At 72.2% G+C, this 196616-nt stretch carries 166 protein-coding genes, 3 pseudogenes and 2 riboswitches (1 of these 171 cut by a window edge); of the genes and pseudogenes, 81 read left to right on the top strand and 88 right to left on the bottom strand.

What is annotated here, in order from left to right; translation table 11 throughout:
* Nucleotides 1–327, bottom strand: the beginning of a protein-coding gene (locus ASE27_RS16715; protein WP_056652980.1) for a hypothetical protein. 597 nt of this gene lie to the left of the window's left edge; 327 of the gene's 924 nt are visible here — the first part of the coding sequence; it begins with the start codon at nucleotides 325–327; its stop codon lies off the left edge, out of view.
* A gap of 191 nt (nucleotides 328–518) precedes the next feature.
* On the opposite strand from ASE27_RS16715, the gene ASE27_RS16720 reads away from it, so the two are divergent.
* The 4 genes from ASE27_RS16720 (at nucleotide 519) to ASE27_RS16735 (ending at nucleotide 5648) form a co-directional block, all read left to right on the top strand.
* The gene (locus tag ASE27_RS16720; RefSeq protein WP_056652983.1) at nucleotides 519–1505 is read left to right on the top strand and encodes a hypothetical protein; all 987 of its coding nucleotides are present in this window, start codon (nucleotides 519–521) and stop codon (nucleotides 1503–1505) included.
* 81 nt (nucleotides 1506–1586) lie between these two features.
* Nucleotides 1587–2726 carry a Fic family protein gene (locus ASE27_RS16725; RefSeq protein WP_056652986.1) on the top strand — a complete coding sequence of 380 codons (1140 nt, stop codon included), beginning with the start codon at nucleotides 1587–1589 and terminating at the stop codon, nucleotides 2724–2726.
* A gap of 198 nt (nucleotides 2727–2924) precedes the next feature.
* Complete coding sequence (locus tag ASE27_RS16730; RefSeq protein ID WP_056652989.1) at nucleotides 2925–4733, top strand: amidase family protein; 1809 nt, start codon at nucleotides 2925–2927, stop codon at nucleotides 4731–4733.
* Nucleotides 4734–4781: 48 nt separating this feature from the next.
* Nucleotides 4782–5648 (top strand): cohesin domain-containing protein, encoded by an 867-nt coding sequence (locus ASE27_RS16735; protein ID WP_056652992.1) that lies wholly within the window; start codon nucleotides 4782–4784, stop codon nucleotides 5646–5648.
* Between the two features lie 128 nt (nucleotides 5649–5776).
* On the opposite strand, the gene ASE27_RS16740 is transcribed toward ASE27_RS16735, so the two are convergent.
* Entirely contained in the window at nucleotides 5777–6067 is a 291-nt protein-coding gene (locus tag ASE27_RS16740; protein WP_056652996.1) for a hypothetical protein, read from the bottom strand.
* Between the two features lie 136 nt (nucleotides 6068–6203).
* Here ASE27_RS16740 and ASE27_RS16745 point away from each other — a divergent pair, with 136 nt between their 5' ends.
* Complete coding sequence (locus ASE27_RS16745; RefSeq protein WP_056653000.1) at nucleotides 6204–7553, top strand: exonuclease domain-containing protein; 1350 nt, start codon at nucleotides 6204–6206, stop codon at nucleotides 7551–7553.
* Here ASE27_RS16745 and ASE27_RS16750 read toward each other — a convergent pair.
* From ASE27_RS16750 to ASE27_RS16780, 7 genes are all read right to left on the bottom strand, one after another.
* Nucleotides 7537–8208 carry a hypothetical protein gene (locus ASE27_RS16750; protein ID WP_056653003.1) on the bottom strand — a complete coding sequence of 224 codons (672 nt, stop codon included), beginning with the start codon at nucleotides 8206–8208 and terminating at the stop codon, nucleotides 7537–7539. The two genes, ASE27_RS16745 and ASE27_RS16750, sit on opposite strands and share 17 nt — an antisense overlap.
* A gap of 116 nt (nucleotides 8209–8324) precedes the next feature.
* Entirely contained in the window at nucleotides 8325–8741 is a 417-nt protein-coding gene (locus tag ASE27_RS16755) for a type II toxin-antitoxin system VapC family toxin (protein ID WP_056653006.1), read from the bottom strand.
* Nucleotides 8738–8968 carry a hypothetical protein gene (locus tag ASE27_RS16760; RefSeq protein ID WP_056653009.1) on the bottom strand — a complete coding sequence of 77 codons (231 nt, stop codon included), beginning with the start codon at nucleotides 8966–8968 and terminating at the stop codon, nucleotides 8738–8740. Before ASE27_RS16760 ends, ASE27_RS16755 begins: the two co-directional genes overlap by 4 nt.
* Before the next feature lie 80 nt (nucleotides 8969–9048).
* Complete coding sequence (locus ASE27_RS21130) at nucleotides 9049–10368, bottom strand: carbohydrate-binding protein (RefSeq protein WP_082609053.1); 1320 nt, start codon at nucleotides 10366–10368, stop codon at nucleotides 9049–9051.
* A gap of 122 nt (nucleotides 10369–10490) precedes the next feature.
* Nucleotides 10491–12371, bottom strand: coding sequence for a DUF2075 domain-containing protein (locus tag ASE27_RS16770; RefSeq protein ID WP_056653012.1), 1881 nt, complete (start codon nucleotides 12369–12371; stop codon nucleotides 10491–10493).
* Nucleotides 12372–12804: 433 nt separating this feature from the next.
* Nucleotides 12805–15792, bottom strand: a complete 2988-nt coding sequence (locus tag ASE27_RS16775; RefSeq protein ID WP_056653015.1) for a DUF3427 domain-containing protein — start codon at nucleotides 15790–15792, stop codon at nucleotides 12805–12807.
* The gene (locus tag ASE27_RS16780) at nucleotides 15789–16193 is read right to left on the bottom strand and encodes a (deoxy)nucleoside triphosphate pyrophosphohydrolase (RefSeq protein WP_056653020.1); all 405 of its coding nucleotides are present in this window, start codon (nucleotides 16191–16193) and stop codon (nucleotides 15789–15791) included. Before ASE27_RS16780 ends, ASE27_RS16775 begins: the two co-directional genes overlap by 4 nt.
* A 229-nt stretch (nucleotides 16194–16422) precedes the next feature.
* On the opposite strand from ASE27_RS16780, the gene ASE27_RS19960 reads away from it, so the two are divergent.
* Nucleotides 16423–16890: a helix-turn-helix domain-containing protein gene (locus ASE27_RS19960; protein WP_082609054.1), complete on the top strand. Its 468-nt coding sequence runs from the start codon at nucleotides 16423–16425 to the stop codon at nucleotides 16888–16890.
* On the opposite strand, the gene ASE27_RS16790 is transcribed toward ASE27_RS19960, so the two are convergent.
* The 3 genes from ASE27_RS16790 to ASE27_RS16800 all read right to left on the bottom strand — a co-directional run bounded on the left by ASE27_RS16790 (nucleotide 16853) and on the right by ASE27_RS16800 (nucleotide 19154).
* Complete coding sequence (locus ASE27_RS16790) at nucleotides 16853–17692, bottom strand: VOC family protein (protein WP_056653026.1); 840 nt, start codon at nucleotides 17690–17692, stop codon at nucleotides 16853–16855. The genes ASE27_RS19960 and ASE27_RS16790 overlap by 38 nt on opposite strands.
* Before the next feature lie 91 nt (nucleotides 17693–17783).
* Nucleotides 17784–18056, bottom strand: coding sequence for a hypothetical protein (locus ASE27_RS16795; protein WP_157257679.1), 273 nt, complete (start codon nucleotides 18054–18056; stop codon nucleotides 17784–17786).
* 9 nt (nucleotides 18057–18065) lie between these two features.
* Nucleotides 18066–19154, bottom strand: coding sequence for a C2 family cysteine protease (locus ASE27_RS16800; RefSeq protein ID WP_056653032.1), 1089 nt, complete (start codon nucleotides 19152–19154; stop codon nucleotides 18066–18068).
* Nucleotides 19155–19340: 186 nt separating this feature from the next.
* Between ASE27_RS16800 and ASE27_RS16805 the strand changes: the two genes are divergently transcribed.
* A complete protein-coding gene (locus ASE27_RS16805) occupies nucleotides 19341–19883 on the top strand; it encodes a hypothetical protein (RefSeq protein ID WP_157257680.1) in 543 nt (180 codons plus the stop codon).
* Nucleotides 19884–20070: 187 nt separating this feature from the next.
* On the opposite strand, the gene ASE27_RS16810 is transcribed toward ASE27_RS16805, so the two are convergent.
* Entirely contained in the window at nucleotides 20071–20415 is a 345-nt protein-coding gene (locus tag ASE27_RS16810) for a DUF86 domain-containing protein (protein ID WP_082609055.1), read from the bottom strand.
* Nucleotides 20412–20954, bottom strand: coding sequence for a nucleotidyltransferase family protein (locus ASE27_RS16815; protein ID WP_235535472.1), 543 nt, complete (start codon nucleotides 20952–20954; stop codon nucleotides 20412–20414). Before ASE27_RS16815 ends, ASE27_RS16810 begins: the two co-directional genes overlap by 4 nt.
* Nucleotides 20955–21121: 167 nt before the next feature.
* Here ASE27_RS16815 and ASE27_RS16820 point away from each other — a divergent pair, with 167 nt between their 5' ends.
* Nucleotides 21122–22096, top strand: coding sequence for a glycoside hydrolase family 19 protein (locus ASE27_RS16820; RefSeq protein ID WP_056653040.1), 975 nt, complete (start codon nucleotides 21122–21124; stop codon nucleotides 22094–22096).
* An 85-nt stretch (nucleotides 22097–22181) separates the two neighbouring features.
* Here the strand turns inward: ASE27_RS16820 and ASE27_RS16825 are convergent, their stop codons facing one another.
* The 12 genes from ASE27_RS16825 to ASE27_RS16880 all read right to left on the bottom strand — a co-directional run bounded on the left by ASE27_RS16825 (nucleotide 22182) and on the right by ASE27_RS16880 (nucleotide 37692).
* Nucleotides 22182–24707 carry an alpha/beta hydrolase-fold protein gene (locus tag ASE27_RS16825; RefSeq protein WP_056653043.1) on the bottom strand — a complete coding sequence of 842 codons (2526 nt, stop codon included), beginning with the start codon at nucleotides 24705–24707 and terminating at the stop codon, nucleotides 22182–22184.
* Nucleotides 24708–24800: 93 nt separating this feature from the next.
* Nucleotides 24801–25637, bottom strand: a complete 837-nt coding sequence (locus tag ASE27_RS16830; protein WP_056653046.1) for a CoA ester lyase — start codon at nucleotides 25635–25637, stop codon at nucleotides 24801–24803.
* On the bottom strand, nucleotides 25634–26842 hold the full coding sequence (locus tag ASE27_RS16835; protein ID WP_056653048.1) for a CaiB/BaiF CoA-transferase family protein: 1209 nt from the start codon (nucleotides 26840–26842) through the stop codon (nucleotides 25634–25636). The genes ASE27_RS16830 and ASE27_RS16835 overlap by 4 nt, the downstream gene beginning before the upstream one ends.
* Nucleotides 26839–29064: an SUMF1/EgtB/PvdO family nonheme iron enzyme gene (locus ASE27_RS21000; protein WP_056653051.1), complete on the bottom strand. Its 2226-nt coding sequence runs from the start codon at nucleotides 29062–29064 to the stop codon at nucleotides 26839–26841. The genes ASE27_RS16835 and ASE27_RS21000 overlap by 4 nt, the downstream gene beginning before the upstream one ends.
* The gene (locus ASE27_RS16845; protein WP_056653054.1) at nucleotides 29061–30065 is read right to left on the bottom strand and encodes a ribokinase; all 1005 of its coding nucleotides are present in this window, start codon (nucleotides 30063–30065) and stop codon (nucleotides 29061–29063) included. The genes ASE27_RS21000 and ASE27_RS16845 overlap by 4 nt, the downstream gene beginning before the upstream one ends.
* The gene (locus ASE27_RS16850) at nucleotides 30062–31447 is read right to left on the bottom strand and encodes an ADP-ribosylglycohydrolase family protein (protein WP_056653057.1); all 1386 of its coding nucleotides are present in this window, start codon (nucleotides 31445–31447) and stop codon (nucleotides 30062–30064) included. The genes ASE27_RS16845 and ASE27_RS16850 overlap by 4 nt, the downstream gene beginning before the upstream one ends.
* Nucleotides 31444–32622: an ADP-ribosylglycohydrolase family protein gene (locus ASE27_RS16855; protein ID WP_056653595.1), complete on the bottom strand. Its 1179-nt coding sequence runs from the start codon at nucleotides 32620–32622 to the stop codon at nucleotides 31444–31446. The genes ASE27_RS16850 and ASE27_RS16855 overlap by 4 nt, the downstream gene beginning before the upstream one ends.
* Nucleotides 32623–32728: 106 nt before the next feature.
* Nucleotides 32729–34015 carry an ABC transporter substrate-binding protein gene (locus ASE27_RS16860; RefSeq protein WP_056653060.1) on the bottom strand — a complete coding sequence of 429 codons (1287 nt, stop codon included), beginning with the start codon at nucleotides 34013–34015 and terminating at the stop codon, nucleotides 32729–32731.
* A gap of 89 nt (nucleotides 34016–34104) precedes the next feature.
* Nucleotides 34105–34932: a carbohydrate ABC transporter permease gene (locus ASE27_RS16865; protein WP_056653063.1), complete on the bottom strand. Its 828-nt coding sequence runs from the start codon at nucleotides 34930–34932 to the stop codon at nucleotides 34105–34107.
* Between the two features lie 4 nt (nucleotides 34933–34936).
* A complete protein-coding gene (locus tag ASE27_RS16870) occupies nucleotides 34937–35824 on the bottom strand; it encodes a carbohydrate ABC transporter permease (RefSeq protein WP_231907857.1) in 888 nt (295 codons plus the stop codon).
* A 77-nt stretch (nucleotides 35825–35901) separates the two neighbouring features.
* Nucleotides 35902–36942 (bottom strand): LacI family DNA-binding transcriptional regulator, encoded by a 1041-nt coding sequence (locus ASE27_RS16875; RefSeq protein WP_056653069.1) that lies wholly within the window; start codon nucleotides 36940–36942, stop codon nucleotides 35902–35904.
* A 288-nt stretch (nucleotides 36943–37230) separates the two neighbouring features.
* On the bottom strand, nucleotides 37231–37692 hold the full coding sequence (locus tag ASE27_RS16880) for a hypothetical protein (RefSeq protein ID WP_157257681.1): 462 nt from the start codon (nucleotides 37690–37692) through the stop codon (nucleotides 37231–37233).
* Nucleotides 37693–37833: 141 nt separating this feature from the next.
* Between ASE27_RS16880 and ASE27_RS16885 the strand changes: the two genes are divergently transcribed.
* Together ASE27_RS16885 and ASE27_RS16890 are read left to right on the top strand one after the other, a co-directional pair.
* Nucleotides 37834–38949, top strand: coding sequence for a hypothetical protein (locus ASE27_RS16885; RefSeq protein ID WP_157257682.1), 1116 nt, complete (start codon nucleotides 37834–37836; stop codon nucleotides 38947–38949).
* Between the two features lie 90 nt (nucleotides 38950–39039).
* The gene (locus ASE27_RS16890) at nucleotides 39040–39693 is read left to right on the top strand and encodes a chitinase (RefSeq protein ID WP_056653080.1); all 654 of its coding nucleotides are present in this window, start codon (nucleotides 39040–39042) and stop codon (nucleotides 39691–39693) included.
* 180 nt (nucleotides 39694–39873) lie between these two features.
* On the opposite strand, the gene ASE27_RS16895 is transcribed toward ASE27_RS16890, so the two are convergent.
* The 5 genes from ASE27_RS16895 to ASE27_RS16915 all read right to left on the bottom strand — a co-directional run bounded on the left by ASE27_RS16895 (nucleotide 39874) and on the right by ASE27_RS16915 (nucleotide 45656).
* A complete protein-coding gene (locus tag ASE27_RS16895; protein ID WP_056653083.1) occupies nucleotides 39874–40521 on the bottom strand; it encodes a nucleotidyltransferase domain-containing protein in 648 nt (215 codons plus the stop codon).
* 336 nt (nucleotides 40522–40857) lie between these two features.
* Nucleotides 40858–40977: riboswitch (SAM riboswitch) on the bottom strand.
* A gap of 128 nt (nucleotides 40978–41105) precedes the next feature.
* A complete protein-coding gene (locus tag ASE27_RS16900) occupies nucleotides 41106–42140 on the bottom strand; it encodes a LacI family DNA-binding transcriptional regulator (protein WP_056653599.1) in 1035 nt (344 codons plus the stop codon).
* 134 nt (nucleotides 42141–42274) lie between these two features.
* Nucleotides 42275–43216, bottom strand: coding sequence for a carbohydrate ABC transporter permease (locus tag ASE27_RS16905; protein ID WP_082609057.1), 942 nt, complete (start codon nucleotides 43214–43216; stop codon nucleotides 42275–42277).
* 2 nt (nucleotides 43217–43218) lie between these two features.
* Nucleotides 43219–44181: a carbohydrate ABC transporter permease gene (locus tag ASE27_RS16910; RefSeq protein WP_082609058.1), complete on the bottom strand. Its 963-nt coding sequence runs from the start codon at nucleotides 44179–44181 to the stop codon at nucleotides 43219–43221.
* 161 nt (nucleotides 44182–44342) lie between these two features.
* Nucleotides 44343–45656, bottom strand: coding sequence for an ABC transporter substrate-binding protein (locus ASE27_RS16915; RefSeq protein WP_056653086.1), 1314 nt, complete (start codon nucleotides 45654–45656; stop codon nucleotides 44343–44345).
* A 201-nt stretch (nucleotides 45657–45857) separates the two neighbouring features.
* Here ASE27_RS16915 and ASE27_RS16920 point away from each other — a divergent pair, with 201 nt between their 5' ends.
* A complete protein-coding gene (locus ASE27_RS16920; protein ID WP_056653093.1) occupies nucleotides 45858–47927 on the top strand; it encodes a beta-galactosidase in 2070 nt (689 codons plus the stop codon).
* Nucleotides 47928–48035: 108 nt separating this feature from the next.
* Entirely contained in the window at nucleotides 48036–49931 is a 1896-nt protein-coding gene (locus tag ASE27_RS16925; RefSeq protein WP_082609059.1) for a glycosyl hydrolase 53 family protein, read from the top strand.
* A 116-nt stretch (nucleotides 49932–50047) separates the two neighbouring features.
* On the opposite strand, the gene ASE27_RS16930 is transcribed toward ASE27_RS16925, so the two are convergent.
* From ASE27_RS16930 to ASE27_RS16970, 10 genes and pseudogenes are all read right to left on the bottom strand, one after another.
* Nucleotides 50048–51412 (bottom strand): cellulase family glycosylhydrolase, encoded by a 1365-nt coding sequence (locus ASE27_RS16930; RefSeq protein WP_056653094.1) that lies wholly within the window; start codon nucleotides 51410–51412, stop codon nucleotides 50048–50050.
* A 399-nt stretch (nucleotides 51413–51811) separates the two neighbouring features.
* Complete coding sequence (locus tag ASE27_RS21205; protein ID WP_082609060.1) at nucleotides 51812–53713, bottom strand: PfkB family carbohydrate kinase; 1902 nt, start codon at nucleotides 53711–53713, stop codon at nucleotides 51812–51814.
* Nucleotides 53710–54942, bottom strand: a complete 1233-nt coding sequence (locus ASE27_RS16940) for an AGE family epimerase/isomerase (RefSeq protein WP_056653097.1) — start codon at nucleotides 54940–54942, stop codon at nucleotides 53710–53712. Before ASE27_RS16940 ends, ASE27_RS21205 begins: the two co-directional genes overlap by 4 nt.
* A pseudogene (locus tag ASE27_RS21005) lies at nucleotides 54939–56294 on the bottom strand (glycoside hydrolase family 2 protein); the annotation flags it as partial. The gene ASE27_RS16940 and the pseudogene ASE27_RS21005, both read right to left, overlap by 4 nt.
* A gap of 1 nt (nucleotide 56295) precedes the next feature.
* Nucleotides 56296–57201: pseudogene (locus ASE27_RS21210) on the bottom strand (glycoside hydrolase family 2 protein); the annotation flags it as partial.
* Between the two features lie 377 nt (nucleotides 57202–57578).
* On the bottom strand, nucleotides 57579–58511 hold the full coding sequence (locus tag ASE27_RS16950; RefSeq protein ID WP_082609061.1) for a carbohydrate ABC transporter permease: 933 nt from the start codon (nucleotides 58509–58511) through the stop codon (nucleotides 57579–57581).
* The gene (locus ASE27_RS16955; RefSeq protein ID WP_056653611.1) at nucleotides 58508–59437 is read right to left on the bottom strand and encodes a carbohydrate ABC transporter permease; all 930 of its coding nucleotides are present in this window, start codon (nucleotides 59435–59437) and stop codon (nucleotides 58508–58510) included. Before ASE27_RS16955 ends, ASE27_RS16950 begins: the two co-directional genes overlap by 4 nt.
* Nucleotides 59438–59532: 95 nt before the next feature.
* The gene (locus tag ASE27_RS16960) at nucleotides 59533–60798 is read right to left on the bottom strand and encodes an extracellular solute-binding protein (RefSeq protein ID WP_235535473.1); all 1266 of its coding nucleotides are present in this window, start codon (nucleotides 60796–60798) and stop codon (nucleotides 59533–59535) included.
* A gap of 208 nt (nucleotides 60799–61006) precedes the next feature.
* Nucleotides 61007–62029, bottom strand: coding sequence for a LacI family DNA-binding transcriptional regulator (locus ASE27_RS16965; RefSeq protein ID WP_157257683.1), 1023 nt, complete (start codon nucleotides 62027–62029; stop codon nucleotides 61007–61009).
* A gap of 160 nt (nucleotides 62030–62189) precedes the next feature.
* Nucleotides 62190–62960, bottom strand: coding sequence for an SDR family oxidoreductase (locus ASE27_RS16970; protein WP_056653109.1), 771 nt, complete (start codon nucleotides 62958–62960; stop codon nucleotides 62190–62192).
* A gap of 181 nt (nucleotides 62961–63141) precedes the next feature.
* On the opposite strand from ASE27_RS16970, the gene ASE27_RS16975 reads away from it, so the two are divergent.
* On the top strand, nucleotides 63142–63771 hold the full coding sequence (locus tag ASE27_RS16975) for a hypothetical protein (RefSeq protein ID WP_056653112.1): 630 nt from the start codon (nucleotides 63142–63144) through the stop codon (nucleotides 63769–63771).
* An 84-nt stretch (nucleotides 63772–63855) separates the two neighbouring features.
* Here the strand turns inward: ASE27_RS16975 and ASE27_RS16980 are convergent, their stop codons facing one another.
* Both ASE27_RS16980 and ASE27_RS16985 read right to left on the bottom strand, forming a co-directional pair.
* The gene (locus tag ASE27_RS16980) at nucleotides 63856–64398 is read right to left on the bottom strand and encodes a MarR family winged helix-turn-helix transcriptional regulator (RefSeq protein ID WP_082609062.1); all 543 of its coding nucleotides are present in this window, start codon (nucleotides 64396–64398) and stop codon (nucleotides 63856–63858) included.
* Nucleotides 64395–65141: an SDR family NAD(P)-dependent oxidoreductase gene (locus tag ASE27_RS16985; protein ID WP_056653118.1), complete on the bottom strand. Its 747-nt coding sequence runs from the start codon at nucleotides 65139–65141 to the stop codon at nucleotides 64395–64397. Before ASE27_RS16985 ends, ASE27_RS16980 begins: the two co-directional genes overlap by 4 nt.
* A gap of 179 nt (nucleotides 65142–65320) precedes the next feature.
* Here ASE27_RS16985 and ASE27_RS16990 point away from each other — a divergent pair, with 179 nt between their 5' ends.
* The gene (locus ASE27_RS16990; protein WP_082609063.1) at nucleotides 65321–66910 is read left to right on the top strand and encodes an asparaginase; all 1590 of its coding nucleotides are present in this window, start codon (nucleotides 65321–65323) and stop codon (nucleotides 66908–66910) included.
* An 85-nt stretch (nucleotides 66911–66995) separates the two neighbouring features.
* Here ASE27_RS16990 and ASE27_RS16995 read toward each other — a convergent pair whose 3' ends face one another.
* A complete protein-coding gene (locus ASE27_RS16995) occupies nucleotides 66996–67460 on the bottom strand; it encodes a VanZ family protein (RefSeq protein ID WP_056653120.1) in 465 nt (154 codons plus the stop codon).
* A gap of 28 nt (nucleotides 67461–67488) precedes the next feature.
* Between ASE27_RS16995 and ASE27_RS17000 the strand changes: the two genes are divergently transcribed.
* Genes ASE27_RS17000 through ASE27_RS17010 form a run of 3 tightly spaced genes read left to right on the top strand, consistent with a single transcriptional unit; the run spans nucleotide 67489 to nucleotide 69768 of the window.
* The gene (locus tag ASE27_RS17000; protein WP_235535474.1) at nucleotides 67489–67935 is read left to right on the top strand and encodes a YchJ family protein; all 447 of its coding nucleotides are present in this window, start codon (nucleotides 67489–67491) and stop codon (nucleotides 67933–67935) included.
* Nucleotides 67936–67991: 56 nt separating this feature from the next.
* Nucleotides 67992–68627, top strand: a complete 636-nt coding sequence (locus ASE27_RS20360; RefSeq protein ID WP_056653123.1) for a hypothetical protein — start codon at nucleotides 67992–67994, stop codon at nucleotides 68625–68627.
* 19 nt (nucleotides 68628–68646) lie between these two features.
* Nucleotides 68647–69768, top strand: a complete 1122-nt coding sequence (locus ASE27_RS17010) for a low specificity L-threonine aldolase (protein WP_056653126.1) — start codon at nucleotides 68647–68649, stop codon at nucleotides 69766–69768.
* Between the two features lie 54 nt (nucleotides 69769–69822).
* On the opposite strand, the gene ASE27_RS17015 is transcribed toward ASE27_RS17010, so the two are convergent.
* Nucleotides 69823–73950: a DUF5979 domain-containing protein gene (locus ASE27_RS17015; RefSeq protein ID WP_056653138.1), complete on the bottom strand. Its 4128-nt coding sequence runs from the start codon at nucleotides 73948–73950 to the stop codon at nucleotides 69823–69825.
* A gap of 590 nt (nucleotides 73951–74540) precedes the next feature.
* On the opposite strand from ASE27_RS17015, the gene ASE27_RS17020 reads away from it, so the two are divergent.
* Entirely contained in the window at nucleotides 74541–78662 is a 4122-nt protein-coding gene (locus ASE27_RS17020; RefSeq protein ID WP_157257684.1) for an NACHT domain-containing NTPase, read from the top strand.
* A 126-nt stretch (nucleotides 78663–78788) separates the two neighbouring features.
* On the opposite strand, the gene ASE27_RS17025 is transcribed toward ASE27_RS17020, so the two are convergent.
* Both ASE27_RS17025 and ASE27_RS17030 read right to left on the bottom strand, forming a co-directional pair.
* Nucleotides 78789–79070 carry a hypothetical protein gene (locus ASE27_RS17025; RefSeq protein ID WP_056653144.1) on the bottom strand — a complete coding sequence of 94 codons (282 nt, stop codon included), beginning with the start codon at nucleotides 79068–79070 and terminating at the stop codon, nucleotides 78789–78791.
* Nucleotides 79067–80317 (bottom strand): inorganic phosphate transporter, encoded by a 1251-nt coding sequence (locus ASE27_RS17030; RefSeq protein ID WP_082609064.1) that lies wholly within the window; start codon nucleotides 80315–80317, stop codon nucleotides 79067–79069. The genes ASE27_RS17025 and ASE27_RS17030 overlap by 4 nt, the downstream gene beginning before the upstream one ends.
* A 336-nt stretch (nucleotides 80318–80653) precedes the next feature.
* On the opposite strand from ASE27_RS17030, the gene ASE27_RS17035 reads away from it, so the two are divergent.
* Together ASE27_RS17035 and ASE27_RS17040 are read left to right on the top strand one after the other, a co-directional pair.
* Nucleotides 80654–81691: a type IV toxin-antitoxin system AbiEi family antitoxin gene (locus tag ASE27_RS17035; RefSeq protein ID WP_082609065.1), complete on the top strand. Its 1038-nt coding sequence runs from the start codon at nucleotides 80654–80656 to the stop codon at nucleotides 81689–81691.
* Nucleotides 81660–82481 carry a hypothetical protein gene (locus tag ASE27_RS17040; protein ID WP_056653150.1) on the top strand — a complete coding sequence of 274 codons (822 nt, stop codon included), beginning with the start codon at nucleotides 81660–81662 and terminating at the stop codon, nucleotides 82479–82481. The genes ASE27_RS17035 and ASE27_RS17040 overlap by 32 nt, the downstream gene beginning before the upstream one ends.
* Nucleotides 82482–82505: 24 nt before the next feature.
* Here ASE27_RS17040 and ASE27_RS17045 read toward each other — a convergent pair whose 3' ends face one another.
* The gene (locus ASE27_RS17045; protein ID WP_056653153.1) at nucleotides 82506–82982 is read right to left on the bottom strand and encodes a VOC family protein; all 477 of its coding nucleotides are present in this window, start codon (nucleotides 82980–82982) and stop codon (nucleotides 82506–82508) included.
* 108 nt (nucleotides 82983–83090) lie between these two features.
* On the opposite strand from ASE27_RS17045, the gene ASE27_RS17050 reads away from it, so the two are divergent.
* Nucleotides 83091–84080, top strand: coding sequence for a YafY family protein (locus ASE27_RS17050; protein ID WP_056653156.1), 990 nt, complete (start codon nucleotides 83091–83093; stop codon nucleotides 84078–84080).
* 4 nt (nucleotides 84081–84084) lie between these two features.
* On the opposite strand, the gene ASE27_RS17055 is transcribed toward ASE27_RS17050, so the two are convergent.
* Complete coding sequence (locus tag ASE27_RS17055; RefSeq protein ID WP_056653158.1) at nucleotides 84085–84879, bottom strand: NUDIX domain-containing protein; 795 nt, start codon at nucleotides 84877–84879, stop codon at nucleotides 84085–84087.
* 97 nt (nucleotides 84880–84976) lie between these two features.
* On the opposite strand from ASE27_RS17055, the gene ASE27_RS17060 reads away from it, so the two are divergent.
* From ASE27_RS17060 to ASE27_RS17090, 8 genes are all read left to right on the top strand, one after another.
* Nucleotides 84977–86029, top strand: coding sequence for an SPFH domain-containing protein (locus ASE27_RS17060; protein ID WP_056653160.1), 1053 nt, complete (start codon nucleotides 84977–84979; stop codon nucleotides 86027–86029).
* A gap of 1 nt (nucleotide 86030) precedes the next feature.
* Nucleotides 86031–87062, top strand: coding sequence for a hypothetical protein (locus ASE27_RS17065; RefSeq protein ID WP_056653163.1), 1032 nt, complete (start codon nucleotides 86031–86033; stop codon nucleotides 87060–87062).
* A gap of 48 nt (nucleotides 87063–87110) precedes the next feature.
* Nucleotides 87111–87863, top strand: a complete 753-nt coding sequence (locus ASE27_RS17070) for a DinB family protein (RefSeq protein WP_056653166.1) — start codon at nucleotides 87111–87113, stop codon at nucleotides 87861–87863.
* A 132-nt stretch (nucleotides 87864–87995) separates the two neighbouring features.
* Nucleotides 87996–88832: an MBL fold metallo-hydrolase gene (locus tag ASE27_RS17075; protein WP_056653169.1), complete on the top strand. Its 837-nt coding sequence runs from the start codon at nucleotides 87996–87998 to the stop codon at nucleotides 88830–88832.
* Between the two features lie 104 nt (nucleotides 88833–88936).
* Entirely contained in the window at nucleotides 88937–89701 is a 765-nt protein-coding gene (locus ASE27_RS17080; protein WP_056653173.1) for a cyclopropane-fatty-acyl-phospholipid synthase family protein, read from the top strand.
* A 397-nt stretch (nucleotides 89702–90098) separates the two neighbouring features.
* Complete coding sequence (locus tag ASE27_RS20365; protein WP_157257685.1) at nucleotides 90099–90254, top strand: hypothetical protein; 156 nt, start codon at nucleotides 90099–90101, stop codon at nucleotides 90252–90254.
* A 43-nt stretch (nucleotides 90255–90297) separates the two neighbouring features.
* The gene (locus ASE27_RS17085) at nucleotides 90298–91293 is read left to right on the top strand and encodes an NADP-dependent oxidoreductase (RefSeq protein ID WP_056653175.1); all 996 of its coding nucleotides are present in this window, start codon (nucleotides 90298–90300) and stop codon (nucleotides 91291–91293) included.
* Nucleotides 91294–91340: 47 nt separating this feature from the next.
* Nucleotides 91341–92198: an alpha/beta fold hydrolase gene (locus tag ASE27_RS17090; protein WP_056653177.1), complete on the top strand. Its 858-nt coding sequence runs from the start codon at nucleotides 91341–91343 to the stop codon at nucleotides 92196–92198.
* 405 nt (nucleotides 92199–92603) lie between these two features.
* On the opposite strand, the gene merB is transcribed toward ASE27_RS17090, so the two are convergent.
* From merB to ASE27_RS17105, 3 genes are all read right to left on the bottom strand, one after another.
* Nucleotides 92604–93302, bottom strand: coding sequence for an organomercurial lyase (merB, locus tag ASE27_RS17095; protein WP_056653180.1), 699 nt, complete (start codon nucleotides 93300–93302; stop codon nucleotides 92604–92606).
* Nucleotides 93303–93397: 95 nt separating this feature from the next.
* Entirely contained in the window at nucleotides 93398–94111 is a 714-nt protein-coding gene (locus ASE27_RS17100) for an SDR family oxidoreductase (RefSeq protein ID WP_056653183.1), read from the bottom strand.
* 96 nt (nucleotides 94112–94207) lie between these two features.
* Nucleotides 94208–95284: an alkene reductase gene (locus ASE27_RS17105; protein WP_056653186.1), complete on the bottom strand. Its 1077-nt coding sequence runs from the start codon at nucleotides 95282–95284 to the stop codon at nucleotides 94208–94210.
* A 185-nt stretch (nucleotides 95285–95469) separates the two neighbouring features.
* Here ASE27_RS17105 and ASE27_RS17110 point away from each other — a divergent pair, with 185 nt between their 5' ends.
* From ASE27_RS17110 to ASE27_RS17125, 4 genes are all read left to right on the top strand, one after another.
* Nucleotides 95470–96072 carry a TetR/AcrR family transcriptional regulator gene (locus ASE27_RS17110; RefSeq protein WP_056653189.1) on the top strand — a complete coding sequence of 201 codons (603 nt, stop codon included), beginning with the start codon at nucleotides 95470–95472 and terminating at the stop codon, nucleotides 96070–96072.
* A gap of 187 nt (nucleotides 96073–96259) precedes the next feature.
* Nucleotides 96260–96997: a HEAT repeat domain-containing protein gene (locus ASE27_RS17115; protein WP_056653619.1), complete on the top strand. Its 738-nt coding sequence runs from the start codon at nucleotides 96260–96262 to the stop codon at nucleotides 96995–96997.
* Nucleotides 96998–97160: 163 nt separating this feature from the next.
* Complete coding sequence (locus ASE27_RS17120; RefSeq protein WP_056653192.1) at nucleotides 97161–97742, top strand: VanZ family protein; 582 nt, start codon at nucleotides 97161–97163, stop codon at nucleotides 97740–97742.
* 81 nt (nucleotides 97743–97823) lie between these two features.
* Complete coding sequence (locus tag ASE27_RS17125; RefSeq protein WP_056653195.1) at nucleotides 97824–98180, top strand: iron chaperone; 357 nt, start codon at nucleotides 97824–97826, stop codon at nucleotides 98178–98180.
* 75 nt (nucleotides 98181–98255) lie between these two features.
* Here ASE27_RS17125 and ASE27_RS17130 read toward each other — a convergent pair whose 3' ends face one another.
* Genes ASE27_RS17130 through ASE27_RS17150 form a run of 5 tightly spaced genes read right to left on the bottom strand, consistent with a single transcriptional unit; the run spans nucleotide 98256 to nucleotide 105820 of the window.
* Nucleotides 98256–100040, bottom strand: a complete 1785-nt coding sequence (locus ASE27_RS17130) for a glycoside hydrolase family 43 protein (protein ID WP_056653197.1) — start codon at nucleotides 100038–100040, stop codon at nucleotides 98256–98258.
* A gap of 49 nt (nucleotides 100041–100089) precedes the next feature.
* Nucleotides 100090–102600: a beta-glucosidase gene (locus ASE27_RS17135; protein ID WP_056653622.1), complete on the bottom strand. Its 2511-nt coding sequence runs from the start codon at nucleotides 102598–102600 to the stop codon at nucleotides 100090–100092.
* Nucleotides 102601–102607: 7 nt separating this feature from the next.
* Nucleotides 102608–103570, bottom strand: a complete 963-nt coding sequence (locus ASE27_RS21010) for a carbohydrate ABC transporter permease (RefSeq protein WP_082609097.1) — start codon at nucleotides 103568–103570, stop codon at nucleotides 102608–102610.
* On the bottom strand, nucleotides 103570–104490 hold the full coding sequence (locus ASE27_RS17145) for a carbohydrate ABC transporter permease (RefSeq protein WP_056653200.1): 921 nt from the start codon (nucleotides 104488–104490) through the stop codon (nucleotides 103570–103572). The genes ASE27_RS21010 and ASE27_RS17145 overlap by 1 nt, the downstream gene beginning before the upstream one ends.
* A gap of 22 nt (nucleotides 104491–104512) precedes the next feature.
* The gene (locus tag ASE27_RS17150) at nucleotides 104513–105820 is read right to left on the bottom strand and encodes an ABC transporter substrate-binding protein (RefSeq protein ID WP_056653631.1); all 1308 of its coding nucleotides are present in this window, start codon (nucleotides 105818–105820) and stop codon (nucleotides 104513–104515) included.
* Between the two features lie 190 nt (nucleotides 105821–106010).
* Between ASE27_RS17150 and ASE27_RS17155 the strand changes: the two genes are divergently transcribed.
* The 8 genes from ASE27_RS17155 to ASE27_RS17190 all read left to right on the top strand — a co-directional run bounded on the left by ASE27_RS17155 (nucleotide 106011) and on the right by ASE27_RS17190 (nucleotide 114930).
* On the top strand, nucleotides 106011–107030 hold the full coding sequence (locus ASE27_RS17155; RefSeq protein ID WP_056653203.1) for a LacI family DNA-binding transcriptional regulator: 1020 nt from the start codon (nucleotides 106011–106013) through the stop codon (nucleotides 107028–107030).
* Between the two features lie 165 nt (nucleotides 107031–107195).
* Nucleotides 107196–107402: a hypothetical protein gene (locus ASE27_RS17160; RefSeq protein WP_056653206.1), complete on the top strand. Its 207-nt coding sequence runs from the start codon at nucleotides 107196–107198 to the stop codon at nucleotides 107400–107402.
* Nucleotides 107403–107476: 74 nt separating this feature from the next.
* The gene (locus ASE27_RS17165) at nucleotides 107477–107707 is read left to right on the top strand and encodes a FeoA family protein (RefSeq protein WP_056653215.1); all 231 of its coding nucleotides are present in this window, start codon (nucleotides 107477–107479) and stop codon (nucleotides 107705–107707) included.
* Entirely contained in the window at nucleotides 107704–109728 is a 2025-nt protein-coding gene (locus ASE27_RS17170; RefSeq protein ID WP_082609066.1) for a ferrous iron transporter B, read from the top strand. Before ASE27_RS17165 ends, ASE27_RS17170 begins: the two co-directional genes overlap by 4 nt.
* Nucleotides 109725–110084 carry a hypothetical protein gene (locus ASE27_RS17175; RefSeq protein WP_056653217.1) on the top strand — a complete coding sequence of 120 codons (360 nt, stop codon included), beginning with the start codon at nucleotides 109725–109727 and terminating at the stop codon, nucleotides 110082–110084. Before ASE27_RS17170 ends, ASE27_RS17175 begins: the two co-directional genes overlap by 4 nt.
* Nucleotides 110085–110392: 308 nt before the next feature.
* A complete protein-coding gene (locus ASE27_RS17180) occupies nucleotides 110393–112282 on the top strand; it encodes a heavy metal translocating P-type ATPase (protein ID WP_056653220.1) in 1890 nt (629 codons plus the stop codon).
* Nucleotides 112283–112410: 128 nt separating this feature from the next.
* Nucleotides 112411–113928 carry a glycosyltransferase 87 family protein gene (locus ASE27_RS17185; RefSeq protein ID WP_056653223.1) on the top strand — a complete coding sequence of 506 codons (1518 nt, stop codon included), beginning with the start codon at nucleotides 112411–112413 and terminating at the stop codon, nucleotides 113926–113928.
* A 99-nt stretch (nucleotides 113929–114027) separates the two neighbouring features.
* Entirely contained in the window at nucleotides 114028–114930 is a 903-nt protein-coding gene (locus ASE27_RS17190) for an AraC family transcriptional regulator (protein ID WP_056653225.1), read from the top strand.
* 85 nt (nucleotides 114931–115015) lie between these two features.
* On the opposite strand, the gene ASE27_RS17195 is transcribed toward ASE27_RS17190, so the two are convergent.
* The gene (locus tag ASE27_RS17195) at nucleotides 115016–115357 is read right to left on the bottom strand and encodes a hypothetical protein (RefSeq protein WP_056653227.1); all 342 of its coding nucleotides are present in this window, start codon (nucleotides 115355–115357) and stop codon (nucleotides 115016–115018) included.
* Between the two features lie 404 nt (nucleotides 115358–115761).
* On the opposite strand from ASE27_RS17195, the gene ASE27_RS17200 reads away from it, so the two are divergent.
* The 4 genes from ASE27_RS17200 (at nucleotide 115762) to ASE27_RS17215 (ending at nucleotide 121316) form a co-directional block, all read left to right on the top strand.
* A complete protein-coding gene (locus ASE27_RS17200; RefSeq protein WP_200955969.1) occupies nucleotides 115762–116799 on the top strand; it encodes an ABC transporter substrate-binding protein in 1038 nt (345 codons plus the stop codon).
* Between the two features lie 66 nt (nucleotides 116800–116865).
* Nucleotides 116866–118995 (top strand): toxin glutamine deamidase domain-containing protein, encoded by a 2130-nt coding sequence (locus ASE27_RS17205; protein WP_056653230.1) that lies wholly within the window; start codon nucleotides 116866–116868, stop codon nucleotides 118993–118995.
* Between the two features lie 231 nt (nucleotides 118996–119226).
* A complete protein-coding gene (locus ASE27_RS17210) occupies nucleotides 119227–119844 on the top strand; it encodes a carboxymuconolactone decarboxylase family protein (RefSeq protein ID WP_056653233.1) in 618 nt (205 codons plus the stop codon).
* Nucleotides 119845–120098: 254 nt separating this feature from the next.
* A complete protein-coding gene (locus ASE27_RS17215) occupies nucleotides 120099–121316 on the top strand; it encodes a glycoside hydrolase family 3 N-terminal domain-containing protein (RefSeq protein ID WP_056653236.1) in 1218 nt (405 codons plus the stop codon).
* Between the two features lie 252 nt (nucleotides 121317–121568).
* On the opposite strand, the gene ASE27_RS17220 is transcribed toward ASE27_RS17215, so the two are convergent.
* The 6 genes from ASE27_RS17220 to ASE27_RS17245 all read right to left on the bottom strand — a co-directional run bounded on the left by ASE27_RS17220 (nucleotide 121569) and on the right by ASE27_RS17245 (nucleotide 128385).
* Entirely contained in the window at nucleotides 121569–122288 is a 720-nt protein-coding gene (locus ASE27_RS17220; RefSeq protein WP_056653240.1) for an ABC transporter ATP-binding protein, read from the bottom strand.
* Nucleotides 122275–123297: an ABC transporter ATP-binding protein gene (locus tag ASE27_RS17225; protein WP_225220318.1), complete on the bottom strand. Its 1023-nt coding sequence runs from the start codon at nucleotides 123295–123297 to the stop codon at nucleotides 122275–122277. Before ASE27_RS17225 ends, ASE27_RS17220 begins: the two co-directional genes overlap by 14 nt.
* Nucleotides 123294–124769: a branched-chain amino acid ABC transporter permease gene (locus ASE27_RS17230; RefSeq protein WP_082609068.1), complete on the bottom strand. Its 1476-nt coding sequence runs from the start codon at nucleotides 124767–124769 to the stop codon at nucleotides 123294–123296. The genes ASE27_RS17225 and ASE27_RS17230 overlap by 4 nt, the downstream gene beginning before the upstream one ends.
* Nucleotides 124766–125800: a branched-chain amino acid ABC transporter permease gene (locus tag ASE27_RS17235; protein WP_139107950.1), complete on the bottom strand. Its 1035-nt coding sequence runs from the start codon at nucleotides 125798–125800 to the stop codon at nucleotides 124766–124768. Before ASE27_RS17235 ends, ASE27_RS17230 begins: the two co-directional genes overlap by 4 nt.
* Nucleotides 125801–125972: 172 nt before the next feature.
* Entirely contained in the window at nucleotides 125973–127064 is a 1092-nt protein-coding gene (locus tag ASE27_RS17240) for a branched-chain amino acid ABC transporter substrate-binding protein (RefSeq protein WP_235534474.1), read from the bottom strand.
* A gap of 469 nt (nucleotides 127065–127533) precedes the next feature.
* Complete coding sequence (locus ASE27_RS17245) at nucleotides 127534–128385, bottom strand: aldo/keto reductase (protein ID WP_056653246.1); 852 nt, start codon at nucleotides 128383–128385, stop codon at nucleotides 127534–127536.
* Between the two features lie 233 nt (nucleotides 128386–128618).
* On the opposite strand from ASE27_RS17245, the gene ASE27_RS17250 reads away from it, so the two are divergent.
* The 4 genes from ASE27_RS17250 (at nucleotide 128619) to ASE27_RS17265 (ending at nucleotide 132147) form a co-directional block, all read left to right on the top strand.
* Nucleotides 128619–130154 carry a polysaccharide deacetylase family protein gene (locus tag ASE27_RS17250; RefSeq protein WP_157257686.1) on the top strand — a complete coding sequence of 512 codons (1536 nt, stop codon included), beginning with the start codon at nucleotides 128619–128621 and terminating at the stop codon, nucleotides 130152–130154.
* 182 nt (nucleotides 130155–130336) lie between these two features.
* Nucleotides 130337–130540 carry a cold-shock protein gene (locus ASE27_RS17255; RefSeq protein ID WP_030152390.1) on the top strand — a complete coding sequence of 68 codons (204 nt, stop codon included), beginning with the start codon at nucleotides 130337–130339 and terminating at the stop codon, nucleotides 130538–130540.
* 131 nt (nucleotides 130541–130671) lie between these two features.
* A riboswitch (SAM riboswitch) is annotated at nucleotides 130672–130783 on the top strand.
* Between the two features lie 107 nt (nucleotides 130784–130890).
* Nucleotides 130891–131259 carry a hypothetical protein gene (locus tag ASE27_RS17260; RefSeq protein WP_056653251.1) on the top strand — a complete coding sequence of 123 codons (369 nt, stop codon included), beginning with the start codon at nucleotides 130891–130893 and terminating at the stop codon, nucleotides 131257–131259.
* 186 nt (nucleotides 131260–131445) lie between these two features.
* Nucleotides 131446–132147 (top strand): hypothetical protein, encoded by a 702-nt coding sequence (locus ASE27_RS17265; protein ID WP_056653253.1) that lies wholly within the window; start codon nucleotides 131446–131448, stop codon nucleotides 132145–132147.
* Between the two features lie 87 nt (nucleotides 132148–132234).
* Here the strand turns inward: ASE27_RS17265 and ASE27_RS17270 are convergent, their stop codons facing one another.
* Nucleotides 132235–136296 carry a bifunctional RecB family nuclease/DEAD/DEAH box helicase gene (locus tag ASE27_RS17270; RefSeq protein ID WP_235535482.1) on the bottom strand — a complete coding sequence of 1354 codons (4062 nt, stop codon included), beginning with the start codon at nucleotides 136294–136296 and terminating at the stop codon, nucleotides 132235–132237.
* A gap of 193 nt (nucleotides 136297–136489) precedes the next feature.
* On the opposite strand from ASE27_RS17270, the gene ASE27_RS17275 reads away from it, so the two are divergent.
* On the top strand, nucleotides 136490–137572 hold the full coding sequence (locus tag ASE27_RS17275; protein WP_157257687.1) for an excalibur calcium-binding domain-containing protein: 1083 nt from the start codon (nucleotides 136490–136492) through the stop codon (nucleotides 137570–137572).
* Between the two features lie 108 nt (nucleotides 137573–137680).
* On the opposite strand, the gene ASE27_RS17280 is transcribed toward ASE27_RS17275, so the two are convergent.
* From ASE27_RS17280 to ASE27_RS17315, 8 genes are all read right to left on the bottom strand, one after another.
* Nucleotides 137681–138445: an amino acid ABC transporter ATP-binding protein gene (locus ASE27_RS17280; protein WP_056653646.1), complete on the bottom strand. Its 765-nt coding sequence runs from the start codon at nucleotides 138443–138445 to the stop codon at nucleotides 137681–137683.
* 98 nt (nucleotides 138446–138543) lie between these two features.
* Complete coding sequence (locus ASE27_RS17285) at nucleotides 138544–139587, bottom strand: amino acid ABC transporter permease (RefSeq protein WP_082609069.1); 1044 nt, start codon at nucleotides 139585–139587, stop codon at nucleotides 138544–138546.
* Between the two features lie 29 nt (nucleotides 139588–139616).
* A complete protein-coding gene (locus ASE27_RS17290; protein ID WP_082609070.1) occupies nucleotides 139617–140540 on the bottom strand; it encodes an ABC transporter substrate-binding protein in 924 nt (307 codons plus the stop codon).
* 314 nt (nucleotides 140541–140854) lie between these two features.
* Complete coding sequence (locus tag ASE27_RS17295) at nucleotides 140855–141784, bottom strand: ABC transporter substrate-binding protein (protein WP_056653264.1); 930 nt, start codon at nucleotides 141782–141784, stop codon at nucleotides 140855–140857.
* A 169-nt stretch (nucleotides 141785–141953) separates the two neighbouring features.
* Complete coding sequence (locus ASE27_RS17300; protein ID WP_056653269.1) at nucleotides 141954–143003, bottom strand: aldo/keto reductase; 1050 nt, start codon at nucleotides 143001–143003, stop codon at nucleotides 141954–141956.
* A gap of 51 nt (nucleotides 143004–143054) precedes the next feature.
* Nucleotides 143055–143444: a MerR family transcriptional regulator gene (locus ASE27_RS20370; RefSeq protein ID WP_056653272.1), complete on the bottom strand. Its 390-nt coding sequence runs from the start codon at nucleotides 143442–143444 to the stop codon at nucleotides 143055–143057.
* A 71-nt stretch (nucleotides 143445–143515) separates the two neighbouring features.
* Nucleotides 143516–144691, bottom strand: coding sequence for a winged helix DNA-binding domain-containing protein (locus ASE27_RS17310; protein WP_056653274.1), 1176 nt, complete (start codon nucleotides 144689–144691; stop codon nucleotides 143516–143518).
* Between the two features lie 10 nt (nucleotides 144692–144701).
* On the bottom strand, nucleotides 144702–145388 hold the full coding sequence (locus ASE27_RS17315; protein ID WP_162259144.1) for a DUF2993 domain-containing protein: 687 nt from the start codon (nucleotides 145386–145388) through the stop codon (nucleotides 144702–144704).
* 207 nt (nucleotides 145389–145595) lie between these two features.
* On the opposite strand from ASE27_RS17315, the gene ASE27_RS17320 reads away from it, so the two are divergent.
* From ASE27_RS17320 to ASE27_RS17335, 4 genes are all read left to right on the top strand, one after another.
* Nucleotides 145596–146378: an LLM class F420-dependent oxidoreductase gene (locus tag ASE27_RS17320; protein WP_056653280.1), complete on the top strand. Its 783-nt coding sequence runs from the start codon at nucleotides 145596–145598 to the stop codon at nucleotides 146376–146378.
* A gap of 225 nt (nucleotides 146379–146603) precedes the next feature.
* Nucleotides 146604–147896, top strand: coding sequence for a multidrug effflux MFS transporter (locus ASE27_RS17325; protein WP_235535477.1), 1293 nt, complete (start codon nucleotides 146604–146606; stop codon nucleotides 147894–147896).
* A gap of 184 nt (nucleotides 147897–148080) precedes the next feature.
* Nucleotides 148081–148455 carry a VOC family protein gene (locus tag ASE27_RS17330; protein WP_056653287.1) on the top strand — a complete coding sequence of 125 codons (375 nt, stop codon included), beginning with the start codon at nucleotides 148081–148083 and terminating at the stop codon, nucleotides 148453–148455.
* 19 nt (nucleotides 148456–148474) lie between these two features.
* Nucleotides 148475–149251, top strand: coding sequence for a uracil-DNA glycosylase (locus ASE27_RS17335; protein WP_056653290.1), 777 nt, complete (start codon nucleotides 148475–148477; stop codon nucleotides 149249–149251).
* A 6-nt stretch (nucleotides 149252–149257) separates the two neighbouring features.
* On the opposite strand, the gene ASE27_RS17340 is transcribed toward ASE27_RS17335, so the two are convergent.
* Both ASE27_RS17340 and ASE27_RS17345 read right to left on the bottom strand, forming a co-directional pair.
* The gene (locus ASE27_RS17340; protein ID WP_056653294.1) at nucleotides 149258–152473 is read right to left on the bottom strand and encodes an AAA family ATPase; all 3216 of its coding nucleotides are present in this window, start codon (nucleotides 152471–152473) and stop codon (nucleotides 149258–149260) included.
* A complete protein-coding gene (locus ASE27_RS17345) occupies nucleotides 152473–153795 on the bottom strand; it encodes an exonuclease SbcCD subunit D (RefSeq protein WP_056653298.1) in 1323 nt (440 codons plus the stop codon). Before ASE27_RS17345 ends, ASE27_RS17340 begins: the two co-directional genes overlap by 1 nt.
* 120 nt (nucleotides 153796–153915) lie before the next feature.
* Here ASE27_RS17345 and ASE27_RS17350 point away from each other — a divergent pair, with 120 nt between their 5' ends.
* Nucleotides 153916–154209: a hypothetical protein gene (locus ASE27_RS17350; RefSeq protein WP_056653301.1), complete on the top strand. Its 294-nt coding sequence runs from the start codon at nucleotides 153916–153918 to the stop codon at nucleotides 154207–154209.
* On the opposite strand, the gene ASE27_RS17355 is transcribed toward ASE27_RS17350, so the two are convergent.
* Both ASE27_RS17355 and ASE27_RS17360 read right to left on the bottom strand, forming a co-directional pair.
* Nucleotides 154206–154550, bottom strand: a complete 345-nt coding sequence (locus ASE27_RS17355; protein ID WP_056653305.1) for an STAS domain-containing protein — start codon at nucleotides 154548–154550, stop codon at nucleotides 154206–154208. The genes ASE27_RS17350 and ASE27_RS17355 overlap by 4 nt on opposite strands.
* A 119-nt stretch (nucleotides 154551–154669) precedes the next feature.
* On the bottom strand, nucleotides 154670–155206 hold the full coding sequence (locus ASE27_RS17360) for an aminoacyl-tRNA deacylase (protein WP_056653308.1): 537 nt from the start codon (nucleotides 155204–155206) through the stop codon (nucleotides 154670–154672).
* A 167-nt stretch (nucleotides 155207–155373) separates the two neighbouring features.
* On the opposite strand from ASE27_RS17360, the gene ASE27_RS20375 reads away from it, so the two are divergent.
* A complete protein-coding gene (locus ASE27_RS20375) occupies nucleotides 155374–156000 on the top strand; it encodes a hypothetical protein (protein ID WP_056764294.1) in 627 nt (208 codons plus the stop codon).
* The gene (locus ASE27_RS17370) at nucleotides 155997–157169 is read left to right on the top strand and encodes a PrsW family intramembrane metalloprotease (protein WP_056653315.1); all 1173 of its coding nucleotides are present in this window, start codon (nucleotides 155997–155999) and stop codon (nucleotides 157167–157169) included. The genes ASE27_RS20375 and ASE27_RS17370 overlap by 4 nt, the downstream gene beginning before the upstream one ends.
* A gap of 72 nt (nucleotides 157170–157241) precedes the next feature.
* On the opposite strand, the gene ASE27_RS17375 is transcribed toward ASE27_RS17370, so the two are convergent.
* Complete coding sequence (locus tag ASE27_RS17375) at nucleotides 157242–159038, bottom strand: ABC-F family ATP-binding cassette domain-containing protein (protein WP_056653318.1); 1797 nt, start codon at nucleotides 159036–159038, stop codon at nucleotides 157242–157244.
* A gap of 331 nt (nucleotides 159039–159369) precedes the next feature.
* Nucleotides 159370–161337, bottom strand: coding sequence for a D-alanyl-D-alanine carboxypeptidase family protein (locus tag ASE27_RS17380; protein ID WP_056653320.1), 1968 nt, complete (start codon nucleotides 161335–161337; stop codon nucleotides 159370–159372).
* Nucleotides 161338–161544: 207 nt separating this feature from the next.
* Between ASE27_RS17380 and ASE27_RS17385 the strand changes: the two genes are divergently transcribed.
* From ASE27_RS17385 to ASE27_RS17400, 4 genes are all read left to right on the top strand, one after another.
* On the top strand, nucleotides 161545–162084 hold the full coding sequence (locus ASE27_RS17385) for a hypothetical protein (RefSeq protein ID WP_056653324.1): 540 nt from the start codon (nucleotides 161545–161547) through the stop codon (nucleotides 162082–162084).
* Nucleotides 162085–162134: 50 nt separating this feature from the next.
* Nucleotides 162135–163340, top strand: coding sequence for a hypothetical protein (locus ASE27_RS17390; RefSeq protein WP_056653326.1), 1206 nt, complete (start codon nucleotides 162135–162137; stop codon nucleotides 163338–163340).
* Between the two features lie 153 nt (nucleotides 163341–163493).
* On the top strand, nucleotides 163494–164090 hold the full coding sequence (locus tag ASE27_RS17395; RefSeq protein WP_082609073.1) for a hypothetical protein: 597 nt from the start codon (nucleotides 163494–163496) through the stop codon (nucleotides 164088–164090).
* A 316-nt stretch (nucleotides 164091–164406) separates the two neighbouring features.
* Nucleotides 164407–165597: a GAF domain-containing sensor histidine kinase gene (locus ASE27_RS17400; RefSeq protein WP_056653329.1), complete on the top strand. Its 1191-nt coding sequence runs from the start codon at nucleotides 164407–164409 to the stop codon at nucleotides 165595–165597.
* 96 nt (nucleotides 165598–165693) lie between these two features.
* Here ASE27_RS17400 and ASE27_RS17405 read toward each other — a convergent pair whose 3' ends face one another.
* A complete protein-coding gene (locus ASE27_RS17405; protein ID WP_056653332.1) occupies nucleotides 165694–166362 on the bottom strand; it encodes a response regulator transcription factor in 669 nt (222 codons plus the stop codon).
* A 141-nt stretch (nucleotides 166363–166503) separates the two neighbouring features.
* On the opposite strand from ASE27_RS17405, the gene ASE27_RS17410 reads away from it, so the two are divergent.
* Nucleotides 166504–168177, top strand: coding sequence for a bifunctional phosphatase PAP2/diacylglycerol kinase family protein (locus tag ASE27_RS17410; protein ID WP_056653335.1), 1674 nt, complete (start codon nucleotides 166504–166506; stop codon nucleotides 168175–168177).
* 131 nt (nucleotides 168178–168308) lie between these two features.
* Here the strand turns inward: ASE27_RS17410 and ASE27_RS17415 are convergent, their stop codons facing one another.
* Complete coding sequence (locus ASE27_RS17415; protein WP_056653338.1) at nucleotides 168309–168923, bottom strand: 1-acyl-sn-glycerol-3-phosphate acyltransferase; 615 nt, start codon at nucleotides 168921–168923, stop codon at nucleotides 168309–168311.
* Between the two features lie 179 nt (nucleotides 168924–169102).
* Between ASE27_RS17415 and ASE27_RS17420 the strand changes: the two genes are divergently transcribed.
* From ASE27_RS17420 to ASE27_RS17430, 3 genes are all read left to right on the top strand, one after another.
* A complete protein-coding gene (locus ASE27_RS17420; RefSeq protein ID WP_056653341.1) occupies nucleotides 169103–169579 on the top strand; it encodes a hypothetical protein in 477 nt (158 codons plus the stop codon).
* Nucleotides 169580–169796: 217 nt separating this feature from the next.
* Nucleotides 169797–170111, top strand: a complete 315-nt coding sequence (locus tag ASE27_RS17425; RefSeq protein ID WP_197487085.1) for a DUF4190 domain-containing protein — start codon at nucleotides 169797–169799, stop codon at nucleotides 170109–170111.
* 94 nt (nucleotides 170112–170205) lie between these two features.
* On the top strand, nucleotides 170206–171210 hold the full coding sequence (locus ASE27_RS17430; protein WP_056653344.1) for a cyclase family protein: 1005 nt from the start codon (nucleotides 170206–170208) through the stop codon (nucleotides 171208–171210).
* Here the strand turns inward: ASE27_RS17430 and ASE27_RS17435 are convergent.
* The 4 genes from ASE27_RS17435 to ASE27_RS17450 are packed head-to-tail and all read right to left on the bottom strand — an operon-like array spanning nucleotide 171207 to nucleotide 174550.
* On the bottom strand, nucleotides 171207–171878 hold the full coding sequence (locus ASE27_RS17435) for a response regulator transcription factor (RefSeq protein ID WP_235534473.1): 672 nt from the start codon (nucleotides 171876–171878) through the stop codon (nucleotides 171207–171209). The two genes, ASE27_RS17430 and ASE27_RS17435, sit on opposite strands and share 4 nt — an antisense overlap.
* Nucleotides 171869–172906 carry a sensor histidine kinase gene (locus tag ASE27_RS17440; protein WP_056653346.1) on the bottom strand — a complete coding sequence of 346 codons (1038 nt, stop codon included), beginning with the start codon at nucleotides 172904–172906 and terminating at the stop codon, nucleotides 171869–171871. The genes ASE27_RS17435 and ASE27_RS17440 overlap by 10 nt, the downstream gene beginning before the upstream one ends.
* Before the next feature lie 13 nt (nucleotides 172907–172919).
* On the bottom strand, nucleotides 172920–173639 hold the full coding sequence (locus ASE27_RS20500; RefSeq protein WP_162259240.1) for a hypothetical protein: 720 nt from the start codon (nucleotides 173637–173639) through the stop codon (nucleotides 172920–172922).
* Nucleotides 173636–174550, bottom strand: coding sequence for an ATP-binding cassette domain-containing protein (locus ASE27_RS17450; RefSeq protein WP_056653353.1), 915 nt, complete (start codon nucleotides 174548–174550; stop codon nucleotides 173636–173638). Before ASE27_RS17450 ends, ASE27_RS20500 begins: the two co-directional genes overlap by 4 nt.
* Before the next feature lie 119 nt (nucleotides 174551–174669).
* Between ASE27_RS17450 and ASE27_RS17455 the strand changes: the two genes are divergently transcribed.
* A complete protein-coding gene (locus tag ASE27_RS17455) occupies nucleotides 174670–175545 on the top strand; it encodes a hypothetical protein (RefSeq protein ID WP_056653356.1) in 876 nt (291 codons plus the stop codon).
* 170 nt (nucleotides 175546–175715) lie between these two features.
* Here ASE27_RS17455 and ASE27_RS17460 read toward each other — a convergent pair whose 3' ends face one another.
* On the bottom strand, nucleotides 175716–176561 hold the full coding sequence (locus ASE27_RS17460; RefSeq protein WP_056653359.1) for a DUF427 domain-containing protein: 846 nt from the start codon (nucleotides 176559–176561) through the stop codon (nucleotides 175716–175718).
* 122 nt (nucleotides 176562–176683) lie between these two features.
* On the bottom strand, nucleotides 176684–177346 hold the full coding sequence (locus tag ASE27_RS17465) for a GAP family protein (RefSeq protein WP_056653361.1): 663 nt from the start codon (nucleotides 177344–177346) through the stop codon (nucleotides 176684–176686).
* 132 nt (nucleotides 177347–177478) lie between these two features.
* Here ASE27_RS17465 and ASE27_RS17470 point away from each other — a divergent pair, with 132 nt between their 5' ends.
* The 15 genes from ASE27_RS17470 (at nucleotide 177479) to ASE27_RS17540 (ending at nucleotide 196209) form a co-directional block, all read left to right on the top strand.
* The gene (locus ASE27_RS17470) at nucleotides 177479–182365 is read left to right on the top strand and encodes a DUF3418 domain-containing protein (RefSeq protein ID WP_056653364.1); all 4887 of its coding nucleotides are present in this window, start codon (nucleotides 177479–177481) and stop codon (nucleotides 182363–182365) included.
* 140 nt (nucleotides 182366–182505) lie between these two features.
* On the top strand, nucleotides 182506–183279 hold the full coding sequence (locus ASE27_RS17475) for an SDR family oxidoreductase (protein ID WP_056653367.1): 774 nt from the start codon (nucleotides 182506–182508) through the stop codon (nucleotides 183277–183279).
* A 118-nt stretch (nucleotides 183280–183397) separates the two neighbouring features.
* The gene (locus tag ASE27_RS17480; RefSeq protein ID WP_056653660.1) at nucleotides 183398–183925 is read left to right on the top strand and encodes an O-acetyl-ADP-ribose deacetylase; all 528 of its coding nucleotides are present in this window, start codon (nucleotides 183398–183400) and stop codon (nucleotides 183923–183925) included.
* 166 nt (nucleotides 183926–184091) lie between these two features.
* The gene (locus ASE27_RS21015) at nucleotides 184092–186125 is read left to right on the top strand and encodes a hypothetical protein (RefSeq protein WP_056653369.1); all 2034 of its coding nucleotides are present in this window, start codon (nucleotides 184092–184094) and stop codon (nucleotides 186123–186125) included.
* A gap of 169 nt (nucleotides 186126–186294) precedes the next feature.
* Entirely contained in the window at nucleotides 186295–186612 is a 318-nt protein-coding gene (locus tag ASE27_RS21215; RefSeq protein ID WP_369819024.1) for a hypothetical protein, read from the top strand.
* A gap of 202 nt (nucleotides 186613–186814) precedes the next feature.
* Nucleotides 186815–187267 carry a hypothetical protein gene (locus ASE27_RS17495; RefSeq protein ID WP_157257689.1) on the top strand — a complete coding sequence of 151 codons (453 nt, stop codon included), beginning with the start codon at nucleotides 186815–186817 and terminating at the stop codon, nucleotides 187265–187267.
* Nucleotides 187264–187587, top strand: a complete 324-nt coding sequence (locus ASE27_RS17500; RefSeq protein WP_056653380.1) for a transcriptional regulator — start codon at nucleotides 187264–187266, stop codon at nucleotides 187585–187587. Before ASE27_RS17495 ends, ASE27_RS17500 begins: the two co-directional genes overlap by 4 nt.
* 111 nt (nucleotides 187588–187698) lie before the next feature.
* The gene (locus tag ASE27_RS17505) at nucleotides 187699–188391 is read left to right on the top strand and encodes a DNA-3-methyladenine glycosylase I (RefSeq protein ID WP_056653383.1); all 693 of its coding nucleotides are present in this window, start codon (nucleotides 187699–187701) and stop codon (nucleotides 188389–188391) included.
* Nucleotides 188392–188435: 44 nt separating this feature from the next.
* Nucleotides 188436–189893 carry an L-serine ammonia-lyase gene (locus ASE27_RS17510; RefSeq protein ID WP_056653390.1) on the top strand — a complete coding sequence of 486 codons (1458 nt, stop codon included), beginning with the start codon at nucleotides 188436–188438 and terminating at the stop codon, nucleotides 189891–189893.
* 109 nt (nucleotides 189894–190002) lie between these two features.
* Complete coding sequence (locus tag ASE27_RS17515; RefSeq protein WP_056653392.1) at nucleotides 190003–191292, top strand: sensor histidine kinase; 1290 nt, start codon at nucleotides 190003–190005, stop codon at nucleotides 191290–191292.
* Nucleotides 191293–191336: 44 nt separating this feature from the next.
* On the top strand, nucleotides 191337–191999 hold the full coding sequence (locus ASE27_RS17520) for a response regulator transcription factor (protein ID WP_056653664.1): 663 nt from the start codon (nucleotides 191337–191339) through the stop codon (nucleotides 191997–191999).
* Between the two features lie 94 nt (nucleotides 192000–192093).
* Complete coding sequence (locus ASE27_RS17525) at nucleotides 192094–192435, top strand: YciI family protein (protein WP_056653395.1); 342 nt, start codon at nucleotides 192094–192096, stop codon at nucleotides 192433–192435.
* A gap of 159 nt (nucleotides 192436–192594) precedes the next feature.
* Nucleotides 192595–193842 (top strand): hypothetical protein, encoded by a 1248-nt coding sequence (locus tag ASE27_RS17530; RefSeq protein WP_056653398.1) that lies wholly within the window; start codon nucleotides 192595–192597, stop codon nucleotides 193840–193842.
* Between the two features lie 54 nt (nucleotides 193843–193896).
* Nucleotides 193897–195012: an App1 family protein gene (locus ASE27_RS17535; protein ID WP_056653402.1), complete on the top strand. Its 1116-nt coding sequence runs from the start codon at nucleotides 193897–193899 to the stop codon at nucleotides 195010–195012.
* Nucleotides 195013–195156: 144 nt separating this feature from the next.
* Entirely contained in the window at nucleotides 195157–196209 is a 1053-nt protein-coding gene (locus ASE27_RS17540; protein ID WP_056653406.1) for a hypothetical protein, read from the top strand.
* A gap of 175 nt (nucleotides 196210–196384) precedes the next feature.
* Here ASE27_RS17540 and ASE27_RS17545 read toward each other — a convergent pair.
* Nucleotides 196385–196616, bottom strand: a pseudogene (locus tag ASE27_RS17545) (ferredoxin family protein); the annotation flags it as partial.

The raw sequence follows: 196616 nt of genomic DNA on the forward strand, positions 1-196616 counted from the left end.
CCGGTCGAGCAGCTCGAGGGGCTTGGTCGCGAAGCGCGGAACGTACGGGACCTGGCGCACGAGGCCCGCTGCCGAGGCGTCCCAGTGCGCGGTGAGCGGCAGGCCCGGGCGCGGATAGACGTCCAGGGCCCGGCCCACCCAGCCCGCGACCAGGTCGTCGAGCCCGGGCTTCGCGGGGGTGTCCTCGATGCCCGACGGCGGAGCACCGGTCGGGTCGTCGGGTGCGGCGTCGGCGGGGGTCGGGTCCAGCACCGGGTCGGCGCCGGCCCGGTCCGCTTCGCCGTCGGCGGAGGTCGCGGTCGAGCCGAGCAGCTGGTCCTTGTCCACGGGCTCCCCTGGGTCGGCGGTGACGCGCAGTCCCGGGCCGTGTGCCCGGTGCGCTCGACTCCGGAGACTATCGGAGGTGCCGAGCATGCGGTTGTCGTTCCACGAGCATGCGGTTGTCGTCCGATCCGGCCCGATCCTGGACGACAACCGCATGCTCGGCACGGCCAGAGGAACGGTGCGACGCTGGACCGATGAGCGAGGACCCCGCGGCGAGCGGCGAGCAGGCGGTCGATCACCTGTTCGCGCTGCCTCTCGACGAGTTCGTCGCGGCCCGCAACGTCGCTGCCAAGCAGGCCACCGCAGCGGGCGATGCCGTGGGCGCGACCCGGCTGCGCGGGCTGGCCAAGCCGACCGTCGCGGCGTGGGTCGTCAACCAGGTCGCCCGCGCGCACGGGCAGGCGATCGACGACCTCGTGGCGCTCGGCGACGAGCTGCGCGCCGCGACCGAGGACCGTGACCGCGCGCGACTCACCGAACTCGACCGCGAGCGCCGACGCCAGGTCGACGCCCTGGTCGCCGAGGTGTCGTCGGCGGGCGTGGGCAGCCGGCCGGTGTCGGGCGAGGCGGCGCGCCGGCTCGGCGAGACCCTCACCGCGGCGGTCATGGACCGCGACGCCGGTGCGCTCGTCCGGGCCGGGCGACTCACGCAGGCGCTCCAGTACGTCGGGTTCGGGATCGTCGACGAGAGCGGCGAGACGGCCGACGTCGTGTCCTTGAGCGCCGAGCGCGAGGCCCGGAGGGGTTCCGGTGCGCGGCGTCCTGCGGCTGCGGAGCCGCCGGGACGCGCCGGGGAGCCTCACGTCGAGGCGCCCGCCGACGGACCGTCCGACGGCGAGCACCCGGGATCGGACACCGCCCTCGAGTCAGCCGAGCGCGAGGTCGCCGAGGCGGCCGCGGACATCGACCGGCTCGAAGGTCGCCGCGACCAGGCCGCCGACGCCGTGCGGGAGGCGAGCGACGCCGTCGGGCCCCTGGATGCGCGCCTGGCCGCGCTGGACGAGCAGATCGCCCGGCTGACCGCCGAGCGCGACGACGAGCACCGCGTGCTCGACGAGGCGCGCGCGGCGCTCGCCGCGGCCGAGGAAGAGCTGGCCGGCGTGGACGCCGACCTCGAGGCCGCGGAGGGTCGCGCCGAGGAGGCGAGGCGACGCCGTCGGGCGCTGCGCGCACAAGCGTGAACAGGATGTCTCGATGTCTCAATTCTTGCGACACGGCGTGTTGCGTGAGACCGTGTGTCTCTAGATTAAGGACATTGGGTCATGCTCTACCCCCTCCCCGTACTGACTGCCGACGACGAACGCGTCCTCGGCGAGCTCTCGACGATGCGCAGTGCGCTCGCCGATCAGATCCGCACGCCCCGGCGGTGGGTAGGGAGGCTTCGTAGGACGGCCGTCGCACGGGCGATCCAAGGGTCGAACAGCATCGAGGGGTACAACGTCGCTCTCGACGACGCCGACGCCGCGATCGAGGGCGACGAACCGATCAGCGCTGACGTCCAGACGTTCCGCGAGATCGCGGGCTATCGCCAGGCGCTCGGGTTCATCCTGGCGACCGCCGGCGACGAGAACTTCACGCTCGACGCATCGGTCCTCCGTTCCATGCACTACATGCTCTTGTCCCACGCTCTCGACAAGAGCCCCGGTCAGTACCGCCGCGGGGAGATCTTTGTCTCGGACGAGGCGACCGGCCGTCACCTCTACGCCGGGCCTGACGCCGACCTCGTTGCAGAACTCGTCGACGAGCTCATGAGATGGACCGCCGACCATCCGGACCTCGATCCGTTCGTCAGCGGTGCGATGGCGCATCTCAACCTGGTCATGATCCATCCCTTCCGCGACGGCAACGGCCGCATGGCTCGCGCTCTGCAGACGCTGGTACTGACCCGAGCAGGCCTGAGTGCTCCCGAGCTGTCGAGCATCGAGGAATGGCTCGGGGCGAACACCGAGGACTACTACCGTGTCCTGGCGCGATCCAGTGACGGCACCTGGAGCCCGGGCCACGATGCCTCCACCTGGGTGACGTTCTCGCTGCGCGCGCACCATCTCCAGGCACAGGCCGTCCTCGACCGCGTATCGCGCGCCTCGAGGGTCTGGAGCATGCTCGACGATCTCGGGGCGAGCCAGCGGCTCCCCGATCGATCGCTCGACGTCCTCTACTCGGCCGCACTCGGCATGCGGGTCCGGAGAGGGCCGTACGTGCGTGAAGCCCAGATCGACGAGCGCACGGCGAGCCGCGACCTCAAGCTGCTGACCGACGTCGCACTGCTGCGCGCCGTCGGTAGCACCAAGGGGCGGCACTACGTCGCCGGGCCGGCACTCGACGCCGTAGTCGCCGTCCGCAGGTCCGCTGCCGAGACCGTGGATCCCTACCCCGGATTCCGCGCGAGCCTCTACTCGTAGGACGCCGTCCACAGTCGAGCAGCAGACGAGACACGGTTCTGAGTGACCGCGCAGCGGTCGAAACTGCCGCGACACCGCGGCGAAACACGCGGGTGGCAGCCTCGCTGTGGGCGCACGGGGGTGCGCGCCCTCCCCAGATCAACCGCCGCCGTCGGCGTGCTTCGCCCTGCCCTCGGCGCACTCGGAAGGGACAACTCCGTGAACACGCACGCACGACGACGGCGCCTCCTCGCCGCCGCTCCCGTCGCCCTGGTCGCGCTCGTCGCACCGATCACCGTGGGACTGACCGCGACCACCGCCGTCGGCGCTCCCTCTGACCCGACCTCACCGGGGCTCGCGTTCGGCGCGCCCTTCTACACCGAGGCCGACCTGACGGGCGACGGCGCGGTCGACACCGACGACCTGTCGCTGCTCGTCGCTGCGGTCGGGACCACGAGCACCGACGCCGGCTGGTCCGACGTCGCGGCCGCCGACCTCGACGGCAGCGGCACGATCGACGTGACCGACGTCGCGGCCCTGTCCCAGCGCATGCTCTACGACGACGGCGCCTTCACGCTGCTCGAGGCGAGCACGGTGGACATCCAGAAGGCCATGGCCTCGGGCGAGCTGACCGCGGTCGAGCTCACGCAGATGTACCTCGACCGGATCGAGGCGTACGACGACCAGATCAACTCGATCATCACGGTCAACCCGCACGCGCTCGAGATCGCGGCCGAGCTCGACAAGGAACGCGCCGCGGGCGGCCCGCGCAGCATGCTGCACGGCATCCCCGTGATCGCGAAGGACAACTACAACACCGTCGACATGCCGACCACGGCCGGGTGCACGTGCCTCCAGGCCAACCAGACGTCGTCGGACGCCCAGATGATCGAGAACCTGCGGGCCGACGGTGCCGTGATCCTCGCCAAGGCCAACCTCTACGAGTTCGCGGTCAGCACCACGACCGACAGCTCGCTGGGCGGCACCACGACCAACCCGTACGCGCCCGGCAAGACCTCGGGCGGGTCGAGCGGAGGGTCCGGGGCGTCGATCGCCGCCAACTTCGCGGTGATCGGGCTCGGCACCGACACGGGCGGCTCGATCCGCATCCCGTCGTCGTGGAACGCGCTCGTGGGCGTGCGCTCGACCGTGGGGCTCACGAGCCGCGACGGGATCGTCCCGCTCGCGCTGTCCCAGGACACGGGCGGCCCCATGACCCGCACCGTGACCGACGCGGCCATCGCGCTCGACGCCGTCGCGGGCTCCGACCCCGAGGACGCCGCGACCGCGCTGACCGACTCCCGGCGGCCCGCCTCCTACACCTCGTACCTCGACGCCGACAGCCTCGACGGAGCCCGGATCGGCTACGACCCGACGACGATCGGCACCAACGCGACCGCCCAGCGCCTGTTCGCCGACGCCGTCGCCGACCTCGAGGCCCGCGGGGCCGAGGTCGTGCCGCTGGCCATCACGGACATGGCGACGATCCAGACGTGGTCCTCGGGCAGCACCAACGAGTTCGGCCACGACCTCAACGAGTACCTGACGAAGTTCGCCGCCCCGGCCGTGCCGTACCGGTCCCTCCAGGACATCGTGGCGTCGGGCGGCGACTATCTCCCCGCGCTGGCGGGCACCCTGCGCACCCGCTCGCTCGTGACCCAGGAGACGTACGACGCCTGGAGGACCCAGCACGACGGCGAGATCGCGTTCGGCCGCCGGGCCATCGAGGGAACCATGGACGCGCACGACGTCGACGCGATCATCTACCCGTCGACCTCGGGGCCGACCGGCTACTCGAGCGGCTCCAACAACCGCCTCAGCCCCTTCTCGGCCCTGCCCGCCGTGACCGTGCCCATGGGCTTCGCGTCGGCCGCTCTCGACGGCTCGACGAGCGACGGCGCACCGATCGGCCTCGAGTTCATCGGCCGTGCTTACGACGAGGGGACGCTGCTCGGCCTGGCCTACGGGTACGAGCAGGGCTCGCTCAACCGCCACGCACCCGCGCTGTTCCCCGAGCTGGAGGGCTGAGCCGTGCGGATCACGACACCTGCTTCACTGTTCGAGAGGACGACCACCATGGACCGAGCCGTTGGAACACGGGCACCGCAGCGGGGTGCTGCAGGACGGCTCGCCGCGCGGCGGGTCGTCGCCCGGCGGGTCGTCGCCCGGCGGGTCGTCGCCGGTGCGGCGACGCTGACGCTCACGGGGGCGACGCTCCTCGGCGGCGCCGGAGCGGCGAGCGCCGCGACGACCGTCGGCTCGTACACGGTCACGGCCTCGGCCCCTGCGGTCGAGGTCGGCGACACCGTCTCGGTGACCGTGGCCGCCACCGGGGTCAGCGACCTGTTCGCGTACGAGCTCACCGTCGGGTTCGACCCCGAGGTGCTCGAGTACGTCGACGGCAGCGGGACGACCGACATCCCGGGGTTCCACGAGGCGACGCTCGGTCCCGACGGGTCCTCGGTCGTGCTCACGCAGACCAGGCTCGGCACCTCGCCGGCCGCCGAGGGAGACCTGACGCTCGCGACCCTCGACTTCGTGGCCGTGGGCGCCGGGGACGGTGGCGTGACCGCCGAGCGCGCCACGCTCGTCGACGCCGCGACCCAGGCGACCGAGGTCACGGGCCTCGGGACGGCGCCGATCACCGTGACGGCCGTGGCCGTCGAGCCGACCGACCCTCCCACGGACGACCCGGGGACGGGCGGCCCGGGAACCGACGAGCCGGGCACCGGTGAGCCCACCGACGACGCGACGCTCGTCGACTCGGACGGCGGGTCGGACCCCTGGTCGACGGGAGGCACGGGCTCGGGCTCGCTCGCCTCGACCGGTGCGACCGTCGGGCTCGCCGCCGGCGCGGCGTTCCTCGCGCTGCTGGTCGGCGTCGGGCTCGTCCTCGCGGCGCGCCGCCACCGCGCTCGCCAGTCGGAGGGCGACGCCGCATAGCGCTGCTCCCACCCCCGGCACAGGGGCAGGAGCGCGGAGCGCGCCCGTGGGGGGCGTGCTCGACGGAGCGACGGGCCGGGCCTCGGAGACGAGGTCCGGCCCGTCGTGCGTCGTGCCGCTCCGGGGCCTCAGTCGCTCGACGGCGGGGCCGTGCGCTCCGGGATGTACACCTCGATCGAGACGTCACCGGGGTCCGGAGACTCGGACGGGGCCGTCGTGGCCGTGTCGGTCGGTTCGGGCGACGGCCCGTCGGTCGGGTCGACCGGCGGCGGGCTCGTGGGCTCGGTGGACGGGTCGGTCGGCGACGGGTCGGTCGCGGTCGGCGAGGGTGACGCGGGACCCGAGCCCGTGCCTCCCTTGCACCCCGCGAGCAGTCCGACGGACACCAGGACGCTGGCCGTGATGGCAGCAGTACGCACAGCAGATCTCCCCTGAGTTGGTATGCCTGTCCAGGTTAGAAACGATTCGACGGACTCGCGCGTCGAACGCCCTCCGCACCCACGAACCCTGTGGACGACTTCGTCGTCTCGCGCCCCACCTGGCACCCTGGTCCCCGTGCCCGGATTCGCCGTGATCGACCTCGAGACCACTGGGTTCTCGCCCCGCCAGCACGACCGCATCGCCGAGGTCGCCATCGTCCTGACGGACACCGCCGGCCGCGTCCAGGACGAGTGGTGCACGCTCGTCAACCCCGAGCGCGACCTGGGCCCGCAGCACGTGCACGGCATCAGCGCGGCCGACGTGAGCCTCGCGCCCACGTTCGCGGTCGTCGCGCCGCACCTCGCGCGGCTCCTCGAGGGGCGCGTGATCGTCGCCCACAACGCGAGCTTCGACACGCGCTTCCTGCGCGCCGAGTTCGGGCGCGTGGGCCTGCCCGTGGGGATCGACCCGCTCGCGTGCCTGTGCACCATGCGCCTGGCCGGGACCTTCCTGCCGTCCGCGCCGCGCGGTCTCGCGATCTGCTGCGAGCTCGCGGGCGTGGTGCACGACGGCGCCCACTCGGCTCTCGGCGACGCCCGCGCCACCGCGGGTCTCCTCGAGCACTACCTGGGGCTCGACGACGCCGACCCGCTCTGGGCCCAGGCCCACGACGCGTCGGCCACGCACTCGTGGCCCGGCCTCGCGGTCCCCGACGGCTTCTCCCCCGTGCTGCGCGGCGCGAGCCGCCCCACGGGCCACTGGCTCTCGGGCCTGTCCGACCGCCTCGACCGCGTGCCCTTCCCCGTCGAGGCCGACGACTACCTCGCGCTCCTCGACCTGGCCCTGCTCGACCGGTACGTGTCCTTCACCGAGCGCGGCGCGCTCCTCGCCGCCGCCGAGGAGGCCGGGCTCGGCCGTGCGCAGGTCGAGTCGCTGCACCGCGGGTACCTCGACGCGCTCGCGCGGGTCGCGCTCGAGGACGGCATGCTCTCGGACGCCGAGGTCGCAGACCTCCACGAGGTCGCCGGCCAGCTCGGCATGGACGCCGACGACGTCGCGGCAGCGGTCGAGCGGGCAGCGTCCGGTCCGGTGCTCGCCACCCTGCCCGACGGCGGAGCGCACCTGCGCGCGGAGGCGAGCGGCGCCGTCGGGCCGGGTGGGGATGACGGGGCTGACCGGGGCGCCGCGCTGGGTGGGGGCGTCGCGACCGTGGCCGCGCGGCCGCGGTTCGCGCTGGCTCGGGGCGACGAGATCGTGCTGACCGGGGCCATGGCGCGGCCCCGCGAGGAGTGGGAGCGCGAGGCGCGCACGGCCGGGCTGGCACCCTGGCCGAACGTCACCAAGCGCACGCGCGTCGTGATCGCGGCCGACCCGGACTCGCTGTCAGGGAAGGCCCGGACCGCGCGGCGGTACGGGATCCCCGTGGTGAGCGAGAGCGTGCTCGAGGAGCTGCTGGGGCGGGTCGAGGTCACGGGGGTGCGGTGATGTCGTGCGTCGTCGGGCGGATCCGGACGCGTGGCGCGCCGAACCCCCGGACGATCGCGGCGGTGTGATCCAGGACGGCGAGCGAGCCGTCGACCACGCACACGTCACGCCGGCTGTAGTGCCCCCACAGAGGCGTCTGCTCCCGCTCACCGGTCCGGACGTCGACGAGGCGGACCGCGCTGCACTGCCCGTGGCGGACGGACTCGACGACCTCGACGACCCGACCGCCCTGGACCGTCGCGGCCAGCGCGACCATGCGTGCCCACCGGCGGCGGCACCGTGCCACGAACCACACCGGCCCGGCGATCGTGGCGGCGACCATGGTGCCGAACGCGACCGTCCGCAGGTGCTCCGTGATCCCGGGCGTCTCCATCGTGAACAACAACAGGAGCACGAGGAGGTAGGGAGCGAGCAGCACACCGACGAACGGCAGCAGCAGTCCGGTGAGGGTCGGTCGCACCCAGTAGTGCGTGAAGAACCACGGCAGGTAGACCGCGAGCGCCATCGAGTTGACTGCCCCGTGATAAACGAGGTCCTCGTCACCGCGCCCCACACCCACGATCCACGACACCAGGACCGTGCAGGCACCTGCGACGACGAGGGCCACCAGGACCGCCCCCGCGACGCCCCACACCCATGTGACGCCCTTGCCCATGCTGGCTCCCCCTGCTCGGCCGCATCGTGCCTGGCTGCGCGCTGCGGCGACCCGGGACCATCGTGGCGGCGTCGAAGGGCGGAGCCAGGGTTGTCCACAGGGGCCGATGGCCCGTCCTACGCGACGAGCTCGACCGTGCAGCGGGGGCCGGGCGCGCGCACGAGCCGCGCATCCGCCGTGACGAGGGTGGCGTCGAGATGTTCCGCGAGCGCGACGAAGGCGGCGTCGTACGTGCTCAGGTCGGGGCCGAGCTCCCAGGCTCGGGCGGCCAGCACCTCGAAGGGCCAGAGCTCGACGGGCAGGCGGCGCAGAGCGTCGAAGGCGATGCGCGCCTCGCCGGCCGACAGCAGTCCTGCTGCGCGGCGACGGCGCAGCACGTTCGCAACCTCGTACGGAAGGAGCGACGGAGCGAACAACGTGGCGCCACGGAGCAGCTGGGCTACCGTATCGCCCCGCGTCGACGGGTCGATGAGCAGCACGACGACCGCCGACGCATCCGGGACGACGAGGCCGCCCCGACGGTGGTGCCTCACCGGCGGTCGGCGGCGAGGTCCGCGGTCAACGAGTCCATCTCGAGCGCCGGGAAGCCCCGGGCGTTGCGACGGATGTCGACGAGGACGCCCTCGAGCGACGGCTTGGCTGCCAGGTCGTCGAGGGCCTGGGCGAGGTACTCCTGCAGCGATCGCCCTGAGGCGGCCGCACGCGAGGCGAGCTCGTCGCGCACCTCCTGCGGGACGTCGCGGATCGTGATCGAGACCATGCCTGCACTCTACTGCTGATGCTGCTGATCTAGCAGCACGTGGGACGACGGGGTGAGACACACCGGATGCTGGAAGCCGATCAGCAGGTCCCGACCACGGCCCACGCCCCCCACTGCGACGTCCCGGGCGTCTCGCCCTGGGTCCACCACCTGGCCGTGTAGGTGCTGCCGGCGTGCGAGACCGTGGCTCCGCCCGTGTAGACGGCGCCCGCGCTCCAGGCCGGAGCGGTGCATGCGGGCGTGGTGGGGCTCGGCGACGGTGAGGGCGTCGGGCTCGGGGTGGGCTCCGGCGTCGGGCTCGGTTCCGGCCCCGGGCCGCCGCCCACCGGCGAGACGGGGATGCCCGGGTTGACCAGGCCGTCTCCCCCGACGACCGTGTTGTCGCTCGTCACCGTCACCGGACAGGTCGCCGCGTCGTACACGGTCACCTCGATCGCGTACCGCCCGGGCCCGACGGCGCCGCTCAGGTCCGAGGAGTTGTTCCGGAACGTCGTGCCGCAGCCCCAGCCGGGCGACTGCTGGTGCGTCTGGAAGCCGGACTTGGTGGTCCCGACGCCGACGTTGTCCTCGACGACGTAGTCGTTGCCCTTGATGTCGACCCACGAGTCGTCGTAGTTGGCGCCCGTCAGACCGTCGCCGTAGAACGTGTTGCCCGCGATGCGACCGCCGCGCGTGCCCTCCTTGATGTCGACGTTCTCGCCGCGCACCAGCGGGCCGATGACGTTGTCGAGGATCTGGACATGGTCGGACGTGTCGCTGTAGGTGTTGGCCGACCCGACGTAGACGCCCTCGCCCATGCCGCGCCCGTCCTGCCCGGTGTCGAAGATGCGCGAGCTCTGCAGGATGCCGTAGCTGCTCGACGTGCGGAAATGCACACCCTCCATGGTGAGGTCGTGGACCGTGACGCCGTCGATCGTGACGTGGTCGGACGAGTCGATCATGATGCCCTTCTGGGCGTTCTGGACCGTGATGCCGCGGACCGTCCAGTGGTCGGCGTCAGTGAGCTGGAGGACGTTGCCGCCGCCGCTCGAGGTGCGCAGGACGGCGTTCGGGGAGCCTTCGAGGGTGATCGGGGCCGATGCCGTGGCCGGGCGCCCCGTGACCTTGAAGTTGCCCGTGTAGACGCCGTCGGCGAGGTGGATGGTCTGGCCCGGGGCGGCTGCCGCGAGGGCGGACTTGAGCTGGGCCGCGGTCGAGACGGAGACGGTCTCGGCGGCGGCTGCCTGCTGGGGCGTGGCGGTGAGGGCCGCGAGGAGGGCGAGAGCGGCTGCGGTGACGGCTGCGGCGAGGGGGCGTCTGCGGTGGGCGGCCGCGTTGGTGGTGATGGTGGGCGTGGTGAGTGGAGCGCGGCGGGTCGCGAGCGGAGCGCGGCGTCGTTGCCACGCGGTCGGTGTGGTCATGCGTGGAGAATGCTCGCGCCGTTGGCGGGTGGTCAACGGGTTGCCCGGAAGAGTGTGGGAACTACGTAGTGCGCCGGTGCCGTGACGGGATGGACCGCTTGGTCCATCCCGTCTGGGCCGGCTCAGCGATGCACGAGCTCCGCGAGCTTCTGCCGGGTCTCCGGATCGACCGAGTAGATCAGTGTCCCGACCATGCCTCGGGTCAGGAGCACCTTGTAGACGTTGCGGACGAGCCGGTCGAAGTCCCCATCGCTCACGTTCTTGCGGGACTTGAAGTCCGGGTCCTTGTTGCTGTCACGACGACTCTCCCAGCGATCGGTTCGCCAGACGAGGTCCGGCCCGAGAATCACCCCGTTCCAGTCGTACTCGAATCCCTGGGCCGTGTAGACACAACCCACCTGGTCGAAGCCGTGAGGGTCCGAGGCCCACAGGGGTGCAGGCGGTGCCTCACCGACCCGGCGATCCCCCTTGACGTTCCAGGGGCGCGACCACTCTCCGATCTTCACGTCGCTCACGAGTGCGCCATCGACTGGATCACTCCACCGCCAGCAGTATCCGGCAGTCATCCTCGCGCCGTAGCCGTTCAGGCGGTGTGCAGCGAGCCGGCTCTCGAGCTCCTCCGGGGAATCGACCACATCGACCCCGAAATGCTCGTCCCCCGCCCACGGGATGGGGCCGCCGGGCTTCAGGTCGAGAAGCCGCAGGACCCACTCGATGTAGGCATCGCTACCACCTGCCCGGAACTGGGCGTTGAGGTCGATCTGCTCGACCTCCATCCCCAGCTCCGTGGCGCGGGTACGGATGCTCTCGATCGTCCCGTTCTCGCCGCTGCGGACGACCTGGTGCTCGTCCAGGAGGAAGACAGGGACGCGGGCCGCCGCGAGGAGCTCGTCAATCTGGGGACGAGCCCTGTCCCGGATCTCCTTCTTGGTGTAGCGGTTGACCGACTTCTCGCGGATGCGGTGCGCCTCGTCGAGGATCAACACATCGAGGCCGTTGGTCTCTGCATCGATGAAACTGTTGAAGTACTTGAACAGAGACTGCGTCCGGGTCGATCCTCTGCCTGCCACCTTGCGCATGGTCTGCGTGAAGCTCTGCGAGCCGGTCGCGTGCAGCACTTCTCGTCCCTCGCGCGCGAGCTGCCCCAGGAGAGACAGGGCGATGACGCTCTTGCCCGATCCCGGGCCGCCGGTGATGACCACCGCCGTCTTGGTGTTGCTGCGCTGGGCGCGCTTGACGGCACGGAGGACGATGTCGTGCGCAACCCGCTGTTCGTCGAGGAGCTTGAACTGCTCGCGGTCACGGATCTCTGCCGCTGCGACGGTCAGCAGCTGCTTCGACGGCCCGACGGCGGACCCCAGCAGCAGGTCAGCCGCTGCCTTGCCGTCGCTCGGGGCAAGGCGTGATCGCAGATGAGCGTGGAGCGCTCCCCGCTGGTTCGACGTGAAGAGCGGCGCACGATCGACGGCAGCGGCAACCGTAAGATCCTCGATCCCGCCGTCGGCCGCGTTGTGCAGGTACGCCAGGCCGGTGATCCGGTCCGTGTCCGACTCCAGAGACTTGGTGAAGTCGAGCATGTAGTCGACGTAGTCGGCGACCTGAATGCTCGGGTGGATCCCCTGCTGGTACCGCGCACCGTCGATCTCGACGAGGGTGTCCGAATCTGCTGACATGCGAGCGCGGGACCACTGCTTCAGCTCGACGACCACGTAGGACGGGTCGCCACTCGTAGGATGCACGCCGGCGAGGACGACGTCGGCACGCTTCGACGAGAGCGGGAGTCGATACTCGAGCAGGACCTCGACGTCGCCCAGACCCGCATCATGCAGATCTCGCGCAAGAACCGGCAGCGAGTTGCGCCAGGACCGGCGCTCCGGCAATGCCGGTGCCCCGAGCCCCTGAGCCACGAAGTGCCGCTCCAGCTCCTGCTCGACGATGGAGAACTCACCGGAGGCGAGCTCCGCGAGCGCAGCGGCAGAGTAACGAACAGTCCCGGACAACATGACCCCTTGGGCAGCACGAATGATCGTGCGGAGGGGGACATGTGCGAGGAGGCAAGGCCTCCGAGCAAGTCCGTCGGTACCGCTGGCTGGAGGATAGCGCGACTGGGGTCAGGTCAGAGACGGTCGATCCAGGTGTCGTCGTCGCGCTGGTCCCATGCGGGCCGGCTGGCTGTGCCGTGACGAGCCGTAGCCCGGGCGGACAGCCTCTCGAGGATGAACCGCGCAACTGTCGCGCGGAGCTCGCGCAACGATGCAGCAGGGCGCTCGACGCAGCTCTCCTTTAGGTCACGCCGTTCGACTGGGTCAGTGATACCGGCTGCCCCGAGTTTGGCGAAGCCCCGACGGGGGTGAGTTCGTCGTCAGCCGGACGGCGCAGTTCGTCGAACTGGTCAATGAGAGGTCGAAGGTTGCACCGAGCACCTCGCCCAGTCGATCAATTGAGCACCGTCGGGTGGAAGTAGTCGTAGAGCGCGGTCTCGATCGGCCTTGTGAATTGCAGCAGCATGCGAACGACGGGCAGACTCACACCCGTTGAGCTAAGCATTGTCGTCTCCTCGGCAGAGTGAGAGGTTGCCTCGCCGAGGAAGTAGAAGTCAGTGCCCTCGGCGTCGTCCTTCTTGACGAAGACGTAGATGCTCGCCTCATTGTTGACGATCGGCCGGACCTCGCCGCTCGAGAGAGTTCGGCGGCTCCGTGTGTACCAGAGCATCGACGACGGGTCGAGCAGCGAGTCCTCGTACGCCGTGCTCGCTGAGATCTCGCTGGACTTGTGCAGCGTGACGAAGATCGGGCACGCAGGGGTCGGGCCGGTCGAGTGGTCGCTCTTGTAGCCGTAGACGGTTGAGGCCCACTTGCGGGGCCAGCAGAGAAGGCGCAGGGCTTCCTTGCGGGAGTACTGCCGTCCGGGCGTGAAGGGGGTCAATGGGCTGTAGTTGGCTGTCACGAGCGCAAGACCTGTTTCGACGAGGTCGTCGACAGCTGCCGAAAACACCGGGTTCGACCGGTAGGCCGCCGCGACCTCGGGCTTGAGTGAAATGGCGAGCTCGCCGTCACGCTCGACGATCCCGCCGCCGTAGCGCTTGACGTCTGCCTCGGCGAAGCCGTCGAGCGTCAGCGTGTCGATCGCACTCTGAAGGTGAGATCTGGTCGACGGTAGACCATGGTCATGAAATAAAGACTCCACCCGCGACAGCGGCACGCGCACGTCATCGAGCAGCGCTCTCAGCACAACGAGTTCGTGCGCGCGCTTGGCGGGCAGAACTTCGTGGGACAAGAGCTGGAGAGCGCGGCTCGCACTCTCGGGCAGCCCGACCTCCTCCTTGAACGCGGTCCCGACGAGCGCCGGGTAATGCTCCTTCTTCGTAGCGAGCAGCACGGGGTCTACCGATTCGAAGCGGTAGAAGTCCCACAGCCGGGGCGCGCCGCCGACTCGGTTGCGCATAGTGACGAGGGCGGCCTTGAGACGCGACATGTCATCGAGCTTTGTGTCGCGGATTGAGGCGAGCACTCGCTCCTGAGCGATCTTGTCGAACTGGACGCTCGACAAGCCTGGCAGCGCACCGGCCTCCTCCGCAGCTATAAGGTTCTGCCGCAAAGACTCCTTGTTGAGCGAGTCGTCGCCGAACAATGCTATGGGAATCAGGAAGTTGTTCGCGTAGTTCGCAATAAAGTCGATGACGACGAGGTACTCCTTCTCGTCGTGCTTTCGTAGGCCCCGGCCGAGCTGCTGGACAAACACGATGGCAGACTGAGTCTGGCGCAGCATGATCACCTGGTTGATCGAGGGGATGTCCACGCCCTCGTTGAAGACGTCAACGGTCAGGATGTAGTCGAGCTCGCCGCGCTCGAGCCTTTCTACGGTCGACTCACGGTGCGCGATCGAGTCCTCGCCGGTGAGCGCCTCGGTGCGAAGCATCCGACCGCGGACGCTGGAGTCGTTGAGTGCGTCAGATAGTTGTCGAGCCTCGTCCTTGCGGCTGCAGAAGATCAGCCCTCGTGTGTCAACCCCGGCGTGGCCGTATGTCTCGATCGCCCAGATCAGATGCGAGATCCGGTCAGGGGATACGAGCAGGTTGAGGTCGCTCAGCGCGTCAACTGTGGTGTCATCATCGAACGTTACGTCCGTGATCCCGTAGTAGTGGAACGGGGCGAGCATGTCCTCTTCGAGCGCATGGTCAAGCCGGATTTCGTACGGGACATTGTAGTCGAAGAGCTCGTAAACGTTGAACCCATCGGTGCGTTCAGGGGTCGCCGTCATACCGAGCAGAAAGACCGGGTCAAAGTGCGCAATGACCCGCTGGTGGGTCACTGACCCGGCCCGGTGGGCCTCGTCGATGATGACGTAGTCGAAGACATCGGCCGCGAACTGCGCGAGCACGTCCGGTTGGGCGAGGGTCTGGACCGTCGCGAAAAGGTATCGTGCGCCGAAGTCCTTCGACGACCCGGTCAGCTTCCCGTAGTCGCACCGTTCTCCGCCGAGCACCTTGCGATACTCCTGGATCGTTCGATCGAGGATCTGCTCTCGGTGCACGACGAAGAGCAGGCGCCTTGGGGAGATGGCTCGGACATCGAGTGCAGACAAAATGGTCTTGCCCGTGCCAGTCGCGGAGATGACGATTGCGCGCTTTTCGCCGCTCTCCCGCACGAGCGCAAGCGCGTCCAGGGCAGCTTGCTGCATCTTGTTCGGATGGACTCTGGGTTCATCTGCTGGGACGGTAGGGTCGAGAGCTGGAGCCGAGGGGAATAGCAGCGGCCGGACGGGATCAGGAGTTGCCGTCGGCAACAGCGTCGCGATGTCTCGCGGAGTCCGTGGTTGGCGCCCGCTCGGCCGCACGTAGGTCAGGGCATACTGCTCGATCCACTCGGCCGTAATTGGTACAGAGTCAGCGATCTGGCGCCCGGTGAGGTCCCTCAGCTGAGCGGCAAGATCGCTGTCCGGCGCGGCTGAGACCTTGAGATTCCATTCATGGTTCTTGAGCAGAGCGCTCGGAGTGAGGTTCGAGCTCCCCACCATCGCCGTCACGGCGTTGTCGTGCTCGAAGATGTACCCCTTCGGGTGGAATCCCTCGGCGTTGTGCAGCCGGACGTCGATACCGAGCCTCTGCAGGTTGCTCAGCTCGGCAAAGGCCTCGGGAGAGTTGAAGCCGAGGTAGTCGGAAGTGACGATGCGACCCACGCCTTCGAACTCAACGAGGTCTTGCTTGAGCAGCGCGATCGCGCCCGGCGACACGAATGCCACAGAGAAAATGAAGGATCTGCACCTGCGCACCTCGGCGCGGATCGCGCGCAGTACCGTGCTGCCATCGTCATTCAGCACGATGCGCGGATTGTGACTACGTGGTGCTCCGTGGGTGTCGGTGCTGAGGAACCCATAGTCGACATCGAGCTTGAACCGCTCGCTCCAGACGAGGTCTGTAGTCAAGACGCCGAGTCTCCTTGGATCTTCGCGACAGCCGGTACGTCCGCCGGCGCCCACTCCAGCTCGCCGAGCTCCGCCGGTGGAAGCCAGCGGACCGCCGCGTGCTCAGAGAGAGTCGGCGTACCGGAGACTAGCTCGCAGTAGAACGTCGTGAGCGTCACGATCCCGAAGTCGTACTCGTGGCTCGTGGTCTCAACGCGCTCACCGACGCGAACAACGCAACCGAGCTCCTCATCGATCTCGCGCCGGAGTGCCTCCTTCGGTGACTCACCCGGCTCGATCTTTCCGCCAGGAAACTCCCACATCCCAGCGAGGCTCCCATGCTGTCCACGCTGCGCGCACAGGATCAGTCCCTGATCGATGACGACTGCGCCGACGACGTCGATGCGCTTCTTTGAATCCACACGCGGAGCATTCCACGGACGGGCGACTCCGACCAACAGACTTGCCGATGAGCCCGACGAGAGCCAACAAAAGGGGCACGCGTCGGACTCAGGTCTCCAGGAGGAGTTCGGTAGGGGGCATCGCGAGACGTATGGACCCGTTCCGTGGGCACCCTCTTCATGCAGCGCGCGGAAGTGCTGGGGCGGCCCAGATCTGGAGAGACGGGAGCTAACGGCCGATCTCTTGGCCATGAACTCCGGAATTTCTGGAGAAGTTGAACGTTGTGAGTTCCCCTGCACGGACCCGCCCGCCGCAGCACGCATCGGCGAACACCTGACGACATGGCGCAAGCTCCAGGGCCTCACTGCCGAGCAGGTGGCCGAGCGGGCGGGAGTCTCGCGCGGAACGCTGCGAACCCTCGAGTCCGGCGAGGGGGCCGTCCGGCTCGAGACGTTCCTCAACGTCGCATGCAAGCTCGGCGTGCTCGATCGCGTCGTCGAAGCCCTCGACTCGTACGAGACCGATCTCGGCCGGGCCCGCGCGAATCAGGCACGACCCAGCGGGTGTGCAGGTGAGCATGAAATGGATCGAGGTCTGCATCCAACTCGACACCGCAACGCGCCATCCGCCGAGCGCTGCGCTGACATCTATCCAGACCTGACCGAACCCGCGGTCCGTCCTACCCCCACTCCTGCGGCGCGAACTGCGACAGCGTGAGCTGCGCTCCCTGCGGGTCGCGCACCACGGCCTCGCGCGTCCACTCGTTCTCGCTCGTCGACAGCACGACCCCACCGGCCCGCTCTGCCGCTGCCGCGCTCTCGTCGCGGTCCGCGACGGAGAACGCGACGTCCCACCGAGCCGGCCCCTCGACGCGCGCGAGCCCGGCAGCGACGTCGGCGAACCCTGGCGGCGCGAACTCCTGCCGCTCGAAGATCCCGGGGTCGATCGTGTGCGCGAGGTGGTCGCCGTACCCCGGGACGCGGAACATCCCGGCGCCGAGCGCGGGGTCGAGCTCCCAGCCGAGCAGCGGTCCGTAGAAGTCGAGGGCCCGGTCCGGGTCCGGCGTGAGGAGGTTGCTGAAGTTCCAGGTGCCCGGCTCGTTGACGCGCTGCGCCCCGAGGCGCGTGCCCGCCTGCCACAGCCGGAACCGCGCACCCTGCGGGTCCTGGACCGAGGCCATACGCCCGGGCGGGCCGACCGTCTCAGGCCCGGAGAGCAGCACGCCACCGTCGGCAGCGACCGCCCCGGCGGTGGCGCCGACGTCGTCGACCGCGACGTAGGTGATCCACTCGGGTGTCCCGTCACTGCCGTCGGGCGGGGAGGCGATCGCCGCGACGTCCTGCCCGTCGAGTGAGGCGACGACGTAGCGCCCGGGCGCGTCGGGCGGCATCTTGTCGGTGAACTTCCACCCGAACAGGGCGCCGTAGAACGCGGTGGCGGCGTCGACGTCGGGCTGCTCGGTGTCCACCCAGCACGGCACCCCGTGCGGGTACGTGCGCGGCTGCGTCGGTGAGCTCATCTCTGCCTTCCCGGCCTCGTCCGGTGCGAGGCCTCCCGCGTTCCACCTTCCCAGCCGCCGCCGACACCGGCCTCCGGGGACGGCCGCCCGGTCAGTCGGCGTCGTCGATCTCCTCGAACCGCAGCGTGACCTCCCCGCGGACCGTTCCTTCGCTCGCCCGGATCTCGTCGAGGTGCAGCGTCCCGACGCCGTCGAGCTCGAACGCGTCTCCCTCGTCGAGCACGACGACGGCCTCGTCCGAGGGGGTGCGCAGCGCGAGCTGCGCGAGGGGCGTGCCGTCGACGAGGCCGACGCGCATGATCCCGACCCGCAGCACCCCGAAGGTGGGTTGCGAGCCCTGCCGTGCATTCCTGACCGTTGTCACAGGTGGGTCCTATCGGGTGGAGGGGACGGCGTAGACGGTGTCGAAGTTCTCCTTGTACTGCTTCTCCGTGAGCCACATGTCGCCGACCTTGTCGGACCCGTCATTCTGGAGGTGGGCGCCGGGTCCCCACGGGTTGATGACGTGGACCTTGAGCTCGCCGTCCCGCTCCTCGACCTTGTCCACGATGTACGCGTGGTTGGGCACGACCCGGGAGTCGTCGACCTCGTCGCCGAACGGCCACCACGACGGCTCGTCCTCGGTCCCGAGCGCGACCGGGCCGTCGGCGAGACGGTCCTTGAGGTCGGAGAGGTTCCCCTCACCGGTCTTGGAGGGCGTCGCACCGGTGATCGCCGCGAACGCGTCGCTCGAGTAGCCGCCGTCGATGTCCTCGTAGCTGCCGCCCCAGTACTCGGCGGCCGCCTTCTCGTAGATCGACGCCCAGCTCGGGTTCCCGCTCGGGTCCATGACGCCGTCCTGCGCGACCTCGGGCTCGACCGTGATCTCGACGGGGTCGCCGTCCTTGTACATCGTCACGGTCCAGGTCCCGTCGGCGTTGAGCTTCATGTGGTCGCGGATGAACTGGGGGTCGTCGCGGGCGACCGCGCCCAGGCCCGCGAGGAGCCAGCAGTCGCCGAGGCCCTGCTGGTTGATCATGTTCGGGTCGAGCGCCGCGTCGTCGAGCGGGATCGTGGGCGGGACGTCGACCCACGGTCCGTGGCCCGAGAGGTCAGGGTTGCCCGGCCGGTCCTTCCCACCGTCGCCGGAGCGTTCGCCGCCACCCCCGGCCCCCGGTGCACCGCCCCGGTCGAGGCTGGGTCCCGCTCCACCGTCGGCCGCGCTGGTGCGGGCCTGGTCCTCGGCGTTCCGCCGGAGCACCTCGGCGTTGTCGCGGAGCGCACCGAGGCAGGAGGCGAGCGCTGGGGCCAGCCGCCGGGACCAGTCCTGCCGGAAGTCCTCGGCGTCGGGCCCCACCCAGCCCGCGGTGGCGACGATCCCGTCGACCTGCCGCCGGGCCGTCTCGAGCGTCTCGGCGCTCTCCACGAAGCTGCTGCCGAGCCCTGCGAGCGCCTCGACGTCGGCGCCGAACATGGTGCGCATGTCCCCCCTCGTGGCTGCGGGACCGCCTTGGTCCCGGTGCGTCGCCGACCCACGCTATCGACCACGCGGCGGGCAGGCCATGGGCAGCGGTCCCCATGCGACGTCACCCGGCGGGCGCCTCGTCGCTGCTAGGTTCGACGACGCCGCGCACCCTGCGCGTCGACCGACCCAGCGAGGGGGCACCGCGTGAGAGACGCCGGATCGTCGAGGAAGCGGCTGCGCACCGCGGGGGTGCTGCTGGTGGTGGTCGTCGTCGGGCAGCTCGCGGCAGGGTGCGGTACCTCTCCCGCCGCAGCTCCGACCGCGAGCACCCCGGGTGCCGGCCCCGCCGATGCGCTCGACACGTACACCGTGGTGCGCGACGACGTCCTCGCGGCACTGTCGTCGCTCGACCCGGCGACGCCGTGGGAGTCGAGCGGGACGGCCGGCCTCTCCGCGGAGGGCTCGACGTGCACCCTGGTCATGCCGGCCGCCGGCTCGTCGCAGTACCTCTACGTCGAGGGCGACGACTTCGCGGCGGTCCGCGCAGCCCTGGACCCCGTCCTCGCGCAGCACGGGTTCGCCGCCCTGGGGCAGACCGTGTTCGCGGACGGTGGCGCGGTCGAGGTGTCGTCGACCGACGACGCCGGGGCCGAGCTCGTCGTCTCGTCCGAGCAGACGTCCGTCGTCCGCCTGAACGCGCCGGTGCTGTCGGAGACGTGCGACGACGCGGAGCTCGGGCGGTCCTAGGGTGGGGCGGTATGGCTCAGGCGGCGCGACGCTTGAGCCCTTCGCACCGCGGCCCGGGCCCATGTCGCCCCACCCGCAGGGCGCGACTTCCCAGGGAGGTGGTTCTGTGCAGCCACCACAATTGTGGTGGCTACACAAAAAACGCTGCCTCACCCAGACACCGAGCGTGTCCCGTCCACGCCACGCTCTACGACATCCCTGACGGACGGAGCTTCTGCTCGATCGACCGCAGGGCCGACTCGAAACCCTCGAGGTCGTGCTTGACCGTAGCCGCGATGATCGCAGGATCGACGACCGTGTAGGCATGCACGATCCGGTTCCTCGTCGCCCAGATCACTTGCCAGCGACGACCGAACGCCTGCTCCCGGACCGGGACACTCAGCCCAGCCACGGCATCGATGGCCGCCGCCAGGCGCAGGCACACCGCGTCGACGACCGGCTGGTCCTCGAGCGACCGACCGACGACATGCCGCCGCAGCACACCGAGATGATGCAGTGCGTCGAGGACCAGCTCTCGATCTCCGCGCTTCACAGCGCGATCGAGTCGACGGTCGCCGCGACCTCAGGTCGGAGCGACCGTGCCGGCACGACGTCGACCGTGCGCCCGAGCATCTCCCCGAGCTCGGCTTCCAACGCCGCCAGGGTGAACAGCCCGACCTGAGGGTCGAGGTCGACCAGGAGGTCGACATCCGAATCGACGCTGTCCTCGCCTCGCGCCACCGACCCGAAGAGTCTGACGTTCGCCACCCCGTACCGCGCCGCGACGCGAACCACCGCGGCCCGCTCTTCCATCACACGATCAAGGAGCGTGACCTCGTGGCCCCCCGGAGTGCCGCCGGACGAGTCGTCCGCCTGCTCGATCGCGATCCGTTGCAAGCGATGAACCTCTGGCTGACTCCGCCCGATCGCCATTCCGATCCTGCGTTGGCTCCACCCGAGGGAGGTGGCCTGCTCGACAGCACGCACGAGCGCTCGACGCGCCTCGTCGCGCGCCGCATCCGCGCGCCCCGCCACTCGCCCGAGGTGGGCGGCGAAGGCTCGCTCGACCTGCGACTCGGACACCTCGGCCATGGAACCACCTCCTGATAGGAGAACCTATCAGGCAGACCGAAGCACAAGAAGCACCGTCGGCCACCGACCTCCCCTCACCTACGTAGTACCCCCTACGTGCATTGACCATCGGACAAATCCCCCGTCAGGCTCGCAGTCGTCCCCTGTCATCGACGAGAGGTACGAACATGCGCACCGCGCACACGATCCGACGGCCAGCGACGACGCTGGCCCTGCTCGCTCTGCTCCTCACGACCGCCCTCGCGGCGCTGTCGGTCACCGCCACGGTCCTCGCCCCCCGCGCCTCGGCCGCCGAGCCCTGCGCCGCACCGTGGAGCGCGTCCGCGGTCTACACGGGCGGCGCGGTCGTCTCGACCGCGGGCCACAACTGGAAGGCCGGCTGGTGGACGCAGGGCGAGACGCCCGGTACCACGGGCCAGTGGGGCGTGTGGCGCGACCAGGGCACGTGCGGCGGCTCGACCGGCGGCACCACGGGCGAGACCGGCGGCACCACGGGTGGTGACAACGGGGGCGGCAACCAGACCGGCTTCGTCGTGACCGAGGCCCAGTTCAACCAGATGTTCCCCAACCGGAACCCGTTCTACACGTACCAGGGCCTGGTCAACGCCCTGAGCGCGTACCCGCAGTTCGCCACGTCGGGCGGCTCCGAGGTCGCTAAGCGCGAGGCCGCCGCCTTCCTCGCCAACGTGAACCACGAGACGGGCGCGCTGGTCTACGTCAAGGAGAGCAACACCGCGAACTACTCGCACTACTGCGACCCGAGCCAGTCCTACGGCTGCCCCGCGGGCCAGTCCGCGTACTACGGCAAGGGCCCCATCCAGCTCTCGTGGAACTACAACTACAGGGCTGCCGGTGACGCCCTGGGCATCGACCTGCTGAACAACCCGTACCTCGTCGAGACCGACCCGGCCGTGGCCTGGAAGACGGGCCTCTGGTACTGGAACACGCAGTCGGGCCCCGGCACCATGTCGGGCCACCAGGCCATCGTCAACGGCGCAGGCTTCGGCGAGACGATCCGCTCGATCAACGGCACGCTCGAGTGCAACGGCGGCAACCCCGCGCAGGTGCAGAGCCGCATCGCGGCGTTCCAGCGCTTCGCGCAGATCCTCGGCACGACCACGGGGTCCAACCTCACCTGCTGAGCCCCCGCCCTGCTGCCCGACGACGGAGCCCACCTTCCGCAGGGAAGGTGGGCTCCGCCGTCGGGCGGGCAGTGGGCGCGACCCGTCAGGCCGCGCAGTCCGTCGCCGCGTACCGCGCGACGACCTCGACCGGCCCCGCCGGTTCCTGCACCGTGACCGTGACCTCGCCGGCCTCGATCGCGGCCACCCGCGTCGCGAACGTCTGCTGCGCGCTCTTGCCGGCGGCCACCCCCGCGAACGACTTGGTCCCGAACGGCGTCGACACCTCGAGGCTCACCGCCTGGTCACCACCGTTGAGCGCCCGCACCGAGACCTGCGCCCGGCCCGCGACGCAGCGCGCCGTGGCCTCGACGCCCACCGCGGTCGTGGGCACGCCCGGCCCCGTGGCGAAGTCGACCCGGGTCACGAACACGTCCCCGGCCCCGGCGTTCACCGCGCCGAACGGCGCCCCGAACGTCAGACCGCTCAACCACGCGCCGTCCGTCCCCGGGACCGCCGCGGCGAACAGGTTCGCGTCGTCCCACTCGTCGGCCCCGTCCCGCTCGCGCGTCCCGAGCTGGTTCACTGCCCCGGGCGTGCCGTCGGCCGCGAGCGCGAGCGTGAACACGTCCACGCCGCCGACCGGCGTGCCGAGCGCCCCGTACGTCGTGCCCACGACGAGCACCGTGCCGTCGGCACCCGCGACACCCGTCACGCCGCGGTCGTCGGTCGCCGTGCCGGTCTGCGTCGTCCACAGGACCTCGCCGCGGGCGTCGAACGCCCGCGCGAACACGTCGTTGTCGCCCGCGGACGCCCCGCCGAGCGCCCCGCGCGTGTGCCCCACGGCGACGACCGACCCGTCGGCCCGCGCCACGAGCCCGCTCACCTGGTCGTTGGCCGACGTCGCGACACCGCGCAGCCACACGAGCTCTCCCGCGCCGTCGTACCGCGCGACCCACCCGTCGTTGGCCCCGGCCGCCTGCGCGCCCGGCATGCCCTGCCCCGCGACCCCGCCCACGTACACGGACCCGTCGGGCCCGGGAGCGACCGCGAGCGCCTTGTCCTCGCCCGGCCCGCCGACCTGGCGGAGCCACAGGAGCTCGCCGGTCGCCGACACGCGCCCGACGATCGCGTCCTTGTCGCCCGCGCTCGTCCCGCCAGGGATGGTCCCGCTCGTGTACCCGGCGACGTACGCGCCGCCGGCCCCGTCGGACGAGAGGGCGTAGAAGCGGTCAGCCGCGGCGGGGTCGCCCGTCTGGAGCGTCCAGGCGCGCTCTCCCGCGGCGGTCACGGCCGCCACGAACCCGTCGTCGCGCGTCGAGCCCGCGTGCTTCCCGTCGAGGTCTCCCTTGGTGTACCCGGCGACGAGGGTCGTCCCGGTCCGTCCGGCGGCCACGCCGTACGCGCGCTCGTCGGCGGGCGTCGCGATCGGGTGCTGCCACAGCGTGGCTCCGTCCGCGTCGCGGCGTGCCAGCACGACGTCGAGTCCGCCCGCGGGCTGCGACCCGGCCCAGGACCCGGCGAGGTTGAGGGCGACGGTCGTGCCGCCGTCGGGCGTGGCGAGGATGCCGCCCGCGCGGTCGTCGCCCGCGGAGCCGAGCAGCTCGGCGTCCCACGGCACCGTGGGCTCGGTGCGCAGGCGCGAGGACACGTCGACGATCGCCTCGCGGAACGCGGGCTGCCAGACGTCCCAGTCGTGGCCCCCGTTCATGACCCGCAGCTCGGCCGTGACTCCCGGCACGCGGCGCGCGGTGTTGTAGAGCCGGGCCGACTCGAAGTCGATGTCGTGACTCGCCTCGGCGGGGTCGGGGTTGGCCCACTCGTCGTCGCCGACCGCGACGAACAGGTGCACGGGCAGGGCAGGATCGAGCGCGGCGAGCGCCGCCGGGTAGGAGAGCTCGGTGTACCGCTCGGGCGAGAACAGCTCGTGCCCGACGCCGTAGCCCCCGTGGTCACGGACGGACGAGTCCGCGGGGGGCTGGGGGACGTACACCGCGGGGCTCAGCACGATCCCGGCCGAGAACTCGTCCTGGTGCGCGAGCGTCAGGCGCAGCGCGCCCGCCCCGCCCATCGAGTAGCCGCCCACGGCGCGCGCCTCGCGGTCGGCCACGGTCCGGTAGGTCGCGTCGACGTGCCCGACCAGGTCGCGCGTGAGCGCGGTCTCGACCTGGAAGCCTGCGCCGGTGCCGGAGTCCGCGGAACCCTCGTAGGCCGAGTCGGTGTACCAGCTCCCCCGGTCGTTCCAGGGCGCGTCGGGCATGACGACGACCAGGGGCTGGATCGCCTCGGTCCCGATCAGCTCGTCGAGGTCGGTCGCGACGCGCTGCCACGCGGCCTGCGTGTCGCCCCGCCCGTGCAGCAGGTAGACGGTCGGGTAGCGCTGCTCGGCGTCCTCGTCGTAGCCCGGCGGGAGGTACACCGTGTAGTCGACGGCCCCGCCCGCGCCGAGCGCCTCGGAGGGCGCGCTGCCGGGCACGAGCGTGCCCTGCTCGGCGGCCGCGACAGGCCCGGCCACGACGAGCGGGAGCCCGACGACGGCGCCGCCCGCTCCCACCACCCCGGCCAGGAGGGCGGCGATCCGCCGCCGCGAACGAGGGACGCGTGGGGGCGTCGCCGGGAGGGCTGAGGTCATGGTTCTCTCCTTTGAGAAGCAGTTGTTTCACTGAGCCGCTGAGTGCGGAGCTCTTGTGCGACACGCCGGGCGTGTCGCACAAGAGCTCCGCACTCAACGATGGGGCTGGGGGTCCCCCGCGACCGCGAGGACCGAGCGCGCACGCTCGACCATCGCGACGTCGAGGAACGTGCCGTCGGCGAGCGCGATCGCCCCGACCCCGCGCGCGGCCGCGGCGCCGACGCGGTCGAGCACCTCGCGCGCACGGTCGACCTCGTCGGCGCTCGGGAGGAACGCCTCGCGGATGGGGTTGAGCTGGACGGGGTGGATCGCGGTGCGTCCCAGGAAGCCGAGCGCGCGGCCCGCGCGGCACGAGGCCACGAGCCCGTCGACGTCCTTGACGTGCGTGTACGCCGACATGGACGGCGACGGCAGGCCCGCGGCCCGCGCCGCGACCACGAGGCGGCTGCGCACCCAGGCCAGCGCGCCGTCGTCGTCCACGCGCAGGTCCGAACGCAGGTCGGCCTCGCCGAGGCCGACCGACGCGACCTGGGGCGACGCCGACGCGATCTCGAACGCGCGCTCGACCCCGAGCGCCGACTCGATCAGCAGGTGCACGTCGCGCCCGGGCAGCGCGGCCGCGAGCCCGCGGACCTCGTCGGCCGACTCGACCTTGGGCACGCGCGCCCCCACGGCGAGAGGCAGCCTCGCGACCGCCGCGACGTCGTCGGCGTGCCAGGGCGTGCCGCGCTGGTTGACGCGGACCTGGACCCGGCGCGAGGTCGCCGCGAGCAGGGCGACGGCCTCGCGGCGCGCGGCCTCCTTGCCCGCGGGGGCGACCGCGTCCTCGAGGTCGACGATCACGACGTCGGCGGACGTCGCGAGCGCCTTGGCGACCCGGTCGGGGCGGTCGGCCGGGGCGTAGAGCAGCGTGAGCGGCGGGGTGCTCATACGGCCCCCGCCTCCCGCAGCGCGGCGACCCGGGCCGCGTCGAAGCCCAGCTCGCCCAGCACCTCGTCGGTGTCCGCCCCGTGGTGGCGGCCCGTGAACCCGATCACGCCGTCGTGGTCCGAGAGCCGGAACAGCGGGCCCTGCATGAGCATCGGGCCGAGCTCGGGGTCCTCGATCTCGTGGAGCGTGCCGAGCGCCTGGAACTGCGGGTCGCCCACGATGTCCTGCGCGTCGTAGATGGGCGCGACCGCGGCCTGGGCCTCCTCGAACGCGGCCACGACCTCGTCGCGCGTGCGCTCGGCGATCCACCCGCCCACGGCCGCGTCGAGCTCGTCGGCGTGCTGGGCGCGCTCGGCCCCCACCGCGAACCACGGCTCGTCGATGACCTCGGGGTGCCCGACGAGCCGCATGACGCGCTCCGCGATCGACTGCGCCGACGTCGAGACCGCGACCCACTGGCCGTCACGCGTCCGGTAGGTGTTGCGCGGCGCGTTGTTGGCCGAGCGGTTTCCCGTGCGCGGCTGCACGGTCCGCAGCTGGTCCCACCGCGTGATCTGCGGGCCGAGCATCGCGAGGATGGGCTCGATGATCGCGGTGTCGACGACCTGGCCGCGGCCCGAGCGCTCGCGGCTCTGGAGCGCGACCATGACCGCGAACGCGGTCGCGAGCGACGCGACGCCGTCGGCGAGGCCGAACGGCGGCAGGGTCGGCGGGCCGTCGGGCTCGCCCGTCATGGCCGCGAAGCCGCTCATGGCCTCGGCGAGCGTACCGAACCCGGGCCGCGAGCGGTACGGCCCCACCTGCCCGAACCCGCTGATGCGCGCGAGCACGAGGCGCGGGTTGCGGGCCGAGAGCTCGTCGTAGCCCAGGCCCCAGCGCTCGAGGGTCCCGGGGCGGAAGTTCTCGATCACGACGTCGGCCTCGGCCGCGAGCGCCAGGAAGACCTCGCGCCCGCCGTCGCTCGACAGGTTCACGGTCACGGCGCGCTTGTTGCGCCCGAGCGTCTTCCACCAGAGGTTGACGCCGTCCTTGGAGGCGCCGTGCCCGCGCGAGGGGTCGGGCTTGGTGGGGTGCTCGACCTTGATCACGTCGGCCCCCATGTCGCCCAGGTGCATGGCCGCCATGGGCCCCGCGAAGAGCGTCGAGGCGTCGACGACCTTGAGCCCCGCGAGCGCTCCGTCCTGCGGGTTGCGCGAGACGGTCATGCCGTCACCTCGTCCGTGGTCCACGCGCAGCGGAAGCCGATGCTCGAGCTGCGCGCGAGGCCCAGGCCCGGCAGGAGCAGCTTGGCGCTGAACTCGGGTCGCTGGACGCCGCCGTCGAAGTACCACTCGGAACCGGTCGACTCGTGGTCGGAGCCGCCCTTGAGCATCGCGTAGCGCGTGCGGCCGTCGCTGTGCTCGCTCTCGGTCCAGTTCCACACGACGGGCGCGCCGCGCAGCAGGCCGCCCGTCTCCCCCGCGAGCTGCCACTCGTCCTCGCTCGGGAGGCGGCCTCCGCGCCACGCGCTGTAGGCGCGCGCGTCGTCGAGGTCGACGAACGTCACCGGCTCGTCCTCGCGCCCCGCGGGCGGTCGGCCGTCCACCCAGTGCGCGAGGAACCGGTGCGAGGTCGCGGGCTGGTAGCCCGTGGCGTCGACGAACGCCGCGAACTGGTCGTTCGTGACCTCCGAGGCCGCGACCGCGACGGGCGCGGCGAGCTCGCCGTCGCGCTGGAGCGTGCGCGGGTCGTGCAGGCGCGGCGAGAGCGGCTTCCACTCCTCGACGTAGGGCGCGCCCTGGTACATCCCGGTCTCCCGGGCGCGGTAGCGCACGGTCAGGACGTAGGGCCCCGCAGGCACGACGACGACGCCCGCGTCGGGTGCGCGTGTCGCGCCCGCCTCGGGCTCGGCCGCGGGAGCGACGGCGCCGTCGGGCCCGGTGGCAGCGGCGTCGGGTGCGCCGTCAGGCCGGGGCGAGGCGTCGGGCCGGGGCGAGGCCTCGGGCCGGAAGGCCGGGGCTGTCGGCACGACGCGGCGCGCGAGCCGGTGCGGGAACCGGGCGTCCCGGCTCGCCGCGTGCTCGCGCATGTCCTCGACCAGGCCGGGGAGCCACTCGGGCTCGACGGCGCCGGGGGCGACGTGCAGGAGCGCGGCGATGCCGCGCCCCGGGACCGTGACCACGGGAGAGGTGGTGGCGCCGTCGACGTTGACGAGGCCACCAGTCGGGGCGACCGGCGCACCGGTCGGGTCGGTGGCCGTCGCGAGGCCCGTCAGGTCGACCAGGCGGCCGGCGGGCGCGGCGGTGAGGACCGGGCCCGTCCAGTCCTGCTCGCCGCGGTTGACGAGCGTCCACAGCGAGACGCCGTCGTGCGAGAAGAGCGACGCGTGCACGCCGGCCTCGCGCGCCTCGGGGGCGAGGTCGGCGAGCGGGGTCCACTCGCCGTCGAGCAGCAGGTCCTTCGCGGCGCGCTGGACCGTGACCATGCGGCGCAGGGTCGCGGCGTCGCGCTCGCTCCACCCGACCCACACCCCGAACACGACCTCCCAGACCATGACGCCCACGCCGTTGACCCAGGCGGACTGCAGCTCGTCGGTGTGGTCCCGGTTCCAGCGGCGCACGTGGTGCTGCATGTGTCGACGCTCGTACCAGTGCGCGCGCAGCACGCCCGGCACGGACGAGTCGGCGAAGAACTGCGCCCACGACGACGAGTGGTCCTCGATGCGCTCGACCGCGAGCTTGGACTCGCCCTCCAGGACGATGCCGGGGCGGGCGGCCTCGAGCCGCTCGACGAGCTCGGGCTCGGCCTTCTTCAGGGTGTCGAGGAAGACGCCGTCGGCGGGAAGGTCCGCCACGACCGCGGCGAGCTCGGTCAGGTCGTCCTCGCCCCGGCGCGTGCCCGTGTCCCAGGGGTTGTAGTCGACGAACACGTGCAGGCCCGCGGCGTGCAGGGTCGCGACCAGGCCGTCGGGGCCCGTGAGGCCCGGGACGTCGCGGTAGAAGTCCCACTGGTTGCGGTCGTCGATCCCGATCACCGGGTACGCGTGCCACAGCACCACGGCGTCGAGGCCCGCGAAACGCTCGCGGGCGTCGGCGAGGAAGCGCTCGGGCGTGAAGCGGTTCTCCTCGAACGAGTAGAGCAGCTCGTCCCACAGCCAGACCTGCGCGATCGTGAAGCAGCTCGCGGCCCAGGCGGCCCGCGGCCGCTCGTAGACCGCGCCCGTGAAGCCGTGGCGCTCGCGCGCGTCCGTGCGCCACGCCTCGAGGCGCTCGCGCCAGGCGGCCCACTCGGCGGGGTCGTCGGGGGCCGCGAAGATCTTCGCCTCGTCGAGCGCGGCAAGACCGTGCGGGGAGCCGGGCACGGCACCGGCACCGGTGGCGCCGTCGAGCGGGACGACCGTCGGCAGGTCGATGGGGCGGGGGACGAGCGGGTCGAACGTGTAGCTCATGGCAGCTGCTCCGGGTGCGCGAAGGTGGTGACCTCGTCGGCCGTGGGGACGGCGTCCTGGGCGCCCGGCCGGGTCACGGCCAGGGCACCTGCGAACGAGGCCGTCCGGGCGGCGTCCACGAGGGTGGACCCGCCCGCGAGGGCGGCGGCGAGCACGCCGCAGAAGGTGTCGCCCGCGCCCGTCGTGTCGACCGCGTCGACCCGCGGGGCCGGGACCCGGACGGGGTCCGCGCCGCGTTGCGCGACCAGGCAGCCCGCGCCGCCGAGGGTCACGACGACCGCAGGGACGCGTTCGAGGAGGACCGCGGCGAGGCGCTCGACGGGGTCGGGGCTCGCGGTCCCGGCCGGGTCGGCCGCGGAGGCCGCGGCGGCCGGTGACGCCGAACCGCCCGAGCCGGCCGGGCCGCCCGCCAGGTCGAGGGCCTCGTGCTCGTTGACGACCAGCAGGTCGAGCACGGCCCACATCTCGTCGGGCAGGTCGCGCGACGGCGCCGCGTTGAGCGCGAGGACAGCGCCGGGGCGGCGGGCCGCGGCGGCCGCGAGCACCACGTCGAGAGGGATCTCGAGCTGGGCGAGCACCACGTCGGCCGCCGCGAGGCGGTCGGCCTGCGCGGCCCCGATGCGCACGTGCGAGTTGGCACCCGGCGCGACCACGATCGCGTTCTCGCCGTCGGGCGAGACCGTGATGAGCGCGGTCCCCGTGGGGGCCTCGACGCGCTCGACGAGGTCGGTGCGCACGCCCGCCCGGTCGAGCGAGGCGAGCAGCAGCTCGCCCGGCTCGTCCCGGCCGAGCGCCCCGACGAACGACGTGTCGGCGCCTCCCGCACGGGCCGCGGCGACGGCCTGGTTCGCGCCCTTGCCGCCGGGGCTGCGGCGCAGGTCGCCGCCGAGGATCGTCTCGCCGCCACCGGGGTGGCGCGGGACGTCGACGACGAGGTCGACGTTGGCCGAGCCGACGACGACGACGCGTCCACGGCGGACCGCCTGCGAGGAACCGGTCATGCGTCGGCCCTCGCGAAGGACTCAACGACCGCCGGTGCCGTGAGGCGCAGGGCGAGCGTGCGGGCGACGAGGTCGTCGATGCGCTGCTCCCCGCCGGGGAGCGAGGTCGCGATGCGACCGTCGACCGGCCCGGTCCAGGCCTGGCCGATCCCGTCGTTCCCGCGCAGCGCGCCGACGACCCCGCCCACGGTCGCGGCGGCCGAGTCGGTGTCCCAGCCCGCGGTCACCGCGATCGAGACGCTCGCACCGAAGTCCCCCGCGCCCTTCGCCAGCGCGTAGGCGATCACGGCCACGTTGTTGAGCACGTGGACCCAGTGCAGGTCGCCGTACGCGGCGTGGATCCGGTCGAGGCCGGCGCTCACGTCGCCGTCCTGGGCTGCCGCCTCGCGGCCGAGCCGCACCGCGTGGGCGATCCGGCTGTCCGGGGGCAGCACGGTCTGGGCGGCGTCGAGCACCTCGTCGACCGTCGCGCAGACCATCGACGCGGAGGCGAGCGCCGCGGCCCACATGGCGCCGTAGACGCCGTTGCGCGTGTGGCTCAGGCGCGCGTCGGTCCAGGCGAGGCGGGCTGCGGTCCGCACGTCGCCGGGGGCCACCCAGCCCAGGACGTCGGTGCGGATGAGCGCGCCGATCCACTCCCGGAACGGGTTCTGGTGGGTCGCGGTCTCGGGCACCGGACGTGCGTCGAGGATGTTGCGGTACGCCGCGCGCTCCGCGGTGAAGACGCGCCCCGCGGGCAGGTTGTCGAGCCAGAGCTGGGCGACGTCGTCGGTCGTGAACCCCGGACCGTGCTTCTCGAGCAGCGCGAGGGCGAGGATCGGGTAGTTGAGGTCGTCGTCCTCGGGCATCCCGTCGATGTTCTCCTCGAGCGACGTGGGCGCGCTGCGCCGGTTCCACGGCCACCGCACCGCGACGTCCTCGGGCAGCCCGACGGCCGTGAACCAGGTCGTGAGCGGCCAGCGGCCCGTGGCCCGCAGGATCTCCTCGATGCCCGCGCGCGGGATCTTCTCGACCGGCTTGCCGAGCAGGCATCCCGCGGCGCGCCCCGACCAGGCGCCGTGCACACGGCGGGCGAGCTCGTCGTCGGGCACCGTGGCGAGGACCGGGGGCGCCGGGAGGAGCGCGACGATCTGCTCCCACCCGTCCGGCTCGTGCGGGGCCGGGGCCGCGGGCAGGGCGTCGAGCTCGTCGAGCAGCTCGCGCGCCAGGGCGCGCAGCGCCGGCGGCGCGGGCACGGGGCCCGCTCCGCTCACCGCCGGGGCGACCTCGCCGCCCGCGGCGGTCCACCGCTCGACGACGCCCGCGACGTCCTTGCCCTCGGTCGTCGACTGGACGAGCTCGTGCGCGAGCAGGTCCTCGGGCTGGGCCCAGGTGAGTCTCACGCCGACGCTCCCACCGTCGCGGCCTCGATCTCGTCGAGGGCACGGAGCCTGGCCTGCGCCGTCTCGCGGTCCGCACGCAGGATGTCGGACGCGACCTCGCCCATGAGGCGCCCGGTCGCGCGGACGTCGGTCCGGCTCGCGCGCTCGATCTCGTCGAGCCACTCGGTCGGCACGACCTCGGTGCCGCCGAGCCCGGCCGCGATCGCCCCGGCCATGACCGCGATCGAGTCCGCGTCGCGCCCGTAGTTGACCGCGCCGAGCACGGCACCGCGGAAGTCCCCGCGATGCCCCAGGACGAACCCGAGGGCTGCGGGCAGCTCCTCGATCGCCTTGGTGCGCGAGGGGCGGCGGGCGTCCATCGACATCTGCCGGTACTCGGGGCCCACCGAGTCGAAGGGTGCGACGACCGCACGGATCCTGCGCGCCAGGGCACGCTCCTCCTCGTCGGTCGTCGGGACCGTGGTCCAGCCGTCGAACGCGTCGACGACCGCGCGCAGCGCGGCGAGCGTCCCGTCGTGCGCGACGTCGAGCGCCGCCGCGACGACGTCGTCGAGCGTCGCGCCGGGAGCGACCGCTGCCGCGACCATCGCGGCGAACACGCCCGCGGCCTCGCGACCGTAGCTCGCCTGGTGCGCGCCCGTCAGGTCGATCGCCTCGGCGTAGGCGCCGCGCGGGTCGCCCGCGTTGGCCAGCCCGACGGGGGCCACGTACATGGCCGCGCCGCAGTTGATGATGTTCCCGACGCCAGCCTCACGGGGGTCGACGTGCCCGTAGTGCAGGCGCGCGACGATCCACTTCTCGGCGAGGAACACGCGCTGGAGGAGCAGGACCGTCGACTCGAGCTCGGGGACCCAGCGCGGCTCGCCGATCATGAGCGGGACCAGGTCCTCGGCCATCGCGTACGCGTCGAGGTGCGCGCGGCGCTTGGCGTAGACCTCGACGAGCGCCTGCGTCATGAGGGTGTCGTCCGTGATGTGCCCGTCGCCCTTGTGGTACGGCGCGATGGGGCGGGCGTCCTGCCAGTTGGGGTAGTACGGCCCGACGATGCCCGTGACCCGCCCGCCGTGCCGCTCCTCGATCTGCTCCGGCGTCCAACCTTCCGTCGCCCCGCCCAGCGCGTCGCCGACGGCTGCGCCGGTGATCACCGCCACTGCCTTCTCGTCCAGCCAGCTCACCAGGTCACTCCCTGTTCGTCGTTCGTTGATCGGGGTGACGCGGGGCCACCCGTGGTCGTCGTCCGTGCGGACGGGCGGGCTCCCGCCCGTCCGCACGGGTCGTGCACTACTTCGTGATCTCTTCCCAGCCGGTCGTCAGCTCGGTGGCCACGCCGTCGGCGTCGATCTCCTGCGCCAGGAAGCGCTGGTAGGCCGGCGTCGCGACGGTGTCCTTCCACTGCGCGTACGCGTCGACGAAGAGGTACGGCGCGGAGACGAGGTGCTGCCCCGAGGAGAGGATCACGTCCCAGCCGTTCTCGGTGCCGAGCTTGGCCGCGAGGGCCTCCTGCGCGGAGGTCGTCGCGGGGATGAGCGCGTCGGCCTCGTTGAGGGCGGCCAGGTTCTCGGTCTGCGTGAAGAACTCGATGAACTCCGCGGACTCCTCGACGTGCTCGGAGTCGATGTTCACGGACAGGGTCTGCGGGTTGGCGGCCTGCTCGGCGCCCTCCGAGCCCTCGAGCGGCGGCAGCACGATCCAGTCGAAGCCCTCGGGCGCGTCGGTCGCGATGTTCGCGGCCTGGAACGAGCCCTGGATCGTCATCGCGACCTGACCGGCGTAGAAGGTCGCGAGCGTCTCGGACCCCGTCTGGCTCAGCGTCACGGGCAGGATCGACTTGTCCTGGTACGCCATGGCGTCCACGAGCTCGGGGACCGCCATCTCGCCCTCGCCGACCGTGAGCGTCGCGTCGGCCCCGCTACCCTCGAAGAAGGTGCCGCCGAAGCCCGGCGCGAGCGCCATGTAGGCCGCGGTGGGGCTCTTGAGCCCCCAGCCCAGGCCGTACGTGCCGTCCTTGGTCGTGGCCTGCGCGATGGCGCGCATCTCGTCCCACGTCATGGTCTCGCCCGTGGGGATCGTGACGCCCGCGGCGTCGAGCAGCGTCTTGTTCGCGAACACCATGTAGGACTGGAGCTCGGTCGGGTACGCGATGATCTTGCCGTCGACCGTGACCGCGTCGAGGATCCCCTCGGGGACGTCCGAGCGGAACTCGTCGGACATGTGCTCGGTGAGGTCAGCGAGGTAGCCGTCCGCCGCGAAGGGCACGATGCTCGCGGCCTCGTAGTGGATGATGTCCGGCGCGGCACCACCGTTGAACTGCGTGATGAGCTTGTCGTAGATACCGTCCCAGCCCGCAGGGACGATCTCGACCTGGACGTCCGGGTTGGCCTCGTTCCAGTCCGAGACGATGCTCTCGGTCGCGGCGATGGCCGCGGGCTGGTCGGACAGCGACTGGAACTTCAGCGTGACCGGACCGGAGTCTCCACCGGCGTCGCTGTCCCCGCCGCTTCCGCAAGCGGTGAGGAACAGGGTGCCGATCGTGAGGCATGCGGCGATGGACGCACCACGAGTCTTCATGTGTCTGCCTTTCTGAGGCGTGGGGGTCGTGCGGGTGAGGTGGGTACTGCGGGTGAGGTGGGTACTGCGAGGGGCTGCGCGCACTGCGCTCACCCCTTGACGGCACCGGACAGGAGTCCGCCGGTGAGCCTTTTCTGCATGATGGAGAAGAAGACGATGCTGGGGATCGCCGCGAGCACGGCGCCTGCCGCGAGCGGGCCCAGCGCGACCTTGCCCTCCCCGCCGATGAACATCTTGAGCGTGATCGGCAGGGTGTAGTTCTCGGGCGACTGGAGCAGCACGAGCGCGAAGAAGAACTCGTTCCACGAGGAGACGAAGCTGAACATCGCGGTCGCGACGACGCCCGGCATGAGGAGCGGGAAGACGATCGTGCGCAGGACCGTGAGCCGGCTGGCCCCGTCCATCGAGCCGGCTTCCTCGAGCTCGATCGGGATCGAGCTCACGTAGCCCTGGAGCATCCACAGCGCGAAGGGCAGCGTGTAGGTCGTGTGGACCAGAGTCAGGCCGACCAGGCTGTCGGTCAGGCCGATGGTCCGCAGGATGAGGAACAGCGGCAGGATGATGAGGATGACGGGGAACACCTGGCTGACCAGGATCCACCCGACCCCCATGCCGCGGACCAGGCCCTTGAGCCGGGCCAGGACGTACGCGCCGGGCAGCGCGATGAGGAGCACGAGCGCGGTCGAGACGAGCGCCACGACCGTGGAGTTCCACGCCGAGCGCACGAGCCCCTGACGCTCGAGCGCGGCCGAGTAGTTGCCCCACTCGATGTCCTGCGGGACGAGGCTCACGCTGAGCGAGTTGAGCTCTCCCGACGACTTGAGCGACGCCGAGATGAGCCACAGCAGCGGGAAGCCGAGGAAGACGATGTAGAAGCACAGCGCCACGTACTGGGCGGGCCGGACGAGATGACGCATCAGATCACTTCCCCGTGCTGTCGCGGTCTTGGCGGAACTGGGACCACAGGTAGATCGCGAGCAGGAGGACGACGACGACCACGAGCACCACGCCCATGGCGGCCGCGTAGCCGATGTTCCTGTTCTTGAACGCCTCGAGGTACGTGTAGAGCATCGGCAGCATGGTGCGGCCGCCCGGTCCGCCCTCGGTCAGCACGTAGACCAGCGAGAAGGAGTTGAAGTTCCAGATGAAGTTGAGCGAGGTGATCGACGTGATGATCGGGCGCAGGCTGGGCAGCGTGACCGCGGTGAAGCGGCGCCAGGCGTTCGCGCCGTCGATCGACGCGGCCTCGTGGAGCTCGTCGGGGATCTGCTGGAGGCCCGCGAGCAGCGTCACGGTCGTCTGCGGCATGCCGACCCAGATGCCCACGACGATCACGGCGGGCAGCGCGGTCGAGAAGTCCGCGAGCCAGTTGATGTCGTCCGGCAGCCCGATGCTCCCCAGGAACGCGTTGAGCGGCCCGGCGTTGGGCGAGTAGATCATCCGCCACATGATCGCGACGACCACGGGCGGCATGGCCCACGGGATGAGCGCGAGGACGCGGGTCAGGCCCTGGAGCTTGAGGTCGGAGTTGAGCAGGAGCGCGAGCCCCATGGCCGCGACGAGCTGGAGCACCGTCACGGAGACGGCCCAGATCATGCCGATCCGGAACGAGTCCCAGAAGAACGAGTTGTCGGCCAGACGGACGAAGTTGTCCATCCCGACGAACGTGTACTCGGGGTTGCGGACCAGGCGGGCGTCGGTGAACGCGAGCCCCACGCCGACCAGGAGGGGCGCGACGCTCAGGACGAGGATCGGGAGCAGCGACGGGATGACGAGGGCGATGGCCTCGCGCCGCTTCGCGCGTGCCATCCCTCCGGTCCTGCCCGGGCTGCGCCGCGGGGGTGTCGGGGTGGACGGCCGGGGGCCGGCCTCCACGGTGGTCGCTGTCATGACTTCTCTCCGTCGAGTGCGTCGGTCGGGCGGGTGGACTCGCGGACGAGGAGCGTCGGCCCCACGTCCACGTGCCGGGTCTCCTGGGCGGTGCCCTCGACCAGGCCGAGCATGATCTGCGCGGCGCGCCGACCACGTTCGGCCGAGCCCAGGGAGACGCTCGTGAGGCTCGGGTAGAACACGCGGCCGATCTCGGTGTCGTCCATGCCGGTCACGGCGAGGTCGGTCGGGACGTCGAGGCCGCTCTGCCGGGCTGCGTGCATGGCGCCGATCGCGAGCAGGTCGTTGGCAGCGACGATCGCGTCGAGGCCGCCTCCGCCCGCGCCGCGCTCGATGAGCCTGGTCGCCGCCGCGAGGCCGGCCGCGACCGTGAAGTCCTCCGCGATCTCGACGTCGACGCGCTCCGCCGAGAAGCCCGGGGCGGCGACCGCGGCGTCGAAGCCTCGCTGGCGGGCCTCACCGGGGGTCGTGTCGAGGGGGCCGTTGAGGAAGGCGATCCGGCGCCGGCCGATGTCGAGCAGGTGGGTCACGGCCTGGCCGATCCCGCCGGCCGAGTCGGTCGAGACCGAGTCGATGCCGCGGGCACCGAGAGAGCGTCCGATGACCACGACGGGCACCGCCGACTGCCGGATCTCCTCGACCAGCTCCTCGCTCATGCGCAGGGGGCTGAGGATGATCCCGTCGACCATGCCGCTCGCGAGGCTGCGCACGAGGTCCGTGGTCGAGTGCGCGGTGTCGCCGGTCGTCGTGACGACGACGCGGTAGCCGTAGGGCGCGACGACCGCGTGGATCGCCGACATCATCTCGACGTAGACCTGGTTGCCGATGTCGGCGACCGCGAAGGCGATCTGGAACGTGCGCCGCATGCGCAGCGAGCGCCCGACGGCGTCGGGGCTGTACCCGAGCTCGTCGGCGGCTGCGCGCACCCGCTCGACCATGGCCTTGCTGGCTCCGGACCCGTGCAGCGCTCGGGAGGTCGAGGCGAGCGACACCCCGGCGCGCTCGGCGACCTCGTTCAACGTTGCACGTGACGCCATCGGTTTCTTCCCTCTCCGTCGAAGGTGGTGCTGGGTTCTCGTTCTGGAAACGTTTCCAAGTTCACGGTGCGAAACATGCTGGAAACGTTTCCGGATGGGAGGCACTCTTGCACGCGGCTTCCGGAGGTGTCAACCGGCTCGGTGCGCTCTCACCCGCGACGCGTCAGCGCCGGGCGACCGCCGACCCGACGGCGGAACTCACCTTCCGCGGAGCCGTGCCTGACGGCGGAACTCACCTTCCGCGCGGAAGGTGCGCTCCGGCGTCGGGCGAGCAGGGGGTCGAACGGCTCAGCGCCGGACCGCGAACGCCGCGAGCGAGAGCGCGACGGCGTCCTCCGTGACGGCGGCGGGCCAGTCCGGGCCCTTCCCGACCCACGCGGCCCGCCACGCCGCCCCGCCCCAGGTCGCGGCCGCGCCACCCGCCGCGCCGAGCAGCACGGGCAGGAGCACGCCGACCTCGGCCCGGCGGGCGAGCACGAGGGCCCCGATCGCGCCGGACGCCATGCGGGTCGCGGGGCCGGGCGGTTCGAGGCGCGACCCCGCTCCCGGCAGCTTGTCGCCCAGGAGCTCACCGACGATCCCGAGCCCCGCGACCACCTTGGCCACGGTGGCCCCCCGGCCCGTGGCCGACGAGGTGAGCAGGGGCGGCGCAACTCCCAGCGAGGCACGGCTCCCCGCAGCGGTGCCGATCGCCAGGGACCGCACGAGGACGTCGACGGGGAAGCGGGAGGTGCCGCGCTCAGGATGCATGCCTCCCACGATCCGGGCGGGCGGCCCGACCGGCAACCGCACGAGCAGCCGCGCACCCGGCCGCGCGCGCCCGCGCACGGGCCTCCGCACCGTTCCCGGAGTCCGGGCGGGCGCCTCATCTGCGTCCGCTACCCTCGCGGGATGCCGATGACGTCTCGCCGAGAACCTGCCGTCCTCGTCGCCGGGCTCCTCACGTCGGTCCTGTGGGTCGGGAGCGCGGTGCTGAGCGACCGGGTGGACGTGACCGTCACGGGGCAGACGATCCTCGCGGCCCTGCTCGCGGGGGCGGTGGTCGTCGCGCTGACCTATCTCGCGACGCGACGCCTCCCCCCTCGCACGGGAACACCGGCGGTGTTCCTCGGTTCCTGGTTCGCGGTCGTCGTGGGCGGTGCCGCGGGCGCGGTCGCCGACGTCGTCGCCGACGTCACGTTCCCCTCCCCCGAGAACCCGGCGTTCCTCCTGCTCACGGCGTCGTTCGACGGCGGCTCGTGGGGGCTGGCCGCCGGGTGGCTCGTCGGGCTCGTCGCGGTCGGCACCCTGGGCCTCACGAGCCGCCGCGACCCGGCCTCGCTCCCGGCCACGCGTCGCGCGCGCAAGCCGTTGCGGGCCCGCGCCTACCCGACGGTGCTCGTCGCGGGCGGCGTGGGGGCGCTCGTCTGGGCGAGCGTCGGCGCCGCAGGGTCGTGGCTCGTGTGGCACCGCAGCGCGCGCGGCCCGGTCGACCTGCTGGCTGAGGTGACCTCGGGGGCGATGGCCTGGCGTTTCACGGCCGGCCGGACCGTGGTCGAGCCGCTCGAGGTCGGTCTGGCGGTGCTCGTGGGGCTCGTCGTCGCGGGGGGCACGTGGCTCGCGACCCGGCGGCTGCCGCCGCGCGCGAGCCGCTGGAGCCTGGTGCTCGCGGTCTGGTTCGTCACGATCTCGGCGTCGTCGGTGGCTGCGGCGTCGCGTTCGGTCACGGCCTTCGCGGTGGGCGAGCTGCGTTCGACGACGCTCAACCTGGCGTTGTCCTCGGTCCAGGCGAGCATCTTCTGGCCCCTCGTCCTCGGCTGGTCGGCAGGGCTCGTCGCGGCCCTCGTCTACCGCGCGACGGGTGGCGAGCCGGGCGGGGTGCCGGCTGCCGATCCGGCCGGGAGCACCTCGGTCGAGGGGCGCGTGGAGCCGGTGGCCACAGCCGGCACGATCGGCGCGACGCCCGGTGATGACCTCCCCCGGAGCACCCTGCACACCGATGCCGAGGAGCCCGCACCCGTCCCCTAGGGTGACCGCGGAGACGCCGTCCGGCCGTCGCGGCTCGTCGTCGAGCCGCGACCCCGCGGCTGGCCGGGATCAGTGACGAGAGGGTGGCTCATGGCTGAGACAGGTTCGACGAGCGGCATCACGACGTGCTTCGTGGTGACGGAGGCGCAGTTCGAGGAGATGTTCCCGGACCGCAACCCGTTCTACACGTACGAGGGCCTGGTCGCGGCGACCGCGGCGTACCCGGAGTTCGCGACGTCGGGCGGGCCGGTGGTCGCGGCCCGCGAGGCTGCGGCGTTCCTCGCGAACGTGAGCCACGAGAGCACGGGGCTGCTGCACGTGAGCGAGCTCAACACGGCCGTGTACTCGCACTACTGCGACCCGTCGCAGCCGTACGGGTGCCCCGCGGGCCAGGACGCGTACTACGGCAAGGGGCCCATCCAGCTCTCGTGGAACTTCAACTACAAGGCCGCGGGTGACGCCCTGGGCATCGACCTGCTGAACGACCCGTACCTGGTCGAGACCGACGCGACCGTCGCCTGGAAGACCGCGCTCTGGTACTGGAACACGCAGCCGGGCGAGGGCACCATGACGTGCCACGAGGCGATCGTCGGGGACCACGGCTTCCGCGAGACGATCCGCGCGATCAACGGCCCGCTCGAGTGCGAGGGCGGCAACCCGCGCCAGGTCGCGAACCGGGTCGCGCTGTTCCGCCGCTACGCCGAGCTCCTGGGCACCACGACGGGCGAGAACCTGACCTGCTGAGGTCCGTTGCCCGACGGCGGAGCGCGACGCCCGCCGTCGGGCGCGGCTCTGCGCGGCACGGGCGGGTGCAGTGCGGCTCGGCGGGTGCAGTGCGGCTCGGCGGGTGCGGAGCGGGCCTGGGCGGGTGCACGGCGGGCCTGGGCGCGGGGACGCGGTTCGGCTCCGCCTGCCCGCCAGCAGTCAGTCGGGGAGGACGACGAGGGGCAGGTGCTCGTGCACGGGTGGCCCGAGCACCTGGTCGGCGTCGTGCGCCCACCGCTCGAGGGCCCCGGGGCGGTCGCGCTCGGCGTCGAGCCACGCGATCGTGCGGAGGTGGACGTCCACGTCGTTGCCGGTCCAGGATCCTGCGTCGCGGCGCAGCTGGTCGGTGAGCTCGTCGGCGATCCACGTCGGAAGGTCGTCGGGGACCACGACGAGGAGGTCCAGGTCGTCGGCCGCGGTGCCGTCGCCGCGAGCGGCCGAGCCGACGACAGCGACGCCGATCGACCGTCGACGGCCGTCGTCCCGCACGACCTGATGAAGCAGCTCGTCGATGCGTCGGCGCAGCTCGCACCAGGGGTGCAGCGCGTCGAAGAGCGCCTCGATCGCGGGCCAGCACAGGTGGTCGCGGTTGACCTGGAAGTAGTTCGTCGACCCGATGGTCCGCCGCTGGACGATCCCTTGCCGTTCAAGCCGCGCGAGGGCGCGACGAACCCCTTCCGACGATCCGGAGTGCGCGACGCGATGCACCTGCCCACCCGTGAGCTCGCCCTGACGGTTCCAGAGCGCACGCAGGACGGGCCCCTCGAGCCCGGGCACGACCGCCGAGACCGGGCTGCTCCAGTCCATCTGCTCCCCCTGAGTCCTGATCTCCTCCACGAGGCAGAGCGGCCGCAGCGTGGCGTCGCCGCTCACCACGAGGCCCCGGGGGGAGGGTGCGGTTTCTCTGTAGCCACCACAATTGTTGTGGCTACAGAGAAAACACACCCTCCCCTCCCCCGGTTCAACGTCGTCGCCCGACCGTCCGAACGCCTCACGGACAGGATGGCTGCTCCGGACGGCACGCGGAGCGAAGGCCAGGGATCTGTGGACAACACGCCCACCGCAGGCAGTCGGCGACCTGAGCCGACCGGGCGCAGCGGCGGCCTCAGGGCAAGGGTCGAGGCCACGATGAACGCGACCTCGACCTCGCACTTCCCGAAGGCCCGGATGCCGGGTCGGGCGGGTCTTCCTCAGAGGCACCGTGCGCGGGAACGCGGTTGCCGGACCGGCACGCGGAGGGCGTATCGCCGGTCACTCGTGACCGATGCCCACCCTGCCAGACGGGACACACAAGGACAAATCACCCCGGCGCGCCACGGCGCACCCCTGTGCCCGAGCGCCTCGGTGCCCGTCGCGCACGACCGCGACTGGCCGGGCGAGGCCGAACCTCCCTAGGCCGAGTCCCGCACCACGAGCGACGTCGGCAGCGTGATGGCCGCAGGCTCCTGGCCCTCCACGACCTCGAGCAGCAGCCGCACCATCTCGGCGCTGATGCGCTCGAAAGGCTGCCGCATGGTCGTCAGCGCCGGGTGGAGCGACGCCGCGACCCCCGAGTCGTCGAACCCGCCCACGGCCACGTCCCCGGGCACGCTCCGCCCCGTGGCCTGGAGCGCGACGAGCGCCCCCGCCGCCATGAGGTCCGACGCCACGAACACGGCGTCGAGGTCAGGGCGCCGCTCGAGCAGCTCGGCCATCGCGAGCCGGCCCCGCTCGCGCGAGTAGTCGCCGTGCGCGACGAGCGACTCGTCGAACCGGTCGCCCAGCGCGTCGCGGTACCCGTCGAGGCGCAGCGTCCCGCCCGGGGTGTCGAGCGGACCTGTGATCGTCGCGATGCGCGTGCGCCCCGAGTCGAGCAGGTGCTGCGTCATGGTGCGCGCCCCGGCCCGGTCGTCGGCCGCGACGTACCCGACGCGCCCCTCGTACCCGAGCGGGACACCGCAGGCGACCGTCGGGACCTTCTGCTTGAGCAGCTCGGCCAGCATCGGGTTGCCCTGGTGCGAGCTGATGAGCAGGACGCCGTCGACGTGCCCCGCCGCGACGTACCCACCGATGCGGCGACGCTCCTCGGGGGTCCCCGCGACCATGAGCAGCAGCGGCATCTCGCGCTTCGCGAGCTCCTCGGCCGCGCCCCGCAGCAGGATCGAGAAGTTGGGGTCCTCGAACAGCAGGTGCTGCGGCTCGGTCAGCAGGAACGCGATCGAGTTCGACCGCCCCGTCACGAGGCTGCGCGCGTGCTGGTTCGCGGCGTACCCCGTGGTCCGAATCGCCTCGTTGACCGCCGCGAGGGCATCGGGAGAGACCCAGTGGCCACCGTTGATCACGCGGGACACGGTCCCGCGCGAGACGCCCGCGACGTCCGCGACGTCGCGGATCGTGGGGCGACGCTTCGCCCCGTTGCCCGACGCCGCCGCCCGCCTCTCGCGCACGAGTCCGGCGCCCGCCCCCGCACCCGGGGAGGTGCCGCGCGCGGCTTCGCGACCGTCCTCGCGCACGGCGTCGACGGGCTGGGGTACGACGTCGTTCCCGGACTGCTCCACGACACGTGAGTCTAGGGACATCCTCAGGCCTTGACCGCGCCGGCGGCGAGGTCGACCTGCCAGTAGCGCTGCAGCAGGAGGAACAGGGCCACGAGCGGGACGATCGACAGCAGCGCGCCCGTGATCACGAGCGTGTACAGCGCGGGCTGCGACGCCCCCTGGTTCAGCAGACCCGACAGCCCGACCGTGAGCGGGAAGAGCTTGTCGTCGCCGAGCATGATGTACGGCAGCATGAAGTTGTTCCAGATCGCGACGAACTGGAAGAGGAACACCGTGACCAGGCCGGGCGCCATCATGGGCATCGCGACCTGCGCGAACGTCCGGAGCTCACCGGCGCCGTCGGTCCGGGCGGCCTCGACGATCTCGTCGGGGATCGACGCCCCCGCGTAGATACGGGCGAGGTAGATCCCGTACGGGCTGATGATGCTCGGCAGGAGCACGGCCCAGTAGGTGTTGGTCAGACCGGCCTGGGCCAGGAGCAGGTACTGCGGGATCGCGAGCACCACACCGGGCACGAGCACGCCGGCGAGCAGCATGTTGAAGACCGCCGTCTTCCCGCGGAAGCGGTACTTCGCGAGCGCGTAGCCCGCCATCGCGGAGACGACGACCGACAGCAGCCCGCCGATGCCCGCGTAGAGGGCCGTGTTCGCCATCCACCGCCAGAACAGACCGCCGCGGTAGGCGTTGAGGTCGGACACGTTGTCCAGGAAGTGCGAGGACGGCGCGAACGTGAAGGTCGAGAACAGCTCGCTCCCCGACTTGGTCGAGGCCACGACGACCCACAGCACGGGCAGCAGGCAGTACAGGGCGCCCACGAGCAGGATCGCGGTCGCGGTCCCGCTCGGGCGCTCGCCCGCGGACCGGTGGCCCGTCCGCGGAGCCTTGCGGGACTTCTTGACGACCGCCCCGGGGCGCGCGTCGAAGGTCTCGGCGACGAGGGCGGTCTCAGCAGCGTCGGTAGTCATGGTCACTTCTCCTGACCGAAGGCACGGCTCTGCACGAGGCGCAGGAACCCGAACGAGAGGACGAACGTCGCGACGGCGATGATGACCGAGGTCGCGGCCGCCGAGTACAGGTCACCGCGGATGAACGCGTCGCGGTACACCTTCATGAGCGGGGTCCACGTGCTGGAGATCGTGTTGCTGAGCGGCTTGAGGGTCGTGGGCTCGGCGAACACCTGCAGGGTCGCGATCATCGAGAAGACGAACGTCATGATGATCGACGGGACGACGATGGGGATCTTGATCCGCCACGCCATGCCGATCTGGTTGCAGCCGTCGAGCTCGGCGGCCTCGTACAGCTCGGACGGGATCGCGCGCAACGACGTGTAGATCACGACCATGTTGAACCCGACGCCACCCCACACCGCGATGTTCGCGACCGCGAAGATCACCAGGTCCGACGAGAACAGGGACGGGACGTCCCAGCCGAGCCGGTCGAACACGTAGTAGAAGGGGCTCACGCCCGGCAGGTAGAGGAAGCCCCAGAGGAGCGACGAGATCACGGCGGGCACCGCGTAGGGCAGGAAGATCGAGATCCGCGAGAACTTGGTGGCCCGCGACCGGCGCGAGTCGAGCAGCAGCGCGAAGAGCAGCGCGAGGCCCAGCATGGTCGGCACGACGATCACGCCGTAGAGCGCGACGCGCCCCACGGACGCGAGGAACTCCGGGTCGGCAAGCGACGCCGCGTAGTTCGCGAACCCGTTCCACACCTCGGTCCGAGCCCCCGACCCCAGGCCCAGCCCGCTGACCTTCTCGGTCCGGAAGCTCAGGTAGACCGCGTACGCGATGGGCAGCGCGAGGAAGAGGACGAACAGCACGATCGCCGGGGCGAGGAAGCCCCAGGGGGCTGCCTGGCGCCGGGACGCACCCGGTCGGCGGCGTCGCGCCGCGGGGGGCGCGCTGGGCCGCACTGGCGTGGTCGTGGTCACGATCTCTCCTCGGAAGGTCTCCGCCGGACGGGGGCAGGCGGCTGCTGAAGCACGGAGCGGAAGGGGTGGTGCGGGCGCCCGTCGGGGCTCCCGGTGCCGCCGCTCGGGGCGAGCGACGGGCGAGGCGGCCGCCCGGACGAACCGGGCGACCGCCGTCGGGCCTATTCCTTGACGTTGAAGCCGGAGCTCTTCAGGTCCTCGAGCGTGACCTTCTGCATGGCCTCGACCGCAGCGGTGAACGCGGCCTGCGACTTCGCCTCGGTGGCCTTGCCGAACTCGTCGTTGTACGCCGAGTAGGTGACGTTGACGTTGGGGCCGTACGTGAAGCTGCCCGCGGTCTTGGCCGTCTGGGCCGCGATCTCGTAGAAGTCGGGCTGGTTCGCGAAGAACGTCGGGGGCTCGGAGAGCGCCTCGGCCGACGCGGGGATGTTCGCCGGGTAGATCCCGGTCTGGTCGACGAGGAGGTCGACGCCCTCCTGCGACGAGTTGAGCCACGTGATGAACTGCGCGGCCTCCGCGGGGTGCTTCGACTGGCTCGTCACGGCCGTGGCGGAACCGCCCCAGTTGCCCGTGGCCGGCTTCGCGGCGTCCCACTGCGGCATGGGGGCCATCTTCCACAGACCCGCGGTGTCGGGGGCGTTGCCCTCGAGGACGCCCGGCGCCCAGATGGCCGAGAGCCAGCCGATCTGCGTGCCGTTGTTGAGCGCGGCGTTCCACTCGGGGGTGTACATGGGCTTGTTGTCGATCACGCCGGACTCGACGAGACCGCCCCAGTAGTCAGCGACCTTGAGCGTCGCCTCGTCGTCGACCGCGACGGTCCACGCGTCCCCGTCGATGCCCCACCAGGAGGCGCCGGCCTGCTGCGAGAGGCCCGTGAACCAGCCCGCGTCGGTCGCCGAGAACGTGCCGAGGTACTTGGTCGGGTCGGCGGCCTGCAGGGCGGCGGCCGTCGCGGCGTACTCGTCCCACGTCGTGGGGACGGTCAGGCCGAGCTGCTCGAAGATGTCGGCGCGGTAGTAGAACTGCATGGGGCCCGAGTCCTGCGGCACGGCGTAGACCGCGTCGGAGCCGAGGGTCACGTCGTTCCAGACGCCCTCGGGGAACTGGTCCGCCAGGTCCGCGACCTCTCCCGAGATGTCGGCGAGCGCGTCGGCCGAGACCAGCGTGGGGATCTTCTGGTACTCGGTCTGCATGATGTCGGGCGCACCGCTGCCCGCCTTGACCGCGGTCAGCAGCTTGGTGATGGCGGGGTCACCGCCGTCCTGCTTGTTGACCGTGACCTGGATGTCGGGGTTCGCCGCGTTCCAGGTCTCGACGACCTTGTCCACGTTCGGCGCCCAGGTCCAGAAGGTCAGCTCGACCGGTCCGTCGGCCGCCGGGGCGTCGGAACCGCCGCTGCCCGAGCTGCAAGCGGTCATCAGTAGTGCGGCGGAGGCGATGATCGCCGCTGCCTTCGTGCCTGTGGACAGGCGCATGAGGTCCTCCTCGTCAAGGAACCATCGCGCTTCTCGCCAGGGCTTGGGCCAGGGCGACTCACGACAGTGTGGGGCTGTGCACGGTCACAGTACTCACGCCCAGCATGGTCTTGTCAACATCATGTTTCATGCTGTTACCTAGGTGTTGCACGGTCGATCACACCTGTGATCGTGCACAGCGACGTGTTTCGAGGAGAGCGCATGACTTCCGCCAAGCCCCGCCCGGTCGGCCCCGTCTACGACGGCTGGCTGCCTGGCGTCGACGCGATCTGCTACGGCGGTGACTACAACCCCGAGCAGTGGCCGGAAGAGGTCTGGGAGCAGGACGTCGCGCTGATGCGCGAGGCCGGGGTGAACCTCGTGAGCATCGGGATGTTCAGCTGGGCGCTCATGGAGCCCCGTGAGGGAGAGCTCGACCTCGCGTGGCTCGACCGCCTGTTCGACCTGCTCCACGCGCACGGCATCCGCGTCGACCTCGGCACCCCCACGGCGTCGCCGCCGGCCTGGTTCTTCCACGCCTACCCCGAGTCGCGCGTCGTGACCCGCGACGGGACGGTCCTGGGGTTCGGCTCGCGCGGCATGGTCTCGCCCAGCTCGCCCGACTACCGCCGCGCGTGCGTCCGCATCACGACCGCGCTCGCCGAGCGCTACGGATCGCACCCCGCGCTCGCCCTGTGGCACGTGCACAACGAGTACGGCGCGCCCGTCTCGGACGACTACTCGCCCGCGAGCGCCACCGCCTTCCGCGAATGGCTGCGCGAGCGCTACGGCGACCTCGAGGGTCTGAACGCCGCATGGGGCACCCGGTTCTGGGGCCAGGTCTACGGCGAGTGGGAGCACGTGGGCGTGCCGGCCGTCGCAGCCTCGGTCGTCAACCCCGCGCAGCGCCTGGACTTCGCCCGCTTCACCAACGACGCGCTGCTGGCGTGCTTCGTCGCCGAGCGCGACGCGATCCGCGCCCGTTCGTCGGTGCCGGTCACGACCAACTTCATGGCGGGCGAGTGCCCGTCGACCGACCTGTGGGCCTGGGCCCGCGAGGTCGACATCGTCTCGAACGACCACTACCTGCGGGCAGCGGACCCGCGCAACGAGGTGGGGCTCGCGCTGGCTGCGGACCTGACGCGCTCGGTCGCGGGCGGCAAGCCGTGGATGCTGCTCGAGCACTCGACGTCCGGCGTGAACTGGCAGCCGCGCAACGTCGCCAAGCGTCCGGGCGAGATGGCGCGCAACGCGTTCTCGCACCTGGGCCGCGGGGCCGACGCGATCATGTTCTTCCAGTGGCGGGCCTCGCGCTCGGGGGCCGAGAAGTTCCACTCGGCGATGCTCCCGCACGCGGGGACGGGCAGCCGCGTGTGGCGCGAGGTCGTGGCGCTGGGCGCCGAGCTCGGCGCGATCGGCGAGCTCCGCGGGTCGCGCGTGCACGCCGACGTCGCGATCCTGTGGGACCCCGAGTCGTTCTGGGCGCAGGACCTCGAGTGGCGCCCGAGCGTGGACGCGCAGCACCGCGAGCGCGTCGACGCGTTCTACGACCGGTTCTGGCGCGACGGCGTCCAGGTGGACTTCGCGCACCCTGGGCAGGACCTGTCGGGCTACCGCCTGGTCGTCGCGCCCGCGTCGTACCTGCTGACCGAGGAGTCGGCCGAGAACCTCACGCGCTACGTCGAGGGCGGCGGCACGCTCCTGGTCTCGTACTTCTCGGCCGCGGTCGACGAGCACGACGCGGTGCACCCGGGCGGCTTCGTGGCCCCGCTGCGCCGCGCGCTCGGGCTCACGGTCGAGGAGTTCCTGCCCCTGCGGGAGGGCGAGTCGCTGAGCGTCGCGCTCGACGGCGGAGAGGTCGCGCCGGCACTGACCGGCGCCCTCCCCGGGGACGTGTGGGCCGACGACATCACGCTCGAGGGCGCGCAGGTCGTGGGCTCGTACGTCGACGGCCCGGCCCCGGGCGCCCCCGCGATCACGCGGCACACGCTCGGCGAGGGCACGGGCTGGTACGTCTCGACGCGCCTCGACGTCGCCGCGCTGAGCACGCTCCTGGGCGCCGTCTACGCGGACGCGGGACTGGCGCCGTCGGGCCTGCCGGAGGGCTTCGAGGTGGTGCGCCGCCGCGGCGAGGACGCCGAGTACGTCGTCGCGATCAACCACACCACGCACGAGGTCCAGCTCCCCTCGCTCCCCGACGGGACCACCGACCTCGTGACGGGCGAGGCCGCGCCGGGCGCCGCGACCGTGGCCCCGGGGGCCGTGCGCGTGCTGCGTTCGCCGCTCGCCTGAGGATCGCCCCTGCTCTCCCGCGGGCGGTCGGGCCGACCACGCCCCTGGTCGGCCCGACCGTCCGCGGGCCTTGCTCCACCCATCAACGCACCACGTCAAGGAGGACGGATGAGATCGACGAGGAAGAGCACCCTGGGGGTCCTGGTGACCGCGCTCGCGCTCGCAGGCGCCACGCCCGCGAGCGCCGCACCCGCAGCGCCCGGCACCCTGGTGAACCCCGGCTTCGAGGCCGGGCTCACGGGCTGGACCGTCACGAGCGCCTCGGGGCACGACGGCGGGGCGAAGGTCGAGGACGCCGGGCACGGCGCGTCGTCGGGCCGGCTGACGCACTGGGCGGGTGACGCCTACGACGTCACGACGGCCCAGACCGTCGAGGGCCTGGCCACGGGCTGGTGGACCGCGAGCGCCTGGGTGAAGTCGGGCCGCGCGCTCGACGCGACGCGGCTCGAGCTCACGGGCTGCGGGGTCGACGACGCGACCACGACCCCGGTCACCGAGCAGGACGACCAGTGGGTCCGCCTGTCCGTCTCGGCCTACGTGACGGGCGGCGACTGCACGGTCGCGGTCGTGACCGACGGCCCGGGAGGCGCGTGGGCGTCGGTCGACGACGTGACGCTCGAGCGCGGGCGCGTGACGCGCGACGTGCGCGGCGGCGACCTGTCGGGCGTCGCGAAGAACGAGGCCTTCGGCGCGACCTACGCGAGCACCGACGGCACGCCGGGCGACCCGGTCGAGATCCTCGCGGACGCGGGCATGAACCTGGGCCGCCTCAAGGTGTGGGTCGACCCGGCCGACGGGTACAACGAGATCACGCACGTCGTCGAGAGCGCCCGGCGCATCGAGGCCGCGGGCATGGACGTCATGATCGACTTCCACTACTCCGACCGCTGGACCGACCCGGGCGCGCAGGGCACCCCGGCCGCGTGGGTCGGCGGGACGACCGACGAGCTGGCGCAGGACGTCTACGACCACACGCACGACGTCCTGGTCGCGCTGCGGGACGCGGGCGTGACCACGGACTACGTGCAGGTCGGCAACGAGATCAACCCCGGCATGATGTGGCCCTCCGGGCAGACGTGGGACGTGGTCCCGGGCGACGGGTACGACACCGCGCAGTGGGACTCGCTCGCGGCCTTCCTGAGCGCGGGCTCCCGGGCGGTGCGCGACGTGACCCCCGAGGCGCAGGTGATCCTGCACCTGACGAACATCAACGACGGGATCGGCGGCCTCACCTGGTGGTTCGACGAGGTCACCTCGCGCGGGGTCGACTTCGACGTGATCGGTCTGAGCTACTACGGCTACTGGCACGGCAGCCTGGGCGACCTGCAGAACGCGGTCGGGACGCTGTCCGACCGCTACGACCGTGACGTCATGGTCGTCGAGACGGCCTACCCGTTCACGCTCGAGGACGGATCGCCCGCGTGGGAGAACGTCATCGCGACCGAGGACGACCTGGTCCCCAGCTACCCCGCGACCCCGGCGGGACAGGCCTCGGCGCTGCGCGCCGTCCAGGACGTCGTCGCCTCGGCCCCGGGCGGGCGCGGCCTGGGCGTCGTGTACTGGGAGCCGGCATGGACGTCGGTCGAGGGCAACGGCTGGGACCCGGCCGACGCGTCGTCGGGCAACGCGTGGGAGAACCAGGCGATGTTCGACCTCGACGGCCGCCTCCTGGCTCCCGTCGCGGCCGAGCTCGCGCCGGACGCGGCCACGTCGGCATGGACCGCGTCGGCTGTCTACACGTCGGGTGACGTCGTCCTGCACGACGGCGCCGCGTACGTCGCGTCGTGGTGGACCTCGGGTCAGGAGCCGGGCACCTCGGCGTACGGGCCGTGGCAGGAGGCGGCCGCGGCGGACGAGGCGGGCACGAGCCCGTGGGCCGCGACGCGCGTCTACGTCGCGGGCGAGCGCGCGACGTTCGAGGGCGCGACCTACGAGGCGCGCTGGTGGACCAGGAACCAGCAGCCCGACGGCTCCGCGTGGGGCCCGTGGGAGCGCATCGGCTGACGTTCCCCGCCTGACCGCACGCCCGACGGCGCCGCTCACCTCGGAGATGAGCGGCGCCGTCGGGCAGGTGGCCGGGCAGGCCACGGCGATGCGCCCCCTGACGCACCGCCCGAGTGTCAGCTCGCCGAACAGGTCACGGCGGGCGCCGCCGTCGGAGCCGCGCCCGACCCCGTGAAGCCGAACGTCACCGTGCCGCCCGCGGCCACGCTGCCGTTCCACGACTCGTTGGTCACGGTCGCGGTCGAGCCCGACGTCGAGACGATGCCGTGCCACGCCTGGCTGACGCCAGCCCCGGCCGGCAGGGCCCAGGAGGCCTGCCACGACGTGACCGCCTCGTCACCCACGCGGACCGTGACCTGACCCTGGTAGCCGCTGGTCCACGCCTGCTCGACCACGAGGGTCGCCGTGCAGGACCCGTCCGTCGGATCGGTCGGGTCCGTCGGATCGGTCGGGTCCGTCCCGTCGCCGAAGACGCTCGCCTCCTGAGACGTCTGGCGGATGCCATCCTGGCCGTCGATCAAGCGCTGGCCCCACGCCGTGGGCCGCGAGGCGTCGAAGTCGTGCACGATGTCGAGGTACTCGACGCCCTCGCCGTTGCCGCTCCAGGACCAGCCGAGGTAGCCCAGCCCGAGGCGGCGGGTCTCGGACAGGATGGCCGCCTCGGCGACGTCACCGTCCGAGTGGGTGTCCCCGAACTCCCCCACGACGATCGGCAGACCCGCCGCCACGAAGTGCTCGAGATAGCTCGTGACGGTCGACGCCTGGCCGTAGACGCCGTACATGTGGACGGAGAACACGGTGTTGCGGTCGGGGTCTGCGGCGAAGACCGTCCCTGCCTGGTCGCGCATGATGTGCTGCCAGTCCTGGCCCCAGTTGGGAGCATCGACGACGATCGTGTTCTCGTAGCCGATCTGGCGCAGCCGCTGGATCGCGGCCGAGGTGTCGGATGCCCAGCGGGCGTTGGTCGCCGCGTCGTTGCCGAACGGCTCGTTGCCGATGTTGACCAGGACGCGGTCCTCGGATCCCGCGAGCGTCGGGTACAGCGTCTCCCAGTAGTCGACCGCACGGTCGAGGGTGATCGAGCCCGGCGCGTACTGGGGCTCGCCGTAGCCGGTGGTGTCGTGGACCTCGAGCATGCACACGAGCCGGTTCGTGGTGCAGCTGTCGACGATCGAGCCGACCTCGGACGGCGACGTCCGCGTCCATCGGTCTCCGCTCGACAGGACGACACGGGCCGAGTTGGCTCCGGTCGCCTTGATGCCGGCCAGGGCCTGGGTCTGCTGCGGGTACCAGGTGTGCGCATGGTTGATGCCGCGCAGCACCAGGTCGCTCCCGTCGCCCTCGACGAGCCGGCCGTCGACGACGTGGATACCGTCCTCCGCCGTGGCCGCGACCGCGACCGGGACCGTGCTGACGGCCGTCACCAGGACTGTCGCTGCTGCGGCCGCAGCGGCCACGAACCTCCTGCGAAGCGCTCTCATGAACTTCCTCGTTCTCTCGGGGCTGCCGCGTCTTCGCGACGCGTCGACCTTACGGACAACCTGTCCAGGTGCGCAACCTTAAGCGCTTCATTTTCTCGAAACCGAGCATTGAATTCTTCACAGCCGGCACAACCCCTTCCCGTCTCGCAGGCATTTCGCCGGGAGAGACAGGCGCCCGGAGATCTTGGCGATCATCACTCAGGGGGGCGCCTCGGGAAGATCTTCGGGTCACGCGATACAAACGATTACCAAAGCGCTTCACCTATGTACGAAATGAACGCACCTCTACCGAATCCCTCGCCTCGATCGTCGGCACCTCGACCATGCCCGCCCGGCACGCCGATGACCTCCAGGACGAAATCACCCTGGAGGTCTTCGGACGACCGTGACGCCGTGCTCTCAGACCTGCCGCATCCGCTGGTAGGCGACGGTCACGACCTTCGCACCGGGCTTGCCGTGCATGCAGTAGTCGTCGTCCAGCGCTGCCCCCTCCGCTGGGTAGAGCTCGGCCGGCCAGTCCCAGAGGAAGAACCCCGAGACCCACGGGCGCCGTGAGCAGGCCTCGAACATCTCCTCGAGGTAGGCGGCCTGCTCGTCGCCCGAGGGCGCCCCTGCGAGCGTCCAGTCGTTGGGGCGGGCAGCCGATCCCTCACGGCTCGGGCAGCCGGCCTCGAGGAACACGAACGGCTTGTCCTCCCGGGCGACCACGCGCTCGATGCGGTCGAGGTGCCGCTCCCACGTACCTGTCGGGTAGTAGCCCGACGAGCTGATGACGTCGACCGCGTCCCACCAGGTCAGGCGGTCCTCCTGGTACTTGTCACAGTTGTACGTCACCAGGCCGGGGTACACCTCACGCACCTGTCGCACGAGCTCGCGCCACTGCTCCTCGCGAGCGTCCGCGCGGACCATCTCGCAGCCCACGCAGAACATCTCGGCCTCCACCTCGGCCGCGATCCGCGCGTGGTGCACGACGAAGGCCGTGTAGGACGTGAACCACTCGTCCCACGTCGGTTCGCCCGGCACGTCCTGGTCGAAGAACCCGATGTGGCCGCGCCAGGTCCCGTCGGCACTGTTGACCACGGGCTTGAGGCAGACCTTCCAGCCGCGCCGCTGCGCCTCACGCACGGCATGGCGGACCTCGTCGTCGGTGACCGTGGGCTCCTCGCCGAACGGGATGTCCGTCGACTGTGCGGTCGCCTGCTCGGCCGCGTAGGTGACGGCGACCCAGGTCACGGCGTCGAGCGCCTCGAGCTCGTCCATGGACCGCTGAGCCTCGGGGCCGTCCCACGTCCCCCGGACACCGGTCCAGCCCCAGGTCATGCCTGCGACCGGTGCGCCGTCGAACGAGGCCGGGAGGACCGGGCCCATGACCTCGGCGAGCTCGGCGCGCGTGGGCGGGTTCGCCCCCGGCCTCGAGACCGTGACCGAGGCCGCCACCGCCGCGCGCCGGGCGGCCCAGCGCAGCGCGGCGTCGGACAGGCCACGCAGCCTGTTCCGGCCCTCGGCCCCGTGGACCCCCATGTCTGCGAGAGCGTCGAGCAACGCGCCCGTGAAGGTGTCGCCCGCACCGACCGTGTCGACCACGGTCACCGACCTGCCCGGAACGTCCTGTCGACGACCGTCGGGCCGGACGAGCGTGCAGCCGTCCCCGCCGCGGGTCACGACCACGAGCCCGGGACCCCAGGTCGCCCAGCGCGCGGCAACGTCTGCCGGGTCCTCGTCGGGGAAGAACCAGCGCAGGTCCTCGTCGCTCGCCTTGACGACGTCGCTCAGCGCGACGAGCTCCTCGACCCTGTCGCGCGCGGCCGGCATGTCCGCGACGAGCGCGGGGCGCGCGTTCGGGTCGAGCGAGACGACGGCGTGACCACGCGCCCGGCGTACGGCGTCACGCACGACATCGGCACCAGGAGGCAGGACGGTCGCGACCGACCCCACGTGCACCACGTCGGCTCCGGCGACGTCGACCTCCTGCAGGTCCCACGCGAGGTCGAACGCGTACGACGGGACCCCGTCGGGGTCCAGCGTGACCCGCGCCGTCGAGGTGCGGCCCGAGGCGGGAGTCTCCGCCCGCACGACCACGTCGCTGTCCGCGAGCCAGCGACTCACCGTGACGCCTCGCGTGTCCTGGGCGAGCGTCGTCGCGAGCGTGACGGCGCGACCGAGACGCCCGAGCGTGATCGCGACGTTCGCCGGGCTCCCCCCGGGGAGATCGCGAGGCCGTCCCGCGGCGTCGGGCACGACGTCGACGAGCGCCTCGCCGACGATCAGCACCTGGGGTGCGGTGCGCGTCGTCGGGGTCATGCGACGACCAGCCCGTCCCGCGCGGCACGGGCCAGGCTCGGCCCCAGCGGTACGCGCGGGAGCAGCGTCGCCTGGACCGCGTGGTAGAGGTCGGGCTTGCCCGGCCACACACCGTCGGCCGGTGAGTTGAACTCGTCGAGCTGGTGCCGCCACGAGCCACGGTCGACGTCCATGAGGTACGTCGCGACGTAGTCCCACCACGCGGCGTACAGGTCGGCGAAGCGGGCCTCGCCCGTGCGCCGGTGGAGCGCGTCGGCCGCGCCGATCGCCTCGGCGGCGACCCAGTGCATGCGGTCACGGACCACGGGACTGCCGTCCCAATCGGTCGTGTAGACGAACCCGGGAGCGCCGTCCCTGGCCCAGCCGTCCTCGACCGCACGGTCGAACAGCAGCGAGGCCGTGGGCGCCAGGCTCGACGACGCCCGCTCGCCCAGCGACGCCTCGGTCTGCAGCAGGAGGCGGGCCCACTCGAGCCCGTGCCCGATCGTCGCTCCGTACGGCTTGAACGGGTCGTCCGGGCGGTCGCGGTTCAGCTCGGGCTGCGGAGTCCAGTCGGCGTCGAAGTGCTCGGGCAGGCGTCCGTCGTTCTCCTCGGCCAGGGCGACCACGAGCTCGCAGATCCGTGCCGCGCGATCCCGCCAGGCGTCGTCGCCGAGGCAGTCGGCGACCGCGAGCATCGCCTCGACCGCGTGCATGTTCGCGTTGAGGCCTCGGTACGGGTCCACGACGGACCACGACGTGTCCCACTCGTCGACGCAGCGGCCGGCCTTGTCGTCCCAGAAACGCTCGAGGAAGACGCCGGTCGCCTCGCCGAGCAGGTCGCGCGCTCCCGGGATCCCCGCGAGGGTCGCGCTCGAGGACGCGAGCAGGACGAACGCGTGGTCGTAGCAGCTCTTGCCTGCCCCGACGTCCGGAGCACCCTGCTCCGTGAGCGCGTGGTGCCAGCCGCCCGACTCCGCGTCGCGCAGCACGCCCGTCAGCCCCGCGAGGGCACCTGCAGCGATCTCGGTCGAGCCCGGTACGCCCAGGAGGGCACCCAGGCTGTAGACGTGGACGGTCCGGGCCGTGATCCAGGTCTGGACGCCTCGCGAGAGGTCGGGGATCCCGTCGTCGTCCAGGTAGGCGGCGCCACCGTCGGCGAGCGCCGCATGACGCCCGAACCCGAGGAGCCTGCGGCACTCGTCGTCGAGCCAGGACCGGTGCGTGGGGAGCGTCTGCCAAGGCCTCATCGGGCCACCTCCGTGACGAGCTGGTTGGTGTGCCGCAGGACGCGCGGGTCGGCGAACGCGGCGGGGTCGAGCACTTCGGGGCACGTGACCTCGAAGGTCACGGACTCCCCGGGGAGCAGGGTGACGAGCATGTCGTCGACGACGGCGTCCGGGTGGACCTTGTCGACGAGGAGCGCGAGGTCCTGGACGAGCACGTCGGTCGTGACGCGCACGCGGGCCCCGGTCGGGGTGAGGATCGGCTCGACGGCCAGCGTGGGAGCCTCGAGCGCGCTGTCGCGAGGCTCGGCGAAGAACCACGTCGCACGCTCGGCGCCGAGCGTCGCCACGAGGACCTCGTCCCCGGGCCGTGCGGGGGCGGCGACGTCGGACGGCACCGGCACGGTCGTGGTGGACCGTGCCCCGAGCCCGACGGGGACCTTGACGCCCTGGAGCTCGACGCCGTCGAACCGGAGCCGGCGGATCACCAGGTCCCCCGACCACGCCTCGCCCGAGTCGTTGACGACGGCGACGACGAGCGGCGTCCCGGGTTCGCCGTTGCGCGGCTGGATCGTCACGAGCCGGTCGGCGTACGCGTGCTTGAGCGCGTACAGCAACGGCTTGGCGTGCCCGTCGCCGTCGACCGCAGCCCATGACGTGACCGGCCAGCAGTCGTTGAGCTGCCAGACGACAGAGCCCATGCAGACCGGGCTCCACGAGCGCAGGTGCTCGATCGCGACGCGCACCGCGGTCGCCTGGTTGAGGGACATGGCCCAGTGCCAGTCCTCCATGTCGTCGGGCAGCGGCAGGTGCGCGACGAGCCCGTCGATGAGCTTGTCGTTACCCTCGATCGCCTTCTGGTGCACGAGCATCCCGGGCGACTCGGGCGTCAAGGGGTCGTCGCTGATCGAGCGGGTGAGCGTCGACCAGGTGGGCGGGCCCTGCCAGCCGAACTCGGCGAGGAAACGCGGCACGACGTCGCGGTAGTGCGGGTAGTCCTCCCGGTTCCAGAGCTCCCACGAGTGCATCGATCCGTGCGCGGGGTCGTTCGGGTACACGTCGAGCGTCCCCGACCAGGGGCTCGACGGCGTGTAGTCGCGCGTCGGGTCGAGCTCGGCCACGATTCGCGGCAGCAGCTCGGTGTAGTACCCGAGGCCCCAGGTGCGCCCGTCGAGGCGCTTCTCCCAGTTCCAGTCCTGATAGCCCCAGATGTTCTCGTTGCTGCCGTTCCACAGCACGAGCGAGGCATGGTGGGAGAGCCGCACCACGTTGTCGCGGACCTCGGCCTCGACCTCGCTGCGCAGCGGCTCCTCCTCGGCGTAGGCCGCGCACGCGAACAGGAAGTCCTGCCACGTGAGGATGCCGCGCTCGTCGCANACGGACCTCGGCCTCGACCTCGCTGCGCAGCGGCTCCTCCTCGGCGTAGGCCGCGCACGCGAACAGGAAGTCCTGCCACGTGAGGATGCCGCGCTCGTCGCACAGGTCGTAGAAGTCGTCGGCCTCGTAGATCCCGCCGCCCCAGACCCGCAACAGGTTGATGTTCGCCCGCTCGGCCTGCGCGATCCGCGCGGCGTACCGCTCGCGCGTCACGCGGTGCGGGAACGCGTCGTCGGGGATCCAGTTGGCGCCCCGCACGAACACGGGCTGGTCGTTGACGACGAACCGGAAGGACGTGCCGTGCTCGTCGGGCTCCATCTCGAGGCGAACCGCGCGGAAGCCGACCCGGCGGCTCGCCGAGCCGAGCAGGTCGAGGCCGCTCGACAGGACCACGTCGACGTCGTGGAGCGGCTGGTCGCCGTAGCCCCGAGGCCACCACAGGTCCACGGAGGGAACCACCACGTCGACGATCGCCGAGCTCGCGCCCGACGCGACCTCGACCACCCGCTCGACTCCTGCGACGTTCACTGCGACGCGGACGGCTGCCGACTCCGCGGAGTTCCGCTCGATCTCGACCTGGACGCGGACACGACCGGGGGCGCCGTCGACTGCTCCGTCGGCGACCGATGCCTCGACACGGACCGAGGACAGACGCGCAGCCGTCCAGGACTCGAGCCGCACGGGACGCCAGATGCCCGACGTCGTGGTGTCGAGCCCCCAGTCCCACCCGAAGCTGCACGCCATCTTCCGGATCGCGTTGAACGGGTGCTTGTTGACCTGCGGCCGGTAGCCGAGCGCGAGGCTCTGGCGGTCGGCGTAGCGCACGGGCGACGCGAAGCGGACCACGAGGTCGTTGCCACCCACCTGCAGCGCGCTCGAGACGTCGAACCGGTACGTCCGGTGCATGTTCACGGTCGAACCGAGGACCCGACCGTTGAGCCGCACCTCGGCCACGGTGTCCAACCCGTCGAAGACCAGGTCGTGGCGCTCGTGCGCGGCAGCCTCCTCGACGGTCCAGGTGAGCGTCGTGCGGTACTCCCAGTCGCTCCGCCCGACCCACCCGAGCAGCGCCTCGTTGTCGTCGAGGTACGGGTCGGGGATGAGACCTGCCGCGAGGAGGTCCGTGTGGACGCTGCCGGGCACGGTCGCCGGGACGCCGACGAGAGCGGCGGCCGACGGAGCCGTGACGCCGGCGCCCTGCGGGGCTGAGCCACCCGCGATCGAGAGGGTCCACCCCTCGTGCACCTCCCGGGCGACGAGAGTCCGGTGGGCCTGGTGGTCTGTCACTTGGTAGCTCCTGAGGTGAGTCCGTTGTAGATGTGCCGCTGGAGCAGGAGGAACGCGACGAGCGTCGGCACGATCACGAGGATCGTGCCGGCCGCGATGACTTCCCACTGCGAGCCGTAGGGGCCCTTGAAACGGAACAGGGAGGTCGAGATGACGCCGAGGTCCCGCGAGGGCATGTAGAGGAAGGGGATGTAGAACTCGTTGTAGATCGCGAGGCCCTTGATGATGACGACCGTGGCGATCGCGGGGCGCAGCAGCGGGAAGATGATGCGCGAGTAGATCGTCATGCGGTTGGCACCGTCGAGCATCGCCGCCTCGTCGAGCGAGCGCGGGATCGACCGCATGAACTGCAGGAAGATGTAGATCGCGATGATGTCGGTGCCCATGAAGAGGGCGATCGCCGCGCCGCGCGTGTTGAACAGCCCCAGGCCGTTGATGATCTGGAAGGTCGCGACCTGCGTCGTGACAGAGGGGACGAGCGTCGCGAGCAGGAACATTCCCATGACGAGACGGCGTCCGCGGAAGTCGAACCGGTCCACGGCGTAGGCGGTCATGGTGCCGATGAGAATCGTCCCGGCGAGCGAGACCACGAGGATGATCGTCGTGTTGACGAACCCCTCGAGCATCTTGCCGTTGACGAACGCCGTGGCGAAGTTCTCGACGTTGAACCAGTTCGACGGCGGGTCGAGCGGTCCGGTGTTCGCGTACTCCTCGCTCGACTTGAACGCCGCCATGAAGATCGTGACCAGCGGGATGATCGCCGCGGCGCACGCGATCACGAGCGAGACGTACTTGAGCGTGGTGCCCAGGGGGCCGAGGATCGCGCTGAACGACCTGGTCTGCTGTGCGAAACCCTGACGCATCCGCTCGGTCACGCTGGGCTGGTTGGTCCGGGTAGGACGGTCGGTGGTGACGTGCTGCTGGCTCATGCCAGGTCTCCCTTCTCCTCCGGGAAGAACCGGCGCTGGACCCAGCTCACGAGGAGCACGAGGAGCAGCAGGACGACGGCCATTGCCGACGCGAGGCCTACCTTGGAGAACTTGAACGCGGTGTTGATCGTCTGGATGACGAAGGTCTCGGAGCCGTTCGCGCCGCCGGTCATGATGAACGGGATCTCGAAGACCGAGAGCGCCCCCGAGACCGCAAGGATGAGCGAGAGCCCGACGATCTGGCTGATGCTCGGGAGGATGATGAAGCGAAACTTCTGCCACGACGTCGCGCCGTCGAGCTCCGCGGCCTCGTACTGCTCGTTCGGGATCGACTGGATCGCTCCGAGGAAGAGCACGAAGTTGAGGCCCATGTACCGCCACACGGACGTCGCGGCGAGCGACACGTTGACGAGCGACGGGTCGCCCAGCCACAGAGGTGCCTCCTGGACACCGACGAGCCCCAGGAGCGCGTCGAGTGTCCCGCCCGGCCGGAAGAAGAAGAGGAAGACGAGGCCGATCGCGACGCCGTTGAGCAGGTAGGGGAAGAAGATGATCCCCTTGAACCAGTTCCGGAACCGGGTGCTGAAGCTGAGCACCGTGGCGAAGTACATCGCCAGCACGAGCTGCAGGAACGCACCGACCAGGTAGTAGAGGCTCACCAGGAAGACCCGGAAGATCTCGGGCCGGGTGAAGATCTCGACGTAGTTCTTGAAGCCGACGGGCTCCTTGACGGCGTCGAAACCGTCCCACGACGTGAAGCTGTACCAGACCATGTTCGCCACGGGGACGTAGGTGAACAGGATCAGCAGGCCCAGGGGGACGGCCAGGAAGAGCCAGGGCGTGACCTTCCAGCCTCTGCGGGTCGGTCGCGGACTGCCCGGGCTGCGGGAGTCCGCAGCGCGAGCGGGCGCGGTGGTTCCACTCATGACGGCCATGAAGTGCTCATTTCTCAGAGGAGCGGCGAGGGCGGGGCCCGCGACAGGGGTCGCGGGCCCCGCGCTGCTGTGCGGAGCGGCTGCGATCAGCCGTTGTTGGCGACTCGTGCAGCGTTCCAGCGCGAGTTGAGGTCCTCGAAGAACGAGAGACGGTCACCTGAGGCAGCGCCGCGCGCGACGTCGATCAGGTTGCGTCGGTACTGGTCACCGAAGAGGTCGATCTCGGCCTCGTTGTAGATGTCGGAGTCGAGCGACTCCTCGCCGGCCGGGGCCGGAGCGAGCTCGACCTGCTCGACGCCGAAGGCCTCGAAGTCCTTGAGCGTGTCGGGGGACTCGGCACCGACGACGGGCGAGATCCCACCCTGGTCGACGGCGAAGGTCGAGTCGGTCACGAACCAGTCGAGCCACGCCCGCGCCGCGTCCTTGTTCTCGGAGTGCTTGGAGATCCCGAGCTTGTAGTCACCGCCCACCCGCGAGTGGAACGTGCCGTCGGTCTGCCACGGCATGGGCCAGATCGAGATGTCCTCGGGGGCGCCGCCCACGGTCTCGGTGGCGCCCTGGATCTGCGGGACGGCCCACGATCCGAGCACCATGGCGGAGACCTTGCCCGAGGCGAGGAGGTTCTTGGACTCCTCCCAGTTGGTCGTCGTCGGGTCCTTCTCGGACAGCCCGCCGGCCACGACGTCGAACAGCAGCCCGTCGATCGCGTACTGCTCGTTGCCGTCGGACCACGGGGCGGCCTGGGCATCCCGGCTCTGAACCGCTTCAGGGCCCGCGAAGCTGCCCTGGTTGTTCTGCCACTGCGAGAGCGGCCAGCCGTCGGCGTAGTTCGTGTAGTACGGGACGGCCTCCGTCTGGTCCCCCACGGCCTGGAGCGCGTCGAGGAACTCCTGCTGGGTCTTCGGCGGCTCCGTGATCCCGGCCTCGGCCCAGACCTTCTTGTTGAGCACGTAGCCGTTGGCCGTGCCGAACGTCGCGATGCCGTAGGCCTGGCCCTCGAAGGCCTGCTCGTCGATGAACCGGTACTTCGAGGACAGGGCCTCGACCGTGTCGAGCGGCTCGAAGAACTGGGGCAGCTGGTCCTTGGTGACCGAGTTGGGGATCAGCAGGACGTCGCCGTAGTCCTGGGAGTTGAGGCGGATCGAGACGTCTCCCTCGTAGTCCGTGATGGCCTCGAACTCGACGTTGACGTCGGGGTAGACCTTCTGGAACTCGGCGACGTAGTCCTGGAGCTCGGTGTCGACGATGTCGGTGCGGTTCGTGAGGACCGTGATGTCCCCGGAGACGCCCCCCTCGCTCGAGCTGCCACTGTCCTCACCGGTTGAGCAAGCGGTCAATGTCAGCGCTGTCATCACTGCCAGAGCAGCCGCTGCGTGCTTCCTTGCCATGGTGTTCTTCCCATCTCGCTGTCGTCATTGACGCGCGCCGGTCAGCAACGCTGCAGACCCTCGTCCGACGAGGTGCTCCGCGGCCTTCTCTGGCGCAACAGGATCTAGTGAAGCGCTTAAGTTCTGTTAAGTCAAAGACCTCAGGTCACGATCGGGCAACGGAGGAGAAGCGTCAGGCGAGGTGCGCGCGGGCGGTGGTGCCCCGAGGGCGAAGCGCGGGCGTCGAGTCGAGGAAGGAGGCCGGCTCCGCGCCGTCCATGCGGTCGAACAGCCGGCGTGCCACGTGCGCGCCATAGCGCGTCACGTCGTGGCTGAGCGCGGAGAGCCGGGGATACGTGGCTTCGCACAACGGCGAGTCGTCCCACGCGATGATCGAGAGGTCGCCCGGGACGGCCGCACCCATCTCGGTCGCGACGCCGAGCCCCGACAGCGCCATGACGTCGTTGTCGTAGATGATCGCCGAGGGCGGTTCCTCGGAGGTCAGGAGAGCGCGCGTCCCTGCCGCTCCCTCGACGGCCGTGTAGTCGGTCCGCACGACGACGCCCTCGACGCCCAGGCGCGCGGTCTCGAGCGCGAACGCGTCGTCACGGATGTGGGTGTGCCCGAAGCTCTCGACGCCCGCGACCCGGGCGATCCTGCGGTGTCCCATCATGTGCAGGTACCGCACGCTCTCGCGCATCGCGGCCGCGTCGTCGGTCCAGACGTTGGTCAGCCCTCCGGCCAGGGACGAGTCACCGACCACGACCGCAGGCAGGGCGTCGGGGGCCCGTAGCAGCTCGATCCGCGGGTCCTCGACCCGCGGGTCGACCATGATGACCCCGTCGACGCGGCGCGCGGCGCGCCACTGACGATAGGTCCGCACCTCGCTCTCGAGGTCCGGGACGACCTGGAGAAGAAGCGCATAGCCGCGCTTGGACAGCTCCGACTCGATCCCGGCGAGGAACTGCATGTAGAACGACTCGACGCCGAGCATGCTCGGGTCGCGCGCGAGCACCAGACCGATCGTCTCGGTCTTCGCGCCGGACAGCGACCTCGCCGCGGAACTGGGCGCCCAGCCCATGTCCGTCGCGACCTTGAGGATGCGGGCACGTGTGTCCTCGGAGACGCCGGGCCGGTTGTTGAGCGCGTAGGACACCGCGCCGGTCGAGACCCCGGCCTTCTGCGCGATGTCGGCGATCGTGATACGAGCCACCATCCTCCTCCTTGCCTGGGACAGCGGCCGAGACCGCCCTCGTTGCCGTCGCTGGCGAGCGCGTGCCACGTCGTCGGTCCCCCGTGCGTCGTCGACGCGTCGCGCCGGGGACGGGTGGGTCAAGTCTGCCACTGCTGCACCGGTCCCCTCCCCAGGCCGCGGCTCACCGCCCCCGGCCGTACCTCTCCAGCAGGTACTGCCCGTACGTGCCGGTCCCGTAGGGCTCGCCGGGCACCATGTGGTGCCCGGCCGCGAAGGCCGCGAAGGTCTTCCCCGGCACCCGCACCCGCGCGACCGGTCGGCGGCTCCCGGTCGCCCGCGCCCAGGCGCGCGCGGCCTCCCGGCCCGTGATGCGCTCGGGTCCGCCGATGTCGCCGACCCGGCCCGCGGGCCCGGCGGCGACGATCTCCGCGAGGCGCGCGGCGACGTCGGGCACGGCGATCGGCTGGACCTCGAGCGCGGGCGTGAGGAGGACGGGCGAGAAGCGCTGCGCCGTGAACATCCCGACGACGAGCTGCGGGAACTGCGTGGCCCGCAGGATCGTGTGCGGCAGCCCGGACGCGGTGAGGATCGACTCGACCTCGACCTTGGCCTGGTAGTAGCCGAGCGGGATGCGGTCGACGCCGACGATCGACTGGAACACGACGTGCCCCACGCGCGCGTCGCGGGCCGCGGTCACGAGCCTGCGGCCCATCTCGACGTCGGCGCGGGGCCCGCGGGTCGCGAGGTGCAGGACGACCTCGACGCCGTCGAACGCCTCGCCCAGCCCCTCACCTGTCGTGAGGTCGCCCGTCACGACGCCGGGCGTCGTGCCGGCCGAGCGGCTGAGGACGCGGACGTCGTGCCCGGCCTCGCGCAGCAGGTTCACGGTGGGGGTGCCGAGAGTGCCGGTGCCGCCCGTCACGAGAACTGTGGTCGCACGCGCTGTGGTCATGGGAGTTCCCTTCCGACCGCGCGTCGTGCGCGGGAGTGCCGCTGGGGGGCGTTCGCCTCGCCCGTCCTTCTGTTCATTCTGCGGGGTCGGAGGTCATCCACAAGCCCCACGTCGCGAGTCGTGTCCACAGATGACCCCGGGCCCGCCGCGCGCGAGGACGCGGCTGCGCCACGCTGCCCGCATGACCCACAGCACCCGGTCCTCGCACCCCCGACGCCGCACCACGCCTCGGCACCCCGTCTCGCCGCGGGGCCTGCGCACCCTGCGCGCCACCTGGGAACGGCAGGCTGCCGAGGCCGGCGGCCCAGGCGGCTTCCACCACCTCCACGGACCGCACACGCACGGCTGGCTGCTCGCCGACGCGGTGCCCGAGCTCCTGGAACCGATCGTGCACGCCGACGACGACCCGCTCGAACCGACCTTCTTCGCACACCTCGACGCCCCGGTCGCCGAGGCGCTGCTGGCCCGGTTCGCGCCCGCGCACCTCGTCCACCGGTCGAACGGCTCGCCCACGCTCGGGAACCAGCTGCGCGCGACCGTCGCCCACCCCGGCGAGATCACGCTCCACGGGTTCGTGCTCGGCCCCGGGCGCTGCGACGAGCGGCTCGTGTCCGAGGGCGCGCTCGTGCGCTTCGAGGCCGACCTGCTCGTGACCGAGCACCACGCCCCCGGCTGCGAGTGCGAGCTCCTGTGGGCCTACGCGGTCGACGAGCTGGGGCTCGACGACGCCGAGCACGCACCGCACCGGATCCACCGCATCCACCGCGCGGAGGCACCGGACGAGACGTGGTGGCGGCTGCTGTGGGCGTGAGCGGCGCGCCGGATACGGGCCGGGACGCACGGCGCCGGGACAGGCGCCGGCTCACGGCGCCGGGCTCACACCGACCCAGGGCACTCACGTCCGCTCGAGGAACCCCTCGCTCGCGCGCTCGAACCGGCGCATGAGTCCCGCGAACGCCTGCCGGTCCTCCGGGGCCCATCCGTCGAGCAGCTCGTCCACCAGCCGGTCGCCGGCGGCGACGAACGTCCTCGCGACCTGTGCCCCCGCCTCGGTGAGGTGGACGCGTGCCGCGCGCGCGTCGTCGGGGTCCTCGCGGCGCTCGGTGAGGCCTGCCGCGTCGAGGCGGCGCAGGATCTTGCTCACGTTCGACGGCCCGGTGGACAGGTGCTCCGCGATCGCCGAGGGGCGCCGCGGCCCCTGCCGCCACACGACGGTGAGGACCACGACGGCGGGCGAGTCCAGGTCGATCCCCTCGCGCGCCGCGACCGCGGCGAGGAAGTCGCCGCTCGTCCACAGGCCCATGACACGGACCAGGGAGTCGAGCAGGTCGGACCGGTACCCGGGGACGCGCGGGTCGCCCAGCACACCCCCCGGGGTCCCTGGAGCGGAGGCAGGGCCGGAGCCCTGCCCCGCCCCGGGGTGCGGTGCGTCGGTCATGCGACCTGGGTGCCGCCGTCGACGGGCAGCACCACGCCCGTGATGAAGCTCGCCTGGTCGGACAGCAGGAACGCGACCGCGTCGGCGATCTCGGACGGCCGGCCCAGGCGCTGCATGGGGACGTCGGCCGCATACCCGGCACGGGCCTCCTCGGGCAGCGACGCGAGCGCTGCCGTCTCGATCGCGCCCGGCGCGACGGCGTTGATGCGGATGCCGTCGGTCACGTACTCGATCGCGGTGCCACGCGTGAGCGAGACGACGCCGGCCTTGGCGGCCGAGTACGGCGAGAGGCCGGGCGACGCCTTGAGGCCGGCGATCGAGGCGATGTTGACGATGCTGCCGCCGCCGTGGGCGAGCATGTGGGCGATCTCGGCCTTCATCGACAGGAAGGTCCCGCGCAGGGTGATGTCGAGCGTGCGGTCCCAGCCGTCCTGCGGCATCTGGTCGAGGCGGAACGGGCGCGTGCCGACCCCCGCGTTGTTGACCGCGAGGTGCAGCCCCCCGAACGTCTCGACCGCGAACCCGACGAGGGCGGAGACGTCTGCCGGGTCGGCGACGTCCGCCCGACGGTACGCGGCCCGGCCGCCCGCGGCCTCGATCTCGGCGACCACGCGCGCGCCGGCCTCGTCGTTGACGTCGGAGACGACGACGGCCGCTCCCTGAGCGGCGAGCCGCTTCGCGACGGCCTCGCCGATACCTGCGCCGGAGGCCGTGACGAGCGCGACCTTGTTGCTGAACTGCATGAGTGCTCCTCCAGATTTTACTGTCTTCACGACAGCATATGCCCGTGAACGCGCCGCCCGCACCCACCCGACAACCCTCGCGATCCGGCACAACCGTGCTTCTTACACCCAGGCAATGCCCAGGAAACAGGCCGCGCATAGCGTCCGAGCCCTGACGTCCCCCTGACCGAAAGGCTCTCGTGAGATCCCTGACACTGACCCTGTCCGGCCGCGCCCTCGCGGCCGGCGTCGCACTCCTCCTCGCCCTGGTCTCGCTCGTCTCCGTCGTCGCCTACTCGATCGCCGAGTCCCGCACCACGGCCGCTGCGCAGGGGCAGCAGCCGATGGTCCTCGCCTCGGGCACGACCCCGCTGGGCATCACGTCCAGCAGCTACCAGGCCGTGACCGCGGCCGCCACGACGTCCAAGCCCAAGGTCGTGGTCGTCGCGACCGGCGGCACCATGGCCGGCAAGGCCAGCACGCGCGACGGCTTCACGAGCTACCGCGCAGGCACCTACCTCATGTCCGACATGCTCGACACGCTCCGCCCCGAGATCGACCAGATCGCTGACGTCACCGCGGTCCAGTTCGGCAACGCCGGATCGTCGGGCTACACCATGGAGCAGTTCCACGCCCTCACGCTCGAGGTCGAGAAGCAGCTCGAGACCGCGGACGCCGTGGTCGTCACGACCGGCACCGACACCCAGGAGGAGTTCGCCTACTGGCTCGACCTCACGGTCCAGTCCCGCAAGCCCGTCATCACCTCGGGCTCGATGCGTCCCTGGGGCGCGGGCGACACCCCGGCCGACAAGGCCGTCTTCGGGTCCGACGCACCGGCCAACCTCTACAACGCCGTGCGCCTCGCGGCGAGCCAGCAGACGTACTGCTTCGGGACCGTCCTCATGCTCAACGACGAGATCCAGGCGGCACGCGAGGTCACCAAGACCAACGCCTACCGCACCGACACGTTCCAGACGCGCGAGTACGGGGTCCTGGGCTGGATCGACGGCGCGAACATCACCCTGGGCCGGGCACCGGCCCGCGTCATGAGCTGCGACCAGGAGTCGTGGTTCACGCCGTTCGACGTCTCGAAGGTCGACCCCAAGACGCTGCCGCGCGTCGAGATCGTCATGTCCTACCAGCAGGCCGGGGGCGAGGCCGTCAAGGCGTTCGCGGACGCCGGGGTCAAGGGCATGATCACCGCGGGCACGGGCGCCGGCGGCATCTCGGGCGCCATGAGCTCGGAGCGCAGCAAGGCCGTGGCCAAGGGGGTCTGGTTCGTCAGCACGACGCGGACCGGGTCCGGGTCGAGCTACGGGGGCAGCAACGGGGTGCTCGCGGGTGAGGACCTGACGGCGGTCAAGGCCCGCCTGCTCCTGGTCCTGTCGCGGGCCTTCACCGAGGACTTCAACCAGGCCAAGGACTGGTTCGCGACGTTCGGCACGCCGACCTTCGAGCAGTCGGGCGCCGCGTCGACCATCCCGGCCGGCCCGGGCGGCACCTCGGTCCTGCTCACGTCGACCGCGACGGCCGCGTGCAACGGGCGGACGGCGAGCATCCGGGTCGCGGTCACCAACACGGACAGCGTGCCGATCGACGTCCGGGTCACCTCGGCCGCGGGCGAGCACAAGTTCAGCAAGATCCCCGTGGGCAGCACGGTCGAGCACACCCTGACCCGGGGCGCGTCGCTCGACGCCGGGGAGGCCAAGCTCGTGGCCTACAAGAACGTGGACGGCGCGGGCGTGCAGAGCACCAGCACTGCAGCGCACGCGGCGGTCACCTGCCGGTAGCACCACCGGCCCGACGGCGGCGCTCACCCTCCGGGGTGGGCGCCGCTCTGGCGCGGGTCGCCCGCAGCGCCGCGGTGCAGGTCGCCTACGGCGTCGAGGGGGCCGGCCGTGCGCGCCGCAGCGCGAGGAGCCCGGCCGCCGCAGCCGCACCCAGCGCGGCCCCCGTCGTGTTGAGCACGACGTCCTGCACGGTCGAGTACCTGCCGGGGATCAGGAGCTGGGTCAGCTCGATCGCGAGCGACAACGCGAAGCCCGCGAGCACCACGAGCCCGGCGCGCCGCCAGAGCCCACGCGCGGGATCGGCCGCGAGGTCGCCCCGGGCGTCGGGCCCGGTCAGCAGGAGGAGCCCCAGGACGCCGAACGGCAGGAACATGACCACGTTCGACGCCGCCTCGAGGAACACGACGGTCATGGGCAGCCCCACCGCGCGGAACGCGTCGACGACCGCGAGCGCCCAGCCAGGGGCTGCCGTGGACTCGGGCGACGGCCAGCACGTCACGACCAGGACGGCGGCGAGGTAGACCGCGAAGGTCCAGCGGAGGGTGCGCACGGCTCACACCCTACGGAAGGATGGGCGGGTGACCGCGACCTCGCCCCTGCCCGACGACGCCCGCTGCCCGTGCCTGTCCGGCGAGACGTACGGGGCGTGCTGCGGACGCTTCCACGCCGGCCTCGCCGCGGGTCCGGGTGCGGCCGGTCCCGACGTCGTGACGGCTCCGACCGCCGAGGCCCTGATGCGTTCACGCTACGCGGCGTTCGCGGTCGGCGACGCGGACTACCTGCTCGCGACCTGGCACCCCTCGACGCGCCCCGCGGACCTGGACCTCGACGACGACGTGGCGTGGCGCCGTCTGGACGTCGTGGCGACGAGCGCGGGCGGCCCGCTCGACCGGACGGGCGTCGTCGAGTTCGTGGCCCACTTCCGCTCCGCGGAGACCCGCGAGCGCGGGACGCTGCACGAGGTCAGCTCGTTCGTGCGCGAGGACGGGCGCTGGTTCTACGTGGACGGGGAGCACAGGGGCTGAATGGTTCGACCCGGCGTGCGGTTCCGCCCCGCGAACGCTTCTGGTTGACTGCGGTCGTGAGCACCACGACCGTGCCGGACACGACGACGCCCTCTGCGCGGAGCTCCCGCTGGGCGTGGCGCGTCTGGCTGGGGACTCCCGCCGTGGTCGCGGTGATCGCCGCGGTGGGGATCTTCCTCCTCGCCCCGTATGTCGACTCGGGACGACTGCTGCTCGTCCGAGGCCACGAAGCGGCGACGGTGACCGCCTGGCTCTGGTTGGCGATCTGCGGATGCGCGGGCGTCGTCTGCATGGTGCTGGCTGTCCGGGTGTCGATGAACCACCCCTTCCGGATCGGCGTCCTGGCGTGGCTCGCCACGGGAGTCGTCCTGCTCGTCCTCCTGTGCGTGGTGTTCTACGCATGGCTGATGTCGGTCGGCTCCTCGATGAGCTCCTACGTCCCGCTGGACCAGTTGGCCCGGCCGCCCGGCGAGCAGCTCCTGGTCGAGGAGCGCCGTTCGCTCCACGGTCACATGACGTACGGGGTCTGGCGCGGCGGCCCGGACGTCTACTACCGAGCGGACGTCCCCGGACTCCTCGACGTGAGGACCCGTCACGAACGCCCCATGGCCGAGGGCGACTTCCGGGTCGAGACGACCGACGACGGGTCGGCTGTCCTCGTCCTGCTCGATCACCGGATCGCCCTGCCCTGACCGGGCTTACCCTGGCCGGGTGTCATCGACCCCGCGCTCGTTCGCGTCCGACAACTACGCCCCTGCCCACCCGGCGGTCCTCGCGGCCTTGACCGCGGCGAACGTGGGCCACGCCGGCTCGTACGGCACGGACCCGTGGACCGAGCGTCTCCAGGAGGCCGTCCGGCACCACTTCGGCGAGGCGGCCACGGCCTACCCGGTCTTCAACGGGACGGGCGCGAACGTCGTCGCGCTCACGTCGATGCTGCCGCGCTGGGGCGCGGTCGTGACGTCGGAGCACGCGCACGTCCACCAGGACGAGAACGGCGCCCCCGAGCGCGTCGGCGGGATCAAGCTCCTCACGGTCCCCGCCCCGGACGGCAGGCTGACGCCGGGCGCGATCGACCGGTTCGTGGGCGACCTGGGCGACCAGCACCGGGCGCAGCCGCTCGTCGTCTCGATCACGCAGGCCACAGAGCTGGGCACGGTCTACTCGCCCGACGAGATCCGCGCGATCAGCGACCACGCGCACGCCGCCGGGCTGCGCGTCCACCTCGACGGCGCGCGGCTCGCGAACGCGGCGGCCGCGCTCGGGGTGTCGTTGCGGGAGACCACGACCGACGTGGGCGTCGACGTCGTGTCCTTCGGCGGCACCAAGAACGGCCTGCTGTTCGGCGAGGCCGTCGTGGTCCTCGACCCCGACGCGGCTCAGGGCGTGGACTTCGTCCGCAAGATGACCATGCAGCTCGCGTCGAAGATGCGCTTCGTCTCGGCGCAGCTCACGGCGCTGCTCGAGGACGACCTGTGGCGCACCAGCGCGGCGCACGCCAACGCGATGGCCGCGCGCCTGCGCGCGGCGCTCTCGCCCGCGACGACCACGGGAGAGGTGCCCGACGGCGGGACGCCCGCGGCGCCGTCGGGCCTCACGTTCTCCCAGCCCACCCAGGCGAACGCGGTGTTCGCGGTGCTCCCGCGCGCCGTGGCCGAGGCTCTGCGCGCGGACTTCGCGTTCTACGACTGGGCGGCCGCCTCCCCCGACCCCGTCACGGGCGACGAGCGCGTCGAGGTCCGCTGGATGTGCTCGTGGGACACGACCCCCGAGGACGTCGACGTGTTCGCGGCCGCAGTCCGCACAGCCCTGGGAACGCCCGAGCGGGCGTGACCCGGAGGTCACGCCCGCTCGGACGGTCGGTCAGGCGCGAGGCCCGTCAGGCGCTCAGGCCCGACGGCGGCGCGCACCCACCAGGAGCACGGCACCTCCCCCGAGGAGCAGCAGGGCCGCCGCGGCGATCTCCAGTGCCCCCGTACCGGTGACGGCCAGCCCGCTGCCCGCGGTGTTGGTGAGCGTCACCTCGACGACCTGTCCAGCACCGATCGTGATCGACGAGACCTTCTCACCGTCGACCGTGAAGGCCGGGGTCCCCCAGCTCACGCCGTCGATCTTCGGCAGGCTCGTCTCCTCGAGCTCGACGACCGTCCCGGCCGGGAGGTTCGCCGGACCATCGACGACCGTGCCGTCGGCGCGGACCGTCAGCGTGCCCTCCTGGTGCTCGCCGTTCACGGTCCCGGCGAAGGTCACCGTGAACTCGGTGTCCGTGGGGACCTTGGCGGCGTTCGGGCCTTCGATCTTCTTGAGGATCGAGAAGCTGCCGACCTGGGCCGCCACGACGTCGGCCGTGTTGGTCACCGTGACCACGGCGGACGTGCCGTCCGCGACCGTGACCGTGGCCGGGCTGAAGGCCGGGGCGCCCCACACCACGCCCGAGAGCTCGGGCAGGTCGATCTCCTCGAACGTCACGACGGTCCCGACCGGCAGGTTCTGCGGGCCGTTCACGACCGTGCCGTCCGCGAGGACGGTCAACGTGCTCGACGTCGGCACGCCACCCAGCTCGTAGGAGTACGACACCGTGAACTCGGTGCCGCCCGGCACCAGGCCGGAGGCCTCACCCGTGACGGCCTTCTGGAGCGAGAACCCACCGGCCGGGGCGTCGGTCGCGGTGTTGGTCAGCGTGACCGTCGGGTTGCTGCCGTCGCCGATCGCGAGCGTCTCGGGGCTGAACACCGGGGCGCCCCACACGACGCCGTCGATCGACGGCAGGTCGAGCTCGTCGAACGTGACGACCGTCCCGAAGGGCAGGTTCTGCGGGCCGTTCACGACCGTGCCGTCCGCGAGGACGCTCAGCGTGCCCGACGTCGGCACCCCGTCCAGCTCGTACCCGTACGTGACCGTGAACTCGGTGCCCGCGGGCACGAGGTCAGCGGCCTCGCCCGTGACGACCTTCTGGAGCGAGAAGCCACCCACGGTCAGGTCGGCACGGTTCGTCAGGGTGACCTCGGGGCTGGTGCTGTCCCCGATCGTGACGGACTCCGGGCTGAAGATCGCGGTCCCCCAGCTCACGCCGGGGATCTCCGGCCGCGCGACCTCCGCGAACGTCACGACGGTGCCGGCCACCAGGTTCTGCGGACCGTTCACGACCGTGCCGTCCGCGAGGACCGTCAGCCGGCCACCCGTGGTGGCCCCGTCGATCTCGTAGGAGTACTCGACCGTGAACTCGGTGCCCGCCGGGACCAGGCCGGACGCAGCGCCCTCGACGACCTTCCGGAGCGAGAACCCGCCCACGGGGACGACGACCGCATCGGCCGTGTTGGTGACGGTCACCTGGGCATCGACGTCGTCCGCGATGGTCACGGTCGCCGGGCTGAACGCCGGAGCACCCCAGACCACACCGTCGATGGTCGGCAGGTTGATCTCACCGAACGTGACCTCGGTCCCCACCGGCAGGTTCTGCGGGCCGTTCACGACCGTGCCGTCCGCGAGGACGGTCGCCGTGCCCGAGGTGGGCACGCCGTCCAGCTGGTAGGAGTAGGTGACCGTGAACTCGGTACCTGCGGGGACCAGTCCCGACGCCGTACCGGTGACGGTCTTGCGCAGCGAGAAGCCACCCGCCGGGACGTCGGTCGCGGTGTTCGTCACCGTGACCTCGGCGTTGACGTCGTCGACGATCGTCACGGTCGCGGGGCTGAACGTCGGCGCACCCCACACCACGCCGTCGATGGCCGGGAGCGAGACCTCAGCGAACGTCACGACGGTCCCGACCGGCAGGTTCTGCGGGCCGTCGACGACCGTGCCGTCGGCGAGGACGCTCAGCGTGCCCGACGTCGGCACCCCGTCCAGCGCGTAGGAGTACGACACCGTGAACTCGGTGCCGCCCGGCACCAGGCCGGACGCCTCACCGGTCACGACCTTCTGTACCGAGAACCCACCCGCGGGCGCATCGGTCGCGGTGTTGGTCAGGACGATCGTGGGGTTCTCGTCCGCCGCGACGGTCAGGGTGTCCGGGCTGAACACCGGAGCGCCCCACACCACACCGTCGATGTCGGGAAGCGAGACCTCGTCGAACGAGACCACGGTCCCCGCGGGCAGGTTCTGCGGGCCGTTCACGACCGTACCGTCGGCCGTCACGACGAGCGTGCCCGTCACGGGGGCGCCCGCGAGCTCGTACGAGTACGCGACCGTGAACTCGGTGCCGCCCGGCACCAGGTCGGCGGCCTCACCCGTGACGGCCTTCTGGAGCGAGAACCCGCCCACGCGGACGACCACGGGGGCCGCGGTGTTGGTCACCGTGACCTGGGCGTCGACACCGTCGCTGATCGTGACGGACTCCGGGCTGAACGTCGGCGCGCCCCACACCACGCCGGCCACGTCGGGCAGGTCGATCTCGGTGAAGGTCACGACCGTCCCGACGGGAAGGTTCTGCGGGCCGTCGACGAACGTCCCGTCAGCGAGCACCGTCAGGGTGCCACGCTGGGTCTGGCCGTCGAGCTCGTAGGCGTAGGCGACCGTGAACTCGGTGCCCTCGGGCACCTGTCCGGCCGCGGAACCGAGCAGCTCCTTGGCGACGGAGAACCCGCCGGCCGGGGCGTCGACCAGGTTCGCGGTGTTCGTGAGGCGGACCGCGACGGTACCGCCCGCGCCCAGCGTGACCGGGCTGCTCGGCTCGAACGTGGGCGTTCCCCACTCGACACCGGGGACCGTAGGCAGTCGAGGCTCGGACAGCGTGACGACCGTGCCTTCGGGCAGGCCCTGCGGACCCGTGACCGCGGTGCCGTCCGCGAGGACGTCGAGGGTGCCCGTGATGGTCGTGCCGTCCAGGACGTAGGAGTAGTCGACCTCGAACGTGGTCCCGGCCGGCACGGCGTCTGCGCCGCTGCCGGTCACGCTCTTCGCGACGGAGAACGTCGCCCCGGAGGCGTCTCGGCACGCGAAGGGGCCGGGGCCGATCCACGGGTAGTTGTGCTGCTCGATCCCGCCACCGGTCCCGAGGACCGCCAGGTCTCCTCCGACGTAGACGCGTCCGTTGGTGCTGGTCTTGAGGGTCGTGTCCGCGAGCGGCGCCAGGATCGACCCCATGAACTGGTCGTTCTCGCCGAGCTCGAGCGACGTCGCGTCGACGAAGTTCCAGAGGATGCGGGACGCGGCGTTGCCGAACTCCGCCGAGGAGAGCGCGTTGACCTGCGTGCCGTTCAGGAAGACGGACTGGGTGTCGAAGTCGACGACGGGCCCCGTCACGTTGATCACGATCGGGGCGGTGCCGCCGACGCCGTCGAGGTACACCGAGAACTTCCGGTCGAGAGAGCTCAGCTGCGTGCCGTCGAGCGTGAAGGTGTGCAAGGTGCTCGCCGGGTCGCCCGTGAAGCGCACCTCGCCCCACGACTCGATCGCTCCGGGGGTACCGGCAGGTGCCGCGAGGATCTGGGACTGCTCGGTGATGACGTCCTGGAAGTCCGTGTAGGGCGCGACGGCCGCCGCGCCCATGCCCGCCGTCGCCGTGCCACCGTTGAGGGCGATCGGGATCGTGTTGGTGATGGTCCCGCCGACGTCGACGTTCCCGCCGCCGGCCACCTGGGCGCCGACGTCCATGTTCGTGACGGGACCGACGACGAGGTTCCCGCCCACGGCGAGCATGGTCGTCCCACCGGGGGGCGTGATCTGCGACCCGACCCCCGCGGAGCCGACGTTGTATGTCCCGCCGCCTGCCTTGTCGAACAGGGCGTCTCCCATGACGACCAGGAGGCCCTCGGACTCGGCCGCGGTGCCGGTCGCCGAGTAGTTGCCTCCGGCGTAGACCGCGATGTTCGAGTCGGTGAACTCGGGAGTGTTCCCGATGCCGGGCATCTCGCCGGGTGCTGGGCACATCGGGAGCTGCGCGGCGGCGGGCGCGGCCAACGGCCCGGCCCCGAGGGCGACGGCCCCCGTCAGGGCGAGGAGCGCGGACGTCGCCGCGGCGACGGTTCGCTGGAGCGGGGAGGCCGCTCGGCTGCGAACCCTGAAGGGGGTACTCATGACACTCTCCTGGTGTTTCGTGGACGGTCGTCCAACTTCCTACCGAGGAGACCTCGCAGATGGTCGGTCATGACGCGAGATCGATGTGCCCTCTGTCACAGAACCGCGCATTATCCCGCCGTAGAGGGCGATATGACGGACATTGCAGGACGAACGTGGTATATCCCGGACGCATCGCGGTCCTTCTCCTCGGCACGGCCTGAAGCAAGACAGGCGGCAGACTTGCGACTGTGAGCCGTCTTCGGTCTTGATCGACGATCAGCGGGAGTGGATCGATCCGTTGCTGTCATCGAACACGGGCAAGGTGGGGCGCCCGTCCGAGGCTGAACCTTCCAAGAGCAGTTCGGGCCGCGACCGACGGTGTGGAAGAGGCAAAGAACTTAACTGACGACGGCACATGGGACCGGGTTCTGCCTCAACTCACGGTGGAGGCCGACGCCTTGGGCGAGATCGACTGGGACGCGTCCGCGGACTCGACGACCACTCAGGCCCCGCCGACGTGTCGTGCTCCCGGGCGCTGCTAGCCTCCGTCGTAACCTGACTGGGCTCGGGAGTTTGGCGAGGTTGATTATGTTTCCTCAAGGAGATCCGTGTCGGCTGTGAGCGTGGAGCGGTTCTGGTGCACTCGCGGGGGCGATTACGCGCTTGACGAGGACGGCTTGCTGCGTGATCGCGATTCGAACTGGTTCGGTGTTCGGTCTGCCAACCCCGATGTCGTACGCACCGATGAGCTTGGCGAGCACCGCTGCTTGGCGTTGCTAGGTGAGCCTGGGGCGGGGAAGTCGACGGTGATCACTGGGGCGACTCAATTGGCCCCCAGTGGGGTGGCGGTGCTGTCGTTCGATCTCGCGTCGTATGGCTCTGAGGATCGGCTGGTGCGTGAGGTGTTCAATGGCCCGGCTGTCGTCGCTTGGGCTGGTGGGGCGGATCGTCTGTGTCTGGTTCTTGATTCGCTCGATGAGGTTCGGGCGCGTGTCCCGAACGTGGGAGCAGTCATCGCTGACAGTCTTCGTCGGCTGCCGCATGACCGGCTGTTTTTGCGCATCACCTGCCGAACGGCGGACTGGCCGGCAGGGCTTGAGCGCTCGCTTGAGGACCTCTACGGGGGGATTACCGTTGCCGAGATCCTGCCTCTGCGTCAGGTAGATGTGTCGGCGATCGCGGCAACGTGGTGCGATCCAGCCCGGTTCCTCGATGAGATTGCACTAGCTGGCGCGGGGCCGCTGGCTGCACGCCCGTTGACTTTGCGGTTCCTGGCTCGCAGCTTCGGCCAGTCGGGCGAGTTGCCCGAGCGGGGTGCCGGCCTGTTTGCCGCTGGGGTCCGCCATCTGTGCGAAGAGCAGAACCCCGTCCGGCGCGACGCGGGTCTCGATGGTGCACTTCAGGCTAATGAGCGTGTGGCGATCGCCCGTCGAGTTGCTGCGGTGACCGCGTTCGGAGGCGTTCCCGCAATCTGGACGGGCCCGGAGGTTGATGCCGATGCTGAGGACGTGACCGTTGCGCAGCTCGCGGGGGGTGTCGAGCCGACGGCCTCAGGTCCGGTCAAGGTCACAGTTCCTGCGTTGCTCGAGGTTGTGCGTTCGGGACTGTTCTCGAGCCGTGGTGGGCAACGTCTTGGTTGGACACACGCGACATTCGCGGATTATCTGGCCGCTGATTGGGTGGTTGCGAACGATCTCTCCGAATCGCAGGCGCGGTCGCTGTTTCTTGGGCCAGATGGTCGGTGCTGGCCGCAGACTCGCTTGGCTGCTGCCTGGACAGTTGCGATCGCCCCGGATCGCTTTGAGTTCCTTGCTCTTGCGGACCCGGCTGCGTTTCAGGGTGAAGTTGAGCTCCCGGGTGACGGGCTGCGGGCAGCGGTGATCGATGGGCTCTTCGCGAGCGCAAGCACGCTCACCGTTGGGCGGTGGGACAGGTCGTACGAGGTGCTCCGGCACCGCGATGTCGCGGAGCAGATTCGTCGCCATCTGCGTGACGTGGACCCAGATCGTCGCCGGTTGGCGCTTGAGTTGGCCGAGGAATGTGCCGCGATCGAATTGCGTGACGACCTTGTGGCGATTGCTACCGATGTCGCTGCCAAGGCTGAAGACCGGGTTGCGGCTGGCTGGGTACTGACGCGACTCCCGGTGCCGGAGCGCACGGCGGCGCTACGCCCGCTCGCAACAGGCGCCGCAGCGTCGGGCGAGGACCCGGCCGATGATCTCAAGGGCGTTGCCCTGCTTGCTTCTTGGCCGCAGGCCATGTCCAGTGCGGAGGTCTTCTCGGTGCTGACGCCCCGGCGTCGGCGCAGCTATCACGGCTCCTACGCGAACTTCCTTGACCGCTTCCGCGAAGGCGTCGACACGGCCGACATCGACGCTGGCCTCCTGTGGCTTCTCGGCGACCTGAACACTCCGGCCGACGACCACGTCCTGGGCGCCCTCGCGAACCGCGTTCTGATGCTCGCGGCGACAAGACCAACTGACCGCGTTGTCGTTGACGCGTTCGCTCAGATCGTTGCTGCCCGGGCCGAGCACTACGACGGACTGCGATTTGAGGACCATCGCGGCGATGAGCGCGAGGATCCGTTGGCCGACCCGCTACTACGCCGGGCAGTCGTTGTCGCCGTGCTCGCAGCAGCACCGCCGGACTCGAGGACGCGTCGAGCCTGGGACCTGTACTCTCTTGCGGTCGTTCGTGCGGAGGATCTCGCGTGGCTCGCGGAGCTGTACACCCAAGTTGAGGGTGGGACGCGGGAAGCGGTGCGTTCACTGTTTCAGGGGACGTACGACATTGATATGGCCGAACACCGCGACCTGGTGCTCTCGATGTCGCGTGAACACCCTCTGCATGCTGACCTCATCCACGCATGGGTAGACCCGATTGCACTCGACTCGCCTGAGGCCGAGACCTTGCGTCAGGAGCGGCAGGCCGCCCTCCGTCGCCGCCGCGCGCGCGCCGAGACGAAGGACGACCTCAACGAGAAGATCGAGGAGCGCCTAGCGCAGTTCGACGAGGGTGACGGGGCAGGCTTCTGGTTCAGCATGCGACTGTTGACGGTCGCGCCGGGGTCGAAGCACTCTGGGGCCGAGTTCGATCCGGACGTGGTCGGCATGAAGCGGTGGCCGACGTTGAGCGAGGGACTGCAGGAGCGCTTGGTCGATTCCGCGGATCACTACCTGCGCTCGTACCCTTGCCGACCACAGGAGTGGCTTGAGGAGCCCGGGATTCGCTACTACCCAGCGGATGCTGGGTATCGGGCGATGGTGTTGTTGCTCAGAGTCGCGCCCGATCGCCTCCACCAGCTTCCCGCATCCGTGTGGATCGAGTGGGCTCCAGTTCTGGCAAGTTGGACGACCGCGTTGGTGAATGGTGCGACCTGGGATGACAAGGTCATTTTGCTAGACCTCGCTGGCAGCGAGGGGCGTGACCACGCACGGGCCGCGTTGGTGGCGCGCGTGGAGTCCACCATCGTGCACGGGGAGCGGCCGTTGGCCTCGAACGAGGCAAACTACTTGTGGGATGACACCGTCGCAGCCACGTATCTGTCGCTGGCACGGTCCGCGGGGGCTGAGCCACGAGAAGAGCTCGTTGCATCTCTCGCGAAGAACGACTTTGAAGGGCTGCGAGAGCTGCTGCTGGAGTGGCTGGACGATGAGTCTGACGATGCCCGCCGTCATATGGCGGCACGAACTCTGATCGATTGCGACCTGGAGCGGAGTTGGCCCGCGGTGAAGGCCGCGTTGGACAGCGACCTGGAGTCCGCAGAGCAGGTGCTCGGGCGAGCGATTGTCGTTCGCGGCCACGAGCAGTTCGATCACGTGCCGCCGGCCGTGCTTGCCGACGTGTACCTGTGGCTGTGTATGAGGTTCCCATCGGAGGCCGACCCACAGTTCGACGAGGCTCATGCTGTCGGGCCGCGCGAGCAGATCGGACGGTGGCGTGACGGGCTACTCCGCGCGTTGCGGGATGCGGGGTCGCCGGAATCCGTCGAGGCGATCCGCGTGATCGTGTCGGCGACGCCTGGCGAGCGATGGCTGTTGCGGGTTCTGGCGATCGCCGAAGCGGGATTGCGCCGCAACCAATGGGTGCCGACTCCAATGCCGCAGCTGGTTCGGTTGGCGAGGGATCGCAGCACGCTGGTGGTGAACAACGGACCTGCGCTCGATGTGGCCGTGGGATTGGCGTTGGCGGATGTCCAGGCGCGGCTGACTGGCGCAACACCTGAGTCGCACTACCTGTGGGACACCCATGCGGGTCGGCCCAAGTCTGAGGATGAGGTGTCGGACTACCTGGCTAACGAACTTGCTCGCGTGGTGCCCGGCGCGGTCGTCAATCGAGAGGTGCAGGTTCGGCGCAACCGGCCTAGCGGGATTGGTGAGCGCACAGACCTTCTCGTCGAAGCCGTTCCTCCGAGTGGGCCGAACGCGGGCCGCCTTTGCTTGCCCATCGAGGTCAAGGGCGCCTGGAATGCGGACCTTTGCACGGCGATGCGCGATCAGCTCGTCGAGCGGTACATGCGTGATACCTCCGCCAGCCATGGGACGTACTTGGTGCTCTGGCCCGATCTGGCCAGCTGGGCCGACGACACCGACAAGCGTCGGCGGGTGCTCGCGTCGCTCGATCGTCAAGCGGTAGAAGCCGAGCTCGCCGCGCAGGCGGCGGCCCTGGCAGTCGAAGGTTCCCGGGTTCGCGTGGTACATCTCAGGATCGACTACCTCCGCCCAAGTTGAGGGCGCTCCAGGGCAGAATTTCGCGCAGTCTAGAGCCGCGGCTTTCCCTATCGATGCCGTAGAGGGGCTCCCTCGTCAGGCGCCCACGGGCCGATCCTCTCAGGCCGCCAGGTTGGGAGGCACGTCCTAGTGCCCGCCGGAGGCCAGGAACCAGATGCCCACCGCGCACGCGGCCAGCACGGTCCCGAAGCACAGCACGGCTGCGGCGAGACGGACGCCCGAGGGGCGTGCCGTCGTCGGGCCGGCGGCGTCCGTGCCCGACGACGCACCCTCCACCGCGAGCGCGGCGCCCCCCGCGGGGGCGAGCAGGCGGACGCCCAGCGCGAACAGCGCGGGCAGCCCCGCACCGACGATCGCACCGGCGACGACGACCTGGAGCAGCGCGTCGACCTGGATGAACTCGCTCATGCGGGGACTCCCTCGCGACGGGTGGCGGTCGGGGCTGCGGCGACCGTGGCCTCGGCCTCGGCCGTCGCCTCGGCGGCGACGACGGTGAAGGTCTCGGCGGCGTCGACCACGGAGGCCGGCGTCTCGTCGCCGTCCCACTCGTCGTTGACGTTGTCCGCGGAGATCGGCTTGCGGCGCGAGGCGATCCAGATCGCGGCGGAGACGCCGATGAGGAGCGTGAAGACCGCGACGGTCCCACCGACGCCGCCGATGACGTCCTGGAGCCAGAAGCAGAACGCTCCGACCAGGCCCGCGGCGGGGAGGGTCAGGCCCCAGGCGGCGAGCATCTTGCCCGCGACGCCCCAGCGGACCTTCGCGCCCGGCATGCCGACGCCGGACCCGAGGATCGAGCCCGTCGCGACGTGGGTCGTCGAGAGCGAGAAGCCGAAGTGGCTCGAGAGGAGGATGACCGCGGCCGAGGACGTCTCGGCGGCCATGCCCTGGCGCGAGTCGATCTCGACGAGGCCCTTGCCGAGCGTGCGGATGACGCGCCAGCCGCCCAGGTAGGTGCCCAGGGCCATGAAGGTCGCGCAGGCGAGGACCACCCAGAACGGGACGCCCGAGTCGGCCGGGACCGCGCCGCCCGCGATGAGCGCGAGCAGGATGATGCCCATCGACTTCTGTGCGTCGTTGGTGCCGTGCGCGAGCGAGACCAGCGATGCGGACCCGATCTGGCCCCAGCGGAAGCCGCGGCTCGTCGTGTCCTGCGGCAGGTCCTTGGTGATGCGCGCGACCAGGAAGGTGCCGAGCGCGGCCACCCCGATCGCGATCACGGGCGCGAGCAGCGCCGGGATCATCACCTTGGACAGGACGCCGGTCCACAGGACCCCGCTCGTCCCGACCGCAGCCAGGACCGAGCCCACGACGCCGCCGATGAGGGCGTGCGAGGAGCTCGACGGGATACCTAGCAACCAGGTCAGCAGGTTCCAGGTGATACCACCCACCAGACCGGCGAGCACCACCTCGAGGGTGATGATGTTCGCGTCCACGATCCCCTTGGCGATGGTCGCCGCCACGGCCAGGGACAGGAACGCCCCGACGAGGTTGAGGACTGCAGACAGCGCGACGGCGGTCTTGGGCTTGAGGGCACGTGTAGCGATGGACGTGGCCATCGCGTTGCCGGTGTCGTGGAAGCCGTTCGTGAAGTCGAAGGCCAGGGCCGTCACTACCACGAGCGCGAGCAGGATCGTCTCGGTCACGTACTCCATGGTGAATGGTGCTCGACGGGGGAATGAACCAAGTCGGCGAGTCTTCGACGACTGTTCACCTGGTGTTCATCTGGCGTTCGAAGGCCCTTCGAAAAGGGTCTGTGGGGGCTGCGCGGAGCGGGCCGGATGGGCGGTTCCGGCTCGGCATCCGGACGAGTCAGGGTGCTCTGACCACTCTCCAGGAACGTGCACCGGCACGCTCCGGCAGGAACGCCTCACGACTCACTGATCAACACCCAGGATGGTCCCCTCGGCACCATGGCACCAGCGTCGACGACACGGCCGGGGAACAGGCTGGGTACTTGACAGAGCAGCACCGGTGTTCATTATTGACCTATGTTCACTAGCGCTGAACGTGATGATGAAATGAACGCGCAGATCGTCGATCGAGTGACGGGGACTCTCCGTCGCGCCGGCGTCGACCTCCGCGTCCTGGAGTCATACCCTCGGACGGCCGAGGTCCGCGTCCGGGGAGTCCAGCGGCGCTACCAGTTGCTGATCCGACCCGACCTGACGAGTCGGAGCGCCGCGAGCCTGCCGATCCACTCCGACCTTCCCCCCCTCATCCTGACTCGGCATCTCTCGATGAACGTCGCCGACACCCTCCGCTCGCTGGCTGTCGACTCTGCGGACGAGGCGGGGAACATGCGGCTCGACCTCGGCGAGGTGCTCATCGACATCCAAGGCCGACGCCGCATCCCGGAGCCGAGCACCACTCGTGCGGGTCTTTCGGCCGCGTTTCGTCCCGCAGGTCTCCGGGTGGTCTTCGCACTGCTCACTTGGGAGGATCTCGCCGATGCTCCGTACCGCACCATCAGCGCCCGAGCCGGGACCTCGCTCGGCTCGACGACCTATGTGATGGACGACCTTGAACGCTCGGGCTTCCTCCATGTCGCCAGGAACCGCCGACGCCTGCTCCGGACGGGTGCGCTGCTCGACCGTTGGGTCGAGCTTTTCAACCTCTCGACCGCACCGACCCTCGATCTGGGACGATTCACGTCGCGCGCCCCGGGGTGGTGGCGGGACGACCTGGACGGGATCCGCTCTTCGGACGTCCTGATCGGAGGCGAGACCGCCGCCGACCTGCTGGGCACGCAGCTCTCCACCAGGAATACGGTGCTCTATGCGCAGCATCTGCCCGCCGCACTCGCGGCGCGTCATCACTGGCGGAAGGCTGACGGGCCGACGGCGGTCGCTGACGTCGAGGTTCGTCGGCGCTTCTGGACGCCTCCGCCAGAGCGCGGAGACGACCTCGTCGCTCCAAGCACCCTCGTCTATGCCGATCTCCTCGGTTCGGGCGACCCTCGCCAGAGACAGGCCGCCAACGAGCTGAGGACGACCGATGATCTCCTTGTCCGACTCGACCGATCCTGACGTCGTCCTTGCCGCACACGTGATGAGGGTGGTGCAGCCCCTCGCCGTCGCGCTCGACACCCCTGTGCTGCTCGTCGGCGCGACCGCCCGCACAGTCTTCTCGATCGGAGTGCTGGAAGCAGTCCCGTCCCGCCAGACGAAGGACGTGGACATCGCCATCGCCGTCGATTCTTGGGCGGCGTTCGCTCGGTTGACCGCCCCGCTGAGGCGCCAGGGGCCACAAGCGCACCGCTTCGTGATCGATGGCATCCCTGTGGACATCGTGCCCTTCGGCCCGCTCGAGACGGCCCGTCGGACGATCACCTGGCCGGACGAGATCGAGATGAGTGTCATCGGATTTCACGAAGCGGCGACGGATGCGCTGCACGTGGCACTGCCCGACGGAATCATCGCGAAGATTCCGTCCCCCGCGGCGCAGTGCCTCCTGAAGCTCGTCGCCTGGAACGACCGGCGAGACCGGGACACCAAGGATGCGGTTGACCTGAGGACGATGCTCTCGTGGTTCAGCTCGGGTCCGCTTCTCCAGTTCTTGTACAGCGAGCACTTCCCGCTCGTCGAGGCTCACGACTTTGATCCTGTGCTCGCCGGGGCCGAGCACGCCGGCCGGATGGTCCGGTCATTGCTGAACCCAGAGACGGCACCGATCGTCTCGTCCATCCTCGCTGACTCGTCTGCCCGCCGACTCCTCGCTCAGGACATGGGGAGATCGCTCTTCGATACCGGTCGGCACGACCATCATGTCGCGCTCATCGACGCCTTTCACCAGGGAATGTCCGTCGAGTCCACCTAGTCCGTCGACCGAGGCGAGATGTCCTCACCCCTCACGCCCCTCCAGGACCGCGAGGTAGTGCGGGTTCTCCATGACGCCGAGCACGTTGCCGAACGGGTCCACGACGGCCGCGGTCACGAACCCGCCGTCGCCCTGCGGGGTCACGGGCTGGTACTCGGTCCCGCCCAGCGCGAGCAGTCGCTCGTAGGTCGCCGCGACGTCGTCGACGTGCCAGTAGACGACCGCCCCGCCGGGCTGCGTCGCGGCGCCCGCGGGCGCGTACGAACGGTCGATGATGCCGAGCTCGTGCTGGTAGTCGCCCACCCGGAACTCGACGTACGCGGCCGGGGCCGGCGCGGGCGGCATGACGTAGTACGGGTCGACGCCGAACACCTCGGTGTACCAGGCGACCGCGGCCGGGACGTCGTCGGACCAGAAGCTCACGGTCGTCAGGCCGCGCGGGGTCGTGGCAGCGGTGCGTGCGGTGGTCGCGCTCGGGGTCGTGCGGGTCGTGTCGCTCATCGTCGGGCTCCTCGTCCGGGGCGGTCCAGCAACGGTTCGTGCTGATGTCTCCCACGCTAGAGACCCTTGTGGAACGTGCGGTTCCTCAATCGCTGCGAGACTCGAGGAATGCTGGATACCTCGGTACGGCTCCTGCGGCTGCTGTCGCTGCTCCAGGTGCGGCGAGAGTGGTCGGGCGCGGACCTCGCGGCGCGCCTCGACGTCACGACGCGCACGGTGCGCAACGACGTCGAACGCCTGCGCCTGCTGGGCTACGAGGTGCGTTCGCGTACCGGGACCGCGGGCGGCTACCGCCTCGCGGCGGGCTCCGAGCTGCCCCCGCTCCTGCTCGACGACGACGAGGCCGTCGCGGTCGCCGTGGGCCTCCAGGCCGCGGCCGCCGGTTCGGTCACGGGCATCGAGGAGACGTCGGTGCGGGCGCTGGCCAAGCTCGAGCGGTCGCTCCCGTCGCGGTTGCGCCACCGCGTCGACGCGCTGCGCCGCGCGACCGTGTCGGCAGCGGCGGGCGGCCCGACGGTCGACGCCGAGGTCCTCACCGCGGTCTCGACCGCGATCAGCCGCAGCGAGCGCGTGCGCTTCGACTACGTCGGGCGCGACGGCCTGGCAACCCTGCGCGACGTCGAGCCGCACCGGCTCGTCTACACGGGCCGCCGCTGGTACCTGCTCGCGTGGGACACCACGCGCGAGGACTGGCGGACGTTCCGCGCCGACCGCATGAGCCCGCGCACCCCGGGCGGGCCGCGGTTCACGCCGCGCGAGCCGCCCGAGCCCGACGTGGCCCAGCACGTCGTGCGGGGCGTCGGGTCGACCGCCTGGCGTCATCGGCCGCGCATCCGCTTCCTCGCGCCCGCCACGGAGATCGCCGCGCGCGTCACCGCGACCGCAGGCATCCTCACGGGGTCCGACGACGGCACGTGCGTCCTGGAGACCGGCTCGGACTCGCTGATCGACGTCGCGGGCTTCCTCGCGACGATCGACACCCCGTTCGAGGTGCTCGACCCGCCCGAGCTGCGCGACCTGCTGCGCCGCCTCGCCGACCTCTACTCCGCGGGGTCGCGGGAGCCGGCGGAGGGCCCCGGGGAGGCGGGCGCGCGGTAGCCGGTCACCCGGCCGGCCGCATGAGGGGCGGGTTGAGCACGGCGGGCACCGACGCAGGGGCCTCGTCCTTCCCGACGACGTCACGCGCCCCGGCGGCCCGCTCCGCCTCGGGCGCGAGCCGGTAGAGCGCGGCGGGCCGGCCCGTCCCGCCCGAGGTCGACTCCCCCGTCTCGACGAGGAACCCCGGGGTCCCGACGGCCTTGCGATGGAAGTTGCGGGGGTCGAGGCGCGTGCCCCACACGGCCTCGTAGACCGCACGGAGCTGGGCGATCGTGAACTCGGGGCCGCAGAAGGCCGTCGCGAGCGTCGAGTACTCGAGCTTGGCGCGGGCGCGCTCGACACCGTCGCGCAGGATCCGGTGGTGGTCGAACGCGAGGCCGGCGCCGTCCGCGAGCGCCTCGTCCACGGGGTACCAGCCGACCTGCGCGGCGTCGCTGCCCGCGGCCGGCAGGCCGTAGGTGGGCGCGAGCAGCAGGTGCGCGACCGAGAGCACGGGGCCGCGCGGGTCCCGGTCGAGCGGCCCGTAGGTGCGCAGCTGCTCGAGGTGCCCGGGAACCGCGACGCCCGTCTCCTCGGCGAGCTCGCGAGCTGCGGCCTGCGGCAGGGTCTCGCCCGCGAGGACGAACCCGCCGGGCAGGGCGAGGCGGTCGCGGTACGGGTCGAGCAGGCGCGTCACGAGGAGCACCTGGAGCGTGCCGTCGCGGACGGTGAGCGCGACGACGTCGACCGTGACGGGGATCCGGGCGGCCGAAGGCGGCGTGGCTGCCGCGGGTGACGCGGGCGTCTCGCGAGGGCTCATGCTCCCCACCCTACCTGCTTATCGTCAGGTTGACGCTAAAGACGGTCGAGGCTTATCGTCAATGTGACACAAACAACGACGACGGACGGAGCCTCCCATGGCCACCATCAAGCGCTACCCCTGGCTGCGCCACTTCCTCGGCAGCCCCACGGGCGCCGTGATCCACCTCAAGGCGGGGCGGGTCGCGCACCACGGGATCGGCCAGGCGTTCTGGTTCCGGCCAGGCACGTCGGTGCTCAGCGAGGTGCCGGTCGACGACCAGGAGCTGCCCGTCCTCTTCCACGCCACGACGCGCGACCACCAGGACGTCACGGTCCAGGTCAACGTGACCTACCGCTTCGCCGACCCGGCGGTCGTCTCGCAGCGCCTCGACTTCGGGATCGACCCCGACTCGGGCGCCGCCACGACGACGGGCCGCGACCAGGTCGCGACGATCATCGGCCAGCTCGCGCAGAGCCACGCGATCGACCACCTCGCAGCCGTGCTGCTCACGACCGCGCTCGAGCAGGGCGTGAGCCAGGTCCGGGCCCAGCTCGTCGAGGCGCTGGGGTCCGACGCCCGGCTGGCCTCGACGGGCATCGAGGTCCTGGGGGTCCACGTGCTCGCAGTCCGTCCCGACGGCGACGTCGAGCGCGCCCTGCAGACCCCGCTGCGCGAGCACGTCCAGGCCGAGGCCGACCGGTCGACGTACGAGCGGCGGGCGCTCGCGGTCGAGCGCGAGCGCACCATCTCGGAGAACGAGCTCGCGAGCCGGATCGAGCTCGCGACGCGGCGCGAGCAGCTCGTCGCGCAGGAGGGGGCCAACGCGCGGCGCGAGGCCGAGGAGGCTGCGGCGGCCGCCCTCGTCGAGGCCCGGGCCGCGGCCGAGCGGCGCGACCTGACCTCGCTCGCGCAGGCCGAGGAGATCCGCCGGATCGGCGAGGCGAACAACGCGAAGTTCCGGACCGTCATGGACGTCTACGAGGGAATGGACCAGTCGACCATCCTGGCCGTGGCGATGCGCGACCTCGCCGGGGCCCTGCCCAAGATCGGCAGCCTGACCATCACGCCCGACCTCCTCAGCGGGGCGCTCGCCGCGCTCACGGGAGGGGGTTCGGCCGCCGGCGCGGGCGCGGGCGGCCCCGTGGCCCCCGCCCACCGGGGAGCCTGACGTGCCCCTCCAGCGGCGGGCCGTCGTCGTGCACCGACGCACCGAGCTCGACGAGCTCCTCGACCGGCACGCGACCCGTGGGCAGGCCGAGTTCTTCCTCCGCTCGCGCGGCCGCACCCTTGCCGCGGTCCAGGAGCGGCACGACACCGTGACCGCGGCGCGAGCCCGGGTCGCCGCCGCGATCCCCGAGGAGTGGCGTCGTGCCGACGTCGAGCGGGCCGACCTCGGCCGGTTCCTCGTGGCCCCCGAGGACGTCGTGGTCGTGGTCGGCCAGGACGGCCTGGTCGCGAACGTCGCCAAGTACCTCACGGACCAGCCCGTGCTGGGCGTCGACCCCGAGCCGGGGACCAACGCGGGCGCGCTCGTCCGGCTCGACGTCCCGACGGCCGTCGGGCTCCTGCAGCGCGCGGGCCGCGCGACGCGAGCAGCGATGGCAGTTCACGAGACGGGCGGGCGCGGGACGGGCGGGCGCGCGCCCAGCGGGCCCGACGACGGCGCCACGAGCCACGTGCTCGGGCTGCGGACCGAGGACCTCACCACGGTCCGGGCGTCGCTCGACGACGGTCAGGTCCTCACCGCGCTCAACGAGGTCTTCGTCGGTCACCCGTCGCACCAGTCGGCGCGCTACCGGATCGCGGCGGACGGTCCGGGCGACGCGTCCGGCGGTCGAGGCGTGACCCGCGGATCCGTCAGGAACGAGCGCCAGTCCTCGTCAGGGGTCATCGTCGCGACGGGGGCCGGGGCCACGGGGTGGTGCGCGTCGATCGCTCGCGAGCGCGGCGGACGCCGGCTCCCCGGCCCCACCGACCCGGCACTCGCATGGTTCGTGCGCGAGGCGTGGCCGTCACCCGCGACGGGAGCAGACCTGACCGAGGGGCTCCTCGACGCGGGCGGCGAGCTCCGGCTCACGGTCGAGTCGGACCAGCTCGTGGTGTTCGGCGACGGCGTCGAGTCGGACCGGCTCGTCGCGTCGTGGGGCCAGGAGGTCACGGTGCGGGTCGGGGAGAACCGGTTGCGGCTGGTCGTGGGGTGACCTGATCGTCGCCGGGCAGGACCGCCCGAGGTCGGTCATGGTGGAGGGATGACGACCTATTCCGGGACGAAGGAGTTCGAGGGCGCGACCTTCGTCAGGGCCAGCTTCAAGGGCGCCACCCTGCGGTTCTCCGACGTCAGCGGCGTGAGGATGCGCGGCGTCGACCTGGACGGGCTCGACGTCGACAGCCATGACCTGTTCTTCGGCAGCCTGATCGTCAACGGGGTCGACGTGGTGCCGTACGTGGACGCCGAGCTCAACCGGCAGTTCCCGGGCCGCGAGCTGCAGAAGTCGCAGACGGTCGAGGGGCTGCGCGAGGGGTGGGTCGCCGTGCAGTCCGCGTGGCAGGAGACGGTGGAGGGCACACCTCCGGACCTGGTGGACGCCCACGTGGAAGACGAGTGGTCGCTGGCCCAGACCCTGCGTCACCTCGTCCTGGCGACGGACGCCTGGCTCCGCGGTGGGATCCTGCGGATCGAGCAACCGTTCCACGAGATCGGGCAGATCTTCACCGGCGCCGGCGAGATGGGCTTCGACCTGTCGATCTTCCGCACGGACACACCGACGTACGAGGAGATCCTCGCGGTGCGGGCCGAGCGGCAGGGGCAGGTGACGGCGTTCCTGGCCACGGCCACCCCGGAGCTGCTCGCAGAGGAACGCGACGACCCGTGGGGCGGCGGAGACTGGCACCCCAGCGTCGGGGACTGCGTGCGCGTGATCCTGGAAGAGGAGTGGGCGCACCTGCGCTACGTCCGGCGGGATCTCGCTCTGCTCCGGGAGGCCCCGCTCGCGTCGCCGTGAGGCCCGGGCCGGGTGTGCCCGAGGGGACACTCCTGTCGTCGTGAGCTTGTCGCCTACGAACACTGCGCCGCCCGGCGATGAGTTCCGCCTCGCACCACGGTCAGACCTGGGAGCGAGCGAGAGGAAGCACCCATGCTGGAGCAGGTTGCGCAGGGCGTGATGGTCCATCGGAGCGAGCTGCTCCAGAACAACACCGTCGTCGTACAAGGCCAGACCGGCGTCCTGGTCGTCGACCCGGGACTGACGCGCACCGAGATGGCCTGCCTGGCCGACGACCTGCGCGACCTGGGCCTGCCGGTCGTGGCCGGCTTCTCGACACATCCCGACTGGGATCACGTGCTCTGGCACCCTGGGCTCGGCGACGCCCCCCGCTACGGGACGGCTCGCTGCGCGGCCGTCATGCGCGACGTGCGGTCGCAGCCGGACTGGAGGGACCGCGCCGCCGAGGGCCTGCCACCAGAGATCGCCGAAGAGACACCGCTGGACGGGTACGGCCTCATCACCGGGCTGCCCGCCGGAACCGCGCGGATCCCGTGGGACGGCCCGGAGGCACGCATCGTCGAGCATCCGGCGCACGCTCCCGGTCATGCCGCCCTGCTGATCGAAGCGCGCGGCGTCCTCGTCGCCGGCGACATGCTCTCCGACCTCTTCGTCCCCATGCTCGACGATTTCGGAGAGACCAACGATCCGATCGAGGAGTACCTCGTGGGGCTCCGGGTGCTCGAAGACGCGGCGGACGACGTCGCCGTCCTCGTTCCTGGCCATGGGTCCGTCTGCGGAGCCGATCAGGTACGTGCACGGATCGACCTGGACCGGGCGTACCTGCACGCCTTACGAGACGGAACCGCTACCGATGACCCGCGGATCGGCCCATCGGCCAAGCCCGGCTGGGAATGGGTGAACGACATCCACGAGGGACAGGCCCAGGGCGTCGCACGACGAAGAGAGCGCGACGAGCCGCCCGGCTAGAGGCTCCGACTCACGAGCCGCTGACGCACCGCAGAAGGATCGCGCCTACGGAGTGCCGATCCGCACCGGCAGAGCGACCGTCGCTCCTCGCATAGGGTCCGGGGATGGAACGATCCACCCTCTTTCGCCTGGCACACTCCGAGCACCCGATCGCGTCGCCGCTGAGCGATGCCCGCGTCGAAGGCCTCCTCGACCGGACGACGGGCGGCCGACGGAGCGTCCTCGACCTCGGGTGCGGTGACGGCACGTGGCTGCTGCGGGCGCTTGTCCGGGAACCCGGCCTCACCGCGGTGGGGGTGGACATGTCCGACGTCGGGTTCGAGGAGACGCTGGCCAAGGCTGCTGCCGCGGGCGTGGCAGACCGGCTGACGCTGGTTCAGGGCGACGTCCGGGAGTACGTGAGCGAGGTGCCGTTCGACGCGGTGCTCAGCGTGGGCGCGGCGTACGCGTTCGGGGGCCTCGGCCCCACGCTCGAGGCCGCGCGCGGCCACCTCGCCGCCGACGGTCTGCTCCTGCTCGGCGACTGCTTCTGGCCTGCGCCTCCGACAGCGGCCGTCCTCGACGGCCTCGGCGGCCTCTCGGCGGACGAGTACCTCGACCTGCCCGGCACCGTCGACCTCGTGACGCGGCACGGGTGGGCGACGGTGCACGGGCACGTCAGCACGCTCGAGGAGTGGGACGACTACGAGTGGGCGTGGACCGGGGCTCCGGCACGCTGGGCGGTCGAGAACCCGGACCACCCTGACGCGGGTGAGGTGCTCTCCGAGGTCGAGAAGCACCGCAACGGCTGGCTCCAGGGGTACCGAGGCGGTCTGGGGTTCGTCACGCTGGTCCTGCACCCGGGCCGGGCGACCGTCACGAGTCCCTGAAGATCCGTCTCCCGGTAGCGTCGAGATACAGGTCTGACGCACCCAGACTGCCCCTGCCGCGCCACGCCTGGGTACAGACTCCCGCCCGGCTCGTCGCCAGGGAGGACATCGCTCTCTCGCCGCAGCGGAGCCCTGCGCGATGCCGCCAATGAAATGCTCGGTGGCGCGGATCTGAGATCGGTGAGCTGCCGATGTGGCGGGCGTCTCGGCGATCTCGGGCGACGGTGGTCATCGCGCCAAGACGCCAGCTGGAGTCCGCTTCGCGCATCGCAGTCTTCCCACCCTGCAGCAAGACTGCGTCAGCTTGCCTCGGCGCGGTCGGCGATGCTCTTGACAGGAATTCTGACTACGCTCAGACTTGAGTGTAGTCGGGATAGTCGTCAGGGAGGGAGCTCGCGTGTCGGAGCAGCGGGGCCGTCCGGCCAACGCCGCCGCCCTGGCAGGCCTCCTGCCTGCCGCCTCGGTCACGATGTACCTGGACGCAGGGCACGGCGCGGTCTTTCAGCATCACAGCGCGTTCGTCGCCGCCGCGCGCGACTTCCTGCGTCGCTGACCACCATCACCCCACCGACAGATCCGTAGGAGACAGAGAGATCATGCGAGCGTTCGTGTTCGACAAGTACAAGGGCCCCCTGCAGGAGACAGACGTCTCTGAACCGGCCGTCGGCGAGCACGACGTGCTCGTACGGGTGCAGGCCGCCGGGCTGAACCAGCTCGACGAGAAGATCCGTACCGGCGAGTTCAAGCAGATCCTGCCGTACAAGCTCCCGTTGATCCTCGGCCACGACCTCGCCGGGACCGTGGTCCGCGTCGGTGCGAAGGTGCAGGGGTTCGAGCCGGGTGACGAGGTCTACGCTCGCCCGCGCGACGGCCGGATCGGCACCTTCGCCGAACGCATCGCCGTCGACGAAGCCGACCTGGCACTCAAGCCCGCATCGATCAGCCTGGAGCAGGCCGGATCCCTGCCGCTGGTGGCCCTGACCACGTGGCAGGCACTGGTCGAGCGCGGGAAGGTGCAACCGGGCCAGAAGGTCCTCATCCACGCTGGCGCCGGCGGCGTCGGCACGATCGCGATCCAGCTCGCCAAGCACCTGGGTGCGCACGTCGCCACGACCGCCAGCGCGGCCAACGCTGACTTCGTCCGTGAGCTCGGCGCGGACACCGTCATCGACTACCGCAGCCAGGACTTCGAGGAGCTCCTCGATGGATACGACCTGGTCCTGGACAGCCTGGGCGGGCAGAACCTCGAGAAGTCCTTGCGCGTGCTCCGGCCCGGCGGGAAGGCAATCGGGATCTCGGGCCCCCCGGACCCGGCCTTTGCCCGCGAGGCAGGCCTGAACCCGGTCTTGCGCCTCGCGATCACCGCACTGAGCGCCACGATCCGTCGCCAGGCCAAGAAGCTCGGCGTGACCTACGAGTTCCTGCTCATGCGCGCCAGCGGCGACCAGCTGCGCCAGATCACCGCCCTCGTCGAGAAGGGGACGCTGCGCCCCGTCGTCGGGAAGACGTTCTCCTTCGACCAGACAGCTCAGGCCCTCGACGCCCTTGCCCACGGCAAGGTTCGCGGCAAGGCCGTCATCACCAACCCCTGACCCGTCTCCGACGAGTCCTGATCACGACCAACCTCGAGGGAGACATCATGACCTCCAGCCAAGAGCCCGTCATCACGTCCTACGCGAAGGCCCCGGCAAAGAGCATCACCGCGGGAGGAGTCACGTTCGCCTACCGTGAGCTCGGACCGAAGGGCGGTATCCCGGTCGTGTTCTTCGTCCACCTGGCCGCGACCCTGGACAACTGGGACTCACGCATCGTGGACGCCATCGCAAAGACCCGTCACGTCATCACGTTCGACCAGCGAGGCGTCGGCGCCTCCTCCGGCACCGTCCCCCACACCCTCGAGGCGGCAGCTGACGACGCCTACACGTTCATCACGGCGCTCGGTCTCGACAAGATCGACATCTTCTCCTTCTCCATGGGCGGCATGATCGCCCAGGACCTGGTCGTCCAGCACCCTGACCTGGTCCGCAAGCTCGTCCTGACCGGCACCGGCCCCCGCGGCGGGAGGAACATCGACAAGGTCGTGGGAGTCACGTACTGGGACATCTTCCGGTCGGTCATCACCCGGTCGGACCCGAAGGAGTTCCTCTTCTTCAACCGGGACAAGGTCGGCAAGAAGGCCGGGAAGGAGTTCGTGGAACGCCTCAAGGAGCGCACCGTCGACCGTGACGCGCCGATCAGCAACAAGGCGTTCGGTACGCAGCTGAAAGCGATCCAGCGGTACGGCCGCTCGGCCCCGTCGGACCTCTCGGTGATCACCCAGCCGACGCTGATCGCCAACGGCGACAACGACCGCATGGTGCCCTCCATCCTCTCCGCAGACCTGCACCAGCGCATCAAGGACTCGGAGCTGATCATCTACCCCAACTCCGGCCACGGCGGCATCTTCCAGTACTGGGAGAAGTTCGCCCCTGTCGCCGCGAAATTCCTCACCGACTAGCGCCCGACGGCACACGAAGTGAACGGACGGCATGAAGATGAGCGGCAACGTCACGACGACACCGGAGGTGTCGAAGCACTTCACCTCGTCCATCCTGTTGTGGATGCGCACCGACCAGCCCGGCTGCATGCCGGCCCTCCCGGATCCTCCCGCTGGTACGACGTCGCCCCAGGCGAGAAGCCACCTACGTGAAGAACGGCAAGATCCTGCCCCACCACGAGGAGTAGCCAGCCGGGAGAAGAAGCTCGGCGCACCAGTGCTCAGCGCCCGCCGTTGCGCTGTTCGTCGTGACGGGTCGACCGGTAGGCCGGCCGTAGCCCGGGAACGAGCGCGTCCTCGCCAGTGTTCTCACCGACAGCGCTGCGAGAGGGCTTTGCGAGCCACCGGTCCGCGGGCCCTGCAGCATCATGCTTGGGTCGGTTGCCCGTCGAGATCCGAGAGGCCCCAGAAGGATCCGTGCAGGCCGACGCTGCGGAAGTACTCGGCGGCTGCGGTGAGCTCACGCCGGGTGTAGCGGGCATCTAGACGGCCGTCGTACCAGTGGGCCGCCAGTCGCCACAAGGTGCTCAGGTCCATGACGTACCCGCGGGTGTTGCCGGTGCGTGTCAGCCAGTCGTCCACGCACTCCTCGGAGCAGAAGATGAGCTGGTTCTCGCAGGCGTGCGCCGCGTCGGGCCAGATCTGGTCGGCGGGGGTGAGGAAGTGGGCGACGTGGTCCCCAGCAGGTGGCTCCTGGTTCGTGACCGTCCAGGCGTGCGGGGTCGTGCAGGCGGGGCAGGTGGTGGCGACCAAGACCTCCGGGGCGTCGGGCACGAGGTGGGGGATCGCGAACGAGTCCCAGGCGCAACCGCCCCACCACAGCGCGTGCGGGCCCATCACCGAGAACCCGAAGGAACGGGTCGCGAAAGGATGGGCCATCTCGACCTCACCGTCCCTGAGGACAAGGTGGCGGGTCTGGGCAAGCTCTTCGAGTGCGTGGGCGTAGGCCATGGTCGTCGTGCCGAGCTGCCAGGCGAGCGCCTCTCGCGAAGGCAGACTCCCCTCCTTGGCAAGGTGGGTGTAGATCGCCAGGCGGGCGCGCTCCGCGAGGTCGGTCAGAGCCATCTCGTCATCCTCTCCGCATCCCGCACGCTGATGCAGCCTCTCTGGTGCGGGCTGCACCGCGGTCACCGGCACCGCGGTGCAGCCCACCCGCAGGATCAAGCGTTCGCGTTCACCAGCTGGGGATAGACCAGCTCGAGGGGGGCGCTGAGCCCGGCCTTGGCCTGCACGGACGTCTGATCGGCCAGGACCTCGAGCTCGCCTGCTTCGACGGCGTCGAACACGATGCGCACGAGGTCGGCCGGGTCGGTCTTGGGGTCGGTGGCGTGCGCGGCCATCGCGGTGTCGACATAGCCGACGTGCACTCCCACGACCTGGACCCCGGCAGGGGCGAGCTCGAGTCGCAGGGAGTTGGTGGCCGACCACAGGGCGGCCTTGGTCGCACTGTAGATGCCGGCGACCGCGTACCAGCTCAGCGCGGAGTGGATGTCGACGATCACCGACGCGCTCTTGGCCGTGAGGATCGGGGCGAAGGCCCGGGTGAGGAAGAGCGGGCCGAGGAAGTTCGTCTCGACGTTGGCGCGGATCTCGTCGTCGGTGTGGGTGAGGATGCCGGCGCTGGACACCGATGCGCCTGCGTTGTTGATCAGCACCGTCACGTCTGGGGCAGCCTGGACCGCGGTTGCGATGGACACGGGGTCGGTGACGTCGAGGGCAAGCGGGACGATGCGCTCGTCGCCCCAGGCGCGGGGGGTGCGCGCGCTGGCGTAGACCTTGCTCGCTCCTCGGGCCAGTGCTTGGTGGACGAAGTGGGTCCCGATCCCGCCGTTGGCTCCGGTGACCAGGACGACGGCGCCGTTCAGTGATGACATGTTCTGCTTCTTTCTTCGTGTGTGGACGCGATGTGCGGAGGCGTGAGCCGCCCACCCTCCGGGGCGGAGCAGGGCGGGCGGCTCACGGGCACGCGCTCAGGCGCGTGTCAGGACCGGGTAGTCCGTGTACCCGGCCTCGCCGCCGCCGTACAAGGTGGTGGGGTCCACCTCGTTCAGCGGAGCGTCGGTGCGCAGGCGCTCGACGATGTCGGGGTTGGCCAGCGCGAACCGCCCCAATGGCGCGACATCTGCCAGACCCGCGTCGATGTCGTCGGAGATCTGCTCGCGTGAACGCCCGTACCGCACCACGAGCACCGCGGTCGGCCAGGTGTCGCGGAACGAACGCAGCAGCTCGTCGTCGCCGACGTGGTGCAGGTGAAGGTAGGCCAGATTCAGTCCCGCGAGCTCGCCGACCAGGTGCCGGTACTGGGCGCGCACCTGCTCGGTGTCACCCTCGTCGATCCCGCCCAGGGGCATCGACGGCGACAGACGGATGCCCACGCGGTCGGCTCCGATCTCCTCGGCCACCGCACGGGCCACCTCGATCACGAACCGGGACCGGTTCTCCACCGATCCGCCGTAGGAGTCCGTGCGGTGGTTCGCGTTCGGGGACAGGAACTGGTGCAGCAGGTACCCGTTCGCGCCGTGGATCTCCACGCCGTCCGCGCCGGCGGCGATCGCAGAGGCTGCCGCGTGACGGAAGTCCACGATCGTGGTCTGGATGTCGTCGATGCTCAGCTCCCGGGGCACCGGAGTCTTCTGCGGGCCCGTGGCGGTGAACATGTCCTGCTCGGCGGAGATCGCCGACGGCGCGACCGGCTGACGGTGATGCGGGGTGTTGTCGGGGTGTGAGACGCGCCCGACGTGCATCAGCTGGATGTAGAGCGCGCCCCCGCTCGCGTGCACCTCGTCGGCGACTTCGCGCCAGCCCGCGACGTGTTCCGGGGTGTAGATGCCCGGGGTGTTCAGGTACCCCTGCCCATCTGCCGAGGGCTGGACCCCTTCGGTGATGACGAGCCCGAGCGAGGCGCGCTGCCCGTAGTAGCGGGCTGTCAGCGGCCCAGGGGTGCCGTCAGGGTTGGCCCGGCTGCGGGTCATGGGAGCCAGTGCGAGCCGGTGGGCGAGCTCCACGCGGCCGAGCGTGAACGGCTGCCAGAGGGAAGACGTGGTCATGAGGCTGTTCGTCCTTCACATCGAGGGGTCGCGAACGCCACCGCCGCCCAGCACCCACCAGCCGGTGGACACCAAGGTGTCCCCCGAGAATGGGAGAATGAGGCCCGATACTTCCGAGCCCACACAGTAGTGACTATGCTCGGAACTGAGCGCAGTCAGGTTCTATTCCCGAAGGACGTCGTCCCATGTCAGTCGCCCCCCAGCCCGTCGGTCGACGCGAACGGAACAAGCAGGACAAGCTCGACCGCATCACCGCCGCCGCCCGAGAGCTCTTCTCCGAGCACGGCGTCGACGACGTCACCACCCAGCAGATCGCCGACAAGGCCGACATCGGCACCGGCACCCTGTTCCTGTACGCCAAGACCAAGGGCGAGCTCCTCCTGCTCGTCCAGAACTCCTCCTACACCGACGCCCTCGCCCGCGGCAGGGCAGCCGCCGATCACGCCGAAGACCCTCTCGAAGCCGTGATGGCGATCGTCCGCCCCGTCGTGGAGTGCAACCGCGCCCAGATCTCCAACGGCCGCACCTACCTGCGCGAGATCGTCTTCGGCGACCCGGACGAGCCTCACCACCGCAAGGCCCTCGAGCTGACCGTTCAGACCGAGGAAGCCATCGCAGCCGTGCTGCAACGCGACCAACGCATCAACCCCGCCAAGGCCGCGACCCTCGCTCACATCGTCTCGGCGATCATGCTGCTCAGCATGGCCGCGACGGCCAACGCCGCACGCCCCGTCGAGGCAATCGTGCAGGAGATCGCACACCAGGTGGACGCGCTCCTACCAGACTGACCCACGACACCCGACCGACGGGTTCGCGGGGTGGCGTCGACGAGCGCGACGTCGTCGTGGAGTAGGAATCGGGCGCCCGTGAGTCCGCCTGCACGCCGGACCCAGGGCCGAGACAGGCCCTTCGGCAGCTGAGCCTCAGCCGAACGGCCCTACCCCGGGCGGGGGTGGAAGCCCTAGCGTGCTGGTCATGAGCGTGCGTGACGAGCATCGGGCCGCCTTGCGCGCGCTCGACGGCGATCCCGCCGCCGTGCGCGCGTTCCTCTCCGCCCGCTCCGGGCTGCCCGGGCCCCGGGCGAACCTCGAGCTGATCGGCGCGTTCGCCGACGTCGCGACGGAAGGCCTCGTGCTCGCCCTGGCCGACAGCCCCGACGAGTACCTCCGCTGCTGCGGGACGGTCGGCCTCGGCCGGCTCGTCGTCGACGTCCCCGCCGGTGCGCGCACTGAACTGGTGGCCCTGCTGCGTGACCGCGCCGCCGAGGGGTCGTGGCGCGTCCGCGAGGCTGTCGCGATGGCGCTGCAGCGCATCGGCGATGCCGAGCCCGCGATCCTCGGCGCGCTCGTGGCGTCCTGGGTCGACGACCGAGACCCCCTGGTTCGCCGAGCCGCGGTCGCTGGGATCTGCGAGCCGCGCCTCCTGCGAACCCCCGCCACCGCGACCACCGCCCTGGACGTCTGCGCGGCCGCCACCGCCTCGATCGGCGCGCTCCCGTCCGGCGCCCGCCGCGACACCGGCGTCCGGGCGCTGCGCCAGGCCCTCGGGTACTGCTGGAGCGTCGCCGTCGCGGGCGACCCGGCTGCCGGCCTGCCGCGTCTCGCCGCGCTGCGCAGCTCCGACGACCCGGACGTGGCGTGGATCGTGCGCGAGAACGAGAAGAAGACCCGCCTTCGCCGCCTGCTCGACCCGCCCGACGTGCGGCCCGGCTGATCGAGCGCCGCGCGCACACGCTCCGCCCAGGGGACGACGGTCGCACTCACCGTCCCCAGGGATCCGACCACAGACGGATGCCGAGCTCGTCGGACAGCGGGCACCGTTGCGTGGAGCCGCGGCACCAGCCGCGTTCGTGTCTCGGAGAAGGTGCAGGTCATCCGTGTTCCAGCAGGTCCCGGTCCTCCCGGTCGTCATCCCTCTGGCCGCCGCGGTGCTCGCGGGGTCGATGTGGTCCCTGATCCGCAGCGGACGGTTCTCCGTGCCGCGGGCCGCGGTCGCCCTCGCGCTCGGCGTCTACGTCGCCGGGATCGTCGCGAACACCGTCTTCCCCGTCTTCCTGGACAAGCCCGTCAGCAGCGCCCCCTGGGGCAGCCATCTCGCCGTCGTGCCGTTCGCGGACTACGAGATCGCTGACGCGGTCATGAACGTCCTGGTCTTCGTCCCGGTCGGCGTCCTCGTGCCGCTGCTCGTGCCCCGGGCCTCGTGGAGGAAGGTCGTGGTGGCGGCAGCGGTCCTCTCCCTGACGATCGAGGTCACCCAGCTCGTGACGGCGCACCTGGTGGGTGGCGGTCACATCGCGGACGTGAACGATCTGCTCTTCAACGTCACCGGTGGGGCGGTCGGCTTCGCGGTGTTCTCGGCGCTCGTGAAGGTCCCGTCCTTCAGCGCCTTCGTCGACCGGTTCCGCTGGCACGCGATCGAGGTCCGCGGAGCCGAGGTCGGCTCAGCACAGCGCGGGTGACACCGGAGCGGGCCCGCGGGAGGCTTGCCCCACGGCCCGACGACCGAGCCTCCACAGCACCAGCCGAGAGCGAGACAGCCCATGACGACGTCAGCCGACCACGACTCCTACATCGCCGCAGCGCCCGAGGTCTTCCAGCCGTCGCTGAGACGGTTGCGCGCGCTGCTGTCCCGCACTCTGCCGGAAGCGGAGGAGATCGTGGCCTATGACATGCCGGGGTTCGCCGTCGACGGCTCGGTCGTCGCGAGCTACGCGGCGTTCAGCAAGCAGTGCGGGCTCTACGTCCTCCCGGGCGCCATCACCGCACATGCCGACGAGATCGCAGCCGCCGGTCTCCAGGCGACCAAGACCGGCATCACCTTCTCGCCGCGCAGACCCGTCCCGGACGACCTCGTCGAACGCCTGGCGACGGCGTCACGCCACGCGGCCGGGGCCTGACGCCTCAGCCTGGGAGCGGCGCCCCTGCGGACAGCGTCGGCCTCCGACCTGGGCCGCCGAGGCCTTGGTCGCGCTCTAGCGACCCCGGTACTCCACGCTCTCGACGTCCGCGACGGTCTCCGTCGCCGTCCCGCGGGCCGTCGCGTACGGCCCGAGCCACACGCCCAGGAACCCACCCGCCTCGGGAGAGCTGAGCCGCCCGCCGTGCACGGTCGCGACCGGGACGAACCCGCCCGGCATCACGACGCCGAACGCGTACTCCTGCCCTGCAGCGTGCAGCGCCACGTCCACGGGCCCCTCGGCCAGACCGAGCGACCCGAGCGCCGCGCGGCCCACGACGACCTCCTCGCCACCGAAGCGCTCGACGACGAGCACCTCGCGCCCACCGGGCGCACCGGCCGGACCGGGCGCCGCCCGCGTCACGACTGCCGCGATCCACGCCTCCTCGGACTGGCGCACCGCGAGCCCGGCCCACTCGTCGGGCCCGGCCGGGTCGACGTCGACGCGCACCGTGAGGTCCACGTCCCTGTGCTCCTGCCGGCGCCCCAGGAACGCGGGGGTCGCGACGTCGGACAGCGTCGCGGGCAGCAGCGCGAGCCGCAGGTGCCCGGGCCGCTCGGTCAGGGACCAGAACCGGTCCCCGGTCCGCACCTGGTTCCACGCGAGGCCCAGCGCGTCGTCCAACGAGCCGTCGAACGTCTCCCGCACGACGACGGCGCTCGCCTCCACGGACGTGTCACCAGGCGTCTCACCCGACGCATCGCCCGGGATCCCGCCGGCCCGCTGCGCAGAAGCTCCTCCCCGCGATGCCGCACCCGCCCCCGGAAGCCGCGCTCCGACGTCGGGCAGGGGGAAGCTCCCCGCGACGTGGCCCACGCCCGGGGCGACCACGGGCCACCCGTCCTCCCAGACCACGGGCGCAAGGAACGTCTCGCGCCCCAGGTTGGGGAAGTAGCCGCCGTAGGGGCGGCTGCCGAGCAGGACCATCCACCACTCGCCGGCCGCGGTCTCCACGAGGTCCCCGTGCCCGACCCCGACCACGGGGAAGTCCCGGCCCAGGTGGCGGTGCGTGAGGACCGGGTTCGCGGGGTTCCCCGTGTACGGGCCCGTCACGGCGTCGGCTCGCGCGACCGAGACCGCGTGCTGGTGCTCGGTGCCGCCCTCGGAGGCCAGCAGGTAGTAGTGGTCGCCCACCCGGTACAGGTGCGGGCCCTCGGCCCAGACCGCGCCGTGCAGCGCGCCGCGCCACAGGACGTGCTCAGGGCCGACGAGGGCCCCGGCTGCGAGGTCGAGCTCGCGCAGCCACACCTCGGTCTGCCCCTCCCACTCCCCCGGGTCGGCGAGGCGCGTCGCAGTGAGCCACACGCGAGCGCCGTCGTCGGGACCCGCGCCGTCGTCGGGACCCGCGGTGTCGAAGTAGAGCGACGGGTCGATCCCGTCACCCTCGAGCCACACCGGGTCGGACCACGGCCCGGCGGGGTCGGTCGCGGTCACGAGGAGGTGCCCACCCTGGCCCTGCGTGTGGACGAGGGTCGTCACGACGTAGAAGGTCCCGGCGTGGTGGCGGATGGTCGCGGCGTAGAGCCCGCCCGACGACGGCACGCTCGACAGGTCCACCTGGTCGGTCCGGTGGATCGCGTGGCCCACCGGCGTCCAGGTCACGAGGTCGCGGCTGTGGAAGACCGGCAGGCCCGGGAAGTACTCGAACGTCGAGGTGACGAGGTAGTAGTCGTCGGGCGCGAGGGTCCCGTCCGCCCGGGTGGCCCCCGGGACCCGGCAGATGCTCGGGTCGGGGTGCGTGCCGGGCAGGACGGGGTTCGCGAAGGTCCGGGCTGCCGGACCCGAGGGCGGCCGGACCACGGGAATCGGCTGCGCGGCCGATCGCCTGACCGACCTCGGGTCCGTCACCTCAGGCCTCGCCCACCACGAGGGGCGCGTGCAGCTCGCGCGTGTGGTCGACCACGCGCACGTCGCCCACGAGCGACACGGGAGCCACGAGCCGCACGTCGGCGCTCGACGCCCCGAACCGCAGCTCGATCGCGCCCGGCTCGACGATCCGACGCCCGTCGCGCCCCGTGAAGGACAGGACGTCGGCGGGCACGGTCGCGCTCACGCGCGCCGAGGTGCCCGCGGCGAGCGGCACGCGCACGTACCCGACGAGCCGCTGCACGGGCCGCACGACCGAGGCCACCGGGTCGTGCGCGTAGAGCTGCACGACCTCGACGCCGTCGCGCCCGCCCGTGTTCCGCACGACGAACGACGCCTCGAAGGCCCCGTCGGTCGCGGCCTCGGCCGCGCTCACCACGAGGTCCGACCAGTCGAAGCTCGTGTACGTGAGCCCGTGGCCGAACGCGAAGGCCGCGGTCGGGTCGATGTTCGACACGTCGGTCGCCTGCGCGAGCGTCGCGGCCAGGTAGGAGGTCGGCTGGGCGCCCTCGGTCCCGGGCACGCTCACGGGCAGCCGGCCCGACGGCGCCACGCGCCCCGACAGGACGCCCGCGACCGCGGGGGTCCCCTCCTCGCCCGCGAAGAACGCCTGGACGATCGCCGCGGCGCCAGGCTCCCCCGGCGCGGGGGTCGCGGCCGCGCCGAGCGCGTAGGGACGACCCGAGAGGATCGTCGCGACCACGGGGCGGCCCGTCGCGAGCAGCGCGTCGAGCAGGTCCTGCTGGGCACCGGGCAGGCGCAGCGACTCGGCGTCGCAGCCCTCGCCGCTCGTGCCGCGACCGAACAGGCCGGCCCGGTCGCCCAGGGCGACCACGACGACGTCGGCCTCGCGGGCGAGCTCGACCGCTGCCGCGATGCCCGCGGCGTCGGCGGCCGCGACCTCGGCCGTGCTCACGGCCCCGGTCGAGGACGGGTCGCTCGTGCCGTCGAGCGTGATCGCGGGCAGCACGTCGAGCGTGACGCCCGGCAGCTCGGCGCGCAGCGACGCGGCGAGCGTGGGCAGGGAGATCCCGAGCGGGATCTCGGGGTGGGCCAGGCCCACGTGCGCGGGGAACGAGTAGCAGCCGAGCACGGCCATGGGATCCTCGGCCGTGGGACCCACGAGCGCGATCCGGCGCACGTCCGGACCGAGCGGGAGCACACCGTCGTTCGCGAGCAGGACCACGGCCTGCTCGGCGACCTCGCGGGCCAGTGCGCGGTTGGCGGGGCCGTCGAGGTCGACGGTCCCGCGCAGCGCGGCCAGATCGATGTCCTGCGCGTCGGCCCCCGCCCCGGCGACGGCTGCCAGAACGCCCGCGGGCACGTCGCGCAGCACCTCGGGGACGGGGTCCCAGCCGGCGTCGAGCAGACCGAGCTCGACCTTCTGGCGCAGCACGCGCTCCAGGGCCCGGTCGACGAGCGCGACGTCGACGTCCCCGGCCTCGAGGGCCGCGACGAGCGGCTCGCCGAACGTCTTGACGGTCGGCAGCTCGACGTCGACCCCCGCCGCGAGCGCCGCCGCGGCGGCCTCTGCCCAGTCGCCCGCCACGCCGTGCATGATCTTGAGGAACGCGATCCCGAAGTAGTCGGCGACCACGGTCCCGTCGAAGCCCCACGTGTCGCGCAGCAGTCCCGTGAGGAGCTCGCGGTCGGCGGCCGACGGGATGCCGTCGGTGTCGGTGTAGGCGTGCATGACCGAGCGCACGCCGCCCTCACGGACGGCCATCTCGAACGGCGGCAGGATCACGTCGGCGCGCTCGCGCGTGCCCATCGAGACGGGCGCGTGGTTGCGTCCGCCGCGCGATGCCGAGTACCCCGCGAAGTGCTTGAGCGTCGCGACGATGCCCTCGGACTCCAGGCCCTGCACGTACGCCGTGGCGACGGTGCCCACGAGGTACGGGTCCTCGCCGATCGTCTCCTCGACGCGACCCCAGCGGGCGTCGCGCACGACGTCGAGCACGGGGGCCAGGCCCTGGTGCACGCCGACCGAGCGCATGTCCCGACCGATCGCGGCGGCCATGCGGCGCACGAGCGCGGGGTCGAACGACGCGCCCCACGACAGCGGCACGGGGTAGGCCGTCGCGCCCCAGGCCGAGAAGCCCGCGAGGCACTCCTCGTGTGCCACGGCGGGGATGCCGAACCGGTTCGCCGACCGCACGCGCTCCTGCGTGCGCAGCAGCGACAGCGCACCCAGGGCCGGGTCGACGGGGTTGGTCCCGAACGGACGGGTCAGCTGCCCCAGCCCGTCGGGCAGGAGCGCGTCGAGGTCGACGCCGTCCTCCATGTCGTGCTGGTGCGGGGCGACCTCGCCGCCCTCGGCCGACGCGCCGACCCACACCCCGAAGAGCTGGGCGACCTTCTCGCGGAGGGTCATCTCCGCCATGAGCGCCTTGACGCGGGTCGCGGTGTCGACCGACGGGTCGGACCACACGGGGAGGGTCTCCCCACCGGGGCCGGGCACGGCAGAGGACGGCAGGTTCGTCTGAAGAGTCATCATGGAGCTACTTTCCGCCGACGCCCATGAGGCCCTGGACCAGGGCACGCCGGGCGAACAGGTACACGAGCAGGATCGGGATCATCGACATGACGACCGCCGCGAGGAGGCCGGGGATGTTGACGCCGTACTGCGTCTGGAAGTTGAAGAGGCCGAGCGTGATGACCTTGGTCGACTCGGACTGCGTGAGGATCAGCGGGAACAGGAACCCGTTCCACGCCTGCAGGGCCGAGTACACGACGATCGTCGCGACGCCGCCCTTGGACAGCGGCAGCACGAGCTGCAGGAACACGCGCTTGGGCGACGCCCCGTCGAGGGCCATGGCCTCGTAGAGCTCGTTGGTGATGTCACGCATCGAGCCGCTGAGGATGATCGTGCAGATCGGCAGGCAGAACGCCGCGGTCGGCAGGATCACGCCGATCAGGTTGTCGTACAGGCCCACGACCGAGATCACGTAGAAGATCGGGACGATCACGGCGCTCGCGGGGACCGCGAGGCCCAGGAGGAACATCCGGAAGATGCCCGTGGTGGCCCGCGAGCGGTTGCGCACGATCGCGTACGACAGCGGCGGCACGAGCAGCACCACGATCCCGACCACCGCGACCGTCACGACGAGCGTGTTGAGGAAGTAGCGGCCGAAGCCCTGGTCGAACGCGTTGGTGAAGTTGTCGAGCGTGAACGTGGTCGGCAGGGACAGCGGGCCGCCCTCGGCGTACCCGGCCTGTGTCTGGAACGACGCGGTGACCAGCACGTAGAGGGGGATCGCGACGATCAGGAGCCAGATCGTGACCGCGATGCCCGCGCCCCAGTTGGGCCGGTTGCGGCTGCCCTTTCCAGCCCGGCCGCCTGCCCGACGCCGCCGCGCGCCGCCGTCCTGCGTCGCGCCCGGGCGGGGCGCACCACCCGAGGTGGGTGACGTCGTCGGGCCGGAGACCTGCTCCGCGGGGGTGACGCTCAGGTCGTTGCTCATCACACGCCCTCCAGCTCGCTGCGCATCTTGTCGTACCCGGACAGGCGGACCATGACCAGCGAGATCGCGGTCGCCGCGACGACCAGGACCACGGCGATCGCCGAGGCCAGACCGAAGTCGAAGCCGCGGAACGCCTTCTGGTACATGTAGAAGGCCGTGATGGTCGTGTCCGTGCCGGGCCCGCCGTTGGTCAGGATGAGGACCGTGTCGAACGTCGTCAGGCCGCCGACGACCATGAGGATCACCGACGTGATCATGGTGTTCCGCAGCTGCGGGAGCGTGATCGCGAAGAACGAGCGCACGCGTCCCGCGCCGTCGATCTCGGCCGCCTCGTAGAGCATGGGCGGCACGGCCTTCGCGGCGCCCTGGTAGATCAGGGCGTGCAGCGGCGTGAACTGCCACAGGCTCACGAACACCAGGACCGCGATCGCGGTCGACTGGTTGCCGAACAGGTTGCCGTCGCCGAACAGCCACTCCATCTGGGCCGGGACGCCGAAGTTCGGGTCGAGCACCGCGCGCCACAGGACCGAGACCGCAGCCGCGGACAGCAGCAGCGGCACGAAGAAGATCGCCGAGAGCACCGCGCGGTTCCACTGGTGCCCTGCGGCCCACACGCCCAGCAGCATCGCGACCGGAGTCTGGGTCACGACGCCGAGCGCCGTCAGCACGAGCGAGAGCCCGATGCTCTTGAGCATCACGGGGTCGTCGAGGAGGCGGGACCAGTTCTCGGTCCCGACGAACTCGGGGCTGCCCAGGCCGCTCCACTGCGTGAACGACAGCACGAGCACGAGGACCATGGGCAGGAGGGCGAAGAGCCCGAAGAACAGGGCGGCGGGCAGGGCCCAGACCACGCCCGGGCGGCCGACCTGGAGGTCGGCGGTGCCCGGGCGCGTGCGCCCCTGGGGTGCGCGGGTGGTCATGACGATCTCCGTCCGGGACCGGTCAGCGCGAGGCCGGCAGGGACTTCATCGCAGCGATGAAGCCGTCGGCGTCGATCTGGCCGCTGAAGAACTGCTGGACCGCGATCTTGAGCGGGGTGCCGGCAGCCGGGGGGTACGCCTGGTCCCAGGACATCTGGAAGTGCGGCGCGTTCTTCACGAGGTCGAACTGGAAGGCGGCGTACTCGGGGCTCGCGGCCTGGTCCAGGAACTGCTCGGTGTTGGTCGTGGTCGGCAGGTTCCCGATCGCGAGCTGCGCCTCGACGAACTCGTCCGAGTACATGAGCTTGAGGAAGTCACGCACGGCGTCCGGGTAGCGGGTCTTGGCGAGCACCGAGTAGAAGTTGTTGGTGTTGCCCGTGATGTTGGCCGCGTCGCCCTTGCCGCCGTCGATCGCGGGGAAGGCCGTGTAACCGAGGTTGGCGTCGGTCCACCCGGGGTCCACGTCGTAGTGGGTCGAGTAGTTCCACGAGCCCATGAGCTCGAACGCCGCCTTGCCCGTGCGCAGGAGCGCGGGCGAGCCGCCGTCCGTGAACTTGACCGAGTCGAAGTTGGTGCCGAACGCGCCGGCGTCGATGAGCTCGGACAGCTTGTCGAGCGCCTCGTGGCTCTCGGCCGAGTCCCACACGTCGGTGTCGCCCGCGAGCGCCTTCTCGAACAGCTCGGGGCCCGCGACGCGGTCGAACGCGTACTGGTACCACATGAGGGTCGGCCACTGGTCGGCGCCGCCGAGCGCGATCGGGGTCACGCCCTGCGCCTTGAGGGTCTCCACCGCGGCGAGGAGCTCGTCCCACGTCTGGGGGGCCTCGATGCCCGCGTCCGCGAGGACCTGCTTGTTGTGGAACAGCATGACGGGCTGCGTGCCGCGCATGGGGATGCCGTAGGACTTCCCGTCGATCACGGCCGAGTTGAACACCGCGGGCAGGAACGCGTCCTTGAGCTGGGGGTCCTCGGCGATGAAGTCGTCGAGGGGGAGCAGCAGGTCGGCGTCGACGAAGGGTTCGATCGAGCCGCCGCCCCAGTTGAAGAAGACGTCCGGCGCCGCGTTGGTGTCGATGATCGTCTGGAGCTTCTGCTGGTAGTCGGCGCCCGGGATGGTGTCGAGGACGACCTTGACGTCCGAGGTCTTGTTGAACGTGTCGACCATCTGCTGCTCGACCTTGTTGGTCGCGTCCCCGTAGACCATCACGTGGATCTCGTTCTCGGGACGGCTGGAGCCGCCGGAGTCGCCGCTCGCGCACGCTGCGAGCGGGAGGACCAGCGCCGACGCCACGGCCGCGGCCGTGAGCGACTTCCGCGTTCTTGTGTTCATCATCGAACCCTTTCGAAAGTTTCGGCGCCTGCGCCGAAAGTACTCGGTTGCCCTGGACTCTAAGACGCGAATCCGCCGGGGTCAACAACGAGTCCCAACCGTTATCCACTGGGAGAAGACTGGGACCTCCGCACCGAGACACGGCGGCCCACCCTTCGAAACTTTCCCCCGAGGCGCTACGCTGACCGGCATGACCGACGAAGTTCTTCCGGGGCGGGTCACGCTCGCCGCCGTGGCCGCCGAGGCCCAGGTGTCCCTCTCGACCGTGTCCAAGGTGCTCAACGGGCGGACCGACGTCGCGGCCGGGACGCGCGACCGGGTCGAGGCCCTCCTGGTCCAGCACGGCTACCGGCGCCGCAAGAGCCCCACCGCCTCGGCCCCCCTCATCGAGATCGTGTTCCACGAGCTCGAGAGCATCTGGGCCATGGAGCTCATCCGCGGCGTCGAGGACGTCGCGCGGGAGAACGGCGCGAGCGTCGTGCTGACCGAGTCCGGCACCCGGCACGCTCCGGGGCCCGAGTGGATCGAGGGCGTGCTCGCGCGCCGCCCGCTCGGCGTCGTGCTCGTCTTCTCGACCCTCCCGGCCGCGGTCAAGGAGCAGCTCCGGTCCCGCGCCATCCCGTTCGCGGTCATCGACCCCGCGGGCGACCCCGAGCCCGACGTCCCCTCGGTCGGCTCGGCGAACTGGCAGGGCGGCCTCATGGCGACCCGGCACCTGATCGAGCTCGGCCACCGCCGCATCGGCGTCATCACGGGGCCCGAGGACATGATGTGCTCGCTCGCCCGCCTCGACGGCTACCGCTCGGCCCTCGGCACGGCCGGGATCACTGCGGACCCGGACCTGGTCCGGTTCGGCGACTTCCACCCCCAGGGCGGCACCGACCGCGCCGACGAGCTCCTCAGCCTGCCCGAGCCGCCCACCGCGATCTTCGCGGGCTCGGACCTCCAGGCTCTCGGCGTGCTCGAGGCCGCCCGACGCCACGGCCTGCGCGTGCCCGAGGACCTCTCGATCGTGGGCTACGACGACGTCCCCGTGGCCCGCTGGTCGAGCCCCGCGCTCACCACGGTCCACCAGCCGCTCCAGGAGATGGGCCAGGAAGCGGCCCGGCTCGTCCTCAAGGCGCGCGAGGGCGCCGTGACCAACACGCGCATGGACCTCGCGACGAGCCTCGTGGTGCGCGGGAGCACGGCGGCGCCCGCGGGCGCCTAGGCCGGGCAGGCTCGCCCTGCCGCACGGCGGGCCGTCGCCTCCTACGCCGGAGCCGGTCGCTCCGCCACCGGGGGCCGCGTGACTCTCCTCACCACGACTTCCGCGTCATGCCGACCGCAGGACGGCGTCTCTCCTCCCAGAAGCAGATCTCCAGGAGGTAGAACCATGAGCACGCAGCACGTCACCGAGCCCGCCCCCGTGACCGCGGGACTCTCGCGCCGCGAGATCCACCATGCCGCGACCGCTCCTGCGACCCCGAGCCTGTGGCAGCGCCTGCACGGCACGCCCGCGCACCCCGTGGCCATCGCCGCGGTGACGATCGTGGTCGGCACGCTCGCCGGGATCGGGACGGGCGCGCTCCTGAGCCTCTGACGGGACCTACGGCCCGCAGCGCCAGGACCTCCGGCATCTGAGGCAAGCCTCACCTCATCACTAGCGTCGGCAGCATGAACCTTGCCGAGGTCCCCCCGGGCACCCACGTCGTCCTGACCTCGGCGCGCGCGGGCGCGCGGCTCACCCCGACGTCCGACGTGCGGCTGCGCGAGCTGGGCCTGCGCCCCGGCGCGGGCGTGACCGTCGCGCTCCGGACCCCGTTCGGCGGGCGCGTCGTGCTCGTCGGGCGCCGGCGCATCGCGCTCGACGCCGCGACGGTCCGCCGGTTCGAGACCGCCCCGTGAGCTGTCCGCGCTGCGAGGGCGGCGCACCGCGCACGCACGAGGGGCCCGACGGCGCCGCTCACCCCCGCGGTCGCCGCGCCCCGGGCGGTGGCGCGACCACGGCTCCCGCTCCCGTCCTGCGGGTGCTGCTCGTGGGCACGCCCAACGCCGGGAAGTCGACGCTCTTCAACCACCTCACGGGCGCGCGGCAGACCACCCGGAACGTGCCCGGGACCACGGTCGACCTGGCCCGGGGGACCTGGCGGCCCCGCACCGGTGCCGGTACGACGACCGCGACCCCGCTCGCGCTCGTCGACCTCCCCGGCACCTACTCGCTCACCCCGGTCTCGCCCGACGAGGCCGTGACGGTCGCCGAGATCGACCGGGCAGGGGCCGAGCCGGGCACCGTGACGCTCCTCGTCGCCAACGCGGCCGAGCTGCACAGCGCCCTGTTCCTGCTCGGTCAGGTCGGGGCGCGGACCGAGCGCGTCGTCGTGGCCCTCACGATGACCGACGTCGCCACGGCCGACGGGGTGACGGTCGGCCCCGGGCGGCTCGCCGCCCGTCTGGGCGTGCCCGTGGTCGAGGTCGATCCTCGGACGGGGCGCGGGACCGACGGGCTGGTCGCGGCGGTCCGCGCGGTGTCCGAGCACCCTCGGCCCGTCCCGGGCCTGCCTGTCTGCACCGCGGCACCGCACACCGCATCCGACGACGAGCTCGACCGCATCGACGCGCTGCTCGGGTGGGCGGACGACGTCGTCGGGTCGGTCGGCGCGCACGGCTCCGCGACGCGCAGCCGTGCGGACCGGATCGACGCGCTCCTGCTCGACCCCTGGGTGGGCCTGCCGGTCTTCGTCGTGACGCTCTGGGCGCTGTTCCAGCTCGCGACCTGGGTCGCGGCACCGATCATGGGCGCGACCGAGGCCCTGGTCACGGGCCCCGTCGCGGGCCTCGTGACCTGGGCGCTCGACGGCGTGGGCCTGAGCGGCGGGTGGCTCGAGGGACTCCTGGTCGACGGCCTGGTCGCGGGCGTCGGCGTCGTCGTCGCGTTCGCGCCGCTCATGGCCCTGATGTTCCTGGCGATCGGGCTGCTCGAGGACTCGGGCTACGTCGCGCGGGTCGCGGTCCTGGCCGACCGCCTCATGCGGTCGGTCGGACTCGACGGGCGGGTCATCATGCCCCTGATCGTGGGCTTCGGGTGCAACCTCCCGGCGCTCGCCGCGACGCGCACGCTCCCGAACGCGCGGCAGCGGCTGCTCACGGGCCTCCTGATCCCGTACGCCTCGTGCCCCGCCCGCTTGACGGTGTACGTCCTGCTCGCAGGCACGTTCTTCCCGCGGCACACCGGGCTCGTGGTGCTCGCGATGTACGTGCTGAGCGTCGCACTCGTGCTCGTCGGGGCGCTCGTGCTGCGAGGCACGTTGTTCCGCGACCTGACCCACGAGCCCCTCGCGCTCGTCCTCCCCGCCTACCACGTGCCGCGCCCGGTCCCGCTGCTCGTGACGACGGGCCGTCGTGTGCTCGCGTTCCTGCGCGGGGCGGGCACGATCATCGTGGGCGTCCTCGTCGTCGTCTGGCTCCTGCTCTCGGTCCCCGTGACGCCCGGCCACACGTTCGGCGAGGTGCCCGTGCACGACTCTGCCTACGGGCGCCTGACCGACCAGGTCGCCCCCGTCTTCTCCCCCGCCGGCTACGGCGACTGGCGCACCACGAGCGCGCTCGTCACGGGCTTCGTGGCCAAGGAGGTCGCGGTGGGCGCGCTCGCGCAGGCGTACGCGGTCGACGAGCCCGTGGGTTCGTCGCCGGGCGAGCTCGGCGAGCAGCTCCGGGCCACGCTCGACGAGACGTCGGGCGGTCACGCCCCTGCGGCGGCACTGGCCTTCATGGTCTTCGTGCTCGCCTACACGCCGTGCCTCGCGACGGTCGCCGAGCAGCAGCGGATGTTCGGGTGGCGCTGGACCCTGGGGGCCGTCGCGGTCCAGCTGAGCGTCGCGTGGGTCCTGTCGGTCGCGACCTTCCAGCTCCTGCGGCTCGTCTGGTGAGCGCCCCGACGGCGCCGAGCGAGGAGCTCGGTCTCCGTGACGGCGCAGCACCCCGCGAGCTCCTACGCCCAGTGCTGGCGCGGCTCCGCGCCGGGGTCGCGGTCGGCGCCCTGGCCGGCGACCTGGGCCTCGAACCGCGGCTCGTCGACGCGGCGGTCGCTCAGCTCGTCCGCCTGGGGCTCGCGCAGGTCGCGGGACCCCGCCCGACGCGGCCGGGCACGGCACCCGCCCTCGGCTGCGCGACGGGTGCCGGAGGCCCGGGCTGCACGCCCCCGCCCGCGGCGGGCACGCGGCGCCGGATCCCCCTGGCGTGCGCGGGGTGCCCGCTCGCGTCCGCGTCGCCCCGGCGCGGCTGACGCCCACCCACAGGCGGCACCCCGCACCAACACATTCTTCGCGCACCGGCGGGACATTCCTGCGCCACGCGCCGCCACGATCGCCACATTCGCCGAAAAGGTCCGCGTTGTCGCTGACCCACCCCTGGCGCAAGCACCGAAGATCGGCGGCATCTCGCGGCTCCTGGCACTCATGTCGCGACACCGGGGCCGCCCGAGAAGCCCCGAAGAAATGTGGAGACCCAGCGAAGGAATGCCTTTCCTCACACAGTCCCAGGCGAGCCTTTCCTTGCTGGAAAGAATGTGCACGAAATGCTAGACAACGTGGTATGACCACAGTGAAGAACCTCGGGCGGTATCCGCTGGTGATGGCGACGGTCCTGGTCGCGGCCGTCGCCGGGGTCCTCTCGCTCACCCCCTGGTCCCCGGCCGTCCCGTGGCTCGTGTCCGCCTACGCGCTGGCCGTCGCAGGATGGACGGGCGTGGGTATGCTCCGTGACCTGCTCCGCGGGCACGCCGGGATCGACATCCTCGCCGTGACGGCCGTGACGGCCGCGGTGGTCGTCGGCGAGCACTGGGCGGCCCTCGTCGTGGTGCTCATGCTGACGGGAGGCGAGGCGCTCGAGGACTACGCAGCGAACCGGGCCCGCCGCGACCTCTCGGCGCTCATGTCCCGCGCCCCCGCGACCGCGCACGTGCTCGACGGCGGCTCGCTGCGCGACGTCCGCGTCGACGACGTGCGCCCCGGCGACCTGGTCGTGGTCCGTCCGGCCGAGGTGGTCCCGGTCGACGGCGAGCTCGTGAGCGACCGAGCCGACCTCGACGAGTCGTCGCTCACGGGCGAGCCCCTGCCGGTCGAGCGGCAGCGCGGGGACGAGGTCCCCTCAGGTGGCATCAACGGGCAGCAGGCCGTCACGCTGCGCGCGACCAGGTCGGCCCGCGACAGCCAGTACCAGCAGATCGTCGCGCTGGTCGAGCAGGCGACCACGAGCCGGTCACGGACCGTCCGGCTGGCCGACCGCTTCGCGGTCCCCTTCACCCTCGTCGCGCTCGCGATCGCCGGGCTCGCCTGGTGGGTCAGCGGGGACGGCACCCGGTTCGCGGAAGTTCTCGTCGTCGCGACACCGTGCCCGTTGCTCATCGCGGCGCCGGTCGCCTTCATGGGCGGGATGAGCCGCGCCGCGCGCGAGGGCGTGATCGTCAAGTCGAGCGAGACCCTGGAGAGGCTCGACCGCGCCCGCACCGTGGCCTTCGACAAGACCGGGACCCTCACCCACGGTCGTCCCGCGCTCGCGCGCGTCGAGACCACCGGGAGCCTGGGGGCCGACGAGGTGCTGCGGCTGGCAGCGTCGGCCGAGCAGTACTCGAGCCACGTCCTCGCCGACGCCGTCGTGGAGGGCGCTCGGCAGCGCCGGCTCCAGCCGGCCGAGGGCACCGAGGCCCACGAGGTCCCGGCGCACGGTGTCCGGGCTCTCGTCGCGGGCCGGGAGGTCGTGGTGGGGAAACGGTCCTACGTCGCCGCCGAGACCCGCACCGCCGTCGAGCCCGCCGTGCTCCAGCCCGGCGAGCTCGCGGTCCACGTCGCGGTCGACGGGGTCCCCGTCGGGGCGCTGGTCCTGCGCGACGAGGTGCGGGCCGAGGCCGCGACCACGGTGAGCACGCTCCGGTCCCTGGGCGTCGATCACGTCATGATGCTCACGGGCGACCAGCGGACGACGGCCGAGCACGTCGCGGCCGCCCTGGGCATCGACGACGTGCGCGCAGAGTGCCTGCCGCTCGACAAGGTCGAGGCGGTCCGGGACGCCCCCGCGCGCCCCGTGGTCATGGTGGGCGACGGTGTGAACGACGCGCCGGTCCTGGCCTCGGCCGACGTCGGGATCGCCATGGGAGCGCGCGGCGCCACGGCCGCGAGCGACTCGGCCGACGCGGTCGTCCTGCGCGACGACGTCTCGGCCGTCGCAGCAGCCGTGCGGGTCAGCAAGGACACGCTCCGGGTCGCGCTGCAGAGCATCTGGGTCGGCATCGGGCTCAGCGTCGCGCTCATGCTGGTCGCGGCACTCGGATACCTCCCCGCGCTCGCGGGCGCCTGGATGCAGGAGGGCGTCGACCTCGTCGCGATCCTCTGGGCGCTGCGAGCGAGCCGCGGCGCGCGCCTCTCCGGTCCTCCGCAGACTGCCTACGCCCCCTCGCCGGCCGAGCCCGCGGTCGCCGCGCGCTGAGCCCGGCCGGCTCCCCGGCCGGACCCGAGCCCCCGAGGCGAGCGCCGCCGTCGGGCACGCAGGTCGGTCCCGGGCGCGGCCCACGTCCCCCCGGGCGCCCCGCGCCGAAGCCGGGCAGACTCGAACGAGTGAGCCCGGCGCCCCGCACCCACCGCACCGCCCGACGCCCCACCCGCGCGACGGGCTGGATCGTCGCCGCCGGGGTCGCCGTCCTCGCCTTCACGGTGCGCTGGAGCCTCGCGGGCGGGACGGTCGGCGTCCGCGACTACACGGGGTACGACGACGGCGTGTACTTCTCCTCGGCCGTCGCCCTGGTGCACGGGCTCGTGCCCTACCGCGACTTCACGCTCCTGCACCCACCCGGCTCGATGCTCGCCCTGGCCCCGTTCGCGGCCCTGACCGCGTGGACGAGCGACAGCGACGCCCTGGTCGCCGCGCGCGTGGGCGTCATGCTCGTCGGGGCGGCGAACGCCGTCCTGGTGACGCGCGTCGCGGGCCGCTGGGGGACCACCGCAGCGGTCGTGGGCGGGGTCCTGTACGCGGTCTCGTTCGCCGCGGCGTGGGCCGAGCGCATCACGCTGCTCGAGCCGCTCGGCTCGCTGTGCCTGCTCGGCGGGGTGGTCCTGCTGCTGCGCGGGCTGCCGGACATGGGGGCGGGGGCGCGCACGGGGTGGCTCTGGGCGGGGGGCGCGGTCCTGGGCCTCGGTGCCACGGTCAAGATCTGGGGCGTCGTTCCCGTCCTCGTCGTGATCGGCTGGCTGCTCGTGACGGCCGGGTGGCGGGCGGCTCTGCGCGCGAGCGCCGGGGCGCTGGGGGCGGTCGTCGTCGTGCTGGCGCCGTTCGCGCTCGCGGCGGGCTCGGACATGTTCCGCATGGTGTTCCTGGACCAGCTGGGACGGCCGCGCGAGACCGACACGGGCGTCGAGCAGCGGCTCACGTGGATCGCCGGGACGGGCAGCACCGCGTGGGCCACGACCCCGACGGCGCAGCTCGCCCTGGTCTGGGCCGTCCTGGCCGCGGTGCTCGTCGCGGCGGTCGTCGCCTGGGCCGGGCGCCGTGGTCGGCTGTGGGTCGCTCTGCTCGTCGTCCAGACCGTGGTGCTGCTGGCCTCGCCGTCGGCCTACCAGCAGTACGCGGCGTTCGTGACGCCGGCCCTGGTGCTCGTGGTCGCCGCTGCGGTCTCGCTCGTCCCGGCCGGGGGCCGGGGGCTCGTGGCGGCGGGGACGTGCCTGGGGCTGGGGCTCGCGACGGCCGCCCCTGCCCTGCCTCGCCCCACGCCCTTCCCGGCGGCCGAGCTGCGCGCCGCCCTCCCGGAGGAGGGCTGTGTCCGGGCGGACTCGCCCGCCCTGCTGGCCCTGACGGACGTGCTGAGCCGCGACCTTCGCCGCGGGTGCGAGCTGCCGGTGGACCTGTCGGGGTACGCGTACGACGTCGGGGCGCGCGACGCCGCGGGTCAGGCCGTCCCGCGCGACCGGAACGCCGCGTGGCAGCGCGAGGCGCTGCGCTACCTGACGTCGGGGTCCGCGACGCTCATGGTGCGGACGGTCGGGAACGGGTTCGACGAGACGACCGAGCGGACGCTCGACGACACGACCGCCACGGTCCTGGAACGGCGCGGTGTGCGGGTCCTGGTGCCCGGGGACTGAACCCGGGCACGGGGGCGTGCGGCACGCGGCTCCGGCGGGACACGACCACCTCCTCGTCGGCGGCCCTCCCAGCGACGTCGGCTCCGTAGGGTTGTCCCTGTGCCCCCGGACCGCGATCCCGTCGAGAACTGGCTCCCGTGGGGCAGCCCCTCGCAGGACGCGCTCGTCGTGCAGCCCGAGGACGCCTCGGGCGACGTGGACTTCGTCCTGGCGGGAGGCCCGTCGCGGACGCACCAGCCGGTGGTGTGGCTCGAGCACTCGCACCGGACGCACGAGGTGCTGGTCGCCCTCTCGGGACTGCTGACGGTCCGGGCGGGCGACGACGTCTGGGCACTGCCGCCGCGGAACGGTCTGTGGATCCCTGCCGGACTCCCCCACGCCGTGCGCGCCGGGACGGACAGCCGGTTTCTCACGGTCTACCTCGACCCCAGCCGCTCGCGCGACCTGGGCCCCGAACCCGTCACGGTCGCCCCGAGCGCGCTGTTCTCCGAGCTCGTGCTGCACCTCACGTCACAGGACATGCCCGACGAGGCGCGCCACCATGCCGAGCAGGTCGCGATCCACCTGCTGGAGCCCGTGACGGCATCGACCCGGATCACGGTCCCGACCGTCGAGCCGGTCGCCCGGATCGTGCACGAGCTGCTCGACGACCCGGGGGACGACCGGACGCTCGCGCAGTGGGCGCGGCACGTCGGGCTGAGCACCAGCACGCTGGGCCGGGTGTTCCGCCGCGCGTCGGGCCAGCCGTTCGGTCGCTGGCGCCTGCACCTGCGCATGAACGTCGCGATGGCCCGGCTGTCGGAGGGAGCCCGCGTGAGCGACGTGGCCGACGCCGTCGGGTACACCTCGACGAGCGCGTTCGTCGCGGTCTTCCGCCGCGAGACGGGCCTGACCCCCGGGTCCTTCCGGGACGCTGCGCGGTCGCCGGACGACGCCTCGCGAGAGAGCGGCGAGGGGCGTCCGCAGAGTGCGCGACTTCTGACGGGGCGCCCTTCCGCCTGACGCCAAGCTCTCCGGTCCCCCGGGCCCGCACGCACGCACGCACGCACGCACGCACGCACGCACGCCGAGCATGAGCTCCCCCCGCTCAGCCGGCAGCTCTCACCTCGTCCTCCAGCCAGCGGGCCAGGCGCGGCTCGGGCCGGTCGTCCGTCGCCTCGCCGACAGCAGCCCAGCGTCGAAGCTGGGCGATGGCAACCGTCCAGTCGTCGCGGGAGAGCTCGACCTCGAGCACGTCGTCGGCCGGGGGCCAGCCGACGGAGCCGCCCCCACGGTGGGGATGCACCGCGCAGGCCTCCCACCCGGCCTGACGGATGCGCAGCCCGACCGCGCACAGCTCGGCATCGCCGTCTTCCGAAGCGATATCGACGGTGTTGTCCAGCGTGCCGTCGATGACCTGCCAGTCCTCCACACGCGTGCTGACCTTCATGTCACCCTGCCCCCTCCGCCTGATCTGTCCGCGCCGCCCTACAGCGTGCGCTGGCCGTCAACCTAGGCGCCCGGAGCGGTTCGGGCCAGAGGACACGACGGCGGCCCGGAGCCGCGAGCGCAGTCCTCCCGGTCCGCCAACCAGCGCTCCTCAGGACGCGCACCTCGCAGATGACGCGACGGCCCCCAGACCGACGCTGCGAGCTCCTGACCTGGGGTTTGACCGGATCACGATATCCGGCGACCAGATCGCGTGATTGTGCGCCTCGATCACGGTCTCTAGAGTGGCGGCACAAAGGTAAGCCTTACCAAACTTCCTCGCACGGGGCGTCCCGTCCCCGAGGAGTCCCCGTCCCGTGGGTCGCCCCGTGCCGACCCCGCGCGCTCCCCCGAAAGCGAAGACCCGTGACCGTCACAGCTCCCCCGCCCTCCTCCCCGCGCTCCGCTCTGCGGCGTCGTCGCACGACCGCCACCTGGGCCACCACCGTCGGCACGGCGCTGCTCCTGGCCGCGTGCTCGTCGGGGACCGACGCGGGCAGCAGCGCCCCTGCCGGCGGCACCCCGGCCGACGCCGCAGCCTGGTCCTACACCGACGCGCGCGGCACGACCGTGAGCCTCGACGAGGTCCCCGACCGCATCATCGCCACGGCCGACACCGCCCCCGTGCTCCTCGAGTACGGGATCCGCCCGGTCGGGATCATCGGCTTCTCCCGCCTGTCCCAGGAGGACCTCGCGGCGTTCGACCTCGAGGGGATCGAGCCCATCTCCGAGACGGACACCGACATCAGCCTCGAGAAGGTCCTCGCCGCCGACGCCGACCTGGTCCTCGACATCTGGAGCTCGTACAACGGCGGGAACTTCGGCAGCGTCTGGGGTGACGACATCGAGCGTGTCGAGAGCGTCGTGCCGATGGTGGGCATCAACATCACCGATGGCGCGGCCCGGACCCTGGCCGACTTCCAGGAGGTCGCCCTCAGCCTCGGTGGCTCCGAGACCGCGGCCGTCTACGCCCAGGAGAGTGCCGAGCTCGCCGAGCTGAGCGAGAAGGTCCAGGCCGTCGCCGCCACCAAGACCGACGTCGCGGTCGCCTACGCGATCCCGCTCGAGACGAGCGTCGACTACGCGGTCCCGACGTGGACGCCGCTCGGCAGCACGCTCGTCGACCTGGGCGTGACGTTCGCCGAGCTCGACAGCGAGGACGGCTTCTGGGCCTCCGCGAGCTGGGAGGAGCCCGGCGCCTACCCGGCCGACCTGATCCTCGTGCCCTCGACGTGGGCCGACGCCCCCCAGCTCGCGACCCCGACCTTCACCGCGCTGCCCGCGGTCGCCTCGGGCCAGCTGGCGCAGGTCGAGCTGCGCACGGGCTATTCCCTGACGGGGATCACGTCGCAGCTCGAGGCCTTCCTCGCGGCCTACGAGCCCGCGGCGCACGTCACGGGGTGACCGGTCCCCGCCGCCCGCAGGGCGGGGCGTCTCTCACCCCGCGGGCGGCACCCCTAGGATCTGCCCGTGAACGATTCCACGGGCCAGGCCGATCAGCACTGGACGCAGACGCTCCCGGAGGTCGCCGAGCGAGCCGCTCGGCTCCTCGGTATCGACGTCGCCACGGTCGCGACCTCGCAGCACGTCGTCCCGGGAGGGTTCCACGTCTGGGTCCCGGGACGAGGAGGAGCCCAGGCGATCATCGGGTTCGACGGCGCCGCCTACGTCCGGGAGTCGAGCTTCAGCGCACGAGAGCTCGTCGCCGCCTACCAGGCCGGCGCGCGCAACGACACGACGCTCGCGGCCACGCCGGTCAACCATGCGGCCTCCGCGGTCGCGGCCATGGTCGGCGTGCTCCGCGGAGAGCCCGCCCGCCAGGCCGGCCCCGTGGGCCCGACCGAGGACGAGCTCGCCCAGCTCGTCGGTGCACCGTTCCGGCAGACGACTCCCGACGAGCTCGCCGAACGGCTGCGGGGCCGCGGGCCGGGGGCGTACTCGATCCTCGGGATCGACCGCGCGCACGGCCCGGGGCACTGGTACGTCGCGCACTTCGACGGGAACGCCGTGACCCTGCTCGACCCGATCGCGAACCGGACCGCCGACTGGCCCCCCACCGAGGACGTCGTCCGGTGGTGGGCCGACGGCGAGCCGACCAGGCCCCCCGCGACGGTCGTGCTCGACGCACGGTCGCGCCACGGCCGTCGCGTCTGGCTGCGGACCACGCCCCGGCTCGCCCCGCAGGCGCGCGGCCTCGTCGACTGGTACGCGGCGCAACCTCCCGAGCGCGTCTGGAAGGGCCTCGGGGTGTGGCACGGGTTCTGGTGGTCGGCGCTCTCCGCGGAAGGTGACGACCTGCGGGTGGCCGCGACGGACCTCACGAAGCCAGGGGTCGAGACCATGACCTGGGACGTCGACCCGATGCTCGAGGCGCTCCGCTCGCAGGTCGAGATGGCCGCGTTCTGCAAGGTGCCGCGCGAGTCGATCCGGTTCACGCACGGCGTCCGGGTCTACGACGGCGTGTTCGAGGCCCCCGAGATCCACGTGAAGCGGTACGCCGCGACCGACGACGCCACGGGGTGGGTCATCACGCCCTTCCCCCAGCAGCCGCGCGGGGGCACCCGACTGGTGCCCGCGCACGAGGTCTGGCGCAAGGCGCCTCACCTCGTGCGCTACCTCGCCCTCCCCACGGGCTTCCACGCCGAGTGGGCCGCAGGACGCACCAGCCGGATCTGGAACCCGGCCGGCGACCTCGTCTGGGACGCCGCCGCTCGCGACGCCGCAGCCGAGCCGCCTGCCACCCCGACGCCGGCCGCCCCGACGCCGGCCGCGCCCTCGCCGTCCGACCGACGTCCGCGAGGCTCGGTCGCCTACGAGGACGCCCGCGCGGCCCTCGACGACGCGCACGCGAGCCCCGAGAGGCTGCTCGCCCTGGGCCACGGCGTGCGCGACGCGTTCGTGCGCAACGAGCACCTCGTCGGTCTTCTCCCGATCGACGCCGAGCAGGTCATGATCGCCGTCTACCGCCGGGCCGACGCCGCGGGGTCGCGCGAGGCCGCGCTCACGTGGGTGCGCGAGGCCTACTTCCGGGGTCTCGAACCTGCGGTCGATGCCGCCGCGCGCGTCGATGCGCTGGCCGCCGACGACCCGGACGGCTCCGCACACGTGCTGCGGGGCTGGATGCGCTTCAACGGCTACGGGTTCGCCCAGGACGCGTCAGCCGCCGCGGCCGACCACGAGGCCGCTGCGAGGATCGGCAACCCCGACGCCCTCTTCGAGCTCTCGGTGCTGTCCGCGACGGGTCAGGGCGTGCCGGTCGACGAGGCGCGGTCACGGCTCCTCCTCGAGAGCGCTGCCGAGGCCGGGCATCCGCGCGCCCTCTACAACGTGGCGGCCGAGCACGCGACCGGTCGGGGACGCCCGCACGACCCGCAGCGAGCGCTCGCCCTGTACGTCGCGGCGGCCGACCAGGGGCACGGGCGAGCCGCGTTCACGGCCGGAGTCATGACGCTCACCGGGGACGGCACCGCACCCGACGCGGCGCGGGCGGCTGCCCTGCTGCACCAGGCACAGGACCTCGGGTTCGACGTCGAGGGGACCGCCGAACAGCTTCCTGCTGCTCTGCGCGACCAGGTCGTGGCGCTCGTCGCCACGACCTGAGGCACGACGGCACGATCGCTCGGCCGTCGAGAAGTGAGCTGTTGACCCTCGATCCGGTGTTTCCGGGGCAACGACTCACTTCTCGACGGTGACGGCTCAGCTCGTGGGTCCTCTTCCCCTCGGACCGCGCGCCCCCTCTTCCTGCTCCGACCGCGCCGTGGGAGCCTGGAGAGGCACCCCGGGACCGTGCTCCGACCGTGGGCACGCGGCCGCCCGGGAGGGAGGTCCGCCATGAGCTGGATCCGAGAGGCCACCGAGGACGAGCCCGGCGGGGCCGTCGCGACGGCGTTCGAGCAGGATCGTGCGACACGCGGCTACGTCGCCAACCTCACGCGCCTGCTGGCCAACCGGCCCGCGGTCCTCGACGCGTGGATCGGGCTCAACGGCGCGATCAAGGCGTCCATGTCCCCCCGGCGCTACGAGCTCGCGACGCTCGCCGCGGCCCTGCGGCTCCGGTCGACGTACTGCGCGCTCGCCCACGGGGCGATCCTCGCCGAGCACCACGTCGGCGCCGAGGCGGTCCGCGAGGCCGCCGAGGGGCACGACACCGTCCAGCTCTCCCCCATCGACCGCGCGGTCATGGACCTCGCGGACAAGGTCGCGGCCGGCGCCGCCGACATGACCGAGTCCGACCTCACCGAGCTGCGGGACCTGGGCCTCGACGACGGGGAGATCCTCGACGTGATCCTGGCCGCGTCGGGGCGCTGCTTCTTCAGCTCGGTGCTCGACGGGACGGGGACGCAGGCCGACGCCGTGTTCCAGGACCTCGACCCGTCACTGCGCGACGCCCTGACCGTGGGCCGGCCGATCGCCGCCCCGGACCCCGTGGGCCGGCACCTCGCGACCTGACGGGGTGCCGCACCTCCCCCTGCCAACGTCTCGGTGCCGAGCATGCGGTTGTCGTCGTGATTCCGGGAGAACCGGACGACAACCGCATGCTCGACCGACGACAACCGCATGCTCGACCGACGACAACCGCATGCTCGGCGCCCCGGCCGCGCCGCCCCAGCACGGCACGGCCCCCGCACGACGTGACGCGAAGAACACCTCCGAGCGGCCCCGGTCGCCGGGGGGCATCCCGGGAACCGGCCTAGGGTCGAAGCATGAGGTCGTCCCGTCGAGGCGCCACGGGCGCCGCCCTGCTCGTCACCACCCTCCTGCTCGCCGCGTGCTCTCCGGGCGGCGCGACGAACGACCCGACGAACGCTCCGCCGTCGGGCAGCGACACCCCTCCCTCGCCGACGGCGAGCGCGACACCCACCCCCACCGAAGCCCCCGACCCGTCCGCCGACCCGTTGGCCGGGTGGAGCCTCGAGCAGAAGGTCGGCCAGCTCCTGATGGTCGGGGTCAACGTCGGGAAGGTCGACCAGGCGAGCTACGACGCGATCAGCTCCCACCACGTGGGCAACCTGTTCCTCGCGGGCCGCACCCAGGCCGGGACCGGGCCGGTCAAGAACCTCGTCGACTCGTTCACGGCCCTCGTCTCGGACGAGACCACGCACGGGACGCCGCTGTTCGTGTCGACCGACCAGGAGGGCGGCAAGGTCCAGGTCCTGCGCGGCCCGGGCTTCTCCGGCATCCCGAGCGCGATGGACCAGTCCGCGCTCGCGCCCGCAGAGCTGCAGGCGCAGGCCACGACCTGGGGCGCGGAGCTCGCCGCCGTGGGGGTCGACCTCAACCTCGCGCCCGTCATGGACGTCGTCACGAGCCCCGAGACCGCGCGGACCAACGCCCCGATCGGGTACTTCGGGAGGAACTACGGGTTCGGGGTCGACACCGTGACCTCGCACGCGAACGCGTTCAGCGCGGGCATGGAGGCCAGCGGCGTCGACGTCGCGATCAAGCACTTCCCCGGTCTGGGGCGGGTGGCCGGCAACACCGACGACGACGCGGGCGTGACCGACACGGTGACCACGCGCGACGCCCCGTCGGTCGAGGCGTTCCGGTCGGGGATCGACGCCGGGGCCGCGTTCGTCATGATGTCGACCGCGATCTACGACCAGATCGACCCCGGTGCGCCTGCCGCCTTCTCGCCCGTGGTCGTCGACGGGCTGCTGCGGGGAGACCTGGGCTTCCAGGGCGTCGTCATCACCGACGACGTGTCGAAGGCCGAGCAGGTCCAGGCCTGGTCGCCGGGCGACCGGGCCGTCCTGACGATCGCCGCGGGCGGCGACATGGTGCTCGCGTCGGCCGACCCTGGCGTGATCCCCGAGATGGCATCCGCCCTCGTCGAGCGCGCGCAGAGCGACCCGGGCTTCGCAGCCCAGGTCGACGCGGCGGTGCTGCGGGTCCTCGCGGCCAAGGAGAGGCTCGGCGCGTAGGTGCCGGGTGCGCCCGCGCCGGGCTGCCCCGGCAGGGCTCGGCAGGGTGCGCCAGCCCAGCCAGGCGGGCCCGCCGAACGCGTCAGGAACCCGTCCTCGGACGGCAGCGGGCGGCCGGGGCTCACCGCACCCGACCGCCCGCTGCCCGTCGTCCACACGCTGTCCACAGCGTGTTCCACACGTTGTCCCCACTGCTGTCCACAAAGTTATCCACAGACCTGGGGACAGTGTGCACAGGCCGTGACCCGGTGCTCACGCGACGCCGAGGTACGCCTCCTTGATGCTCGGGTCCGCGAGCAGCTCCCGGCCGCCCCCGGACCGCACGACCTCGCCCGTCTCCAGCACGTACGCCCGGTGCGAGCGCGAGAGCGCCTGCCGGGCGTTCTGCTCGACCAGCAGCACCGTGGTGCCCTGCGCGTTGATCTCCGAGACGATCCGGAAGATCTGCTGGATGACCATGGGTGCGAGGCCCATCGACGGCTCGTCGAGCAGCATGAGCCGCGGCCGGGCCATGAGCGCGCGCCCGATCGCGAGCATCTGCTGCTCGCCCCCGGACATGGTCCCGCCCACCTGCGACGTGCGGTCCTCGAGGCGCGGGAAGAGCTCGAAGACCCGCGCCAGCGTCTCGTCGTGCACGGCCTTGTTCTCGAACGTGCGCCCGTAGGCCCCCATCTCGAGGTTCTCCAGGACCGTCATGCCGGGGAAGATCCCCCGGCCCTCGGGGGCCTGCACGATCCCCTCGAGCACCCGCAGGTGCGGCTTCATCCGGGTGATGTCCTTGCCGTCGAACACGATCTTCCCGCGCGACAACGGCCGGATGCCCGAGACCGCGCGCATGGTCGTGGTCTTCCCGGCGCCGTTGGCCCCGATGAGGGTCACGAGCTCGCCCTCCTCGACCGTGATCGACACGCCGCGCACGGCCTCGATCCGGCCGTACGCGACCGTCATGTCGGTGATCTCAAGCAGGGGCATCTGCGTCTCCCTCAGCCAGCTCCTCGTCAGGCACGCCCAGGTAGGCGGCGATGACCTTGGGGTCGGACGTGACGTCCTCGGGGGATCCGTCGGCGATGACCTTCCCGAACTCGAGCACCACGATCCGGTCCGTCACGCCCCGCACGAGACGCATGTCGTGCTCGATGAGCAGGACCGTGTACCCGTCGTCGCGGATGTGGCGGATGAGGTCCATGAGGGCCTCCTTCTCCGCCGGGTTGAAGCCCGCCGCGGGCTCGTCGAGGCACAGCAGCTTGGGCTCGGTCGCGAGCGCACGGGCGATCTCGAGGCGCCGCTGCTCGCCGTAGGACAGGTTGCGCGCCTTCTCCGTGGCGCGCGCCCCGACCCCGACGAACTCGAGGATCGCCATGGACCGGTCGATCGCGTCGCGCTCCTCCTGCCTGTGCCGACGCGTGCGCAGCAGCGCCCCCGGCACCGAGGTCCGGTGCCGCGCGTCCGTCCCCACGACCACGTTCTCGAGGGCCGTCATCTCGTTGAAGAGCCGGATGTTCTGGAAGGTCCGGGCGATGCCCAGTCGCGTGATCTGGTTGCGCTTGGCCTTGCCCAGGACCTGCCCGTCGAACCGGACCTGGCCCCTGGTGGGCCGGTAGACGCCGGTCATGGCGTTGAACGCCGTGGTCTTCCCGGCGCCGTTGGGCCCGATCAGCCCCAGGATCTCCCCGCGCCGGATGTCGAACGTGACGCTGTCCAGGGCCGTGAGGCCACCGAACACGACCGACACGTCCTCCATCTTGAGCAGCGGCTCGCCGACCTCGGCCAGGACCTCGCGGTCGGCCGCGACGATCTCGTCGACCAGCGCGGCGTCGGCGAGCTCGGGACGCACCTCGGTCACGTCGACCAGCACGGGCTCGTCGAGCCCCGCGCCGGGCAGGTACTTCTCGGCCATGGGCTCGCCCGCGTCGGCGGACAGCGACAGGTGCGCGTCGCCGACGTCGCCGCCGGCCCCCATGCCTCCGGGTTCGTTGCTCATCGGTTCCCCCCGTCGGTCGTTCCGTCGTTCCCGGTGGGATCGCTGTCGGTCGGCCCGTCGGGCCCGCGTCCCGTGGGTGCGTTCCCGCCCGTGCTGCCGCCAGGCGCACCCGACGCACCCGACGTACCTGATGTGCCCGACGACGGAGCGGACGTCGCGTACGCGGCCTGCGGGCCGCCGTCGGGCATCTTGGCGAGCGTGCGGCGCGCCGCGACGTACAGCTCGCGCCCGTACGTGAGCAGCTTCTGCCGGACGGGTATGAGCCCCTGCGGCCTGAAGATCATGAGCACCATGAGCGCGACCCCGAAGAACAGGTACTTGTAGTTCGCGATCGCGTTGCCGTCGATCGGGATGCCGAACAGCGACGTGCGCCCCAGGAAGAAGTTCGGCAGGTAAACGATGATGAACGCCCCGAGGATCACGCCCAGCTTGTTGCCCTGGCCGCCGAGCACGACCGCGCACAGGAACAGCACCGAGTTGATGATGTTGAAGTTCGTCGGGATGACGAACTGGACCTGGCCCGCGTAGATCGCCCCCGAGACGCCACCGATCGACGCCCCGATCACGAACGCCCACAGCTTGAACTTGAACGTGGGGACGCCCATGATCTCGGCTGCGTCCTCGTCCTCGCGGATCGCGACCCACGCGCGGCCCACGCGCGAGCGCTCGAGGTTCCCCACGAGCAGCAGCGAGATGATGATGAAGACGAGCGACAGCCAGAACCACCACACGCCCGAGTTGAGCGTGCTCCCCACGTTGCCCGCCGAGAACACGCCGTTGGGCAGCTCCTCGGTCACGCCGAGCCGCGGGTAGGCGACCGACTTGAGGCCCTGACCACCGCCCGTGATCTCGTCGAGGTTGTCCGCGAGCAGACGCACGATCTCACCGAAGCCGAGCGTCACGATCGCGAGGTAGTCGCCGCGCAGTCGCAGCGTGGGCGACCCCAGGACCAGGCCCGACATGGCCGTGATCGCGACCGCGACCGGCAGGATCGCGAGCCACGCCCAGTCGTCGGACAGCCAGCCCTCGGGCTGGGTCACGTTCCACGGGCTGTCGGGGCTCGTGAGGATCGCGAGCGTGTACGCGCCGATCGCGTAGAAGCCCACGTAGCCGAGGTCGAGCAGGCCCGCCTGCCCGACCACGACGTTGAGCCCGATCGCGATGAGCGCGTACATCCCGAACTGGGCCATGACGGCGCCGAAGTTGGTGCCGACCGTGGTCAGGACCGGGATGTTGAGGATCGGCAGGAGCGCGATGAACAGGACGAACGGCGCCCCGAACGCCCACTGGGCCGGGCGCGCGAGCGCGTCCCACCACAGGCGCAGCCGGTCCCCCGCGCCCCCGTGGGGGCGCTGGGCGACGGGCGTCTGGCCCGCGGGCGGGAGCTCGGGGCGGGGGCGAGCCGGTGATGCCGGTGCCGCCTGCCCCGATCCTGTCGTGCCGGCGTTCTCTGCAGGAGTGCTGGTGCTCATGCTCGCGCCCTCCCCAAGGACTCGCCGAGGATGCCGGTCGGTCGGAACATCAGGACCACGATCAGCAGGACGAACGCGACGACGTCGCGCCACTCGGTGCCGAACACGACCTGGCCGTAGTTCTCCATGACGCCCAGCAGCAGACCACCGAGCAGCGCCCCGCGCAGGTTGCCGATCCCGCCGAGGACCGCCGCGGAGAACGCCTTGATGCCGAGGATGAAGCCGCCCGAGTAGATGATCCCGTTGGGCACGCGCAGCGTGTAGAGCAGGGCCGCGGCCCCGGCCAGGACGCCGCCGATGAGGAACGTCAGCATGATGATGCGCTCGCGCGAGACGCCCATGAGCGTCGCGGTCACGGGGTCCTGCGCGACCGCGCGGATGCCGCGGCCGAACTTGGTCCGGTTGATGAACATGTCGGTCGCGAGGGCCAGGATCAGGGCCGAGAAGATGATGATGAGCGTGACGTTGGTGACGTTGGCGCCGAAGATCTGGAACTGGACCTCGGGCTCGACCAGCCGGATGGGCTGCTCGGCGTTCACGCCGCCCAGCTCGCCGCCCGTCAGGGCCGGGAGCACGAAGTGCACGAACTCCTGGATGACGAACGAGGCGCCGATCGCGGTGATGAGGAAGACGAGCGACGGGGCCCCGCGTTTGCGCAGCGGTCTGTAGGCCACGCGTTCGAGCCCGACGGCGGCCCCTCCCGCGACCACCATGCCGCCGATCATCGCGATCCCCAGGTAGAGGACGGTCAGCAGGACGCCCTTGTCGAACGCGTCGCCGCTCGGGTAGAACCCGAGCGCGAGGAGCGTGGCGTACTGCCCGAACATGCCGAGCATGAAGATCTCGGAGTGGGCGAAGTTGATGAGGCGCAGCACCCCGTAGACGAGCGTGTAGCCCACGGCGACGAGCGCGTAGACCGCGCCGTAGGTCAGGCCGTCGACGGTGAGGGCCCAGAAGTTGCGGCCCAGGGCCGCGAGGTCGAATCCGATGAGTGGGTCTGCGGCGAGGACGTCGTGGACGAGCATCGACATGCTGCTCCTTCGAGCCGGTGGGAGGGCGGTCGGCCGACCGCGGTGCGCCCGCCCCGCGAGGAGGCGGGCGCACCGCGGCCCGCTCGGCGGCTGCCGTCAGGGCACACCGCCCCCGGCCCGGTCGTGCTCGACCAGGTGGGGGCGGCGCTCCGGACCGGCAGGCGCCGACCGGCTACTTGACCTCGTAGATCCAGATCAGGGCCGACGAGAGCTCGCCCGTGTCGTCCCACTTGTAGGTGCGGGCCAGGCCCTCACCGTCGTAGTTCGTCACGAAGTCGAGCATCCCGGCACGGTCCGTCACACCCGACGCGATCGCGGTGAGCATGATCGTGGCCAGGTCGTAGCCCTCGACCGAGTACACGCCGGGAGCCTGACCGTTGAGCGCCTCGTAGGCCGAGGCGAACTCGTCAGGAGCCGGGCCGCACGGGCACGACAGGATCGCGCCCTTGGACGCCGCGCCCGCCTGGGTCACGAACTGCGGGTCGTTGGTGCCGTCCGCGGACACGAACGGGATGTCGACGCCCGCGTCACGCAGCTGCTGCGCGAACGGCGCGGCCTCGGCGTAGTAGCCGGCGTAGAAGACCGCGTCGGCGTCCGAGCTCGAGATGATCTGGGTCGCCGCCGCGAAGTCCTTGTCACCGACCTTGACCTCGGCCGAGCACGAGTCGTCCGCCGCTTCACCGAGGCCCGCGGTGATCTCCTTGGCGAGGCCCACGCCGTAGTCCGAGTTGTCCTGGACGACGCAGACCTTGTCGTAGCCGAGCGTGTCCACCATGTACTTGGCGACCGCGGGGCCCTGGACCGCGTCGTTGGCAAGACCGCGGAAGAACGTCTTCCAGCCGTTCTTGGTGATGTCGGGGTTGGTCGCCGACGCCGACAGCGACGGCAGGCCCGCCTGGCTGAAGACGTCGCCCGTCGCGGAGGTCTCACCCGAGAACGCCGGGCCGAGGAGAGCGATGACGCTCGCGTCGCCGACGATCTGCGGAGCGACCTGGGTGGCCTTCTGCGGGTCGCCCTCGGTGTCGAACTCCTTGATGGTGACCTGGCAGCCCGCGTTCGCGGCGTTGAACGCGTCCACCGCGACCTTGGCGCCGTAGAGGATGTTCTGCCCGAGCGCGGCGTTGGGGCCGGTCAGTGCGCCCGCCATCGCGATCGAGGTCCCCTCGGCGCACTCGGCCGTGCCGTCACCGGCCGGGTCGACGGGGTCGCCCGACGTCGAGACCGGGACCTCCTGGCCGTCGATGTCGATCTGGACGGAAGGCACGATCGCGAGGTCGGCCGTGCCGGTCTCGCTCGACGACTCTGTCGATCCTGTGTTGTCCCCCTGAGACTGAGTACCGCATGCGGTGATGGCGAGGGTGGCAGCCAGCGCGAGTGCCAGCCCACCCGTCGTTCGACGTGCTGTGCGTTGCATTCCGAACCTCCGTGCGCCAGATCGCACCCGGGTGCTCAGATTCCTCGCACCCGCGGTGGATCACCTGAATATTCAGCACTGAATATCGTGCTGACGATGGCACAGGTCGGACGCGCGCGAAACCCCAGATGCACAATTGCAACCAGAGAGTCACACACGGCGAACCGGACAACGTGCCCGACGTTCCGGGCTCGGGTCCTGACGACCTGAGTGCCTGGAACGTATGCGGACACCGTTACGCGAGACTCCGTCCCGCGTTACGGGGCCGTCACGGGGACGTCTCGATTCGGCGGAGGCGCAGGTGAGGGACGGCCCGAGGTCAGGACGGGTACTGCGAGAACGCGGCTGTCGCGGGGTCGGAACCCAGGCGGGCGTCCGAGTCGAGCCCGTCGATCGCGGCGACCTCGTCGGACGAGAGCTCGAACCCGAACACGTCGATGTTCGCGGCGAGACGCTCGAGGTTCACCGACTTGGGGATGACGACCCGTCCCCCCTGGACGTGCCAGCGCAGGATCGCCTGGGCGGGGGTGACGCCGTGCGCGGCGGCGACCTTCGCCACGACGGGGTGGTCGAGGTCGGCACCCCGACCGAGCGGCGAGTACGCCTCGACCGCGATGCCCGCGGCGAGCGTCGCGGCCTGCGTGGCGCGCTGCTGGTACGTCGGGTGGACCTCGATCTGGTTGACGGCGGGCACCACGTCGGTCTCGGCGAGGAGCCGCCCGAGGTGGTCGGGCAGGAAGTTCGACACACCGATCGCGCGCGCCGCGCCGTCGGCGTAGAGCTTCTCGAACGCCCGCCAGGTCTCGACGTAGAGGTCCTTGCTGGGGACCGGCCAGTGGATCAGGTACAGGTCGACGACCTCGAGGTCGAGGGCCTCGCGCGAGTCCTCGAAGGCCTGGAGGGCGGACTCGAACCCCTGGTCGCCGTTGCGCAGCTTGGTCGTCACGAAGACCTCGTCACGGTGCAGCCCGCTCGCTCGCAGCGCCGCGCCGACCCCGGCCTCGTTGTAGTAGCCGGCCGCGGTGTCGATGTGCCGGTAGCCCGCCTCGAGCGCCTCCTCGACGTTCTGCTGGGTCGCGTCGTCGGGCACCTTGAAGACGCCGAGGCCGACCTGCGGGACGGTGACGCCGTTGTTCAGCACGACGCCGGGGACCTGGGAGGGAGAGACCATCACTCAGTTCTACCCCGCGTGCGGCCGTGGGCACCACCCGCCACGTGGCGGGTGGTGCCGCCTCGCACGCCTCGAGGGGCGACTGCGGCCGGGTACGCGACGCGTGCGCGGCGCGTGAAGGTCGTGGAGCACCTGGGGCGGCCGTGCGAGGGGTCGAGGCGGACGCTGTGGCGCTCGCCTCATCGGCCCGTCCGGACGCGACGCGCACCGTCCCTGCGTGGCACGGTGGCCTGATGTCCCCGCACGCCTCCCCGTCCCGCGGTCTGCCGCCGGGCGGTTCCTCCCCTGCGCGCCCGCAGAACCGGGCTGTCCGGGTCGTCGCCGCCCTCGTCGCCCTGCTGGTCGTCGCCGCGGGCGTCACGTTCTTCCTGACGCGCGCGTCCGCACAGCCGTCGGCTCAGCCCTCGCCCGCCCCGTCGCCGACCGCGACCAAGGTCCCCGCGGAGCGGGTCGACCCGCCTGCGGTGCTCGACCCGACGTCCGTCGAGAACCTCGAGATCCACCAGGAGTCGACCGCGGACACGGGCGACGCCCGCTCGATCTCGACCGTCGCGATCCCCGGCGAGCACTCGCTGGGACGGGCGTTCGGTCGCTTCGTCGACGCGACGACGCAGGCCTACGAGGCTGCGGTCGACCCCACCGCGACGGGCAACGAGCTCAACGTCGGCTGGGACCTGGTGCTCGCGCAGGGCGACGTGCTGGGCGTGCACGCCTCGACCTACGCCTTCACGGGCGGGGCGAACGGTGAGCTCGGCAGCCAGACCTTCTACACCGACCTCCCGCGCGCGACCACGACGTGGTCGGCCGACCTGCTCACCGCGGACGGCCGCAAGCAGGCCGCGGAGTGGGCGGGAGCGGCGCTCGCGGCAGCGGGGCTGGGGTTCGGCGAGCCTGTGCCGTCGTCGGAGGACACGTTCCGGGACGTCCGTCTCGGGCCCGACGGCGCCGCGACCCTGGTCTTCTCGCCCGGTCTGGTCTCGGCACGGGCCGACGGGGAGCTCGCCGTGCGGCTCGAGCCGGACGCGACCCGGTCCGTCCTGTCGGCCGTCGGCAAGCAGCTCGCCGAGGTCGCGGCGAGCGGTGCACCCTTCATGGGGATCGCCCCGCCCCCTGTCGAGGAGCCGCCCGTGGCCGCACCGCCCCCCGCCTCGCCCGACGCGCCGGACTGCTCGGTGCTCAAGTGCATCGCCCTGACCTTCGACGACGGCCCCGGCAAGTACACGTCCCAGCTCCTCGACACCCTCGCCGAGAAGCAGGCCAGGGCCACGTTCTTCCTCGTCGGGCGGTCCGTCCAGGCGAACCCCGACCTGGTGCGTCGCGAGGTCGCGGAGGGGCACGCCGTCGGGAACCACACGTGGTCCCACCCCGACCTGTCGAAGCTCGGCACCGACCAGATCTCGCAGGAGCTGCAGTCGACCGCGGACGCGGTCGAGGCCGCGTCGGGCGTCCGACCGACGCTCGTACGGCCTCCGTACGGCGCGACGAGCGATACTGTGACGAGTGTCCTCTCCCAGCGCAACGAGCCGGCGATCCTGTGGAACGTCGACACCGAGGACTGGAAGAACAAGGACTCGGCCATGACCTCGGAGCGGGCCCTCGCAGGTGCCCGACCTGGGGCGATCCTGCTGATGCACGACATCCACGCCTCGACCGTGTCGGCCGTGCCCGGCATCGTGGACAGCCTGCGGGCTGCTGGTTACACGCTCGTGACCGTGCCCGATTTGCTCGGTCATGACCTGGTTGGGGGACACAAGTACTTCAATCGTTAGCAACAGGGGTAGCACAGTCGGAGTAACCCCTGTACCGTTACCGGTGAGATTGCAGTGCCTCGCTTGTCCTTGCGCAACGGCCCCATGCCACCGCGAACCTTGTTACCCAAGAGTTGACGACGAACACCGTGATGTTCGGCTCCAGATCATGGAGCTGTTTGAAACTCTAGAAGGAGATCCCCATGGCATTGGGAACCGTGAAGTGGTTCAACGGCGAGAAGGGCTACGGCTTCATCGCACCTGAGGACGGCAGCGCCGACGTGTTCGCGCACTACTCCGCCATCCAGACGCAGGGCTTCCGCTCGCTCGAGGAGAACCAGCGCGTCGAGTTCGACGTGACGCAGGGCCCCAAGGGCCCGCAGGCGGAGAACATCCGCCCGCTCTGATCTCACTCGCCTCCGGGCGTAGCTGATCATTGAACGAGTGCCCCCGACCGGTTCGCCGGTCGGGGGCACTCGTGCGTCCAGGACCAGGTACCCCTGTGCCTGGTCCTGGACGCCGTGGTAGAACTGAGAACGGTCCAGAGGACCAGCGAACCGCCCTCCGGCGTGCTGGTCCGGCAACCGCGCGACGCGCACGGTGCTCCCGGAGGAAGACCCGCCCCCACACCCGTGGGGGAAGAGCGAGCAGCCCCACGCCGCAGCGCTCGTCCTCGTGCCCCTCGCCCTGGGCCTCGCTCGGGTGGGTGCCCGCACGCGGGTGAGCTCCGCCGTCGGGCACGGAGAGAAGGAGCACCATGGCCCAGCACGTCATGGAACGCCGGGCGAGCACCGCCCCCTGTCCCGTACCGACCGTGTGCGACCGGTACGACACCGGGCACCTCCTGCACCCCGTCCACGCACGCATGCTGGGCAACCGGCCCTGGGGCTGGCGCGACGGCACGGTCCGCGCGGTGCGACCGGTCGACGGAGGCGTCGAGGTCGTCGTCGAGTACACGACGGGTGAGGGAGCGTGCCGCGTGTGGCACCACACGGGGCTCGACCTGCCCGGCGGGCTGACCGTGCGCGTGCACGAGCAGTACCACGCGCTCGAGCTCGCGGGACAGCCGCTCAACGTCCGGCTCCTGGGTGGGGTGGGCTGCGTGCCGGAGCCCGCTCCCCGCTGAGTGCATGGTTCGGCAGGGGGGGTGGGCTGCGTACCGGAGCCCGCTCCCCGCTGAGTGCATGGTTCGGCAGGGACTCGCCGGGCGTGTCGCTGCCGAACCACGCACTCGACGGAACGGAGGGGCGGCGAACCGCGTTGAACCGGTGAGGGCACCCGCCCTCGACGGTTCGACCAGAAGGACACGCTCATGGGATTCCTCGACCGCCTCCTCAGCCGCACCCCGCAGGACGAGGGGATGCCGCGCCGCCACGCGACCTACGACGGCCACGAGTCCCCCGTGTACGGCACCCCGCCCCCCGCTCCGACGGGTCCGGGGCGCAGCGAGGACGACGTCGCGATCGACCGCTACCGTTACCTGCTGCGCACGGCTCCCCCTGAGGCCGTCGAGCAGGCGCACACCGAGGCGTTCGAGCGGCTCACGCCCGAGCAGCGGCGCCGTGTGCTCACCGACCTCGGCGAGAACCTGCCGCCCGCCGAGCGCGCGACCTCCGACGACCCGCAGTCGCTCGCCCGCATGGCGACCCGCGCCGAGATGCGCAACCCCGGCACGCTCGAGCGGTCGTTCGGCGGCCGGCAAGGGGTCGGCGGCCCGGGCGGGCCCGGCATGGGCTCGATGATCGGCTCGAGCATGCTCGGCACCATCGCGGGCGTCGTGATCGGCTCCGCGGTCGCCAACATGATGTTCGGCCCGATGTTCGGCGACCCGACCGCGAACCTCGCGGGCGACGGCGGGACGGGAGGCGAGGGGGATCCCGGGACGACCGAGGCCGACCCTGGAGCGGGCGACACGGGCGGTGAGGTCACCGAGGCCGGAGGGGACCTCGGCGGTGACTTCGGTGGGTTCGGCGACTTCGGTGGTGGGGACTTCGGAGGGTTCGGGGACTTCTGAGCCCTGACCCGCCGCTGAGTGCGTGGTTCGGCAGCGACTCGACCGGCGTGTCGCTGCCGCATCATGCACTCAGCGGAAGCTCGGCCGCTACCGAGAAGCCCCCGACTGGCACAGCCCGATGAACGCGCCCAGCTCGGCGAGCTCCTCGGGGTGCTGCGGCAGGTAGTCGGTGAGCCGGCGCGACCGGACCACGACGGCGCACCACTGGCCCCGCGAGACCGCGACGTTCACGCGGTTGCGCGACAGCAGGAACTCCATGCCGCGCGGCACGTCCTCACGTGCCGAGGCCGTCATCGAGACGATCGCGACGGGCGCCTCCTTGCCCTGGAACTTGTCGACCGTTCCCACGCGCACGTCCCCCAGCCCCGCGGCCTGGAGCGCGTGCCGCACGGTCCAGACCTGCGCGTTGTAGGGGGCCACGACCACGAAGTCGTGCTGGTCGAGCGGGCGCGAGCCGGCGGCGGCGGCCCCACCGTGGGAGCCTGCGGCGACCCCGGCGGAGGCGTCGACACCGACGCCGGCGGCACCCCCGACAGGCGCGCCCCCGCCCCGCCCGCCCGGGTACCAGGTGGTCCCGAGCAGCGCCTGGACCTGACGCACGATCTCCTGGGCCTCCTCGACCGAGGACACCGCGTTCCCTGCGTGCTCGACCTCGACCACGTGCACGCCGGGCTCGACCCCCACGAGCAAGCGTTCGCCCGCGGCCGCCTCGGCGTGCAGCAGGCCCTCGTACGCGAGCTCGGACACCGCGTCGCACAGCGCCGGGTGCATGCGCCACGACCGCGCGAGGAAGTAGCCGTACTCCGGTGGCAGCACGTCGTGCCCGCCGCCGGCGCGGGTCAGCCAGCCGAGGGCCGACTGGTCGACCGGCTCGGGGTGCTGCCCCTGCGAGACCTGCGGGAGCTGCTGCGGGTCGCCCAGGAGCAGGAGCCGCTGCGCGGCCCGCGAGACCGCGACGGTGTTCGCGAGCGAGAACTGCCCGGCCTCGTCGATCACGAGCAGGTCCAGCTCGCCGTCGCCGAACCGCTCGACGTGCGCGAAGTCCCAGGCCGTCCCGCCGATCACACCGGGACCTTCCGCGACGAAGGCCGAGGTCTGCGCGGAGTCCACGAGCCGCCAGGGGACGAGCCGCGAGCCCTCGGGCAGGTCCGCCGCGGCGACGTCGTCGGCCAGGCCGGAGCCCACCTCGCGCCCGACCCTCGACACGTCACGCCCCTTGGGGCCCGAGGCCTTCTTGCCCACGCGGTCCGCTGGCACCCCGCCCTTGCTGATGACTCCCGCGAGGACGTTCTCGACGACGTCGTGCGACTGCGCCACCACGCCCACGCGCCAGCCCTCGGCGACGAGGCGCCCGATCACCTTCGAGGCGAGGTGGGTCTTCCCGGTGCCGGGAGGGCCCTGGACGCCGAGGTACGACCCGTCGAGATCGCGGACGGCGTCCGTGACCGCGTCGATGTACCGCTCGGGGCCGTCACCCAGCGTGGGCAGCGGGCCGGCGGACACCGTCCGCGGCGGGCGCCTGCGCAGCAGGTCGAGCGCAGGGTGGTCGGGAAGCACCAGCGGGGCCTCGACCCCAGCGGGGTTCTGGCCCTGCACGAGCGTCGCGAGCGCCCGGATCGAGGCCTCCTGCTGCGGCGTGGGCAGCACCTGGCCCACCGTCAGCGCCATGGGCAGCACGTCGTGCGTCGCCGCCCCCTTGGGGACGGGCATCCGCACGTCGAGGACGTCGACCTCCCGGCCGCTCGCGAGCCGCCCGCGCTCGACGCCGTGCACGCGCACGCTCCCCGTCGACCAGCGCACCGCGCCGTGCGCGGGCTCGATCCCGTCGGGAGCAGGCCCCTCGAAGAGCGCGGTCGCGCCCTCGTAGCCCGCCTTGAGCTCGGTGCCGTCGGGCAGCTCGCCGTAGAGCCGCAGACGACGCGACGGGTTGCTGCGCGGCGTCGCCCGGGCCCAGTCCTCGATCACCTCGGCCCGCTCCACGACGAAGTACGACCGGGGCGTCTGCCACTCGTCCACGGGGTCCTTCAGCCGGGAGAAGTACTCCTGCCAGAACGGCTTGGCCTCGCGCCAGTAGTACCCGACCCCTGCGCCGAGGAGCGCGACGGCCTCCTCGTCGTCGGTCCGCCCGGCCCCCGAGCGGCCGTCCACGCCGCCCGCGAGCCCCCGCACGTCGAGCTCGACCTGCTCAGCCTCGGCGCGCTTGGCCCGGCGCGCCACCTCGGCGTCGCTGAGCTCGAGGGCGGGCGGCAGGTCGTCCTCCCACCCGTTGCCCACCGGGGGCGTCGTCCGTACGTCGCTCGTCGCGGGGGCCGTGCGTCCGGCGAGGCCCAGCAGGAACTCGTGCAGCCGCAGGGTCGAGAGGCAGTCGTACTCGTTGTAGTCGGCGATGCCGCGCAGCAGCCTGGCCGCCTCCTCGTCGTCGCCCGCGTCGCGCGCGGCGCACCAGGTCGCGTAGGCCACGACCGACGCGGCGGCGTCGGTCACGTCGCCGCCGCGGAGCTGGTCGCCCATGTACAGCGGTTCGAGCTTCTTGATCGAGTACGACGGCGCCGAGACCTTGAGCGAGTGGCGCACGGTCGCGTAGAGGTCGACGAGCACGCCCTGGCGCAGGAGGTCGTCGACCTCCTGCTCGTAGACCCCGTGGCGGGCCGCGATCGACAGCAGGTGGGTCTTCTCGTAGGACGCGTAGTGGTAGACGTGCAGCCCGGGGTACTGGGCGCGTCGCTTGGCCAGGTAGTCGACGAAGTCGACGAGCGCCTGCTTCTCCTGCTCCAGGTCGTGCGCCCAGAACGCGTGGAAGGGCGGTACCTCCCCCGAGGTGCCGGGTCGCTCGACCAGCCCGAACAGGTAGTCGATGTTCCACGTGATGTCGCCGGTCGCCGGGTCCGTGACCGACCACAGCGGGTCGCCCTCGAAGTCGAAGAACACGTCGCCCGGATCCGGCGGGGGCAGGGCGCGCAGCGGCGCGGGGTCGACGACCACGTAGGACAGCGTGTGCTGCTCGGTCCCGGTGCCGCCGGGGGCGTCCTCGGCGCCATGAGCGACCGCCCCCTCCCCGGCAGTGCTGCCGGGGCTGCTCGCGTCGACATCCCCCACCCCGGTGGCCGCCCGCGTGCTCCACGTGACCGACCCGCTGGGGCCGGGGCCCAGGCCCGGCACCTCGCCCCCGTCCGCCGGCACGTCGACCAGCCCGGCCTGGAGCCGGGCCTGGACCCTCAGCGTCTCGAACGTGCGCGCCGCGAGCCCGCGCGGCGGGGTCGTGGCCGACGCGAGCTGGGTCATGGTGGTGATGCCACCCGCGCGGAGCCTCACGCGCTGGGTGCTGCGCAGGCCCGCGACGCGGAGCAGGTCGTCGTGCTCCTCGACCTGCTGGGCGCAGTACCCGCACGTCCCGCACTGCCGCAGCCCGGGCGCGTCCCAGCGGACCGGCTCACCGGCCGCGCGGTGCGCGTCCAGCAGGTGCAGCAGCTCGGCGCGCCGCTCGCGGAACACGGGCAGGACGTCCGCGAGCCGGTGGTCGGTCACGGCCCGCGTGCCGAGGATCAGGTGCAGCACGGGCGACGTCTCGACGCCGGCTGCCAGGAGCTGGTCGGCGTAGGCGGCGAGCTGGAGCAGCGCGGGGACCTTGGCGCGCCGCGCGAGCTTGGCGTCGTACACCGCGTACTCGGGGCCGCCCGCACCCGGCGCGCCGGCCCCTCCCAGGGTGCCCGACGTCGTCGGGCCGGCGGGGAGCAGGGGGACGTGGGCCGCCCGGCTGTCCGTGCGGATCAGGAAGTCCGCGCGGCCGTGGAAGCGGCCGTCGAAGAACGATCCCTGGTAGACGACCTCCACCCCGTCCCGCAGGGCCGCGAGCGTCGCGGCGTGCGCGGCCACGAGGTCCTCGCGGCGCATGGTGCGCGGCACGGGGATCTCCCGGACGGCGTCAGCACCCACGAGGTCCACGAGCCCGGCGAGGACGTGCTGCTCGTGCACGTCGCCCAGGGTCGCGGTGCGTTCGAGCATGTCGTCGACCTCGACCGCACCGCGGGCAGCGCGCCCCGTCTTCTCGTCGAGCGTGCGCAGCAGGCGGTACTCGCACTCGCTCGCCGCGACGAGATCGCTCGCGGAGAACACGAGCAGCTCCTCCGCGGACGGGTCCTGCTGGTCCATCAGGAACACGACGACTCCTCGGGATCGCTCACGCGCGCTGCCGATCGCCCGTGGAGGCTGCCGACCGGGGGCCGCCGCACGCGTCTCGGCCCGGTTCCTTTGTACCCGGCGCCGCTGACAGGGTACGGAATTGGCGTCAACGGGCCGATCTGCAGCATAGTGAGCGCGCTGGAACTGTCGAAGGAGCTCTCCCATGGCCGTACATTTCAACCCGCCGCCCGGCTGGTTGGTACCTCCCGGTTTCGCCCCTTCGTCCGACTGGCATCCCGACCCGGCCTGGCCGGCCGCGCCCCAGGGCTGGGTCTTCTGGGTGGAAGCCGCTCCTGCCGTCCCCGCGCCGCCGGCGCCACCCGCCCCGCCCGCCTCGGGGGCGGAAGCCTGGTCCCGCGAGACGCCGGGCGGCGGGATCCCGGTGCTCTTCCAGACTGCGGTCGCGCGCGGAGCCTCGGTAGCGCCCTCGCCCGCTGACTCCACGCACGTCATGGCCCCCGTCACGTCTCCCGGGGACGGGACGCCCGCCGTCGGGCCGACGAGGCGGTCCCGCCGCGACGTGAGCGCTCCCGCACCCGCGGAGGCGCCCTCCTCGACCATGATCCTGCCGGTCGTCGGTGCTGCTGCAGCCCCGCCCGTCGCGGCCACGAGCGCCGCCCAGGTCGACGGGCCCGCCGTCGCCGTCGGGACTGCTGCCTCGCCCGCCGGGCCCACTCCTGCCGCCGACCGGGGGCCGCTCGCGATCTTCTCGAGCGACGACGAGGAGCGCGAGGAGCGGACGTACATGCGCTGGCTCCTGCCCCTCGGGATCGGCGTGGGCTGCCTCGCCGTGGGGCTGCTCATCGGCCTCGGCGTGACGCTCAAGGCCCAGTCGGAGGCCGGGGACGCCACCGCGGCGGCCGCCCTCACGACCGAGCAGATGGCCGCCGAGCGCGAGAAGCTCGACGCCGAGCGCGCCGACCTCGAGACGCAGCTCGCCGGGATCGCCGCCTCGACCGAGGCCGTCACGGCCCGTGAGACCGCCGCGACCACCAAGGAGGCCGAGCTCGACGCGCGCGACGTCGCGCTCGACGACCGCGAGGTGGCGATCGCGGAGCGCGAGGCCGCGGCGCAGGACAACGGCGACGACGGGAACGACGGCGGCTGGGACTCGGGCAAGGTCAACGGCGTCTACCTGACGTGCGAGGCCGCGAAACGTGACGGGAAGACGCCGCTCAAGAAGGACGACGCGGGCTTCAACCCGGCGCTCGACTGGGACGGCAACGGGGTGGCCTGCGAGCGCTGACCGGCTCTCGCCGGTGGGCGCCGCGGCCCCTCTCGTGGTGCTCGACGGACGTGGCCCCTGGATCGAGCGATCCAGGGGCCACAGCTCACTCTCGACAGGCGCGGACGGCTACAGCACGTGCGCCAGGAACTCCCGGGTCCGCTCCTCGCGCGGGTTCGTCAGCACCTCGCGAGGGTCGCCCTGCTCGACGATCACGCCGTCGTCCATGAAGACCACGTGGTCGCCGACCTCGCGCGCGAAGCCGATCTCGTGGGTCACGACGATCATCGTCATGCCGCTCTCCGCGAGGTCGCGCATGACCGCGAGGACCTCGCCCACGAGCTCGGGGTCGAGCGCCGACGTCGGCTCGTCGAACAGCATGAGCTCGGGGTCCATCGCGAGCGCCCGCGCGATCGCGACCCGCTGCTGCTGACCACCGGAGAGCTGCGAGGGGTAGTGGTCGACGCGGTCGGACAGGCCGACCCGGGCGAGCAGCTCCTCGGCCCGCGCCCTGGCCTGCGCCCGCGACAGCCCACGCACCTGCACGGGGGCCTCCATGACGTTCTGGAGAGCCGTCATGTGCGGGAACAGGTTGAAGCGCTGGAACACCATGCCGATGCGCGAGCGCTGGGTCGCGATGACCTTGGGGTGCAGCCGGTGCAGGCGCTTCTTGCCGTTCTTCTCGACCTCGCGGTACCCGATCAGGTCGCCGTCGACGTAGATGCGCCCCGCCGTGAGGTCCTCGAGCTCGTTGATGCAGCGCAGCAGCGTCGACTTGCCCGAGCCCGAGGGGCCGAGCACCACGCACACCGAGCCTCGCGGCACCTCGAGGTCCACGCCCTTGAGGACGTGCACGTCACCGAACATCTTGTGCACCCCGGCGATCTCCACCATGGGGGCGGCGGACGCGTCGGCGTGTGCCGCCGTCGGGCCTGACGCGGGGGCGGAGGACGGGGTCGAAGCCCCCGACGGGCGGTCGAGAGCGTCCGCGGTCACGGGGTCACCTCCAGGAAGGGGTCGGCGTTCGCGGTCGTGCCCGACGCCGCAATCGCCTCCTGCTTGCTCGGCTTCTTGGGGCCCTTGCCCGGCTTGCGACGGCGGCTCGTGCCCGTCGACGAGCCGAACCCGCGCCCGTAGTACTGCTCGATGTAGTGCTGGCCGACCATGAGGATGCTCGTGATCAGCAGGTACCAGATCGCCGCGACCATGAGGAGCGGGATCGGGAGGAAGATGCGGTTCGCGATCGCGTTCGACGCGAACGTCAGGTCCAGGCTGAACGGCACCGCGAGGACCAGCGACGTGGTCTTGAGCATCGAGATGGTCTCGTTGCCCGTCGGCGGCACGATCACGCGCATGGCCTGCGGCAGGATGATGCGCCGCAGGATCTTGCCGTCCTTCATGCCCAGGGCCTTCGCGGCCTCGGCCTGGCCCGGGTCCACCGATCCCAGGCCCGCGCGGACGATCTCCGCGAGGTACGCGGCCTCGTTGAGCGCGAGCCCCAGGATCGCCGCGCGTGCCGCGGTGATGAGGTCGGCCGTGTCGAACACGAACCACTCGGGACCGAACGGGACGCCCAGGCTGAGCTTGGGGTACAGCACCGAGATGAGACCCCAGAACACGAGCTGGGTGTAGATCGGGGTGCCGCGGAAGAACCAGATGTAGAACCAGCTCGTCGCCCGCATGACCGGGTTGTCCGAGCGCCGCATGACCGCGAGGATCACCGCGAGCACGACGGCGATGGCCATCGAGGAGAACGTCAGGATGAGGGTCCAGCCCACGCCGCGCATGATCTGCACGTCCCGCAGGTAGAGCCAGACGACGTCCCACCGGAACTTCTCGTTCGTGACCAGGCCGTGGACGGCCATGGCCGCCAGGACGAGGAGGACCACGGCCGCCGCCCAGCGTCCTGGCCGGGGCACCGGGACCGCGTGGATGCGCTCCGGGATCCGGTCGGCAGGCGCGGACGCCGTGCCGAGGCTCGACGAGCCCCCGCCCGGCGATCCGTCGGGCGATGGGGTGCTGGGCGGCTGGGCCATGGCTACCTCTGTTCTGTCAGGGGATCAGCTCAGGAGACCACGGGGTTGAGCTCGGCCGTGGTCACCGCACCGGAGGCGTTGCCCCAGGTGTCGAGGATCGTCGTGTAGTCGCTGTCGTCGATGAGCTTCTGGACCGCGGCCTGGACGGCCTGCGCGAGCGCGGTGTCGTCCTTGGCGATCGCGATGCCGTGCAGCGAGTCGGCGAAGATGTCGCCGAGCTGCTCGATCTGGCCGCCCGTCTGGGTCACGGCGTAGGCCACGACCTGCGAGTCCGCGTACATGACGTCGGCCTTGCCGCCCACCAGGTTGGTCGTCACGTCGGCCTGGCTCGCGTAGCGCAGCGGCGTGATGTCGGGCTTGCCCGCGGCCTCGCAGTCCGCCATGAGGCCGTCGAGGGCCTCGTCCTCGACCGTGCCGGTCTGGACGGCGATGCTCAGTCCGCACACGTCGGTGGGGTCGACGTCCTTGGGGTTGCCCTGCGCCACCGCGAACGCCTCGCCCGCGCGGAAGTAGCTGACCATGTTGACCTCGGCCAGGCGCTCGGGCGTGATCGTGAAGCCCGAGACCCCGATGTCGTACTTGCTGCCGATCGCCGGGATGATCGACGCGAAGTCGGCGTTGGTGACCTCGACGTCGAGGCCCAGGACGGCGCCGACGGCCTTGGCCAGGTCGACGTCGTAGCCGACGATCGTCTTGCCGTCGTCACCGATGAACTCGGCGGGGGCGTAGGTGGCGTTGGTGCCGACGGTCAGGAGGCCGGCCTCGACGACGTCGGCCGGGAGCATCGCGGCGATCGTCTCGTCCTTGGCGATGGTCGACGGGTCGAACGTCGCGGTCGACGAGCCGCCGGCGGTGGGGCTCGCGCCCGAGTCCGTCGAGGCGTCGGTGCACGCCGTGAGAGCGAAGGTCGCGACGAGGGCGGTCAGGGCGGTGAGGGCAGGCAGCCTGCGCATGGGGGTCTCCCGTTTCATGGTGATGAGCTCCGGCGCCGACCTCAGGGGGGTGGGTCGTGACACCGTGCAACGCGGGCAGCACGGAGCGGCGCCGCACCGTTGCCCTCCCAGTTTCCCGCGCGGGCGCCCCGACTGGCAAAACGACGCCGTTCCGGCCTGGGCTCCGGGAGCCGGGTGCGCCCCGGGCACCGGCCCGGATGCCGGCCCGGATGCCGGACCCGACGGCGGCCGGGCAGCTCCGTGGAGCTGCTCGACCGCCGTCGGGCCTGGCACCTCTCGACCGGTAGGTACCTCGGCCGGCTACCTCGCTCGGCTCAGGAGACCGGCGGGTTGACGACCGACTCGTCGAGGGCCCCCGCGTCGTTGCCCCACGAGGCCAGGATGTCGGTGAACGTGCCGTCCTCCATGAGGACCGTGAGCGCGGCCTGGATCGCGGCCGCGAGCTCGGTGTCCGCCTTCGCGGTCACGATCCCCTGGGGCGCGGAGTCGAACACGTCGCCGATCTGCTCGATCTCACCGTTCGTCTGCTCGATCGCGTAGGACACGATGGGCGAGTCGGCGTACATGATGTCGGCCTTGCCGCCCACGAGGTTGGTGGTCGCGTCGGCCTGGTTGTCGTAGCGCAGGACCTCGAGCGGCTGCTCGCCGTCCTCGACGCACGTCGAGCTGATCTGGTCGGCGCCCTCGTCCTCGACCGTGCCGGTCTGCACCGCGACGGTCAGGCCGCAGATGTTCGCCGGGTCGACGTTCTTGGGGTTGCCCTTCTGGACCGAGAACGCCTCGCCCGCGTTGAAGTAGCTGACCATGTTCGCCTCGGCCATGCGCTCGGTCGTGATGGTGAACGAGGAGATGCCGACGTCGTACTTGCTGCCCAGCGCCGGGATGATCGCCGGGAAGTCGGCCGACTCGATCACGACCTCGAGCCCCAGGACCGCGCCCACGGCCGTGATGATGTCGATGTCGTAGCCGACCGGTGTCCGGCCGTCCGCGTCGATGAACTCGGCAGGTGCGTACTCCGTGTTGGACGCGACGACGAGCTTGCCCGCGCTCGCGATGCCGGCCGGCAGCAGGGCCGCGGCCGCGTCGTCCTTCTGGACCGACGTGAGGTCGAAGGGAGCTTCCGTGGAGGTCTCGCCCGCGGAACCGGTCGACGGGGAGTCGGTGGGCTGCGAGGCGTCGGTGCAGGCCGTGAGGGCCAGGGTCGCCGCGGCCGTGAGGGCGACGAGGAGAGGCATCTTGCGCATGAGAGCTCCGATCGGGTGGGTACGTCGTGGCGCGCCACTCTAGGGGCGATACGTCTCGCTCGCGTCACGTAAGGGTTTCGGTTCGGCACCTAGCCCTGACCCGCCCGACCGCGTCGCGCCCCCGGGTGGGCCCGACGCCTCGGTCGGCAAGCACCCGATCAGCCCTCCGTCAGCCGTTGAGCGGCGACATGTCCAGGTACCGGTCACCCGCCGCGGCCCCGGCCGGGAGCACCGCGTCGAGCGCCGCGAGGTCCTCGGGAGCGAGCTCGACGGCCGCCGCGGCGACGTTCTCCTCGAGGTACCGAACCCGCTTGGTGCCGGGGATCGGGACGACGTCGTGCCCCTGCGCCAGGACCCAGGCCAGGGCGAGCTGCCCGGCCGTGATGCCTCGCACCGCCGCGAGCGCACGGACCTGGGCCACGAGCGCGAGGTTGGCGTCGAGCGCGTCGCCCACGAAGCGCGGGTTGGTCCTGCGGTAGTCGTCCTCGGTGAGCCCGTCGACCGACGAGATGGTCCCCGTGAGGAAGCCGCGCCCGAGGGGCGAGTACGGGACGAGCCCGATGCCCAGCTCGCGCAGCGTCGGCAGGATCTGCGCCTCGACGTCGCGCGACCACAGCGAGTACTCGGTCTGGAGAGCGGTGATGGGGTGCACGGCGTGCGCGCGCCGGATGGTCTCGGGCGCGGCCTCGGACAGGCCGAGGTGGCGGACCTTGCCCGCCTGGACGAGCTCGGCCATGGCGCCCACGGTGTCCTCGATGGGCACGTCGGGGTCGACGCGGTGCTGGTAGTAGAGGTCGATGTGGTCGAGGCCCAGCCGCTGCAGGCTGCCGTCGACGGCCTGGCGCACGTACTCGGGTCGTCCGTCGATGGTCCGGTCGCCCGCGCTCGCCCCGGCTCGGGAGATCCCGAACTTGGTCGCGACCACGACGTCGTCGCGGGCCACGCCCGAGCTGCGCAGCGCGCGGCCCACGAGGCGTTCGTTGGTGTGCGGGCCGTACATGTCGGCCGTGTCGAGGAGGGTCACGCCCAGGTCGAGCGCGCGGTGGATCGTGGCGATCGAGGTCTCGTCGGTGGTCGAGCCCTCGCCGCTCGTCGCGCCGTAGAAGGCCGACATGCCCATGCAGCCGAGGCCCACGGCCCCGACCTCGAGCAGTGTCCCGTTCTCGGTGCTGCCGAGCGTGTGGGTGGGGAGGTGCCGAGCTGCGGTGGTGTCCGTCATGACTCCAGCGTGCGACTTCGAGTGCGCTCGAGGTCAAGAGGACGGCCGTCGTCAGCGGTCCCCGGTCCGCCCCTCGTAGACGTCGATCTTGCGCTCGATCGCCGCGAGGTGCTCCTGCACGGACGCGAGCTCGGCGCGCACGCGCTCGCGGTGCGTTTGGAGCAGACGCAGCCGCTCGGCCTCGTTGCCCTGGCCCGCGCGGACCAGGTCCGCGTACGCGCGCACCTCACGGATCGGCATGCCCGTCCCGCGCAGCCGCGTGAGAAGCACGAGCCAGTCGAGGTCACGACGCGTGTAACGCCGGTGCCCCGACGGGGCACGCTCGACCGCGTCGAGCATGAGCCCGTCGCGCTCGTAGTAGCGCAGGGTGTGGACGGTGAGGCCCGACGACGCGGCCGCTTCAGCGATGGTCAGCGCCGTTCCCGGGGCGAGAGCGGTCATGGGTCCAGCGTGCCACGGCGGCGCCGTGCGGGTGCCGGGTGCAGGGGTGCTGATGTCGGACCGGGCACCGGTCAGGACGGCACGTGCTCGACGCCCCAGTGCGCCGCGAGGCGTTCCGCCTGGGCCTCGAACCCGCGCTGCTCGGCCCGGACGAGCGGCCGGAAGAGCTGGGTGTCGAGCCGCAGGGTGCGCGCCGTGAGCACGTGCCGCCACCGCCCCACGACCCGGCCCCCCACGGCGATCACGTGCAGGAACGGCGACTCCTCCGTGCCGGGGAGCCGGAGCGGCAGGACCGCGGGTGCCTCCGCCGAGAGCGGGTCGCGGGCCAGGTCCCGGCTGTCCTTGTACGACACGAAGTACTCGTCGTACCCCTGGAGCAGGTCGACGTGTCCGTCCCCCGCGGCTGCGGTCAGGGGCGGGCCGTCGACCAGCCGCCACATGACCAGCCCCGTCGCCTCGTCCCCGGCGCCCACGACCTGCTCGACCTCGCCGCCCAGCGCTGCGAGCCCCTCCCGCGTACGGGTCATCGTGAGGCCCGACCAGCCCGCGAAGTCCTTGACCGTGGCGAGCCCCCGGCTGCGCAGGTAGCGCCGCAGGAGCTCGGTCAGCGCCTCGTCCTCGTCGAACGTCGCCCCGAGGGGCCCGTAGCCGACGGGCACACGCTCGTCGAACGCCGCGTACGTCTGCTGCCTGCCGCGCAGCGCGCCGCTGATCACGACCCGGTCGAGCTCGGCCCGCATCAGGATGTACGTGAACGGGATGCCGGTCGACGGCAGCCCGTGCGACGCGAGCAGCTCCGCGAGCTCGACCCGGGTCCGGTGCCGGCCGCCCGCGACGGACTCGGCGAGCAGGTCGGTCGCGGCCGCGTCCTGCGCGGGCCCGCCCAGGTCCGGGTAGTACGGACGGTTGAGGCGGTGCACCCGGGGCGCGGTGAGCTGCAGGAGCCAGCGGACGTCGTCGGGCAGGACGGTGTGCCACGTGGGGCGCAGGACGTGCGTGCGCAGCAGGTCCCCCGCGGAGAACGCCTCGCGCGCGGACGCCGCGGACGGCGTCCCCGCCGCGCGCTGTGCGATCCCCCACAGGGACGGGTGGAACTCCTGCGACTGGACGGCGCCCAGGTGCCCGACGACGTCGCGCAGGCTCGGGAGGCCGGCTCCCCGGAGGCCGTGCGCACCCAGACGGGTCGCGACGACCGTGGGCGCGTCAGCCGGCGTCGCCCCTGCCTCCTCGCCGACCACGCCGCTCACCGCCCCGGGATCACGACGCCGCGAGGTCCGCGAGCGCGACGTCCGTCCCGCTCAGCTCGACGCGGATCGCGCCGTCGGTGACCCCGACCGAGGTCAGCGTGACGCCCGTCGGGAGGTCGAGCGGGACCTGGAGGTTGGTCAGGAGGTTCGCGATCGGGCGAGGGAGGTCGGAGATCGTGATCGTCGCGGGCCCCAGGGTCAGGGCCGCGACGTCGACCGCGATGGTGTTGCCGTCGACGCGCGGCGTCAGCCGGGCCGAGAGGTCGACGCCCAGGACCGACATGCTCGCGACGAGCAGGTTCCCGTCGGTGCTGAACGTGACCGGGGACCCCGCTGCCTCGCTCGCGACCGCGTCGAGCGAGGACGGTGCGAGCAGCCCCGTCGCGGTGCCCGACTGCAGGACGTACGGGTCGCGCGTCGAGACGCCGCGGGCGTCGATGTGCAGGTCGGTCACGGTGTAGCCGCCGAACGTCGCCGTCGCGGCCGTCCCGGTGACGTGCTCGAGCTCGCCGCCGACCACCTGCGTCAGGAACGGGAAGCCCTGGATGTCGAGGTTCGCGTCCGTGAGCTCGACGTCCCCCTGCTCCATGGACCGGACCGCAGCCCCCTCGGTCACGCGCACCGCGACGCGGTCGACCACGACGAGCACGAGCACCAGGACGACGAGCCCGCCGATCAACCACCACCATCGCTTCATCCGCCCACAGTAGGTGGCGAGGCGGCGCGTTGCCTCGGAGGATGCGGATCCGTGACCTGCGGTGTCGCTCACGCTGGGCGGCTGCGTGGTGGTGTCGTCGCCCAGTCGTGCGCGTCCACCGCGGACGCCGGGCGCCGCTGCCCGGGTCCTCCTGGTTCGCTGCCTTCGCAGCGGCACGCCCCAGGTCGCGCCGATTAGGCTGAATGGATGACTCGTCCCGTGCGCATCGGTGTCCAGCTCCAGCCCCAGCATGCCGACTATCCCCAGATCCGTGACGCGGTGGCCCGCGCCGAGGACGCCGGGGTCGACGTGATCTTCAACTGGGACCACTTCTTCCCGCTCAGCGGCGACCCCGACGGCAAGCACTTCGAGTGCTGGACCATGCTCGGCGCGTGGGCCGAGCAGACGAGCCGGGTCGAGATCGGCGCGCTCGTCACGTGCAACAGCTACCGGAACCCCGAGCTCCTCGCGGACATGGCCCGCACCGTCGACCACATCTCGGGCGGCCGCCTGATCCTCGGGATCGGCGCCGGCTGGTTCGAGAAGGACTACGACCGGTTCGGCTACGAGTTCGGCACGGCGGGCTCGCGCATCGCGGACCTCGCCGACGCGCTCCCCCGCATCAAGGCCCGCTGGGCCGCGTCCAACCCGGCGCCCACGCGCGAGATCCCGATCCTCGTCGGGGGCGGGGGCGAGCGCAAGACCCTGCGCATCGTCGCCGAGCACGCGACCGCGTGGCACTCGTTCGGCGACGCCGAGACGCTCGCCCGCAAGAGCGCGATCCTCGACGAGCACGGCGCCGCCGTCGGGCGCGACACGGCCTCGCTCGTCGAGCGGTCCGTCGCGGTGAACCGTCCGCCCGCCGAGGTGGGCGACGAGCTCGTGGGTCTCGGCGCGACGCTCCTGACGGTCGGGGTCAGCGGCCCCGACTACGACCTCTCGCTCGTCGAGCAGTGGGTCGCCTGGCGCGACGCGCGCGCCGAGGGCTGACCTCCGGCAGGACGGGGCGCGCCGCGCACGCCGCGGCTGCGCCCCGTCTCAGCCACCGGACGCCGTACGCCGTCCGGGAACAACGGCCCGGCGGCGAGGGTTGCCGCAGTCATGGCCACCCCACCACCAGCGTCGTCCACCTCCGACGCGGTCTCCCATCTGTCAGCACCGTCGGCGCCGTCGGCTTCCGTACCCACCCGCGGCACGCGCATCACCGTCGGCTTCGTGCTGCTCCTGTCGGCGCTCACTGCTATCGGCCCGCTCACGATCGACCTGTACCTCTCGGCCTTCCCGCAGATCGTGCGGGAGCTCGGCACGACCGAGTCCCGCATCCAGCTCACCCTGACCGCGACGCTCGCGGGCCTCGCGCTCGGTCAGCTCCTCATCGGGTCGCTCTCCGACGCGATCGGGCGCCGCCTCCCGCTGCTGTCCGCCCTCTCGCTCTACGTCCTGGCCTCGGTCGGGATCGTGTTCGTCCAGTCGGTCGAGATGCTCACCACGCTCCGGTTCGTCCAGGGCCTCACGGCCGCGGCCGGCATGGTCCTGTCGATGGCGATCGTGCGCGACAACTTCGAGGGCTTCCAGGTCGGCAAGGTCATCGCGCGACTCATGCTGGTCGTGGGCGTCGCCCCGATCCTGGCTCCGACGATCGGTGCCCAGTTCCTGCGCATGGGCTCATGGCGTCTGATGTTCGTCGCCCTCGCGGTGTTCGGCGTGCTGCTGCTGGTTCTCGCAGCCCTGCGGCTCAAGGAGTCGCTGCCCCCCGAGATGCGGCGGACGGGCGGCACGTCGGCGGCCCTGCGCTCGTACGGCTCGCTCGTGCGCGACTGGTCGTTCTTCGGCCTCGCGCTGCTCGGCGGGTTCTACATGGCCGCGATGTTCACGTACATCTCCGCGTCGACGTTCGTGTTCCAGGAGCAGTTCGGCCTGAGCGCCCAGCAGTACGCGATCATCTTCGGCGCGGGCGCGGTGTCCGTCACGATCGGCAGCCAGGTCAACGGCGCGCTCGTCGGGCGCGTGACGCCCGAGCAGATCCTGCGCGTCATCGTGCCCGTCGGCATGGTCCTCTCCGCAGGGCTGCTCGCCGCGACCCTGAGCGGCGCGGGGCTCCCGGTCCTGGTGGCCCTCATCGTCCTGACCCTGGGCACGGCCGGGTTCGTCATGCCCTCGGTCCCGGCGGTCGCGCTCGAGCGCAACGCGCACCGGGCCGGCAGCGCGGCAGCCCTGCTGGGGGCCATGCAGTTCGGCGTCGGCGCGGGCATCGCGCCGCTGACCGGGCTGATCGGCGGCGACGTCACGATCACCATGGCCGCGGTCATGTTCGGCGTCATCTCGGTCGCGGGCCTGCTCCTGCTGAGCCTGACGCGCTCGCTGCGGGCCGCGCCGGCAGGCGACGCGCCGATCGTGGTCTCGGACGCCTCCGAGCTCGGGGTCGTCGCGGCGGCCGAGGCCGTGGTCGAGGCCGCCGAGGCGGCTCCTGCCCTCCCGGCGCCGGCCTCCGTCGGCGAGCCCCGCTGAGTTGTCAGAAGTGGGCCGGGGTGTCCCCCGGCCCACTTCTGACGACTAGGTGCTCCTGACACTGGTGCTCGTCCCGACAGGAGCTCAGGTCCCGGCCAGCGGGTGACCGCTTCTCTTCGTACGGTGAAGAGGTGCCCGTCATCCCGCGGGCCGCGACCACCAGCAGACCCCAGGAGCGACGACCATGGACTGGAAGCTCGAGCTCGTCCCCGTGCCCGTGTCGGACATCGACCGGGCCAAGGCCTTCTACGTCGACCAGGTCGGCTTCAACGCCGACCACGACATCCCCGTGAACGACGACCTGCGGTTCGTCCAGCTCACCCCGCCGGGGTCGGCGTGCTCGATCGTGCTCGACGTCAACATGACCGACATGCCCTCGGGCGGGCAGCGCGGTCTGCAGATCGTGGTGCCCGACGCCGACGAGGCCCGTCAGCACCTGCTCGACCACGGCATCGACGCCCCGCCGGTCGAGGACCTGCCCTGGGGCCGGTTCACGTACTTCTCGGACCCGGACGGCAACACCTGGGCGCTGCAGCAGCTCGTCACGCCGCAGGCATGACACCGGCCCGGTCCGGCCGGTGAGCCCTCCGCGAGGCGCCGCGCCCCGTGAGGCGGGCGGCGCCGTCGGGCCCGACGACGTCACGTACCCTCTCCGGGCCCGTCCGGCCGGGAGCGTCGCGGCACTCGACGAGGTGCTCGTGGCGTGCCGAGCCTGCCCCCGCCTGGTCGCGTGGCGCGAGCAGGTCGCGACCGTGAAGCGGGCCTCGTTCCGGGACGAGGCCTACTGGGCCCGGCCCGTGCCCGGGTTCGGTGACGAACGAGCGACGGTCCTCGTGGTCGGTCTCGCGCCTGCCGCGCACGGCGCGAACCGCACGGGGCGCATGTTCACGGGCGACCGCTCGGGCGACTTCCTGTTCGCGGCGATGCACCGCACGGGGTTCGCGAACCAGCCGACGTCGGTGCGTGCCGACGACGGGCTGGTCCTCACGGGCATCCGTGTCACCTCGCCCGTGCACTGCGCGCCGCCGGCCAACAAGCCGACGCCGCTCGAACGTCACACGTGCGCGCCGTACCTGGGGCGCGAGCTCGAGCTCGTCGGGCCGCGCGTCGCGGTGGTGCTCGGCGCGTTCGGGTGGCAGGCGCTGCTCGCGACGCTCGACGACCAGGGGTGGGTGGTGCCCCGTCCGCGGCCGCGGTTCGGGCACGGGGCCGAGGTGCGGATCACGCACCCCGACGGGCGCGGCCTGACGCTGCTGGGGTGCTTCCACGTGAGCCAGCAGAACACCTTCACGGGGCGCCTGACGCCCGAGATGCTCGACGCGGTGCTGCTGCGCGCGCGCGAGCTGGGCGGCTGACCGGCGCTACGCACGCACCGCGAGCGTGCTGGCCCCGCTCGGCAACCGTCTGACCTCGATGCGCTCGGCGATGGACTGCTTGAGCGCGTCGACGTGCGACACCACGCCGACGACGCGGCCACCCGCGCGGAGCTTGCCCAGCTCGCCGAGCACCGCCTCGAGGGTCTCGGGGTCGAGGGTCCCGAACCCCTCGTCGACGAACAGGGTGCCCAGGTCCACGCCGCCGGCCTCGGCGGTCACGACGTCGGCCATCCCGAGCGCGAGGCACAGCGACACGTAGAAGGTCTCGCCGCCCGAGAGCGTGCGTGGGTCGCGTGCGGCTTCGGTGCGGTGGTCGAGGACCTTCATCGCGAGCCCGGTCCGGCGCGTGCGGACGTCCTCCTTCTCGTCGGAGCGCTCGAGCTCGTAGCGCCCGTCGGACATCTCGCGGAGCCGCTCGTTGGCGGCCGCGACGACGTCCTCGAACCGCCTGACCAGCACGTACGTCGCGAGCGAGAGGGCCTTGGCGTTGTCCGAGCCCGACCCGGCCGCGAGGCTCGCCATGCGGGCGACGGGGGCTGCGGCCTCGCGCTCCCGAGCCCACCCCTCCACGGCCGAGGAGATCTCGCTCGCCGCGCGTGCGGCGAGCCGGGCGCGCTGAGCAGCACCGTTGGCCTGGAGGGCGGCTCGCCGTTCGGCGGTCTCCGCCTGCCCGACGACGTCACGTGCCGCGTCGAGGTCGACCTCCACGTCCGCGGGCAGGGTCGCGATCGACTCCTCGGCGAGCCCCTGGCGGACGCGCTCCACGTCGGCGTCCACGGTACGGAGCCGCCGTTCGAGGGCTTCCCGCTCGGCGGGCGGACGGGCCGCGTCGAGCGCGTGCTGCTCGTCGTCGAACCCGGACTCGGTCACGACCGTCGCGACCTCGGCTGCCCGGGCGGCCACGGCGTCGGCTGCGTGGGCCACGGCGGACTCGGCGTCGAGGAGCGCCGTGACCGCAATCCCACGGTCACGGAGGGCGGCCTCGATGACCGCGACGGGGTTGGCGGGAGAGCCTTCGTCGGCCAGCGCGTCCGGCAGGGCGGCGTCCGCGAGGAGCGGACCGGTCGCGTCGAGCTCGGCAGCGATCTCCTGGCGGTCACGCTCGATCCCCGTCGCGAGGGCGTCGAGGCGGGCGGTCTCGCCCGCGATCCGCTCGGCGAGGCTCGCGGCGAGGCCGGTCAGGGCTGCGGTCGCGGTGTCGAAGTCCGTGAGCGCAGTCGCGGCCTCGGCACGCTCGGCGACCGCGGCGGCGGACTCCGCGACCAGCTCCTTGGCCGCGTCGACCGAGCTCTGCGCGTCGTCGGTCGTCACGCCGCCCGCGGTGCGCCGGAGCCCGTCGAGCCGCTCGGCGAGCGTGGCCGCCTCGGCCGAGGCCTCGGCCACGGACTGCTCCGCGGCGCGACGAGCGGCCTCAGCCGCCTCCACCACGTCCCGCCCGACGTGCTCGGTTCCCGTGCGGGCCGGAGCAGGGTGCTCCTCGGCGCCGCAGACCGGGCAGGGGCAGCCGGGCTGCAGCTCTGCGGCGAGGTCTCCGGCGATCCCCCCGAGCCAGGCGGTCCGCAGGGAGTGCTCGGCGTCCGAGGCGGCGCGCGCGGCGGCGACCGCCGAGTCCTGACGCCCGCGCGCGACCTCGAGGTCGGCGCCGGTCGCGACGGCCTGACGGGCGGCACGCAGCACCGACTCGGCCCCGAGCACCCGCTCCTGACGCTCGCCGAGACGACCGGCGGCGTCGGCGAGGGTGTCGCGGCGCGCCTCGAGCAGGGCCCGAGCAGCGGGGCGGGCCTCGAGGTCGGCGAGGGTCCGGCTGCGTTCCTCGCGGTCGCGGTCGGTTTCCTTGCGCCCGTCGACCACCTCCCGCTCACGGAGCGGGAGCGACTCGCCCAGCGGCAACAGCCGCACCAGTCGTGCCTCGGCTGCGGACAGGCTCGACCGCAGCACCTCGAGAGCGGACACGTCGGACACCGCCAACGACGCGGGCACGCCGGTCCGCGCGAGGAGCAGGCGCTCCTGGGCGGCCGTCGACTCCTGCGCTGCCCGACGCGCACCGGCGAGCACAGGTTCCACCACGGCGGCACGACGCGCGGCCGCGAGGACCTCCCGATCGAGCGCCACCTGGTCGGCCGCGGCGTCGAGGGCGGCCTGCTCGGCCAGCAGTGCGTCGCGGCGCGTCACTGCTGCGCTCACCGCCCGGGCGGCCTCGAAGGCCTCCCGGGCTGCGACGAGCACGGTATTCGCCGTGATCTCCTGCGCGCCGAGCTCTTCTGCGACCCGCTCGAGCGCGGCGACGTGGCGGCGGACGAGCGTACGGACCGAGGCCCCGGGCTCGACGGGCGAGAGCGTCGGGGTCTCGTCTGCTGCGAGACCCGCGATCGCGAACAGGTCGTCGTCCGGGACCGGGGTCTCGTCGACGGGCCCTGCGAGTCGTGCGTCGTCCCGCGCGGCCTCTCTCAACGCTGCAGCGTCCTCGCTCGTGAGCCCTGCCGCGCCGACGAAGTTCTCGACGGACCCCGTGGCGACCGACCTGGCCGCGGCGACCGCGCTCTGCGCCTCGCGGTTCAGGGCCGCGAGCTCGCTCTGCACCCTGTCGTAGATCTCGGTGCCGAAGACCTTCTGCAGCAGGTCGCGGCGGTGCTCGGGGTCGGCACGGAGGAAGTTCGCGAACTCTCCCTGCGGGAGCACGATGGTCTGGACGAACTGGCGGCGGTCGAGCCCGATCGCCCGGTGGATCTCGAGGCCGGCCTCGTCGAGCCTCGTCGAGAGGAGCTCGCCCGGGACGTCGTCCGCGTCGGCGCGCTCCCCCGGCGCCCCGTCCGCCGCGAGGACGGCCTGGTCCGCCCCCGCGAGCCGCCAGAGCCTGACGCCCGCCTGCTGGGTCGTGGTCCCGGTGCCGCGCTTCTTGGGGCGCTGGAACTCGGGGCTGCGCCGCACGCGGTACACGCCCGATCCGGTCTCGAACACGAGGTCGACGAAGGACTCGACCTCGGGCGGAGCGTAGGCCGACCGCAACCGGTCCTCGCTCGCGGCCTCGGAGGCGACCTTGCCGTAGAGCGCGAAGACCACGGCGTCGATGATGGTCGACTTTCCCGCACCCGTAGGACCCTCGAGGAGGAAGATCCCCGAGGTCGCGAGCTGGGCGAAGTCGATGCGGTGGGTCCCCGCGAAGGGGCCGATGGCCTGGAGGGTCAGGGAGTGCAGGTGCATCAGGCGCTCCGCTCGCTCGCGAGGGCCCGCTCGAGCGCCGTGCGCAGCGCTGCGGCCTCGGTGGGACCCGGCCCCGATCCGGTGACGTGCTGGACGAACTCGTGGGTCACCTCGAGCGGGTCACGCCCCGAGCCGACGACGGAGACCACCTCGCGCTCGGCCGTGCGCGGCGGGCGGTGCTGGACCTGGAGCGCGTGCGGGAAGCGACCACGCACGCGGGCGTACATCTCGGCGGGCCGGGACTCGTCCGTCACGAACACCCGCAGCCAGTCATCGGTGTACGCGTCTCCGGGCGCACCGAGCAGCTCGTCGAGCGTGCCGCTGACCTCGCTGAGCCGTCGCGGCACGGGGGCGGGGACGAGCTCCGTCCGGGCCTCGCCGGTCGCGTCGAGGTCCAGCAGGACCGTCGACTTGTTCTGGTGCATCTCCGAGAACGAGTACGCGAGCGGCGACCCCGAGTACCGGGCCATGGTCGCGCCTGCACCGCCCTGGCCTGTGGTTTCACGTGAAACATCGCTCGGCACGCTGACCTTCTGGGGGCCGTGCAGGTGGCCCAGGGCCACGTAGTCGACCCCGACGCCGCCGAACACCCCCGCGGGCACCGAGTCCACACCGCCGACCCGGATGTCTCGCTCGGACTCCGAGGCCTGCCCGCCGACCACGAACGCGTGCGCCATCACGACGTTCCGCACGCGTTCGCCCTGCCCAGCCGCCCGACGAGCCGCCACGTCGGCTGCGATCCGCCGCATGGCCGCGGCCGTCACGGCCTCGTGCGAGCGGGGCAGGGGTCGCCTCTCAGCGGCGGGTGCGGTCGGTGCGGTCGGTGCGGTCGGTGCAGGCGCGTCGTGCGCCTCGGGTGCGCCCGGCTCCCCACAGCCACAGCCGTCCGCGAGCTCCCACCGGACGCCGTCCGGGTCGAGGTAGGGCACGGCATAGACCGCGACCTGCCCACCCGAACCACCGCGCGAGGCGGGGTCCAGGAGCACCGGTGCGCCGACGTCGGGCACACGGGTCCGGAAGTGGACCCCCGGACGCATGAGCGACGCCCCGAACCCCAACCGGATCGCCGAGTCGTGGTTCCCCGGCGTCAGCACGACGTCCGCGTGCTCCGCGAGCCGCGCGACCGTGTCCGACAGGAGGTTCACGGCGTCGACCGGCGGGATCGCCCGGTCGTACACGTCCCCCGCGACGAGGACCGCTCCCACGCCCTCCGAACGCACCACCTCGACCAGGTGGTCCAGGTACGCCGCCTGGTGGCCCAGCAGGTCGACGCCGTGCAGCGTCCGGCCGAGGTGCCAGTCCGAGGTGTGCAGGATGCGCATGGTCCGAACCGTAGCCCGAGCCACCCACAGCACGGCGGGTGCCGAGGCGTGACACGCGCTCGGGCCGCACCCGCCCGCGCGCTACGCTCCTCGTTCACACCGATCAGCACCGGAGGCCCCGTGGACCGCAGGACCCTGGACGTCGCCGTCCCCGTCACGTTCGGCCTGCTCGTGGCCTCCTCGGCGATGTGGTTCAGCGCCGCACAGCTCCCGATCATGATGGTCGGGGGCGTGCTCGTGGGCCTGTACTTCTCGGCGTTCCGGCAGAAGCTGCCGCACGAGCTCCCCGCCCCGGACGAGACGCAGCGGATCGAGCCGCCCGTCCGTGACCGGATCGAGCCCGCACGGCCCGCCGACGCGGGCGCCCCGTGGGGCACCCCGCCCGCGGTCGAGGACCGCCGCGACGACGCCTAGGACCCCGCGGAAGCCGTCCGCACGACGGGGATGGTGCCGCCCATGCCGATCATCTCCAGCAGGTCCTCGAGCGTGCTCGTCGGATCCTGCAGGACCACGGGGCGTCCGTCCTCGGAGCCCAGCATGTAGACCTGCAGGATGAAGGCGATGCCCGAGGAGTCGATGAAGGTCACCCGACCGACGTCGATCGTCACGGGACCTGGGTGCGTGATGACCTGCGCCATCGCGTCGCTCGCGCGGTCCCGCAAGGCTGCGTCGATCTCTCCCCACAGCGTGATGAGAGACCCCTCCGGGGTCGCCTCGTAGGTGATGCCTGCGTCCAAGGTGCTGGGGATGGTCATGCTTTCTCGTGCTCCGTCAGTCGGTGAGGCTGGTCCTCGCGGACCGTCCTCCTGGTCAACGATCGGGCAATGAACGGTGTTCCCGAGGGCGGGACCCGTGATGGTCAAACCCTGTGAGGCTAGACCGGGTCGGTCACGTCCGCGACCTGCGCGCCCAGGACGGCGGCAAGTCGCGCTCCGTCGACGGTCGCCGCGACGCCGAACGCGCCCCCGCCGATCGAGACGAGCGGCGAGGCGCCGTCGGGCTCACCGAGAAGGTCCGCCCCTCCCTCGTCCTGCCCGACGACGTCCCCCACCTCGCGGAAGACGACGCGCGAGTCCGCGACGACCGGCCACGCGGTCGTGGAGCCGAACGGCGTGATGGTGCCGCGCTCGTACCCGGTGACCTCGCGGGCGACGTCCTTGTCCGGCATGGACAGCCGCGAGACCCCCAGGAGAGACCTGAGCTTGGGCCACGAGATGGTCCGGTCGCCGGGCACCAGGACGAACAGGTAGTCGTCGTCACCACGGCGGACCACGAGCGTCTTGACGATGTTCGCCGGGTCGATCCCGCGCGCTTCCGCGGCCTCCTCGAGGGAGCCCACCGGGCCGTGCCGGGTGATCGTGAAGTCGATCCCGGACGCCTCGAGTGCGGCGCGTGCTCGCTCTTCGCTCATTCCTCAGACCCTAGGCCCCGCCGCCGACACCCACCGCCCGAGAGAACGGCCCGCACAGTTCGTCCACGTCTCCTCCCCCCGTCGTCCCCGCCGGCCAGCGGTCGCGGTCCGCCGCGCCCGGTGCTTGCATCGGAGGGACGTCCCGCCGCCCCGACCCGAGGAGCACGATGCAACCGGAACCTCCCCCGCTCCTGCGGCCCGAGCGTCGCGGACGCTTCGGGATGGATCGCGTCGGGTCGGTCGCGACGACCCTCGTGCTGCTGGCCATGGTCGCCCTGTGGCTCGTCCCGACCGCCGTCGACGAGGGCACCCCGCCCACCGAGACCGAGATCCCCGCCGGGAGGATCGTGACGGTGTCCGACGGCGCCTCGACCGCGACGATCCGGTTCCCCGAGGGATGGTCCACGACGGCCGACATCAGCCCGTCGGGCGACGCGAGCGAGTCGACGTTCGAGGGCGCGAGCCTCACCGTGGACCGCGCAGGCGTCAGCGTCCAGATCGAGGTCGCGTCGGGGGTCGAGAACGCGAACGTCTTCTTCGCACGGCGGGCCCGGCTCGCCGAGCTCTCGACCGGCACGAGCCTGTACGACGCCCGGATCGTCTCCGAGGGCGACCCGGCCGAGGTCTCGGGCGTCTTCCGGTCGGACGGCCCCGCCGCGGCAGCGCTCACGGTCAAGGTCACCCGGCAGTACGCCCAGGGAGGCGTCTCGATCCTCGCGTACGGGACGTCGTCGGACCTGCAGGCCCAGGCCGAGGCCGTGGCCACCCTCGTGAAGGCGGTGACGATCTCATGACCGACCAGCTCCGCAACGTCCCCGTGGTCCTGCCCACGGGCGCTCCCGCGAGACGGCGGCGTGGCCTGTTCCCCCACTACCAGTGGGCGACCTGGCTCTACTGGGTCTGCCTGGTCGTGACCGGGTTCTCGATGCTCCTGACGGCCCGCCAGGACGCGCTGCTCACCCCGGAGGGCCTCGGGATCGGGGTCCTGCTCGCCGCGCTCGTCACGCTGCTGCTCACGGCGATCATCCGCCGTCTCGACCTGTTCGAGGACGAGCCGGGCCCCCTGCTGCTCGCGGCCTACGCGTGGGGCTTCGTGGCCGCACCGACCATCGTCGTGGTCGCGAACGACCACCTGATCTCCGCGCTCGAGCGCGTCGGCCTGGCCTCCTGGTCGGCCGCCCTCGCGGGGCCGACCGACGAGGAGCTCATCAAGGTCCTCGGTGTGGTCCTGGTCCTCTACGCGGGGCGCGCGCACGTGACCCGGCCGCTCAACGGGCTGGTCTACGGAGCCATGGTGGGCCTGGGGTTCGAGGTCAGCGAGAACATCAGCTACATCGTGCAGGGCGCGATCATGGACCCGAACTCGGACGCCGTGGGCGCGCTCCAGGTCGGGCTGAGCAGGGTCCTGGTCGGGTTCGGCGCGCACGTGATGTTCAGCGCGATCGCCGGGTTCGGCGTGGCCTACGCGCTCACCGCGTTCCGCATCTCCGTGGCCCGGCGCATCGGCGTGGCCCTCGGGGCGTACCTGCTCGCCTGGGCCCTGCACTTCGCGTGGAACGCCCCCGAGATCTTCCTCTCGTCGTCCGAGGCCGGCGTCTTCGCGTCGGTCTTCCTCAAGTACGTGGTCCTGATCCTCGCGTTCGTCCTGGTCTTCCGCTACGCCCGGAGCATCGACCACCACTGGTTCGAGACGGTCCTCGCCGACCAGCCCGCGGACGTCGTGACGCCGGGCGAGATGGAGGCGCTGCGGTCCGTCCACGCGCGGCGGGCGGTGCGCAAGGCGGCCCGACGCGCGGGCGGTGCGGCCGAGAGCCGCCGGCTCGCCGACCTGCAGGAGGCCCAGCTCCGGCTCGCGACCCTGCTGGGCATCTACCCTGACGGGTCGCCGCCGGTCGAGGTCCAGAAGCAGGTCGTCCACGAGATCCGCTCGCGGCTGACCGTGCCCGTCGAGGTGCAGGCCTAGCCACCGCGCGGCTCGGGCGCTCGACCGAGCCGGGGAGCCGCCGGGTCTCCCCGAGCTCCCTGCACGCAGCCGTCAGCCGAGGTGCACCACGTCGCCCTTCCAGGTCCGCCGCAGCCACCGGTCGTGCGAGGCGACCACCACGGCCCCCGGCCACGTCTCGACCGCGGCCATGAGCTCCTCGGCGAGCGCGAGCGAGATGTGGTTGGTCGGCTCGTCGAGGAGCAGCACGTCGGGGGCCTGCGTCACGAGCATCGCGAGGACCACGCGTCGCCGCTGGCCCACGCTCAGCATCCCGAGCGGTCGGTCCAGGTCGCGTGGTGCGACGAGGCCGTGCGCGTTCACGAGCGGGCGGTCGGCGGGGTCCTGACCCGTGATGAGGGCGAGCAGGTCGCGCGGGGTGCGTTCGTCGTCGTGCAGGCGGACGTCCTGCTCCAGCAGGGCGACCTCGACGCCTCGCGCACGCCCCACGCTGCCCGACGTCGGCACGAGGTCCCCCGCCAGCACGTGGAGCAGCGTCGACTTGCCCGAGCCGTTGGCCCCGGTCACGAGGAGCTTGGCGCCCGGCGCGAGGTCGATCGACGGCACCCCCGCGGCCCGCAGGTCGAGGCGGGGACGGCCAGGCGTCGCGGGGTCGGGCTCGGTCGCCCCTCCCTGCACGACGACGTCACGCGCCCAGAGCGCCAGGCCGTCGGTGCCGTTCGACGCCCCCTGGGAGCCGCGCCGACCGCCCGACCGCCCGGGCGACGAGCTCGTCGCCCGCTCGCGCACGAGGTGCGGCGGCGCGAACCGCAGCGGCTCCGGGGGCTTGCGCACCTGCTCGGCCTCGAGCGTGTCGAGGCGCTGCTGGGCGTTGCGCACGCGCCGGGAGACCTGCGACTGCACGCGCTCGCCCTTGGCGTCGTAGAGCAGCTTGGACTGGTTGCCGCGCTCACGGTTGTGCGAGACGTTGCGGGCCGTGGTCGCGACCGACCGCCGCAGCGCCTTGAGCTCGTCCTGCTCGGCCGCGAACTGCTGCTCCCAGCGGGCACGCTCGACGCGCTTGGCCCGCAGGTAGTCGCGGTAGGTCCCCGCGTACAGCGTGCCGCCCGTGCGACCCGCGGAGCTGGCCTCCTGCGAGGGGTCGAGGTCGAGGATCTCGGTGCAGACCTCGTCGAGGAACACCCGGTCGTGGCTCGCGAGGAGCACGGCCCCGGGCAGCGCGCGCAGCGCGGTCGCGAGGAACTCGGCGGCCTCGTCGTCCAGGTGGTTGGTCGGCTCGTCGAGCAGGAGCGCGCCGGGCTGGCGGATGAGGAGCGCCGCGAGGCCGAGGCGCGTGCGCTGACCGCCCGAGAGCCGCGCGACCAGGCGGCCGCGGTGGATCACGTCGAGGCCCAGGCCCGCCAGCGCGCGGGAGGCACGGGCGTCGGCCCCCCACACGTCCGACTGCTCGGCGCGCGCCAGGGCCAGGTCGTAGGCCGCGGTGAGGGCATCGACGGCGGCGGACCCGTCGTCAGAGCTGGGCCGGGCTGCACCCCGGCCAGGTTCTGACAACGAAGCGAGGGCCGCAGCGGCCGCCTCGAGCTCACGCTCGATCTCCCGGACCCCCGCGAGGGCGTCCTCGACGACCTCGCCGACGGTCGTCGTCGGACCGTAGGGGAACTCCTGGTGCAGGTAGCCGAGGTCGGCCGGGCGGGTGACGACCCCGGAGTCGGGGTCCTCGACCCCCGCGAGAAGCCGCAGCAGCGTCGACTTGCCGACGCCGTTCTCACCGACCAGACCGGTCCGGTGGCCGGGGTCGACGGCGAGGCTCACCCCCGCCAGGACCGTGCGGTCGCCGTAGGACTTGGTGAGGTCCGTGGCAGTGAGGAGGGACGGAGAGGCATGGGGCATGGGGTCACCTGACTGGAAGGGCGCCACGGCGGCACAGGAGGCTGCCTACCGACGTCGAGCGCTGCCGGGACGCGACGAGGTCGTCACGTCGCGGGGCGACGTCGGGGCGCGAGAGGAAGGGGGTCTCGCGAGCAGGCTCAGATCCACATGGGCTCCACCCTACGCGGTCGCCTCCGCGCCTTGCGACCGCATTCCCGGGATTCCCGGGCTGGTCCCGCCCGCCTGCCGCCACCCCCGCCTCTCGACCCGACGCCGCCGGAGAGCACAGGTAGGTGAGACGCGAGCGGCGCGCGCCCCCTCGCGGGGACGCGCGCCGCTCGTCGTGCGGTCGTCACGGGGTCGCCGTGGGCTCCTCGGTCGCGAAGGCCGTGGACGTCGGGTCCGAGGTCGGTGTCGCAGTGGGGGTCGGGTCCGGCGTCGAGGTCGGCGGAGCCGTCGGCGTCTCGGTCGGCGGGGTGGTCGTGGGCGGGTCCGTCGGGTCCGGCGTCTCGGTCGGCGGCGTCGTCGTGGGCGGGTCCGTCGGGTCCGGCGTCTCGGTCGGCGGCGTCGTGGTCGGCGGCGTCGTCGTCGGCGGGTCCGTCGGGGTCGGCGGGTCCGTCGGCGCGGGCGTCGTGGGCGTCGGGTTCGGCGTGGGGGCCGGGCTCGGCGGAGTCGTGGGAGGTGTGGTGGGCGGGGTCGTCGGCTTCACGGGAGGGGCCGACGGCGTCGCGGGGGCTCCCCCGGTGTAGCGGTCCGGCATGGCGCCCGCCGCGTAGAACTCGAAGTGCCAGGGCTCGGGCTTGCGGCCGTCGAGCCGCGCCCACGACGGGTTGTCCCACCCGTAGTCCGGTGCGTGCAGCCGCATCCACAGGTACTCGGCGCTGCGGCCCGTGGAGACGGGCTGCCCGACGTCGATCGCCAGACCCCAGCCGTGCTGCGAGGTGCCCGGCACGGCGGCGAGGTACGGCTTGGCGGCCTTGACCGCGACCTGCGCGTCGTAGCTGCGGTACGAGTCGGTGATGCGGAGCGGCTTGCCGAACTCCTTCTGGTACTCGGCCGCGAGCGCGTTGAGCTGCTCCGCGGCGTCGCAGCGCAGGCTGTGCCCGGAGGCGAAGTCGAGACCGCAGAGCACCGAGTCCGGCAGGAGTCCGTTGCCGTACTGCGCGGTGCTGTCGGCGTACTTGGCGACCACGGCCGCGAGCTGGTCGGCGAGCGTGCCGCCGGCTGGAGCCGTGATGCCTGCGGCCGGCAGGACGTCGCCGGGCGCCAGCGCGTAGGACGGGCCCATGAGCTCTGCGAGCCGCGTCGCGGCGACGACGACGTCGTCGAGCGTCACCAGGTCGTCGTGGTCGGGGGCGTCCTCGTCGGTCGGGTCGCCGGTCAGGCCGCCGGGGAGCGGTACCCCGTCACCGTCCTCGACCGTCCCGTCGGGAAGGACCGTGCCCTCGGGAAGGACGGTGCCGTCGGGAGCCACCGCACCGTCCGGACCCGTGCCCGACGGTGTGTCCCCGCCCTCCGCGTCCGGAGCCACCGGCGCCGTGGGCTCGGGCGAGACCGGAGCGAGGTCGGTCGCCAGGGCGTCCGCGGCGCCTGCCGGCACGTACCCCGCGGGCAGGCCGGACGACACGGTGCTCGACGCCGCGGCGGCGTCCGCGACGTCCGCGGGTGCTGCCGTGGGCCCCGGCCCCTCGACCACGCCGGACGACCCGGGGGCCTCGGGCGTGACGGGGGCGACCGGTGCCAGCGGAGACAACGGTGCAGGGGCGGGCGGGGTGGCCAGGCCGTCCAGGAAGAAGCTCCCTGCCCCGCTCGTGCCGGTCCCGCCGCTCGTTCCTGGAGCGCTCCCACCGGCAGCAGCCTGCTGCGCCTGGTAGGTGGCCAGCAGCATGCCGAGCTCCGAGCGGGCCTGGAGGACACCGTCCGGGACCTGCGCCTCGGTCGCGATGTACTCGTCGCTGCGGTCGACCGCAGCGACGACCCGTTCGAGCTGGACGTCCTCGTGCGGCGGTTCGTAGGCGGCGGGGAGCACGCCGAACGCGGCACCCGGGGTCGGGGTCTCCGGCGCGGCGTACTCGACCGACCAGGACTCACGGTGCGTGATCGACGACCCCACGAACCCGACGGTCATGACCGACCCGAGCACGAGCGTGGTCGAGAGGATCCACGGGACCGCGCGGGACGTGTGGCGCGGGCGAGCGCTCGCCGCGAGGCACGGAGGCGTCGTGGAAGAAGGAGGAGGAGCTGGAGCGTCGGTCGCCGCCTCAGGGGCGACGGGGAGGGACGAGCCGGCGACCGAGCCTGCCTCGTCGTGCGGGCTCACTGCTGCTCCCGCAGGGCGGCGTGAACGCACACGGTGCGTCGGCAAGGTCACCACGAGACTCCAATTGTCCGGTCTTGCGTCTTTCGACGTAGCGAGGCTATCGCGAGAAAGGCCAAACTCAAGCCTGGACGACGAACGGCGTGTACGCCACCCCTCCTGGATGAACACTGAGGGTGACTTCTCAGGTTGCGCGAGCACAATGGGCACATGGACACCTCGACCTCGTTCCAGGCGCCCCCCGCGCAGCGCACCCGACGCCCCCGCCGGAGTGCCGCCGTCGGGCTCGCGCTCGTCCTGTCCACGTCCCTGCTCGGCGCCTGCGGCGACGACGGGAGCATCACCCTCCCCGAGTTCACCATCACGAGCGACCAGCTCGACCAGCTCCTGAACGACGCCAAGGCCCAGGCCGAGACCATCGGTGCCGACGTGCAGTCGCTCGTCGACGGGCTCGGCTCCCTGCCCGAGGACAAGCGCGCCCAGGTCGAGGAGGCCGTGACCTCGGCACGGACCGCGTCGCAGGATCTCCAGGCCGCGATCGACGAGGCCGCGACCGCGAGCGAGGACACCAAGGCGGAGGCGGAGCAGCGCGTCGCCGAGGCACGCACCCGGCTCGACGAGGCCTCGGCACGGCTCCAGTCCGCGTCCGACGCGGTCGAGTCGGCCGACCAGGCGGTGAGCTCGAAGCTCGACGAGCTCCGCACGGAGGTCGACAAGCTGTCGGCCGACGTCGAGGACGCCACGTCCTGACGGCCGTGTCGCACCCGGCCGGGCGAGGAGCCCACGGGGCAGACTGAGGCATGCCGTCCGCCGCTCCCCCGCCCGAGCCAGCGCTCTCCCGCACGCCCGTGCCCGACCTCGACGAGACCCTCGCGCTCGCAGGCGCCGCGCTGGGGGCCGCGCTCACCGAGCCCGAGGCCCTCGGCGGGTCGACGAGATCCCTCGTCGTCCGTGCCCGCGTCGTCGCGGGGCTCACGACCGACCGCCTCGACACGACCCGCGCCGCCGCGCACGCCCCGGGCAGCACGGTCGTCGTCAAGCGGTTTCTCGACGGCCCTGGCGTGCACGGGTTCCCGTTCGAGCACGAGGTCGCGGGGCTCCTGGCGCTCGACCGCACGCCCGTGCTCCTGGGGGTGGACGAGGCGCACAGCCTGGTCGTCATGAGCGACGTCGGCGACGGGCCCACGCTCGCCGACCTGCTGCTCGGCACCGACCGCGACGCCGCCTGGCACGGAGCCCTCTCGTGGGCGACCGCGCTCGGCGAGCTCGCGGGCGCCTCGGGGCCGCACGTCGAGCGGTTCTCGGCCGAGCTCGCGGCCCGCGGCGTCGTGCGCGGGTGGGACCTCGACGCGGACGCCCGCGCCGGGGTGCACCGGCTCGTCGCGGCCCTGCCGACGCCCACGGACCTCGCGCGCGACCCGCTCGACGCGACCCTCGCGTTCCTGCACGACGACCTCGAGGCCCTCGCGAGCCTGCGTGCGCCGGGGAGCGCCGTCGTCGTCTCCCCGGGCGACACGTGTCCCGACAACGCCGTCCTCACACCCGCCGGCTGGGTCTTCCTCGACCTCGAGGACACCACGGCCCACCACCCCGCGCTCGACGCCGCCTACACGCTCATGCCGTTCTCGACGTGCTGGTGCGTGTTCGACCCGCCGCCCGGCCTGACCGACGAGCTCCTCGCGGCGTTCACCGCGGGGCTCGGCCGACACCTTCCCGACGCCGTCGTCGAGCCCGCCTGGACCCACGACGTGCTGGTCGCCTGCGCAGGCTGGATCCTCGCGATGACGGGCTGGCTGCTCGACGGAGCGGTCGAGGACCGCCCGCGCGTGGGGCCCGAGGGGCGCTCGCCGTCGTACCGCCAGCTCGTGCTGTCCCGGTGGCGCTGGGGCGCCGAGCACCTGCGGGAGGTCACCCCGGGCATCGCGTCCCTCCTGTCCGACGGCGTCGCGTGGGCCGAGCGCGAGTGGGGACCTTCGCCGTCGGGCGGGTATCCCGCGTTCTCCTGACCCTGCCGCTGCGTCCGCGCCGAGCCTCACGACGGGACCTAGGTCCCCCGGAATCCTCGACCTTCGCCCCAGGTCACGCCCCTCGCGCTCCGGTGGAATGGAGTCAACGAACCGGAAGGGGATCCGGTCCTGGAGACGAGGAAGACAGACGACATGAGTGCAACGATCGAACGCCCGGCCAGCTCGGCCCGCTCGGCCCGAGCAGTACGTGCCGTCCCCCACGAGGTCACCGGGGCGACCACGACCGCGAGCCTCGCGGTCCGCGGCACCCTCCCGACCCAGATCGTCCTGGGGATCTTCCGGATCGTCATGGGCTTCTACTTCGTGTGGGCCTTCCTCGACAAGACCTTCGGGCTCGGGTTCTCGACCCCCTCAGAGCGGGCCTGGATCAACGGGGGCAGCCCCACGGCCGGCTTCCTCGGCGGGGTCCAGGGACCGTTCGCGAACTTCTTCAACGGGATGGCCGGCGCGGCCTGGGCCGACTGGCTCTTCATGGCGGGCCTCCTCGGGATCGGGCTCGCCCTGATGCTCGGGATCGGGATGCGGATCGCGGCGATCGCCGGGACCGTCCTCCTCGGCTTCATGTACCTCGCGTCGCTGCCCCTGACCACCAACCCCATCATCGACAGCCACGTCGTCGAGGCCCTCGCGATCATCTCGCTGGCCATGATCGGCGCCGGCGACACCCTCGGCCTCGGCCGACAGTGGAAGAGCCTGCCGCTCGTCCGCAAGAACTCCTGGTTGGTCTGATCCCCGGTTCGGCGACGCGATCCGCTCGCCACGGCGATACACCCAGGTAGACGCGGGAATCACGGGGAACGCGAGACCCCGGCCCGCCCGACGGCCCTCCCGGTCACCTCCCGGAGGGCCGTCGCTCTTTCCCCGGCCGGTCGGCCACCCGCCGACCGGCCGGGGGCACACCCGTCGGAACCCGCGGCGGGTGCCGGGACTGTCCAGATCGAGGGGGTTCGTCATGGAATACCTGAAGACCCACCACCAGTGGGAGAGCACCGTCCCGGTCCTCCCGAGGCCAGCTCCGGTCCGTACATCTGACAGACTCACGTGGGTGACCGAGTCCCTCCCGTCCGCCGTCGCGCACCGCGTGCTCGACGCCGTCGTCGCCATCACGAGCAACCTCGACCTCGACACCGTGCTCCGCCGCATCGTCGAGGCCGCCATGGACCTCACCGGAGCCCGCTACGGCGCGCTCGGGGTCCGCGACGGCGACCGGCTGGGCCGGTTCGTCCCCGTCGGCATGGAGGACTCCGAGGTCGAGGCGATCAGCCACTGGCCCCACGGCCACGGCCTGCTGGGCGAGGTCATCCGGCACCCGCACCCCCTGCGGGTCGACAAGATCGAGGGCTACCCCGCGGCGTCGGGCTACCCCGCGGGCCACCCGCCCATGCACTCGTTCCTCGGCGTGCCGATCCAGGTCCGCGACTCGGTCTACGGCAACCTCTACCTGACGGACAAGCGCGACGGCTCCCCGTTCACGCAGGACGACGAGGCCGCGGTCCGCGCCCTGGCCGCCGCCGCGGGCGTCGCGGTCGACAACGCCCGTCTCTACGAGGACGGCCGCCGCGTCGCGGTGCTCGAGGACCGCGAGCGCATCGCCCGCGACCTGCACGACGTCGTCATCCAGCGGATCTTCGCGTCCGCGATGACGCTCATGAGCACGACCAAGCACATCGAGAACGAGATCGTGCGCTCACGCGTCGAGGAGGCCGTGAACGACCTCGACGACACCATCCGGGAGATCCGCTCGACGATCTTCGCGCTCCAGGCCACGACTCCCCCCGAGGCCAGCCTCCAGGAGCGCCTGACCGCGGCGGCCGACGCCGTGACCCCCGCGCTCGGGTTCGCCCCCTCGGTCATCATCGAGAGCGACGACTCGTCGCTCGTGCCCGCCGAGGTCGCGGACCAGCTCGTGGTCGTGGTCGGCGAGGCGCTCACGAACGTGGCCCGGCACGCACGGGCCTCGCGCGTCGACGTGCGGCTCAAGGTCACGGACGACGCCATCACGCTGTCGGTGGTCGACGACGGGATCGGCTGCGAAGGGGTCGACGCGGGCGACCACCGCGGCGGGCTGCACAACCTCGCGACGCGCGCCGAGGCCCTGCGCGGGAAGCTCGCAGTGGGGCCCGCCGAGGCCGTGGCACGGGAGGTCGTGGGCGCAGGGGCGCCCGAGGCCGCCCCGTCGACCGCTGTGCCCACGGGCCGCGGGACCGCGCTCGTGTGGCGGATCCCCAACGCCTGAGTCGTTCCTCGGGCGGGGTCCGGACCTGCTGGCCAGGGCGACCCGCGCACCCGACCCACGCTCCGCCGTCGGGCGATGCCCAGCGGGCCGTGCGGCTCAGCCGCGCGGGCGGTCCTCGGTGCGCATCTCGGTCGCGAGGACCGCGACCTGCGTGCGGCGCTGCAGCCCGAGCGTCGACAGGATGTGCGACACGTAGTTCTTGACGGTCTTCTCCGCGAGGAACAGGCGCTCACCGATCTGGCGGTTCGTCATGCCCTCGCCGATCAGGTCGACGATCTGCCGCTCCTGGGGCGAGAGCCCCTCGAGGCGGTCGACCTCCTGGGCCTGCGGCGTGCGCAGCCGGTCGAGGATGCGCGCGGTGCTCACCGGGTCGAGCAGCGAGCCGCCGCCCGCGATGGTCCGCACGGCACCCACGAGGTCGGAGCCGTGGATCTGCTTGAGGACGTAGCCCGAGGCCCCCGCGAGGACGGCCTGGAACAGCGCCTCGTCGTCCGCGAAGGACGTGAGCATGAGGCAGCCGATCTCCGGCATCTCGGAGCGCACGTCGCGGCAGACCTCGACGCCCGAGCCGTCGGGCAGGCGCACGTCCAGCACGGCGACGTCCGGTCGCACCGCACGGATGCGCGGCAGCGCCGACGCGGCCGTGCCGGCCTCGCCGACGACCTGGATGTCGTCCTCGGCCTCGAGGAGGGCGGCGACGCCACGGCGGACGACCTCGTGGTCGTCGAGGAGGAAGACCCGGATGGGGTCGGGGGTGGTGCCCATAGGGAGAACTTATCGGAGTTGTGTCAGAACGAGGGTGCCGGACGAGCAGGAGGCCCGACGGCGCCGCTCCCGCAGGAGCGTGGGCTCGACGTCACAGCGCGCGGGCGGGCAGGGCCGGCGGGGCGGCCCTACGGTGGAAGGATGCCGTCGTCCTCCTCCGTCCCCGTCCGGAACCGCCGGCGGAAGCCCTGCTTCACGGGCCTCATCAAGCCCCACGAGGCCTTCCCCGCGATCGCCCGGCTCGACCGCCGCATGAACGAACGGACCTTCGGGCGACGGCTCGGCCCGCAGGCCGATGCCGCGCTCGTGCGGCTCTCGACGGCGGCGAACCACAGCGTCCTGTGGATGGGGCTCGGCGCCGGGCTGGCCGCGACGGGTGCCCGAGGGCGCCGGGCGGCGGTACGGGGCCTGGGGACGCTCGCCGTCGCGAGCGCGGCCGCCAACCTGCTCGGCAAGGGCCTGTTCGGTGGCGATCGTCCCGCCGCGGACGTGCTGCCGCTCGTGCGACGGCTGCGCCGCTACCCGACCACCCCCTCGTTCCCGTCCGGTCACTCGGCGTCGGCTGCCGCGTTCGCGACGGGCGTGGCCCTCGAGTGGCCCGCCGCCGGGCTGGTGGTCGCGCCCGTCGCCGGCGCGGTCATGTACTCGCGGCTGCACGTGGGCGCGCACTGGTTCTCGGACGTCGTCGGGGGTGCCGCGCTCGGGGTCGGGCTCGCCGTGCTCGGCAGGTGGCTCGTGCCCTCTCCCCCGGGCCCCGCACCCGACGTGCCCGCCGGGCCGCCCGCCGACGTGCCCGCGCTGGCCGACGGCGAGGGCCTGTTCGTCGTCGTCAACACGTCTGCCGGGTCCGGGCGTCTCCTCAAGGAGGACCCGCTCGAGGTCCTCCGCCGTGACCTCCCCAGGGCCCGGGTGCACGTCCTCGCCGAGGGCGACGACCTGCGCGAGCTGTACGACCGCGCGGCCCGCGGCGTGCCCGTGGGGTCCGGTGGGGCTGCGGGCCCCGGCACGGAGTCCGACGGCGTCCGCCCTGCCGTCGCGCTCGGGATCAGCGGTGGCGACGGGACCGTCTCGACCGCGGCTGCGGCCGCCCGGGAGCACGGGCTCCCGCTCGTGGTCATGCCCGGCGGGACGCTCAACCACTTCGCCAAGGCGGCCGACCTCACGTCGATGTCGGCGACGGTCGACGCCGTCCGGACCGGTTCGGGCGTGAGCGTCGACGTCGCCGAGCTGCGCGTCGACGGCGAGGACCAGCTCACGGTGCTCAACACGTTCTCGCTCGGCATCTACCCCGAGCTCGTCTCGCAGCGCGAGCGCGCCGAGAAGCGCCTGGGCAAGTGGCCCGCGACCGTGTGGGCCACCTCGCGCGTCCTGCGCTCGGCCGCCCCGCTGCGGCTGTCCGTGGACGGCGTGGTCGGCTCCTACTGGTCGTTCTTCGCGGGCGTCAACAAGTACGTCCCGCAGAACCTCGCGCCCGTCGAGCGCATCCGGCTCGACGACGGCGTGCTCGACGTCCGCACGGGCCGTGCCGAGAAGCGCTACAGCAGGGTCCGGCTGTTCCTCGAGACCGTCGCGGGCGGTGGAGCGTCCTCGCTCGCGCAGCGCGTCCAGCCTCTCGAACGCCACCTCGCGGTCGACTCGTGGACGACGCCCGACCTCGCGCTGCGCTTCGGGGACGGCACGCCGCACGACCCGGTGATCCTCGCGCACGACGGCGAGACGCTCGAGATCGACGGCGACCGCGTCGTCGACGCGACGCTCACCATGGTGCGCGGCGGGCTCCGGGTCTACGCACCGACAGACCCGGCTGCGGGCTGAGGCCGAGCGGGTCCGGGGACGGCCCGTCTCCTGGACGAGGACGACGCGAGCCGCCGCAGCCCCGTGACGGAAGCACCGCCGTCGGGCCGCGTGGTCCGAGGGGCCACGAGGTCCCGACGGCGCCGCCCCTGTCAGACCGTCGGGTCGCCCTCTGCGGCACTCGCCCCGCGGGCGGGCCGGTCCTCCTCGCGCAGGCGCGGCTCGGTGCGGCGCGACGGGTCGAACCCGGCCTTGTCGGCGTAGAACGCGCGGACGCGGCCCATGTCGGCGCGGACGTCGCCCGTGAGGTCGAGCGTGGGGCCCAGGCCCGCGGTCATGGTCGTGCGGTCGACGTAGCCCAGGGTCACGGGCATGCCCGTCTCGCGCGCGATCCGGTAGAAGCCCGACTTCCAGTACTCGCCCTTGCTGCGTGTGCCCTCGGGCGTGATGACGAGCGAGAAGACCTCGCCCGTGCGGACCCGCGAGACGATGTCGTCGACCACTCGGCTCGGGTCCGTCCGGTCCACGGGGATCCCGCCGAGGGCCCGCGCGAACGGTCCCACGACGCCCTTGAACAGCGTGTGCTTGCCGAGCCAGCGGACCTTGACGCCGACGCTCGCCGAGATCGCGAGCATGAGCACGAAGTCCCAGTTCGAGGTGTGCGGGGCGCCGATGAGGATGCCGGGGCGGTCGGTCGGGGGCTGCTCGGTGCGCAGGGTCCACCGGCTCACCGCCCAGTAGGCGCGCGCCAGCGCGCGGCGGATCATCGGGCTGCCTCGAGGGCTACGGGGTGGGACACGGCAGCAACGCTACCCGTGCGCACGGGCCGCGCCGGCGCCCCGCCGGAGCCGGAAGGACGGCCCCTGCGTGTGCCGTGGGCGAAATCTCCACGAGCCCTCCATGTCCTCCCTGTCTTTTCCCAGGTTCACCGGGCAGACTTCTCGGCATGACGTCGCCGAAGACATCAGGACCTGCCGCCCGGCTCGCCGCCGCCAGCTTCCTCGCACTCGCGATGATGCTGCCGCTGAGCGCGACCGCATCGGCCGCCGAGGTATCCCGGCTCATCGAGGACACGCAGTGTCAGGTCGACTCGATCGGCGAGGACCTCGAGAAGGCCAGCACACAGCTCTCCACGCTCCCCTCCGGCCTGCGCCTCGAGGTGGAGGACGCCGTCGCGAACGCCCAGGCCGCCACGGACGAGGCCAACGCCGCGCTCGCGCAGGCTGCGACCGACGAGTTCGGCGACGGACGCGCAGTCCTCGCCCTCACCGACGCCCAGGTCGCGCTCGACGCGGCCTCGGCCCAGGTCCGATACGTCGCCGACAAGACCGTGGCACAGGGCGCCGACGTCGGTTCGACGCTGCGCGACGTGCAGAACACGATCGACCACCTCCGGGGCGAGACGAGCCGCGCCGCGGCCTGACGCGGCACCTGACGCGGCGGCCACCTCGAGCGCCGAGCCCGCCTCGGCTCTGCCGAGAGCAGAGCCGCTGAGAACTTTTCACCCCCATGGGGAGAATTACCCCTGTGCAGGCGCGCCGTTTTCCTCCACAATGAGCACCGCACTCCCGTGGCACTCCTTGCCACGATCCCCACGCTCCCGACAAGGCTCGGGCGCGCGAGAGAAACGAGAAACCCCCGTGACCACTCCCTACGGCGCCCCGCAGGCCCCGCAGTCCGACCAGGCCCCGCAGTACTACGGCGCCCCCGTCGAGGACCCGGGCAAGACGCTCGGCATCGTCGGCTTCGTCCTGGCGTTCGTCTTCGCGATCGCGGGCATCGTCGTCAGCGCCATCGCCAAGAAGAAGTCCCGCGAGGCCGGCTTCGACAACCAGCTCGCCAAGTGGGGCCTCATCCTCAGCATCATCTTCACGGTGCTCGGAGCCATCGGCTGGGTCGTCTACATCATCGCCTTCGCCGCGCTGGCCGCGTCGGGCGAGCTCAGCACGTACTGACCTTCCCGGTCGCCCACGAGGCCGTCGTCCCCTTCCGGGGGCGGCGGCCTCGCTGCGTCTTCCCGTGGGCCGCCCGCGGTGCGAGACTCCGGTGATGACCGAGCAGCGCGCGCACTTCGACGCCCACGTGACCTTCGCCAACGGTGGCAGCCTCCGCACGGAGGGCTTCCGCCTCGACGTCCCGTCGGGCGACCTCGTGCCCGACGACGTCGCTCGCCTCCTGGTCCGCCACCTGGGCCTCGCACTGGTCGGGTCGGTCGAGATCACGGGGCTGACGTTCGTCGAGGAACCGCACGTGGGGAGCCGTGGGGTCGGTCGCGCCGTCGGTGACGCTGGGGTCGGCGAAGGGGCCGGACCCCGCGAAGGAGCGGGCCGCGCGACGCGGCTCGTCGACCTGAGCCACACCGTGCGCGAGGGCCTCGTGACCTACCCGGGCCTGCCCGCCCCGACGATCACGCCGTTCCTGACCCGGGCGGACTCGGTCGCGAAGTACGCGCCCGGGACCCAGTTCGCGATGGACGTCCTGACCATGATCGGCAACACGGGTACCTACCTCGACAGCCCCTTCCACCGGTACGCGGGCGGGACCGACCTCTCCGGGCTCGAGCTGGAGTCGCTCGTCGGGCTGCCTGCCGAGGTCTTTCGGCTGAGCGAGGTCGTCGACCCCGCGCGGGGTGGTCGTCGCGGGATCGGCGCCGAGGTCTTCTTCGACCGCGACCTGGCCGGGACCGCGGTGCTGCTCCAGACCGGCTGGGACCGACACTTCGGCACCCCGGCCTACGGGGAGCCCGCGCCCTTCCTCACCGAGGCCGGCGCACAGCACCTCGTCGACGCGGGGGTCACGCTCGTCGGTATCGACTCGTTGAACATCGACGACACGGACCCAGTGAGTTCCGGCGGGGCGCGTCCCGCCCACTCGCTGCTCCTCGCGGCGGGGATCCACGTCGTCGAGCACCTGACGAACCTGGGTGCCGTGCCGTCGCGCGGTGCGCGGTTCACCGCCGTGCCGCCCAAGGTCGAGGGGTTCGGGACGTTCCCGGTGCGGGCGTTCGCGGAGGTCCCCCGCCACGTCGACAACCTGGCAGGTCAGGACAGCTAGCCCTGGGGGACGAGCCCCGCGGTGTGCGCCAGGACCGCTGCCTCGACCCGGTTGCGCACGCCCAGCCGGTCGAACAGTGCGCTGACGTAGCCCTTGACCGTGCCCTCGGTGAGGTGGAGCGTGGCGGCCACCTCCGCGTTCGAGAGCCCGCGCGCGATCGCGACGAGCACGTCCCGCTCACGGGGCGTGAGGCTGTCGAGGACGGCAGGACGGTCGACAGGGCGCACGCCGAGCCCCCCCGCAAGGTGACGGATGAGCCGCGCCGCGACGATCGGCGAGAGGCACGCTCCCCCGGCCGCGGCTGCAGCCAGCCCGTCCGTCAACGCCGCGGGGTCGCCCGACTTCAGCAGGAACCCGGCGACGCCGACGCGCAGCGCCCGGTCGACGTACGCGTCCTCGCCGAACGTGGTCAGCAGCACGACAGCAGTAGTCGGCAGCTGGGCCCGCAGGGCCTCGGCGGCATCGAGGCCGTCCTCGCGGGATGCCATGCGGATGTCGAGGAGGGCGACGTCCGGCCGATGCCGACGTGCCACCGCGACGGCGCCCTGACCGTCGTCCGCCTGCGCGACGACGTCGAACCGCCCGTCGGCCCCCAGCACCGTGCAGACGCTCGCCCGCACGATCGGGTCGTCGTCGGCCACCACGACGGAGATCCCGTTCAGAGCCACGAGCGCTCCCGCAGGTCGACGGTGCGGACCACCTCGTCGCCGTCGAAACAGATCTGGAGGGTGGCCATGGCGAGCGGGAAGTTGCCGTCCGTGTAGATCGCGCAGTCCCACCCATGCTCCGCGGCGGGGGCACGGACCGGGCGCAGCGGCGCCTCCCGCTCGGGCAGCTCGGCCTCGACGGCGGCGCGCTCCTGCCCGACGACGATCCCGGCGAACACGTCCTCGTCGAGCACGGCGTCGTGCGCCGCCCACGAGTACGCGAGCACGAGGCCCGTCACCACCACCGCCGCGGGCAGCAGGGCCTGCCGCACGAAGACGCGCAGCGCCGACGGCGGCAGCGGGAGATCACCGTCGGGCGCGACGGGACGGGCCGGGAGGCTCACCACGAGCACGAACGATCCGTCGCGCTCACCGTGGGAGAGCATCCCGCCCGCGGCGCGCACGCGTCGCTCGAGAGAGTCCAGCCCGAACGGCTCCCGGCCGTCGTCCGGTCGCGACCCGGCGGCTGCGAGACGGTTGAGGACCGTGACGCCGCGGGGAGAGATGTCGATCTGGACCGGCTCGGCGGGCGCGTGGCGGACAGCGTTGGTGAGGCCCTCCCGCACGACGGTCCGCAGGAGCGGTGCACCGGCACCGTCACCCTCGGCCCCGGTGAGAGTGACGTCGAGCCCCACCGCGCGTGCCGCGCGGACCAGGTCCTCGACGGGCTCCAGGGTGTCGTCGCGCAGCACGTCGACGACACGGTGGAGGTCCTGCACCGCGTCGTCGGCCTCGCGCCGCAGGTCCGCCGCGTCCGGGACGCCCGTCACCGCGAGCGCCGAGGCACGCAGCGCCAGGCGAGCGAGCCGGTGACCGAGCGCGTCGTGCAAGTCGTCCGCGAGGCGTGCCCTTTCGGCTGCCGCCGCCTGCACGACGGAACGGGCGTGCAGCTCACGGGCCAGCGAACGATAGCGGCGGACTGCCGCGACCGCGCCCGCGACGGTGAGAACGAGCACCGCCGTGGCGAGCAGCGCGAGGGGCGAGGGCATGGGGATCCTTCCGTCAGGCATCGCGGCGTTCGAGCACCCCCACAGCGACGGCGAACCCGACGGCCGCCCACGCGGCCAGGACCCAGGGCGCGCCCTCTCCCGCGACGAACGTTGCGGCGGCTCCGGCGGGGGTCCAGCGCGCGACCGGGTCGGGCAGGACGAGCACACCCGCGAGCAGCGCGGCGGCCAGTGCCAGCGTACCGACCGCATGCCGGACGAGCGCCGCGAGCGCCGCGGTGAGGATGGCGGCGAGCGCGAGGACGACGCCGGTGCGCAGCCCGGCTCGGAGGGCTTCGGCGACGGCGCCGTCCGGGGCGGGGGCGGCGTGCTCCCCGAGGTAGGCGCGCACGGCGAGGGTGGCGGCGGTGCCCGTGGCCACCCCTGCGAGCAGGGCGGTCAGGGTGACGACCGTCGTCTTGGCGGCGAGGACCACCCGTCGGCGGGGCTCGGCCTGGAACGTGAGCCGGGCGGTACCCGTGGCGTACTCGGTCGTCACCGGATGCATGGCCAGGGCAGCGAGGACGACGAGACCGAGCTGGACGGCCGGCCCGAGAGCCTCCGCCGGAGCGGTGGACGTGCCGGGCGGGAGCTCACCGGTGGAGACCGCGTGGACGACGTCGTTCGCCAGGACGGTCGCCACGAGCGGCACGGTGACCAGGACAGCGGCCAGGGTGACCCACGGGGCGCGCACCGACCACGTACGACCCCACTCGGCACGGACTGCGGCCATCATGCGATGCGCTCCTCGGGACGTGCGCGGTACTGGACGTCGTCGGCGACGAGGTCCAGGTAGCGGGCCTCGAGCGTGACGGGGGCGGCGGCGAGGTGGTGCAGGCGGAGGCCGAGCGCATGGGCGAGGTCGCCGACCAGCTCGACGTCGACGCCCTCCACGGTCAACGCGTGCCCGTCGACCTGCGGGTGATGACCGCTCGCCACGAGCGCGTGCGCCAGAGGTGCCGGGTCGTCCGGGGTCCGGACGACGACGGGGGCGTCCCGTCCCACGAGGTCGGCGATCGGGACGTCTGCCAGGAGGCGACCTCGTCCGAGGACGACGACGTGGTCGGCGGTGACCTCCAGCTCGGACAACAGGTGGCTCGACAGCAGGACGGTGCGGCCCTGGTCGGCGAGGTCACGCAGGAGGCCGCGCAGCCACAGGACGCCGTCCGTGTCGAGGCCGTTGACGGGTTCGTCGAGCAGGACGACCTCCGGGTCGCCCAGCAGCGCACCCGCGAGGCCGAGCCGCTGGGCCATGCCGAGGGAGAACCCGCCCGCGCGCTTGCCCGCGACGTCACTCAGCCCGACGAGGCCGAGGACCTCGTCGACCCTGCGTGCCGGGATCCTGTTGTAGCGGGCGAGGGCCGTCAGGTGGGCCCGGGCGGAGCGCCCGGGGTGGAAGGCCCGCGCGTCGACGTGCGCGCCGACGGTGCGCAGCGGGTGCCGCAGGGCACGGTACGGGGTGCCGTGGACGGTGACGGCCCCGGCCGTCGCGTGGTCGAGGCCCAGGGCCAGGCGGAGGGCTGTGGACTTGCCCGCGCCGTTGGGACCGAGGAGGCCCGTGACCCGACCGGGTCGGACCGTGACGGTGAGGTCGTCGAGGGCCGTGGTGGGGCCGTAGCGCTTCATCGCGTGGGCGAAGGTGATCATGGCTCCATCGTCGTCGGGCCTCGTGAGGTGCGGTACCGACGAAAGTGAGGACCCTGGGACTCCGGGCGCCCTGCACGCCGATCCGTCTGCCGGCGTCACCCTCGTCGTAGGCTCGGCGCATGTCCGACGACCTGAGCCCCGCCCACGACGTCCTCCCCTTCGGTCGCGCCCCGCGCCCGGACACGGGCCCCGCGCTCGCCGAGCGCCTGCGCGAGGTCATGACCAGGAACCTCGGGCCCCACGCCTCCGGCCTGGAACGCGTCCGCATCGACGCCGCGACCGTCCCCGGCAGCCCGGACGTCCAGAGCCTCGACGTCGACGTGACGGGCCTCGTCGTCCGCGCGATGGGTGCCGCCGACGCCCCTGACCCGGCCGAGAACGTCGAGCACGTCGTCGGGCGCGAGAAGGCCGTCGCGCGGACGATCCGCGCCCAGGGGCACCCCGTCACGGTCGCCGGCGTCGCGGTCGACCTCGACGCCGAGATCCGCGACCTGCGCTTCTCCTGGGTCGAGGGTGCCGACGGCTCGCTCTCGATCGAGGAGTCCGGCCAGAGCACCGAGCACCCCGTGAGCGGTCACCTGCGTGCCGCAGCGAGCCGCGACGCGCTCGTCACCACGGTCCGCGAGCTCGCGACCAAGGCCCTCGCGGACCAGGGCTTCACGCTCACCGCCCTCGACGTGGACCTCGCGTCCCGTGGGCCCCGCGCGGCGTCGATCGTGGCGTCCGCGAAGATCCGCAAGGGCTTCCTGTCCGCGAGCGCCCAGATCACCGCGACCGCCGAGATCGACCAGGCCATGGTCCTCACGCTGAGCAATGTCGGGGCGACGAGCCGCAACCCGGTCGTCGCGGCGCTCCTGCTGGCCGTCCGCGGGAAGCTCGAGCAGGTCGACGGCAAGCGCATCGACCTCGCGTCCTCGCTGCCGCCGGGCGTCACGCTCTCGGACGTGCGGCTCGACGTCGGCGAGCAGCTCGTCCTGAGCGTCCGGGTCGGCTGAGCATCGGTTGAGCATCCCGGTCGACAAGGCGACCAGTCCGGGACCCCGGCTCGCCGAACATGCGGTTCACGTTCGTCGAACATGCGGTGGGCGTTCAACTTCTCGCTTGGACGAACGCCCACCGCATGCTCGGCACCGGTGCCAGGTCGACGTCGCCGGTCGCACTGCGCTCAGCGTCTCCCGCGGGGGAAGAACAGGCTCTCGGGGCGCGGCATCTGGGCGCCGTCGAGCGTGAGGTCGGTGCGCTCGCACCAGAAGGCGACGTAACCGCGCACCCTCTCGCCGTCGGACAGCGGGGCCTCGTAGCTCCAGCCGATGTCCGCACCGTCGGGGTCGCCCGACGCGAGCGACCAGTAGCGGGCGTGCCCCTTGTAGGCGCAGTCGCTCGTCGTCGTGCTCGGCGTCAGCGCGTCCCACTGCACGTCCTCGCGCGGGACGTACCACCGCAGCGGCAGGTAGGTCTCGGTGAGCGCCATGGCCCGCGAGCTGTCCGCGAGCAGCACGCCGCCGAGCGACACGACGACGTGGCGCGAGCTGGGCACGATGTCCACCCGCTTGAAGGGGTCGCGCGGGTGGGCCGCGAGGGGCTGGTCCTCGGCGAACCAGTCGTACGCCTGGAAGTCGACCAGGACGTGGCCCGCGAGGTCCTCGTCGTCGGGACGGAAGAACGTGGCCGTGCGGGACCCGGGCGCGTCGCCCGCCGTCGCGTGCTCCTCGGGCCACAGCTCGGTCCCCGCGCACGTGTGCCGTTCGAAGTGCAGCGGGTGCGGGATCAGCCCGTGCCGCACCTGCCCCTCCTGGTGCTCGCCCTCGACGAGGGGTACGCGCACGTCCGCTGCGGGGACCGCGTAGACCGGGAGCAGGCGCCACGGCTCCCAGACCAGGCGCGCGGTGGTCGAGCGGAGCACGAGCGTGGTCGGGTCCTCCTGGCGCACCGCGCGGATCTCCTGGGCCGCGGGGTACCAGCGCAGCCGATCGAGATCGAGCTGCCACCTGTCGACCCAGGACGTGGCCATGCCCCCAGCGTGCGCCCGACGCCGAGCGGCTGCAATCCCCCGGGAGGCCGAGCGGCTGCCATCCCCGGGCCTGCCGGCGGCGTTGCACCCGCCCCCTGGGACGTGACCGTCCGACCGAGCCGCTACAGCTCCCCGATCGCGTCCCCCAGGACCGTCGCCCCGATCACGAGCAGCAGCACCCCCATGACGAGCGACGTGTTGGCGGTCAGCCACTCCCGCAGGCGGTCGAGCCACGGCACGACGCGGGCGGGGGCCACGAGCGTCGCGACGAGCGGCACCACGACCGACAGCCCGCCCACCAGGACGAACGCCAGCACGACCACGACCTCCTGCACGAACCCGAGCGCCGCTCCGCCCACCGAGACGCCCGCGGCGAGCACGAACGCGAGCTCCTTGGGGTTGGCGACCGTGACCAGCGCACCGACGCCGAGGCCACGCGCGGGGGTGGCGTCCGCGATCGAGGCCAGCCAGCCGGGGAGGCTCGCCGACTCGCCCTCGGGCTTGGGGCGCCACTGCGTGAGGCCGAGCACCATGAGCGCGGCTCCCAGGACGATCCGCACCCACGCCGGGAGCTCGCTCGACCCCAGGAGGTGCTCGACGACGTCCGACGCCGCGACGACCACGCCGAGCAGGGCCGCGAGCGTGAGCAGCCGGCCCACGACGAAGGTCACGCCCGAGGCGCGCCCCCGGTCCGACGTCAGGAGCAGCGCGAGGGCGATGATCGGCAGCGGGCTGAGCGCGACGGCCACTGCGAGGGGAAGTGCTGCGCCGACGACCTCGGCCATGGAGTTCACGTCGTCACCGTAGTGCCACGCCTTCCCACGGGCCGACGCGCCGGGCCGATCCTCCTCGCCACGGCACGTGCCGGACGACGTCCGGGCAATTGAAGTTGCGACCGCTTGAGAGAATGGTTGGTCGTGAGCACCGAACCGCACGGCCCCGCACGGCCCGCCGTGGACAGCCCTGCGAGCGCCCCCACGGGCGAGGCGGGACGCGAGCCGCGCACGGGCGGGAGCCCACGCCGCCGACGCGGAGGACGCGGACGGGCGAAGCCCCAGGTCAGCGAGCAGAACCCCTCCCCCGAGCAGGCCGACGGCCGCACGGACTCCGCCCCCCGCCGGGACGCCGGCCGCGCCCGCGCCGAGAAGACGCCCGAGGGCGACAGGAACGCCCGCGGCGAGCGTCCGACGTCGGGCACCTCGACGCGTGGCAACCAGCGCGGCACCCGCCGCCAGCAGGTGAGCCCCGCCCAGCTCGCGCGGGCCGCCGAGCGGCGCGCACAGGTCGTCGTGCCGCCCATCACCTATCCCGAGCAGCTGCCCGTCTCCGCGCGGCGCGAGGACATCGCGAAAGCCATCGCGGAGAACCAGGTCGTGATCGTCGCGGGCGAGACGGGCTCGGGCAAGACGACGCAGCTCCCCAAGATCGCGCTCGAGCTCGGCCGCGGCCGGAAGGGCCAGATCGGGCACACGCAGCCCCGACGGATCGCGGCGCGCACGGTCGCGGAGAGGATCGCCGAGGAGATCGGCACGCCGCTCGGCGAGATCGTCGGCTACCAGGTGCGCTTCACGGACCAGTCGAGCGACCAGACGCTCGTCAAGGTCATGACCGACGGGATCCTGCTCGCGCAGATCCAGCGGGACCCGCAGCTCCTCGCGTACGACACGCTCATCATCGACGAGGCGCACGAGCGCTCACTCAACATCGACTTCCTGCTCGGGTACCTCACGCGGCTCCTGCCGCAGCGCCCCGACCTCAAGGTCATCATCACGTCGGCGACGATCGACTCGCAGCGGTTCGCGCGGCACTTCGCGCCGGGCGGCCCGCTCCCGCCGCTCACGGCCGACGAGCTGTCAGAAGCAGACCGGGCGGGGGACCTGGGCACTTCTGACAACGGGTCCGTGGCAGTCGACGGGCCCGACGGCGCCGCTCACCATCCCCCCACGGCTCCCGTCATCGAGGTCACGGGTCGTACCTACCCCGTCGAGATCCGGTACCGGCCGCTGAGCCCCGACGTCGACCCCGAGACGGGCAAGACCAAGCGGGGCACCGCCAAGGGGGCCGCCGGCCAGGAGAAGGACCTCGTCACGGGCATCGTCGACGCAGTCGAGGAGCTCATGGCCGAGGGGCCGGGCGACGTCCTGGTCTTCCTGTCGGGCGAGCGCGAGATCCACGACACGGCCGACGCCCTCGAGTCCCGCCTGGGCGAGCGCACGCGCGACGCCAAGCGCCCCGACTTCGTCGAGATCCTGCCGCTCTACGCGCGCCTGTCCTCGGCCGAGCAGCACCGCGTGTTCCAGGCGCACTCCTCGCGCCGCGTCGTGCTCGCGACCAACGTCGCCGAGACGTCGCTGACGGTCCCGGGCATCCACTACGTCGTCGACCCCGGCACGGCCCGCATCTCGCGCTACTCCAAGGCGACCAAGGTGCAGCGCCTGCCGATCGAGCCCATCGCGCAGGCCAGCGCCAACCAGCGCTCGGGGCGCTCGGGCCGTGTCGCGGACGGCATCGCGATCCGCCTGTACTCCGAGGAGGACTTCCTCTCCCGCCCCGAGTTCACCGAGCCGGAGATCCTGCGCACCTCGCTCGCGTCGGTCCTGCTGCAGATGATCTCGGTGGGCGTCGTCTCCTCGCCCGACGACGTCGCGCGCTTCCCGTTCGTTGAGCCCCCGGACACGCGCTCGATCCGCGACGGCGTGCAGCTCCTGACCGAGCTCGGCGCCCTCGAGACCGTGGCGGAGCCTGCCGGTCGCAGCGGCGCCGACAAGGACGCACAGCCCGGCCGCGCCGTCACGCGCCTCACCGAGGTCGGCCGCGTCCTCGCCCAGCTCCCCATGGACCCGCGCCTGGCCCGCATGATCTGGGAGGGCTCGCGCCGCGGCGTGGCGCGCGACGTCGCGATCATCGCGGCCGTGATGTCCATCCAGGACCCGCGCGAACGACCCGCCGAGTTCCGCGCCCAGGCCGACCAGCTCCACGCCCGCTTCGCGGACCCTCGCTCCGACTTCCTCACCTACCTCAACCTGTGGGAGTACGTGCGCGAGCAGCAGCGCGAGCTCTCGTCGTCGGCGTTCCGGCGCCTGTGCAAGGCCGAGTACATCAACTTCCTGCGCGTGCGCGAGTGGCAGGACGTCGTCGCGCAGCTGCGCGAGATGAGCAAGCCGCTCGGCATCGACATGTCCTACACACCCCGCACCCGGGGCGACGCGACCTCCGGGAGGGGAGCGACGTCGTCGGGCACCACGATCGCCGAGGCGACCGACCAACCCGTCGAGCACCGCCTGACCTGGGACGACGACACCATCCACCAGGCGCTCCTCGCCGGGCTCCTCTCCCAGATCGGCATGCAGGAGGCCACCGAGGTCAAGGCCTCGTCGGTCGCGCACCTGCGCGGCCCGCAGAAGGAGCTCGCCATGAAGCGGGCCAAGAAGCAGGCCCGCAACGAGTACCTCGGCGCGCGCGGCGCACGCTTCGCGATCTTCCCCGGCTCGCCCCTGTCCAAGAAGCCGCCCGTGTGGGTCATGGCCGGCGAGCTCGTCGAGACCAGCCGCCTGTGGGGCCGCGACGTCGCCAAGATCCAGCCCGAGTGGGCCGAGGAGCTCGCCGCGCACCTCGTCAAGCGCACCTACTCCGAACCGCACTGGTCCACCAAGCAGGGCGCCGCGCAGGCCAAGGAGAAGGTCCTGCTCTACGGCGTGCCCATCGTCGCCGACCGCACCGTCCTCTACGGCAAGGTCGACCCCGAGGCCGCGCGCGAGATGTTCATCCGCCACGCCCTGGTCCAGGGCGAGTGGACCACGCACCACCAGTTCTTCCACGAGAACCGCCGCCTGCTCGAGGAGGCCGAGGAGCTCGAGGCGCGCTCGCGCCAGCGCGGCCTCGTGGTCGACGACGACGTGCTCTTCGCGTTCTACGACGAGCGCATCCCCGAGGACGTCGTCTCCGCGCGCCACTTCGACACCTGGTGGAAGAGCGCCAGGCGCCGCGACCCCGACCTGCTCACGTTCACGCTCGAACAGCTGGTGCCCGACGCCGAGTCGGTCGACACCTCCCTCTTCCCCGAGACCTGGGCCCAGGGCGACCTCACGCTCCCCCTGACCTACCAGTTCCAGCCCGGGACCGACGCCGACGGCGTGACCGTGCACATCCCCATCAGCGTCCTGAACCGCGTCGTCCCCGACGGCTTCGACTGGATGGTCCCGGGCCTGCTCGACGAGCTCGCGACCGCGACCATCCGTTCGCTGCCCAAGCCCGTGCGCGTCCAGCTCGTCCCCGCCCCCGACGTCGCGCGCGACGTCGTCGGCTGGCTCCGCGAGAACACCCCGGCCTGGGAGGACATCACCCGCGCGGGCGACATGGCCGAGCCCTTCCACGTCGCGTTCACGCGCGCCGTCCGCGCCCTGCGCGACGTCGTCATCCCCGACGACGCCTGGGACGACGCCCGCGCCGAACGCCTTCCCGGCCACCTGCGCATGACGTTCCGCGTCATCGAGGAACGCCGCGGCGGCGAGGTCGTGCTCGACGAGTCCAAGGACCTCGTCTCGCTCCAGCGACGCCTCGCGCCCCAGGCGCAGGCGGCGGTGCGGGCGGCGGTCAAGGGGGCCGTCGGAGCGGCGTTGCGTGAGGCTGCTGCTGGGGCGGACGCGGGGAGGGGGGCGGAGGGCGAGGCGGGACCGGCGCTCGGTCTTCCCGGGTCTGCTCGTTCCTCGCAGACCCCTGCCAGGCCCACCACGACCTTCGCCACCGATCCCGCCTCGCCCTCCTCCGCTTCCGGCACACCTTCCGCAGGCCGTCCTGGTGGGGGCTCAGGTGGTGATGGCGAGATGGGGGCCGCGCCCGACGGCGGCGTGGCCTCCGTGGTCGTCGCCGAGGCGACCGGGCTCACCACGTGGCCCACGGGGCTTCCCGACGGCGTGCTGCCCGAGGTCGTGTCGACGCCCGCCGGGGGCGGCATGGTCGTGCGGGGGTACCCCGCGCTCGTCGAGGAGGTCGACCCCAAGGGCAAGCCCAGCGTCGCGCTCCGCGTGCTCGCCGACCGGTCGACCCAGGACCGTGCGCACGCGCGCGGCGTCCGGCGCCTGCTGCTCGGGGAGACCGCGCTCCAGACCCCTCGCATCACGAGCCGCTGGACCGGCACGCAGTCGCTGACCATGGCCGCGAGCCCGTACCGGAACACCGAGGCGCTCGTCGCCGACCTGCAGCTCGCGGCCGTCATGGCGCTGACCTCCGGGGCCAAGGCTTCGCAGTACGGGCCGCTGCCCGATGCCGTACAGATCCGGAGTGCTGACTCGTACACCGCTGCGCGCGGGCTCGTGAAGCGGCACCTCGAGAACGAGGTGCACCAGATCGTCGGGCACGTCGTCGCGGCGCTCACGGCGGCACGGAACCTGGACGGCGAGATCCGGTCGGCCAACAGCCTCGCGCTGCTCAACACGCTCCAGGACGTGCGCGACCAGGTCGCAGGGCTCGTCCACGCGGGCTTCGTGTCGCAGACCCCGGCCCACCGCCTGCCGCACCTGACCCGCTACCTGCGTGCGGCGTCCTACCGGATCGAGAAGGCCGCGACCAACCCGCACCGCGACGCCGAGCTCGCCTGGCGCGTGCACGACGTCGAGGAGGCGTACGGCAAGGCACGCGCGGCCTACGCCGCCGGGCCCGCCGACCCGGCTCGCCTGGCCGAGCTCGACGAGGCGCGCTGGCTCATCGAGGAGTTCCGGGTCTCGCTGTTCGCGCAGCAGCTCGGGACCGACGGCGCCGTGAGCGAGAAGCGCATCCGGAAGGTGCTCGCGCCGGGCGGGTGGTAGACAGCCGCGGGAGGGCGGGACCTTCGTCACGACCCCTCGGCCGGAGGTCCCGAACGCCCGTTCTCCGCGGATTCGCTGGCTAGCCTGAAGGGGACGGCCAGGACATGGGACTGGCCGCACCAGCTGCTCTGGAGGGCATCATGCGCACCGTCGTCGTCACCGGCTCCGCCTCGGGCATCGGCAGGGCTCTGAAGGGTCTGCTGGAGGCCGACGGCCATCGCGTCATCGGGGTCGACCTGCGCGACGCCGACGTCACGGTCGACCTGACGACCGACGCGGGCCGGGCCGAGCTCGTCGAGAAGGTCACCGCGCTCAGCGGCGGCACGATCGACGCGGTCGTGGCGAACGCCGGGCTGTCGAACGGCAGCCCCGCGACGCTCGCGGTCAACTACTTCGGTGCGGTCGCGACCCTCGACGGCCTGCGCCCGCTCCTCGCCGGGTCGGACGCACCCCGCGCCGCGGTCACGTGCTCGATGGCGAGCCTCCTGCCCGTCGACGACCGGCTCGTCGAGCTGACCCTCAAGGGCGACGAGGCCGCTGCCCTGGCCCGCGCCGCCGAGCTCACCGAGACCGGGACGGGCGACATCATCTACGGCAGCAGCAAGGCCGCGGTCGCGCACTGGCTGCGCCGCGCCGCGCCGACCGCCGACTGGGCCGGGGCAGGCATCCCGCTCAACGCGATCGGCCCCGGGATCGTCCAGACGGGCATGACCCGCGAGATGCTCTCGACCGACGAGTCGACCAAGGCCGTCGAGGCCGTCGTCCCCATGCCGCTCGGCGGCATCATGGGCCCCGAGGTCCCGGCCTACCTCCTGCGCTTCCTCGTCTCACCGGAGAACAGCCACATGTGCGGGCAGGTCGTCTTCGTCGACGGCGGTTCGGACGTGGTCTTCCGGAGCGACAAGGTCTGGTGACCTGACCGGCTCACCTCGAGGAGGCGGCCCGACGGCGGAACGTGCGTACCGCCGTCGGGCCGCCTCCTGCACATCCGGGCGAGGGCGGGCGCGCGCGACGTGCGCGAGCATGGGAGGCATGCGCCTCACCGCAGAGCTCGGAGACATCACGACGGTCGACGTCGACGCGATCGTCGACGCCGCGAACTCGTCGCTGCTGGGCGGAGGCGGGGTCGACGGCGCGATCCACGCCGCGGCGGGCCCCCGGTTGCTCGCCGCGTGCCGCGAGCTGCGACGGACGACCCTGCCCGACGGCCTGCCCGTGGGCGAGGCGGTCGCGACCCCGGGCTTCGACCTGCCGGCACCGTGGGTCATCCACACGGTCGGCCCGGACCGGCACCGCGGCCAGACCGATCCGGCCCTCCTCACCTCGTGCTTCACGACGTCCCTCGACGTGGCCGCAGGGCTCGGCGCCCGCACGGTCGCGTTCCCGGCCGTGAGCGCAGGCGTCTACGGGTGGGACGGGCACGAGGTGGCTCGCGTCGCGGTGCACGCGGTGCGCGCGTGGGAAGCCGAGGGAGACCGGGGCATCGAGGCCGTGCGGTTCGTGCTGTTCACCCAGCGACTGCTCGGTGCGTTCGAGGACGCGCTCGCCGCACCTGCGTGACCTTTACCAACTTGTGATTTTCGAAGTATCAGATACTTGCTTTCCTCCTCCTCTCCGCCGTTGCTAGCGTCGACGGTGATTTACCTGATACTCGGAGTCGCACCAAGGTGATGGGCGCTCCGCGATCAGACCGGCAACGAGGCCGGCCACGAGAGGACCCTCGCACATGACAACCCACGCACTCCCGCGCCCTTCGCGCGCGCACTCAGCCCTGACCATCGGCGCCCTGGTGGCGTTGGCACTCGTCGTCGTCGTGCTCGTCGGCTATCTCCTCCTCTTCAACGGCAGGGTGGCCGACGGCGCCACGCGCCTCGACGACGGAGCCTCACGTCTCGAAGCGGGCGCAGCCGAGCTTGCCGACGGCGCGACCCGCGCCGAGGACGGCGCGGGCAAGGTCGCCGACGGCTCGAAGGCCCTCGAGGACGGGGCGAAGACCCTCTCCGCGGGTGCGACCAAGGCGTCGAGCGGCGCAGAGCAGCTCGCGGCCGGCGGGGTCACCGCGCTCGACGGCGCCGCACAGCTCGCCGCCGGAGCCGACGAGCTCAACGCCGGTGCGGCGAAGCTCGCCCCGGGAGCGGCCGACGCGTCCACAGGAGCGAACAAGGTCGCCGCCGGCGCCAAGGAGCTCGACGCAGGCCTCACCGGGCGACTCGCCCCCGGCGCCGCCAAGGTGGCGGACGGTGCAGCGCGGCTGTACGCGGGGTCGACCGACCTCAGCACAGGCCTCACGACCCAGCTCGCCCCCGGCGCCGCCCGGCTCTACGCCGGATCGACCGACCTCAGCATAGGCCTCACCACCCAGCTCGCCCCCGGCGCCGCCCAGCTCTACGCCGGATCGACCGACCTCAGCACAGGCCTCACCACCCAGCTCGCCCCCGGCGCCGCCCAGCTCTACGCCGGATCGACCGACCTCAGCACAGGCCTCACCACCCGGCTCGCCCCCGGCGCCGCTCTCCTCCACGCCGGCTCCGGAGACCTCAGCAACAGCCTCACCAGCCGCCTCGCGCCCGGCGCCGCACTCCTCCACTCCGGCTCCGGAGACCTCAGCAACAGCCTCACCAGCCGCCTCGCGCCCGGCGCCGCACTGCTCCACTCCGGCTCGGGAGAGCTCAGCGGCAAGCTGACGAGTGAGCTGGCCCCTGGCGCAGCAGACCTCGCACGAGGAGCGTCCAGCCTCTCGACCGGAGCTGCCGCCGCAGCGTCGAGCAGCGGCGCTCTCGCCATCGGAGCGCGGAGCGTCTCCGGCGGCGCGGACGCCCTGGCCACCGGCTCCGGCTCGCTCGCGGATGGCGCCTCGCGGCTTCACGACGGTGCGAGCGCACTGTCCGCAGGACTGGAGACGGCCGCTGGTTCTGCGAAGACACTGAAGGACGGGTCGGCAGGGGTCGCCGCTGGGGCCGCCTCGGTCGAGGCTGGAGCCGCCGACCTCGCTGGCGACATCGCCGCGCTGGCTGATTCTGTGCCGTCCGACTCGCCCCTCAAGGCCGAGCTCGATCGACTTGCCGGTGCCGCTGGTGGCCTCTCCACGGGAGCGGCGTCGGTCGAGGGCGGGGCAGCAGAGGTCGCAGCCGGGACCGCTCGGCTCTACGGTGGCTTCACGGCCGAGAAAGGGCTCGTGAACAGCGCCCGGGCGCTCGACGCAGGAGCCTCCGACCTCCGGTCCGGGGCTGCCAGCCTCGATGAAGGGGCCCAGGCACTGAGGAGCGGAGCGCAGCAGGTCGCCGACGGTACCGCAGCGCTCTCCACCGGTCTGGGCGAGCTCTCGAGCGGTGCTGCACGGGTCCAGGCGGGCTCACAGCAGGTCGCTTCCGGGGCCCAGTCCGCGGCGACGGGCGCCTCCACGCTCAACACCAAGCTGGGCGAGCTGTCCACCGGCGCCCAGGACGCGGCGACGGGCGCCTCCACCCTCACCACCAAGCTGGGTGAGCTCTCCACCGGGGCCCAGGACGCAGCGGCCGGCGCGACGAAGATCAAGGCTGGACTCGACGTCCTCGCCCCGGGGATCGCCCAGGCGGCAGGAGGAGCGTCCGAGATCAGCACCGGCCTCGGCGCCCTCGCYCCCGGCATCCGTTCAGCCGCCAACGGCGCGACCGAGATCAGCACCGGCCTCGGCGCCCTCGCCCCCGGCATCCGTTCAGCCGCCAACGGCGCGAACCGAGATCAACACCGGCCTCGGCGCCCTCGCCCCGGGTGCGGCTGAGGTCTCGGTCGGCGCGACCGACGCGGCGAAGGGATCGCAGAAGCTCGCGACCGGTGCCCAGGAGCTCGCTGCGGGAAACACCAAGCTCGCCACGGGCGCCCGAGACCTCTTCGCGGGCACGACCAAGCTCGAGGACGGCTCGCTCTCGCTGCACACCGGCATCACGACGCTGTCGAACGGTGCCACGACGCTCGCCGCGGGCAACGCCGCGCTCGCCGAGGGCGCTGGCACGCTGCACACCGGGACCACGACGCTGGCCGACGGTGCGGGCGACCTCGCCGAGGGCAGCTCGACGCTCGCGGACGGCGCCGGAACGCTCGCCGACGGGACCGTCGAGATCTCGAACGGCACGGCCAAGCTGAAGTCGGACGTCGAGAACAGCCCCGCGGGCAAGCTCTCGATGGGCGCCTCAGCGATCCTGGGCGGGGGGCTTCTCGCCGGGGTGTTCGGCGTCGGACTGGGAATGCGCCGCCGGCTCACCATCTGAGCACCGGCTGACCAGCGCAATCCCGCGCGGCGCCTTCACAGTCGACGGTGACGCCGCGCATCTCGAGGGTGGCGGGGCCGCGTCCATGACCTGGACGCGGCTCCCGCCGCCCTCGCTCTGCGTCGCCGGACGGGGGCGGCACGACAAGTTGTCGAACGGACGTGTACTTGCCAAGTGGGAAAGTAGATGCTTCGATGGATCCATGAGCCACGATGCACTCGCTTCCGCCGCCCCGACCCCCCAGGAAGCCGCCGCGGTGCTGGCCCACGCGGAGTCCAGCACCCGCCTGACCCGGCTGCGCGGCGCCCGCTGGGTCCGGACCTACCTCCTGGGATGGGGGCTGGGCAGCGTCGGCCTCGTGCTCGCGATCGGCATGGGCGGGCGGGTCGGGTTCTTCGTCGGCATGGCGGCCTGGGCAGCGCTGGTCACGATCGGCGTGACCTGGGCGTCGCGTCAGGGCTTCCTGGCACGGGGGTCGCGCCGGCGCCTCGCCGTGGCCCCGGCGGCATGGGCCGTCGTCTACGGTGCGACGCTCGTCATCGGCCTCCCCGGCCAGGCGGGCAACCTCGCCTACTGGCTGCCCGCGGCACTGGTCTCCGCCGTACCGATGGTCGTCGTCGCCCTCTGGCCGCGCCGCGAGGAGCAGGCAGCATGACCGAGGCTCACCCCCGCCACCGGCTCGACGACGTCATCCACTCCCCCGTCCGCCTCTCGGTCGTCGCGGCGCTCGCCGGGGTCGAGAAGGCCGACTTCAAGTCCCTGCGCGACGCGATCGAGGTGTCCGACTCGACTCTCTCCAAGCAGCTCACGGTGCTCGAGGAGGCCGGCTACGTCGAGATCAGCAAGGACCGCGTCGGCCGTCGACCGCGGACCTGGGTGGCCCTCACCGCTGCGGGCCGGGCCGCGTTGACCAGCCACCTCCAGGCGCTGCGCGCGATCGCCGAGCAGCAGCTCCCTCCGGTCGCCGACGCCTGATCCACAGGACCTGTGGACCGGAGCCGTGCACAGGCCCCTCGACCGGAGCGCGCTCCACAGGACCACACCCCTCACGCGCCGCGCGTGGGTGCCGTGCGCAAGAGTGGGGCCATGACCACGACCGAGGCCACGTCCCCCGAAGCCCCCTCGCCCGCTCCGCTCGCGGCGCCCGCCGACGCGCCCAGCCCCGCGCAGGGCGCCCGCTGCTTCGGGGACGGCGACCCGCTCTACGAGGAGTACCACGACACCGAGTGGGGCATCCCGGTCCACGGGGACGAGGCCCTGTTCGAGCGGCTGGCCCTCGAAGCCTTCCAGTCGGGGCTCGCCTGGATCACGGTCCTGCGCAAGCGCCCGGCGTTCCGCGCGGCGTTCGTGGGCTTCGACCCCGAGGTCGTCGCGCGCTTCACCGACGTGGACGTCGAGCGGCTGCTCCAGGACGCGTCGATCATCCGCAACCGGATGAAGATCGAGGCGACCATCTCCAACGCGCGCGCCCTGCTCGCGCTGCACGAGCAGGGCCGGACGCTCGACGAGCTCGTCTGGTCGTTCGCCCCGGGCGGTTCGCGCGCACCCGAGGGCGGCACCCCCCTCGACCGCCCTCGCCCCGCGACGTTCGCGGACCTCGCGGCCAGCACCCCCGAGTCGGTCGCCCTGGCCAAGGCTCTCAAGAAGGAGGGCTTCAAGTTCATCGGCCCGACGACGGCCTACGCAGCCATGCAGGCGTGCGGGCTCGTCGACGACCACCTGGCCACGTGCCCGGTCGTCACCTCGCGCCGAGACACGGTCCGGGGTCACTTGCTATAGCAGAAGAGTTCCACTCCGTGAGATGAGGTGCGATCATGAGGACCATGTCCTCGTACGTCAGCGTCCTCGACCTCTTCTCGGTCGGCATCGGACCCTCGAGCTCGCACACCGTCGGCCCCATGCGGGCGGGCACCACGTTCGCGCGCGAGCTCGAGCAACGCGCCGTGCTGGACCGTGTCGCCGCGGTCAAGGTCGTGCTGTGCGGCTCGCTCGGCGCGACGGGGATCGGCCACGGGACACCGGACGCCGTGGTCGCCGGCCTGCGCGGGCTCGACCCGGAGACGTGCGACCCCGACGAGGTGCCCGGGAGCTGGGAGCGCCTGGGCGACGGTCACGAGGTCCGCATCCTCGGTCGTCGGGCCGTGACCATGTCGAGCACCGACGTCCGGCTGGCTCCGCTCACCCGCCTGCCCGGCCACCCCAACGGGATGCGGTTCACGGCCCTGGACGCGACCGGCGACGTCGTGGCCGAGCAGGTGTACTACTCGGTCGGGGGCGGGTTCGTGCTCACCGAGCAGGAGCTCGAGGCCGCCGCCGCGAACGAGGAGGCCCAGCACGCAGCCGAGCTCGCGGGCGCCCCGATCGACCCGGCCACCGAGCCCTCGGACGTCCCGCACCCGTTCGCCAACGCCGCCGAGCTCCTGGCGTCCTGCACGCTCGAGGGCCGGTCGATCGCCGAGACCGCGTGGGAGAACGAGGTCTCCCTGCGTCCCGCGTCGGAGGTCGGGGCAGGACTCGACCGGATCTGGCGGACCATGAGCGAGTGCGTCGACGCGGGCCTGGACCGCCGAGGGATGCTTCCGGGGAGACTCAAGGTCCGCCGTCGGGCCCGGGCGCAGCGCGAGAAGCTGGAGGCTGCTGAAGCCGCGAGCGGGGCCGCCGCACACAACGACCACTCGATCGAGTGGCTCCAGGCCTACGCGATGGCCGTCAACGAGGAGAACGCCGACGCCCGCCGCGTCGTCACGGCCCCCACCAACGGGGCCGCGGGCATCCTGCCCGCGGTCGGCCGCCACTTCCTGCGGATCCACCCGAACCTCGCCGCCGACGAGGACGCCACACGCCAGGCCATGCGCACGTTCCTGCTCACGGCAGGCGCGATCGGCGCGCTCTACAAGCGCAACGCCTCGATCTCGGGGGCAGAGGCCGGCTGCCAGGGCGAGGTCGGCTCGGCCTGCTCCATGGCAGCGGGCGCCTTCTGCGCGGTGCTCGGCGGCACCCCGGCGCAGGTGGAGAACGCCGCAGAGATCGCGATGGAGCACAACCTCGGTCTCACGTGCGACCCGGTCGGCGGACTCGTCCAGGTCCCGTGCATCGAGCGCAACGCGATCGCGGCCTGCACCGCGGTCTCGGCCGCCAAGCTGGCCCTCCAGGGAGACGGCGCGCACGTCGTCTCGCTCGACACGGTCATCGAGACCATGCGCCAGACGGGACTCGACATGTCGACCAAGTACAAGGAGACGTCGACGGGTGGCCTCGCGGTCAACGTCATCGAGTGCTGAAAGCGGTCCGGCTGAACGAGTGCTGAAGGCGGTCCGGCCGCCGCCGGCCCCGCAGCACCCGCGCCGGCGTCCCAGCGCGCCGAGCACGCCCGCCTGACATGATGGCGAGATGTCCGGCTCGTCCCCCGATCGAGCGCGCCCCGCGCCGCGGCCGCGCTTCTCGCCGCGCGCTCTGGTCGCGCCCCTGACCTCCGGCGCGACGGTCCGGGCGGGGGTCTTCCTGGTCGTGGGCGGCGTGGTCGCCGGAGCGTACGGGCTGCTCGGCGCGGGGTTCGTGCAGATGTTCGCCGAGCCACGCACCGCGACCCCCACGACCGTCGTGCTCGCGATCGTCGCGACGACCCTTGCCGCCGTGCCACCTTTCCTCGCCCCGGTCCGTGCGGTCGAGGTCCTCGCGGTGCGCACCCTGCTCGACGTCGACGTCCCGGTCCCGTCGGGCCGCCCCGGCCCGGCGGCCAGGTGGCGCGGTGCGGCCTGGTTCGCGCTCCACCTGCTGCTCGGTCTCGTCGCGGTCGTCGTGCTGCTGGCCGTGGTCCCGCTCGTGCTCGACCTCGTGCTCTCGGTGCTCGGCGCGCCGTTCGTCGACCCCGGGTGGCTGCCGGGGGTGCTGGAGGGCGCGGCGGCGCGCATCGCGCTCGCGCTGCTCGTGCTCCTTGCCCTGCCGTACGCGGTCGTCGGGGCGCGCGCGGTGCTGCGTTCGGCGGCACCCGTGCTGCTGGGCCCCGACCAGAGCGAGCGGATCGCCGAGCTCGAGGCGCAGGCCGCGCGCCTGACCGCGCGCAACCGCCTCGCTCGCGACGTGCACGACGGCGTCGGTCACGCCCTGACGATCACCGTGCTCCAGGCCGCGGCGGCGACCCGCACGCTGGAGACCGACCCGCGGGCCTCACGTCGCGCGCTCGAGGCGATCGAGGAGACGGGACGCCACGCCCTGGCCGAGCTCGACGACCTGCTGCGCCGCCTGCGCGACCCCGGGAGCGAGGCGTCCGCCGAGCACGACGACGACGTCGCGATGCTCGTCCGCCACGCGCGCGCCGCGGGAGCCCACGTCACGCTGCGTCTCGTGGGCGAGGTGGGCCGGGCGCCGCTCACCGTGACCCGCGAGATCTACCGGATCGCCCAGGAGTCGCTCACCAACGCCCTGCGGCACGCGCCGGGAGCACCGATCCACGTCCGGGTGGTCCGCGCGGACGACCTCCGGATCGAGGTCCGGCACCCGTGGTCGCCCCCGCCGGGCGGGGCATCGGTGCGGCGGGGCCGTGGGCTGCCGGGCATGCAGGAGCGCGTGACCGCCCTCGGTGGCACGCTCTTCGCGGGGCCCGACGGCGGAGCGTGGGTCGTGCGCGCATCGCTGCCTCTCGGCGTTCCCGAGGCCGCGTCGGACGAGGTGACCCCGTGAGGCAGACGGACCCCGACGTGCCCGGGCGGCCGGGGGCCGGTGACGTGCCGGCCGGACCCGCGAGGGTCCTGCGCGTCCTCGTCGTCGACGACGAGCCGCTCGTCCGGGTGGGCCTCCGCGTGATCCTCGACGCCGAGCCCGACATCGAGGTCGTCGGGGAGGCTGCGGACGGCGCGGACGTGCCAGGTGCCGTCGAGGCGACCCGGCCCGACGTCGTGCTGCTCGACGTCCGCATGCCGCGGGTCGACGGGATCGCCGCGACCCGCGCGATCGTGGCCCGTGCCCCCGCGCCCCGGGTCCTCGTCATGACGACGTTCGAGAACGACGACCACGTGCTCGACGCGCTGCGCGCGGGAGCGCACGGCTTTCTCCTCAAGCGGACCCGCCCCGAGGACCTGGCCCAGGCCGTGCGGGTCGTGGCCCGCGGGGAGTCGCTCCTCTTCCCCGACGCGGTGCGACGGATCGCGACCGCTCACCCGGCGCGGGGCGATGCCCTGCGCTCGGCACGGCTCACGGAGCGCGAGGGCGACGTGCTGCGCCTCATGGCGACCGGGAGGTCCAACCAGGAGATCGCCGGCGAGCTGTTCCTCGGGGTCGAGACCGTGCGCACCCACGTGGGCAACCTGCTCGCCAAGCTCGGCGTCCGCGACCGCACGCAGGCCGTCGTCGCGGCCTACGAGTCGGGCTTCGTGCGACCGAGCCCCTAGGACGGGTTCGCGGCCTGCAGGCCCCTGTGCAGAGCACCCGTGCGTCGGTGAGGATGGTTCAGAGCCCCACGACACGAATCCAGGAGGCCACACCATGACGAAGTACCTGATCACCTTCCCGAGCGTCGCGATGGTCGTTCCCGACGACGAGCTGCCTGCCGTCTCGGACGCGTCCCGCGCCGTGGTCGAGGAGGCGAAGCAAGCCGGCGTCTGGGTGTTCGGCGCGGCGATCGACGAGGGCGTCGCCCCCGTCCTGGTCGACGGGGACGGCACCGTGACCGAGGGCACCTACCCCCAGACCGAGCAGCTCGACGGCGGCTTCTGCGTCCTGGAGGTGCCGACGCGCGAGGCGGCGCTGGCCTGGGCCACGAAGCTCGCGGTCGCCTGCCGGTGCGCGCAGGAGGTGCGCGCCTTCCACTACGACCCCGCCAGCTGACGGGATCGTCCGTCCGACGACTCCTCGACGACGTCCTGATCGTTCACCCGTACGGGGGAACCCGCTCACCGGAGCGGGTGATCCCCTCCTGGCCGCGCGCCGGGAGCCTGGAGAGACAGCCCGCCGGACCGCCCGGCGGCCGTCACCTCGGGAGACACCATGGACGACACCGACCTCACGACCGGCTCGACCAGCTCGACCAGCTCGACCAGCTCGGCCACGACGTCAGCACCACCCCGGCGCCGCACGTCCGGTCACGCCGCCTCAAGGCCGGACGGCACACCGCCCCCTCGCCGGGAGGCCCCGCGATGGCCACGGTGGGTCCCGGGTCTCACGGTCGCCTGGTGGCTCGCAGGAGCCGTTACGGCCCTCACGGCCGTCCTCACCGGCCGTCACCTGCCCGTCGGGGCCTCGACGCCCGACGCAGCAGGGACGATCGTCGACTCCGTCCCGAGCGACGGCCTGACCGCGGTTCTCGCCACCCTGGGACTGGTCGGGGCGGCGCACGCCGCCTGGATGACGTCGCGTGCCGGACGCCCGGCGACGCGCCGGGTGCGCGCCGCGGCGGTCACGGTCTCCGGGCTCGTCGTGGCCCTCGGCGTCGTGTTCGCCGACACCAGCCTTCTCGCCCGCATGGGGTATCTCCCGGTGGTGCTCGTCCGGGCCCCGTTCGACCCGGAACTCGCCGGGGCCTTCGACCAGTACGCCGCGCCCGCGTTCCTGCTCCAGCTCGGCGTGCTCGTCGCCCTGGTCCTCCTCGCGGTCACGACCGTCCTCTTCGCCCGGCGCAGCAGCGGGGCGTGCGCGGTCTGCGGCCGACTGGACGCCCCGGCCGACCACCACGCGCCGGCACCCGCCGGGGAGACCTCCGCGGCGCCGTCGGGCATCGTGGCCTGGGGGCGGCCCGCCGCGATCGTCGCGGCGACCATCCCGTGCCTGTACGCCCTCACGCGGCTGATCTGGGTGCTGGGCTACCCGCTCGGGCTCGACCCCGAGATGTACGAGCAGGACGCCGGCAGGCTGGTCGCCCCCGCGGTGGGGCTCGGGCTGTTCGCCGTGGTCGGCGCCGTGCTGACCCTCGGCCTCGTGCAACGGTGGGGAGAGGTCTTCCCCCGCTGGATCCCGGGCCTGGCCGGGCGACGGGTCCCCGTCGCGCTCGCAGTCGTCCCCGCCTCGGTGGTCGCGGTCGCGATCCTCCCGGCCGGGCTCTCGATGATCAAGGGTCTGCTGGAGATGTCGACGCCCGAGCTCCTGGCCAACTGGGCGGCGTTCGGTCCTGGCGTGCTCTGGCCTCTGTGGAGCGTCGCGCTCGGTGTCGCGACGGCCGCGTACGCCACCCGGCGCCGAGGCACCTGCCGGCTGTGCGGTCGTTCGCCCTCGACGATCACGCCCCGCGTCGCCCGATGAACCGGGCCCCCGTGTGCCAAGGTGGGAGACCAGCACCTTCGACGATCGGACCTCATGCACCAGGAGCACCTGCCGTCCCCGACCCCTCCGGTCCAGCACCTGCACCTCTCGGCGCGTCTCGAGGACCGGATCCGTGCGGCTGCTGTGCGCTTCCTCCGGTCGCGGGGGTGGACCCCGCGGATCGAGCCGTACGTCGGCTACGGCACCGAGGGCTCGGTGCGCGTGCTGGCGCGCGTGCTGCTGAGTCGTCCGCACCGCCGCGCGGACCTGGTCTGGAACCGGCGCGGGTGGCGCAACTACCTCACGGTCTCGGCTCCCGGAGAGGTGGTGCGCGCGTCCGTGACACGCACGGGGGCCGCGGGGCGCGACGAGCGACTCGTCGTGGACCTCGCGGCCGACCGGGACGGCTACGTCGACGGGATGCTCGACGTCGCGCTCGAGCCCGGCTGGCACGACGTGCAGCTCGCGACCGCGAGCGGGGCCGTCGCGACGTCGCGGGTCTTCGTGGTCGGCCCCGGCCGGCGCCTGGGGGTCATCAGCGACATCGACGACACGGTCATGATCACCATGGTCCCGAGCCTGCTGCGCGCGGTGTGGAACACGTTCGGGCTGCACGCGAGCGAGCGGCGACCCGTGCCCGGCATGGCCGACCTGTACCACGGCATCGCCTCCGTACATCCGGAGGCCCCCTTCGTGTACTTGTCGAACGGGGCGTGGAACACCGCGGGAAACCTGGAACGCTTCCTCGACCGCAACGGCTTCCCGCCCGGGACCCTGCTCCTCACCGACTGGGGCCCCACGGCCACGGGCTGGTTCCGCAGCGGCCAGGAGCACAAGGGCAACGCGATCGACCGGCTCGTGCGCGAGCTGCCGGACGTCGGCTGGCTCCTCCTCGGCGACGACGGCCAGCACGACCCCGAGATCTACGCTGCCGCGGCGCGCCGGCACCCGGAGCACGTGGCCGCGATCGGCATCCGGCAGCTCAGCCCCACCCAGAGGCTGCTCGCGCACGAGCCGCCCGCGCCGTCGGGCAGGAACGGCGCGGCGGGCCGCGGCGGGACGGGCACGCCCGGCTCGCGCCGTACCCGGCGCCCCGCGCACGGCGTCCCCACGGCTGGAGGGCCCGACGGCGCAGCGCTCGCCCGGGCGCTCGGGCGCGCCCTGCGCTGAGGTCGGGCCGCGCTCGACGCGTGCTGCACCGCCTCCTGTGGCCCCTGTCGAGCAGCGGGGGCCACGGGGTTCGCCCACGAGGCGCACAGGGTCCGGGCACCTGACCGGTTGGCCCCGTTCGTCACGGGATGATTCCCTGGACACATGACGGACGACCAGGAGCGACGAGGCCCCGCAGGTAGCCAGGACCCCACCGAACCGATCAGACCCGGCTTCCCGGCGCCGGGCGGTCTCACCGGGGGCAGCGTCCCGCCGGCCGAGCCCATCCCGAACGCCCCCGACCCGTTCTCCCCGACCGGCGCACCGACCACTCCGCCCCCCGGCGGGCCGGGTGAGCCGCCGCCCGGAGGCCCGGGCGAGACCCCCTCGGGGAACCGTGCATGGTGGTGGGCGCTCGGAGGGCTGGTCCTCCTCGCGATCGTCGCCCTCACGGTCTGGCTCGCGACCCGGGGCGACGCGGGGGGCGACGACGGCGCCTCCCCCGGCGCGACGCCGTCGGGCACCGTGACCTCCGAGGCCCCCTCGGAGGAGCCCAGCCCCGAGCCCACGACCGAGGTGACCACTCCCCCCGCCACGGGCTGCACGCCCACCGAGGGCGGCACGCCCGCCGGCGCGAGCACGCACGAGATCATCGACGTCGACTTCGACGGGCGCCCCGACACCGCGTGGCTGACCACGGGTGCGGACCGGCGCTTCGGGATCACGACCGCCTCCGGGGCGACGTTCTCCGCCCCCGTGACGACCGCGAGCCCCGTCCCGGCGAGCGCGGTCGTCAACCTCGTCGCGGCAGGCGACGGCGAAGCGCCCATCGCACTGGTCGATGTCAGCCGCGAGGTCCTGCTGTACTCGGTCGCGAACTGCGCCGTGAACGTCACGCAGAACGCGCAGGACGAGCCGTACACGTTCGACAAGGGGTTCAGCGGGTTCGGTACAGGAGTCGGGTGCACGACCGTGGACGGCGTGCTGCACCTGGCCGGGCTCAACGCGATGTCGAACGACGGCTCGACCTACACGGTCGCGCGAACCTTCGTCGACCTCGACGAGTCGGCGCGCCGAGCCACGAACGGTCAGACCGAGACCGTCGCCGAGGGGGTCCCGGCGAGCGACCCGGTCGTCGTGACGGCGCAGGAGACGAGCTGCGGCGACCTCGTCGCGGGCGGCGCCGACCCCGGGGGCCCGGTCGAACCGCAGGGCTGAGCATCGTCGAGAACGTCGAGGGGCCCGTCATCCACAGGATGACGGGCCCCTCGGGGTTCGGGAGTGGCTGCGCTCAGGCCTGRGGGGCCAGGGCAGCGATCATCGGGTCGTCCTTCTCGATCATGCCCATCTTCGCCGCACCACCCGGCGACCCCAGGTCATCGAAGAACTCCANCCTGRGGGGCCAGGGCAGCGATCATCGGGTCGTCCTTCTCGATCATGCCCATCTTCGCCGCACCACCCGGCGACCCCAGGTCATCGAAGAACTCCACGTTCGCCCGGTAGTAGTCRCTCCACTCCGAGGGCACGTCGTCCTCGTAGTAGATCGCCTCCACCGGACACACCGGCTCGCACGCACCACAGTCCACACACTCGTCAGGATGGATGTACAACGACCGCTTGCCCTC

The organism is Oerskovia sp. Root918 (assembly GCF_001428945.1).
In the GTDB taxonomy this organism is placed as follows: domain Bacteria; phylum Actinomycetota; class Actinomycetes; order Actinomycetales; family Cellulomonadaceae; genus Oerskovia; species Oerskovia enterophila.

Excerpts from the sequence above, each read along its gene's own strand:
- ASE27_RS16720 (WP_056652983.1), top strand. The coding sequence starts at position 519 with ATGAGCGAGGACCCCGCGGCGAGCGGCGAGCAGGCGGTCGATCACCTG.
- ASE27_RS16725 (WP_056652986.1), top strand. The coding sequence starts at position 1,587 with ATGCTCTACCCCCTCCCCGTACTGACTGCCGACGACGAACGCGTCCTC.
- ASE27_RS16735 (WP_056652992.1), top strand. The coding sequence starts at position 4,782 with ATGGACCGAGCCGTTGGAACACGGGCACCGCAGCGGGGTGCTGCAGGA.
- ASE27_RS16750 (WP_056653003.1), bottom strand. The coding sequence starts at position 8,208 with ATGGGCAAGGGCGTCACATGGGTGTGGGGCGTCGCGGGGGCGGTCCTG.
- ASE27_RS16760 (WP_056653009.1), bottom strand. The coding sequence starts at position 8,968 with ATGGTCTCGATCACGATCCGCGACGTCCCGCAGGAGGTGCGCGACGAG.
- ASE27_RS21130 (WP_082609053.1), bottom strand. The coding sequence starts at position 10,368 with ATGACCACACCGACCGCGTGGCAACGACGCCGCGCTCCGCTCGCGACC.
- ASE27_RS16770 (WP_056653012.1), bottom strand. The coding sequence starts at position 12,371 with ATGTTGTCCGGGACTGTTCGTTACTCTGCCGCTGCGCTCGCGGAGCTC.
- ASE27_RS19960 (WP_082609054.1), top strand. The coding sequence starts at position 16,423 with ATGAACTCCGGAATTTCTGGAGAAGTTGAACGTTGTGAGTTCCCCTGC.
- ASE27_RS16790 (WP_056653026.1), bottom strand. The coding sequence starts at position 17,692 with ATGAGCTCACCGACGCAGCCGCGCACGTACCCGCACGGGGTGCCGTGC.
- ASE27_RS16800 (WP_056653032.1), bottom strand. The coding sequence starts at position 19,154 with ATGCGCACCATGTTCGGCGCCGACGTCGAGGCGCTCGCAGGGCTCGGC.
- ASE27_RS16815 (WP_235535472.1), bottom strand. The coding sequence starts at position 20,954 with ATGGCCGAGGTGTCCGAGTCGCAGGTCGAGCGAGCCTTCGCCGCCCAC.
- ASE27_RS16820 (WP_056653040.1), top strand. The coding sequence starts at position 21,122 with ATGCGCACCGCGCACACGATCCGACGGCCAGCGACGACGCTGGCCCTG.
- ASE27_RS16825 (WP_056653043.1), bottom strand. The coding sequence starts at position 24,707 with ATGACCTCAGCCCTCCCGGCGACGCCCCCACGCGTCCCTCGTTCGCGG.
- ASE27_RS16830 (WP_056653046.1), bottom strand. The coding sequence starts at position 25,637 with ATGAGCACCCCGCCGCTCACGCTGCTCTACGCCCCGGCCGACCGCCCC.
- ASE27_RS16835 (WP_056653048.1), bottom strand. The coding sequence starts at position 26,842 with ATGACCGTCTCGCGCAACCCGCAGGACGGAGCGCTCGCGGGGCTCAAG.
- ASE27_RS21000 (WP_056653051.1), bottom strand. The coding sequence starts at position 29,064 with ATGAGCTACACGTTCGACCCGCTCGTCCCCCGCCCCATCGACCTGCCG.
- ASE27_RS16845 (WP_056653054.1), bottom strand. The coding sequence starts at position 30,065 with ATGACCGGTTCCTCGCAGGCGGTCCGCCGTGGACGCGTCGTCGTCGTC.
- ASE27_RS16860 (WP_056653060.1), bottom strand. The coding sequence starts at position 34,015 with ATGAAGACTCGTGGTGCGTCCATCGCCGCATGCCTCACGATCGGCACC.
- ASE27_RS16865 (WP_056653063.1), bottom strand. The coding sequence starts at position 34,932 with ATGCGTCATCTCGTCCGGCCCGCCCAGTACGTGGCGCTGTGCTTCTAC.
- ASE27_RS16870 (WP_231907857.1), bottom strand. The coding sequence starts at position 35,824 with ATGGCACGCGCGAAGCGGCGCGAGGCCATCGCCCTCGTCATCCCGTCG.
- ASE27_RS16875 (WP_056653069.1), bottom strand. The coding sequence starts at position 36,942 with ATGGCGTCACGTGCAACGTTGAACGAGGTCGCCGAGCGCGCCGGGGTG.
- ASE27_RS16880 (WP_157257681.1), bottom strand. The coding sequence starts at position 37,692 with ATGCATCCTGAGCGCGGCACCTCCCGCTTCCCCGTCGACGTCCTCGTG.
- ASE27_RS16885 (WP_157257682.1), top strand. The coding sequence starts at position 37,834 with ATGCCGATGACGTCTCGCCGAGAACCTGCCGTCCTCGTCGCCGGGCTC.
- ASE27_RS16890 (WP_056653080.1), top strand. The coding sequence starts at position 39,040 with ATGGCTGAGACAGGTTCGACGAGCGGCATCACGACGTGCTTCGTGGTG.
- ASE27_RS16895 (WP_056653083.1), bottom strand. The coding sequence starts at position 40,521 with ATGGACTGGAGCAGCCCGGTCTCGGCGGTCGTGCCCGGGCTCGAGGGG.
- ASE27_RS16905 (WP_082609057.1), bottom strand. The coding sequence starts at position 43,216 with ATGACTACCGACGCTGCTGAGACCGCCCTCGTCGCCGAGACCTTCGAC.
- ASE27_RS16915 (WP_056653086.1), bottom strand. The coding sequence starts at position 45,656 with ATGCGCCTGTCCACAGGCACGAAGGCAGCGGCGATCATCGCCTCCGCC.
- ASE27_RS16920 (WP_056653093.1), top strand. The coding sequence starts at position 45,858 with ATGACTTCCGCCAAGCCCCGCCCGGTCGGCCCCGTCTACGACGGCTGG.
- ASE27_RS16925 (WP_082609059.1), top strand. The coding sequence starts at position 48,036 with ATGAGATCGACGAGGAAGAGCACCCTGGGGGTCCTGGTGACCGCGCTC.
- ASE27_RS16930 (WP_056653094.1), bottom strand. The coding sequence starts at position 51,412 with ATGAGAGCGCTTCGCAGGAGGTTCGTGGCCGCTGCGGCCGCAGCAGCG.
- ASE27_RS21205 (WP_082609060.1), bottom strand. The coding sequence starts at position 53,713 with ATGACCCCGACGACGCGCACCGCACCCCAGGTGCTGATCGTCGGCGAG.
- ASE27_RS16940 (WP_056653097.1), bottom strand. The coding sequence starts at position 54,942 with ATGAGGCCTTGGCAGACGCTCCCCACGCACCGGTCCTGGCTCGACGAC.
- ASE27_RS16950 (WP_082609061.1), bottom strand. The coding sequence starts at position 58,511 with ATGAGCCAGCAGCACGTCACCACCGACCGTCCTACCCGGACCAACCAG.
- ASE27_RS16955 (WP_056653611.1), bottom strand. The coding sequence starts at position 59,437 with ATGAGTGGAACCACCGCGCCCGCTCGCGCTGCGGACTCCCGCAGCCCG.
- ASE27_RS16960 (WP_235535473.1), bottom strand. The coding sequence starts at position 60,798 with ATGACAGCGCTGACATTGACCGCTTGCTCAACCGGTGAGGACAGTGGC.
- ASE27_RS16965 (WP_157257683.1), bottom strand. The coding sequence starts at position 62,029 with ATGGTGGCTCGTATCACGATCGCCGACATCGCGCAGAAGGCCGGGGTC.
- ASE27_RS16970 (WP_056653109.1), bottom strand. The coding sequence starts at position 62,960 with ATGACCACAGCGCGTGCGACCACAGTTCTCGTGACGGGCGGCACCGGC.
- ASE27_RS16975 (WP_056653112.1), top strand. The coding sequence starts at position 63,142 with ATGACCCACAGCACCCGGTCCTCGCACCCCCGACGCCGCACCACGCCT.
- ASE27_RS16980 (WP_082609062.1), bottom strand. The coding sequence starts at position 64,398 with ATGACCGACGCACCGCACCCCGGGGCGGGGCAGGGCTCCGGCCCTGCC.
- ASE27_RS16985 (WP_056653118.1), bottom strand. The coding sequence starts at position 65,141 with ATGCAGTTCAGCAACAAGGTCGCGCTCGTCACGGCCTCCGGCGCAGGT.
- ASE27_RS17015 (WP_056653138.1), bottom strand. The coding sequence starts at position 73,950 with ATGAGTACCCCCTTCAGGGTTCGCAGCCGAGCGGCCTCCCCGCTCCAG.
- ASE27_RS17025 (WP_056653144.1), bottom strand. The coding sequence starts at position 79,070 with ATGAGCGAGTTCATCCAGGTCGACGCGCTGCTCCAGGTCGTCGTCGCC.
- ASE27_RS17030 (WP_082609064.1), bottom strand. The coding sequence starts at position 80,317 with ATGGAGTACGTGACCGAGACGATCCTGCTCGCGCTCGTGGTAGTGACG.
- ASE27_RS17035 (WP_082609065.1), top strand. The coding sequence starts at position 80,654 with ATGTTCACTAGCGCTGAACGTGATGATGAAATGAACGCGCAGATCGTC.
- ASE27_RS17040 (WP_056653150.1), top strand. The coding sequence starts at position 81,660 with ATGATCTCCTTGTCCGACTCGACCGATCCTGACGTCGTCCTTGCCGCA.
- ASE27_RS17045 (WP_056653153.1), bottom strand. The coding sequence starts at position 82,982 with ATGAGCGACACGACCCGCACGACCCCGAGCGCGACCACCGCACGCACC.
- ASE27_RS17050 (WP_056653156.1), top strand. The coding sequence starts at position 83,091 with ATGCTGGATACCTCGGTACGGCTCCTGCGGCTGCTGTCGCTGCTCCAG.
- ASE27_RS17055 (WP_056653158.1), bottom strand. The coding sequence starts at position 84,879 with ATGAGCCCTCGCGAGACGCCCGCGTCACCCGCGGCAGCCACGCCGCCT.
- ASE27_RS17060 (WP_056653160.1), top strand. The coding sequence starts at position 84,977 with ATGGCCACCATCAAGCGCTACCCCTGGCTGCGCCACTTCCTCGGCAGC.
- ASE27_RS17070 (WP_056653166.1), top strand. The coding sequence starts at position 87,111 with ATGACGACCTATTCCGGGACGAAGGAGTTCGAGGGCGCGACCTTCGTC.
- ASE27_RS17075 (WP_056653169.1), top strand. The coding sequence starts at position 87,996 with ATGCTGGAGCAGGTTGCGCAGGGCGTGATGGTCCATCGGAGCGAGCTG.
- ASE27_RS17080 (WP_056653173.1), top strand. The coding sequence starts at position 88,937 with ATGGAACGATCCACCCTCTTTCGCCTGGCACACTCCGAGCACCCGATC.
- ASE27_RS17085 (WP_056653175.1), top strand. The coding sequence starts at position 90,298 with ATGCGAGCGTTCGTGTTCGACAAGTACAAGGGCCCCCTGCAGGAGACA.
- ASE27_RS17090 (WP_056653177.1), top strand. The coding sequence starts at position 91,341 with ATGACCTCCAGCCAAGAGCCCGTCATCACGTCCTACGCGAAGGCCCCG.
- merB (WP_056653180.1), bottom strand. The coding sequence starts at position 93,302 with ATGGCTCTGACCGACCTCGCGGAGCGCGCCCGCCTGGCGATCTACACC.
- ASE27_RS17100 (WP_056653183.1), bottom strand. The coding sequence starts at position 94,111 with ATGTCATCACTGAACGGCGCCGTCGTCCTGGTCACCGGAGCCAACGGC.
- ASE27_RS17105 (WP_056653186.1), bottom strand. The coding sequence starts at position 95,284 with ATGACCACGTCTTCCCTCTGGCAGCCGTTCACGCTCGGCCGCGTGGAG.
- ASE27_RS17110 (WP_056653189.1), top strand. The coding sequence starts at position 95,470 with ATGTCAGTCGCCCCCCAGCCCGTCGGTCGACGCGAACGGAACAAGCAG.
- ASE27_RS17115 (WP_056653619.1), top strand. The coding sequence starts at position 96,260 with ATGAGCGTGCGTGACGAGCATCGGGCCGCCTTGCGCGCGCTCGACGGC.
- ASE27_RS17125 (WP_056653195.1), top strand. The coding sequence starts at position 97,824 with ATGACGACGTCAGCCGACCACGACTCCTACATCGCCGCAGCGCCCGAG.
- ASE27_RS17135 (WP_056653622.1), bottom strand. The coding sequence starts at position 102,600 with ATGACTCTTCAGACGAACCTGCCGTCCTCTGCCGTGCCCGGCCCCGGT.
- ASE27_RS21010 (WP_082609097.1), bottom strand. The coding sequence starts at position 103,570 with ATGAGCAACGACCTGAGCGTCACCCCCGCGGAGCAGGTCTCCGGCCCG.
- ASE27_RS17145 (WP_056653200.1), bottom strand. The coding sequence starts at position 104,490 with ATGACCACCCGCGCACCCCAGGGGCGCACGCGCCCGGGCACCGCCGAC.
- ASE27_RS17150 (WP_056653631.1), bottom strand. The coding sequence starts at position 105,820 with ATGAACACAAGAACGCGGAAGTCGCTCACGGCCGCGGCCGTGGCGTCG.
- ASE27_RS17155 (WP_056653203.1), top strand. The coding sequence starts at position 106,011 with ATGACCGACGAAGTTCTTCCGGGGCGGGTCACGCTCGCCGCCGTGGCC.
- ASE27_RS17160 (WP_056653206.1), top strand. The coding sequence starts at position 107,196 with ATGAGCACGCAGCACGTCACCGAGCCCGCCCCCGTGACCGCGGGACTC.
- ASE27_RS17165 (WP_056653215.1), top strand. The coding sequence starts at position 107,477 with ATGAACCTTGCCGAGGTCCCCCCGGGCACCCACGTCGTCCTGACCTCG.
- ASE27_RS17180 (WP_056653220.1), top strand. The coding sequence starts at position 110,393 with ATGACCACAGTGAAGAACCTCGGGCGGTATCCGCTGGTGATGGCGACG.
- ASE27_RS17195 (WP_056653227.1), bottom strand. The coding sequence starts at position 115,357 with ATGAAGGTCAGCACGCGTGTGGAGGACTGGCAGGTCATCGACGGCACG.
- ASE27_RS17210 (WP_056653233.1), top strand. The coding sequence starts at position 119,227 with ATGAGCTGGATCCGAGAGGCCACCGAGGACGAGCCCGGCGGGGCCGTC.
- ASE27_RS17215 (WP_056653236.1), top strand. The coding sequence starts at position 120,099 with ATGAGGTCGTCCCGTCGAGGCGCCACGGGCGCCGCCCTGCTCGTCACC.
- ASE27_RS17220 (WP_056653240.1), bottom strand. The coding sequence starts at position 122,288 with ATGCCCCTGCTTGAGATCACCGACATGACGGTCGCGTACGGCCGGATC.
- ASE27_RS17225 (WP_225220318.1), bottom strand. The coding sequence starts at position 123,297 with ATGAGCAACGAACCCGGAGGCATGGGGGCCGGCGGCGACGTCGGCGAC.
- ASE27_RS17230 (WP_082609068.1), bottom strand. The coding sequence starts at position 124,769 with ATGAGCACCAGCACTCCTGCAGAGAACGCCGGCACGACAGGATCGGGG.
- ASE27_RS17235 (WP_139107950.1), bottom strand. The coding sequence starts at position 125,800 with ATGTCGATGCTCGTCCACGACGTCCTCGCCGCAGACCCACTCATCGGA.
- ASE27_RS17245 (WP_056653246.1), bottom strand. The coding sequence starts at position 128,385 with ATGGTCTCTCCCTCCCAGGTCCCCGGCGTCGTGCTGAACAACGGCGTC.
- ASE27_RS17250 (WP_157257686.1), top strand. The coding sequence starts at position 128,619 with ATGTCCCCGCACGCCTCCCCGTCCCGCGGTCTGCCGCCGGGCGGTTCC.
- ASE27_RS17255 (WP_030152390.1), top strand. The coding sequence starts at position 130,337 with ATGGCATTGGGAACCGTGAAGTGGTTCAACGGCGAGAAGGGCTACGGC.
- ASE27_RS17260 (WP_056653251.1), top strand. The coding sequence starts at position 130,891 with ATGGCCCAGCACGTCATGGAACGCCGGGCGAGCACCGCCCCCTGTCCC.
- ASE27_RS17265 (WP_056653253.1), top strand. The coding sequence starts at position 131,446 with ATGGGATTCCTCGACCGCCTCCTCAGCCGCACCCCGCAGGACGAGGGG.
- ASE27_RS17270 (WP_235535482.1), bottom strand. The coding sequence starts at position 136,296 with ATGGACCAGCAGGACCCGTCCGCGGAGGAGCTGCTCGTGTTCTCCGCG.
- ASE27_RS17275 (WP_157257687.1), top strand. The coding sequence starts at position 136,490 with ATGGCCGTACATTTCAACCCGCCGCCCGGCTGGTTGGTACCTCCCGGT.
- ASE27_RS17280 (WP_056653646.1), bottom strand. The coding sequence starts at position 138,445 with ATGGTGGAGATCGCCGGGGTGCACAAGATGTTCGGTGACGTGCACGTC.
- ASE27_RS17285 (WP_082609069.1), bottom strand. The coding sequence starts at position 139,587 with ATGGCCCAGCCGCCCAGCACCCCATCGCCCGACGGATCGCCGGGCGGG.
- ASE27_RS17290 (WP_082609070.1), bottom strand. The coding sequence starts at position 140,540 with ATGCGCAGGCTGCCTGCCCTCACCGCCCTGACCGCCCTCGTCGCGACC.
- ASE27_RS17295 (WP_056653264.1), bottom strand. The coding sequence starts at position 141,784 with ATGCGCAAGATGCCTCTCCTCGTCGCCCTCACGGCCGCGGCGACCCTG.
- ASE27_RS17300 (WP_056653269.1), bottom strand. The coding sequence starts at position 143,003 with ATGACGGACACCACCGCAGCTCGGCACCTCCCCACCCACACGCTCGGC.
- ASE27_RS20370 (WP_056653272.1), bottom strand. The coding sequence starts at position 143,444 with ATGACCGCTCTCGCCCCGGGAACGGCGCTGACCATCGCTGAAGCGGCC.
- ASE27_RS17315 (WP_162259144.1), bottom strand. The coding sequence starts at position 145,388 with ATGAAGCGATGGTGGTGGTTGATCGGCGGGCTCGTCGTCCTGGTGCTC.
- ASE27_RS17320 (WP_056653280.1), top strand. The coding sequence starts at position 145,596 with ATGACTCGTCCCGTGCGCATCGGTGTCCAGCTCCAGCCCCAGCATGCC.
- ASE27_RS17330 (WP_056653287.1), top strand. The coding sequence starts at position 148,081 with ATGGACTGGAAGCTCGAGCTCGTCCCCGTGCCCGTGTCGGACATCGAC.
- ASE27_RS17340 (WP_056653294.1), bottom strand. The coding sequence starts at position 152,473 with ATGCACCTGCACTCCCTGACCCTCCAGGCCATCGGCCCCTTCGCGGGG.
- ASE27_RS17345 (WP_056653298.1), bottom strand. The coding sequence starts at position 153,795 with ATGCGCATCCTGCACACCTCGGACTGGCACCTCGGCCGGACGCTGCAC.
- ASE27_RS17355 (WP_056653305.1), bottom strand. The coding sequence starts at position 154,550 with ATGACCATCCCCAGCACCTTGGACGCAGGCATCACCTACGAGGCGACC.
- ASE27_RS17360 (WP_056653308.1), bottom strand. The coding sequence starts at position 155,206 with ATGAGCGAAGAGCGAGCACGCGCCGCACTCGAGGCGTCCGGGATCGAC.
- ASE27_RS20375 (WP_056764294.1), top strand. The coding sequence starts at position 155,374 with ATGCAACCGGAACCTCCCCCGCTCCTGCGGCCCGAGCGTCGCGGACGC.
- ASE27_RS17370 (WP_056653315.1), top strand. The coding sequence starts at position 155,997 with ATGACCGACCAGCTCCGCAACGTCCCCGTGGTCCTGCCCACGGGCGCT.
- ASE27_RS17375 (WP_056653318.1), bottom strand. The coding sequence starts at position 159,038 with ATGCCCCATGCCTCTCCGTCCCTCCTCACTGCCACGGACCTCACCAAG.
- ASE27_RS17385 (WP_056653324.1), top strand. The coding sequence starts at position 161,545 with ATGGACACCTCGACCTCGTTCCAGGCGCCCCCCGCGCAGCGCACCCGA.
- ASE27_RS17390 (WP_056653326.1), top strand. The coding sequence starts at position 162,135 with ATGCCGTCCGCCGCTCCCCCGCCCGAGCCAGCGCTCTCCCGCACGCCC.
- ASE27_RS17395 (WP_082609073.1), top strand. The coding sequence starts at position 163,494 with ATGAGTGCAACGATCGAACGCCCGGCCAGCTCGGCCCGCTCGGCCCGA.
- ASE27_RS17405 (WP_056653332.1), bottom strand. The coding sequence starts at position 166,362 with ATGGGCACCACCCCCGACCCCATCCGGGTCTTCCTCCTCGACGACCAC.
- ASE27_RS17410 (WP_056653335.1), top strand. The coding sequence starts at position 166,504 with ATGCCGTCGTCCTCCTCCGTCCCCGTCCGGAACCGCCGGCGGAAGCCC.
- ASE27_RS17415 (WP_056653338.1), bottom strand. The coding sequence starts at position 168,923 with ATGATCCGCCGCGCGCTGGCGCGCGCCTACTGGGCGGTGAGCCGGTGG.
- ASE27_RS17420 (WP_056653341.1), top strand. The coding sequence starts at position 169,103 with ATGACGTCGCCGAAGACATCAGGACCTGCCGCCCGGCTCGCCGCCGCC.
- ASE27_RS17430 (WP_056653344.1), top strand. The coding sequence starts at position 170,206 with ATGACCGAGCAGCGCGCGCACTTCGACGCCCACGTGACCTTCGCCAAC.
- ASE27_RS17440 (WP_056653346.1), bottom strand. The coding sequence starts at position 172,906 with ATGCCCTCGCCCCTCGCGCTGCTCGCCACGGCGGTGCTCGTTCTCACC.
- ASE27_RS20500 (WP_162259240.1), bottom strand. The coding sequence starts at position 173,639 with ATGATGGCCGCAGTCCGTGCCGAGTGGGGTCGTACGTGGTCGGTGCGC.
- ASE27_RS17450 (WP_056653353.1), bottom strand. The coding sequence starts at position 174,550 with ATGATCACCTTCGCCCACGCGATGAAGCGCTACGGCCCCACCACGGCC.
- ASE27_RS17455 (WP_056653356.1), top strand. The coding sequence starts at position 174,670 with ATGTCCGACGACCTGAGCCCCGCCCACGACGTCCTCCCCTTCGGTCGC.
- ASE27_RS17460 (WP_056653359.1), bottom strand. The coding sequence starts at position 176,561 with ATGGCCACGTCCTGGGTCGACAGGTGGCAGCTCGATCTCGATCGGCTG.
- ASE27_RS17465 (WP_056653361.1), bottom strand. The coding sequence starts at position 177,346 with ATGGCCGAGGTCGTCGGCGCAGCACTTCCCCTCGCAGTGGCCGTCGCG.
- ASE27_RS17475 (WP_056653367.1), top strand. The coding sequence starts at position 182,506 with ATGCGCACCGTCGTCGTCACCGGCTCCGCCTCGGGCATCGGCAGGGCT.
- ASE27_RS17480 (WP_056653660.1), top strand. The coding sequence starts at position 183,398 with ATGCGCCTCACCGCAGAGCTCGGAGACATCACGACGGTCGACGTCGAC.
- ASE27_RS17495 (WP_157257689.1), top strand. The coding sequence starts at position 186,815 with ATGAGCCACGATGCACTCGCTTCCGCCGCCCCGACCCCCCAGGAAGCC.
- ASE27_RS17500 (WP_056653380.1), top strand. The coding sequence starts at position 187,264 with ATGACCGAGGCTCACCCCCGCCACCGGCTCGACGACGTCATCCACTCC.
- ASE27_RS17505 (WP_056653383.1), top strand. The coding sequence starts at position 187,699 with ATGACCACGACCGAGGCCACGTCCCCCGAAGCCCCCTCGCCCGCTCCG.
- ASE27_RS17510 (WP_056653390.1), top strand. The coding sequence starts at position 188,436 with ATGTCCTCGTACGTCAGCGTCCTCGACCTCTTCTCGGTCGGCATCGGA.
- ASE27_RS17515 (WP_056653392.1), top strand. The coding sequence starts at position 190,003 with ATGTCCGGCTCGTCCCCCGATCGAGCGCGCCCCGCGCCGCGGCCGCGC.
- ASE27_RS17525 (WP_056653395.1), top strand. The coding sequence starts at position 192,094 with ATGACGAAGTACCTGATCACCTTCCCGAGCGTCGCGATGGTCGTTCCC.
- ASE27_RS17530 (WP_056653398.1), top strand. The coding sequence starts at position 192,595 with ATGGACGACACCGACCTCACGACCGGCTCGACCAGCTCGACCAGCTCG.
- ASE27_RS17535 (WP_056653402.1), top strand. The coding sequence starts at position 193,897 with ATGCACCAGGAGCACCTGCCGTCCCCGACCCCTCCGGTCCAGCACCTG.
- ASE27_RS17540 (WP_056653406.1), top strand. The coding sequence starts at position 195,157 with ATGACGGACGACCAGGAGCGACGAGGCCCCGCAGGTAGCCAGGACCCC.